Genomic DNA, 171,829 nt, shown 5'->3' with positions numbered 1-171,829 from the left:
GTTCTGCGCGAGTGTCCCATTCTGCCTGTTTTAAGACACTAGCGCAGATTGCGTTCTGCGCGAGTGTCCCATTCTGCCTGTTTTAAGACACTAGCGCAGATTGCGTTCTGCGCGAGTGTCCCATTCTGCTTGTTTTAAGACACTAGCGCAGATTGCGTTCTGCGCGAGTGTCCCTTGATTTGTGCTTAGCAAATCAAAATCAGCTAAGTCGCAGATTGTAAAGTGGCAAAATCTCCTGATTCATGTCAAACGGCATTCCCTCAAGATTCTTCACCTTCGCAGTCACAACGCGGTAGTTAAACAGCCAATCAGCCGGAGCATCTTCACTTACGATTTTCGCAGCTTTTGCAAGAAGTTTCTCGGACTCATCCTTATTGGCACTAAGCATAGCCTTCGCATACAAATCCTGAACCTGCTTATTGTCGTAACCGTAGTAATATGTAGGATCCGCCCACTGCCCAAAATCGTGGCTTTCATTGTGATCAACCATCGACAAATCATACTGCTTATTCTTATAAACATCCTGCAGCCATGTAGTAAACTCAACAACATTAACTTTCAAGTCGATTCCCACAGGCTTAAGTTGTGAGCGCAACTGATCACCAATCTGCGTACCGTAAATATTCGGGTAAGTAAGCGAAAGCTGTAACGGATGAGACTCGTCAAAACCAGCCTTCTTCATAAGTTCTTTAGCTCGATCAACATTGTGCGGATACAGATTAGTCAAATCCTCATAACCAGGGTCTAGAGAAGGAATAGGACCGCCCAACGGAACGTCAGTACCACCACGGGACGCAATTATTTGCTTATGATCAATAGCGTAACGAATCGCCTCACGCACGCGCTTATCCTTAGTGCGCTCGCCCTTCATATTCATAGCTAAAACAAACTTGTCAGTACCATTTCCAGCATGAACATCGTAGTGAGCAGCATCATCTTTAAACGGTTTAGCTAGTTGACCAGAAATAGGAGCTAAAGCTTGCACAGAGCCGGAAGAAAGCGCGTCTATTGCAGCGTTATCATCTACAAAATAGCGAACTACAATCTTTGCTGTTTTCGCAGGATGAATACCTTTATAACGAGGATTTGCTTTTAAAACTACACGATCGTTAGGCACGAACTTGTCGACTAAGTATGGGCCTGAACCAACAGCCTGAGTTTTAGCATCATACTTAGCGTTTCTGTCAAACACTAAACCGGATCGGCTGCATAAAGCCCACAGGAGTTTAGCATTTGGCTCCTTAAGAGTGATCTCAAACGTGTAATCATCTTTTGCCTTAGCTGACTCAACTTTGCCAACCATATTCGATCCGCGATACTTTTTTGAAACAAGCTCGTTAAATGACCATTCTGCGTCTTTTGCAGTTAGCTTATGTCCGTTAGAAAATAGTGAGTCTTTGCGAAGATGGAATGTGTAGCGTAAGCCGTCTTTACTTATTTCCCAGCTTTTTGCCAAGGAAGGTGAGACTTGGTTTTTAGCATCTCGCGCAACCAAACCCTCGTACACGTTGCCGATAAGCAACTGATCGAGCGAAGATCCAGATTGGTTGCGAATATCTAAGTTCGTAGGAGCTAACTTTAAGCCGATTGAAACGGTTTTATAAGACATTGCCGATGATGAATTTGATTTATTCGATTTTGGAGTAAGAGTTGCAAATATTGCACTAAATACTGCTATTACAACAATTACTAAGCTGAGCATCCACATTTTGCCGATCTTATGTTTAGAACGAGCAGAAGATGATTTTTCAGCGGAATTTAACGAAGAATCGGTACTAGAGTCAAAAGAAGCTACTCTACTAGCTTCGTTTTTATTTTTACCAGAGACTATTTTGGTCGCGTCGTTTTCTTCGTACGCGCCTTTCTCGGGTTTTGTGTTACCCATACCATAAACCTTTCTTAATGGTATTAATATTAAATTGTTATGTGCTTTTTTAATTTTTAGTAGCTCAACGCTTGATTACGCACTTAACGCAAGTCGCCGGCTGTACTAATCGTAACGTATACGCAAGCCAGGCTCACCGTATTTTTGTATAAAGAATTAAGTAAAAATTTGTATACTTTTGATTAATTGGTTTCATAGCGGTTCCGCAGTAGTTTTCGCAATAGATTCAGCAGCAGTTTCGCAATAGATTCACAAAATTGTCCAAAATTGTAATGTTTATAAAGTATATATCCTACGAATGTGGTTAAATTCCAACAGAACATAAACCTGAAAACGTCTTGCATTGACTTAGCACAATTCTTGCAATTAATGCGCAAAATAAGTGCGTTTATCAGATTTTAATATACAAACAGGTTAAAGCGAGGAATGATGTCTGAAAACTTGAATACTGCAGCAACCGTGAACGAATCTTCGGATCCGCAGAACAAAAGCGGCGAAGATCGCACGGCTTTGAACCGTCAGCTTGCTCAAATGCTTAAAGGCGGCGTGATTATGGACGTCACCACACCTGAGCAGGCGCGAATTGCTGAAGATTCTGGAGCTTGCGCAGTTATGGCTTTGGAACGTATTCCTGCTGATATTCGCGCAGCCGGCGGCGTTTCTCGTATGAGCGATCCAGCAATGATTCACGGAATTCAAGAGGCTGTGTCTATTCCTGTTATGGCAAAATGCCGTATTGGCCACTTTGTTGAAGCTCAGGTGCTTGAGGCTATTGAGATCGACTACATTGACGAAAGCGAAGTACTTTCCCCAGCAGACGATGTATACCATATTAATAAGCGCGATTTTGCTGTGCCTTTCGTTTGCGGTGCTAAGGATTTGGGCGAGGCTTTGCGCAGAATTAACGAAGGCGCTTCAATGATTCGCACTAAGGGCGAGCCTGGAACTGGCGACGTGATTCAGGCTGTGCGCCACATGCGCATGATGAATTCCGCAATTCGTAAGCTTACAAGCATGCGCGAGGATGAGCTTTTTGAGGAAGCTAAGAATTTGCGCGTTCCTTTTGAACTCGTAAAGTACGTTGCACAAAACGGCAAGCTTCCTGTTGTTAACTTCGCTGCTGGCGGTGTTGCTACCCCAGCTGACGCTGCTTTGATGATGCAGCTTGGTGCTGAAGGCGTGTTCGTTGGCTCCGGCATCTTTAAGTCTGGAGACCCAGCAAAGCGCGCCGCTGCAATCGTTAAGGCCGTGACCAACTACAAGGACGCTAAGATGATTGCTAAGCTTTCCGAGAATTTGGGCGAAGCAATGGTTGGCATTAACGAGCAGGAAATCAAGCTTTTGATGGCTGAGCGCGGCGAGTGATTAAGGCAAGTGATTGAGGCGAATGATTTTGACAGACTCACCTATCAATACTGGTAACTCCACTGCTGGTAACTCCGCTCACACTGTAGCAGTTTTAGCTGTTCAGGGTGCTTTTCTTGAGCATCGCTTAATGCTTGAGAAACTTGGCGCGAGGGTCATAGAGCTTAGGCAGGCGCGCGATTTAGAGCAGTCTTTTGACCGTTTAGTGTTGCCGGGAGGCGAAAGCACCGTGCAAGCTAAGCTTCTTCGCGAGCAGAATATGCTCGAGCCTTTGCGCGAGAGAATTGCAGGCGGAATGCCTGTTCTTGGCACTTGCGCAGGCTTGATTTTGCTTGCAAAGAACGTGAAAGGTAACGAAGTTAACGGCTTCGGTACTTTAGACGTAACAGTTAAGCGCAATGCTTATGGCCGCCAGCTTGGAAGCTTCCACTGCGAAGCTGAGTTTGGCGAGCTTGGCAAGGTGCCGATGACATTTATTCGCGCGCCTTACATTGCAGAGGTCGGCTCTAATGCTGAGGTTCTCGCAACTGTTAACGGTCACGTTGTTGCAGCGCGCCAAGGTAACCAAATCGGCACGTCCTTCCACCCAGAGCTTGACGACGATACGCGAATCCACCAGCTTTTCCTGAATCTGTAATCTGATTCGTAAGCGCACCGATACAAAAAGCCTTCGCAGTAACAATATCTGCGGAGGCTTTTTGATTACAGACCCTAACGCAGCGCGACGACTGCGCGAAGGTCTGATAATCTCCAACCAGAGACCCTAACGCAGAGCGCCATCTGCACCAGTGTCTCAAAACAAGCAAAATGAGACACTAACGCAGAACGCAATCTGCACGAAGAACGAAAAAACGCTGTTACGCGTTCCTCGCGCAGAACGCAATCTGCAATAACAACACACTTTTTAACGCAGACGTCAAAAAGTCATCAAAATACAAAAGTTTTTAACGCAGACGTCAAAAACTTTGAATTTTATGTAATTTGCACAGTAAACGTATACATGCACGACAAACGTAATGCAATCGTAATACATTGTAAAACGTTTATAGCATATTGTATAACAGTGCAACACATTGTAGAATGTAATAAAAGTTGATATATGAATATAAAAAAGCTAAAAAACAAATCAAAATTAAACAAAATTAACGAGTCAAGAAAACTAACGCGCTTATAGAAGCAAAAATTATAAGTATAAAATCAAGGAGCATATTATGGCAATCAGCGCAACCGCAACCCCAGCAGCAGCGAAAACCGCAGCGAAAACCGCAAACATCAACGTGCGCGTCACCAAAGATGTTAAAGCACAGGCAGAAGAATTATTCGCCAGCTTCGGCATAACTCTTAGCGAAGCAATCAACATGTTCTTACACAAATCACTTATGGTAGAAGGACTCCCCTTCGACTTAAAACAGCCAAAATACAATAAAGAAACAATCGCCGCGTTTAAGGAAGCAAATGATATTCTATCCGGAAAAGTTCCAGCAAAACGCTATAACTCAGTATCCGAGATGATGGATGACGTTTTTAAGGAAGATTAATTATGCTTACTTTAACATACACTTCACAGTTTAAAAAAGACATGAAGCGAATCAGAAAGCGCGGATACGATACACATCTTGTTAATATACTACTTGAGAAGTTGCGCAACGAAGAGATTCTTGACGAAACGTACCAAGATCATCCTCTTAAAGGAAAATATTTAGGCTTCCGTGAATGCCATGTAAAATCAGACTGGCTATTGATTTACATAATTAAGGAAAACGAACTTGTTCTAACAGCATCTCGCACGGGAACGCACTCCGATGTATTCAATGAGTAGCGCTCCGACCTGCTTGAGCGCTGCGATTTAGCGCGCGAAGGCAGGGCAGGGTTATGTGGCTGTGAGAGATAGGAATTACTTGTCTCGCAGCGCTACGCTCTTATACCTCATTTGGTCTAGTGGCTAGGTAGTTAAGTTTAGTTTTTTGCTTACTTTTTCTGCATAAACAGTTATTCATCAAAAAGATTATTACTATCGCTCCGCTTTTATATTGCTCGACCAAGCAATTCCTATCTCTCACTACTAATAAAACCGCTAGTGTTTTGCGTGCTTTCCGAAGGTGGAATTGTCGCTTCGGAATCGAGCAAAGAAGCCGGTTGCTGCGCTTACAGCGGTTTTAAGCATCGAGCCACTTACAACAGAATGCGCGAAGCAGTGCTTAGCACCAGAGGCAACATCGAGCGCGCCGCCGCCAAAAGCCTTCGCGAACCCAGTCAAAGCAGTGCCAGAGAGCACAGACGCAACCCATCCATGACGACCAAACGCCCCAGCAACAGCGAACATTGAGAACAGTCCAATCGACAAGAACGTGAACATAACAGCCGACTGGCCACCAGTATGCGGCAAAGGCACTGGCTTAACAAAAGTCTCCAAATAGTACATTGTGTTGAAGAACGCTAAAGGAGACTTTGGGTCACTAACAGGCACATCACCATTTTCACCTTCTCCAAGTTCCGTCCACGTGCAGCTATCTCCACTGCCAGTTGGACTCTTAAACATGATTTTATAAGTATTGCCCTGTCCGCCTTCAGATTTTTCTTTAGCGTTGTCTTCATTCTCGCTATCTCTTACAGATCTCGATTCTCTTGCGGATCGCAATTCCTTTACACGCGATTTCAACTTCTTTACACGCGATTTCAACTTTGCACTACGCGAGTCACCATTATCGTCGCCACCTTCATCTCCACCTGGTTCATCACCACCTGGTTCATCACCACCTGGTTCATCACCACCTGGTTCATCACCACCTGGTTCCTCAGTACTAGGTTCCTTGCCAGATTGAGAATCTATAGCACTTCTAAACTTTGAAGCGAAACTATTTTTTACCACTCTGTACGCATAATCCTGCGATTTTTCGTTCTTTTGCCTCTTTAAAGTACCCGAATTATACAGCGCAGGAACATAGTACTTATAAGTAGTGCCACCAGTAGTTCCACCCGAAGCACTGCTATCATCACACTTACATGAATCCATATCGCCAGGCTCCATCAGCTTGGCTTTAACAGGAATGTAGTATTCAATCGTTTTAAGTTTATCATTTTTTGAAATTGTATCTAAAATCGTAACATTATTAGTTACGACTATATTATTGCTTTTAGTTTCATCTTCATCATTTTTGGAGAATATTTCACCCTTAGCAAAATGACCTCCGATAGGATCATCCTTAGAATTATTCTCAAAACCATTAGACTGCAAGTTATTCGCAATCAACGTGCCTTTAAAACCATCAAACATACCATCAACAGAAAAATGAGAATTAGGATCACTAGGTTTTTTAAAGGTCTTATTGCTGAAATCTAATACAAATCCATCTGCTCCAGCACGAGCAAACATGCTATCAAGTTTCGTAACTTTTGAAATAGTCCAATTACTTAAATCAGCATCGCCGGTAAGTTTTTTGCAATCAGAAAACATGCTAGACATGTCCGTAACATTGCCAACATCCCAGCCACTCAATGCACTTATATCAGCCAACTTATCAGTACCTAGAACATTACTGTGGCTGAACATGCTAGACATGTCCGTAACATTGCCAACATTCCAATCTTTTAGGCCTGAAAGACTACTTAAAAGCCCACAGTCACTAAACATGTTACTCATGTTCTCAACACTGCTAACATTCCATTCTTTTAGATTTGAAAGACTCTTTAATACCCCACAACCAGTAAACATGCCAGACATGTCCGTAACATTGCCAACATCCCAGCCACTCAATGCACTTATATCAGCCAACCCTGTTTCGTTTGTAACATGACCACTTTCTTCATCTACATCATAATCGTAGCAATTTCCGAACATGCTGCTCATGTTCGTAACACTGCCAACATTCCAGTTTCCTAAACCGTCAAGTTTATTTAAGTGCTTACAACTGTTGAACATGCTAGACATGTCCTTAACATTACTAACATTCCAGCTACTCAAAGGCTCAAGACTAGTTAAGCCAGTACAACTGCTGAACATGTTACTCATTTTCTTAACACTGCTAACATTCCAACCTTTCAAAGGATCAAGACTAGTAACGCTGCCGCAATTGTAAAACATATAATGCATATCCGTGACCTTGCTCACATCCCAATCTTTCAAAGGCGCAAGATCACTAAAACCGCTGCATTCATAGAACATTCTAAACGTGCTAGTTAATTTGCTTGTACTGCTATTAGTCTTATTCCAATTAGCTAATCCTTTAATACTTTTAAGATGAGTGCACATTGCAAACATGCCATCCATTTTTTCAACGTTACTAACATTCCAATTTTCTAAGCCAACAGTATTTTTGATTTTTTCGCATACTGCGAACATTGCTCTCATGTCTGTAACTTTGCTAACTTTCCAGTTTTTCAAAGGTTCAAGCGAACTAACACTCTTGCAGTATTCGAACATACCGATCATCGATAAGACATTTTTAGTATCCCACTTTTCTAAACCGGTAAAATCATTTAAGCTCGTGCACCCCTCGAACATGCTGTTCATGTTTATAACATTGCTAACATTCCAGTTTTTCAAAGGTCCAAGCGAAGCAATCGCCATCTCACTTGCATATCCGTCTGGATCAAAACTGTCACGTTTATCTTTGTCCTTAATAACAGACGCGAACATGCCAGACATGTTCGTAACATTGCTCACATCCCAGCCACTCAACGCACTTATATAAGTCAATCCTGTTACACCAGTGAACTTACCTTCATCATCGTAGTTACGTTTAGCACAACCGCTGAACATGTTGCTCATGTTCGTAACCTTGCTAACATTCCAGTTTGTCAAACCGCTAATATCACTTAAGCCCGTGCACCCCTCAAACATGCTTTGCATATTTGTAACATTGCTCACATCCCAACCACGCAAACTGTTAAGATCAGTTAACGAGGAATTCTTAAACAGATAGGACATGTCTGTAACATTACTTGTATCAAACCTGTCGGCGCCATCAATAAAACTAATATTTTTCCCCGAAAAAAGACCCACATCATTCTTTGATAAACTACCGTACGCATACACATATGCATTCGAAAAATTAACTGAGCCACTATCACCGAGATTTGAAATTTCTTGTCGAATACTATCAAAATTACTAATTGGTGCATCAGCACTAATAGCACACTTGCTTCCACTACCAGAGCTAGGGCGGAATCGAATTGAAGCATTAGCGAACACGTCAGTAAATAAATAAGCCTCGCAAGCAGGAAGTTTTTTAACTTTATCTAGGCTTAATTTCTCCATACCACCAGTGCTGCGATCTTTGCCCTTAGCTTTGTTAGCGTCTTTGCTATCTTTTTTAGAATCTTTGTCAGCATTTTTGTCAGATTTGTCAGATTTACCAGATTTTACAGCATCTTTACTAGCATCTTTGCCAGATTTCGAACTCTTTCCAGCAGTATCAGCATCTTTGCCATCATTACCAGCATCTTTGCCAGCATTGCTGTTATCTACAGACCCCTCCCCATTAGATTCATTACCAACTTCCCCATTAGCTGCACTGTTACCTTCTTTTTTATCTACCTCTCTAGCCTTCTTATCTCCTTTATCCCCTTTAACAGTCTCCCCTTTAACTTCTTTACCAGCTCCCCCTTCACCAGCTCCCCCTTCACCCGACTTACTTTGACCCCTATTATTCTCGGCAGCAGCAGCCAAAGCAGCAGCAAACAATGGATTCTTAGTCACTTTGGTATAAACCAACCCAGGCAGTACTGTTACGCTTAAAATCATAGAGACTAAACATAAAACGGCGCCAATTGCCGAAAGAATACGATGTTTCCTACTCTCCTTCATCAATCTTCCTCTCGAATGCGAATAAATCCGCTACAAGCGCATAAACAGGACGCAAAAACAAATGCGCACCCATGAAGGTTCACCGGCGAACGCAACCTTTACACACAACAGTTCATTATTATACTCCTAAATGCGAAAAATCGATATAAAAAATTATGTATAACGAATCCACATAACGAATCCACACAACAGATCTACACAACGAAAATCCACATCAACGCATATTGCGCTTATAAATTTCAGCCATACCTTTGAAAATCAAGTCAGGATCGTAAAAGTCAATCGTTTTCACGTCTTTTTCAAACAATCTACCCAAACCGCCAGTAGCAATTACCTTAAACGGCTCATCAATCTCAATCTTGAACTGCTCTATTGTGCGCTCAATTCCGCCCAAAAAACTGTAGTATAAGCCAGCTTGCATAGCAGGTCTAGTTGATTTTGCAAGAACAGACTTCGGTCGCGCAATTTCAACTTCCGGAAGCTGAGCAGTGTTATCCCACAATGCTGCAGCAGCAGTGCGAATACCGGTGCAAATCAAACCGCATGTAATAGCTCCACTTTTATCAACATAGTTGTATGTAGTAGCAGTGCCAAAATCAATTACGAGCACAGACCCACCGTACTCATTAAACGCACCAACGCAATCAGCCAAACAATCAGCTCCAAGAGAACGCGGCTCGTCAATACGAATATTCATGCCTGTTTTAACACCAGGGCCAACAATCATAGGATCAACATGCAAAAACTTTATAATACTCGCGCGGAATGAGTGCATAACTTTTGGCACTACGGAAGCAACAATAACATCCTCAACATCGCTCACCTTAAATCCGCTTAAATTAAGGAATTGCGTAATCATAATTCCGTACTCGTCGGAAGTGCGATTTGATTTAGTTGTCATGCGGTAGGTTCCAACAATGCGATTGTTTTCCAAAAAACCAAGCACAATATTCGTGTTGCCAATATCGACTGCTAATAACATTTCGCTCTCTTTCCTTAAGTTTTTATAAGCTTACGTAGTTACCTCGATAAATTACCTCGATAAATTAAATTAAATTAACCTACCTCACTACCTACCTACCTCATTACCTCACAATAAATCCCTGATTATACCCGTATTCTCGCAAATCCTTACACCACAAATCTAAACCATCTTTTAGCGTTATCCGTTGCCCCGGACTATCAGGAAGCTTCAACTTACTGCCATCATCTTGCGTAATTCCAGCATCAATCATATCTTGCGTATTCAAACGATCGCGAGACTTACGACTCCAATCGTAAGCTTTGCCAACAGTAGCTCTAAAATCGCTTCTAGCATAAACTTCAAAAGGCAAATATCTGTAGCCCGTATCAACATTACTAGCAACTGAAGCAAAAACTTTATTAAACTCTTGACCCCCAAAATAAGGTATATCAATACCTCTCAAGTCGCGAATTGTAGTTCTTTTCAAGAATGCAGTATTTTTCAATGTCGATACGTCTGCTGGAAAAGCACCACCTTCAACCCTTGTACTAATACCGTCCGCATCGTGACATACGAAATTAACAAATCTCATTGCAGCTTCAGGTTTTCTACTAGACTGCAATATCGATAAAGCAGATCCGCCCATTTCAGCATTTCGCTTTTCGCCATTCATAGTAGGAACAGGCGCAACTCTCCATAAACCGGCCGTTCCCGGTACGTTTTCTAGTAAAAGTGACGGCATCCACGCTCCTGCAAAAACTGAAGCAATTTTACCTGACCCAAGTCCGTCTTTCCATCCTTGAGTCCAAGTGGTAGAACTTGTGTCAATAAGATCTTCATCGATCATTGACTGCCAAAACTCGGTAAATTCTTTAGTTCCTTTATCGTTACTTAAACGGAGAGTAACTGTTTTTCCATCGTGAGATGTTATAAATGGCCTACCGCCTGCAAGCCAAATCATCGCATTGTAAAAACTTGAATCTCCAGAATCGGCCGCAATATACACGCCTATATCTTTAAGCTTACGAGCTGCAGATTTGTAATCTTCCCAAGTGTGTATTTTCGAAACGTCAACACCTGCCTGATTAAATACGTCATCATTGTAAAACCAGGCCATAGGTCCAGAATCCATCGGCAATCCGTATGTGCGTCCACTTAATTGTACAGAAGACCACGTTCCAGGAGTGTAAAAAGTCTGTTCGCTTTGCACACGATCTGTAATATCTAGCAGCTGGCCACTCACAGCGTACTGTGGTAGCGCATAATACTCAAGTTGCACTACGTCTGGCATACCGTAACCATCTTGTATAGCTGTATTTAAATTATTGTAACCACTAGTATCTTTTATAGTTACGCGCACATCTGGGTTGAGTTTTTCAAACTTTTTAGCAAGCAGTTTCATACTTGGTTCCCACGACCACACTGTAATATGAGTACGAGAATCTTGAGAGTCACATGCTGAAGAAGAAAATACTATAGCTAAAACGCAAAGTATTGATAGTACCGTGCGCTTTAGCGAATAGTAGTTTTGCCAAACTCTTTCAGACATTAGATTTTCCGTATACTACTTAGTTACATATTTCTTGCGTTATAAAGTTTTTCACTAATAAATTACTTATATAAATTGCTCAAGTAAATTACTTACACAAATTACTTTGCAATTTACTCTAGTTACTCTAGTTACTCAACTGTTACTGACTTTGCTAGATTACGCGGCTTGTCTACATCGTAACCTTTAAGACCAGCCATATCCATAGCAAAAAGCTGCAACGCAACTACATCAACCAACGGGCTTAGCAAAGTCGGACATTGAGGACGCCAGAATACTATATCTGCATATCTAGCAACATCAGGGTCACCAATTTCCGCAACAGCTATTGTAAAAGCTCCACGCGCTTTAACTTCCTCTATTCCAGAAATTACTTTCGAATGAAGCACGTCTCTTCCACGCGACGACGGAACTATTACCACTACCGGCTCACCCTCGTCAACCAACGCAATAGGACCATGCTTTAACTCACCTGCAGCAAAACCTTCTGTGAAAGTATATGCTATTTCCTTAAGCTTAAGAGCACCTTCCATTGCCACAGGGTATCCTACATGACGTCCTAAGAATAAGAACGATTTTGCGTCTAAAGTATGTTGTGCGGCTTTCATGATTGAGTCGCTTTGAGTATCAAGAACATGCTGAATTTTATCAGGCATTTCTTTAAGCTGTTCAACAATTTGCTGAATTTCGTCGCGATACATTGTGCCTTTAACTTGCGCTAAATAAAGACCGAGCATGTACGCTGCCACGATTTGCGCAACAAAAGCTTTTGTTGAAGCTACAGCAATTTCAGGACCTGCATGAGTGTAAAGCACAGCATCTGATTCTCTAGGAATACTTGAACCTTGCGTATTGCAAATCGCAAGCACACGACTACCCTGCTCGCGCGCGTGACGCAACGCCATAAGAGTATCCATTGTCTCGCCAGACTGCGAAATTGCTACGACTAAAGTTCTATGCGTTAAAATTGGGTCTCTGTATCTAAATTCGTGAGCTAACTCAACTTCAACCGGCACACGCACCCAATGTTCAATAGCATATTTCGCAACTAAACCTGCATAACTTGCAGTTCCGCAAGCAACTACAATAATTTTGTCAACTGATCGAAGAACATCTTGTTTAATATGAACTTCGTCGAGAACAATATTACCTTTTGCATCGAAACGTCCACGTAAAGTATCTGCTACAGCATGCGGATCTTCATGAATTTCCTTGTCCATGAATGAATCCCAGCCGCCTTTTTCAACAGCAGATGCATCCCAGTCAACTGTAAAACAAGTAGGGTTTTTAATTATATTTCCGTCAAAATCAGTTAGCAGAAGACTTGCTTTACCGCTATTTTCCACGTCTCCTATGCATACTGCCTGATCTTGACCGACTTCTAGAACTTTATCAGTGTATGCAACGAAAGCTGCAACATCAGAGCCTAGGAAATATTCTCCTTCTCCAAGACCAACTACTAGAGGAGAATCGTGACGTACTGCAGCAACAATATTCGGCTGACGAACATCTACAGCTAGCAGCGTAAAAGCTCCTTTAAGCATTTTTGCTGTACGACGAAGAGCTGTAAATAAGTCTGGTTTTCCTGTTTCGTCTATTATTTCGTTCGCAATTTTGCCAAGTAATTTAGCAGCAACTTCCGTATCTGTTTGCGATAAAAACTCGTAGCCTTCCTCATGCAATTGTTCTTTTAACATAACGGCATTTTCGATAATACCGTTGTGTATAAGAGCAATTTTTCCGTCTTCGCTTGTATGAGGATGTGCGTTTTCGTCGCACGGAGCACCATTAGTAGCCCAACGAGTATGACCGATTGCAGCGCTAGATTCTGGCATTGGATTAGCTTTAATATCTTCTCTTAAAACAGCTAATCTTCCTGCCTTTTTGCGCACGGCTGTAATATCCATTCCGGGAGCAACCAATGCTACGCCTGAAGAATCATAACCGCGATACTCTAAACGTTCTAATCCGCCTAAACAAACTTCTAAAGGCTTTGAGCAAACTTTCCCAAAACCTGCGTATCCTACAATGCCACACATAATCTTCTATTGTACGTTATATGAGCGAGCGCACGCCAGAGAAGCGAATAAAAACTGTACAAAGCTACAAATAAGTACAATAAGTACGTAAAAAACGTATGAAAAATACGCTTTTTACGAGAATAATTACAATACGTGATGCAGAAAATCTTTAAAACGTTCTGTTTGAGGATACTCAATAATATCAGCAGTTCCGCACTCAACAACCATTCCATCATCCATAAACACTACTTGATCCGCAACTTCTCTAGCAAAACCGATTTCGTGAGTTACTACAATCATTGTCATGCCATCTTTAGCAAGATTTCGCATAACATTTAAAACTTCGCCAACAAGCTCAGGATCTAACGCGGAAGTTGGCTCATCAAACAGCATAATTTCCGGTTTCATTGCGAGCGCTCTAGCAATAGCTACACGCTGCTGCTGTCCGCCTGAAAGTTCTGCAGGATAATGATTCATGCGCTCAGACATGCCAACACGTTTTAATTCTTCTATAGCTAAATCACGCGCTTCATTCTTATTGACGTGTCCAACGTGAACAGGTGCTTCCATAACGTTTTCTAGTGCTGTCATATGAGGGAATAGGTTGAAGCGTTGGAATACCATACCAAGTTTTGAGCGTTGTTGAGCAATTTCTTTATCAGTTAAAGCTTGCAAACATTCTTTGCCTTTGTGCATTACTTGTTTAACACCGATTCGCTCGCCGTAAATGTTTATACTTCCTCCGCTAAGAGTCTCAAGTTGGTTTATTAAACGCAATAATGTTGATTTTCCAGATCCTGAAGGTCCTAGAATAACAGTTACTGTACCGGGTTGGATTGTAATATTAACGTTTTTTAAGACTTGCAGTTTTCCAAAGTTTTTCTTCACATTTGTTACAGTTACTGCGGGAAGATTTTCTTTAGTAAATTCGCTACTTTCCTGCTTGCTGCTTTCCTGCTTGCTAACTGCGGATTCGTTATTTTTAATAGTCATATTCTTGCCCTCACTTTAAGTATTTACTCTATCTAAAAGCTCTAAATTACGCATTAAAACCTAGCATAGTTGCCTCGTTACGCTCTTTTATATTTTCTTTTTGAGCTTTTAAGGCTTCATCACCACGATTAGCTTTGTTATAATCCATTTTTCCTTGCTTGTGCATGTTTCTAGCTTCGAAACCTTTAGCAAAATGCTTTTCTAACATGTACTGCAAAACCATAAGAATTGATGTTATGACCAAATACCAAATGCTAGCCACAATAAGAAGTGGAATAGGCTTATAAATACGATTAGCAATTGCGTTTGTTGCAAACTGAAGTTCCAGCGTGAACGGCACTGCTAAAACTAAGGACGTAGTTTTTAGCATACCGATAGTTTCGTTTCCTAATGGTGGAACGATAATTCTCATTGCTTGAGGAAGAATCACACGACGCATTGTCAAAGCTCTACCCATGCCGAGTGCTTTTGCAGCTTCCACTTGCCCTGAATCAACTGCTTCTAATCCTGCTCGAACAATCTCAGATAGGTAAGCAGCCTCGTTTAATGACAAACCGATTAGCGCAGCATTTAGCGCAGTCATAATGAGATTAGAATCAACTGAGAAAAATTCTATAGATGTAAATGGTATTCCTAAGCTAATCTTTGGAACTAAAACAGAGAACATACCCCAGAATACTAGCTGCGTATAAACAGGAGTACCTCTGAAGAACCAAATAAAGAACCAGCTAACTGCACGTAGTACTGGATTAATTGATTTTCGCATCATCGCTAAAATCACGGCGAGAATAATAGCCACAACCATTGATATAACTGTAATACACAATGTCCAACATATTCCGGAAAGAACATTGTCGCTAATTAAATATATTCCAACTACATCCCACTCAAATCGAGGATTTGTAACTATTCCATACAAAAGAGAGCAGGCGATTATAGCAACAATAATTCCAGCAATAATCGGCCCGGGTTTTCTAACTGGCAAAATCTGCTCTTCACTACTTGAGAATTGTTTAATTGCATGTTTTGACATAGTTACTCCATATCATGCTGGTTTTAGAAATCTAATTGTTAAATCTTTTACTTAAAATAAACCATTTGATTGAATACGCATAATGCGACGCATACCCTGCAGTTTATAAAACTACAAGATATGCGTCGCTTTAAAAAAATCAGACTTCAGGATTTACAACAGGTTCTTTAATAGCAACTCCCTCAACACCCCACTTTTTCAGAATGTCTTTATAGACACCAGACTTCATGAGTTTTTCAATGCCAGCTTTAACAGCTTTAAGCATTTTGGAGTCACCCTTTTTAACAGCAGCACCCATTGGCTCTGAATCTTCACTATTTCCAATGATTTCAAGCTTTCCAGGATTCTTAATTGAAGCATATCCTGCTACTGGAGTGTCAGCATACATAAAATCAACTCTGCCTGAGATTAAAGCTGTAGTAGCATCTGTCTGCTCTTTGAAGCTCATAATTTCAAGCGGCTTGTCTTTCTTAGCTTCGCACTGTTTCTTAGCATCTTCCATTGCCGTCTCGCTTACAGTACCTGTTTGAAGCGAAACCTTTTTACCGCACAAATTCTTTGTATCTACGTGATTAGGATTACCTTTTTGCACTTCGAGAGAAAGACCAGCGTTAGCGTACGTGACAAAATCAACTGTTTTCATTCGTTCAGCATTTACTGTAAACCCAGAAATACCAACATTATATTTGCTTCCAATTGCTGGAATAATAGAATCAAATGTCGCATGCATAATATTTGCTTTTAGACCCATTACTTTTGCTAAAGCTTTAGAGAAATCTACTTCGTAGCCAACTGGAGTTTTGCCATCGGATGCAAAGAACTCTGCAGGAGCATAGCTTACGTTTACGCCCACTTTTAGCTCTCCTGTTTTTGCTACATCTTCCGGAACCATTGCAGCAATTTTGTCATCTTTTTGTACGTGACTTACATCGTAGCTGCGCGCAACATCTGGATCGTTTTTACCTTTATGCTCGTCGGCAGGACCGCAAGCAGCAATTCCGAGTAAAGATACAGATACAGCAGAGGCAGCTACAATCTTCCATAACTTTTTCATTTTCTTCTCCTATAAGATTCAATAATTTTCAGTGATGCGTATAACTATACACTAGAACGTTGCTATTTTGCGGTACTTTTTTACAGAAAACTGTATATTATAGATTTTCTATGCGCTATTTTCGCTAGAAAACTTAACTTAACAAGAATAAAACCGTATATTATTCATAAAAATGAATAATATACGGCGTGTCGTATTTTATACTAAATTCGCTCTAAAAATAACGCAATTACGCTTCTCGCGCTTTCAAATTACGATATCTCATCTCACGTAACGCTTCACGCTTATCCTGCTCCTCACGCAAAGCTTGACGCTTATCAAACTCTTTTTTACCTCTAGCTAAAGCAATCTCAACCTTCACATAGCTGCCGCGAAAATAGAGTCTCAAAGGAACAACAGTATAACCCTTAGCTTCAGTCTGTCTAGAAAGCTTAGCAATTTCAGCAGAATGAAGTAACAATTTACGCTTACGTTTAGGAGCATGATTATTCCAAGTACCGTTTAAATATTCAGGAATATTTGCCCCTTCTAACCACATTTCGCCACGACGATCAATACTAACAAAAGATTCAGCAAGCGATGCCCTACCTTCTCGAAGCGACTTAACTTCAGTACCAGTAAGAGCAAGCCCAGCTTCATAGCAATCTTCTATAGCGTAATCGTGATGAGCTTTACGATTATTCGCAACCGTTACAGTACCGTCACTATCCGCTTTCTTTACCAAAACTTTTCCCTTCTTACAAATGCTTTAAATATGCTCTCCATAAAAAACGAAAGCACGCTACATTAAAATTTAGTAATGAATGTACTCAAAGTCTCCAGAGTTCTGAATAGTCTCATAGGCAGGAAAAGTTGGGAAACCAGTTCCACCTTCAGAAACAAGAACTGAACCATCCGAGTTCACTCTTTCAACAACAGCAACATGACCATACTGAGAACTTGCATTCCAACCATTCGCACGCTGGCCTCTAGCAAATACCATAACTGCACCTACGTGAGGAGTTCTATTAACTAAATATCCCAAACCTCTTGCAGTAACAGCCCAATCGCCACCATTGCCCATAAACGATCCAACTGGCAGTCCAAGCTGAGAACGTCTCAAATATGCCCACAAAGTGCATTGGCGAGGAGGATAAGAAGACCCTCCAGCAGTATTACCAGTATTGTGACCATAGCAACTACGCGAACCCTCTGCACAGTTTCCAGGAACCTCATAATTCATTCCGCTAGCTGAACCACTAGATAACCTCATTGGAGGAAGTTCAATCCTAGCGTAAGACATTTTTCCACTCACCTGCTGACGGTTTCCAGCCCTAGGATCAGCTTTCGCAACAGCCTTATTAGCAAGAGCTCTAGCCTGAGCATCAATAGCAGATTTCATAGCAACAATTTCCGCAGCTTCACGCGCAGAGCGAGAAGTCAAATCGTTTTTTTGACTTTCAAGTTGCTTACGAATATTCTCACCTTGATCTCGAAGATTCTGCAAAGCTTGACGCTTATCGTTAGCAGCTTTAGCAGCAATCTGAGCACTTTGAGATTGCGCATCCGCTTGCTGCTTAAGTTTTGAAATTTCAACTTCTATAGCAGACAAACGCTGACGGCGATTCATAGAAGTATTAAGTTTTACAGCAGCATCATTTGCAGCATTTGACTCGCTACGAGCTATAGCAGCCTCAGACTGAAGTTTACCCACAAACTGCTCTGTTGTAGTGGAATTAGTCACCATGCCCATAACATCTGAAGCGTAAGAACCGTGGAAACTTTTGCGAGCAACCTGTGCTACAGCAGCCCTAGCATCATCAAAATCAATGCCTGTTTGTTTAATTTTTTCTTCTAACGCTTGCTTATCTTTTCTAGCTGATTCCAAACGTTGATTTGTTGATTCAACTAAGCTTCTTGCCTGATCAGCCTGAGCATCAGCCTGATTTGCAGCAGCAATCTGACTAGGAATTTTATGCTCATTCAAATCATTAAGCTCAATGATCTTATCCGCAAGTTTTTTATTTACTCCAGCAAGCTGACTCTTAAGCTTTTCGTTATCTCGTACTTTGCGCTGATACTCTTTCATACTGACAGCATTTGCAGAAGAAGCAGTAGCTAGCGTGCCAAATGTACCAGCCGAAAGCATCATAGCAGCTGAAACAACAAAACTCACAACCACGTGAGATTTAAAACACGCACACATGTTACTAACTGCTCTATGCGATTCTTTGCTACTCATATCGCTTCCCCTTTTCGACATAACTATTTCCGAATTATACAGCGGATACTCGAATCGCAGCAAAATAACAAACACTGCGAAAAATACTACTGAAAATATTGCTGAACATACTGCGGAAAAAGCAAAAATTTAAGCGCGCAAATATCTTCTTAATGCTACCGCTGAAGCAACAATCGATAAGAACACTGCTCCAACAACAAGCACTGGAACAGTCATCCACACGTTAGCTTGCGTAATAAACGGCATCCAACGCACGTTCTGCGCCATCCAATCTGTTACAAGCAGTTTTACCATAAGACTTAATGCTCCACCTGCAAGAAGCGAACCTATAAGCGAGGCGAACGCTCCTTCCAAAATAAACGGCATTCGAATAGTCGAATTTGAAGCACCAACCAATCGCATTATTTCAGTTTCTTGTCTTCTAGAAGCCGCAGACATTCGTATAGTGGTACTTGTAAGCATAATTGCCACAATAATCATCACTGCAGCAAGCACAACTGTAACGGCCGTTGCACGATTTAGAACACTAAATACCGGATCAAAAATCTGCCTTTGATCAACAACTTCTTCAACGCCATCTCGTCCAGAAAGCACTTCTGAAACTACTTGATATTTCATAGGATTCGTGAGTTTTAGTCTTAAAGAATCTTGCATATCTGCAGCAGTTAAAGTTCGCCCCTGAAATACTCCGTTAGGATACTGTTTTAAGAAAGTATTCTTATAGAACTCTTCGCGACTCACGTACGTAATATCCGAAACGTCATCACCTAATTCTTGATTTATGACATTTTCTAGTTTAACTATTTCATCTTTCGTAGGTGCTTTTCCGGAAGCGCATGAAGGTGATTGACTTGTACCGTCAGGGCAAAGCCAAGCAACTACCTCAACCTTATCGTACCAATCGCCTTTTGCTTTCGTAATTTGCACCTGCATAAGCACAGAAGTACCTACAAACAAGAAAGAAATGAAGGTCACAAGCATAACTGAAAGAATCATAGAAACATTGCGGCGTAAGCTAATGCAAGTTTCAGAGAAGATGAATCTTAAACGCATTACTTCACTCCTTCATTGCTTGAACTGCTATCAGAATTTTGCGATTCTTTATTATTTTCATTATTTGCAGAATCGCGTGAATCAGATGAAGATGATTTTTTAGTTGGCGGAGCAGGAGGCATAGGTATAGGAGCACCAGAATCTTGTATATTACCAGAATTATTTAAATCATCAACGTTATTTTTGCTATCTTCTGCGCTATCACTATCAGTTTCGGCTTTAAGAGTTGATTCTGCCGATTTTGTAGAGTTTTCTGTAGCATTTTCTGTAACATTTTCTGTAACATTTTCTGCGGAAGTACTATCCTCAGAAATATTTTCTGCAGGAACTTCTGAAGAACTTAAAGAAGATTCATTATTTTCATTACTATCGGAAGATTTTTCTGCAGTATCTTTTTCTACAGTATCTTTTTCTACAGTATCTTTTTCTGTAGCAGGCTTTTCTGCTGTAATATTTTCTGCAATATCTTTAGAATCTGCCGAAATTTCAGCATTTTCCACATCTGAAGAGACTTCACTACTTTCTTTTTCTTCTAAATTAGCAGATTTCGCTAAATCTGCAGAAGAAGAAATATCAGTAGCAACTAATCCGCGACCCCAAGTCATAGTAGTTTCCAAAGATTGGAAAACTTCACCATAACGACCAGTTCTTCCAGAATGAACTGACTGAGCGAGTCTAGCTATTCCTTCATTCCCAGAGCCATTTTGCAAAGATTGAGCAACTAAATCAACAGTTTTCTTAGCTTGTGCTGCACGCTGAGCTTTTTTAGAAAGACGCCTGTGACGTTCTGTATGATTGTCAAAAGCAAAATTAGTATTCATAGCGTTCTGAGAAGAACTATCGGCGTCATTCTCAATAGACTGCTGAGCTTTAGCTTTTTGCTCAACATCACTATCTGGGAAGTAAAGCGCAGAATCGTACGAACCCTCACGCTCATCGCGCACAATTTTTCCAGCATGAAGTTCCACAACACGCTTACGCATAGAGTTAACTATTTCCTCATTATGCGTAGCCATCACAATCGTTGTACCAGTTCTGTTAATAGCATCCAAAACTTCCATAATTCCAAGAGAAGTAGTTGGATCCAAATTACCAGTAGGCTCATCTGCAAGAATAATTTGCGGATGATTCACATAAGCGCGAGCAATCGCAACTCTCTGAGCTTCACCACCTGAAAGTTCGTGAGGATAGTTATCTTCCTTACCCGTAAGACCTACTGTTTCAAGAACTCTAGGCACAAGTGAACGAATAGTAGAACGACTCGTACCAATCACTTCAAGAGCAAAAGCAACATTCTGCCAAACAGTTTTATTATTAAGAAGCTTATAATCCTGAAAAATGAATCCAAGAGAACGACGATACTGCGGAACCTGCCTATTAGATAACCTACGTAAATCGTTCCCAGCTACGTGAATTTCACCACCATTAGCTTCTTCTTCTCGCAAAAGAAGACTTAAAAGCGTAGTTTTTCCAGAACCGGAAGCTCCAACTAAGAATACAAAATCACCACGGTCAACGTTCAAAGAAATGCTATCAAGAGCAGGTCTTGTACCTCGAGGATAAATTTTCGACACATGCTCCAACGAAATCAGTGACATAACTAACTTTCCTTCCGAACGACGCAACCGATATATGATTTACTTTTAAGACTCTTGCGATTCTTTTTCTGCCTCACGTTGCGCTTCAACTCGCTGCTCGTGACGCCAACGGATACCAGCTTCAATAAAACCGTCAATATCGCCGTCAAAAACAGCTTGAGTTTGTGAAGTTTCGTAGCCAGTACGCAAATCCTTTACCATCTGATAAGGGTGAAGCACGTAGGAGCGCATCTGATCTCCCCAACTTGCCTTAATATCTCCAGCAAGCTCCTTCTTTTTTGCGGCTTCCTCTTGATGCTTAAGAACAAGCAAACGTGACTGCAAAACTGCCATTGCAGCAGCACGGTTTTGAATCTGGCTTCGCTCATCTTGCATAGAAACAACCAAGCCGGTTGGCAAATGCGTAATGCGCACAGCAGAATATGTAGTATTAACGCCCTGGCCTCCTGGTCCTGAAGCCTGGAAAGTATCTACGCGAATATCTGAATCTGGAATATCAATATGATCCGTAGCTTCAACAAGAGGAATTACTTCAACAGCACTAAAACCAGTTTGGCGACGGCCTTGATTGTCGAACGGCGAAATACGAACCATTCTGTGAGTTCCGCCTTCTACAGAAAGACGACCATACGCGTAAGGAGCATCCACTTGGAAAGTAGCGGATTTAATACCAGCTTCTTCTGCATAAGATGTGTCCATCATCTTAGTTTTGTAGCCATTTCGCTCAGCCCAACGCAAGTACATACGAAGCAACATTTGAGCAAAATCAGCAGCATCCACGCCACCCGCACCAGAGCGAATCGTAACAACTGCAGAACGAGCGTCATACTCGCCGTCAAGAAGAGTCTGAACTTCCATATCATCCAACTCGTGAGCAATACTTCCAAGCTCTTCTTGAGCCTCACTCATTGAATCAGCATCGCCTTCTTCTTCACCAAGTTCAATTAAAGTCTTAGTGTCTTCAATGCGCTGCTCAACAGCTTGTAAACGCTTCAATTGAGACTGAGCTGCCGAAAGCTTACTCGTAACCTGCTGAGCATGCTCAGAATCATCCCAAAGCCCAGGCTCTGCAGCCTGCTTTTCTAAATCAGCAATAGTGGACTTCAACGAATCAACGTCTAAAGCTTTAGCAATCGAAGAATACTTTGCTTCAACATCATTTAACGCTTGGGCAAAATCAAATTCCGCCATTTACTTAAAGTTCCTCTTTATATACTTGTCTTACGCAATCACTATTCGCAAAACTATTACCAAATAAACTTTTTACTATATAAGTTTAGCGTACAGTCAAAATTTCCGGACCATTCTCAGTGATTGCAATCGTATGCTCAGTGTGTGCACCGCGAGAACCATCAGCAGAACGAAGAGTCCAACCGTCCTTAGGATCCTGGTAAATCTCGTCAGTAGTCTTTAAGAACCACGGCTCAATAGCAATAACCAAACCTGGGCGAAGCTTGTAGCCGTGATGAGCAGTGCCATCGTTAGGAACGTGCGGATCGCCATGCATAATATGACCGACTCCGTGGCCACCAAACTCAAGGTTTACGCTATAACCATACTCGTGAGCAACGCAACCAACAGCAGCAGAAATATCCCCAAGACGGTTTCCAGGCTGAGCCATATTTATACCAGCCTCCAAAGCTTCCTCAGTGCACTTAATCAAGCGCAAATCCTCAGGATCCGCATTCTTTCCAACCACGAAACTAATAGCAGAATCTCCAACCCAGCCATCGACGTTAATTGCCAAATCAAGAGTTAACAAATCACCGTCTTTAAGATTGTAATCAAAAGGAACTCCGTGAAGAACAGCATCGTTTACAGAAGTGCAAATATAGTGCGCAAAAGGACCAGTACCAAAATCAGGAGCGTAATCAACATAGCAAGAAGACGCACCTTTACGGCTCATAATGCGCTGGCGAACGAAGTCATCAATTTCGAGGAGATTCGTTCCAACTTTTGTCATTGCTTTCAAATCTTTAAGAATACTACCTACGAAGCGACCTGCAGGCTTCATCGCTTCAATTTCAGCTGGAGTTTTAAGTTCAATCATGCTTTAAGACTAACGCGCAGGCACGAAAATATCGCAAAATATAGCGAAAATATGGCAAAAATACTAACTAATAGTGTCGCTTAATACTTGTAAGCTAATCTCATGTCTAACAACAATGAAATTAATAAAGATAATAAGGAATCGCAGAACGAAATTTCTCCTGTAAATTTTGATCCTGCCTCCTTCTCGTCGGTTACTCGACCACAAGATGATTTATTCCGTTACGTGAACGGCCCTTGGATTGACACTTACACTCTTCCAGAAGACAAACCAATGTTTGGTGCGTTCCACAAGCTTGCAGAAGATGCAGAGACGCAAATTCGAGATATTTTAGAAAGCGAAGATTGCCCAGCTAAAAAGTCGCGAATCTTATATCGCAACTATTTGGATACTGCAGCTATTGAAAAAGCTGGAATCACGCCAATTAAAAGCGATTTAGACGCTGTTGACGAGGCTAGTAGCAAGGAAGATTTAGTTCGTACTCTCGGCACGCTTAATCCATACGGCGGTCCGGATGCAATGTTTTATTTTGGTGTTTATGGAGATCCTAAGGATCCTAAAACGAATATTATGCATATTGAGCAGTCTGGATTGGGTTTGCCTGACGAAGCATACTATCGCGAAGATAATTACGCTCCAATTCGCGCTGAATATGTAAAAATGGTAGCCTCATTGCTGCGCTTAGCTGGTTACGGAGATGCCGCTACTACACAAGCGCAAGCCGAGCGTTTCTTGAATGTTGAAACACAAATCGCAAGCAAGCACTGGGATAATGTTGCAACTCGCGATTCTCAAAAAACTTATAATCCTTACAATTATGCAGATTTGGCAAAAACACTTGAAGCGCTGAATCTTGACGCTTTCTTAGATTCTGCTCAAAAAGCTTACGATAATTGCGAAGAAGCAAAGCTTCAGCCAATCAATCTTCGTGAAGCTTTTATCAAAGTAGTAGTTCACGAGCCAAGCTTTATAGAAGGATTGAATAAGATTTGGCAGGAAGCCGACTTAGAAGATCTAAAGCTTTGGGCACGCGTGCACGTGATTTTGTCTTGGGCAAGCATGTTAAGTGAAGATTTTGCACAAGCGCGATTCGACTTCTACGGCAAAGTGCTTTCTGGAGCCACCAAGCCACGCGACCGTTGGAAGCGAGCAGTAGGAGTAGTTGACGATGCTTGTGGAGAAGAAGTTGGCCGCGAATATGTTCGCTTGCATTTCCCTGAATCTTCTAAAAAGTATATGCAAGGCTTAGTTGACAATCTTATTAACGCTTACCGCGAGTCTATTTCACACAGCAGCTGGCTTGGCGAAGAAACTAAAGCGAAGGCTTTGGAAAAGCTTAGCAAGTTTGAGCCAAATATTGGTTACACAAACCATTGGGTTGACTACTCTGCTCTAAATATTAAGGAAGATGCTGGTTTAGTTGAGAATATGCGCGAAGTTTCTCGATTTGGCTTTGGTAGGAATACTGCAAAAGCTGGAAATCCTGTGGATCGCGAAGAATGGCAGATGACTCCGCAAACTGTTAACGCTTACTACGATCCGCTGCTGAACGTAATTGTGTTCCCAGCTGCGATTTTGCAACCACCATTCTTTAATCCGAGCGCTCCAGATGCGGCAAATTATGGCGCTATTGGCGCAGTAATCGGACACGAAATCGGCCACGGTTTTGACGATCAAGGTTGCGAATACGACGGCGACGGCGTTCTTAACAATTGGTGGACTGAGGAAGACAAAACCAACTTTGCTGAGCGCACTAAAAAGCTTATTGAACAATACAATGCTTTTACACCAACGCAGCTGATTGTTAAATACTCTCACTTAAAGAGCAAAGAAGAGCGCAATGCAATGCCTCACGTAAACGGCGCTTTAACAATCGGCGAAAATATTGGCGATTTAAGCGGCGTAACTATTGCGCTTAAAGCCTATGCTTTCGCATTACAAAAGAACAATGGACTAGAAGTCGACGGAAGTGACGCTGCTATTCGCGAAACTTTGCTGAACGCTCCTAAAGTAGATGGCTTCACTGCTTTGCAGCGATTCTTCTTAAGCTACTCTCTCGTATGGCGTTCTAAAGCTCGTAACGAGATTGCGGAGCAGCTACTTCAAATCGACCCGCACTCCCCTGCAGAATGCCGCACTAACGGCATTGCTCGAAATGTAGACTTGTTCTACGATGCGTTCGATGTTAAAGAAGGCGACGAAATGTGGCTCGACCCTGCTGAGCGCGTACACATTTGGTAAAGCAATAGTGCGTTTGCTTGTCTTGCGCATATAACACATAAGTAAACAAACAAGTAAACAAAAAGCCTGCAAACGTTTAATAACGCAAGCAGGCTTTTTAAATAATCTTATTAATTAGATTATCAGATTTCACACTCCGAAAGCGTAGGTCTTCGTATCAGTCAAGTTGTTATTCTGATCGTAAGCTTCAAAATGCGTCCAGTAAATTCCTGGGTGTGGATACCAAGATGCCCACGGTCCATCAAAACTTGCAACCCACTGCTTAGCGTTGTAATCGTAGATCTTAATCTTAGTATAACCTTTAGGATTATTAGTCACAGCACCAAGAAGAACATGATTACCCTGCCATGCAGCATAAGTTCCAGAAACAACAGTGCTATTATTAACCATGTAATGGAAAGCAATTGTCTTTTCTAAGATAACCTGACCGGTTGAAGGATCACGAACTTCGCAATGAAGCCAATAATCACCAGGATTGGTTACCCAAGAAGACCAGTTTCCTGTGCTCCAATCAGAAATAGTAGCCCACTCGTTAGTTTTCAAATTATATGAAAGCCAGCGATACTCAAGCTGCTTGTCGGTGTAAGCATTTGCACCAACGGCAATATCGTTATCGCGAACAATCCAAGCAAAATCAAGACGTTTTGGTGTAGATCCACTCTGTGGATAATCTGTATCGCCAACCTGGGTTGACAAAGTTAAAGCGCACACACTTCCGTAAGAAGTACCTGCTCCTTCACCATATCCGAAGGAAATATTCTCTGGATTCAAAATCTGATAAAGATGAGCGTTGTCAATATTTGCAACACCATTGGCGTCATGTAATGCTTTTTCCTCATTGGCGCTCCAATCGTTCATTGCTTCTTCAGCAGATTGGCCCCAAGCAAGGTTTTCACCCCAAGCCTTACGGCCTTCATAATTTGGATCACTTACACCATCTGCAGCAAAATGTCCAACTTTGCCATGCGCAATAGTCTCTGCTACACGACGATAAGCATCCTCTTCATTAGCACGATCATAACGAATACCGTTTATGTACTGTTCCTTATTAAGACCCTTAGAATAGACATAATCAGCAAGAGGCATACCATTCATAAGAGTGGTACCATCTTCATAATACTTTGAACGCAAATTACGAATTTCATTTAAAATATAGCTTGCAAGCTGCGGATTTTTAATTTGCCAATTAGTGTTTACATTTGCAACACTATTATTTTCTACAGTAAACGAAGCGTTAGCAGAACCTGCAGTAGGTATAATCATTGCTACACATGCGATAGCGGATGCTGCAACTGTTAGGCACTTCTTTGCAGAAAACTTATGCATCTTATGCCACATAAACGTAGTCCTCTCCATAAGCGATTTACAACTACTTTCTAGTAATTTTTGATTCATAAAAGATCAACAATAAGTGAACTTAAGTTTTACTTACGTATGTCTGTAAAAACAAAAACTACCTTCGCTAAGTATATCAATCTACGCATATTTTCAAATAACAAAATTTGCGATTAAATATCCTTTTTTATTAATTTTGTCAATAGTTTATAAGCATTGTGAATAAAACCTAGGCTGTATCCACAATGAAAGATTTTTATAGCATAATCATTGCGAAAAGTTCATAGTTGTTATCACTGCGGTATTTCCTAGTAGCTGCGATGCTCAGGGACTACGATGGCTCTGTATTTCGGGGCTGAAATAACCGCAGTCCAAACGTGAAAGGACATATTATGGTACAACAACAGTCCACTGTGACTATAAGCGGATATGTAGGAGCTGAACCAATTAGTTTTGGACACAGCAATAATCCGCCAGCCTGCTCACTTAGAATTGCATGCACACCATCGTACTACTTAGCAAGCGAACAACAGTGGCGTAATAAACCTACTACATGGATGACCGTTAAAGCCTATCGTGGGCTTGCTAACAACGTATTACGTAGCGTACATAAAGGTGACGCAATAGTAGTATGCGGAAATCTAAATACTGAAACGTGGAGCAAGGACGGAAACGACCACAATAGAGTAATTTTAGAAGCTTCCGTAATTGGACATGATTTGAATCGCGGCACTACTAAATTTGTGAAACACTCAACAAACAACACAAGTAACTCGAGTGACACAAGTAGCGCAAGCAGCGATAACTCACAAGCTAAACATGAGAATTATGAAGATGACGAAAATTATGAAGATTTTGGAGGTGATGTGGATATGTAATTTTGTAAAATAAAATATAAAATTTATAATTTTATATTTTATTATTTTATTATTTTATTATTTTGTTATTTTGTTATTTCCACTTATTTTTTTAATTTGCCGCCAAGAACAATGCTATTAGTAGTATCAATACGCGTTACGATACGAAAATAGCAAAATTCCTGGCGGCAAGTTTTAATTTATAAGCACTTACGCAAGCAGAACGTTACGCAAGCAAAACATTACGCAAGCAAAGCGTTTACGCGCTCAGCAATGCGGCTAGCAGCAGCATCAACTGGAACTGCTTCAACGTTTGAACCGTTGCGATCGCGGATTTCAATCGTTCCATTGTTCACAGTATCGCGACCGGCAACTGCAATCAGAGGCACGCCAATAAGCTCAGCATCCTTGAACTTTACGCCTGGAGAAACCTTTGGACGATCGTCGAAGATTACTTCGATTCCCTGCTTACTAAGCTCTTCAACAACCTTTTCAGCAGCATCGAAAGCAACCTGATCCTTGCCAGTAGCAACAACGTGAACTTGAGCTGGAGCAATTGCCATTGGCCATGCAAGACCAGCGTCGTCGTGATGCGTTTCTGCCAAGCATGCAATCACACGGCTAACGCCAATACCGTAGCAGCCCATCCAAACTGGTACAGCTTTACCGTTTTCATTAAGAACGCTTAAGCCCAAAGCCTTAGAATACTTTAAGCCAAGCTGGAACACCTGGCCGATTTCCACACCGCGCTCGAAACTCAATGGACCGGAACCATCTGGGCTCATATCGCCGTCGCGAACCTGAGCTGCTTCAACAACACCATCAGCCTCAAAATCGCGTCCATAAACAGCGTTATAAACATGCTTTCCGTCTTCGTCAGCTCCTGTAATCCAGGCGCTACCCTTTGCAACGTGAGCATCCATCAAGTAGCGGACAGGATTTTCAATTCCACTACCATCTTTGCGAGCTTGAGGACCTAATACGCTAAAGCCAATGTAGCCCTTAACAAACTCAGGATGAGCCTTCAAATCATCCTCAGTTGCCTCCTCAATTTCTGCAGGAGCAAACTGAGCTTCAAGACGCTTCATATCTACTTGGCGATCACCTGGAATACCAATAGCAACGATTTCGCGCCATGGCTCCTCATGCTCTCCGCCCTCAGCGTCAGCTGGATGCTTAACAGCAATAATCAAGTTCTTCAAAGTATCGGACGCTTGCCATTCGCTGCCATCTTTACGCGGATGCAAATCGTTGGAAACCTTGACCAAAGCCTCAATTGTCTTAGCATCTGGAGTTTCGAGAGCTTCTGCAGCAGGAGTTGCTGAGTAGTCAACATCCGCAATTTCTGGAGTGGTAAGAGCCTCAACATTCCAAGCTTTTCCAGAAGGAGCGAGCGCAAAAGTATCTTCACCAATTGGCATTGGAGCCAAGAATTCCTCAGAATCGGAGCCACCCATAGGGCCGGAAACAGCGTGAACAATCACGTATTTAATGCCTAAACGGTCGAAAATTCGAGCGTAAGCAGCACGCTCTTCAACATAAGCAGACTTCAAACCATCTTCGTCAATCGAGAACGAATAAGCATCCTGCATAATAAACTCGCGGCCGCGGATAAGACCTGCGCGAGGACGGAATTCGTCGCGATACTTCGTTTGAATCTGATACAAAGTAACCGGCAAATCCTTGTAAGAAGAATACATATCCTTAACAAGCAATGTAAAAACTTCTTCGTGCGTTGGAGCAAGAAGATAGTCAGCCTCATGACGATCCTTAAGGCGGAAAATGTTATCGCCATATTCTTCCCAACGGTTTGTAGCCTCATAAGGCTCGCGCGGAAGAAGCGCTGGGAAGTGGACCTCCTGCGCACCGATACCGTTGATCTCTTCGCGAATAATCGCCTGAACCTTGTTTAAAACCTTGAGTCCAAGCGGCAACCAAGTCCACACACCTGGGGCAGATTTACGAATATAGCCTGCGCGCTGCATAAGTTTTGCGGAAGTCACGTCCGCGTCTGCTGGATCCTCGCGCAGCGTACGAAGGAATAACTGAGACATACGAAGTACATTGGAATTCATGCGTTCCAATCTATTTGCGCATGAGGACATAAACACTTGTTTACGTTACTAAACAAACTCACAATACGTAATTTTCAGCTACTCAATTTTCAGCTAAAATTCGTTATCGAAGGAAAACTCTTCATTATCTGCGTAATTGACAGCACCAAAAATGTCAAACTCTTGCTGATTTGCAGAATCACCGTCTGTGTTTTTAGCAACAAACGCAGAAGCACCGTCGCTAGCAAGCAACTCACTCGCACGCTTTGAAGCCTCACGCAAAGATCCATCTAACAGTACAGCATCCGCCGAAACACTAAACGCGCGATCGTTAATACCTTCCAAATAAAGCCCACCCAGATTTTCCACGCGAGAAAGCGCCACATATCCCATTCCTGGAGCGAAAGTTCTACGCAAATCCATTACCGCAGCATCGAGCGTCATGCCTTGCGACTTATGAATCGTAATTCCCCACGCGCACCGAAGCGGCACTTGATTCACACTAGCAAGCACAGTCTCACCGTCAGTCATTTCCCAAGCAGCCGGCTTAAGAGTTACAATATTTCCATTTTCAAACTCAACAATCGGCCATCCACCTTTAGATTCAGGCGCAAAACGCAAAATTCGACCAACAGAGCCGTTCACATACTGCTTTTCCTGGTCGTTTCGCAACGCCATCACAGCAGCTCCGGCCTTCAAAACTAAACGCTCCGGAGCGAGCATATTCTTCTTTAAACGCTCAACAAGATTTTTAGGCCCGGCTTCCGTTGCCACAAATTCGTGAGGCTCAGCATCAATTGCCGCAAGCTGCATATTATTTAATCCGTCCGCCTGCGCGTTAGTAGGGAAAAGATGCACTGCAACTTCATCGTCTTGCGGATACTCACCAAGCCGGCTGGCCAACACTTGCTTATCTTCGTCACTTACGCATCCGCTGCGAATATTCGTCAAAACTTCAAGCAACTTTCCGTCATCTTGACGATGCTGCTCAGTTAAGTAGCACACAGTCGGCTTTAAAGCATCCCAGGCAAAAGATTCCGTAATATAGCCTTCTGGATTTTTGCCGGCAGCAGCATACTTTTCGCGCGACGCAATAAACTCCTGACTCGGCTCGAACACATCGCGATTTCGCATAGAAGTGCTTACAGGCGGCAGCTGGAAGAAGTCGCCTGAAATAACTACTTGAAGCCCGCCGAAGGGAGCAGAGTTTTTGCGCACCTTCCGGCACACTTCATCAACCATGTCAAAAAGCCAAGCGTGAATCATTGAAACTTCGTCCAGAACGAGCACGTCCGTGGCTTTTATGCGCTTCCCTCGCCTAGATCGAATAGTTTTAAGAAGCGTATCCGTAAGCGCGTTTGAAACTCCAACTCCGCTCCACGAGTGAATGGTTTGACCGTTCAAATGCGTTGCAGCAATACCAGTAGAAGCAGTTACAGCCACACTTAAACCGTTTTTTCGCATTTCGCGAATAGCAGCGTTTAATACGTAGGTTTTACCTGCACCCGGAGCGCCAGTAATGAACGCGCTAGCGCCAGCGTCGATTATGGTTAAGGCTTCGGATTGCTTCATTGGCAGTACCCTTTATTTGCGCTATTGCGTTTAGTAAGTTTAGTAGTCGCGCTTTTCTGCGGAATTTACGTCTTCTAGCGCTTCTCCGCGACGCTCGTAGTCGCGAAGCAAGCTCGTGCTCTCAATATGCTGCGCACCAGCTTTTGCTTGAGCCTCGCTTGGGCCTGGCGCTGGAACGAACATCATATCACGATAGTAACGAAGCTCGTCAATCGACTCAATAATATCCGCGAGCGCACGGTGGCCGCCGTGTTTTGCCGGCTTATTGCGGTAAACGTCCGGGTAAAGTCTGCGCGAAATTTCCTTCAACGTACTTACGTCGATTACACGATAGTGCAGATTTGCCATTAAATCTGGCATGTAACGGTCGAGGAACTTTTTGTCGGAACCGACGGAGTTCCCAGCAAGATGAGCTTTTCCGCGAGCCGGCAGGAAGCGCTTTACGTACTCAACTACCTGCTTTTGCGCTTCTTCCAAAGTCAAACCGTTCTTATTCCACTCATCAACGAGTCCGGAAGAAGTGTGCATATTGCGTACAAAATCGTTCATATGAGCCACAGCAGCTTCGCTCGGCTTAATCACTAAATCAATTCCGTCGTCTAAAACTTTCAGATTAAAGTCGGTTGGAACTACAGATACTTCGCATAATTCGTCGTGGAAAATATCAAGACCCGTCATCTCGCAATCAATCCAAATTAAGCGCGATTCCTCAGGCGTAAACGTAAGATCTTCCTTAGCTTCAGCCATTTTCGTTCCTTTCCTAATATTTTTTCGAACCAATCAGCCTACATCTTCGTAGAGACGACTTTGAATCGAGTTGTACGAAATACTGATTTAAGCATCTAATAAATCCTGCATAAGGTCATCTGTGTTATTAAATGATTTTCCATCATGAGCTTCAGCTTGACGACGAGCTTCAACACTTTCACGGCTTTCACGAGTAATCAAAAAAGGCATAGCCTGATCAACAATTGACTGTCTTAAAAAGACATTAATCGCAGTCGACAAATCCATTCCCATTGAAGAAAATAATTTTTTTGCTTCCTCTTTAACTCTAGAATCTGTGCGAAAACTCACAGTTGCTTGATGCGTATTTTCAGCATATTTACTTTTGACGCTATCGCTAACCAATATTGCAGACAATTTTATACACACTTTCTAATGATTTTTATTTTTATTAAATTGCTATTGTAATACAATATACATACAACAGCAATCATAATGTTTAAACAAACAAAAACGACGAAAAGCATGCAAGCTGTAGATAACTTGCGTAACTTTTCGCCGTTTAATGCAAAATTAGTTGCGACTTATACGCGACTTATACGCGCAATTTACGTAACTCTCAACTTATACGCGACTTAGTTGTGGAAACCGCTGTAGTTTGGCGCTTCTGCAGTCATCACAATATCGTGAGGATGAGATTCGCGAAGACCTGCATCCGTAATGCGAATAAAGCGGCCACGCTCCTGCATTTCCTTAATATTGTGCGCACCAACGTAGAACATGGACTGGTGCAAACCGCCGAGCAACTGGTAAAGCACGGCGTTAAGTGGACCGCGATATGGCACTTCACCTTCAACGCCTTCTGGAACCACCTTATCGGAGCTGGTAACGTCAGCCTGGAAGTAACGATCCTTCGAATAAGACTTCTTACCTCGAGGAGCCATTGCGCCAAGCGAGCCCATGCCACGATAAAGCTTATACTGCTTGCCGTGAAGCAAAACCTTCTCACCAGGAGCTTCCTCGCAGCCAGCCAAAGTGCCGCCGAGCATAACTGTGTCCGCGCCTGCAACTAAAGCCTTAGCAATATCGCCAGAATAGTGAATACCACCATCTGCGATGCATGGAATACCGGCAGCCTTGCAAGCCTGAGCCGCGTCATAAACTGCAGTAAGCTGAGGCACACCAACGCCAGCAACCACGCGCGTAGTGCAAATAGAGCCTGGACCAACGCCAACCTTTACAGCGTCAACGCCAGCGTCAATCATAGCTTGAGCGCCTTGGCGAGTTGCAATATTTCCGCCAATAATTTGCACGCCGTCGAAAGCCTTATCTGCCTTAATGCGACGAATCATGTCGAGAGCCAAACGAGCCTCGCCGTTTGCGGTATCAACCACAAGCACGTCAACTCCAGCTTCCATAAGAGCGCACGCACGCTGCCAAGCATCACCAAGGAAACCAATGCCAGCAGCCACACGCAAACGACCCTGATCATCCTTAGTAGCATCCGGATACTGCTCGGTCTTAACAAAGTCCTTAACAGTAATCAAACCCGTAAGCTTACCTTCAGCGTCAACCAGAGGCAACTTTTCAATCTTGTTATCCGCAAGCAAGCGGTGAGCATCATCCTTAGAAATATCAGAAGGACCGGTGACGAGATTTTCACGCGTCATTACATCCTTAACCTTCAAACGGTCGTAATCTTCGGAAGCGATGAAACGCATGTCGCGGTTGGTAATAATACCAACTAAACGATTTTCGCTATCTACTACCGGCAAGCCAGAAATATGGAAACGCCCGCACAATTTATCTAAATCGGCGAGCGTAGCATCTGGGTGAACAGTAAGCGGGTCGGTAATCATACCGGATTCACTGCGCTTAACAATATCAACTTGCGCAGCTTGATCATCAATAGAAAGATTGCGGTGAAGTACGCCAATACCACCGTTACGCGCCATAGCAATTGCCATATCGGACTCGGTAACAGTATCCATAGCTGCCGAAATAGTCGGCACTTTCATGGTAATTTCGCGAGTCAGACGAGTGGAAGTATCCACTTCGGACGGAATAACATCAGTTTCATTTGGAAGCAACAGAACGTCGTCATAAGCGAGACCTAGCTTCGCAAAAACTGGAGGAACAGGGGCATACACGGATTCCGTGTTAATATCAGTTGTAGCCATAGGGTTACTATACGTTTTTGCTATGACGTTTGCCAAAACGCACGGTAAAAAATACGCAGCGCAGCAAATCTACGAATTGCGAAGCTCAGGCAGACGACGACGCAAATACGGCATCATAGTGAGAATAGTTAATAGTGCAGTGGCAATAATCATGCCAATTAAAACGTACATTGCTTTGAAGAACAGTATCATAATCGAGCCGAATGATATAAGCGCAGCCCAACCCCATAAAATCAGAACAGCTCCCTGCACAGAGTGACCAATGCGCAGCATGCGATGATGCAAGTGCATACGATCCGGGTGCATTGGCGACTGCCCTTTAGCAACTCGCCTGCAAATAGCCAAACACATGTCAAGTACAGGCAGGAATAGAACTAAAATCGGCAACAAAATCGGCATAAATACAGGCAAATAAATACTCGTGTGTACTGCGGAAGGGTCCAAATGACCGGTCATAATGATTGACGCGCAAGTAATTAAGTAGCCTATAAGCATAGAACCAGAATCGCCCATAAAAAGTTTCGCAGGATGCCAATTGTGCAAAATAAAACCTACACACATTCCTACCATTGCAACGTCAATAAGGGTTGCCATTGAAGCGTAAGTTGGAGAAGTTCTTGCAAGCATGTACGAATATGTTGCGAAGGCGATTCCACCGATTGCAACTATTCCGGCAGCAAGTCCGTCTAAACCGTCCACAAAATTTACTGCATTAATCGAAGCAACAATAAGTATGGCGGTTATTGCGATTGATACGCTTGGCGATGCTGTTACAAGCGAGCCTAGCGGCAAAGTTACGATTTGCAATCCTCCCCAAGCAACAAACACAGATATAAGCAGCTGACCCGAAAGTTTTAGCATCCAGTCTAAATCCCAAATGTCGTCGCATATGCCTAAAAGACATATAAGTACTGCTCCAGCTAATACCACCCACGGCTGATGCGTACCAGCAAAAAGCCCGGAAATAAACGGCATAGAGCTTGCGAATGCCATAGCAACTGCAAAGCCAAAAAGCATACCCACTCCGCCCATACGTGGCGTTGGTATTGTGTGAACGTCGCGTGCGCGAACTTTGCCAACAGCTCCCATTCGTATAGCAAGATGACGCACAAGCGGCATAATCAGCCATGTAGCTCCGCCTGCAATTGCTGCAATAAACAGGTATACCCTCATCTCTTGCGACTTTCTGCTCTTATCTGTTCTTCGCTTATCACGCCTTCGCGCAAAATCACAATTCCGTCTTTATCGTTTGGATCTGCTCCAACTACCGTGCTTGCCACGTGCGAGCGAGTCGGACCTGCGTTCAAATACAGCGGAATTTCGTCTCCAAAAGCAGCCACGGCCTCTTCTACACTATCTGCACTTTCGTGACCACTGCGATTTGCACTAGAGGCTGCCAAAGGACCTGTAACGCGTAAAATTTGCATCAATTCTGGGCAATCTGGCACGCGCACGCCTTGAGTTGCTTCAGCTTGTATTTTGTTTTGCTCACTGCTCTCATTTGCTTTACAAAGCGTAGCAAGCCTTGAAGCAATCGATCCTTTTTTAGCACGCGCAATCGGAGAATATCCTCCCGGAAGGAACTTTTTGCCTAAAATATCTAGCGGAGATGGCAAGTAAAGCCCAAGTTTTTCTAAGTCATATACACTGCTCATTAAAATTTGCAACGCTTTCGTGCGAGGTCTGCGTTTAAGCTCGTAAATTTTTGCAACTGCTTTCTCATTAAACGGATCGCAAGCAACTCCATACACTGTGTCCGTCGGCACTACGATTACTCCCCCAGCATTAATAATTTGTGCTGCAAGCTGCAAGGATTCTTCATTAATTGTGCAAATTTTTCTCATTTTTTGCCTCTTTTTTGCATACTACAAATCTTGCTCTGTTTGTTAAGTCGTTTTTGACTTTTGCGCTACCAAATCCTATGTTTTGTGCATAATCCGAAAGGGCTTTTCCTTGCGTAATATCGTGCTCCATAATCATTATTCCACCTGGACGCAAATACTCAAAACTTGCTTCCATAATTTTTTGCGGTATTAGTAGACCATCTTGAGATCCACCATATAACGCCATTTCAGGGTCATAATCTCTTGCTTCTATTTGCTCTACAGGTTGATTTTCTGGCACGTATGGAGGATTCGTAATTACTAAGTCTACTAGTCCTTTAATCGCACTTATTTCAGGCAGATTAACATTTGTAGCATCGCCTAATATTGCATGATATCTGTTTGAAATATCATATTCTTCCGCAATTTTGCGATAGTTTTTTTGTAAATATTGGAAAGCTTCAGGCGACTTTTCTACAGCCCATACTTGCGCGTCTGCAACTTCAGCTACAACAGACAATCCGATTGCTCCAGAACCTGCGCATAAGTCTAAAACAATAGGATTTTTTAGATTATTTGCACGAATCCAATCTATTCCTTCTTGAACTACAACTTCTGTTTCTGGGCGCGGCACAAAAACGCCTTTGCCTACTATTAGGTCTATGTAGCGAAAAGTTGCGCATCCAATAATGTGTTGCAACGGCTCGCGCGAAGCACGTCTAGATATAAAATCGCTATATTTACTATCGTAACCGGGTGAAAAATCCTTAAAATCGCCAAGTATTAGCGCTTTATTTAAATCCGACAAACTTACGCCGCAAGCGTGTGCCAAAAGTACACGCGCGTCGTATTCCGCAGATTCCACGCCTGCTTTATGAAGACGCGCAGTAGCATTTTGCAAGAGTTCGCGCATTTTAAGAACCGTTTAGAAATTTTACTTAGCTTACTTAAGTTACTTACTTAACTTACTTAGCTTACTTACTTAACTTACTTACTTAACTTACTCTGCTACTTACTTGGCTTGTGCTAAGCGGTCAGCTTCATCTGCCTGAATATCACTGTCGATAACAGGCTGCAAGTCGCCGTTAAGCACTTGGTCAAGATTGTAAGCCTTGTAGTTCGTGCGATGATCCACAATACGATTTTCTGGGAAGTTGTACGTGCGGATTCGCTCAGAGCGATCCAACGAGCGCACCTGAGAGTGACGCATATCCGCCGCTTCTGCCGCCTCCTGCTCGTGCTTCATGGCGAGCAAACGAGACTTTAACACGCGCAAAGCTGCCGCACGGTTTTGAATCTGCGACTTTTCATCCTGCATGCTAACAACAATTCCGGTTGGAATATGCGTCATGCGAACAGCTGAATACGTGGTGTTCACGGACTGTCCGCCAGGGCCGGAGCTCATGAAAATGTCGATTTTTAAGTCTTTTGGATCGATTTCGATTTCGTCGTCATCTTCGTCTGCTTCTGGGAACACGATTACGCCGGCTGCGGAAGTCTGTATGCGCCCCTGCGATTCCGTAACTGGGATTCGCTGCACGCGGTGAACGCCACCCTCGTACTTCATGCTGGCCCACACGCCGTCTTCTGGAGCAGGCGTACCTTTTGCGCGAATCGCAAGCTGCACGTCTTTTACGCCGCCAAGTTCCGTTGAATTTTCGCTTTGGATTACGGTAGTCCAGCCGCGCTTTTCTGCGTAACGCATGTACATACGCAATAAATCGCCAGCAAACAGAGCCGCTTCTTCGCCGCCCGTGCCAGCTTTAATTTCCATAATCATATCGCGCGCATCATCCGGATCCCTAGGGATTAGTGCCGTGCGAAGCTTTTCTTTTGCTGCTGGAAGTTGCGCCTCTAAACGCTTAGCTTCTTCAGCGAAATCTGGATCGTCGCTTGCCATTTCGTTTGCGGCTTCAAAGTCGTCGCAAAGCTGCTTGTAGTTGAGGTAAGCGTTTACGATTGAGCCGAGTTCTGCGTGCCTACGGCCGAGTTTGCGAATGGCGTCCGGATTTGACGCAACTTCCGGGCTTCCCATACGACTTTCAATATCGCGGTACTCTTCTAACGCGGTAACTGCTGCCGGGAACTGTTCCTCTACTGACTCAGCCATCATATTCCTTAAGTTAAAAATATTTGATTTAGCACACAAAACGCCAGCCCCGATTCCGCGAGTTACACGAAAGCAGGGCTGGCGTCACAAAAGCTACTTAGTCTTCTTACCGTAGCGCTTCTCGAAGCGAGCCACGCGGCCGCCGGTATCGAGAATCTTCTGCTTGCCGGTATAGAATGGGTGGCACTTTGAGCACACGTCAACCGTCATGTGATCGCCATTAGCGGTAGAACGAGTTACGAAAGTGTTGCCGCAAGAGCAGGTAACCTGCACTGCGTGATAATCGGGATGAATACCCTGCTTCATAATGTCTCCTATGGAATTCGGGCGACCCGGGTCGCAAAGCCCCAATAGCTAAGCGTGAACCGGAACCTTAGCGATTCTAGTCACCACCCTCGACGCATTTAGTTATTCTTTATCTTCGCGCTTTCTCCTATGCTTTGCAGCGAACCCAGCAAAACCAACAGACGCTAACAAGCCGGCAAGTATTGCAGATTGCTCAACGTTACTACCAGTCTTGGCGAGCACAGGCTTTGACTCTGTCTCTGGTTGTGCAGTCTCTGGCTCAGTCTGCTCAGGCTGCTCAGCTTGCTCAACCTCAGGCTCTATAACTTGAGCTTCAGGAATCACAGAAGGCGCAAAATCTGGCACAAACGGAATCTCAGGCGTTGGCACAGGTGCTGGAGCTTGCTGCTCCGGCTGTGGCTCCGGAGTTGGCGGCAACGGAACCGGCGTGTACTCAGGAATCACATCAATTTCCATAGTAAATTCTGCTTCGCGACCGTACTTGTCGGTAGTGGTAAACGTTAGCTTAACTTTTGGCTTGCCGTTCACAATCTTCGGAGTTCCGGAAATCGTGCAAGCAGTGTCAGCGCATTTTGCGCTAATACCGTTTACAGAATTCTTAACCTGGGAAACTAAATCGTTAATAGTTACTTCCTTGCCGTCTACCGTAATCTTTGTATTCTTAGTATCCGGCGTTCCGTCAGCATTAAGATTGCCTTCAGTCATGTTTTGCAATCTGAAGTTCGTGAAAATACCCTCGCGAGCAGAACCACTAAACTTGAACTTCATTTTCTTCATAAGCTCGAAGTTTGCAGTAACAGTGATTTCTTTCTTTGGTTTAGCGTCAGGAATAGCATACAAATCCACACCAGCATCGTCAAAGAGCTTCTTCAAATCTTGCAAAGTCGAGCTATGCAAAAGCCTAATTTTAGCTGCAATATCAGGCCTTTCCTTTTCTTCTGCGATTTGTATAAGAAGCTCGCGCTGTTCTTCCGAAGCGTAATCTTCTTCGTTGACCGTAAAGTCTGGAATCTCAACATCTGGATTAACAGATCTTATAAGACTCTTGAAAGATTCCAAAGAAGATTCGTGGCTAGCGCGAATAATACTAGCTACGTAATGTAAGCCGTTAATATCCGCAAACTGAGCTAACGCTTCTTTCTTCTTATCAAAAGTAATCTTGTTATATTCAGCTATGTCTATTCCAGCTTCTTGCATCAAATTCTTCAAAGCTTCTATTGAAGAACGCTTGGACTTGGAAATTTGCTTAGCGAGCCATTCATTTCCAGCTTCTTTAGCAATTTTTGCAAGCAAAGCTTTTTCATGAAGTTGCTCAATGACTTTGTCAACATCAATGCCACTCTGGGCAAGCTCATCCTTAATCTTTTGCAAGGAATCGTTAGACTGACGAATTCTAGAAGCTAGATTAGTGTTACCCTTTCTTTCAGCAACCTGAGCTAATTCTTCGCGCTTAGCATTGTAGACATTGTAAGCTTTTTGCTCCGCACGACTCTTTCGCGCTTCGTTCAGCAGATTTTGCAAAACAGCAAGCGTAGAGTTACGCGAATCACTGATCAGCTTTGCAACATAGTGCATTCCGTCAATCTTAGCCAAACGAGCCAAAGCTTCGCGTTCTTCTTCTGTAGCCTTGCGCTTATCTGCTGGAGTCTCAGTCGTAATAGAAGTCCAATTCTTGAACACGTAGCCCTTATTTGCAAGCACATCTGGAACCTGCATAAGGAAATCTCCAGCGTCGTTTCGCACCCAATATACTGAAACTGGCTCGCTACCAGCATTTTCAAGAGGCGATTTTTGCAAACTTCCGCCATCTCCAGCTACATACGTCACCTTCGTATAGTTCTTTTCTATGAACTTAGCTGCAGCAGTGCCTTCAGCTGGCAAATCGTTATTTGCAATAACTTTTGGCAAAACGTACACGCGCACAGGCAACTTAGTTGTAACAGTTTTTTGTTTACCGCCAGAATCAGTTTCATCAATAGGCTTAGTGACATTCACCATAATTGTTGAAATTCCAGGCTTTGAAACATCAACCGTAGAGCTATCATCTATAGATACACTCACTTTAGGGTCAGTGTTATGTACGAGCTTATTAACGTTTGTAATACTCTCACCCACGCCAATAACTGTTTCTGGAATCTTCACATCGTCAACGCCATTTTGCTCAGCAACGAAGATGCGCGGCTTGCTAATATCCCAATTGTCATGTAATAATATATTCGACTTATCGCCGCTTGCATTATACATTTGCCACTTTGTAAAACCAGAAAGCGTTGCAGCAGTGTCGCTTGCAACCTTCTTAGCAAACTTAATGTTATCTTCTTTATCTTTTCCGTGACGAATATACAGCAGTTTTGGCTTATACGAACCGTCAGCCCACGTTCTACCAAATCCTGGAAGGAATATGGTTGCAACATAGCCGTCTGGAATCTCGTCTTGCTGGGAAGCGTCGATAACGTTTTCTACGCGCTTATAAACCGCTTGATACGTAGTGTTAGCTTCATATTTATTTGTCGATATGCTTGAGCTTTGCAAAATTTCGCCTGTCTTAACTTCATCTATAGTAAGAGGCTTAGCATTATTACTATTTTCTGTAAAGCTATCAAGCTTCTTCCAACCAACGAACTCGTAATGGTAGCCATCAGCATCATAATCCTTGCCAATAGCCTGCGGAGCTTTTACGCCAGAAGTTTTGTTCGTATGTGCGTAGAACAAGGTTCGAGAACCACTAGCCATAGTTCCATAACTATTATTCGTAATGAAGTTAACCTTCTTATACTTATCAGTTATTTCCTTATGCTCATTTTTCTCATCGTCAGTTGGATTAGCGCCAAGATCCTTTACATTTTCACCGTAAATCAAGTCGTACATTACTTTAAGCTTGCCAACAGTCTTATAAGGAACAGGCTTTTCCACGTCTTTATACTTAACACTAACTATTAACGGAACAGTGTAAACGCCAGCTTTATCAACAGTTGGAGCAGTAGATGCATACTTAACTGTTACACTCTCTACATTTGGATTCTTTTCTGCATCAGTCAAAGAATCATAATTAGCAATGTACTTTTCTGGACTTGGAAGAGTCTCTTTATCTCCGCGAATTGCAAGCAAAGTATTACTCTTAACTTCTGGAGTAGCTAAAGCTGTTTGATCTGCCACGAACTCTTGGAAGGATTCATTAACAGTCCAATTTGTAACTGGTTCAATAGCTTTAACGTCAGATCCATCATTACGCATACTGCTTCGAGACCACTTACCAGTAGCACCAGTTAACTTCTTATTAAGCCAGTCTAATGCTTTAATTCCGTCTTTTTTAATCTTCTCAAGATCAGTGCCCTTCTTTACGTAGAACACCTTAGGGCCACTTGTGCCGTCATTCCACAATCTACCTGGAGCAGGCTTGAAGATTGCAACTACAGCATCCTTAGGAACTTCACCACCGTCAGACGAATTGGAGAAGTAGTCAATCTTCTTGTAAACAGCGTGGTAAGTTACACCGTTTTGCAAATTCGCATCCGTGTAGCGGTCGCTTGAATTTATGTCAAACTTCTGCTCTGGATTCGGATTCTCAGTAGTCGGCTCTACAACCTTAGTCGTCCAGCCCTTAAACACAAAGTGGTAATTATTTTCACTGTGATCCTTACCGAATGCTTGCGGCACGCGGATTCTAACCTGCTTACCTTTATAAACGTACGCAGTAAGCGTAGTTGTTACGTCAGTAGAAGGAGTAGTGCCAGTCGTATCGTGACCAATAATAGTGCCTTCATCATTCTTGCCGGTAAAGGTAATCGGTGCGTACTCTTGTTCATGCTTACTGCCGTAGTCGCTAGTCTTAAACTTATCCCAATCGCTTGCGTACACCAAATCTGGAAGCACTCGGTACAGCACTTCAGCTTCAGCTGGCTTTTCGCCGCCAAGCTTCACTTGCACTTTAATCTTGTGCAAGCCCGGAGTGCTGTCAAACTTTTCGCCAGGCGCAAAGCTGAACGTAGCACCCTCTGGATACTCATTAGCATTGGTTATGAGCTTCTTAGCAGACTCGCCACTTGTAGTACTAATCTGTTCAGTTGGCGTAAGCACTTGCGGAGCTGCGGCAACAGGAGCTTTTAGCTTGAAGTTAGCGGTGTAAATTACTTCAGGGCCGTTCTGCTCTTCGGAGCGAATCGGCAAGCGCTCTAAGCCGGTAGCATACTTAATCTCCGTAGAGCCAGGGGCATACGAACCGATTTGCGAAGTCCATTTTACAAACTCAAATCCAGGCTTCGCTTCTACTGTTGGAAGCGGCATCTGGTATGCCTTCGTGCCCTTAATCGCATCGTACACAAGAGCAGAGCCGTCAGCTACCTTACTTCCTTGCCAGTCAACAACGCTACCCATAGAGCTTTGGTCTTTGGCCACTTTAAACACGTAGCGCGTATAGTGATCCGGGCGATACGGAGGCTTCTCAGCATTAGGCTTCTCAGCATTAGGCTTCTCAGCAATATACTTGCGCTTAAGCACGCGAACGTCGTCATATACAAATTTGAATGTATCTTCGCCAATCTGCTTGCCATCTTTGCCAATTCTATATAAAACTTTCTGCTGCGTAGTTCTAGGCATAAAGCCTTCAATCGGCTTGTAGAATGCTACGTCGTACTTTCGATTTACAGAGCTGACTTCACTTTCTGGAAGAAGATCCTTTTCTTCGCCGTCCTTACCGATAGTTACATAGCGAACCTTATACTTGCGCGTATTGTAAGTTTGGTACACAAACTCGCCAGTATTATCAGTTTCATCACTCGATGCTTCAAAGCTCGTGAAATGCTTATCCGGGAAGTGCGTTTCATCGCTGTAGACTGCTTCCGCATTGTAGCGCAAATGCTCGCGCAAGCCGGAAACCGTTTGAGTAGAAATGTGGTCTACAAGCGCTGCTTTGGCTTCTTTCGTAGCAGCATTTTTATAGTCATCAAACGTTACGCCTGGCTTTAAGAATACGTGCTTAAAAGTGCCGTTGTAGCGAGTATCCTGAACCCACACTGCTCTAAGCGTTATATCTTCTACTACTTTGTTACCAAAAGCGTAAGGAGTATTAGCTTCTACTACCTCATTGCCCTTTTTAACAAGCTCCCAGCCGTAGAAGTCGAAGCCTTTGCGCACTGGAATTTTAATATCATTTTCGTGAATAGGATCGTTGTGGTTACACATAAACGTTTTAATTACGTTTGGTCCCTCTTTTCCGTCTTCGCCAATCTCATGCATCTGGTAGTCAAGAGTTACAGTGTGCTGAATATTTGTTGGAAGACCCCACGCAGCGTAAAGCTTAATGCCGTTGACTGGCACTGTAATATCTTTGTCTTCGCCATTTATAAACCGAGTGCCGGCCTGGTCAACAGCCCAGCCTTTAAACACGTAGTCTTTTGGCAAGTAATCAGGGCGAATGATGGAGTAAGTTTTGCCGTTAAGCGTGAAAGTGTACTTGCCATCTAACTGCTTAGACGTATCGTTAGCATCGTCTTTAGTTACAGAAGCATCGTAAGACTTAACGTTGCCATTGTCGTAGTACAAGTCTGCGTCTTTGCCCGTCAATTTAGCATTGCCGCGCTTAGACAAGCTATACTCAAACGGCAGGTTATCTGTAGCAGCGCCATTGTCGTCCTTTATAGCATTGCCGTCCGCATTATAAAACTGCACATCGTACGACTGGCGCTTGTATTTAAATACAAGGTAGCCGTTTTCAGTATATTCTGTTGAGTCTTCGTCTCCACCAGCTAAGTGATTACGGAAGCCTACATGGTACTCTTCCTTAAAAGCTTCTTTTACATCATCATCTAGATCATCCCAGTCTTTTTCACCATTTTTTTTATATTCAATAGAATGTGAATATAAATCTGATAATAGCGTATTATCAAAATCATCACTATCATATTTATCTATATGAAGCTCTTTGTCAACAGAGTTAAAACCAGCTATGAATGAAGACTTATGAGGGTATTCCTTGTTACTAGTATCATCTTTGCTATACGAATCCGTTGAAAGCACATAATCGTCATCGCTTATCGTATCACCCTTTTTATGTTTTTTAGCAGAGGCAATACTTTGCTTTTCAATGATTACCTGAATAGGCATAACCTGAGTATTACTGGTATCAGCTGTAATCAGACGCTGATTATCTTTTAACTCGTATGTATTATTTGGATCACTATCAGGATTATCACTAATTTTAAGCTTGTGATTATTACCCACTACACGGAATTTAGGGTCAGCAAATTCTTTTTTAGTAAAACGAAATGGAGGAGTATCACGAAACTCTATTCCCCCTGCATATCCAATACGCCACCCAAGAGAGCCTGTATCATCATTAAAATCTAATTCATTTACATTAGGCCAAATATCAGTAAGACTTTGACCATAACGAACATTTACACGGTAACCTTTGTGGTTAATTGTATTGTTATCCTCATCTTCGTTTACTTCATCATACTTCTCTGAGCAATTGCCGCCGCTAGCATAGCAATAAATAGTTGTTTTGCCGTCTTTGTCTTTTCTTTTTATAGCAGCATTGTTTAAACGCTCAGCATCTTCTGAAGATTTAAGTACAGCAGGCTTAGCAAAAATAAGCTCGTACTCTTTGCGGTCGTAAACTAAATCAAAAGTATTATCTAAGTCGTTAGCAGAAAGCTTATTGCTTGTATTATTAGTATCTTTTGTGAATCTTTTAGTAAGCTTCTTATTCACATGGAAGTAGCGCGTGAATAAATCCTTACCATTGTTTTTAGAATCACCAGGATGCTCAGTATCATACCCTTCTAAGCTTGTTACAGGCGTTTCGTTCATCCAGTTGAACTTTGCAATTAAGCCATCCTTATGGTCAGCATTTTTGCCTTGCAGCTCTTCTCTAGTTAAACCGAGTTCCGGGTCCTCTACATAATCATCTACGCTTGCGCCATTAAGCTTACTAGTATCCTTAGCAACGCCAGCATCATCCATATTATTAAGCGCAACTTCACTGTCTGTCTTAACATTCTTGCGCTCAACAAGACCAACAAAGTCGTAATTTGCAAGCGAATTAGGATTCTCTTTGTCAACCAAATCCGCTTTTTGCACCCACACGTTCACGCGGTAGCTGGTAGTATTGTTCGCTTCCCAATTAGCGCGAAATTGCACATTGTGATCCGGCATCTTGTAGTCACCAAGAGAAACAATAGTATTATCAGCATAAAGCGGATCACTCTTTTTGCTAGGATCGACTACAGACCAACCCTTAAACGTGTATCCGCGCTTAGTTGGATCTTTAACTGGTGGTACAAGTTGCTGGTAATACACTTTTTGAGCAGTAACATCCGTGCCACCATCAGTGTCGTAAGTAACATCGTAAGCCTTACGGTAGTAGCGAAGGTTCAAAATCAGCTTGTCGCTTTCACTATCCGAATCCGAAAGCGGTGAGCTAATAAGATTGTGCTCTGGTTCGTAGCCTGGAATATACAAAGCTATAGCGCTCACATCTGAGCCAACAGTGCCAGTAACTTCAGTGACGTGAATAGGATCCCCGTCCTTATATTCGTACTTTTTTGTTACAGGATCCTTCACTCTGTGCTTTGGTATAATAACCTTACCAATACCAAGATTTGCAGCTTCCTTAAACTCGTTCTTATTGTCAATTTGCTGCAACAAGTGACGCACATAGTACTTAGCTGTTTTAGGAGCGTAGTTGATGTTCAACTCGCCGTAGTACTGAATGCCATCTTCTGCTTTTGGCTCTGTAGAGGACGAAGATTGCGGATTTGTAGTTGCTTGAGATGATGAGGTTTGCGGAGCTTGAGCGCCGTTATTACCTCCAACAGCCGGCCTTTCTTTTACAGCGTAATCAGTAATCAGCTTTTTGTCTATACGCAAGTAGCGAACAGCATCCGCATCCGTACCGTCGTCAATAACAAACTTGCTGTTATCTCCCTCACCTTTTTTAACGTAGTACTGGTAATCACCGGAGTGATATACGGATGGGCGGTATCCAGCAGACTTTGGAAGCTCAATGTATTCGTACTTACCATCCTTGCCAAGATTATCGAAGCCGTCTTTGTCAATCGTAAGCTCATACGGCTGCACAAGCTGCTTATTCGCAGCGCCACCAATCGTGTAGCGAACTTTCAAATTGTACGTAGCTTTTGGCTTTTTGTCGGTTTGTACCTGTGCGTTGGCTTGCTCTTGGGTTTTCGCCTCTGGATTATCTGTATTCGGCTTAATTACCTGGCTATTTGGATCAGTTGCTGTGTTTGTTGCGCCAGCGTTTGGAGTGCCAGTGGTCGGTGTGCCAGCGTTCTGTGTGCCAGCGTTTGGTGTGCCAGAGGTCGGTGCAGGAGAAGGTGAAGACGTTGGATTATTGCTCGAAGCAGACCCAGGCTCTGAAGCAGTGTTTTGTGCAGTAGCTGAATGCGTAGCGCTTTTATCTTCGCTTGTAGCACCTGTAGTTGCACCTTCTGCACTGCTTTGCGAACCTTGAGCATTGGTTTGCGCACTTGGTTTTTCTGAACTTGGGTTCGCTGTAGTTCCAGCACCAGCATTAGCTTCTGTACCTGTTGAAGTTACAGGAGTAGACGGTGCAGTTGTATTGCTTGCAGGAGCCGCATTCGGAGTTGCAGTTGTATTATCTGCAGGAGTTACACTACTCCCGTCGGAAGCACCATCGCCACCCACAACAGACCTACGAGTACGCCCCTTTGGTGTATTTGCATCGTTTACTGTATTCGTATTTTCTGCGTGAGTGCTTGCAGGTTGTGCATTTGTATTCTGCTCTGTCGCAGTCTTCGCGCTTTCAGCATTTCCAGACTGCGCATTTGCAGGCTGCTTATTTTCAGCTGGATTAACCTCTGCAGGCTTAGTACCCTCAGAATCAGCATTCGAAGCAGCTGGCTTTGCGTTTGAAAGCTGCTTATTTTCAGCTGTATTAACGCCACCAGCATTTGCATCCGGTTGCTTTTCTTCCGGTTGCTTTTCTTCTACTGGCTTCGTTGCATCTGGCTTCGCAGTCTTTTGATTAGCTTGATCATCAGCAGTCGCGTTTTTTACAACAGAATCAGACGCTGGCGCACTCACAGTAGTAAATCCAGCAGTAGATCCAGCAGCACTTACTGTATTTTCTATAGAAGAAGCACTTGCTTTGGATCCTGAAGCTGCATTCTTAATCTCAGAAGTCTTCTCAGAAATCTTTGTAGGCGTAGCAGACTGGACGCTATGAATAGTATCAGAAGAATGTCCAAAATTAACCTGTTCCGAAGATCTATATAACTGCGAGTCAATTCCTCGCTGTTGCGCTGCGCGTAACTGTTGTTCTGCGCGTGGTTGTGATTCGCCCTGCTCTGCTTCACTATTATTTACTTCACGCTGCTCAATCTCACGCTGTTGCGCTGCGCGTAACTGTTGTTCTGCGCGTAACTGTTGTGCTTCACGTAGCTGTTGTGCTTCGCGCAACTTTTTTGCTTCAATATCGCGACGAGCAAGCTCCACAAACTTCTGAGTTTGCGCGCTTTTATTGAGCACGCTAGCGCCCCAACGCTGCATGTTCAATTCGTCTACATCAGGCTTACCTTTGCCCATTTTTTGCGTAGTACTAGACGCATCAATAATATCTTTTTGCGTAGGTTGCAATGCGGCAGCAGCTACCGACGGTAGCATCATAGCCAAAGTAGAAGCGACAGCAACACCGGCGACACCACGATGCAAACGAGCGTTCTTCACAGTCTCAGCCTTATTAGACTTTCTAGTCTGCACAGACTTCTTTACCTGCACATTCTTTTCAGCCTTATTAGACTTTTCTGCCTGCTTAGACTTTTCAGTCTTGCGTATCGCTTTCATGTTCTCCGCATCACGTAAAGCTTTACGATTCGCCATCACGTCTCCTCGCTTCAATCAATTCAAATACCAGATCGTCACACAAAAAACCAAACCCAAAAAACAACCTACATATATACTATATGACTATGCAGTATATATGCATAAAATAAACATTTGTTTATGCTATATTTACGCACAATAAAATAAATACAGACGCATAATCACTCATACCCCTAAATGTCATATTGCCAATAGCACAACTAAATATTGTACCACCCCCCCCCATTCTATTTTTATGAATATATTCAAAATTATTACAACATGCGTAACATCTACACAAAACGTGTTATATACTTGAAAGATGTGCCTTCGCACATGAATGCGTATTTTGCGCATTTTCATTTGAAAAATTAAAAGGGGTCGATCGGTTTCGACGGCGATCTGTTCGCCGCGGGGAAGCGTGCCGAGAATGCGAAAGTCCACTCGTAAACGTCCTTTCGCAAAAGAATAAGTGCTAAATCTAATCGCACTGAGTTCGCTCTCGCTGCCTGAGCTTCGCGCCAGGATTAACCAGTGAGCAGCTGCTCCGTTCACCCACTCACGTCTTCGGAGTGGTGCTGAACGTCATTAGAAGACTTGCTTGAATTGCCGAGCTGCAGGGCAATTCAGGGACTTTTACTGTAGATATGCTCGCCATGAATTGTCTGCGATAACATGGGGGCAGAAAAACTGCCGCACGGCCAGCAGACTACGCACGTAGAAGACCGAGGGTACGGTCACCGGACCGGGGTTCAATTCCCCGCGACTCCACAAACACAAAAACGCCACTACTCAAACAGTGGCGTTTTTTGTAGTAAATCCCAGTGTTTCCAACGCCTTTAGCGTAGATAAAACACTAGAACAATGGCGGCTGACTTGATGCAGTCCTATGCTCTAAAACTCGCTTAATAGAAACATATTGAGTCGTCAACATGCCATTATTGTCAATACTTTTACGAATCAGCATAGCAACTTTATAAATATCGTTCTTTCTAAAAGACTCTTTACCATCATTCAAACGTTTAATGAAATCCCTATCTTCAACCTGAACAAACTGAGTTTTTACACCATCAGTAATACGCCATTTACCACCATCGCGGAACGAAATATCTAATGCTTGTACCACTGTTTCAACGATACTCTCCTCAGTTTTGGCGCTTACAGAAGAATACTGTGATATTCCATACGCGTCTTCAGAATCTACAGTTTCTGCGCAATAATCGTCGCTAAACGTTACAGAATCAACACCATCAGACATAGCAGGATCAACAGTTGTCTTCAATGTCTTCAAATATTCTTCATTTGTTAAAAGCTCAACAGAAGCCTTATACGTAGTGAGTTTAGTACCATCTGGAAATTCTAATTTTACGCACTCCAACCCAGTACGCTCATCTGTTTTATCAGGAGCTTGCTTTACTGGATCACCCTTATACAAAACATGCTTAACAGCTTTAACTGTTCCCAGAAACACACCAACAATAGCAGACGCATTAACTACAGCATTTACTGGATTGCTAGAAAACAAATCAACAATGCTATTAGCAACACTCGCAATAAGGTCAATATTAAAAGACCCCTCACGAGTAGCCTTTGCCTTCAAAGATATAACGCAATTAGGAGCAGTATGAGCTTGAATCTTTTCAAACGCTTGAGATAATGCCAAAAGTGCAGGAGCAAGCTGCTTAACATCCATTTCATGAGACTGTAGCGCAATACCATCATACTTAACAGTAAAATTCGCACTATTCTCAGAATTAAGAACTGTTACATTACTATCCATTACTCACTCCTTTCATTAAAAACTTATTTTACTATTAGCAAAGCGAATATTTGCAATTTGGCTTATTAAACGCGCGCCTTACCAATATATGATTCACACAGGAACGGGAGTGGAAAGGAAAGAGCGATAGTCCTGGATAACATCACAAGTAACGCCAAGAGCTTCAGAAAGAGGCCAAATGTGAGTAAAGAAAAACTACGCCTCGCAGCGGTATCATCATAAATCCAGTAGTTCTGCAATATTCTAAAAAATTATGAAATCACAAATTTGGCAAAGCAGACATAAAATCATTCACAGCTTTAAAAGCTCCAAAAAAGAACTTAGGATTATTTATTATAACCGAGAACACAATTGTTCCACCATTTTTACGCGTAACATTACCAGTCATAGAAGTTACATCAGACAAAGATCCTGTTTTTACACGAAGGAAACCGGCAGAATTCTCATCAGATAAACGCTTCCTTGCGGTTCCAATAAGCCCAGGAATAGAAAGACCCTGAGCTGCAGCAGCACCAGAACCCTGTCTAATATTCAATAACTGAACCTGAGCTAAAGTAATAGCTCGAACTGTAGAATCTGGAGAAAGACCAGAACAATCTGACATATGAAGACCACGAGTATCAACTTTAAGTTTCTTCAAACCAGCACTAATAGCAGCAGTAGCACCTTCCGGACTATTCTTCTCCCCTACAGCCAACGCTGTTAATCGACCAAACTCTTCTGCGAGAGTGTTGTCAGAATGACGAAGCATATACGACATAACTTCATTCAATGGCGCTGAAGAAACTTTAGTTAAAAGATTAGCGTTACGCGCAATAAGTGATTTTTTGTAGCTTACAAATATAGGTTCCGGCGTAGGATTCTCAGCTGCAGAATTATTACTATCATCACTGCTGTTTTCGCTACTTCCGCTATTTTCACTATTCTCTTTATTTTCGTTATTTTTTGATTCATCACTCTTGCTATTAGATTTTTCACTGCTAGTCCACGAAAGTACAGAAATACCTTCACGAGTAAGCAAATCAGCAAAAGTCCTACCAGCACTTTCAGCAGGATGCGGATCAGAAAGAGGAAAATCAGTAGGATCATCAGCATCAACACCCTGCAAAGCAAGATTTCGCTGCCGCGCACAATCTACTGCCATAGAAGAAGTATCAGCATAAAAGCGATGCTCAGAGTCATTCTTGTCGATTAACGCAGGCCTACGATTAGCACCAAAAAGTGAGTCATCTACAGCAAACTTTACAGAAGTAATGTGTTTTGCTTTCAAAGCTTCAGCAGTATTATGAGCAAGAGTTTCAAGACCAGCTCTACCATTTACATGATTTTTATCGCTTTTTCCTACGCCTAAAAGCATATCTCCACTTCCGCGCAAAACTAAACGATACGAACCGTGTTTTGATATTTTAGAAGAATTACCAGCGTTTTTGGTATCAGCAGTAGCTTCTGGCAAAAGATAAACTTTTGTGTCTAAAGTAGATCCCATATCTAAAGTACGAGAAGCTACAGCAGCAGTTAATGTTTTTAATGTAGAAGCAGGAGCCCTAGGAACATCCTCGTTTTTAGCTGCAATGATTTTGCCTTTAGAATCAAGAATTACTATAGAAATGTCACTTCCTACCGAAGGATTAGAAGTTAAATTATCTACGATCCCTGAAACAGAATCCTTATTTACTGGGCCGCCTTCAGAAACATTTTTTGCAAGAGTTGGGAAAGTTTTAAAAAGTTTCGGAAGATGAGTTGCCTCATAAGTTTGATTCTGCTTATGCATAGTAAGCGGACCAGGCGCAATATCATATATGTCAAGAAAAATATACGAAATCATAAGAGCGCAAGTAACAATAGCAGATGCGGACACTACAAGAATACGTAAATTCGAAGCAAAGCGTTTACGCATAAGCGTACAAGAAGTTTTTGTAGAAGGAACACTAGAAGAAGAAACAGTCTGTTTTAACGATTTTTTACGCGCTTCTTTAGACGTGAATACATCTTCAGGTAGATCTACGATATCCTCAAGCTGACTAGCCTTTTTTTCATTATCAATATCAGCCTGCTCAATATCGTGCATTAGTGCACCCTCATCTCATCTAACTTAACAATACTATGAAAGTATACATTGCTCTTGTCACAAAACTCATGCATAAACGCTACGCAATACGCAATTAATACGCAATTAATACGCAAATTAATACGCAATTAATACCGCAATTAATACGCGAATTAATACGTCACTAAAAGCTGAAATTAATGTAACTAAAAGCTTATTTAACAGGTAACAAACTATCTATTAATAAACTTTTCGTAAGCAACTTCATCCGCAACAACGTCTAGCTCACCAATCCACATAAACGGATCATTAGCCTTGCAGAACCCGTATTTGAAGAAATAAAGACCGTCACTAACGTCTAGCGAGAAAACGCCGCCCATGTTGAAGTATTTAACTCCAATCTCATGTGCCCACTGAATTAAATCCCATATAGAAAGATAACCTGGGCTTACTTTTCCTTGCATAGTTGCTGTTGCGCCATACATGTACCAAAGTTGGCCGTTATAAGGCAATCCCAACATGCACGCAATAGTTTCGCCCTCATACTCAGTGCTATAAATCCTCATATCCGGATATGCGGCTATAAGTCTTTCAAAATATTCTTTAGGCCTGTAAGTAATACCATGCCTTTTTGCCATTATTTCTGTAAGATTGTAGAAAGTATCAATATCTTCCTGAGACCTACCCCAGCGAGACGTAACGCCAGCTTTTATAGAAGACCTTATATGCCTTCTAGTCATAGAGCTAAACCCAGCCATTAATTCTTCAGTTGACTTGCCCTCAATGTTAAGAATCATTTCACAGCGCGGATTTGAGAAAGTATGTATTTTTTCTCCATCGCTTCTAAAAGTAAATCCTAAATCTCTATACTTTTTAACAAGATTCTGATCGTTTTGAACACAAGGATCCATTCTCAGCAAAAACGCATTATACTTTTCAAACAACGGTTTTGCTTCTTCAATCAGTTTTTTAGTAGTTTCTGTATCGTAAAAGTCTGATACTGGACCGCGAGGAGCGTACAGGAACATTTTATCATCCACTGCTTTAATACCAAGAACTGACATAGCCGCAGTAATTTTCCCATTTTCTTCAAGATAAACATACTCGCTAATCCAATTATTTTTAACTTTTGCCCATTGCATATCTTGAGTAGCATATCCGTACGGTGAATTTTTTACGAAATTCTCATATTCTTGAACCTTGGCAGAATCATTCTTATCAAGTATCGGCATCTATTCTCCTTTTAGCTAATACGTGATTTTAATACTTGCATCGTATGATTGCTGTTCAATACGATTTTTATGTAATCAACGCAAAAACTATATTCTTAACTATATTCTTAATTTAGTAGGGTAAAAATTTTTTAGTTAGTATGATTTAAATACTTAAGTTACGCTGTAATCGACGCGAATCTGCGCAAGTTTTCTACAATGCGAATCATGCGCTTATCCATTACTTTGCCGCCAAGAATTACGCCAACAACCAGCACAATTGCGCCGTTTATTACAAACAAAATGCTTGCAATCCACAAAAGATTCGTGTTAAGGATCATAAACGCAATAGCTGCAGCAATAGACGGAATCATGCATACTGCAGAAAGAAGCATAAAACCTATTGGCGCAAAGGATCTAGCTCCTGCAGAACCTTGCGGCCTAGAAAATGGCTTTTCGATTGATGCCACAGGGTACATTGCAATGCACGAAGAAATTAAACCAATGCCTATAGTCGCAAAAGCTACGCCAATTGGCGAAAGAATCTGGAACATAACCGCACATACACTTTGCTGAACATGTGCTACGAAGAAAAGGAAAACGTAAACTCCTACTCCAAGAATCGCAAAATAAACAGCGCAAATCACAGACCAAACTATTGCGTTAGCTAGGCGATCGTGCGAACCTTTTACGCCAATAATCGCGTGCATAGTAAAAGCTGTGCCATCGTATGCAATATTGTTTCCAACAACCATGCCCATAAGCAACGCAGCATACATCATCCAGGCAGAAACACCTAAGCTATCTGTTAGAGAATCAAATCCTTTAGCTTTAAAACTACCTCCTCCCGCAATTACCAGCATAAAAAGCGGCGCAATAAGCAAAAACAGTTGACGCATATCTCTTCTCATAACGCTAATAATTCGCGCAATAATCGCACCGACTGTGTTGTCTGGAACTGCAGCAAACAATCCGATTCCCTTAGTTTTAACAACTGTTTTTTGCTCACCACGAATAAGCTTCGGCTCTAATTTTGCACAGAACACAGAGATTGCAAAGCAAACAGCAATCGTTACAACGCAAATAAAGAAGCGAATAGCAAGAGCAAGCCAATTGCCATTAATAGCATCGAGCGGCAAAGCAATAGCTGCACTTAATGGCGTAAAAGCGGACGCAGCGCAGAAACTTGAGCTGATCACAATTCCATTTGATGAACTACCATGCGTGTTCATTGACGTAATAAAAAGCATATACGCTACGAAAATAGCAAAGTAAAAAATGTTTCTTGAACGCTTGTTTATTAAAATAGTATCCAAAAGTTCAATAAGCATTTTGCTTAAAGACACTATTGTCGCAACATAAAGAGGAGCCGCGATTACGCTTGCTAATACTGGCACGATTCCAAAGCTTCTATACGCTAAAGACCACAAAACAAGCGCGATTGTGCAGCTTATAGAAAGCGCTCCAAAAAGAGAGCCAAGAAGCATGCCAGCTTGCTGCTTTACGCAAGGAATGCCGTAAAGCGCAAAACTACGAGACTTTAGAGTTGTGTCGCTGCCTAACATAAACAGGTTTATAAACAGCGTAAAAATAGACACAGTAGATGCAATTATTATTGGAACAACTTGGAATTCCTGCCAATCTTTAGTATCTTCAATCATTCCTGGATCAAGGTACTTTCCTGTTTGCCAGCCGGCAAAACCAAGAGCGCATATAATCGCAAGTCCAAAAACAATGACTATACCAAAGCCAATTTTTTGCCAAATTGACTTTCGCATAACAGAAAAAGTAAGCGCCCAGCGAAGGCGAACCATTGTAAAAATCATAGACATGATTACTTACCGCCTTTCGCTCACGCGTTGTGATTACTTGCGATTGGTGTTGCGCTATTGCCGCCGTTAAGCCAGTCGATTCGCGCAGCCGCGTGACGTCCGCCAACAAGCTCCATAAAGCGATCTTCAAGTTCCTTACCTTGAGCCACCTCTGCAAGAGTGCCAGCAGCCGCAACATGACCTTCGTTAATAATCGCAACGTGCGAGCACATTTTTTCAACTAATTCCATAACGTGCGAAGAAATAATCACCGTTCCGCCAGTAGAAACATACTCGGCGAGAATATCCTTCAAATTTGCGCTAGAAACAGGATCCACTGCCTCAAAAGGCTCGTCCAACACAAGCACGCGCGGGCTGTGAATCATAGCTGTTGCAAGGCAAATCTTCTTCGTCATACCAGTTGAATAGTCCGAAACCATAGTGTTTGCAGCTTCTGTTAAGTCGAAAGCTGAAAGCAAATCGTTCGCTCGCTTTACGGATTCCGCGCGGCTCATATCGCGAAGCATGCCAGCATAAGTTAAAAGCTGAAGGCCGGTAATAGTCCTAAAGATCTCATCCGCTTGAGGCATTAAACCGATTGCGCGCTTAGCACTATTTACATCGCTCCAAACGTCGTTGCCAAAAATTGAAGCCGAGCCAGAATCTGGCATAAGCAAGCCCGTAAGCATTTTAATCGTAGTAGTTTTACCAGCACCGTTAGGGCCGACTAATCCATAGAAAGAGCCTGCTGGAATGTCTAACGAAAGATTATCTACAGCAACTTTTTTTCCAAAAGTCTTAACAAATCCGCGGATAGAAACCGCTGGAACATCTTCGCTGTCAGCGGCGTAAGTGTTTGCGCCAAAAACTGGAACAGAATCTACCATAGAAACCTCGCAACATACAGATAAACGCACGTATTGCGCCACATTATGCGCAATCGCACGCTTACATCAAGAGCTCTATTATCTCATATCTTGCGTATAAACACACTACAGATTCGTTATATTTGTCTCATGTTTGAGACATTTGTAACGTTTTTTGGCTGATTTTCGTTAGATTTGTATCACTCATGAGACATTTGTAACGTTTTTTAGCCTAAATTCGTTATATTTGCATCATTTATGAGACAAATCTAACGAATCTGAGACAAAGCGCGAAGGTAGGTCATCGCTCGCGTACTCCAATCTACCGCCCCGTGTGCTGAATAGGCTTCCACTCGCTCTTAGAGAACACAGCCTGGAACGCAATCGGCACGTACGAAAGCATGAAAATCGGGAAACTAAGCGCATACGCAAAAAGCTCCTTATTCGTAGCTCCAAGCTTATTATGCTCAACAAGAATCGTAAGAGATACGAAAACCATCATTCCCATAACGCTATTAACAGTTGTAATAACTAAATTAAGCACAGAAGATATCTGACTTGTCCAAGTCACGAAACCACAAGCTGCAAAAATAAAACCAAGTATAAGTCTTACTATTGCAAGAACCATGAACGGACATAGCATTAAAGTAAAGTCCACAGAAGAAAAATCGCGCTCGCGAATACCATGCTTTATTAAAGCAGCACCATAATATCGGAAAACTTGCAGGAATCCTTTACTCCAACGCAAACGCTGTCTCCAACTTTGACGGAACGATACAGGCTGCTCGTCGTAAAGCATTGCTGCACCACAATACCCGACTTTATCACCGTGAAGAATTGAGTCCATAGTAAACTCGAGATCTTCAGTAAGAAGATGGAACTTCCATCCACGGTTTCTGTGCATTATCTCACTTGAGAACATGAATCCCGTTCCGCCTGCGTGACAGCTAGAGCCAAATAGCATTCTGGAATTATTTGTAAAACGAGACTCGCGAATAAACCATAATGCGGATCCGGAAGAAACCCAATTATCTGAAAGATTCACAGAATTACGGTAACTCGTTAGAATTTGATATCCAGCATGGAAGCCTTTATTCATTTCTTCAATATAACGGCTGTCTAGTTTGTTATCTGCATCGAAAACAAAATACGCATCGTATTTCTTATCGTCACCGACTTCCATAATATGGTCAAGCAGGTAGCTTAAAGCGTATCCTTTGCCAATATGTTCTTTATCGAAGCGTTCTATAACATTGCAACCAGCATCTCTACCTAATTGCGCAGTATTATCAGTGCAATTATCTGCGACCAACCAAATATCGATTAAATCTCCAGGATATGTTTGCGAACGAATACAACTAATAAGGTTACCTATAACAGCTTCCTCATTTCGTGCAGAAATTAGAGCAGCATAATGTTTATCCATCGGAGCGTCCGGAAAAACAACAGGTTTTGCAACAAGAGATACTATTGCGCAAACACCTTGATACACAACGCTACCTATGCCGATAATAATTACGAGTATGTCGAATACTGATAGGAGAATCATTTATTCCATCCGCTTCGTGGGTTACTTATATTGCTTTTTGGCTGCTTCTTTGACTTATTAGCTAGTGCAATTTTATCAGCCTGATTTTTCGATGCAATATCGTGATTTACAGCATCTAATACTTTTCTAGATATAGCGATTGTTGTTAAATCATCTCTGCTTGCGTCTTCTTCACTACTATTTTGTTTACCGCTAAGCATTGATGCTTTAGAACTTCCTTTAGTTTTTCCGCTATTAGAATGAGCATTATTTTCTGGATCAATATACGCTTGCTTATACCAGTACAAAATATCATCGTTCATCGTTACTCGAGAACTACTCCCCTTCATAACACGACGAACACCATCTCGCATAGGCTTTACAAGATTATTACTAATGGTTTCAATGCCGCTGACCATTATAGACTTGTGAACCGGCTTAGGATCGCTCATCAGTGGAGAAGATACTAGATCATACTGTTTTGTGCAAACTCTTAAGATAGCTTGCAAACTAGCAGTAACAGGTAACGCTAAGAATGCACCTAAAGCTCCAAACACTGCACCCATAACTAACACGGATAAGAATGCTACTGCAGGATTAAGATCCATAGTTTTTTGCGAAATTTTCGGCGAAATTACCATATTTTCTATCTGCTGATAGATAGTAATAAATATGAGAACTGCTACTGCAGATCCTATTCCTTGCGAACCCCATGCGAATAATATTGGCAAAGCTCCGCCCAAATAACCACCGATTGTAGGAACAAACTGTGACACTATTCCGCAGAATAACGAAAGCGGCAACCAATACGGTATTTGCATAAATATTAGGAATATTGCAGTACCTGCTGCGTTAATAACAGCCAAAATAATACGCGAGAAAAGGAAGCTGGAAATCTGCTCCTGCACAACAGACCATATGAATAGGAATCTGCGCTGAGACTGAGGGTTCATCCAACGGCACATGCTGCGTCTCATTGCTGGACCAGCTGCCGAAATGTAGTACGTCACCATAAGTATTGTGAGCAAATCAAGCATTGCAGCAAACAATCCCCATGTTGTGTTCAAAGCTTGGCCTGCAAAATCAATAACCCATGAAGTTTGCACATTTTTCATTATTTCTACAAACAATTGCTCAATATTTGGCATTCTAAAGCCAGTTGAGTGAAGCACCATATGAGCAATCTGGTTATACAATTCTGGCAATCCCATAGCCATAGAAACCACTTGCTGCACAAACATGTTACCAAAAAGCACAAGTAGCATGCCCACAATAACCATAAGACCGGTTAAGCAAACTCCGGAAGCAACTCCTCTTCTCCAACCATGTTTTACGAGTCGAACTACTAAAGGTTCTAAAGCTAAAGCTATAAAAATAGAAACTATTACATCGAAAACAATAAATGAAATACTATTCCACGCAAACCACAAAAATACTGATATAAACGTAACTATAGCAACATATATGAGTGCGCGTCCAAGCCAATCAGGAGGCCTACGCTCATCTCCTTTTGCTGGGAACAACGACGCTAAATCTAGTTTATTACTATCCGCAGCGCCAAACTCGTTCAGTTCATGTTCTTGATCGTTCATAAATAACTATTGTACTGTTGCGAACTGATGTATGAATCGCGCGTTAATTAAACTTCGTGAATTATACGTAACAAAATCTTAACGAGATAGTCGAGTCGCTGAAATCCAAAAACCTTTCACTTCTTCTAGACTTTTTAATTGAGTTTTTCAGAAAGGAATGTGTCTCCATGACCACTTTGCAAACGAAAGAAGATGCCGCAGCCCTTATTGAAAAGGAAGGCATTGAATACGTATCCGTACGATTTACTGATTTGATTGGTGTTCAGCAGCACTTTACTGTTCCAGCTGACGAGTTCTTGCACAGCGCATTTACTGATGGTATGGCTTTCGACGGCTCCTCAATGCAGGGCTTCCAGGCTATTAACGAATCCGATATGAAGCTTATTCCGGATGTTGATACCGCCTACATTGACCCATTCCGTAAGCATAAGACTTTAAACGTTGCGTTCTCTATTGTTGACCCTGTAACAGATGAGCCATATTCTAGGGATCCACGTCAGGTTGCTATTAAAGCTGAAGCTTATTTGAAGTCCACCGGCATTGCTGATACTGCAAGTTTTGCTCCAGAAGCTGAGTTCTTCATTTTCGATAAGGTGCGTTTTGCTAATGACATGCAGCGCTCATTCTATGAGGTTGATTCTAACGAAGCTCCTTGGAATTCTGGAATCGACACTGAAGATGACGGCAGCAACAATATTGGTTTTAAGAATCGCGTAAAGCACGGCTACTTCCCTGTGCCACCTGTAGATCACAATCAGGATTTGCGCGATGACATGGTTTACAATTTGCAAAAGGTTGGCTTGATTCTTGAGCGTTCTCACCACGAAGTTGGCGGCGCAGGTCAGCAGGAAATCAACTACCGTTACAACACACTTGTTCACGCTGGCGACGATTTGATGAAGTACAAGTATGTGGTTCATGAAACTGCTGCTTTAGCTGGTAAAGCTGCAACCTTTATGCCAAAGCCAATTGCTGGAGATAACGGCACTGGCATGCACTGCCATCAGTCGCTTTGGAAGGATGGCAAGCCATTGTTCTATGCGGAAACTGGCTACGCTCAGCTTTCTGATATCGCACGTTGGTACATTGGCGGCTTGATTAAGCACGCTTCTTCTGTGCTTGCATTTACGAATCCTTCGCTTAACTCTTATCACCGCTTGGTTCCAGGCTACGAAGCTCCAGTCAACTTGGTTTACTCTGCTCGTAACCGTTCTGCAGCTATTCGTATTCCTCTTGCTGGTACGGAACCTGCTGCTAAGCGTATTGAGTTCCGCGCTCCAGATCCTTCTTGCAACCCATTCTTAGCGTTCTCCGCTCAGCTTATGGCAGGTTTGGATGGTGTTATTAACCATATCGAGCCTCCTGCACCTGTTGATAAGGATCTGTACGAGCTTCCTCCTGAGGAGCACGAGGGTATTAAGCAGGTTCCTTCTTCGCTTGGTGAGGCTTTGCAGGCTTTGGAAGAGGATCACGACTTCCTTATGCAGGGTGACGTGTTTACTAGCGATTTGATTGAAACTTGGCTGAATTTGAAGCATGAGGAAATGGATATGGCTCGTTTGGCTCCAACTCCACTCGAGTATGAGCTTTACTTCCACATCTGATTCTGTAGTTAGGTCATTCTAAATTAAAAAGCCGGCTCTACGATTTCGCAGAGTCGGCTTTTTGTTACTAGCGCAGTAAGCGTTCTGCACCAGTGTCCCATAACACCGGCTTTGGCATCAAGCAGATTTTTGCGTTAGCTGCTTATTTTTTAGCACGTACTTTACGTCAGCTTGAGACGCAACTTTCGAATCATGAGTAACAACGATCACACATTTTCCGTGCTTGCGAGCAAGATTCTTTAATATTGCAATAACTTCCTTAGTCGTTTTCGGGTCCAGGCTGCCTGTAGGCTCATCCGCTAAAATTACCGGCGCAGAAGATACTAAAGCTCGCCCAATTGCAACACGCTGCTGCTGCCCGCCGGAAAGTTGCGTAATATTGCGATTTATTTCTTCCTCCGTCAACCCAAGATCTACTAGAACTTGAGCATCCGCGCGCGAATTTACTAATCGCAAATTTTCTAACGGCGTCAAATAGTCAATAAGATTAAAATTTTGGAAAACAAGCGAGATATGCTTTTTGCGATGCTCACAATATCCTGTTTTTGCAATATTTTCACCATTAAAAAGCACTTCTCCACTATACGGAGTATCTAATCCAGCTAAAAGCGAAAGCATAGTGGACTTTCCAGCTCCAGAAGCTCCCATAATACTGTACATTTTGCCAGTTTCGAAATCTGCATTCACGTCATTTAGTACCGCAATATTTGCAGGTCCGTAAGTGTACTTCACATTTTTTAATTGCAATAAAGCCGACATAATAAGCTCCTTATTTTTACATAATTTAAATACGTTTTATACGATTTGATTCATTTATACGATTGCGTTTTTAGTAGAAAATGCGCATACGCAACTACATTTCTGCTAACTCATAGCGCTTAGTATTTGCCGAGGCTTTTTTATTAAGATTGGCAGCACTGCAACAATCAACGCAACTATTGAAATAAGCAAACCCATAACAAAAGCAGTAAGCGTTTGCACCAATGGCAATACCGGAACACCGTCCGCAATAAATGAAGAATCTGCACCATGCAAAATCGCAGAACCAATAACGCCAGAAAAAGCAGCACCCAATCCCAGCGAAATAACGAATGACACAATGTTAAGTATCACGATTTCAACAAGTAATTGGCTAACTATTACTGCTTTCGACAATCCAATAGACATAAGTACGCCAATCTCGTGCATACGCGCTCTAACCCAGAACACTAGTACAAGTCCAAGCACTAAAACGCCAACAAAACTTAGCGCAACAAAAATCATTCGCACAAGTTGTTGCACAGAGTTAACTGATCTTATTACACCAGACAATTGCGAAGCATTCTGCTCTACATCCGCCCACTTGCCGGCAATACTTTTAGCATCACGTATTGCATTAGCTAATAAATCAGAACGCTCAACAACACAGCGCAGAACACTTCGCTTAGCAGAGCCAGCCAAAGACAACGCCGAACTTAAGTCAGTAAATATGCGATTTTCTGAAGTATCCGAAGGAAGAGCTCCCTTAGTTTGCAATTTGCCGGCAAAAATGCCAACAACGCGAACTTTTACATTAAACCCCTGCTTAAGAGTTATAGTAGAGCCAATCTTAAGATTATTCTTCTTAGCAAAATCGCGATGCACTATTGCGCTACCAGCAGAACGATTAGTAATATGCTCACCCTGCACTAAACGGTACAATCCTTCTTGAAAACCTTGAGATAATCGAGAATCTGTTGTGCCAGTAATTCCGGCAGCATGAGCCAAAACATCATCGTCTAGTCTTGGACCTTGCAATGGAAGCACAATTTGCTTCCCAACAGGCGTAGCTAAAACATCGCGCTCTTCCACTACAGTTTTTACTCCCGGAATCGCAGCAAATTTACGAATTTGACTAGAGTCAATTCCTTCATTCGCGGCTAAATCTTGCGGAATTGGAGAATTAGACGTAGCAGCAGAATTAGAATTTGTATTACTTTGCTCTGGAAGAGTTTCACCTCGAGTTTTTGCTCGTACAGTAAAGCCTAAAGCAATACTGGATTGAAGACGATTTCTAGCATCATCAACAGAAGCACTAATACCAGCTTGCGAAACTAGAGCGCTTAAAACAAGAGTCATGATCAGCACAATTATTGCGTTGCGTCGAGGCTTGCGAAATATTGCAAGCCATGCTCTAGAGCATAAAGAAATTACACCAACACTCATAATCACTCCAAATAAACTTTGCTAAAACTTTCTAAAACTTGCTAAAAAATACGCAATTTTTTATTTTTGCAATCCAAGCAGTTCTCGAGGAGATTTGCACATCATTGGCAAATAGGACAGCACTACCGAAACAACAACTACAGCGCATACTATTGCCGAAACTCCAACAAAGCACTGCAAGTCTACTTGCACAACAAGTTTTTCCAAAGTTCTAGTTGCCAAAGTTGATTCGAGATTTCCACCAGCTTGACCCATAGTGCTCAAATCAGCAGAAGCAGAAGATTTTACGGATCCGAGTGCAGCGGCACCCATCCACGGAGCTATGATTTTTGCAAAAAAGTATCCAACAACTAGCGAAGGTATTGCAATAAGTAGAACCTCGCTAATGTACTGACAAACTATAGACAGCTTGCTTTTGCCAATCGCAGTAAATACACCAATCTCATGTCGCCGCTCATTCATCCACAACAAAAGCACCAATCCAAGCGCAATAATAGCGAAAGATATTACTGCAATAGTCGTAATAGTCATCATTGAATGAACGCCTTTAGCGACTCTCAATAAGCCAGCAACGAACTGATCGTCACGAGTTAGCTGATAATTTTGCAAATCAATAGGCAATTTAGCGGCTTGCGCCATAATATTATCCGCATCCTCACCGCGCTTTACTTTAAAACTTGCGTCCTGATATATTTCTTTTCCTGGCTTATATTTATACAATTCGCGCGTAGTTTGCAAATCTGTATACACAGTATTGGCAGTAAGTTCCGCCCTAGTTGAAACTTGTCGCTTATTTGCTCCAGCATAAATTCCAACAATACGAGTTTTTACAGTTGCGGTTGATTGTTTAATATTGTCGGCATCGTAAGGGTTAGCGCGAAGTGTAAGAGTATCTCCTACATGTAATCCATTGGCTTTAGCGAGATCTTCATGAATAAGAGATGCATGAACATTGCTAGCAAACAAATGCTTACCTTTAGATACGTTTATTGCTTTTGTTTTAAACGCATTAAGCGCAGTAGAATTATTGGTTCCCTCAATGTTAACTGCATTTCCAAACTGCTGCTCGCGCTTTTGATCATAATCCTGAACGCCTGGAATTCTCGCAGCTTTGGCATTAACCAAATCAGCTGTTACATTTTGGCGAACTACGTACGAAGCAATTCCATTCAACTTTGCGATTGCTTGTACATCTTTAGGTTTTACAGTTCCAGCTCCTCTAGGAGTTCCAGGATTTACTTGCGGATTATTTGCAAGTACGAAACTAGATTCAGCTTGCGATTCAACTTTTTGCACCTCTTTATTAGCGGCGCTCGAAACTGCAGAAATTGCAAATAATAATGTTGAAATAAGAAATAGAACAATGAAAACTATTAATGTTTTTATTCGTTTCCTCAGAATGTAGCGTATTGCACGAGAGATAAACGTCATCGACTACCTTTCCTCATTGAAAAATGACTGTATATAGTATGTAAATATACGGTATGCCAGTATAACATATGAGCACTTATAACCACAATATAAAAAAGCCGGCCCTACGATTTCGCGGGGTCAGCTTTTTGTTTGCGCGACGACCTGCTTGAGCGCAGCACAGCGCGCGCGAAAGCAACTCGGAGCGGAAACTCGCTTAAGTTGGAAGTCCAGTGGACTTCCAACGCGAGTTTCGTAAGCGAGCGCTTATAGCGTGAGCGCCATCTGCACCAGTGTCCCAAAACAAGCAAAATCGGACACGCGTGCAGTCGTCGTGCTGCGCGCGTGTCCGAAGAACAGGATTAAGAGACCATAACGCAGCGCACCATCTGCACCAATAACGAACAGCAATGTCGAAATAAGAAATACAATAATGAAAACTATTGCTGTTCTATTCGTTTTCTTAGAGTGTGATATAACATATCCTTACTAAAAATGCGTTTAGTATCATAGTTTAAAGCGAGTAGATCTACTATATAATAAATTTCCCTCCACAAAATAAATTGCGGAGGGAAACTTTTTATGTGTAAATATAGCAGGATCTAGCAGAATCTCACAGTATTCACAGGATCTACAATATTTACAGGATTAATCATCAGTGAAATCTATTGTCAGTTTTTTACCGTCAATACTGAACTTTCCGTAAACATAGCCACTGTTTTGAGTACTGTCACTCTCCCAGTCACTGTCATCAAAATAGTTGCTCTTGTAGCGATAACTTATGTCGACATTAATTTCATTACTTCTAAAAGTACCTGAATCCATGTCGACTTCGTCTAGATCTGGTACACCGCTAGTTGAGCGTTGAATACCATCGTATTGATAGTCATAGTACGTATATAATCTTGCAAAAGAGCAATTTTCTGGTACATCCGTATCAGTGGAAGCTACGCATTTATCAATATGCTTTTTAATAGCTTTAGTAAGCTCTTCTTTTAAAGCATCCGTAGCTTCCAATTTCAGTGATGCAGGTGTTGAAACGCCAATTTCGTTAACCAATACATTAGAAGTACCAGTAGTCCACAATTGTGAATCCTTTACAGATTCAATATGATAACTTCCTGGATACGCTGGCATAAGATAGCTTGTAGTAACACCATCATCAGAGTAAGTGTAGTCTGAAGAATATCTGTCTTTTGCACCGTCTGGAGTTTTCTTGAAATCATCCAAGTTTATTTCGGAATTATTGACTTTAATTTTCTTAACCTGGTTTGGTATTGACAAGCTAATTTTTCCAACTGATGGATATTGAACCTTGTAAGAGTCGAAGAACAGCCACTGTTTTCCTCCTGGCACAAGTACAAGATTCATTGAATCTCGTTGACCAGCAATTTTGTAACTAACCTTGAAAGAATTGTATGGACCACTAACAACATTTACGTCTGTTATACGGCTTGTTGCAGATTTTCCAATTGCGTTTGTTAGAAGTACTTTACGATTTGCAGGAATCTTTGATGTAGACCAGTCCGTCATATTGTTAGCTTCATCAAAATTTCCTTCTTGCAAATACTTTACGTAACGCTGGATAGTTGCCTGCGGCGAATAAATATTTTGCTGGATAACAACATATCCTATTCCGAGAACTACTATCGCAATAGCAATTATTATGAGGCTAATTTTTGTGCCTCGGCTCATCGGCTTACCTTTAACAACGTAGTCTGTTACAAAGCCGGAACTAGGTGATTCAGGAGTAAAGTATTCTTGCTGTTGCGGATACTCCTGTTGGATTGTATAAGGCTGATTAGCATAAGGTTGATTAGTGTAATCTTGCTGAGCATAATACTGCTGGTTTGCGTAATTTTGCTGCCCATAACCAGTCTGCTGCTCATAGCCACCCTGTCCATAACCAGTCTGCTGCTCATAGCCACCCTGTCCATAACCAGTCTGCTGCTCATAGCCACCCTGTCCATAACCAGGCTGCTCATAAACTTGTGTATTTTGTTGAATTAATTGAGTCGGCTGAGTCTCATTAAACTGATTTTGAGGATACTGCGCAGACTGTGCTTCTTGATAATTTTGTGCTTCTTGCATCGGCTGATTAAGAGGCGCTCCGCAAGATGAGCATATCGCTACTCCATCGGGATTCTGGTTATTGCAATATGGACAATTCATATATTTCTCTCCGTATATTTTTACAAAATAAGCCTAGCAGACAACACTGCTAGGCTTATGGCTTATTAAATATATTTACTTAAGGTAATTACCTAAATTATTTAAACTATTAGTTATCTCTTGTGTTTTATTCATAAGGTTATTCGAAGGAATCAAAGAATTAACCATAGCAGTATTGATTGCAGCAACGATAAATATTGCAACAACTCCAATCAAGATAAAGATAACCCACATCCACTCGCGATCGAGCTTACCCTTATATCGAGCAGTTGCCATAAACGACACAGGAATAAGCATTAATAGCACCAAGTAAAGTGTGTTCAAAGCCATAGATGGAACTTGCAAAACAGCACCAGGATTATTCATCAACAATGAGATGTCTGAATTGCTGTAGATTATAGACGCAGCTACAGAACCACCGCTTTCTATTCTTCCTCTAAAGTAAGCCATAACAGCCATATTTGGAGCAATGAAAGTCAATAGCACTGAAACAATTTGCAAACCTAAAAGCGGTACGAGCTTTTGTGCAAAAAGAACATGAAGCTGAGCTGGCGAAATCTCATCACCAAACATCTTCATACCCAACAAAGCAACACCGTATACAGCATATACGGTAATCATTCCGATAATAAACTTATATAAGAATAGTGTAAAAGGCACACCAGGAGCTGCCTGTCCACCTAACTTGGACATGAGACTCATCAAACCGCTATTAGAAGCATTGTAGAAAGAAAGCGAAGAGAAATATGCCTGGAAACCAAATAGTAAGCCAGAAATAACAGAAATCAAAACTGCATACAGGTTAGATACGCGATATCTCTTGGAAGGATTCTTAAAAGCTGTTCCCAACCAACGGAAGAAGTTCATCATTTGCTCAGAATTAATCTGGCTAGCAAGCTGCTGAGCATAACGAGCTGCACCCTGCTGTACTGGCTGGCCAGGACGAGCAGCATACTGCTGCTGTTGAGCAGGCGCTGGCTGTCCATATGGAGCTTGCATTGGCTGCTGCATTGGGCGAGGCTGCTGAGCAGGCTGAGCATACATAGGCTGCGCTGGGCGCTGCATAGGAGGCTGCTGAGCAGGAGCAACAGGCTGAGCAGGAGCCTTAGCTACTGCCATATTATTTCCACAACTTTTGCAGAATTTTGCGGCATCATTATTTTCAGAACCGCACTGAGCGCAAACTTTCATTTGTCTCTCCTTGTAACTATTGGAATCAACCCAAACTAGAATCAATCCACTTTATCCGTGCATATTACGTACACACGAACGCTATCATTTAATTGTATTACTTCGATAGAGACAACCTATATCTTATTAATTGTAATTTTTCTGAAAAATATACTATAAATGCAGAAAAAATACGAAAAGTCGCCTGATAATAAAAAATTATCAAGCGACCAACAATAATTAAAAAATTAAATAGCAAACCCTAAAATGCGCGCGGCGGAAACTGGAACAGCTTCATCAGCCCAATAATCTTCAAGATTCTCATCAGTAGAAATAGAACGCATTTCAGCACGATCAATATATAATTCACCGCGCAAATGATCAGTCTCATGCTGGAATATACGAGCCGGCCAACCGTGCAATTTCATAGAATGCTGCTTACCATCCTCGTCCTGCCAAGTAGCCTGAATATCAAGCCAACGCTGACGAACAGCTTGATATCCTGCAACGCTTAAGCAACCTTCATAAAAACTTCTAGTCTGAGTGCCGATCGGCTCATAATGAGGATTAATAATCGCGCGGAATGGAAGCTCAGCTATATCACGAGGATCATCCTCATCATCACGAACGTGATCTTCAATAACTGCAATAGCAAGACCTAAACCAATCTGCGGGGCAGCTAAACCTACTCCAGGAGCAGCAAGCATGGTGCTATGCATAAGAGAAATCAACTTATCAAGAGTAGCACGAGTAAGTTGACCATCGTATTCAACAGTACGCTGTCGCAGCACAGGCTCACCTGCTTGAACAACAGGAAGTATGCCATCCTCGGTAGCAGAATCCAAAAGATGCTCTACCGCACGGCTAAGTTTAGTATCGACACTGGCATGATGCGTAAACATAGGACTCCTTACACTAAAAGACGTTTCAATACACACGTACAGTCAACTTAAGATTCACGTTTAAAAAGTGAAAATCAGAGATACAGCACAACACTAAGGTGATAATTGTAACAAAATTCTACTAATTTTGCTAGCTTTACAGCTTAAGATTATCAACCACTACTTGAGCAAGGCGAGCGCAAACTTCATCAGCTTGATCTTGAGTAGCAGCTTCGCACATAACGCGCACAAGCGGCTCAGTACCACTAGGACGTAGAAGCACGCGACCTGTATCTCCCAAAAGCTTAGATTCCTTTTCTACTGCAGCAAGAACAGCAGCGTTAGTTTTTGACGCCATTTTATCTACATTTGGAACATTTACAAGAGCCTGCGGAAGCTGTGGAAAATCTGCAGCCATTTGCGAAAGCTTCTTTCCGGAACGAACAACTTCGCGGCATAATGTCAAAGCAGTAAGCGTACCGTCACCAGTGGTGGCAAATTCGCGATTAATCACATGACCAGACTGTTCTCCACCAAGCGAATAATCATGCTTAAGCATTTCTTCAAGAACGTAACGGTCACCAACATTTGTTTGCACGGTTGCAATGCCCATATCTTTAAGAGCAAGTTTTAAGCCAAGATTGCTCATCACTGTAACTACAAGCGTATCGTGATTAAGTTTTCCTTCACGCTTTTTAGCTCTTGCTAGAATGCCCATAATCTGATCGCCATTAACCATATGGCCATTCTCGTCAACAGCCAAGCAACGATCGGCGTCACCGTCAAAAGCAACACCCAGATCAGCTTTCGAAGCTTTAACCATGGCTTGCAACTGTTCAGGATGCGTGGAACCAGCGTGATCGTTAATATTGTAGCCGTCAGGAGATGCGTTAATTACGATTACTTCAGCTCCAGCTCTGCGAAGTGCTTCAGGTGCTACAACAGAAGTAGCACCATTTGCGCAATCTGCTACAACACGCAACCCAGATAATGGCTTTGGTCGAGTTGAAGAATCACTATTTAGTGGAGCTACTGCAGAAACCAAATGATCAATATAAAGATTCGTTGCAGTATTAGTGTCATGACTAATACGACCAACGCCAGCGCCAGTCGGACGCTCCCAATCTTGGCCAAGCACAGCCTCAATCTCATCTTCCTTACTATCTGGAAGCTTAAAACCACCGCGAGCAAAGAATTTAATGCCGTTATCTGGCATAGGATTATGAGATGCGGAAATCACGGCACCCATCTCAACATTTAGAACAGAAGTTAAGAACGCAACGCCAGGAGTTGGAATAATTCCAGCATCAATAACGTCAAAACCGCCAGCGCTCATACCTGCAGACAAAGCTGCGGCGAGAAAATCACCCGATACGCGCGTATCTCTGCCAACAAGCGCACGACGGCGAGCATGTGCAGAATTATTAGCATCACCAGCCGACTCTACTTTTTCCGCAGAAGACGCATCTCCTAAAACGCGTACAGCAGCGTCGCCTAAATCAAGAGCAAGCTGAGCAGTTAAAGCACGATTTGCCAACCCACGCACACCATCAGTACCAAACATCCTTGGCATAATAAAGCCTCTTTCGCAAAATCACTTCAATCTGTGAGCGCACAAACAACATTGCATACTAGCACGTCACACTATTCGCAATTCTACTCACTGCTTTACATAACGCGCTAGCGCTTTGACAGAGCTAACTGGCGATAGTTAAATCACCAAACAAAGACACTCGCGCAGAAATAAAACTGCACGAGTGTCCCAAAACAAGCAAAATCAGACCCTAACGCAGAACGCAATCTGCACTAGTGTCTGAAGATAGTCAAAATCAGGCTCTAATGCAGAATGCGTACTGCAGGAGTGTCCGAATTTAGCGCAAGGAAGCGTTGTAATGCTGCACCTTAAGCGTGCGGCGCGAAGAATCAAGGCTGCCAAGCACCATGCGACGCAAAGCCTGATCCGCATCCTTATGCTCATCAAGCCAGAGCTGTCCGCGCTCAACTAACTCGTCTACATCCGCATAATTTGGATACAAGCCTTCAATCAAAGCCTCAGCCATGTGGAAAGTGCGATTCTTCCAAATCCACTCAACTTCAGCAAAGTAGCGCTCAACATAAGGCTTAACCAAATCGCCTTTAGCTGTGCTTGCAAAGCCAGCAACCACAGCACCCATTTGCATATTAGTCAAATCGAGATTACGCAAAGCCTGTTCAAAAGCCCAATCCTTAGCTTCTGCAGTTGAGCGAGCCGCACGAGCTTGGTAAGCGTATTCGCGATTCTCGGTAGTATCGCGCTTAGCTAGCTCAGCGTCAATTCCAGCTTCATCCAAAGCGTTCACGCCTGCGAGCGCAATAAGAATGCTCCAGCGCAAGTCATTGTCGATTTCCAAGCCTTCTAAGCTCACGGAACCGTCGAGTAATCCGTTAGCTACGCGCAAGAACTCAGCATCTCCAACTTCGCCGTATCCAAGATAAGCCTTAACGAGCTGGAACTGCTCGTCGGAACCTGCAGAAGCTGCCAAAGCCAACTGCCAGAGTTCGTGAGCTACATGCTTTGCGACTTCTGCTTGACGCTCAGGCACCACGTAGTGGCTTGCAGTCACCTTTACTTGACCAAGAGCATAGCGGAAAGTAGTTGATTCACGCTCAGTTGCCAAAGCTTTAAGGCTGAGTTCCACAAAACGTTCTGCTGGGAATTCTGCGTCGCGAGTCATATCCCACAATGCGAGCCAAATAAGCGAGCGAGTCAAAGAATCCTTGAAGCGATACAAGTTTTCTGCAGCAAATTCAAGCGACTTTTCGTCGAAACGTAACTTTGTATAAGTCAAATCGTCGTCGTTTACGAGAATAAGCGCAGGCATTTTTTCGCCGCTAGCTTCCGCAACTTCCGTCACTTCGCCGTCAACGTCAAGTTCGATTCGCTTCGTGCGCTTAATTTCGCCAGTTGCTTCATCTACATTGTAGAATCCAACAGCCAAACGGTGTGCGCGAAGAACAGGATGCTCAGCCGGCGCGCTCTGACGCAAACGCAAGGAAGCAATAGTACCGTCAGCTGCTTCTTCTACTTCGGTAGAAATCGTGTTAATTCCAGCCTTTTCAAGCCATTGAGCACTCCAAGACTTAAGATCGCGTCCGCTTGTAAGTTCTAACTCATGCAACAAATCAGCCAAAGTTGCGTTGCTGTATGCGTGCTTGCTCAAATAGTTGTGAATTCCTTCAAAGAACTTTTCGCGACCAACGTACGCTACGAGTTGCTTTAATACGGAAGCGCCCTTTGCGTAGGTGATGCCGTCGAAGTTAACGGAAGTGTCGTTCAAATCGTTGATTGGAGCCACGATTGGGTGCGTTGTTGGAAGCTGATCTTGATTAAGCGCCCAGCTTTTTTCGCCAGAATTGAAAGTGCTCCAAGCGTCATGCCACTCGGTTGCTTCAGCAGTTGCAAGAGTAGAAGTGAATTCTGCGAAGGATTCGTTAAGCCACAAATCATTCCACCACTTCATGGTCACGTAGTCGCCGAACCACATGTGTGCAAGCTCGTGCAAAACGGTTACAACGCGGCGCTCAGCATAAGCGTCTGTAACTTTGGATTCAAACACGTACTGATCGCGAATTGTAACCATACCAATGTTTTCCATAGCTCCAGCGTTGTATTCTGGCACGTAAATCTGATCGTACTTTGCGTACGGATATGGCACTCCCCAAGTCTTAGCGTAGAAAGCAAAACCTTTCTTCGTAATATCGAACAAGTAGTCAACGTCTTTTGCAAAAGCGTCTTTAAGAGCCTGACGGCAATACATTGCCATTGGCACTACGCGACCGTCTTCGTTGTTGTAAGTTGTGTGCCACTGCGCGTAAGGACCTGCGCAAATCGCAGTTAAGTAGGAGCTCATTTTTGGAGTTGACTCGAATACACAGCGCTTCATGCCTTCTACAGCGCCGTTTTCCAAAGTGCCTGCTTCAGTTTCGCGGCCTTCCAGCGCTGTTTCGCTTTTAACTGGCATGTTGGAAGTTACGATCCAGCTTTCTGGAGCGTCTACGCTAAAGTCAAAAACAGCTTTCAAATCTGGCTGATCAAACACAGCATAAACGCGGCGAGCATCCGGCACTTCGAACTGAGTATACAAGTAAACGTTTCCGTCAGAAGGATCTACGCTTCTGTGCAAGCCCTCACCCGTGTTTGAATACTGGCAGTTTGCTACAACTTCTACGGTATTATGCTCAAGAAGATTTTCTAGCTCAATTCGGCTGTCTGCAAAAACCTTAGAAACGTCAAGAGAAGTACCGTTTAACACCACCGACTCTACGCTGTTTGCAATCAAATCAAGGAAGCTTGTTTGCCCAGCTTTTGCACCAAACTCAATCTTCGTGCGCGAAGTAAAATCGCGTCCGCCTTTTCCTAAATCAAGCGCAACATCGTAGTGAATTGGCATTTGGATAGCGTCGAAACGCTCTTGAGCTTCTACGCGAGTCAGATTTGCTCCTGGCATATCTACCTTCCTTATATTTTTCTTATATATTTTTATATATTTTTATATATTTTTATATATTTTTATTCTTGATTATTTTCTGAAATATCTGCTACTACTGGCACTATCATTGGCTTCCTGCGCAAAGTTCTAGCAATCCAACTGCCCAAAGTACGTCTCATAACCTGCTGCAGCTTATAAGTATCACGCTCACCGTGCATCATAGCATCGCGCAACTGCTCTACTATTTGGTAGCGAACTTTTTCGAAATCACTTTCGTCTTCTGCAACTGCATTAAGATAAATCTTCGGACCAGAAACAACATCAGCTGTTTTAGTATTTACAACCACAAAGCTGGAAACGAAACCTTCCGTACCCAAAATGCGTCGCTTTTCAAGTTCCTCGTCTGTAAGCTCACCAACGGAATCGCCATCAACATAAACGTATCCGCAAGGCACAGAGCCTACCACTGCAGCGTTACCGTGATACAAATCCACCACATCGCCATCTTCAGCAAGCACAACGTTATTTGGATCAACACCAGTTTTTACTGCAATCAAGCCGTTTGCAACTAAGTGACGATGCTCGCCATGAATTGGCATAGCACATTTTGGTTTCACAATGTTATACAAGTAAAGAAGTTCACCCTCATTGCAGTGACCAGACACGTGAATAGCAGCATTATCCTTATTTATTACACGCGCGCCAAGCTGCACGAGTTTATTAATAACCTTATAAACTTCATGCTCATTTCCTGGTATAAGCGAGCTAGCTAAAATCACAGTATCAAACTCATTAACTGTAATATCTCTGTGATTTCCGTCAGCAATACGCCCAAGAGCTGCCATCGGCTCGCCTTGTGAACCGGTGCACATGTACACAAGTTTGTCGTCTTGAATATCCTTAGCTTGCTTTAAGTCCACAACTGTATTTTCAGGAATATGCAAGTAACCTAAATCTGCCGCAATCGACATGTTACGAACCATCGAGCGACCAACAAAAACGACTTTTCTTCCAAACTTGTGCGCTGCATCAACCACTTGTTGCACACGATGTACGTGACTTGAGAAGCTAGCAACAATAATTTTACGAGCAGCTTCAGCAAATGCGCGATCCAAAGCAGGACCAATAGAAGTTTCAGGTTTTACAAATCCTGGAACTTCAGCGTTTGTAGAATCAGCCATAAGCAAATCAATACCTTGCTCTCCCAACCGGCCAAATTCTACCAAATCCGTAATTCTATGATCTAGCGGCAGCTGATCGAGTTTAATATCTCCAGTATCGATAAGAGTTCCAGCAGCTGTTTTTACGCAAACTGCGAGCGCGTCTGGAATTGAGTGCGTAACTGTAATAAATTCAAGGTTGAATGGGCCAACTTTGAGCTTATCTCTACCTTCTACGCGAATCATTTTTGGTTCTATATAGTGTTCTTTACACTTTGCTTCTACGAAAGCAAGAGTAAGTTTAGAACCAATCAGAGGAATATCCGGGCGCATTTTAAGAAGATAAGGAACGCCTCCAATATGATCTTCATGACCGTGCGTCAAAACTAAAGCTTCTACTTTGTCAAGACGATTTTGAATATAGTGAAAATCTGGAAGAATCAGGTCTACGCCTGGCTGTTCTTCTTCTGGGAATAGTACACCGCAATCAATAAGCAGAATATGACCGTTATACTCGATTACGTTCATATTACGGCCAATTTCGCCAAGTCCACCAAGCGGCACAATTCGCATGGAGCCTTTACGATATTTTGGCGGCGTAATAAGTGCGCCTTCGCGCTGATCGTTTACTACTGGCGGCAGCGCGTTAGCAGATTTTGTATCAGTTTTTACAGCAGATTTTTTAGTTTTTGCAGACTGAGAAGACTGTTGCGATGTTGTCGATTTCACAGATTCTGTAGATTCTTTCTTCATAGTTTTTTTAACAAATTTACCGGTGGATTTGGCCGCAACAGAGCTGCCGGCGACATCATCTAATCCTGCTTCACGCAGCGCAGCATCCAACACAGCTGCAATCATGTCGTCTGTTAAATCAGCACGTTGCGAATTTCCATCGTGACGAGCATCACCAGCATCGTCAGACTTACTCAACGCTGTTATGCTCATAATTTAGTGCTTACGGAAATGATCCCAAACTTTAATGCCAATACCAATAACTACTACGACAATTGCAAAAATTAAAAATGCTTTAACAGCAGCACCAGTTTCTGGTAACTCAAAGCTTAATGCAGCAGCATTATTCACAAACATTCCACACATATTCACCTCTGTTCTACACAAAATCGCACCAACGTACTATTTTGCAGCACTCACCGCAAAACTTACGATTTTTGCGAACACTTATTTTCTATTATACGCGACTTGGCTTACTGACAAAAACCATTACAATAAGCCACCCTAATATTGCTATAGGAATTGCAGCCAACGTTGAAATCCACGGCACCATAATGCCAGCGTGCACATTCCACGCGTCTATTGCAGAGCCTGCAGCTAGTGATCCTAAAGATGCTCCAACAGCAGAAGCCGTAGGAAGCCAAGATAAGCCTTCTGTAAGCGACTGTTCTGGCACTGTTGCTTTTACAATAAGATTTCCTGTTGCAAAAATTGGTGAAACGCATAGGCCGGATAAAGTTTCAAATACGCTTAGGAACAATAGGTGATCAATACTAAGGCTCATAAGTATGTAGCCTAAAGTGAGCAAACTTAAGAAAATTATAAGATGCGACCAGTTAGATCCAGGGAACTTATGCGAACCAAAAATTATTGCTCCTATAAGAGATCCAAAAGCAAATAAAGCCAGCTGCAAACCTATGAGATTTTCCAAATTTTGAGATTTCATAGTAGCAGTAATAGAAACGTCGAATGCACTAAAGCTCATATTAAACACTACGAACATAATAACAAGCGGCAAAATGCCTCTGTATAAAAGCACGTTTTTAGTTTTTTTATTATTATGGTTACGCAGACGTTTTAGAGTAAATTTGTCAATAAACGACGCATCTTTTTTAGAATCTACTTCTACTGACTTATCTTTTTGTACTGCTATAAGCACGTCAACATCGTTAGAGGAAGCAGAATCTACTTGCAAAACTGTTAGCACTGCCGGCTGCGTATTTCTCAGTGAGAAGAACCACGCTCCGCCTAAACCGCTTGCTAAAATCGGCACAAAAAGCTGCGAAACTGGATGTACTGAAGTAGCTAACCAAGCTGCAAGAATAGGGCCGAAAATAAACACAAGTTCGTCAATTCCAGACTCTAAAGCGTACGCCACGTTTAGCAAAGTGTCGTCATTTTCAGATTTTAACGTGTACGCCCATCGAGTTCGCACTAAAGCTCCGAAAGCAAACTGCGTAATTCCCATGATTATTGCAAGCACAAACAAAACAGGAAGTGACACGTGAGCAAGTACCGCAAAAGCAAAAGCTAACATTGCTACAACCTGTGAGCTTAAAGCTATGCCACCAATTTTCCGCTGTCCAAAACGATCGAATAATTTTGCGTACAATGGTGTAACTGCAGCCTGTGCTAGCACGTACGCTGCAGCCATCGCTCCTGCAACAGTCCAATTGTTATATAAGCTGTTTAAAGCAAGCACAATACCTAAACCCATCATAGACATAGGAAGACGTGCTATTGCAGCAGAAATACAGAATGCTTTTGCTCCGCGAAATGCGAATAATCTTTTATAATTGTTGGCTGCAGTATGTTCAGAAGCTGCAGTTTTTTCTGATTCTGCTGACTTCTTATTCGCTTCTGGCGACAACATACTACTCACTTTCCTTACAAAGAATCTTATAAAACTATTTTCACATTCAATTTCGGCATCTTACCGATTTAGAGCATCTTCTTATTTTAACCAGAACCTGTATATTTTATAAATAGTTATTACGATTTCTAATAAATAACTATCGTTTTTGTATATACTATATCCAGCAAAATTAAGCGTATACGTTTGTTACTTGTTCTGCTCATGTCTCTTAGTACGTGAACAGAAAGGCTCACCAGAGTATATGAACAAATCGTCTACTAAATATTTTGAGTCACTATAGTTTGAGTAAATAGCTTTATTTGCATTGTCTTTTCTGCACCATACGGCATCTTTACGCAATCCGTGATAATCATAGAAACTAACATCACAAGCAGTATCCGTATGCAAGTAATACCTGTTAACTCCTTTACTGCGAAGCATTTGCATAGTTTGTTTCCATAATCTTCCACCAACACCGTGTCCTCGAGACTCTGGAGAAACTATAAATAGTTCTAACTCTGCTTGAGTTAAGTCGTTAATATGCGATTTAGCTTCTAGTTTTGTTTCTATAGCACGCATGGATTTTGCAGCGTGTAAAGCTTTTGAAAAATTAGGATCTGGATTTTCCAACATCATTTCATCTTGCTTTTTGATCATATCGCGCAATTGTGGAAAAAGTACTTTGTCTTCAAATACTCGAGAAAAAAGTAGTCCCATAAATTTTCCGTTAGACTGTGCGATAATTCCATGCGTAGATGGTTCCATATAGTGCATTACGAAACGTTTAGAAAGCTCTTTTGACGCTTCTTTTCCAACTATATCCGGTATACCCCAGGTACGTTCATACTCTTCAGATATTGAATCAATATCTTCTATAGTTACAGGCCTAAATGTTACTTCCAAGATATTCCTCCTTCGATTTTTCTCTATATATACAATTATTACGTAATTTTTCCGTCAAATGCAATCATTTATAGTATAAAATTAGCCAAATAGCAGCACTTTCGTTTTAATTTACTTCATCATCTTCACTATCTTCACTATCTTCATCATCTTTAAGTGCAAATTCAGGAGTATTGCGAAGCTGCGAAAGAATTTCTTCCCTACTTTTTGCTTCAGCATGTATTTCTCGCCCAGATTCATCCTCTACGTCCACATAGTAAAGCGTAGCGTCGATAGCTTCTAAAGGTGCATTTGTTATTAAAGAAAGCAACAGTCTATACCAATCGAGTTGCGCAAGTTTACGCTCTATATCATCTGCTTTAGTAGGCTTATGTCCAGTTTTCCAATCAACTACTGTATAGAGTTTGCTTTTGTCTTTGGTATCTAGACCTCCTGCAAATACAGCGTCTATTTTGCCGTTAATAATGCGATTACCTAATTCGTTTACATGAGCGACAATTGGTTGTTCTGCAGAAAGCGGACGTCGAAAAGCCCAGCGCGATTTTACCAGTCTTGACTCCCATAGAAGAAGTTTTTTCTGGGCTGAAATCTCAGCTCTTGACAAAGATTCATCGTTTTCAAAAGCAAAATCATCATTTAAATGACTTTCATATAACGATTTTTCAACATCAAGATCATTAATCATATTTTTTTGTAAATCTGTATGATCTTTTAGCTCTACCCCACTTTGCACAATATTTTTCCAAGTAGAACCCAAAGAATAAGTTTCTTCACTGTTTGTTTCAAAATTTTCAGCAAATACACAACCTGCTTTAACAAATTGTTCCGCCCAAGCGTGGAAACGAGTACCCAAATCTGCCTCCGGCGACACAATTCTTGGAATTGGACGTATAAGAGCCATCCACTCGTTGCGCAATCTAATATTTTGGTTATTTTGAAGCTGATTTTTAGGCAAAGATTTGTTATTATCAGCATGCAAATCAACTCTTCTTTGCAATGCAGTAACAGGCAATCTTCCAGAATCGTTAAGTTTTTCTACTTTAGACTGCAACCAGTCGTTATTATTCCAATTTTTAGGCATTATATCGTTATCTTCTGCAAGTTCTTTTGCTCTAATAAGTAGAGAGTTATTTAACTCAGATTCGCCTAAAAGCGGATTATTATAAGAAGATTTATCATTTAATACATTCTGCTCGTTAAGATTGCCTTCTAAAACATTGCCTTCTAAAACGCACTTTGCGGAACTTTTTAACGCTTCTCTTATGCCGTCACTTATACTACTAGGCCAAGAGAGAGAAGTTGTTTCAAGTTTTTCAGGAATACTACTAGGCTGAGATAAAATTTTAACTAAATCATCACAATAGTCGCCAAGTATATAGCCTCCATCATCACCTATCGTAATTTTTGCACAAGAATCTTTTTTATTTTGCGAAAAAAGTTCCTGCTTAACGTCGCCATTATCAGCAGAATCGTAAACTTCATCCCAAAAAACTGAAGATTTTTTTGTAGAACCTTTATCATTTAAAGCCATCGAAGTATTCGCACTGCAAGTAAGAAGAGCAGCAAATTTTGCGCGCGTCAAAGCCACATACATAAGATGACGCTCATCCGCATGCAGCGCACGACCTCTTTCTTGCGATTGAGAAAGAGGAAGAGAACCGTTTCTTTTACTTTCACAAACTTCTTTTATTTCATCCGGAAGATCTGACTCATCAATACCAGCTTTATCGCATATAGTTTTTGCAATATCAACTAAATATGATGCTCTAGAGCCGTACACTTCTTCATCAAATTGCTCAGCACTCTTAAAATCCGCTAAAGAAATTTCCGGATTCATACTTGTTTCAAGATCTGCATTATGCGGAAATCTTGGAAGTATATCTGCGTCAACTCTAAGCGGTACAGGAACTTTAGAAGCTATAGAAATAGCAGCATACGCGGTTTCATTATAAGAGCATTTACCTTCAGACTCGTTTCTACTCACCTTTAGTTCATCTCCTTGAGAGCTTGGAAACGCGCCGTCATTAAGACCAACTAATGCCACAGCCGGCCATTCCAAACCCTTAGACTGATGAACTGTCATAAGAACTACATCAGCTGGATCATCTAAAGAAACTGGGGAATCTTTAACAGAACCTAAACTGTTTAGCCATTGTATGAAACCGTGCAAAGTTGGAGCAGTAAAATCACCCATTTCTTGCACATACGAGTCAGATAAAGCAAGTAAAGCGTCAAAAGAAGAACGCATATCTGCTAGCAGACTATCGCTTGTCGACTCAGAATTACTAAGTGCTTTAGCTACAGCAACATCAATATCTATTTGCAAAGTTTCAACAGCGGCACGTATTATTTCGTGCAAACTGTCGTGACGAGCACAGTCTACAGCATTAATCATTCCACCTAATCTCAATGCTGAAGCAAAACCATGCTCACTCATGCAATTACGCAAAGAATCTAAACAAGAGTCTACAGAACCTGCAGACCCTACCGAGTCTACTGCATTAATTCCAGATTCTCTTTCCTCATTCTCCTCATAAGCTTTTATAAATACGTCAGCTAAGAACACTCCTCCGCGAATATTTGCTGCCTGAGGATCTTGCTGAGATTTTTCACGAACTACTTTAGCGAACTGTGATTTAGGAATATTAGCGTCTACTAAACCAGCCTGAACTAAAGCGCGAAAAATATACTCTGTATTTGCCGAGGTTGCAATATTAGCAGCCGCTTCTAAATCACTTGTGTTAAGAGAAAAACGCGCAGTAGCGCATAAACGCATTAATTCTGAAGTTTTACTATGATCATCTACGACTTTTAGCAAAGCAAGAACGTCTTTAATTTCCGGCTTTTCTAGCATTGCAGAATATCCTACTGTAATTGTGCGCAAACCAGCTTTTTGTAAAGCCTGCTCGTACAAAGAAATATTTGTTTTGCTGCGTAAAAGCACTGCAAGGCGAGGACTTTTTGTATCAGTACGATCATTATCTGCCAGTTTTGTATTCTTAACATACTTTGCAAATCGCACAACAGATTCAATTTCTTGATATTGAGTAGGCAGTTTCAAAACTCCCAAAGTTCCTAACGAGGAAGATTCTGCTGAATTAAGACGAGTGACTGCAACTTCACTTGCAAGAGAACTGCTATGCTGTACAGGCGGAATTCTAAGAGGGTGAGTAATAGAATTAGCTGCAGCTAAAATCAGCTTTGCATTACGTCTTGTAACAGTAAGCGAATACTTACAGTCTTCATTAAGATTCAAAGTATCATAAAACTTTCGAAAAGCTCCAGAACTAGCTCCTCTAAACGAATAAATTGCTTGGAACGGATCTCCTACTGCAGCTATGCGAGTATCAGATTCCACAGTATTTTCAGTATTTAGTTTATGGAACAAAGCAGTTATAAGCATTGCTTGTGTTGTTGAAGTATCCTGATACTCGTCAAGAAGAACATATTTATATTGACGACGATAATTCGCAGCAATTGACGGAAAATGAGTAACTAAACGGTATGCAGCTATAGTAAAATCGCTAAATTGTGCCATATTTGCGCGTTGTTTTGCGGCATCAAATTCAAGCACTAGATTTAAAAGAATATCTCTTTTTACAGCAGAATCGTATAAGCTTTTGCAAGATTCGTTATACGTGTTAGGAAGAGTACTATTTAAATAATCTACATACTTTTTCGCATATTCTGAGCATTTATTTTTATAAGTTTCGTCAGTATCTTTTTTTGTGCGGCTAAGTCTGCAGATTGGTTTTTTAGCAAATTCTGCAATATTTTTAGCTTTCTCAATATCGTTATTTTCTCGAGTAGCATCACTAAAACTTTGGTATGATGAATTATTTTCATGCTTTATTTTTAAGACTTTGCATAAGCAATTTATAAACGCAGTATTCCACTTTTTTGCCTCATCAACAGCGCTAGCAATACTGTCTAAAGATTCACCTTTGCTATTTACGCCAATCATTGAGCAAGCTATATCTGAAGATAATGCCAACACGTCGTTAATAAGAGCATCCCAGTTATACCAGCGAATATCTTCAGGATGCTTTTGGAAGTAATCTCCAATCAGTGGTTTTATAAGCTCGCGAGCGCCAGCTTCACTTAATGGTTGAGTATTGTGGTCAAATCCTACAAGTAGTCCGTATTGGCGTACGATAGATTGGAAGAACGCATCGTATGTCATAACTTCAGGTTTCATAAATAAGTTACTTATAGAATTATTATTTGAAGAATTATTTCTGTGCTGGTTTACGGCATTTGAAACTCTAGAAAGTAGTTCGGATGCTGCTTTGTTAGTAAATGTTAATCCTAGAATACTTTCTGGAGCTACACCCATTTCTATAAGATTTATAACTCTGCGGGTCATTGTGTAAGTTTTTCCAGATCCAGCACCTGCTACGATTAGCATGTTTTGTTTAAGAGATGCTTGTATGGCTGCAGACTGTTCAGGACTATCTGTGATTTTGTTTTTTGTAATTCCTGTTATTTTTGCAGTTTCTTTCATTTTCGCACCTCGTATACTGTATCTACTTGTCCTGCGCATGCTGGGCATACGTTACGATTTCTGCAGTAGCGCATGTGTTGCGGAGTTGGTTTAGCTGTGATTTTGTGAGATTTAATAATTGCAGCAGCGTAGAATACTCTCGAAATCATAGCAAGTGACCATTTTGCGCAAGTTGGTAGCGATAAGAAATCTTTCCAAACTTTTTCGCTAATATTGCCAGGATTTTCTCGAATAGCATCCCAATCTATATCACTTAATTTGTTTATATCTTTTATATTTGTTCGCGGTTCGAAAGGATCTGTATTTAGCATGTTATTTTTAAAAATAGGTTGCTGATATATGTTTTCTGCTACATTCCGATCCTGTGCTGGATAGTCTTTTTCTACTACGTGGAAAAGTACGCTTCTAGCGATTCTAGGAGGATTTGGCATATTTATAAGCGGATTTTCATCAGCAAAAGCTAAAGCAAGCTGGTAGCATACAAGTTGTAAATCATTAAAAACAGCCGACGCACTTATTGGTTTTCCTGTTTTATAGTCTATAAGACGTAAAATTTTCGTTCCATCGTCTAATTTTCTTAATTCTTCACGATCTATGCGTCCATGAATATGTATGTTGAGATTTTCTTTAGCACCGTCAGGCCAGCCGCCGACTAGTGCGCCCATTATAGAGAAAACTTCACTTTTGCTGAGTTTTTCAGTATTCTCAGCACTATTTGAGTTACTTAAAGTTTCATTAACAACTTTAGTTATGTCATCTAAACTTATGTGAGCACTTATAGGTAATTCCACATACGCTTCTACTAAGTCTCCTATGCTGCTTTCTAAATTCTTACTTGATTTGCTAAGAGACTCCACTACACCAGTTTCTGACTTTTTTGCTACTAAATTATAGTTGCAAGCGTTTTTAGAAGTCACGAAATACTGCGCTATAGCGTATATTGCACGATCAATATTATGTTCTCTTTCAATTGCTTTATAACGTTCTTCAAGATTATGAACTTCACTAAAATCTGGTGCAATACTGTGATAATACTCAATCATTTGTTTTGCAACATACGAAATGAGTTTTACTTGACTAGAGTAAACAGATTGCTCAGATGATTCATTTTTATCATTCGTAAATTCTTCAATTTTAACTTCCTCAATATCGAAGTGTTTTTCTTCACTTGCCCAACGAGCGGTTTCGTGAATTAAAGTACCGAAAGATGCAGCTACGCTACTTGATTGCGGCCCTGAAAACTTTCTATCTAATAAACCACACACAGGGCAAGCCCATAAACTATCTACCATAGAAGGAGACAAACTAACTTCTGTAGAATTATTATCTTCAGCAGTTGAGTCTACATTAATATTTTCTGTAGATTCACCATCTGCATGCATGAAATCCCATTGTTCTGGGTTTGCGCAAGAAACTCCATGGTTTCGCAATAATTTTAGAGCCTGGCAAGCATCATTTACATAATTTTTATTAGTTTGAGAATCTGCTGTAGCGTTGGAAACATCACTAATATTACTTGCGCTACTTGCGCGAACAAGTCGAGCTCGAGCTGCAGCAACAAGTCCACGAACATCCATATCTATACCAGCAAAAGGCTCTACTCTTTGAGTAAATTCAGTACCTTCCCCGTCCTCGAAGTACCATTCCGGTAGATAAGAATAAAGAAAATCACTAGGAGTGCATTCGTCACTTTTAACAGCACTTATATTAAGAGTTTCAGTTGCGCGAGTAACTGCTGTTAAGAAGCTACGCTGTTCAGCTGCAAAAATAGTGGCTTTATCGTTATAAGAAAGATTTTTTATATTTAATGAAATTTTGTTATTTTTAGAGCTGTTTATTGAAGAATTACGAGATTCCAGCACAATTTGCGTTAATATTTCTACACCAAACATTGTGCTGCGCGAAGCTAAATTAGGCCAAACTTTTTGTTCTACGCTAGGCATCCACACTAATGGCCAATGATTTCCAGCAGCTCCTGCAGGAGTTGTAAGAGTGACTGCATCTGTAACAGGTGCTACTGAAGCTAAAGAGTCTGCCTCAATTTCCATACCACGCACTTGAGCTATAAAATCAATAATATCTACACTATTTTTGCCGGAATTACTTAAATTTTCTTCCTTAAAGTCTTCTATATTGGAATTACTAAAAGATTGCACATAATCAAATAATCGCATTGCGGCATCAAGTCTATCGTTTGCTAATCTTCCTTCGCGATTGTTAATCAACGCAAGCTTTTGCCATAAAGAAGCAACATCGCTCATCTGCCAAGCTTGAGAAAGAGCATATTTTGCAGTCCGCAAATATGAGTGAGAATTAAGTTTTATAGCAAATTTACAAATATTCTGCCAAACTTTAGAAAATGCAAGCACATGAGGATCGTGAGGTGCCATAGACTCGAGAATAGAAATTATTGTATTATCATCATCTTTCTCGGCAAAAGAATTATTAGAAGTTTCTAAACTGTTTGAAAAAATATTTTTGCAAGCAGAAAGTAGCAGCAGTAAATAGCATGAATTGAGACTAAATTTTTTACTATCTTCATTTGGATTTGAGTCAAAAAGTCGATTATCAATACTAATTTGCTGAGCTTTTTGCGAATTTATATTAGATTCATGCAAAACTTTATCAACAAACAAATTCCATTCTTTGATAGCACTTTTTAATGGAGCAACTTCCCCACTAACACTGCTATCTACAACATCAGCATCAACCATTGAAGCCAGAGAAACTAAAGAACGCAAACAAGACTCAACGCTACTCATGCGAGTAGGGCGCAAAAACTCTACTGTTTCTCCGCTATAACGATATAAGCTCACAAGAGGACTATCTACAATTGCAGTAAGTCTTTCTCTAACAAATAAAGCTATGCTTTGCAAAGTTTTACCATTTTCAATCTGTTTGAAAATATAAGAACTTCCACGACTTACAAAAATCGCAAGCTCTATAAACGCAAAAAGACCTTGCACAAAAGGTTCTTCACTCAAAGGTTTTGTTACAAGAGAATATCGTACAGGTACACCGTCTTGTTTTAGCCTCTCGCCAAACGCACGAACTATAGAATTATCGTGCGCTATAAGAGCCATATCAGACCACGCTCTGCGTTTAGATACATGATTTTGCTTAATATCCCACACAATGGCATCTAATTCTTGGCTTGTAGAACGATATAAAGATGCAGTCAAACTATTATCTTTAGACAAATATGGAGTTTTAGGATTAGAACTAACCATATTCGTAACAGCTTCTATAGGATATGCTCCCTCAAAAAGCTTTAGTTTCCACGGGCGCTTAGGAAGCGCAATAGAGGAATCAAGTTGCGAAGAAATAGAAAACGATACGCGAGAAGAAAGTAAATTAAGAGCTGAAATCTTAGAATAAGAGCTAACAGCATTATCAGCGTTATTATCAGTCAGTTTTATTTCAGCAGCGCAAAGAGGTTCTAAACGCGCAGCAGAAATAACATAATCAGGATAAGATCCGCGGAAAGATTGCACTGACTCATCCGGATTAGCAAGAAGCACAATTTTAGTACCAGCCTTACTAAGTGCTTCAATAAACGACAAGCCAGCCAAAGTTACATCATGAAAATCGTCAACAATAAGAACTTCTGGTATAGGGCAATCATAATTATCAAGAGATATGCTACTTTTTAGTTCTTCTACCACATTCGCTCCCTCAACAAGCAAACTAGAAGAATCCAAACGAAAATCATGCGGATACTCAACAGAAACAAGATTCCTATATTCTTTTCGCAAAGCAAAAGCTAAATTCCATTGAACTTTGCATCTAGATACAATCTCACTACTTTGAGAATCATTTGTACCAATATTTGTATCAATATTCGTACCACTGTTGCCAGCATTAGAAACATTATCTAAGTATGAAAAAACTTTCGACTCGTCAGAATCGCTTACACCAAGTTCATCTAATCTAGCAAGCATATCGCGAAGTTGATGTATAAAAGCGGAACTTATGCTACTTAAACTATCCTCCTCAGCGCTTTTAACACTATTCGATTTGTCAGTTAAACCAGTTAAATCATTTAAATCAGTTAATACACCAACCCACGATTTAGTAGAAAAATAGTTCTGTAACAGATCGCATACAGAACAATCACCATTTTCACCACGTAAAACATGATCAATATGAGATTTCACAACTTGGCGAAGAATAGCATCCTGCTCAGCACCATTAAGTAATTTAGGCAAATACGAGCCATTCATACGACTTCTAGCACTAATAAGCGAAAACGCTAAAGCAGAAAGCGTACCAACAGGCCTAGCTTTATCGGTGACACCAAGCTCACGAATAATATCGTCAGAAAGACGATCTGCAATAACCCTATTCTGCACACTCAACGCATTAACTCGACGAGGCCAACGCTTGCAAGCGCACAACATCGCCTTGAAAGCAAAACGAGTTTTACCGTAATTCGGAGCGCCGAACACAAGCAAAGTATTCGTCGCTTCACCATTAGGTAGTTTAAGAACCCCATCAAAAAGCGCCTGCAATTGAGCATCTTCGTCACACATACTCATCATTCTAGCAACAAAGCATTAGCAGAACATCTACGGAAAACGTACTGAATCATACGGAACCATACGAAACCATACGAAACCATAATATAAAGCCCCGCGCAAGTAGAATAATTTTACTTTTACGCAGGGCAAATCAAATATTACAATTCAGCAACCACACTTTTTGGCGCGAGAATCTTTAAGAGCAAGAAATACTCTACCTAAAACAACAAAAATCAAAGTTAAAATCACCAACAAGTAAGCTACTCCGACGCCTACAGTTGTTGAATTTACAGTGCTCGGAGCAAAACCAAACCATCCAGCTGGAGAACCGTAATTTAAGAAATTATACGGAGCTTGCATAGCATGCTCCCCCCAACGAACCCCGGATATTTGAGCTAAAGCAACCACATACGCAACGTAAGAAAGAGGAGGAATTACAGAATAGTAAACATGAGTTTTACTAGAGCGGAAACGATAATCAAAAAGTAAGAAATCTGCTATAGCAAGAAGAGGAGCTATAAAATGAACGCATAAACTATGAGCACCAGATTGCATATACGCTTGAACGAAACCTGCTTTATCTGTAGGCGCAAGGAAGCACAAATATAAGGAGAAGGTTACAGTAATCGAAATAGTCATCATGAACTTAAAAACATACCAGGCGTTAGATTTATTATCCTTCCAACCTAGCTTCTCGTTCAATGCGCGACTTTTAAGAACACTACGAGTATCAAAAAATTGTGATCCAGCAAGCGCAACACAAATCATTACATTGGAAAGCTTCGTAAAATAGGTAAGACCCATCCAGCCATCCCAAGAAATAACCATTCCGTAAACGCTCGCAAGAATCGCAAAAATACGCACAAAACTACGAATATAATATTCTTTATAAGTTACTAGCTGCGAATTACTATCCTCATTAACTATTTCAGCAACAACATTATTATCATTAGAAAAACCTTGACTAGAATCTTCAGATAAGTAGGTTTCCGCGCTCATATAATCTCACTTTCAAACGTCACGCACTGTAATGTAGCAAACCGCAAACAGTAAAGCATGCAACTTTAAAAAGCTGACAAAACAATTAGCGGATGCAATAATTCAATATTTATAGCATAACTAACAGCAACGCAGTGGATAAAAGTGCAAAAACAAAGCAAAAATTTTGTACAGAAAAGCAAATAATAAAAAAAAAATAATAAAAAGCTAGTCGCTTTATGCTGCTTTTAAATATTATCAAATATTAATAGTGAATAAACTGTAATGAAGCAGCCTGGCTTGCTGAGAAAGTACGTGAGAATGGTTTTCCAGCAAAAATAGCACCACATTCTGAAGTCTCAATAGAGCCATCAGGATTAATCTTTTCAACAACAGCAACATGTCCACAAGTACGATCAGAACCAAACTGACCTGGAGCAAACACCATAATATCGCCAACGTGACGCGGAGTACGATCAACCCAATAACCAAGCTGACGTGCGCTGTTAGCCCAGGAACCACCATTACCAAAATGAGATCCAACTGGCAAACCAAGCTGATGACGACGGATATAAACCCACCAGGTGCACTGGCTGAAGGAATAAGCATTGCCTATATCGCCCGTACCATGATTCGGGTTAAATCCTTTAGGAAGAATATTAGCATCCAAATCCATTAAATCAGCTACAAGAGGATTATTCGCATTAGAACGAGAAAGCTGAGCTAAATCAAAACCTGAATTTGAACCAAAATCCCATTTAGTACTAACTGGCGAAACAGTAGAAACCGTATTAGAAGAATTCGGATCCATTGCCGAAACAGCATTATCAATATCTCGCAAAGACTCTTCAATGCTCTCGCGCTGAGTAGAACGCGAAGCAGGAGCAGCATTAACATCGTAAGAAAGCGTAGATAAAGTCGAATGTGCTCCATCAACACGCAAATCAGAACTATTTGTCTTAGCTAAAGACATTGACGCAGCAACAGCACCAAAAGCAGCAATCAGAGAAGTAGAAACAATTAAACGATTTCGACGCTCTGCAGCAAGACGCTCAAGACGAATCTCACGACGAGTACGAGGAATAACCTCATCTATACGACGAGCAACATCTTCACTTAACTCAACTACAGCACCATTGCTAGTAGCAAGCCCAAGCAGATGCTGCTTAGAGCGCAAACCATGAGCAGCACCATGAGTTCCGCGCGCAGCAGAAAAAAGCGACAAAGGCGAATCAACGCGCCCTGCTGCTTTCTTTGCACCATGTGCGGCATGTCTCATATAAGAACTACTCCTACAGTATGTTTCAGCTATAATCTCGTATTTGCATTACTGCGCTACGAAAATTAACACACAAGTAAATGAATAAATCAGCATACTTGCTGTCAACAATTCGAAAGTTTACAACGTGGCGCGGATAGAAACGACACGCTAACTTACTTAAGTATTAAAGAATTAATCAATATGAATTACTAAAACTCGACACTAAGTCACTGCACGTTGTATGGTTAGTTGTATGAAGTTTGCACCCATAATTAATCCAGATGCGCGTAAAGAAGCACCTAAACCGCTCCGCGTAGACTTGTTTAAAGCATTTTTTATGGGTACTTTTGTATGGTTAATAGCAACTGTTGTTGTATTCATTTTAAAGCTGCTAAATCTTGTACCATGGATGGCTGTTATAGTTTGCGTTTTTGGATTTATTATTGGCTTGCTAATGCTTATTTGGGAACACTTCGATCGCTGGGACTACCGTCGCCTCGGAAAGTAATTATTTAGACGTAATTATCAAATACTTAATTCAAATACTTAATCTTTACACAACGGTATTGCAAAACTTACTGTAGTTCCATTACCAGGTCTACTCCACAATGTAATGCTTCCATGATGAGCTAACGCAACATGCTTAGCAATTGCCAAACCCAATCCCACGCCATTGTCGCTACGATTATTTTGATTATCAGAACGATAGAATCTTTCAAAAACTCGAGGCTGATCTTCTATAGCAATACCAACACCTCTATCTACTACTCTTATAACTGCATACAAGCAATCGGCTGATTCCGAAGCAGAAATCGAAACAACACTATCGGGACGTGAATAAACTAAAGCATTTTCAACAAGTTTTCTCACAGCTGCGCATATCTGTTCTGCAGAGCCACGTACTCGCAAAGAAGAATCAACTTTCATATTTATTCTCACAGAGCAGGAAACAGCCAAGTCAGCAACTTGTTCCTTTACTTTAAGCAACTCATCGGAAACACAAACTACGTCAGCACGATCCTCATCTATAGGATCTTGTGCACGCATCAAAAGCAGTAGATCTTCCAGCATATGCTCGAGACGCTCGGAAGATTTACCAGTAACTTTAGCAACTTCCTTAACTTTTTCTTCTGTAACGTGTTCGTTCTGCAAAACTTTCGTAAGATTGCAAATAGTGCGTGTGGAACTCATAAGCTGCTCAGAAACGTTAGTAATAAAATCATCGCGCGTTTGCGCAAAACGTTGTGCTGCACTTGTATCTTCAAGAATCACAACAACTATTCCACTGCCAACACAACCAACAGTAACAGTAAGCCAATTCGGTCTAGTAACCGTAGAAGTTTTCGAATCATCTAAAACGTACGAAGAGCTTTTTAAATCTTCTGAAGAAACAGGAAAATCTTCTTTAACCGTAATATATCTCGTTGGAGTAGAAGTAATAAGCGAAAAACGTTCACTTCCACCTTTTTCACGCACGAAACGTATAGCTTCAAGAACACGAGGCTGCACAATAGCATCATCAAGTACAACACCAAAAGTATAAGCTTCGGAACTTGCACGAATAACCTCGTCATCAGAATCAACAACAATCGTTGCAGAACGTAACATAGCAAGAACAGATTGAGCATCAGAACTCAAGTCTTCTGCAACACTGTCATCATCCAACAATTTATTTCGCTTAGTAAACGAAAAACCTAGTAAATTACTAAACTTTGCGAGATTTTCAGCGAACTTAGAAAATTTGCGAAAAATCCAGCGAAAAATACAAGCAATATAATCAGACATCAAAACAAAAAGCCCAATAAGCACACACAAAGCCAGAGCAGCAAACGCTACAAAAACTAATGCGGAAGAATCAATAGGCATAATATAATATTCTCATATTTCTGTTCATATTGCTATTCTTGCCATCGCTTAAATAAACGCGCAAAAAATAAGTAAGCAGATAGATAATAACTCATCTAATAACTCATCTAACAGCACGGCATAGTTTATAATATATGTGGGTATTTAACGATATCCGCAAAATTTCGCCGAACATTTGCCAAAGTAGCGCAAATCGAAGAAAGGACTAACCATGCGAGTGATTTTCAACGAAGAAATGAAGGCCGTAGCTACAAACCTCGAACGCATGGCACAACTTGTAGCAAAATCTATGAACGATGCCGGCGACGCGTTAGTAAACGCCGATTTGGACGCTGCTCAAACTGTTATAGACGGTGATGCGAATTTAGACGCTTTAGAAGCAAGCACTATCGATCAATGCTTGACGCTACTCGCTCGTCAAAATCCTGTAGCAACGGATTTGAGAGAAGTCGTAGCCACTATGCGCTTAGCCGCAACTTTCGAACGTATGGGAGACTTAACAAGTCACGTAGCACAAATTGCAAGACGTACGTGGCCAGATTCTGCAATACCGCAAGAAGCACGTGAAACTATTGTGGAAATGATCAACTTCTTACACGTACTTTCAGAGCGACTAACCAGCATGGTTGTGAATCGCGACGTGCAAATGGCGGAAACTATTATTGCTGGAGATGACGCGCTTGATAAACTGCACGAAAAAATTTTTGAACTAGTAGAAGGCGAAAATTGGGAAGGTACGCGCAGGCAGCTAATCGACGTGATTCTGCTTAGTCGTTTTATTGAGCGAATTGGAGACCATTGCGTTGCCGTTTCAAGACAAATTGTGTTTATAGTTTCGGGATTCGATCCATCAAAGAAGCCAGAACCAGATAAAGATACGGTTGTGGCTTAATGCACTTAATACGACAGTGCCGGTAGCGCGCTGTGCAGTTTTAAGCTCAGTTAAAGCGCGCATGAAGATAAAAAAGTAGGCCTGCAAATCAATTGCAGACCTACTTTTATTTTTAAAACCAAATTAAGCTAACCAAAGCCAGCTAATCAGTCTCACTTCTGACCCTGAGCAGCAACAGCGGCAGCGCCGGCAGCAGCAGCTTCTGGATCCAAATACTCACCGCGAGGCTTGATTGGCTTGAAGTTCTCATCCAACTCGTAAAGCAGAGGAATAGCAGTTGGAATATTCACCTTGGAAATCTCTTCCTCGCTCAAGTTGTCAAGCATCTTAACGATTGCGCGCAAGCTGTTGCCGTGAGCCGCAATCATCACAGTCTTGCCGGACTTAAGCTCTGGAATAATATCCGATTCCCAGTAAGGAGTTACACGAGTCACAACGTTTGCCAAAGCCTCAGTTTCTGGAACTGGATCGCCTGCGTAACGAGGATCATTCGTCTGAGAATACTCATCGTTTGGATCAATCTCAGGAGGTGGAGTTGCGTAAGAACGACGCCAAATCATGAACTTCTCATCGCCATATTCCTGACGAATCTCAGACTTGTTCTTGCCTTGCAAAGCACCATAATGACGCTCGTTCAAACGCCAGCTACGACGAACTGGAATCCAAAGGCGATCGGCGGCATCAAGCGCGTAATTCGCGGTGTTGATAGCGCGACGAAGCAAAGAAGTGAACACGATGTCTGGAAGAACGTTCTTCTCTTTAAGAAGCTCGCCACCATGCTTAGCTTCCTCGACACCCTGCTCAGTCAGCGGTACATCAACCCAACCAGTGAACTGATTGGTCTTATTCCATGCGCTCTGACCATGTCGGAGCAATACTAATTTGTATGTCATAATTACCCAGTCTATTAACGCCTTACGACGACAGGCTCAAACCCTCCAAACACGAGACAATACTCTCGCAAATGGAGCGTATTACGGAAACAAACCCTCCAAACACGAGACAACTCTCTCACGTTTGGAGCAAAACACAGACAATAACCCTCCAAACACGAGACAACTCTCTCACGTTTGGAGCAAAACACAGACAATAACCCTCCAAACACGAGACAGTTCTCTCACAAATGGAGCGTATTACGGAAACAAACCCTCCAAACACGAGACAACTCTCTCACGTTTGGAGCAGTAAACAACCGAATCAGCTCCAAAAGCGAGATGATGCTCTCACGTTTGGAGTGCTGCGCAACAAACTCATCACATACAAAAAGCCGCTGAATGTTTAAATAACATCCAACGGCTTTATCTACTAAAAATTATCAACTAGCGAAGAGGCTTCACGAGTGGGAAGGTAATCGTCTCGCGAATGGTTGCGCCCGTAAGAGCGATCAGCAAGCGATCAATACCCATTCCCATGCCGCCAGCAGGAGGCATACCGACGCCGAGAGCCTCAATGAAGTCCTCGTCAATATCCATTGCCTCAACGTCTCCAGCCAAAGCATCCTTAGCCTGAGCCACAAAGCGCTCGCGCTGCACAACAGGATCGTTAAGCTCAGAGTAGCCGGTTGCAAGCTCAAAGCCGCGCACGTACAAATCCCACTTCTCAACCATTCCAGGCTTAGTGCGGTGACCCTTAACAAGCGGACTAGTCTCCACTGGGAAGTCGCGCACAAACGTTGGCTCGTAAAGCTTATCCTCGTAGAAGTGCTCCCACAAGTGCTCAACCAACTTGCCGTGATTCTCCACGTCGTCGCGCTCAACGCCAAGCTTGTCTGCAATCGCGCCCAAATGCTCAACGGAAGTTTCTGGAGTAATCTCCTCACCCAAAGCCTCAGAAAGCGAGCCGTACATGGTAATCTGCTTCCATTCGCCGCCAAAATCGTACTCTTCGCCGTTGAGCAAAGTCACCTTGGTAGAGCCGAAAGCGTCGATAGCAGCCTTCTGAATCAGCTCCTTAGTAAGAGCGCCAATCGTATCGTAAGTGCCGTAAGCCTGGTAAGCTTCGAGCATTGTAAACTCTGGAGCGTGAGTTGCGTCCACGCCTTCGTTTCTAAAATCGCGGTTGATTTCAAATACGCGATCGATGCCACCAACCAAGCAACGCTTCAAGAAAAGCTCCGGAGCGATGCGCAAATAAAGATCAATGTCAAAAGCGTTCATGTGAGTTGTGAACGGACGAGCTGCAGCACCGCCGTGAACCGTTTGCAACATTGGGGTTTCAACTTCCAAGAAGTCGTGGCTGCCAAATGTGCGACGAAGAGAAGCCACTGCGTGAGAACGCCTGCGAACCATATCGCGAATCTTCTCGTCCGCAATCATGCCAATATAAGGTTTGCGCGTACGAGTATCGTCGCTTAATTCCTTGTGCAAAGCTGGAAGCGGCTGCAATGCTTTAGCTGCAATCGCCCACTCGGTTGCAAATACGGAAAGCTCGCCGGTCTTGGAAGAAATCACACGACCACGAACATACAAATGGTCGCCCAAATCAACCATCTGCTTGAAATTTTTAATGGATTCTTCGCCAATTTCCTTCTTGGAAACCATCGCCTGAATCGTAGTGCCGTCACCGGCAGAAAGCTTAACGAAGCACAAGCCGCCAGCGTTACGCAAGAAAAGCACGCGACCTGCAATACCAACTTCAGTATCGGTTTCTTCGCCTGCTTCAAGTTTGCCGTCGAAATCAGCACGCACCTTCTCAATAGTATCAGTAACGTTAAGATGCACAGGGTAAGGCTGCACGCCTTCCTTAAGCATCATCGCGCGCTTAGCAACGCGCATCTGTACCTGCTCCGGATGAGCCTGCGGACCAAACTCTTTATTACTTGGGTCGATTGCCTCGTCAAGAGTTGCACCTTCGTTTACACGTTTGGCGATTGCCTCGTCTTGAGCGAGTAGCATTTCGGCATGCTCAACAGTGTCAATTTCATTGACGGTATCTGTTGCTTCGTTTTCTGCGGCATTTTGCGCGGCAGACATTGCAGTATTGGTGTCAGTCATAAACGCTAATTGTAGCCAGTAGGTAATACAGATGTAAGCGTTTTGAACACGTGTCATCGCGTTATTAGCTTGATTCGGACGACCATTTTTGCAACAAACGCGCGTTTTTCTTGAAATATTTATATTTTTCTGTTTTCGGAAGAAAAATGCATTTTTAGTAAAAATTTTTATTATTTTATTAAGATATACAAAATTATTTACGAAAAGTTATATCATTTTGCAAATATTGCGGAGTGGACACAGTCACAAAATACTACAAATAAATTTTCTATAAAATTTTTAAAAAGTTTGAGAGATTTTTAAAAAGTTTGGAGATTCGGGAGATTCGTACGATTCGGGAGATTAGTACGACTCGGAAAAATTGATTAGAGGATCTACATATAAGACCCGTTTAGAAGCGACACACATTGCTAATTTGTAGAAAGTTTACGCTAATATAACCAAGTTGTCTAAGTGTTGCGAAACGTGCGCTAAGTGCGCTTCGCGAGAAACGTGCGAAGTGCGAAACATAAATAATCGCAAGCACTGGTTCTTTATTAGCACAATCGACATCGGGCTGTAGCGCAGTTTGGTAGCGCGCTTCGTTCGGGACGAAGAGGCCGCGGGTTCAAATCCCGCCAGCCCGACTTTTGATTTTTGGCGCAATTACGCCGATTATTTCACTTATGCTACTTCTGCAAAATTTTTCGTTATAAGACTGTAAAGTTGAAGTCGATTGATTGAACGAGCGCAATAGCAAGGGGGCTTTGATGCAGAACGCGACGCAATTTTATAGCGAGCTTGACGAAATGTTTGCGAGCCACGCGAGCGCGCAAGAAATCGAAAAATACCTGCTAAATGCGCTAAACCAATCGCAAGAAGAAACACTTAAAGCATTGCAACTATCTGTTTTAAACGAGTTGATGGGATTTTATAGATCTCGAGGAGAATACGCAAAAAACAAACCAACTATCAATCACGCTCTAAATCTTGCAAACGAAATGCAACTAGCTGGCACTGAAGCCGGCACAACCACACTTATAAACGCTGCTACTAGCCTTCGCGCGGCCGGCAGCTACGATCGCGCCGAAAAAATTTACACTCAGGCTCTTAATGAATCCGCCGAAACTCTCGGCGCAAAAAATCGCAAGCTCGCCGCACTGCACAACAATCTTTCGATGCTTTACAGCGAAACCGGTCGCACGCATGATGCAATTGAGGAGCTTAACCAGGCGCTTGAGATTTTGCAGAATACAAGCACGGATCCTGAGCGCGATATTGATATTGCCGCTACGCACACAAATCTTGCGCTTGCGATGCTGCAGGAGTACCAACAAAAGTGCTCGCAGCCTAGCGAAAGCACGAACAGCAAATCTGCAACTCTTAACTCCGCTTTTAAGCACGCTTCGACCAGCGTTCGCATGTACGTCGCTGGAAATAACGAAAATCAGCCGCACTACGCTTCTGCTTTGGCAGGTTTTGCGCAGGTTCAGTGCGCACGCGGCGAGTACGCTCAGGCGGCGGAAAGTTATAGTAAGGCGCTTGATTTGATTGCAGAATGCTACGGAAAAGATAGCGAATCTTACGCGATTACGGAGGAAAATTTGCGGCAGACGCGTAAGTTAGCAGAAAAAGTTACGAAAATATCCGAAAAAGTGCCTTCAGTAAAAAATACAGAAGAAAATAGAGAACTATCTACAAAAATATCTACAAAAATTCAAGAATCAGAAAGCCAACAAACAGCAAGCCAACAAACAGAAAACCAGCACATAACAACACAAAACATAGCAAGCCAACATATAAAAAACGGCATGCAATTATCGCAATCATATTGGCAAACTTATGGAAAGCCATTACTTGATCAGCCAAAATTCGCGAAATATAAAAATCGCATTGCAGCAGGATTAGTTGGCCACGGATCGGAATGTTACGGTTTTGACGACGAGATTTCGCGCGACCACGATTTTGGACCAGGCTTCTGCTTGTGGCTCACCGACGAAGATTACGCGGAAATTGGTGCGGATTTGCAAGACGCTTACGACGCACTTCCGCGAAAATACGCCGGTTTTGAATCTCGCAACGAAACGCCGCGCGCCAAATCATGCGAAAGCAGCAAGCGAGTCGGAGTATTTCGCATAAGCGAATTTTTCGAAAATCTAACCGGCTTCCCTACTGCCCCAGGCCAAAACGAGCCGCACTTATGGCTATCACTAAGCGAGTCAACGCTTGCAGCAGCGACGAACGGCAAAATTTTCGCGGATCCTCTTGGAGAGTTCTCAAAAACGCGCCAAAGTTTCAAACTCATGCCAGACGACGTGCGAATCTCACTAATCTCCAGAAGACTCGGCATGATTTCGCAAGCAGGCCAATACAATTTCCCACGCATGATTGCGCGCAAAGACGCATCCGCAGCGTGGCTTTCTATAAACGAATTCGTGCGCGCAACCGCTTCAATCGTGTTTCTGCTCAATAACCCAATAAGTGCAGGATATTTGCCTTACTACAAGTGGCAGTTTGCTGCGCTGCGCAAGCTAAGCAATCGCATGGCATCTAGGCTTCCGAAAGTATGCGGCAAACTTGAGTCGTTAATGCGACTTTCTTCCGCTGCATGCTTTGGCGGCGACGGTTCCGGTGGAGACGGATTTGGCGAAGGCGGAAAAGGAGCTGGACTTGCACAAAAGCAAGTTACGCAAATAATTGACAGTATTTGCGAAGATATTGTGCGAGAGTTGCAATATCAAGGTTTAAGCGATTGTGGAGAAACCTTTTTGGAATGGCAGAGGCCGTACGTTGAAGCACATATTCACTCGCACGCAGCATGTTTGAGGAGCTTATGATGTGCGATTCATCAACAAATCTGGAAGCGCAAAATCCAAAAGCGCAAAATCTTGCGGAAGAAATCACTAAACTCGAATGGGATCAGTTCCAGCTTACGCAAAACGAAGGCGGACGCGCGAATTGCCAAGGAAACTGGCCAACTTTCCGCATTATGCGCATGAGTCAGTTTTTGGCTTGGCCGCTCGATTTGCAGAAGTCTTATAAACAGGATCTTGAGCGCGCGAATAGCGATGGCGGCAATTTGATTACGGAAAAGTATGCGCGAATGATGGAGTCGACTGTGCCGGAAATTTTTGAGCGCACGATTAAGCCTTATATTAAGCCGATTTTGGAGCCTAGAAAAAGCGCGCAGGAGCAGATTATTTTAACACAAGTTAAGTGGGCTTCAGATTTTCGCAATCGATACCCTAGCTTAGGTCTTGCGATGCGCGTGCTTAAAACTAGCGAAGATACAGCAGAAAATACGTCTTTTGAAACGTATTTGCGAGGCGAATTAAGCACGTATTCTGACGCAACTTTCGCTAAATACCAGCGTTTTGTAGATAACTTGCGCGCGGAAAATCTAAATCTTACTCATATGATTATTGCGAATACTGTGCGCATGTATGGCTACGATTCACTCGGAGCGGCCGAGCGCGCGCAACAAAGTGCTTGAGCGCTGCACGAGTGTCTCATTACGCTGATTTTCAGACACGCACGCAGAGCGCAATCTGCGCCAGTGTCCCAAAACAAGCAGAATGAGACACTCACGCAGATTAAGAATGCAGCTTAAGAATAGAGCAGCGACGCTGCAGATGCGAAGCGAGGGTCATTTTCGAGAAAAAGCGTGGAGGTATCCGAAAGACCAGCTTGTTGCAAAAACGTGCGATAAAGCATTACGTCGGGTTTGCGCAAATGCGATTCGTAAGATGCACAAACGCCGTTAAGCTCGCCGAGTATTGGGCAAGTTTTGCGAGCGCAGCAAAGCCAATCGCTAGAAGCATTACCCAACGCCCACACGCGCACGCCGCTCGCAATCAACTCGTGCGCAACAGCCGAAGTATCCGCGCGCTCGCCTGCAAAACCGCGCTCGAAACGTTCAAAATACAAGCGATACAGCCACGTAACTGCAGGCCCGTGATGCTCATCGAACGAATCTAAAACCTGACCGCAACTCCACCCAGCCTCACGCAAAGACTCGTGAAACTCAAATCCCCATTCCGGCTCGAAACTAAACAGCACTTCCCCAATAAAATCCGGGTAATCCTCAGCCAATGTGCGTCGCGCATCCCAATCAACAAGCAGATGAAGATCGAAAACAACGTCAGTGATCCCGTGCAAAACTTCTCCAGAAATACTGCAGATATTATTTATATCGTAAATACCACGTGCAGTAACTGCTTTTATTTCAGCGCTCATATCGCCCACTTGTGCATCATATTGCTCTCAAAACAACCAACCACAACACAACTCACGCAGTTGGCGGAATACCAGCGCTAATCAAATCTTCCTCAGATACACCAGAACCATACATTCCCGTTGCAAAACTCGCTTGCAAACTGTTGAGATTGTAGCCAAGCGCCTCAAGTTGGGCGCGACCGTCTTCATTAATATTTTCAACGCTCCAGCGCGGCTTCCACGTCCAGTCAATACGAAACTCTTCCACCAAGCCGGCGAGCGCATTCGCACACTCATCCTCAATCAATTCAGTTAACGGACATGCAGGCGTGGTAAGCGTCATTGTAATTATCGCGCGGCCAAGCTCATCAATTTCAATACCGTAAACTAGCCCTAAATCAACCACGTCAATACCTAATTCCGGATCCACTACGTCGTGGAGTGCGTCCTTAATATCCTCTTCGGTAACTCTACCAATGTCGTTCGCACTTAAAAGTGCAGACTGCGTCACCTCAGATGCCGATTGATTTTCTGCCATAATATTCCTTGCTTTTACGTTATATAAAGATTTTATAGTTCTTGCATAGCCTTTGCAATGCTGTCTTTTAATCCTTCCCACGCCAAAAGCGCGCACTTAATTCGCATTGGGTAACGCGATACGCCTTGCAAAACCATTGCATCTTCAAGCGCATCTTCGTCTTCTTCGTTTTCAAAACCTGCGCCGCGAGATTCCATAAGTTTGTGGAAAAGCGCGTCTAATCGCAAGGCTTCGTCAACCGACTTTCCTTCAACTAAATCAACCATCATTGAAAGGCTTGCTTGCGAAATAGAGCAGCCGTGACCATCCCACTTAATACTTGATACTATTGGGGTTTCGTCATTATTTTCGCCACGTGAAAGCTCCACGCGCATTGTAACTTCGTCGCCGCAAGTTGGATTGAATTGGTGAGATTGACCTAAAGCAGAGTTTTCGTTAGACGCAACAGCGCAACTTTCGTGAGCATTATTTAAGGTGATTTCTGCAGATTCTGTATTTTTTGCAGATTTTGTATTTTCGGAAGATTCTTGAGATTCTGCAGATTCTTGAGTTTCTTCCTGCAGTTCCGCTTGTGCGAGCGCGTCCGTACTTTCGAAATGAGTTTTGCCATGCGGATTTCGTGCAGCATCCAAAATCACTTCTTGATACATGCTTTCTAATCCGTCGCCTGCATCTGCACCAAAACCTGCACTTGCACCTGCGCCAAAACTCATATCAAACATACGCTCTCCTTACCTACTCGCTAACTATCCAACTCGCTTAGTTAACTCTCCAACTCGCTCGCTAACAATATTATGCGCCAAAGTAGTCGCGAACGTGTGAGACTGCTTCAACAAGTGCGCGAGCCTCGTCAACTGTATTGTAAACTCCAACAGAAGCGCGGTTCGAAGCGTACACGCCAAAATGACGGTGAATCGGCTGAGCACAATGGTGCCCGACTCGAATCGCAATGCCCTGCGCGTCCAAAAACTGTCCAACGTCGTGCGGATGCACGCCCTCAACTTCAAAAGCAACTGTGCCAATTCGCTGGCTCAAATCAGTCGGCCCCAAAATGCGCACGCCTGGAACATCCTGTAATTTTAGCAATTCTGCAGCAATTTCCTGCTCATGCTCTGCAACTCGGTTCATACCCACCGCGCGCAACCAATCAGCTGCAACTCCAGCCGCAACCATTTGCGCAACCGGTTGAGTTCCAGCTTCAAAACGATAAGGCGCATCCATGTATTGCGCCGGCTTGTTAAGCCATGCAAGCTCTACCATTGAACCGCCAAAATTAGCCGGCGGAAGCGCGTTCAAAAGCTCGCGGCGACCATACAAGAATCCAACTCCTGTAGGCCCATACATTTTATGCGCACTAAATGCTGCAAAATCAACGTTTAACGCGTGGAAATCAACCGGAATATGCGGAACTGACTGGCATGCGTCAAGCACAAAAATCGCCCCGACTTCATGAGCGCGCTTGCAAATCGACGAAACATCGGTAATAGCGCCAGTAACGTTACTAATATGCGTAACTGCAACGATTTTCGTGCGCTCGTCAATAATCGTTCGTAAATATTCTGCATCCGTGCGCACGCGTCCGTCTTCTGTTACATCAATCCAACGAAGCTCAGCCCCCGTGCGAAGAGCCAGCTCTTGGAATGGAAGCAAAACAGAATGGTGATCCGCGCGAGATACGACTATTACGTCGCCTTCTCGAAGAGCGAAATTTTTGCGGAAATCGGCAGAATCACTACTGTCTTTTTTGCAGATTCTTGCCTTAGAACTAGCGTTACCAATAGCAGTTGCGAGAAGATTAAGCGCGCCTGTAGCTCCCGGAGTAACAACAATTTCCTCGCTGCCAGCATCTGCACACGCTCCAACAAGACGCGCAACTTTCGCACGCGCTTGTTCAAACGCAACCGTCGAAAGTGCAGCCAACTCGTGCGCTCCCCTATGCACACCAGCGTTAATTGTTTCGTAAAACTCTTTTTCGGCATCGATTACAACCTGCGGCTTTTGTGAAGTTGCTGCAGAATCCAAGTAAATCAAGGGTTTTCCGTGCACAGTATCGTGAAGCGAAGTGCCGTGAACCGTTCGACTTAAAATCGGAAACTGCGAGCGCAAATCGCTAAATTCTCGCATAATATTTTCTGTAGTCGCTGTAGTCACTGTAGTCATATTAAACCGCTATTTTTACGCTATTCTTACAAATATACAGATAGATTAAACTGTACTTGAACCGCGCTTAAGCCAGTGCCGACTCGGTTGCGCCTTCCGGCAAATACTTGTCGTAGCCTTCTTCTTCCAGCTCATCCGCAAGCTCCGGTCCTGCAGTCTTTACAAAGTGACCTTGCGCAAAGACGTGCACGATATCCGGCTTAATATACTTTAGGATTCGCGTGTAATGCGTGACCATCATAATGCCCAAACCGGTGTTTTCTTTGGCGCGATTCACACCTTCCGACACGATTCGAAGAGCGTCAACGTCGAGTCCGGAATCAGTTTCGTCCAAAATTGCAAACTTCGGCTTCAAAAGCTCTAATTGCAAAACTTCCGCGCGCTTCTTTTCGCCGCCAGAGAATCCTTCGTTTACAGAACGCGACGCAAATTTCGGATCCATTCGAAGCTTTTTCATAGCCTCGCTAAGTTCTTTCACCCAGCTTCTTAAAGATGGAGCTTTGCCTTCGACTTCAGTTTTTGCAGTGCGAAGGAAGTTCGTCATAGATACGCCTGGTACCTCTACCGGGTACTGCATTGCGAGGAATAATCCCGCTTTTGCGCGCTCGTCAGGAGTCATTTTCAAAATATCTTCGCCGTCGAGAAGAACTTGACCGGAATCAACTTCATACTTTGGGTGTCCTGCCAAAGTGTAGGCAAGAGTTGACTTTCCAGATCCGTTAGGACCCATGATTGCGTGAGTTTCGCCAGAATTAACTGTAAGATTTACGCCTTTTAAGATTTGCTTGCGACCTTCTTTTGTTTCTACAGAAGCGTACAAATCTTTAATTTCCAAAGTTGACATGTTTTTCTCCTATTCTTCTGTTCTTGCAAGACGGCGCTCAATAGCCTTCATTAAGTGATCAACAATTTCCGGAACGCCAATTTCTTCAATAAGCTCGTTAAAGAATCCGCGCACAACAAGCTTTCTGGCCTCAATCTCACTAATTCCGCGCGATTGCAAGTAGAAAAGCTCTTCGTCGTCAAATCTACCGACTGAACTTGCGTGACCGGCACCAATAATATTGCCGTTTTCAATTTCCAAATTCGGCTCAGAATCAGCGATTGCTCCAGGAGTGAGCACTAAATTACGATTCAACTCGTACGAATCTGTGCCAGGAGCTTCCGGCTTAATAAGCGCGTTTCCTACCCAAGTTGAATGCGCGCCCTTACCTTCCAAAGCGCCCTTGTACACTACTCTGGACTTGCATTCCGGATAATTATGCACAACCATCGTGCGATGCTCAACATGCTCGCCCGGATCCACAAAATACATGCCGAGCATGTTCAAATCACCCTGTTCGCCGCCAAAATCTTGATCCATGCGAATGCGCACAACATCTCCGCCAAGAGTGACCATTGTGTGACGAAGTGAAGCTCCCTCGCCCACGTGAATACGCTGATTTCCAACGTGTTTGCTGCCTGAATCCCACTCTTGAATAAAGGTAGTAGAAACGTGCGCATGCTTTCCGAGGATTATTTCCACACCTTCAGCAAGTTTTGCGCAACCAGTATGTTCGATAATAATATCCGCGTTCGAGCGAGAGTCTGCTTCAATTACTAAGTGCAGTGCGTCAAGCATATGCACATTATTACCTTGAATTTTCAGCACGATTGGTCTTTTGATTTCGCCAGATACGTGAAGCACGTATGCGGATTTTGCTACATTCCACGCCACTGCAGCCACGCGATCAGACGGCTTCATATCTGTATGAGGAGACTCATTTTGCGGCTTTACCTGCAAACTTACAGAACCGTCGCTTCCAACGTAAGAATCATCCAACGCAGCTCCACCAACGCCTTCAAGCGTTACTTGAATACTATTAGACGGTTCAAAACACTCGAAAAACTCGGAAATTCGCTCAACTGGAGTGTATCGCCAATCTTCCTGCTTACGCGTAGGAATCGCAAAATCTTCCACGTTGAACGAGCGCACGGATTTATCGGCGCTAGAAGGCATTGCGGCAGGAACCGCGTAAGGATCATTAGGGTCAGCTACAGGAATAGTAATTTCTTTTTCCGTCATTTTATTGCCTAAATTCTCTTTTAAATCTTCGCTCATCAGCCCACGGATCCTTCCATTTGCAACTCAACTAAGCGATTAAGCTCAAGCGCGTACTCCATTGGCAACTCACGACTAATCGGCTCTACGAAGCCGCGAACAATCATGCCCATAGCCTCTTTTTCTTCAAGCCCACGGCTCATCAAATAGAAAAGCTGATCTTCGGAAACCTTGGAAACAGTGGCCTCGTGAGCCATCGAAACGTCGTCTTCACGCACATCAACATGCGGATAAGTATCAGACCTGGAAAAATCGTCAACAAGCAAAGCATCGCACACAACAGACGAACTCGAGCCTTTAGCACCTTTAATAATCTTCACAAGACCACGGTAAGCAGAACGCCCACCGCCGCGCGAAATTGACTTAGCAACAATCGTGGAACTCGTATGCGGAGCCAAATGAATCATCTTCGCACCCGTATCTTGATACTGACCGCGGCCAGCAAAGCTCAAAGACATAGTCTCCGCTTTTGCGTACGGCTCGGCAAGAATACAAGCAGGATACTTCATAGTAGCTTTGGAGCCAATATTGCCGTCAACCCACTCCATTGTGCCACCTTCGCGCACGTAAGCTCGCTGAGTTACCAAGTTATACACGTTATTTGACCAGTTTTGAACGGTTGTGTATCGCACGCGCGCATGTTTTTCCACAACAATTTCAACGTTTGCAGCGTGAAGTGAATCCGTGGAATAAATAGGAGCAGTGCAACCTTCAACATAATGCACGTAAGAGCCTTCATCTGCAATAATCAACGTGCGCTCAAACTGACCCATGTTCGGCGTATTAATTCTAAAGTAAGCCTGAAGCGGAATATCCACATGCACGCCTTTTGGAACGTAAACGAACGAACCGCCACTCCAAGCTGCTGTGTTAAGAGCCGCAAACTTGTTGTCGTCAACTGGAATAACAGTTGCAAAATACTTTTTTACAAGCTCCGGATACTTTTGCACTGCTGTATCCGTATCAACAAAAATCACGCCTTGAGCCGCTAAATCTTCACGAATCGAATTGTAGATAACTTCCGACTCGTACTGTGCTGCAACGCCTGAAACTAAGCGCTTTTTCTCAGCTTCCGGAATGCCTAAGCGATCGTAAGTTTTGCGAATATCTTCTGGCAGATCATCCCAAGTTTTCGCTTGATCGTGAACCGGACGCACATAGTATTTAAAATCGTCTGCGTCAAAACCGCTTAAATCCACACCCCAATCAGGCATTGGCTTTTGCAAAAACGCGCTATAGCCTTGCAAGCGAAGATTTAACATCCATTCCGGCTCGTGCTTGTCAGCGGAAATTGCGCGAACAACCGACTCGTCAATACCTTTTTTTGCAGCCTCGCCTGCAGCATCCGAATCGTGCCAGCCGTAATTGTAATCGCCGAATTCAGCAACAATCTGCTCGTCTTGACGTATTTTCTCTTCGTTTACTCGAGCGCGATCTGCCACATACTGGCTCATTTCAACGTCTGCAGCTTTATTTTTTGCTGAATTATTAGTATCACTTGCTGTAACGCTTGTATCGCCAGTAACACCAGCATTACTAATATTGCTAGTATCGCTCATAACGCCTCTGACACCTCCATGTATAACGAATCGTACGGCATCGTTATACGAATCAATCCGTAAAAGCTGCTCCCCCAAGCGTTACTTTCGCGTTCTATGTACTCAAATTATTTACCTATTCAAGGGTACCGCGTAATGCGATTTCTTGGTATAGCTGTGTTACGCGCAAAACGTAATATTACTCACAATCTAATAAAACAAAAAGCGGTAAAACTTAAGGATCCTAAGTTTTACCGCCTGTTTTTACATGCTTAAGACTTACTTATCTGCCTTGCTGTTTTGAGCAGCTTCTTGATGTTCCAAAGCTGCCGCAACTAATCCAGCAAATAGTGGATGAGGCTTAGTTGGACGAGACTTAAACTCTGGATGAGCTTGAGTTGCCACGTAGAATGGGTGAACGCTCTTTGGAAGCTCCACAAACTCAGTCAAATTACCATCTGGGCTTTGGCCGCTAATACGCAAGCCGGCTTCACGCAAACGATCCTTATACGCCACGTTCACTTCGTAACGATGACGGTGACGCTCGGTAACGTGCGTAGTGCCGTAAAGCTCAGCAACAATTGAGCCTTCTTCAAGAGTTGCAGGATAAGAGCCGAGTCGCATTGTGTGACCCATATCTCCCTTACCGGCCACAATATCCTTCTGCTCTTCCATAGTCGCGATTACTGGATCGCCACAATCCTTTTCAAACTCTGTGGAATTTGCATCTTCAAGTCCAAGTACGTGACGAGCGTATTCAATAACCACGGACTGCAAACCAAGGCACAAGCCCAAAGTTGGCAAACCGTGCTCGCGAGCGTAACGCAAAGCGCCGATCTTACCTTCAATACCGCGAATGCCGAAGCCGCCTGGAATAACCATTCCGTCCATTTGATCAAGAGCCGCGGCCGCACCTTCTTGAGTTTCGCACTTGTCAGCAGCAACCCAGCGCACGTTCACCTTAGCCCAGTTTGCAAAACCGCCAGCCTTAATAGCCTCGGTAACGGAAAGGTACGCATCAGGCAAATCAATATACTTTCCAACGATTGCAATGTTTAGCTCATGCTTTGGATGATGCACGCGCTCAAGCAAATCTTCCCACTCGTTCCAATCAACATCGTGGAATGGAAGCTCAAGCTCACGCACAACGTAAGCATCCAAGCCCTCGTTGAACAAAATCTTCGGCACATCGTAAATGCTTGGAGCGTCAACGCAATTCACAACGCCTTCAGCATCAACATCGCACATAAGCGAAATCTTATCTTTAATTCCTTGATTAAGCGGACGATCCGAACGCAAAACAAGCGCGTCTGGAGAAATGCCAAGCTGACGAAGCATCATCACAGAATGTTGAGTTGGCTTAGTTTTCAATTCGTGAGCTGCAGCAATATAAGGTACCAAAGAAACGTGCACAAACATGCAGTTTTCAGGACCTAAATCGCGACGAACTTCGCGAGCAGCCTCCAAAAATGGCTGGGATTCAATATCGCCAACAGTTCCGCCGATTTCCGTAATAATCACGTCAACATCGTCGGAAGCTTGTGCGCGCATACGCGACTTAATTTCGCCAGTAATATGCGGAATAACCTGCACGCACTGACCCAAATATTCGCCAGCACGCTCCTTACGAAGCACAGACTGATAAATCTGACCTGTAGTTACATTCGCTTTCTGGCTTAAGAAAACATCTAGGAATCGCTCGTAATGACCAATATCGAGATCTGTTTCTGCTCCATCTTCCGTAACATAGACCTCACCATGCTGGAATGGGTTCATTGTACCCGGGTCAACGTTGATATAAGGATCGAGTTTTTGTTGTAATACATGCAATCCGCGACTGCGTAAAAGTCGGCCTAAAGATGATGCTGTAAGGCCTTTTCCGAGGGACGAAACTACGCCACCAGTGACAAAAATATGCTTTGTAATATGCTCCTGAGAGTTACCATGTTGTCTTCTAACCATGGAACTCCATAGTATCTTCGAGCCTCGACGCTGGGTGTTGATTCGCAAAAAATCGAACAAAATCAAACAAGATGCGAAACGGCTTCCAAAGCAAGCTTGTAACCGTACAATCCCATGCCTGTAATAGTGCCGGTTGCAACAGGACTAATCACGCTTATTCGACGAAAAGAGTCACGCGCAGCAGGATTAGAAATATGCACTTCCATTAACGGCACTCCAGCGTCCAAAACCATATGAGCCGCATCCGCAAGCGCATAACTGTAGTGTGTGAAAGCAGCAGGATTCATAACAACAGGCGTACATGTATCAGCTGCTTCGTGCATCCAGTGAACCATTTGTGCTTCGTCGTCGCTTTGCCGCACTTCTACTTTAAGCCCAAGTTCCGCACCCCATTTTTCGCAATACTCGCGCAAAGTTTCAAAATTTTCGCTACCGTATACGTCTGGTTGACGCACGCCTAAACGACCTAAATTCGGCCCGTTTACTACAAGCACTGTTTTTGTTTGCTGATTTTCCATTATTGCCTCTAAATATTGATTAATTTTGCTTATAAACTCGTCTAAAAGCTTCCTGGACTGCTTCAATAGGCGGATTATCGAGATGAATAGGATTTGAAATACCATTCAAAATTACAAAACGTAACATATTTCCGCGCGCTTTTTTGTCTCGATGCATGAGATTAAGAACACGCTCAAACGCACTTTCACAATCCCCACCGCCGTTCCAAGATATTGGCAATCCAAGAGATTTCAAAAGCGAACGATGGTACGTAACATCTTCAGCATCCAAATATCCCAAAATTTGCGCAAGTTCAGCCGCAAAAACCATTCCAACAGCAACCGCGTTTCCATGACGCCAACGGAAATGTTCAATCTGCTCAATCGCGTGCCCTAAAGTATGCCCGTAATTCAAAAACTCGCGCAAACCCTGCTCTTTTAAGTCATTCGAAACGTGATACGCTTTTACTCTAACTGTGCGCTCAATAAGTTCTACTAACAGATTGTGAAGCTCTTCACAATTTTCTAACAGATCTCCATTAAATTTACGCAATAATTCAGCATTATGAGCGTCACTAAGTAGTTTTAATATTTCGCAATCGCGTATAAACCCAGATTTTGCAACCTCTCCCAAGCCTTCAATCAAAATATCATTAGGAAGAGTTGCAAGCGTAGAAGTGTCAGCTAAGACTCCCGCTGGAGTGTAAAAACTACCAACCAGATTCTTGCCAGCATCAGTATTAATACCAGTTTTTCCGCCTGTAGAAGCATCAACCATAGCTAAAAGTGAAGTAGGACAATTCACATATCGAATACCGCGCATCCAAGTTGCGGCAACAAAACCAGCCGAATCTGTTGCAGCGCCGCCACCTAATCCAACAATCGCGTCGGAACGAGTAAAACCAGCTTCTGCCAAATTTGCCCATAATCCGCTTGCAACTTTAATAGTTTTTCCAGCTTCCGCGTCTGGAATTATCATGTCGAAAACTTCGTATCCAGATTGACGCAGAATAGTTCTAGCTTTATCACTGTGTCTCTGCACTGGTTGAGTATGAACTAACGCCACTCTAACAGGCTTTTCACCCAGAATTTGCGGCAAAAGCTGCATAACTCCGTCGCCAATTCGCACATCATACGGCTCTATACCTTCTCCTGTAACATGCACAATATGTTGCATAATCATGCTCCTAACTTTTTCAGCAGCCATATGCGGAGTTGCACCATGAACTCGAACGTAACTATTGGCTAATAATCTAAATATTGGATCTCTTTGCTCATACAATTTATTCCAACATTCGGCACCATTTTTGCCCTGTAACATTGGTCTATTATTGTTCCAAGATATACGTTCTATTGCTTCTGCTTCAGAAACTTGCAGGTAAATTATGCAGCCGCCACGCTTAGCGTAATTTTGTAAAACTTTCTTTGTGATTTCGTTTATTGGAGCACCGCCTCCCAAAGAAAGTATTCCACCTTTTACATCAAAATTTTGAATATTTTCGTCACTTTTCTCAAAACTAAATTCCGTTCCACGCAACGCGTCAACAAAACTCTCGCCTTCTACAAGCGCGCGCACAATTCTAGCTTCAATATCTCTAAATGCTTTTTGGCCTCGATTATTGAAATAGTTTGAAATAGACGTACCAATAGTCTGTTCAATAATTTCGTCACTATCAGCGAAAGGAACTTGCATAATTTTTGCAGTTTCACTACCTACGCGAGTTTTACCAGCAGCAGGCATGCCAATAATTACAGCTATAGGACCAGATTTAGCGATACTACATTCCGAAATATCACATTCCGAAATACTATCTTCTTCACCGCTATCGTCAGAGAATTTTGTGAAATTATCGCCGAACGGACGATTTTCTTCCATCACAACTCACATCCTTAACGCATATGTTCCGGCCATGAATCTACATAGCTGCGAGCGTTACGTCTAATTTCTTCCACGGAATCTCCGCCGAATTTCTCTAACGAATATTGGGCTAAAGTAAGTCTAAGCATTGCTTCAACAACAATAGATGCGGCTGGAACTGCATTAGAATCTGAACGCTGGTTGATTGCTTGCGCCTCTAATCCCGATGAAATATCTACTGTTCTTAAAGCGCGAGGAATCGATGGTATTGGCTTCATTGCTGCGCGCACGCGAATAATTTCGCCATTCGACATTCCGCCTTCGATTCCGCCTGCTCTGTTAGTAGCTCTAACAATATGCCCAAACTCGTTCATAATAATTTCATCATGAGCTTGAGAACCTAAACGATCAGCTTCAGCAAAACCATCACCAATTTCTACACCTTTAATTGCCTGAATGCTCATAACATTCCCTGCAATTGCTGCATCTAATCGCCTATCCGCTTCCACATATGTGCCGACTCCTGCAGGCATTCCGTAAGCTAACGCTTCAACTACTCCACCCAAAGTGTCTGTAACATCTTTAGCTTCGTTAATTTTTGATACCATTCGCAACTCAGCTCTTTTATCAAGCGTTCTTACTGGCGAATTATCTAAAGCAAATACATCATCCGGAGTTGGTAGCGGAACTTCACCACTTACGTACTCTCCGCCAATTCCAATTACATGAGCCACAGTTCTAACGTTCAATGCTTGTTCCAAAAACTGTGCTGCTACAGCCCCTAAAGCTACTCTCGCAGCAGTTTCTCTAGCACTAGAGCGCTCAAGTACTTCGCGAATATCATCAAAAGCATATTTTCTCATTCCTGTTAAGTCTGCATGACCAGGACGAGGTCTAGAAAGCGGAGCATTTCTTCCTTCTGCTTCAATTTCTTTCTGCACAGGTTCTGTGCTCATAACTTCTTTCCATTTTGGCCATTCTGAATTTGCTATTTCTATAGCAATAGGCGACCCAAGTGTTATACCGTGTCTTATTCCAGTAAGCACACGCACTTTATCTTCTTCGAACTTCATGCGCATTCCACGCCCGTAACCTAGACGACGACGAGCAAGCGCATCACTAATATCTTTGCTAGTTAAATGAATACCGGAAGGAATGCCTTCAATCATCGCTATTAATGATTCCCCGTGCGATTCACCCGCAGTCTGCCACCTAAGCATGCCTCACTCCATTCACTCGTTAAAAACTTACAATTAAACTATTCTTTCTTACACTTATTTTTAGCTTATAGTTTTAACATTTTACAGTTGTGCCAGTATTGCGCCAATATTGTGACAGTATTTTGGAAAGTTATTCTATTTTTTACTAGATTTCATTTACAAAATAGCCTGTATCCACAATGCTTAATAAATATTGATTAACTCAAAAAGCTAATTACGATACTTAGCATGATAAATTCTTTACTTATTCCTAATCGGCTTTACGAGGCAATTGTTTTTGCTGCAACGCTTAGTCCGACGCTTGTTGGCTCAATATTTTTATGCGCAAGTGATTTCAAAAGTCGCATGATACCACGCATGTGGGTACTCGCTACCTTATTTACACAATCGTTGTCAACTGCTCTGTACGTATCTGTTACGTATTTTATAAAACAAAATTTCTCAATACACTCTTGTTTTAACCCACTGCTTATGGGTTGGTTTTGCTGCTTTTTGACAGCATTATTGTACGAAATTTTGAGATTATGTGCTGGGAAAAATGCTTTAGGATTTGGCGACATAACTTGCGCTATTATGCTTTCTCAAGCAGTAGGATTTTTTGGATTATATGCTTATGCACTTTGGTTTGCTTTAACAGGATTAGTTGGATTAGTGTGTGTAGTTTTGTGGCAACTAATTTATGTTCGTATACTTAAGAAAAATAGCGCACGAAATCATAAACTGTACGATACTCGCATGCCATTTGTTCCAGTATTAACGATATCGGCAATATTAGCTACGCTGTTTTGCTGGTACTAGAGATTAAATATCAGATATTAAAATCTAACAGAAAATCTAACAGAATGAAAGAGTTTAATTAGCGTTCGCGTTTGAACGCTTATACTCGTCACGGAATTTCAAAAACTCTTGCATATCTGCAGTAAACTTTGTTTCTCCAGTTTTCAAGTTCGTAGTAACGAAATAAATCCACGGCCCATCTTGAGGTTTAAGCGTTGCCATAAGAGCATTATCACCTGGGGTGTTAATAGGAGTAGGAGGCAAGCCCTTGTGAATACGCGTGTTGTAAATATTATTAGGATCGTCAAGCATTGCCTGCGTAAGTTTAATCGGCTCTACTCCAGCGCCGTAACCAATTGTTGAATCCATTCCTAGTGGCATATCTTGAGATAAGCGGTTTAATATTACTCGCACAACTTTCCCGTAATACTCACTACTATTTACTTCTGCTTCCGCAATAGAGGCAATTATCAACGATTTCTCACGATTCTCGCCTTTTGGAATACCAAGAGAGTCAAGCTTAGCTATTCGCTTTTTCACCATGGTTGATAGAATTTCTTCCGCACTTTTCATGGATTTTACATTGTAAACTCCTGGCTCAAACCACGCTTCGAAACTTCCGTTAGCTTCAGGAGGAAGAATTCCAGCTCCCTTATTGTCTATAATTGCTTTGAATTTATCGAAACTAATATTTGATAATGCGGATGCTCTATGAATAATATCAGCCGCCTTTTCTCCTGCTTTAACTTCTAAGAATCCCTGAGCTTTAGTGCGGTCTGAAAGAATATCAACAACGTCCATAGACGACATGTGTTTTTTAAGCTTGTAAATTCCAGGATAAAGAATCTTATTGTTTGAAGAAACTGTTGTAGCAAAATTGGATTGTGATTTAACTACTTGCGCTTTTACAAGATTTGCACCAACCTTCATAGCGCCTTCGCCTGGGTTTACAACAAATTCTACAGAACCAAATCCTGGCCCCGGCCAATCTTCCGAAATAGAAGAGTCTTGAGCAGAACGAAAGTAACGTACGACACTATACCCTGCGTAGGTAAAAAGCGTTAATAATATAACAATAACAACAGTTAAAGTTATAAGTATAGAACGCTTTCTGCTTTTTGCAACGCGCTGTTTATGTAATTCACGACGAGATTTAGGAGGTTTTGGCGGAACATCTTCATGCGAAGAATCTTTTTCATGCTCACTCCAGTGAGTATGGCGCTCAAAAAATTCGTCAAAATCTTCAGACACTCAAAACTCCCTTTTATTACGCTCTCTCAACAACTATTAATATTCAAACTAGACTATGATTGCAGCAACATTTTGCAGTTAAACTAAACTAGTCAACCTCACTGTTACTACTATCAACTGCGCCATATTTTGCAGCACGAGAATCAATTGTATGCGCATCTAGCGCAGACTGCAAAATAAGAACCGCCGACTGCTGATCTATCATAGGACGATGTTGACGAGTAGAAAAATCAGCTTGTAGCAACTGCCGATGAGCACTAACTGTTGTTAAACGCTCATCCTTCCAAACAATATCAGGCACATAAGAAAGCGCCCAATCACCATCATTTTGTGCTATTTGAATACGTTTAGCTAAATTTTTCCCCCAACGTTGCGCTTTTTTCGCAGATTTTCCTTCAGAACCGTTAAGTTGCAAAGGAAGTCCAATAATAACGCGACGAACATGATGTTCTTCAATAAGACTCATAATTTCGTCAATAGCTCTAAAAGAATCTCCGAAAACTTGCACATTGCCAATCGGGTGCGCAAAAGTGAGCTCAGGGTCGGAAAGAGCAAGTCCGACCCTAGCATCACCCAAATCAATACCTAACCACACCATGAATTTTGTGCTGCTTTTGGTAAAGATTATATCGTTCTGTTTTAAGCGGATAGCTACGCATTATGCGAGCTTAGACACTGGCGCTTCACAGCTTCCAACGCTTCATCAATCTTAGAAGCATCAACGCCGCCGCCCTGAGCAAAGTCTGGCTTACCGCCGCCACCGCCACCAAGAACCTTGGAAGCTACGCGAACAATGTCACCAGCTTTAGCTCCAAGACCGCGAGCAGCTTCGTTTGTTGCAACTGCAACCATTGGCTTATCATCTTCATTTACGCCAATTAACGCAACTACTGCAGGTGCTTCCTCACCTAGGCGAGAACGTACGTCAAGTACAGTCTTACGAAGCGTTTCGAAAGATCCGAAGTTACCAACATTCTTTGCAGCCAACTTTACGCTGCCGGAAGTTGCTTTTGCAGCCTCAATTAGCTCTGGCACAGAATTAGCGAGTTGAGACTCGTAAACTGCTGCAAGCTTACGATCAGAATCCTTCATCTTATTAAGCAAAGATTCCAAGCGTTCAGCTAACTCGTCTGGACGAGCGTTAACCATATCCGCTAATTGCGCAACCAAAGTGTGCTCGCGAGCGCCATACTCGTATGCAGCCTCGCCGCAAAGAGCATCGATTCTGCGCACTCCAGAGCCGATAGAAGACTCGGAAAGAATTGTTACCATGCCAATCTTTCCAGTGCTCTTAGCGTGAGTACCGCCACAAAGCTCGCGGCTCCAACCGTCTCCGATTTCAACCACGCGCACAACGTCGCCGTACTTTTCACCGAACAAGTGCATTGCTCCAAGCTTGAAAGCGTCGTCGATTGGCATTTCTTTTGGAACAACCTGCAAATCGTCACGAATACGCTCATTTACGCGAGCTTCCACACGTGAAAGCGCATCTTTATCAACAGCCTTTGGCCACTGGAAGTCGAAGCGCAAACGATCTGGATCAACCACGGAACCGCGCTGAGTTGCCTGTGGGCCAAGCTCTTCGCGCAAAGCCTTGTGAAGAGTGTGTGTGGCAGTGTGAGAACGTGCAAGAGCAGCTCTGCGAACCTGATCAATATTCGTGTTCACTGGAGCACCAACACTCAAAGTGCCTTCAGTAAGTCGGCAGCTGTGAACAATCAAATCCTTGATTGGACGCTGAACGTCGTCAACTTCCAAAATTGCGCCGTCGTCGGAAATAATCTCGCCCTGATCTGCAATCTGGCCGCCGCGCTCAGCATAGAATGGCGTGCGGTCGAGAATAATCTCAACGTTTGCAGGAGCGGTAACGCTTTTAACAGATCCCTTGCCTGCTTCAACAATCGCCAAAACGTTGGAACGGCTTGAGAAGTCAGTGTAGCCGAGGAAGTCTATTGGCTTTTCTAGTGCCTTCTTAATATCGTCATAAACGCTAACATCAACGTTGTGACGCTTCTTCAGAGCATCGGCGCGAGCGCGACCTTTCTGTTCGCTCATAAGCTCACGGAACTTAGCTTCATCAACCTTAACACCCTGCTCAGCGGCCATCTCAAGAGTAAGCTCAATTGGGAATCCGTAAGTATCGTGCAAAGTAAAGGCATCTGAGCCGCCAACCATAGGGTCATCCTTGTGCTCTTTCTTAGCTTTTTCAACAGCCAAGTCAAGAATAGTCGTGCCCTTTTCAAGAGTACGACGGAAGGCATCTTCCTCACCGTAAGCAGCTTCACTAACCTCGTGGAAAGTATTGTTAAGCTCTGGGTAGCTTGGTTCCATTGCAGCCTTAGAAACTGGGAAAAGCGTTGGCAAAACTGGGTCTTGAACACCGAGCATACGCATTGCGCGAACAGTTCTGCGAAGAAGACGACGAAGCACGTATCCGCGGCCAACGTTACTTGGGCGCACACCGTCGCTCATAATCATCAAAGCGGAACGTACATGATCAGCTACAACGCGGAAACGCACGTCAGCATCGTTATTATCGCCGTACTTTACACCGCTTAGCTTTTCTGCAGCTTCAATAACTGGGTAAACTTCGTCAGTTTCGTAAATATTTTCTTTACCTTGCATAAGGTAAGCTAAACGTTCCAAACCAGCGCCAGTATCAATATTCTTTTGATCCAATTCGCCGGCAATATGCAAATCTGTTTTAGACTTAACGTTATCTACCTGGTAGTTTTCGAAAACCAAATCCCAAATCTCAATAAAACGAGATTCGTCAGCAGCAGGACCGCCATCCTTACCATACTTAGGACCGCGATCTACGTAAATTTCAGAGCATGGGCCGCCAGGACCAGGACCACCGGTAGTCCAGAAGTTATCTTCCATGCCGAAAACTTGCATGTGCTCTGGGTCGAAGCCTTCGTTCTTCCAAATTGCGCGGGCTTCGTCGTCGTCAGTGTAAGTAGTTACCCAAAGCTTTTCTGGGTCAAAACCGTAACCGCCTTTATCTTGCGGAGTGGTTAAAAGCTCCCAAGCGTAGTGAATTGCTTCTTCTTTGAAATAATCACCGAAGGAGAAGTTACCTACCATTTGGAAGAATGTTCCGTGACGAGTGGTTTTACCAACTTCGTCAATATCAAGAGTACGAACACACTTTTGGTTTGACGCCATCCTGCGTGAAGGTGGAGTTTGCTCACCTAACAAGTACGGAATAAAAGGCACCATGCCTGCGATAGTGAATAAAGTCGTCGGGTTCGGTGAGATAAGCGACGCCGAAGGAACGACCATATGACCATTCTTAGCAAAATAGTCAAGATAACGTTTTGCAATTTCTGCTGTACGCATACGTACAAACTCCTTATTTTTTAGAAAATATCGCCACGAGCACTGTGAGAACGGCGTGCATATTTATTGTTTAACTCAGTTTCGTGCGCTTTACGACTCGTATTGAAATCCTTGCACAAACCGAGAATAGTACTTAATGTTAAATTCTCAGGCTCTTTATCAAAAAAGAAATTGCGCGCAGATTCAGGAAGTTTCCCTTTAACATAAGCACGAGCCTTAGTAACTACAAGAACGCCAATTATCATACCTACAAAAAGCCAAAACAAGCGCTTAAGCATCACGCCTCCTTATGCTTTGTAGATTTAACATCTGTTGGAACTGATGGCTTATTAAAGAAAGAGGCAACAGTATCTTTAAGAGCATAACCTGCGGCAGCAATTTTAATAATTGGTTTACCAAGGAACGCTCCGTACAAATCAGTAAGAGAGCCGATATTTGTAGCAGTAGTGCGAGCAGCACTAGAAACAGCATTTACATCTTCTAGCGTTTTATTTACTTGCTTTACCGTCGTTACAGACTCATCGATTGCAGGCAAAGCATGCTCACCAGACTCTTTGATAGTATTCGCAATCTGATCGAACAACTTGCCCAATCTAATTAACGGATAAATCAAGAAGCCCGAAAGCACTGCGAATGAAACAGCGGCAATAAGCCCAGCGATGTCTCCAACGCTCATCGTAACCTCTTTCCACACAATAATGCACGCTCGTGGTTCATCCACTCATACACATACATGCGTGGCTGATACCCTATGCAATGACTCAAGACTAACGAACGGCCACGACGCAAAGTGTGCAAAACCCTACTATTCTCCCGAAAAACCAACACAACACAGCTAATAGTTGATTACAAGCTTTTCTAATTTCTCTAGTTTTTTCTCACACTACAGATATCCGTTGCAATAAAAATATCTACTCGTTGTAACCAACTACTTTTACAGCACTATCTAAAGGAAGAGAAGTATCAAAATCGAGTCTTGTAACACTACCGTTTTGCGGACGCTCACTTAAATCGTAATCTCCAGAAGCAAAACGATGCATAAGACTAAGCAGAGTATTCCCGTGAGAAATCTGTAATACGTTATCGCCATCGTGAAGCGAACTATTGGAAGCTATGATAGCAAATCCGCCTTCTACTCTATTCCAATATTCAATATCTGACTCAGCATCATGGAATGGATCTGCTTCTTTCAACATGTCTCTAGTTGCTGAAAGACCAAACTTTTCAACTATTTCGTTATAAGTGTGAGCTCCTTTTGCAGCACCTGCAGCCCACCATGACATGTTCATATCTTGACCTTCAAAATATCCATAGCATTGCTCGCGAAAATGCATGTCACTTATAAGATTAGGGCGCTTTTGACCGTTCTTTTCGTTTAAATCTAAAATCCTTTGAGCTGTGACTTGTGCGCGAGTAGTGTCAGAGCAGTAAGCTGCAGCAAAAGTTATGTTAGCTAATTTTTCTGCAGCACGATCAGCGTCAGCAAGTCCTTTTTCTGTAAGAGGAGAATTTGACCAGCCTTGCAAGCGATTATAACGATTAAACATGGTTTGTCCATGACGAACCAAATAAAGATGCAGCAACATAGCTCCATTATGTCACTAAAACTTAGAGAATACTACGATACGCAAATACTTACGCAACTTCTTACGTAGGTATTTGCGAGGCTAATCGACGAAACTGTCGAAAACACCAAATCAGCCGATGAAATAAACAAAACGCAAGCCAAAACTGTCGAAAACACAAAATCATTTGGTGAAATAGACAAAATATAGGACAAATTTGTCGAAAACACCAAATCGTCCGATGTTTTCGACAATATGTGTGTACGTCGCTATATAACGCGCGAATAAATTAAATAAAATAAAAGGCGCGGAGCTCCAAAAGAAACACCGCGCCTTAAAAGCTTAATCAGCCTAGTCCAAACCTAACCTCAAATTACCGCCAGGAATTGCATCAAGCAAATCGCGCGTATAATCCATCTGAGGATGATCGAACACCTCGTCGGTAGTTGCGTGTTCTACCAACTTTCCGTGCTGCATAACAACAACTTCATCCGCAATCTGACGAACCACAGCCAAATCGTGAGTAATGAACAAATAGCTCAAACCACGCTCGGCTTGCAAGTCGTTAAGCAAACGAAGAACCTGATCCTGCACAAGAACATCCAAAGCAGAAACAGCTTCATCGCAAACGATTACGTCAGGGTTCAAAGCCATAGCTCGAGCAATTGCAATACGCTGACGTTGACCACCTGAAAGCTCATTCGGGAAGCGAGTCATAACAGATGTAGGCATTTGAACCATATCTAAAAGCTCGCGAACTCGATTCTGTCTGCTCTTCTTATCACCAATCTTATGAATGCGCAACGGCTCCTCAATAGAACGGTAGATAGAATACATAGGATCAAGAGAGCCATATGGATTCTGGAACACCGGCTGAACATGACGGCGGAAATCAAGCAAATCCGCGCCCTTCAAATCAGCAATATTCTTACCTTCGTAAGTAACTGTTCCACTCGTTGGCTTAAGCAAACGCAAAACCATATTTGCAACAGTAGATTTACCAGAACCAGATTCACCCACGATTGCCAAAGTAGTTCCGCGCTTAATTGAGAACGAAACGTCGTCAACGGCTTTAAATAGTTCCTTCTTGCGAGGAAGTTTAAACTCACGAGTTAAGTGATCCACAGTAATAATATGCTCACTCTTTTCAAGAGCTTGCTCACCCACTACATGATGCTCAAGAAGGCTATCGGCATTACCACCATGCTCTTTTACTGAGATGATTCGCTGAGATGCCAAAGATGGAGCTGCGGCAACAAGTCGCTTTGTATACGGATGCTGAGGATGCTGCAAAACTTCCAAAGATGGACCAGATTCAACAACACGACCCTTATACATAACCACAACATGCTGTGCGCGAGCAGCAGCCAAACCTAAATCGTGAGTAATAAACAACACAGACGTGCCAAGCGAATCTGTGAGCGTGTGCAAGTGGTCAAGAATACGCTTTTGCACTGTAACATCCAAAGCGGAAGTCGGCTCATCTGCAATAAGCAGATCTGGACGGCAAGCCAAACCAATAGCAATCAAAGCGCGCTGGCGCATACCGCCAGAAAACTCGTGCGGGAACTGACGCGCACGCGTTGCAGCATCTGGCAAACCAGCCTCGTCAAGTAATCCGGCGATACGATCTTCCATAGAAGATCCAATAACGTACTTTTTTGCTATCTCCCAAGCAATAACGTCGCTTACTCCGCCCTTAATTAAATCGTCTGCAACACGCCAGCGAGTTTCAGATCCTGGAACCCACTCTTTTTTGTAGTATTCAAACAGATCGTGGAACTTATCGCTATCTTCATCAACTCCTGCAGAAATTAACGCTTCTCTAGCAGCTTTCATAAGTTCAGGAAGCTCTTTTGAACCAAGGAATGTTTCGTCTTCGCTTCCCTTAACTTTGACTGCATCTCCAGCTAAAGCTTCTGCTAATGCGGAACGTTTTTCGTGACTTAAATCAACATTATTTGCTACAAGCGCTTCTTTTACCTGCGTACCAATGCGCCACACAGGATTTAAATTACTCATAGGATCTTGCGGAACTAAGCCCATAGCACTACCGCGCAACGCAGCATACTCTTTTGGCTTTAATTTGCTGATTTCTTTGCCTTTTAGCTTAATAGATCCGCCAGTAACGTGACCGGTTCCAGGAAGTAAACCAAGAACTGCCATTGCCGAAGTTGATTTTCCAGAACCAGATTCACCAACTATTGCAACCCACTGACCTGGGTATACGCTGAAACTAACGTCGCGTACAGCGTGCACAGCCGTTTTAGAGTCTGTAGTGAAATCAACCTGAAGATCCTTAACTTCAAGTAAAGGACCTTGAGCTAATTGCATGGCACGAATATTTACGTCTTTACCTGTTGCATTCATTTGTATTATTCCTCCACGCTAATTTCACGCCTTACGGCTCTTTGGATCCAACGCATCCTTAACAGCGTCACCCATCATAATGAATGAGAGAACAGTAATGGCGAGCGCAATAGACGGACATAACAAAACTTCAGGATTATTATTGAAATATCTACTGTAAGTAAATATATCTCCACCCCAGCTGACTGTTGTGGTTGGCAAACCAATTCCTAAGAAGCTTAGGGTTGCTTCCAACACAATGTAAGAGCCGAGCGAGGTTGTACCAACAACAATGATTGGAGCTAACGAGTTTGGAATAATATGGCGGAAAAGATTACGCGCAGGTCTTGAACCTAAAGCTGTAGAAGCTATATTAAACTCAAGATTTTTTGATTCCATAACGGCACTTCTAGCAATTCTAGCTACGCTCACCCATCCGAACAGAACCATAACCATAATTATTTTCCACATCGATTTTGTGGATTTAAACATCTGCAACACAACTATAGCGCCGAGCAGCATAGGAAGAGCCAAGAAGATATCTGTGATACGGCTCAGTACTGCGTCAACCCAGCCACCAAAGAATCCTGCCAAAGCTCCAATCATAGAACCTACAAGCACTGCTAATATCGTTGCTATTAAACCAATAGTAACTGAGGTACGCGTGCCGTATATTACTCGCGCATAAACATCACAACCCTGCTTATCAAAGCCAAATGGATGCCCAGCAGAACCGTGTGCGAGCGAATAATCAAGTGAGCAGTAAGTAGGATTACCATTAAAAGGAGCACCACTCTTAACTAATACTCCCGGGAAGAGAGCAATAAAGAATATTGCGAGAATTAATATCGCAGAAATAATAAACAGTGGGTTGCGCCTGAGAGTACGCCAAGCGTCAGACCACATTCCACTTACTGGAACAGATTCATCAACAGAATCAACTTCTTGAAGAGGAGTATCTTCAAGAGGAGCAACATAACGCTCTTGTCCTGGAAGCTCAATATCAGCAGCAGTCAAATTTTCCTCAACTTTTTCTTGCATAATCATGCTTCTCCTTACGCGTAACGAATTCGCGGATCGAGAGCCGCGTACAAGATATCAACAAGCAAATTGCTAATTACGAAAATCAGCATAAGTAATGTAACTACAGAAACAACTAGATTACTTTCGCCCTTCAAAATACCTTGATATGTGGCGTATCCAATGCCGTGAATATTAAAAATAGTTTCTGTAATCATTGCGCCACCCATAAGAGCACCTAAGTCTTGACCTAGGAATGTCACTACTGGGATTAAAGAGTTTCTAAGAATGTGTCGAACCGTTACCGCACTTTCACTTAATCCCTTAGCGCGAGCGGTTCGCACATAATCAAGAGCTATATTTGATGAAACTTCGGACCTTGTAAGACGTATCACGTATGCCATAGAAACTGATCCAAGCACTATTGCAGGAGTGAGCATATCGAAGAATCCTGGATCATTACTCACATTAGGCGGAAGAATATGCCACTTTATAGCGAATACGTACTGCATAATATAGCCTGTAACAAATGTTGGTACAGAAATAAGAAGAAGCGAGACAATAAGAATTACGCTATCGTACCATTTGCCTTTTTTAAGTCCAGAAATGATACCAAAGGCAACACCGAACAAAGCTTCAAATGCAAATGCCATAATTGCAAGCTGCACTGTCACAGGGAACGCATCAGAAATTTCGTCAATAACAGGCCGACCTGCAAATGTTTGCCCGAAATCAAGAGTAAGTGCATTCTTTAAGAATAGTAAATATTGAACAATAAATGGTTTATCGAGATTGTAATCAGCCCTTATTTGTGCTGCTACTGCAGGATTAACTGGTTTGTCTCCGAACATTGCTTTTACAGGATCGCCTGGCAAAGCAAATACTAAAGCATAAACCAATAAAGTTGTGCCGAGAACAACAGGAATCATCTGCAAAATTCTACGCAGAATGTACTTACCCATCTGTTTCTCCTTGATTATTAATGATTAGTCATAAAAACAACAAAGTGCCACTTCGGTCGAAAGATATTTTTAGTTAAATCCTTTCAACCGAAGTAGCAATACTCGCTAATTGCGATATTTAATTATTGAGAGGTGAATTTAGTAATTTCAATTACTAAATATCATGAAACTTACTTACATAGTTTCGCTTAAAGTTATTACATCTTACTTGTGAAGCTGGTAGTAGAGTGGCATATTCTGCCAATCCATTACGAAGCCCTTCAAGTCGTGACTCATAACAGCCTTGGAATTCATGTAAAGCAGTGGTACAGATGGGAGATCTTCGAGAAGGGTTTCGTTAGCCTCGTGGTAAAGCTTAGTAGCTTCATCAGCATCAGCAGACGAAGTTGCCTTATTCAACAGCTCGTCGAACTTTGGATTCTTGTAATCACCATCATTAGAACCATTACCGTCAGCTGCAACAGAAGCGAACTGCTGAGTTAAGTAATTTTCTGGGCTTGGGTAATCTGGCATCCAGCCTGCACGCCATGCGCCCTTGATCTCACGCTTGGTGCATGCGTCACGGAATTCCTGGAAGGTTGGAATTGGTGTGGTTTCAGCCTTAACACCCAAATTGTTCTTTACGTAGTTAACAACAGCTTCAAACACGGACTTTGCGACTGCATTATCAGCATTGTAAGTGAAGGTGAGGTTGCCGTCATACTTGGACATAGCGTCAGCCTTCTTCCACAATTCCTTAGCCTTGTCAACGTCATACTTCAGATGTTCGCTACCCTTCAAGTTGGCATCGTAACCTGGAGTCTTTGGAGAAGTGAAATCGTTTGCTGGAGCAGCAGTCTTGTTCAACACCTTTTCAGCAATTGCCTTACGGTCGATGGACATAGAAATTGCTTGACGACGCAAGCGGCCTTCTTCAGTCTTAACGTCGAAGTGTGGGAGATTAGAAGGAATGGTGAACTGAAGGATTACAGAACCAGGCTTGTTGTAAGCGGTGATAGTGCTATCAGACTGGAAGTTGCTGGTTTCTGTATCTGGGATGTTATCAGTCATATCGAGATTGCCGGACTGCACGTCACGGTAGGCTGCATTACCATCGGTGTAAATCTTGAAGGTAACTCCATCATTCTGAGCCTTGCGTGGGCCGTCGTAATCAGGATTCTTTACAACCTCAATCTGCTTATTGTGATCCCAGGACTTGAACAAGTATGGACCAGAGGATACTGGCTTTTCACCATAAGCCTTTGGATTCTTGTAGAAGGATTCTGGAAGTGGAGCAAATGCCAAGTATCCTACCTTAATTGGGAATACGGAATCTGGCTGCTTCAAATCAACGGTGAAGGTATTCTTATCAACAACCTTCAAACCGGAAAGCTGCTCGTCGCCCTTGTTGTCGGCCTTCTGCAACTCGTCATAACCCTTAATGGTCTGGAAGAAGGAAGCGCACTTCTGAGCGTTCTTAGCATTTGCAACGAAGCTCCATGCTTTGGTGAAGCTTTCAGCGGTAATAGGGGTACCATCGCTGAACTTCTTGCCTTCCTTCAACTTCACAGTGTACTGGGTGGAATCTGCGTTTGGCGTTAAGCTTTCAGCATCTTCGTTTACTGCGTTGCCCTTTTCATCAAAAGTGACCAACGTGGAGTTGACCAACATGGCAGGACGTGCGCCAGCATTTTCGTTAATGTTGCCAGGAATTAATTCGTTCTGTGGTTCAGAGTTATTTACTGTAATAATAACCTTGCCACCATTTGATTTCGCATTTTTAGCTGAAGAGCCGCAGCCTCCAAATAACATGGCCAGCGAGCAGGCAGCAGCAGCAAAAACTAAAGCCTTATTTTTCATGGATATCTCCTAACGTTGGTCTGGCAGGATCTATTTTCAACGCGAAAGTCTCGCCCTGAATTGTGAGATAACACATCCAAGACGAGACTCTCCATTGATTAAAATTCAATAATACGTAATTTATAAAACAAAGCAAGCATATGCATAAAAAACAAATTTACGGTTTTATGTAGAAAAATCATAAAATATAAAGTTATTTATAAATAAATTAACCCTAAATCGCTATATTTGATGTATTTTTTCTACTTTTTACAGTTTTATAAAATATTACGCAGATGTAAATTTATGTATACGATTCAATAACGGATTACAGTTAGAAAATATCATACTAATAAACGCGACAGTAAATATAAGCGCACAAATTTGTACTCTGCTTAAAAATTTTTCCAAAAAACAAAATCAAATAACAAAATTTTATCAAAATTACAAACTTTTTATGTTACAAACTAATTGTTAACAAAAGCAACGTTACTGCATAAAGCACCAAAGCACTATTCTGCTCTAGGAAAAGCTCTAGCATACGAATTTTTCAAAGTCTCAATAGAAACATGCGTATATCTTTGCGTAGTATTTAGCGACGAATGCCCAAGCATTTCTTGGACTTCTCTTAAATCAGCACCGCCGTTAAGCATATGCGTAGCAGCACTGTGACGCAAAGCGTGAGGAGCAATATCAGGCACATTCGCGCTATATGCAGCACAATGAACAATCTCTCTAACTATTCGCTGATCAATACGCTTACCCCTAGCGCCCACAAATAAAGCAGTTTCTTCATCACTTTTTACAAGCACTTTTCTACCATGCTTTAGCCATTTTTCTACAGCCCGAAAAGCAGGAAGACCAAATGGCACAACGCGTTGCTTATTACCTTTACCAGTAACTTTTATCATTCGTTCAGAAAAATTAATATCGCAAGTATTCAAACCAGTAAGTTCACCAACTCGAATACCGGTAGCGTATAAAAGCTCAAGAATCGCAGCGTTACGCGAAAAAATAGCAGACTTAACAGAATTATCTACAGAAGAACTATCTACAGAAGAATCTGAAGAATTGGAACAAGTGCAACTATCAGCATAATCAAGTAATTTAGCTGCCTGAGACTCATCTAAAACAGTAGGAAGCTTATTTGAAATTTTTGGAGTCATCAATATTTCCGCAGGATTTGAAGAAATCCTACCAACATGCTCAGCCCAAGCAAAAAATCCTCGTACAGAAACCACTTCACGAACTAAGCTAGAACGCGCGCGCCCGCGAGAAGAATCTGCCATCCAAAGACGCAAATCGTCAACAGTTATATCAGAAATATCCCCAAAACCCTTCTGCTCACACCAAAGCATAAATAAGGTTATATCAGTTCTATAAGCGCGCTGAGTGCGCTCCCCCAAGCCCTTGTTTGCACGCACATACTCAATATAATCATCCACTAAACGCGCATATTTAGAAGGACAAACTAAGCCTCTAGCAGCAGATTCACTACTAGATCCACTAGCACTATCGTCACTATTACTCATAGACTTCCCATCCAATAAACGCTTTAAAACAAAACGTTTGCCATACTCGTCAGTCACATGCATAATACAACAAGGAGCATGTTATGAACACAAGTACACCAAATTCACTTACATTACCGCAGCAAATTCCAGCAGGCGCGCGCATTGTGGTAAGAACGTATAAAATTATAGAAGATACTCACACGCATGCGCAAAAAATCGAATATCATGACGCTATTGGGCACGTACTCGAGTGGGATGGAATAACTCTTCATTTACTGCGAGACCCAGCAGCAAACGGAACTAGAGCAGCTCAGGAAATGTTCATAGATGCAAAAACTATTGCACGATTAAAACCAATTCCAGAGCGCAAATTCCAAAAGCCACTTCGAGTGTAGATTACACGTTACTAAGCAGATTATTTGAAGTTAATACAAGCTGCAGATTTCGTAACGACTTATCAGATTTGCAATTATCAAATCCTGAGATTTCAACAATAGATTCTCCTAAGCGCGCTGAATCCAGCAAATCTTCCTGCCAATTACTTCTGGAATCATACTTCCACAATCTGCTATTAGCAGCATCGTTTTTATTTGCAGCATCACTTTGTTGCATATTCGTTTTACACGAGTTGCGCTGCTGGTATTTATACTCTCTCCAAGAATTAGCTTTAGCAAAAAACTCCTGCTCGCAAGGCTTAGCAGACTCAGAATCTTTATCTAACATATCCGCAGCAAAAGTTAGCTCAGAAATTACGGAACGCAATAATTTCGCAGTATTATGCCGATTTTCGCTTACCATTGCACGCGTGCGTTGAGGATCTGTAAGAGCAACGCGCGTCATATCTCGCCAAGAGCCTGCAGATAATTGCAAAGCAATAGCGCGATTAGACTGATCGCATAATACATTTGCAAGAGAAGTCGCAACAACGTGAGGCATGTGAGAAATAAGTGCCGCAGAATTATCGTGCGTTTCGTCGTCTAAAACTATTGCGCGATTCTTGCATAGCGAAACAATCATTCGTAAAACATTGCTAACTCGCCAAAATTCCGTGCTGCTATCAACGGTTAATGCCCACAAAGCACCATTTAGAAGCTCAGCACTAGAAGCTTTCCAACCAGTAAATTCGCTACCAGCCATCGGATGCGCACCAACGTAACAATCTTGCAAACCTGCTGCAGCAACCTGCTTGCGAACTAAAGTTTTTACACTACCAACATCGCTAATAGTTGTGCAAGATTTGTCAACATAAGGTGCGATTTCCTGCAAAATACTTGGCATAGAAGCTAGAGAATTGCACAAAATCAGAACGTTCGGGCGAAGCTTAGCTAAATCTTGCACATTGTCTACGCAAGTAATTCCTAAATTTTCAGCTTCTTCGTATGGATTATGATGACGATTCCACGCATAAACGCTACATTCAGGCAATTTTGCAAGTCTTTTTGCAAGAGATCCTCCAATAAGACCAAGACCTACAATACCAACAGAAAATTTTTGCGAAAACTCAGAATCTTCTACCATAATAATTCTCTTTCTGCCTGCATTACGTTCAAATTATGCAAAGCATCAACCGAAGGCTCAACACACACTCCACCATGAGGCAGCATCCAATCATTCATAACTGGATTATTGCGCTTATCGGAAGGATACACTGCTAAAGCTCGAACCCAATCGCCATGTTCAACAACCTCTTGAATCATAGCTTTACACATAAAATCCCAAGGAGCAGCATCAACAGTTGCAATAAAACTGTATAAACCGCCTTGCCCTTTAATCGGTCTAGACATAAAAGAAGTCATGTTAAGACCGTGATCACGCACAACATCAAGCAAATTTGCTAACACTCCAGCACCTGTGCAACGCGGAATAAACGCAATAATTGAGGAAAATGATGAAAAGTTTTCTCGCTGCACATTAACAAAATCTAAAGCCTGATCTCGAGGAGCTAGCACTAAAAACTCAGTTCGCGCGCCAGAAAAATCTTCAACTGCTTCACTCACAATCTGCCTATTGTATAAATCAGCACAAATTCTAGGGCATAAAGCAACTTCGCCAGGAACTAAATCCCTACAAGCAGCAGCATTTGAAGACGCAGTTTTTTCTTTCAATCCACGCTCTTGAGCAAACTTACGACATTGCGCCAACGCGTGAGGGTGAGCAACAATAGTAGAACAGTTATCGATTGAATCTGATTTGCAAATAACAGCATCAAAACTAATATCGACGCCTATTCGAGCAATACCAACCATATTTTTTGCATCAATTAGTAAATCTAAATTAGGTATTACAACGCCTTCAATATTGTTTTCCCACGCAATAACACCCCAATTGTGATTCTCTTCAATTTCACTAGCAATACTAAGAACATTCTCGCAAGCAGTTGGAATAAGTTGCAAATTATCAAATGATTGTAACTGCTGCTGAACTTTTAAAGCTGCTTGATGCGTAAAAGAACCTTCCGGCCCTAAATAGCATAATTTACGCGAGCACTTACTGTTACTACTATTCATAAGTATTCCTTAAAAACTGTTGCAGTTAAGAATATTGTAATCAAGAATACTGTAAAAAATACTGCTTAATACTGATTCTTATGCAAAATTCACAGCGAAGTCACGCTTAAATTATTGCAAATTCTTTACTTATTTTACTATTCAATAACAAACCAACGCTGCGGCATACAAAGCAAAACTAAGTGAACAACAAGAATACCGAAAAGCCAAATGTAGCCAGCATACTGCGAAAACCACGGAACAAAACCGCCAAAGCCAACAGGAATAACAATAGCATTACCGAAAAATCCTAAAGCTATAAGCCAAACTACAACAGTAGAAACTATCATATGCGCTACAAGACCATGTCGGCCACTACGAGACCTAGCACACCATGCTGAAAGTGCTATAAGCATAAATGCCATAAACAAACCGTACGGCATATTGTTAATCGCACCAGCGCGGTGAGCAAAAGTACCTATAAGAGCGTAAACGCCTGCACTTACGCAAGTAACTACGTATTGCAACCATACTGGCAAGCGATGAGATAAAGGCTTATAAGACATAAAAACTATTGTACATATCGACTTAACGATAAAACGCTACGAAAGAATGCGCAAAAATGTAACTCTTCAAATACATGCGTTACAAACTGTCTAAGCACAATATAAACGCAATAAATTACTTATAAAAAACGGCAGTGATTTTGAAAAACCACTGCCGCAATTCATTAAAGACTCACGCGTTATTATTTTGACGACGCTGCTTAGCACGCCACTTATACCATTCGTCGCGGCTCAGAATAATCTTGCGCACGCGAATAGACTCAGGCGTAACTTCCACGCACTCGTCTTCGTTAGCAAAGTCAAGAGACTCTTCCAAGCTCATCTTGATTGGTGGAGTCAAAGTTTCAAGCACGTCAGCGGTTGAAGAACGCATGTTAGTCATATGCTTAGCAAGCGTAATGTTCACATCCAACTCGTCTGGCTTGTTGTTAATACCAACGATTTGGCCTTCGTAAACTGGGCTTTGCGGATCCACGAAGAAGATACCGCGAGCTTGTAAACGCTGCATAGCGTAAGGAGTTGCAACACCCTTACGATCGCAAACCATAGAACCGTTCTGACGAGTAACAATTTGACCAGCCCATGGAGCATAACCGGCAGAAATAGAGCTTGCAATACCAGTTCCGCGAGTAGCAGAAAGCAAAGCCGTACGGAAACCAATAAGACCGCGAGAAGGAACAGTAAATTGCAAACGAACCCAACCGGAACCATGGTTGCTCATAGAATCCATGCGACCTTTACGATCAGCCATAAGCTGAGTTACGGTACCCATGTACTCTTCTGGAACGTCAATTGTGGTGCTTTCCATAGGCTCGTTAATCTGACCGTCAATAGTCTTAGTAACAACCTGAGGACGACCAACTGTAAGCTCGTATCCCTCGCGACGCATCTGCTCAGCCAACACAGCCAACGCAAGCTCGCCACGACCCTGAACTTCCCAAGCATCTGGACGCTCAGTTTGAAGAACTTTAATAGAAACGTTACCAATAAGCTCGCGATCCAAACGATCCTTAATCATACGAGCAGTAAGCTTATGATCTTTGCCTTCAGTTCCAGCAAGAGGAGAATCGTTTACGCCGAAAGTCATAGAAATTGCAGGATCATCGACGTGAATTAACGGAAGTGGCTTTGGATCGTTCTGATCAACAATCGTTTCGCCAATCATAATGTCGTTCACGCCTGCAACAGCAACAATATCGCCAGGACCTGCAGAAGCTACAGGAGTACGCTCCAAACCTTGAGTGCGAAGAAGCTCGGAAACACGGAAGTTTTCAATAGATCCGTCAACGCGGGAAAGACCGTAAGTCTTACCCTTTTCCAAAGTTCCGTTGTAAATACGCACTAAACCAAGACGACCCAAGAAGTCAGAGGAATCAATGTTTGCAACATGAGCTTGAAGAGGAGCGCCTTCTTCGTATTCAGGAGCTGGAATGTTGGAAATAATAGAGTCAAACAAAGGCTCCAAATTATCGTTATCTGGAAGAGCACCATTCGCAGGCTGATTAACAGAAGCGTAACCGGCTTTAGCAGCGCAGTAAATCACTGGCAAATCAAGCAAAGCGTCGAGATCGAGGTCAATACCTTCCTCAACAACGTCCTGAGCCAAGCCAAGAAGCAAATCTGTTGACTCACCAACAACTTCTTCAATACGAGCGTCTGGACGATCAACTTTGTTCACGCACAAAATTACAGGAAGTTTAGCTTCCAAAGCTTTACGAAGCACAAAGCGAGTCTGTGGAAGCGGGCCTTCAGAAGCATCAACCAACAAAACAACGCCGTCAACCATAGAAATACCGCGCTCAACCTCGCCGCCAAAGTCAGCGTGGCCTGGGGTATCAATCACGTTAATAGTAATGCCTTCTGGGTGGCCATATTTTTCAGCCAACGGACCGGTGTACTGCACAGCAGTGTTCTTAGCAAGAATAGTAATGCCCTTTTCGCGTTCCAAATCATTGGAATCCATAACGCGATCTGGGACTTCTTCACGCTCAGAAAATACGTGCGACTGCTGAAGCATGGCGTTTACCAGAGTGGTCTTACCGTGGTCGACGTGCGCCACAATTGCCACATTTCGAATATCACCGCGAACAGTCATCACAAACCTCTTCCATTCTTCGCGTTTTAAGTATTAAAACTATTGATTACACACTCACTCAGACGCACAAAACGTCCAAGAAGCGAAACTCTCATTGGCAAACACTAAATTATTGACATAAAGTCAAAAATCAGCCAGCTGCCAAACCTCGCTGATTTTACTCGCTGTTGCAGACAGTTCAAAATATAAAAGTATTAAACTGCACAAAATCTTAGATTAACTAAAATGTCATAAAAGTCAACTTACGCAACTACGCCCTTAGCAATTAATTCGCGCGCAACCTCACGATACTCTTTTGCTGTCTTGTGTTCAGGAGCAAAAATCGTGATCGGTACAGCTGCAACAGTTGAATCAGGAAGCTTAATTGATCGAGAAATAACAGAGTGAAGAACGCGACCTTGGAAAGCTTCGTAAATACGCTGCAAAACTTCCTCACTATGAAGCGTACGCGTATACATTGTTACGAGCACGCCAAAAACTTCCAGATTCGGGTTAATACGAGACTGAACTTTTTCAATCGACTGCATTAGCAAAGCCACACCGCGAAGTGCGAAGAATTCTGCAGCAACAGGAATAATTACGCCGTCAGCAGCAGTAAGTGCGTTAACAGTAAGTAAACCTAAGGAAGGCTGGCAGTCAATAATAATAACGTCGTATTCGTTACGAACTTTGCGCAATACTCCTGCAAGAATCTGCTCACGACCAACTTCCGTAACAAGCTGAACTTCTGCGGCAGAAAGATCAATATTTGCAGGCATAATATCAATATTCTCAGTGTCCGTATGACGAATCACATCGTGAACATCGACAGATGAGTCAAAAAGCGCAGTGTAAACAGTATTATCAAGCGCATTCGCGTTAATACCAAGACCTACAGTAGCGGCACCCTGCGGATCAAAATCTACTATAAGAACTCGCCTACCGTACTGGCTTAACGCACCGGCAATGTTAATAGAACTCGTAGTTTTACCAACACCGCCCTTTTGATTACACATAGCAATAACTCGCGCAGGACCGTGAGAAGTTAGCGGTTCCGGCGCGTGAAAAGTATCATATTCGCGTCCAAGTAAATCAGTAGGCATGCTTCCCACTCTATCAACAGGTATACTCACGAAACCCGCCGGTAAAGCAAAAACAAATCTTATCTAGCTCGAGGATGGCTTAATATGTAGGCTTCTACCAACTCATCTGGGCTAATATGCGTATAAATTTGTGTAGTAGTTACGGAAGCATGGCCAAGTAATTCCTGCACTGTTCTAACATCAGCTCCGCCAGCAATAAGATGCGTAGCAAGCGAATGACGTAAAGTATGAGGATGAAGAGGCCTGCCTAGTTTCGCACGCTCGGCAGCTTCAGCAACTACTGCCCAAGCAGACTGGCGAGAAAGTGCGTTACCTCGCTTATTTAAGAAGATAGTGTGAAGTTCTCGTTTAGATTTAGCAGCCAGCAGCGGACGTGAGATTTTAATATACTCTTTAAGCGCACGAACAGCGCAACCGCCAATTGGAACTATACGTTGCTTAGATCCTTTACCAGTAAGTTTTACTACAGACTCGTCCAAATCGATATCTTCAAATTTTACGTTAACAGCTTCAGAAATACGCGCTCCAGTAGCGTATAAAAACTCGAGTAGCGCACTATCTCTAAGCGAAATAGCATCTTTACTTCCGAAATTTCCTGCCGCTTCTATAACTTTGCTAACCTCATCTATACTAAGCACATCAGGCAGATGCTCTTCCTGTTTTGGTGCTTTTACTGATGCTGAAACATCTGCTGGAACGTCTGAATGAGCGAGCATAAACCTATGCCATTCGTGAATACTTGCGAGTCTGCGCGCAACTGTTCTCGCACCTAAGCCTGATTCACGCAAGTATCGCACATACGATTCGATATCTAATTCACTAATTTCTTTAATACTTCCTACATTTCGTGCTGATTCTAGCCAGGATGTGTAATCTTTTAAATCAGATTCGTAGGCTGATACTGTTTTCTTAGAAAGACCTCGCTCAATGTCTATATGCGCAATAAATTTCTGCACGTATTGTGCGAAAATTTTAGGAATATCGGTAGAAATATTTTCTGAAATATCGGTAAAATCAAGTTTCGAGCGCATAAAAATGATTATATCTAATAAATAAATTTATTGCTCACACGGCTCTAATACAAAAATACAAAAATACAAAATATAAAAATATAAAAAAGCCCGCCAAGATTGACGGGCTTAAAATCAAACTCAGTTGAAACGAAATCAGGCTTCAACTGGAGCGTTTACGTCGGCTGGCAATGCAGCCTTAGCAGCTTCTACAACAGCCTTGAAAGCCTCAATGTCGGAGACTGCAAGCTCAGCGAGAGCGCGGCGATCCAATTCGATGCCAGCCAAGTGCAAGCCCTGAATGAAGCGGTTGTAAGTGATGCCTTCAGCGCGAACTGCTGCGTTAATACGCTGAATCCACAACTTGCGGAAATCACCCTTGCGAGCCTTGCGGTCGCGGAAGTTGTAAGTAAATGAGTGGAGCAGCTGTTCCTTCGCCTTGCGGTAAAGACGGGAGCGCTGACCGCGGTAGCCAGAAGCCCTCTCAAGAACAACGCGACGCTTCTTATGAGCGTTAACTGCGCGCTTTACTCGTGCCATAAGTATTCCTCAGCTTTCTTAAAATTTTCGATTGCGTCTCTGTTTACAAGCAATTTTTACTTGTTTACTTGCTTTTACTTACTTAACGAGCAAGCCCTTAAGCTTCTTGCTCTGCGCAGTAGCTAATACCTTATCCTCGGAAAGAGCACGACGCTTACGAGCCGACTTGTGCTCCAAGTTGTGGCGCATAGCGCTACCATCGTGCATCACCTTACCGGTACCGGTAAGACGAACGCGCTTGGACGCTGCGGAATTAGTTTTCATCTTCGGCATTGCTGCCCTCCTTGTGATGTTGATCGGATTGTACAGCATTTGCTGCAGCTGCAGCCTGTGCTTGCACTTCCTGCTTTGCTGCAAGTCGTGCAGCTTGGCGAGCTTGACGCTCAGCACGCGATTCAGCGCCTCTACGACGCTGCTCAGACTGTGTATGAATCTTCTTGCCCTTTGGAGCGAGAGTCATAATAATATTGCGACCCTCTTGCTTCGGCGCAAACTCAACGGTGCCACTGTCAGAGACCTCATCTGCAAGCCTACGCAACAGTTCAACGCCACCAATAGGGCGAGACTGTTCGCGGCCACGCAACATAATAGTGACCTTTACCTTATCGCCGCCGTTCAAGAAACGAAGAACATGACCCTTCTTCACGTCGAAATCATGATCATCAATCTTGAGACGGAAACGAATTTCCTTAATCTCAGCTGTGGTTTGATTACGGCGTGCTTCACGAGCCTTCATCTTTTCGTTGTACTTGTACTTTCCGTAGTCAATAAGCTTGGCTACCGGAGGCTTAGCAGTAGGCGCTACCTCAACAAGATCGAGGTTCGCTTCCCTCGCAAGGTTTAACGCGACCGAGGTTGCAATAACTCCCACCTGCTCGCCTTTTGGACCAATAAGGCGCACCTGGGAGACGCGAATCTCCTCGTTAATGCGTGGTTCGTCGCTAATGATGACTCCAATCCTTCTAAATACTGGTAAGATGCAATACACCGAGAAGTCCAAGAGCTTAGGCATTCACCACTTCATATCAAAAAACGCTCCCAAACAAGCGTAACAAGTAGCGCAAAAATCTACTTGTGTGACCGAAGTCATGAACCCGAAACCGCAGCAGGCTTCCAGGTGGGGACATCCCACTTTCTTGATTACTCAAGCCGAATATCTATTATAGCTACGGCTTTGACAAAACTATCAGCCGTTTTATTTTGCTAGATAATAATACTAACGTTTGTTGAATAGTAACGTTTACTATTTCGAAAAATTAAAAAGTAGTTAAAAAGTAGTTAAAAAATTATAAAAAATTATTTCTAACCTTTGAGGCTCGCACTAAACGCGGTACCATAAAGCCATGGAACCTTTGCATCGCTGCGTTATTTTAGCAGCTGGAGACTATTACGATCATACTAGAGAGCAAGTGCCGAATCGCGCTTTAACTATTGCTGCTGACGGAGGCTGGGATTACGCTTGCAAGCTCGGTTTACACGTTGACGCTCTTATAGGCGATTTTGATTCTGTAAGATTGAAACTACCTACAGACGCTGTAATTACGCGACTTCCTGAAGAAAAAGATGATCCGGATTTGCTTTCCGCTTTAAAGTACGGCTGGTCTAAAGGAATGCGCGAATTCCATATATTTGGCGGACTTGGCGGTCGTGTTGATCATACGATTTCTAATATACAGCTGATGGTTCGATTGGCATTGCGTGGAGGGATTGGCTTCCTTTACGGAAACGGCCAGATCGTTACTGCAATACACAACGCGGCTCTTGATTTTCCTGCTTCTTCAGTTAAAGAACCTAAGTTACTTAGCGTATTTTCGCACGCTCCTGTATCTAAAGATGTGAACGAGTCAGGATTAAAGTATCAGCTTCAGCATGCGCAAATGCATGGAGATGCAGTTCAAGGGTTAAGCAATGAACTTTTGGATAATACTCCTGCGCATATTGATGTTCAGGAAGGAACTCTTGTAATTACTTTCCCTACTGACGTGCCACTTCCACAAGTAAGTTGGCCTAAGCAGCGTCCATCAGGAGATTTGGGTGCTATTAACACGTCTATTTCTGAGGCTTTGGCAGTTCCGCTGGAAAGTGAGGATAATCCTAACGATTCCACTACTGCTGCAGCAGAGTCTATGACTAATAAATAGCGATTTATTTCTCATACGTAACTATATTGACGCTTATTGCTCTAGTTATCCCTTATTATCGATTTTCGCGCTCTCATTGAAAGCGCAGTCGTTCTGCATTAATGTCTCATTCTGCCTGTTTTGAGGCTCTTGCGCAGTTGGCGCGCTGCGATAGTGTCTCATAACCGTTATTTTCTCAGTCAACCATCTGAATTAATAACAGTATTTGGATGATTACCGTTATTTTCTCAGTCAACCATCTGAATTAATAACGGTATTTGGATGATTACCGTTATTTTCTCAGTCAACCATCTGAATTAATAACGGTATTTGGTATGCGTCTTATACCACAAGATATTCATCAGCTTAGCTTTTGACACTTTTGGCTTATAGAACAAGTACACCGTGCTTCCAACCCACTGATAAGCTCGGAAAAATAAATAAGCCTAAAGCAATTTTACATGCTTTAGGCTTGATTATTCGCGGATGATATAGATTCTAACGTGACACCCTATTAGCATTACTTAACTAACAAATTGCATACATAGTTTCAAATTTGTACATGTAACAACATGCTTAGTCTTATGAAGCTTCATTTCACAAATCTAATCCAGGAATCATATCTGCATTTTCACGAATACTTTTCGCAAGCTTAACGATAGTCTTATCAAGAACACCATATATTTTTTCACTTTTAACTTTTGTAATAGTATTTACTAAATCTTGATAAAACTGCTTATCGCCTGTGAAAGATTCCCAAAATTCTTCACCAATTTTTACTGTATATCCTTCATTTTCTATTCGCTTATAGTTTGCAGATAAATCTTCACGAGAACCATATAAAACACCAACAATACAATCAGTTAATGGATTTACTTGTGTAGATCCATTTGTTTTCGCTAATCTTCCCAAATCTTTAAAATGGTCACAAATTGTTTTTACATCATCTTTGTTAATAGTTTCAGGCCCCGATTTTAATTGACAATAAATATGACGGCCAGTTTCGTAATCCTCATATTCGATATCAATTCCAGATGTTGTGGAAGCAAATCCTGACAGTATTTCAGAACTCAATTTTTGTATAGAAGTTCCAAAAGAAGTAGTAATAGAAGTTCCAAGTACGCGAGGATAAAGAATAACTTTTGCTACAGATTCAGGCTGTGCATTCCCAAAAGCAAACCGAGCAAGATAAGATACAAGAAATGGATTAAATTTCAGTGCACGAATATTAACAAGTTTTTCAGTATTTTTAACATGATTTTCAATAATTTGTTTTTCAAAAAATTGAGAAATCTGCATCAAAATACACGCCTTCTCAGCTTCCGATACCATAATAAATCCTCCCCCAATTTTGTATATAAAATTATCTATACACTTTGCAAAAGCTACAAAATTCACATAAAAACGAAACCTTTAATAAAAGAGATTATAGCATAGAAAGAGCCTCAGATTTCACCTCTCCAACTGTAATATTTGTCATGTCAAAAGGCTGAATCTCACGGAACGACTCACGATTTTCACCGCTTAGCATAGCAATAATTCCTCGTCCAACATGATAAGCAAGATTACAAGGAACAGCATTACCAATTTGCTTATATTTGCTAGCTAAACTTCCCTCAAATTGCCAATCATCAGGAAATGACTGTATTCGCGCATACTCTCGTACAGTAAGTGGGCGCGTTTCTTGAGGATGACACCTTTCGGTTTGCTTTTGAGCAGGAGCACACGTAAGAGTCAAAGATGGTTCTGACCAAGAAAGTCTCCTAGCCATACCAGTTTTACCTCCAGGAAGATTAAAAGACCCCTTCATATAATCCTTTTGCACAGATAAAGGCAGATCCTTCCAATATCCACCAGCAGGAACTAAATCGAGAACTTTTTTCTTACTTTCTGGATATTTGGCTCCTTCAGATTTCGGACACTTCCCAATAGCATCCCACAGTGTAAGCACATCACTATCTTCTTTGGGGTACAAAATAGGCATATCTAAATCCTTACGAACGCCAATCAACACTAAACGTTCTCGTTTTTGTGCCACATCAAGAAACTGTGCACGCAAAATTTTTGCAGCAACTTTGTAACCAATATCATCCAAAATGTGAAGCATAGTCATAATAGTCTTACCAGAATCATGAGTAAGAAGACCACGCACATTCTCCATCATAAGAATTTTTGGTTTAATTTGCTGAACTGCTCGCGCAAATTCAAAAAACAAAGTTCCACGAGCATCTTCAAAGCCTTTGGACAATCCAGCATACGAAAACGCTTGACAAGGAACTCCACCTTGCAGCAAATCAACCTTTCCACAATATTTTGAAAAATCAACTTCATGAACATCTTTTTGAATAATATTCCATTCTGGCTGATTTTTTCGCAAAGTTGCGCATGCTGATTTATCCACTTCGTTTAACATTAAATGTTTAAATCCAGCGTTATGCATACCAAGCGCAGTACCACCAGCACCGGCAAAAAGCTCTACTGAAGTAAAAGATGTTTGTTTACTTTTTAACACAACAAAACGCGGCTGACCGCTATTAGAATGATTTTCACGTCGCTTCTGGAGAGACTGAAGTTCATGCAGTTCAAAAACTCTATTATTGTGAGAATCGCGCTTGCATCGAAGCAATCCCAATTTTGCCCAACGACGTATTGTATCTACAGAAACATGCAGTATGTGTGATGCTTCCGTGACAGTAACTTCTTTACTTGCATGACTATTTTCACTCAATAAATTGAAACTTACACATTGTAAATTATTTTTCATACCCAACTGTTTGAGTGAATGTTTATTTGATTGTTTAAGTTGATTAATATTATCTACTTGCGTTGATAATTGCGTCGATTCGTAAGTGTCAGTAACTAATTTACCCCTATATTTCATAAAGAAAGTCTATCATATATTGATAACCTTTGCATAGGTAAGGGTTACTGGTAAGCAGCAAAATACAGACACACTACTTTGCTCTGTTTACATCAATCAATACGCAGTCCGACATCGCTCTCGTTGAAATCGCAGTGTGATTTCAGTTATATAAGCTCAGAAAAATAAATAAGCCTAAAGCAATTTTACATGCTTTAGGCTTGATTATTCGCGGATGAGGCGAGATTCGAACTCGCGGTAGGTTTCCCTACAACGGTTTTCAAGACCGTCTCCTTAGACCGCTCGGACACCCATCCATTTTGCGCATGAAAGCAATCAAATAGCCGCCTTCAATGCACAAGTGGTAAGCATATCATCACGTATAGAACGCAACACTCACGCTTCCCACTTAGTAGGCTCAATGACTTCCTTGCCACCCATATAAGCCTGCATAGCCTTTGGAATATCAATCGAACCATCTTCATGCTGATGATTTTCCAAAATAGCCACAAGCCAGCGAGTAGTAGCCAAAGTGCCGTTAAGCGTACTAACTGGACGAGTTCCACCGTCTTCCATGCGTTCGCGCACATTCAAGCGGCGAGCCTGATACTCAGTGCAGTTAGAAGTAGAAGTAAGCTCACGGTAACGACCCTGCGTTGGAACCCAAGCTTCGCAATCAAACTTACGGGCAGCAGAAGAACCAAGGTCACCTGCAGCAGTATCAATAATACGGTAAGGCACTTCTACCTTAGCAAGCATTTCCTGCTCCATACCGAGCAACTTCTGATGCTCAGCGTGAGAATCTTCCTGCTTGCAATATACGAACATCTCAACCTTATCGAACTGATGCACGCGAATAATACCAGAAGTATCCTTTCCAGCAGCACCAGCTTCACGACGGTAGCAGCTAGACCAACCGCAATAGCGCAAAGCACCATTGCTTAAGTCAAGAATCTCATCCTCGTGCATGCCAGCCAAAGCAACCTCGGAAGTACCAACCAAATACTGATCATCTGGCTCGCGCAAACGGTAAATCTCGTCCGCGTGAGAATTCAAGAAGCCAGTTCCGCGCATAACTTCTGGGCGCACAAGCGTTGGCGTAATCGCAAGCGTAAAACCGTGCTCTTCGGCTTGATCAACAGCCATAGTAAGCATTGCGATTTGCAAGCGAGCCACAGCACCGCGCAAGAAGTAGAAGCGAGAACCTGCAACCTTCACGCCGCGACGCATATCAATTCCAGCAACGCCAGTTCCAAGTGTCAAATGATCCTTTGGCTCGAAACCTTCAGCTGCAAAATCGCGAGGAGTGCCAACCTTCTTAACTACAACGTAATCATCTTCTCCGCCTTCTGGAGCTTCATCTTCAACGATGTTAGAAAGCTTCCACATTGCTGTAGTGTAGTCGGCAGTAGCTTTTTCGGATTCAGCCTTGTATTCTGCAACTTTAGATGCTAATTCTTTAGTTTCAGCAATAAGCGTAGCCTTTTCTTCCGCGCTAGCTGTTGCAACCTTCTTACCGATAGCTTTTTGCTCAGCACGAGCATCTTCAAAAGCTTTAAGAGCAGTACGGCGCAAATCATCGTTGCGCAAAACTTCATCGACGAGTTCAACAGATTCGCCACGCTTACGCTGCGACTCCTTTACCACGTCGGCATGTTCACGAATAAATTGAATATCAAGCATGACCCCTAGCCTAGTGCCGCAAGGCGACAGATAATTTATAAGCTCATATAGTGCCAATTTGTAAAGCCCATATAAATATCCGCATATAAACAGCTGCATATATAATTGCGTTAATTACATCAATTACATTAATTAATTGTGTTTAATATTTGAATTGTTATTGAACAAATTGAACAATTTGAACAATTAGATTGTTTAGATAGTATTTACTTACGAAAATTGGTAAATACGTGCGAAAAGGGGTAAAAATGGCAGTAATTCACGCTACTCAAAACGATTTTGAAAAAATTGCTACTACTAACGAAATTATTGTTGTTGATTTTTGGGCTACTTGGTGCGGACCTTGCCGCGCTTTTGGCCCAATTTTTGAGAGCGTAAGCAATAAGTTTTCTGATATTCCTTTCGTTAAGGTAGATATTGATCAAAGCCCTGATTTAGCAGAAACTGCCGCAATTAAAGCTGTTCCGACCATTATGATCATTAAGCGCGGAGAGGTACTTTACAGGCAGGCAGGCGCTTTGCGTCCGGATGATTTGGAAGATTTAGTAAACCAAGCTAAAGCTTACGAGCCAAAAGACGACGAAAATTCTAACGACGAAAATTCTGATAAAACTTTATAATCTTCTGAATCTTAGAAATAAAAAAACATTACGAGAATGCACAAAACCTTGATTTTAAGCCTTTCTCGTAGGTGGAGACTATACTTATAAGAACTTTAGAAACGAGAAAGATGACGTACTTACAAATGCAGTTTCTTACAGTTTGTTGCGAGACTGCGTAAGTTTTTAGCGTTTTAACAGCAGGGAGGGATATGACCAGTCACCGTAAGCCTACAGTCACACTTAGTTCTTTAAGCATGCGTCAATGGGCAAGAGTTGGCGTGATTGTTATTGGCTTTGTGGTTTTGGTTGCACTTGGCTGCCTTTCTCGTAATTTCTATTCTTCAAATCAAACTCACGTTTCTTCAGCAACGTCGTATTCTGCTACTGATAACTTTCCTGAAGTTTCTCGTGGCGCTACTCGTGACATATTAGGCAAAAATAACACTTCTTACATAAACGTTGTTATTAATGGTCACCGTAGAACTATTCTCGGCACTAACTTTACAGATGTTAAGTCAGTTCTTGATGCTGGTGACGTAACTTTGGAATCTAATGATGTTGTTAATCCTTCATTAAACACTAAAGTTACTGAGTCTACTGTTATTACGATTCAAAGAGCCGGCGCAGATCTTGAAACTTCCGACGAGCCTATATCTTTTAATACTGTTAAAAAAGAAACATCATCGCTTCCTAAAGGAACTGAAAAAGTAGAAAGCGAAGGTGCTCCAGGTGTTATGGAGACGGCAAAGATTGTTACGCGCGCCGGAAATAAAATAGTTTCTTCTAATATTTTCACTTCTTTTGTAAAGCAAGCTCCACAAGATAGAGTTATTCTCGTTGGTACAGGCGGCACACATATTAGCGCTCAAGAGTCCATTGGTACTACAGTTCCTGCTGGCGAAATGCAGCAGTGGGCTCATGATTGGCTTCTTTCTAATGGTTATTCTGAAGCTGATTTTACTGCAACAGTTTTCATTATTTCGCGCGAATCTGGTTGGCGTGTGAATGCTATGAACCCTTCTGGCGCTTATGGTTTACCTCAGGCTCTGCCTGGCCGTAAGATGTCTTCTGCTGGAGCTGATTGGGCTACAAATTATCAGACACAGTTACGTTGGTTCTGGAATTACTGCAATGGTAGGTACGGTTCTATTCAGGGTGCTTATAACTACTGGAGAAGCCATCACTGCTACTAAAAACAGCAGTTTGGCTATACTTTAGCTATAATTTATCCGTAAATATTAGCCGTGAGCATTATCAGTAAATATTGGCTTATTGGTTAAATTTCATTGACTGATTAAATTTTGTAGATAAAACATGCGCTAAATTCGCGTAGAATTAGTATGCTCTTTTAGAGCTAAACATTGACTGATAAAGGAAACTGCACTGTGACAATTTCGCAGTGGCATAAACTAAGCCACTTAAATCACGCTCTTACGGGCGAAGAAGCGTATCATAATAATCGTCTTACTCGTCCTGCACTAATTTCACTTGCGATACTTACTTTTATAACTTTTATCGGTAATTTTGCTCAACTTCAGCTTACTGCAGCTCTTCCTACTATCGTAAAAGAGTTTGATATTAGCGTAACTACAGGCCAGTGGCTTACGTCAATATTTCAGCTGATTATGGCAGTTATGGTTCCACTTACAGCTTTTCTTACTAGGCGTTTTTCTACTCGTCAAATTGTTATTACTTCCATGTCGCTTTTTACTTTAGGATCAGTATTAGCGTGGCTTAGTAACGATTTTATGATGGCTCTTTTTGGCAGAACCTTGGAAGCAATTGGCACTGGTGTTATGTGGCCAGTGTTGCAGATTACTGTATTTTCTGTTTACCCTGTTACTCGCCGCGGTATGGCAATGGGTAGCGTCGGCATGGCTATGAGTATTGCTCCTGCAATCGGCCCTACTATTGGCGGTTTGCAAACTGATATTAACGGCTGGCGTTCTATATTCTTGTCTCTTACGATTATTGGCGTTATATCAATCGTACTTTCTATATTTTTCCTTCACAATTTTGGTGAGCATGATCCTAATGCTCATGCTGATTTCTTCTCTGTAGGCTTGTCCGTTATTGGTTTTGGCGGATTAATGTTTGGTTTTACAAATATAGAAGCTTATGGTTTTGAAAGCTTGTTCTCCTGGCTTCCTATGCTTATTGGCGCTTTAGGAATAGCTTGGTTCGTCACCCGTCAGCTTCGTGCCGCTTTTCATGGAAAAATTCCACTTCTTGGTCTTGGAGTATTAAAAAATCGCTACTTTTTAACTGGCACTGTTTGCGCTTGCCTTACTTTTTTTGCGTTTAGCTCGATTATGGTTTTGATTCCGCTTTACATTCAGTCTGATCGTGGTTTTTCGGCTACTATGAGCGGTCTGATTTTGCTTCCTGGAGCTTTCGGAATGGCGATTTCTCAGTATTTCGGCGGCAGAATGCTTGATCGTTTTGGCGTGCGTCCTGTAGCCATGGCAGGCTCTTTAATACTTTTATTTGGCACTATAATGATGAGCCTTATAGATATGTATACCTGGATTTGGTGGATTTCTATATGGCAATTTACTCGCCAAATTGGTATGGGTTTCCTTCTTATGCCTGTTACTACATGGTCTCTTAATTGTCTTAGTCACGAAGAGCTTGGTGACGGTTCTGCTGTTACTAACACTATGCGTCAATTATGGGGTGCTATTGGAGCTCCTGTTCTTGTGGTTACTATGACTGCTTTTACACAATGGCATTACGCTATTTCAGGCGGTCATGGTCATTCTGAGGATGTTGCGGCTAGCATTTTCGGCGTTCAGTGGACTCTTCGTATTAGCGCTTTAATTACAGCAATTATGGCTGTTATTGTTATTTTTGGCGTTAAAGGTGAGGGCGCAGGCTCGGCTCATCAGCTTGCAAGAAAAGCAATTAACCGTATGAAAGTTCTTCATATTCCTCACTCTAACGAGCATTGTGATGTTATGAATGATCACACTCATCAACAATACTAATTTTTTATTTGTAAAAATCGTAAATCATGTAGAATTAAATACATCAGCAGCATACTGTTTAGCATGATTCTGCTATATGTGCTGTAGTACGGTAAAGGACGATACTCATGAACGATGACACACTTCGCCAGTGGCTTATTGAATGCTTCGGGCCAGTTCAGGGAGAAGAAGCATGGAGGCAGTTCGAACAGCTTCCTTTTGAGTTGCGCGAGCATATTATGAGTCAAGACCCTGCTAGACTTCCTAAACCTGGGGATGTTCATGCTATGATGAGAGCTTTTACAGCAGGAGGCTTGAACAATCCTTACGAAATGAAGGAAACTCTCGAAGAGGGTCCTATTAACAGTAAACTTGCTAAATCTATAGCTCTTCAGAAAGCTAATGGAGATAATGGGAACGTAAACGCTGAGGTTGCCGATGCAGCAAGACGTTCGCTTAGTAAAGCTAATTTGTGGCTTGATATAACTTGCAATATTAATCCTGCTCCCGGTACCCCGGAAGTTCTTTCACGCTCTGCTTGGGTTGAAGGAACTCTTGACTCGTGGATTAAGTTTGCAAATCCTGTTGCTCGAGCCATTAATGACGCTTTAAGTGAGGTTATTGCTGAACGTTTCGGTGACATTGATAACGCTGAAGTTACTGGACTTTTTGCCGGCGCTGTGCCTATTCCTCTTCCATCAGATATGAATAATCCTGTGCAGCTTATGAAACTGCTTGCGAACACTTCTTTCGCTATGCAACTCGGTGAAGCTGCTGGCGCTCTTTCGCATGAGGTTCATGGAAGTTTTGATCAGGGTATTTCTTTGTTGAAGAATCCTGCAGGTGGTTTAATTCCTTACAATTGCATTGCTTACGCCAAATCTTGGGGATTAGATAATGGCGAAGTTATGGATTATCTTGCTTTGAGAGAAGTGGCTCACGCTCGACTCTTTGCATCTGTACCGTGGCTTATGACCCGCTTTGAGTCTTTGATTATTAAATATGCGAATGCAACTAGCATTGATTTGAACGCTGTAGAAGATCAGTTAAGGGATGCTCAGAGCATGGATCCTTCGTCTTTCTCTGGCGCTGTGAATTTGTCGAAAGTTGCTAAAGGCGAGGATTCTGAAATACAGCAGCAGGCTTTGCATAGTTTGGAAACTCTGCTTGCTCTTACGGAAGGCTGGGTCGATTGCGTAACTTGGAGAGCTGGAGTTGCACACATACCTCATATTGAACAGTTGCGTGAAATGATGCGTAGAGAGCGTGCTGCAGGCGGCCCTTCAGAAGTTACTTTTGAGTCACTTTTAGGTCTTCACTTGCGTCCTCGTCGTATGCGTGAAGCTACTAAAATTTGGGAAGATATTACGAATAAAGATGGGATCGAGTCTAGAGATGCGATGTGGGGTCATCCTGATCTGCTTCCTGCTCTTCCTGAAAATTCTGTTTCTGCTCAGCTTTCAAATAATAATTCCAGCAGCAAAACTCTCAGTACTGAAGATTTCAGCACTGAAGCTTTCGACAGCGGAATTCTAGACAGTAAAATTCTAGACAGCGAAACTACCGACAGCGAAACTTCTACAAATTCTGATGAAGTAGCAGAATCTTCTGAAAATAAATCTCAGAAAAATGAAAAAACTGAAAAAACTGAAGAAAGTAATTCTGCACAAAAAATCAGTAAAACTGACGATGTAAAAGGCAGTGAAACCGGTAAAGAAGCAAAAAGCGAAACCGACAAATCTCAAGAGAAAATAAATATTGAAGATATCGATATGTCTACTATCAATTGGGATGATGAATTAAGTAAGCTTCTCGAAGATGACGCTGCTCAAAAACAAAACGATACCGAAAACGATACCGAACCCGACAATAAGTCAGACAATAAGCCAGATGACTCTTCGGATAGTGACGATAAAACTGACGGCACTAAAGAAAACGACTAGGAGCTCGAGAAATACCAATCCCTGCATCTTTTCGCACAGCGTACGAAAGATGCAGGGTTTTTTCTGCACGAGTTACAGCAACATACATAAGTCTTCGTTCTTCTTCTATCTGATCCTCGTCAGTAGGCGAACCAAATGGTATAAGTCCCTCAGAGCAACCAAGCACGTAAACGTGATCAAATTCCAAACCTTTTGACGCATGAATAGTAGAAACTGTTACAGAAGAAGCAGCCTTAAGAATAGATGAAATACTCGTGAAATCTTCACGCTCAGTCTTACCGAAATCGCATACAACATTACGCAAGCCTGTATCTCTTCTCACATTATAAGAAAGATTGGCTGCAGCTAAAGATTTACAAATAATCTGCTGCTGAGCGTTAGTGCGTGTCAAAATAGCGTATTGCGAAGCTATTGCTTTACCTGATTTAATTTCTTTCACAATATTCTCAACGCAGCCTAAAGCTTCGAGTTTATCGCTTTCATAAACTTGTTTAGAAACTCTAACTCCACCTTTAGCTACTGAATGCAAAGTCAAATAGTCTTTTTTACATCCAGATTTTGCCAAAACTTTATTTGCCATTCCAACTATTCGCTCTGTTGAACGATAATCTGTGCACAAACTAATATCTGCAGAAATAGGCGAAAATTCTTTATTAAAATCTAACAAATAGTATCCAGTAGCGCCTGCGAAAGAATAAATTGTTTGTGCAGGATCACCTACTACGCAAATATCGCGATTTATTCCCATCCAAAGTCGCAATAATTCGTGTTGTAGTGGAGAAACATCCTGATACTCATCTACCGTAATCCAACCAATTCTACTGCGAATAGAACTAGCAGCTTCAGGAAAATTTCGCATAACATGGCAAGTAAGCAGAAGAATATCATTAAAATCAATAAGATTACGCGCATTTTTTTCGATTTCGTACGCTTCGTACAGATCAACGAATTGGCTTACTTCCAAACCAGCCGGCGCTTTCCTATGTATAGCAGCGCATACTCTCGCATAATCTTCCGGAGCTATAAGCGAAACTTTAGACCAATTAATTTCCGCAAGAACGTCACGAATCTGAATCGGTGTCATGTCAAAAAGTTCAGGATATCTGGATACTGCAGAAGACATAACAGTACGAGAATCATCAATAATATTAGGAAAATCAGCAGAACAAACCTTCCCCCACACTTTACGCAACTGTTGTAAAGCAGCAGAATGAAAAGTCGTTGCAAGAGCATCACTTGAAACACCAAGAGAATCAAGCCTAGAGCGCATTTCTCGAGCAGCTTTTACAGAAAACGTAACAGAAAGAACTCTGCTAGGATCCCAATCACCCTTAGCGCACGCATAAGCAATACGTCTCGTAATAGTACGAGTTTTACCGGCACCTGCGCACGCAACAATACGCACAGGACCTTCTAATGCAGTGGCTGCAGAACGTTGTGCTTCGTCTAAACCATCAAGCAACGCTTCGGGTGAATTATTCATAACTACTATTCTTGCAGGATACTACTATTTCAACAAATAATTTCACATATTGTGGATATAAGTTTGCGCATAATATTGTCCGTTTCGGTGCCTTGTATTACTGTGGGAGTGTGACACAACTCAGCAGATTCAAGTTAGCAGCATTGGCTTCGTCAGCAATGCCTGAAATACAGCTCGCGGGAACCCGCCAGAGTGAGCAAATAAACGCAACTGACAGAGCTGCGGGAATTTCTCATGCCGTGGTACAAGACGTATCTGGCCGACTTTACGACGTATTCATAAGCTATGAAGATAATGGTCGAAAACGCTTACATGATCGAGCGCGAGCAGCATGGACGCTGCAGCAGACTAAAGATCTTGCGGCATTAGGTTTCGAATATGACACTTTGGTCACATTTAGACCTGGCACACAGTCGAATAGCACTGGTAAATCCGCTCAAACAGATCCTGCAGTGCTTGTTTGTGATCACCGTGAGGGCACTTCTCGCGACTTAAATTTGTTAACAACTAACGATTGCATGAATTTAGGAACAGCAATCGGATCGATCCACCGTCTTCGTCCTACTTTCTTGACTCGCGCAAACTACCCAAGTTTTACAACTGGTCAAATTCGAGCACAACTTACTGGATGGATTAAAGTTTTACGAAAAGCTGGTCATATTCCTACTGAAATTACTGACAGTTGGTCTAGAGTGCTTGAGACTGAAGGATTATGGTCATTTAATACTTTCCCTGTACACGGAGGATTCCAAGACGGAGACGTTCTATTTAACGGCTCTACAGTTAGCGCTATAACAAACTGGCAGGGTATGCAAATAAATGATCCTGCACGCGACTTGGCTTGGATTTTTGCAAAGTTGAACGAGCAGCGCAGAAATGCTGTTCTTGATTCTTACGGTCGCATGATGGGCTCTCGATTAGACAGCATGATTATGCTTAGAGCTAATTTGTGGCTGCAAATGGAACAGGTCGGAGACTTTGTTAAAGCTTTGCAGCATGGTGATAACGTTGGAATTATGCGCTTTAAAGCTCAGGTTGAGCGTTTGGCTCACGAGTTGACGCGAATCCACGGATCGCGCGCACAGAAAGCTGCAGAGCAGGCTAATCCTAATATGAAACCGTCTTCCACAATTACTGTTGGAACGCTTTTGCAAAACGATGAGCGAAACGCAGCAAACGCAGCTAAAAAGGCAAACGCAACACAAGCTGACGATACTACTTCTTCACACGCTGCAGCTGACTCTACTAACGAAAACGCAATACCTAATAACGCAAATCAGGAATATCACGAAAACTTTGATAATACTGAAGAGCGAACTGTTACTTTGAACGACGATACTCATGAGCGTCCAAGTACAGAAAATACTAGTGCAGAAAATACTTCCGATAGAAGCGAAGCAGATGATACTGCTACACAAGTAATTACAAGCCTTGAAAATGCTGATTCGAAAGATTTAGGATCTGCTAAATCTGCTGAAAACACTGAAAGTAATGTAAATGCTGCAGAAAGTACTGTAGATGCTGCTAAAAGCTCTGTTAATAATGCAGAGGATAATGAAGATGACGAATACGTCTATAACGATCAAGACGATGCTGCAACTGAAGTTTATGTGCAAGTCGAAATAAAAAATGACGCTAAAGTAATCGACAATACTGCTAAAAATACTGCTACAGAGCCTGCAAACACTACAGAGCCTTCATTGTCTACAGATTCCGAGAAATCTACAGACAATGAAGATTCTAAACAAGAAAGTTCTGAACAGGAAGATTCTAAATCTGATAACGCAAATGACAGTCTCGAAACCGTACTAATTCCTGAGTACGAGGCTAACACTAAAAATAAAGAAACTGCCTCTTCTGAAGAAACTACAGAAAAATCAGAAACTACAGAAAAATCAGAAAAATCAGAAAAATAGTCAGTAAATTGGTAAATTAGTAGAAATATTTCAAAAAACTTCACTAGGAAGGAAAGAAAATGAACGTTACGCTAGGTATAAACCACAGTCCTGAACCACTTCATTTCGAAACAGAAAGCAGTGCGGAAGAAGTACAAAAAGCAATTAATGAAGCAATAGAGAATAATAACGTTCTAACTCTAAACGACGTTCACAAGCGTAAAATAGTAGTTCCTGCAGCTTCATTAGCATACGCAATTGTAGGAGATAAACCAACACTTACAGTTGGATTTGGAGTGTGAACAAATACATAATTATTAAAAATAATAAATTGTGTATTTAGATACTTGCGCATCTTATAATCAGCTGCTATATTATCTAATTAGACGTTAGAGTTTCATATCTCTCTTCTCCTATACTCTATTCGACCGCGGCGTTGGATTTCTTTCACAACACCGCGGTCGGTTCTTTTTTCACCTAAAATATTTGGTTTTCCGGCTCCATGCCAATCAGATCCTCCTGTAACAAGAAGATCACAATCTTTAGCAATAGCAAGAAGCCTACTTCTTTGACTTAGCGTATTTCCGCGATGATACACTTCTAAACCATCAAGACCAGCCTCAGCAAACTCAATAATCTGCTCATCGCAAAGCAACACACGATTACGACTAGTATCAGCAGGATGAGCAATAAAACTCACTCCCCCAGCATGCTTAACAGCTTTTATAACCTCAATAACTCTAGGCGACTGAGTTGGAATATAATACTTGCTTTGCGGAGAAACAGCGTCAGCAAAAGCCTCAGAACGCGTTTCATAAACACCAGCCTTCACCAAAGCGTCTGCTATATGAGGACGGCCAATAGTAGTTAACTCTCCCTCACCAGCTTGAGATATAACATCATCCCAAGTAATAGGAAAATCGTGAGCCATTCTCTCAACCATCAACTTCGTGCGTTCAATTCTTCTAGATCGAGTCGCCGCAAACATGGCAACAATCTCAGAATCATTCGGATTGTACTGATAAGCAAGCATATGCACAGAAATGTTTATTCCACGCATAACTTCACCATCAAAACAGCAAGGTTCTTGAGCAGTAATTTCTGAACCGTATAAAACTGGAAAATCTAAAGCAGAAGCAGCCAAACGAAAATCTTCCCAACCAGCTGTAGTATCATGATCACTAATCGCAACACCCTCTAAACCAAGCCGCTTAGCCTCAGAAACAAGCGTAGCAGGGGTTTCAGTACCATCAGAATACGATGTGTGACAGTGCAAATCCCAGCTTAAAGAAGTTTGCGTATTAATCACAGTCATATAACTATCGTAAACTGTAGTATGTAAAGCTTGAATTTAGGAGTATCAATGCAGCAAACTGGCAAAATACAAGAAAACTGCAATAACAAACTTACCGGTTGGAGACATTCAGCATTATGGACTTACGGTATTATGCTAATAGTTTCCATAAGCGCACTTGTTACATCCCTTATTCTTTCCGCTGAAACACTCAAACTGGCACGAGCGCCACACAGATCACTCGGATGCGATATTAGTGCGATAGTTTCGTGCTCAAAAGTTGCTAAAACTTGGCAAGCAGAATTTATAAAATTTGGCGATTTAAGTTTCCCTAACGCATTTTTTGGAATTGCCGCTGAAAGCGTGTTCGTAACTTTAGCAATTATTGGTTTAATTCGCGTACGTTTACCACGCTGGTTTGCTGCGTGCACTTGGCTTGGAGGTTTGTGCGCTCTAATATACGCATATTGGCTGTTCTCGCAATCAATGTTTGTGATTAACGTGCTGTGCCCGTGGTGCCTTGTGCTAATGTTCTCAACAACTTTGCAATTTATGTCGCTTTCACACGCAACTGTAAGCGTACAAGGACTTGCGTTATCGAAGAAATTTGTGCACAAATATTATTACATGCGTTACGATTTGCTGGTTGACGTAGTGTGGATTGCGGCTCTTGTGCTGCTTATCTTATCTAAATACGGAAATATTTAGATTACTTACACAAGCTTTCCGCAAGTTTTCGCATACGCTCACTCGTATCGGAATTAGTAAGGGTAATACTTCCCTGCTCCAACACATCCGCAAGCTCGTTACGCTCATCTAAAATCTTACGAAGATGATTAATCGTGCCCTCATTGCCGTCAACTATTTTCGTACTTTCCGGCAAAAACTCGCGGAAATAATCACGGTAGAATACAAAATGAGTGCAGCCAAGCACAACAGAATCAATAGATTCTAAATCGTAAGTGTCGAAATATTTGTGAAGAGCTTCGAAAACTATATCGCGATTACAAAGCTCTCCACGCTCAACAATGCGCACTAAATCAGGACAAGGCTGCGAAAAAATCGTGTTATTTTGCGAAAAACGTTGCAGTAAATCTGCAAACTTACGCTCGCGAAGAGTAAGAGGAGTTGCTGCTACGATAACGCGCTGAGGCTCGCCTTTGCCCAAATCACAAGCCAATTTAAGTGCCGGTTCCATACCAACAATCGGAATGTCATAATGCGCTCGCAAATCGTTAACAGCTGCAGAAGTGGCGGTATTGCAAGCAATTACGACGGCCTTTACATTTAGCTGCATAAAATGCTCAACAATTGCAAAACTGAGCTTTTTAACTTCTTCAGGAGTTTTAATACCGTACGGAGCATTGGCAGAGTCACCAAAATATATGATTTTCTCGTGCGAAAGAGCCTCACGCATCTGACGTGCAACAGAAATTCCCCCAAGACCTGAGTCAAAAACTCCAATCGGTGCCGACGAAGACATGTTCTACCTCCTAAAACAATTCTCCATCGTAATTGCGAGTCTCAACATATATATGCAGTTGATTAAACATGAAATCAATTCTGAATCTTTATAAATAGCCTATATCCACAATACATAAAAAATCTAGGAAAACTAATTTAAAGAATTTACTATAAACATCACCAATCAAAGATAGCTTCAAGTTGATTCTATCTTACGTTAAAATAGATGATAGAAGGTGATGATGTATTTTGAATACGATCCTGCAAAGAGCTTAAAAAATTTAGCTAAACATGGTATCAGTTTCAAAAGAGCTCAAGTACTTTGGAATAATGAAATAACTGAAATCGAATCCAAAAATTCAGGAAATGACGACGCTCGCTACTTAGTTTTTGGAAAGATAGACAGCAAACATTGGACTGCAGTAATAACAAAAAGAAATAATCGAATTCGTATTATTTCTGTAAGAAGATCGCGTAAAAAGGAGGAACAATATTATGAAAAAAACCACAAGAAGTAAAGAAATAAGTGGCAAAGAAATTGATAAAAAATTCGATAATGGAGAAGACGTACTTGAGTACTTTGATTTGGAACATCCAACTATACAAAACCACTCCAATGAACAAAAGCACGTCACTTTTATCATGCCTGAATGGATATTGAGAATAATGAAATTCTTTAGAATAGCTACAACGCGGTAGTCAAAAAGAAACAAAACTAGAAATAAGAACAAAAACGTGCCGACGCATTGAATTGTGCGCCGGCACGTTTTATTTAGTTAATTAGCTGTTAGTTGTGTTTTACGCACGCTTAAGACTTACGCTAAGCTCAGTTGCGCTAGAATCAGCCTCAACAACCTCGAAGCTCGTAGCCAAAGTCTCCTCCGCAATCAAATCACGGAACTGCTCAACTTTAGCAACGTCCGCGCTAGGTACGCTCAAAGTCAAAGCGATTCGGTCGGTAACGTCCAAACCGTTCCCCTTACGCGCATCCTGAACAGCGCGAATAGCGTCACGAGCGTAACCTTCAGCAAGCAAATCGCTAGTCAAAGCAGTGTCAAGCATAACGAAACCGCCAGTTGGCATAGCTGCAGAAGCCGTATTTTGAGCAGATTTAGCATCCGAAGACTCAACGCGATTCACAAGCTCATATTCGCCTTCAACAAGCGCAACTTCGCCGTTTGGAGTCTGAACAACAGGAGCGCCAGACTCGTCAACATGCCAATCGCCACTCTTAGAAGACTTAATAGCAAACTGCACTTGCTTACCCAAACGAGGACCAGCCGCGCGCGCGTTCACCTTAAGCTCGTGAACAATCTTCAAACCATGGTTGCTGGCGTCCTGCAAAGTGCAGAATGTAACATTCTTCACGTTAAGCTCGCGCTCAAGTACCTGCTCGTAAGGCTCTACAGCAGCAGTATTTTCTGCAACAACCGTCAAGTTTGCTAACGGCTGGCGCACACGCAACTGTTCCGCCTTACGCAACGAAAGCGTAGAAGAGACAACCTCGCGAACCTTATCCATAGCAGCAACCAAAGCATCGTCGTGAGCAAGAACCGCACCAAGTTCAGTTACTTCGCCAGCCTTAGGGTTCTTCTCGCCATCCGAAAGAGTCTCAGGCTCAACCAAATAAGGCCAATCAGCTAAATGCACGGATTCGCCGCCGGTAAGACCGCGCCACACAGCCTCAGCTTCCATAGGAGCAAGAGGAGCAATCGTGCGCATGAACACTTCCAGAACAGTGTAAAGCGTGTTAAAAGCAGTCTCGTCTTCATTCCAGAAGCGGTCACGACTTCCGCGAATATACCAATTCGTAAGTACGTCAATAAAATCGCTTACTGCCGCGCAAGCATCGCTAATCGCAAACTCGTTCAAGCACTTTTCTACGCGCTCAACAAGCAAACGCGTGCGAGCAAGCAAATAACGATCCATATTACAAAGTCCTGCAACCTCATCCGCACGAAGACGACGAGCATCGTAACCCTTACCACCGTTTGCAGCATTCGCATACAAAGTGAAGAAGTAATACGAGCTCCAAACTGGAAGCATAACCTGACGAACCGTATCCCTAATGCCGTCTGCAGTAACAATCAAATTGCCACCGCGCAAAATTGGCGAAGACATAAGGAACCAGCGCATAGCATCCGAACCGTACTCGTTGAAAACGCCGTTCACATCCGGATAATTGCGCAAATGCTTACTCATCTTCTGACCGTCTGAACCAAGCACAATGCCGTGGCAAATCACGTTCTTATAAGCTGGGCGGTCGAATAGAGCCGTAGCCATAATGTGAAGCGTGTAGAACCAGCCACGAGTCTGACCAATGTATTCAACGATGTAATCGCATGGGAAGTGCTCTTCGAAGAATTCCTTATTTTCAAATGGATAGTGGAACTGTGCGAAAGGCATAGAACCGGACTCAAACCAGCAGTCGAGAACATCCGTAATACGGTGCATTTGCGACTTTCCGGTAGGATCATCCGGATTTGGTCGAGTAAGGCGATCGATATACGGGCGGTGCATATTCACATTGCCGTCGTCGTCGCGCGGATAATCGCCAAAATCAGCCTTAAGCTCTTCCAACGAACCGTAAACATCTACGCGAGGATACTTTGGATCGTCACTCACCCACACTGGGATTGGCGAACCCCAGAAGCGATTACGGCTAATCGACCAATCGCGAGCGTTAGAAAGCCACTTACCAAACTGGCCATCCTTAACGTTTCCAGGAATCCAATTAATCTCCTGATTAAGCTCAAGCAAGCGCTTCTTAATCTTCGTAACAGACACAAACCAGCTAGAAACAGGCTTGTAAATAAGCGGAGTTGCGCAACGCCAGCAATGAGGATAGCTGTGCACGTAGCTTTTTTCTTGGAATAGCAACGCGCGCTGATCTTCCGGCATTTGAGCGAGCGGGCCGTCTCCTGCACGCAAGTTACGCAAAATTGGCAAGTTCGCATCGAAAACGTACAAGCCTTCGTAATCTGGGCAGTCGCTTGTAAACTTGCAGCCTGCGTCGAGCACGTCAACGCTGCGAATTTCGTGCGCGTTAAGCGTGTTCATATCGTCCTCGCCGTAAGGAGCCTGGTGAACAAGGCCAGTACCTTCGGCGGTATCAACATAATCTGCAGTGAAAATCGTAAAAGCGTTAGGACCAGGAGTGCCACCCTCTGCGAGCGCAGAATCGCTTGCAAAGTATGGGAATACTGGGTAGTAGCGCCAGCCAGCCATCTGCGCACCCTTAAGTTCGCGCACAACTTCGTAGTTTTCGCCAAGTTCCTTAGTGTAGGAGCCGAGCAAAGGCTTACCGATGTAGAACTTTTTGCCAGCAAACTTGCCTTCAGTTGGACGAACTTCCACGTAGTCGATGTCTGCGCCAACTACGATTGCGAAGTTGGTTGGCACAGTCCAAGGAGTAGTGGTCCAGAATACTGCGTAAGCATCGTCTTCGTCGCGAAGCTTGACTGCTACGGAAACAGTTGTGTCTTGACGATTCTGGTAAACGTCCGCATCCATGCGAAGCTCGTGGGCGCTAAGTGGAGTCTGATCCTTAGGGCAGTACGGAAGCACGCGGTAACCCTTGTAAGCCAAGCCCTTATCGTAAAGCTGCTTAAATGCCCACATTACGGATTCCATGTATGGAATGTTCAGAGTTTTGTAGCCGCGCTCGAAATCAACCCAGCGAGCCTGACGATGTACGTAGTTTTGCCACTCGTTCGTGTACTTCAAAACGCTGGCACGGCAAGCATCGTTGAACTTTGCGATGCCCATTTTTTCGATTTGCTCAACCGACTCGATGCCGAGCTCTTTCTGCGCTTCCAACTCTGCAGGAAGACCGTGAGTATCCCAACCAAAAACGCGGTTTACTTTGCGGCCGCGCATAGTCTGATAGCGCGGAACGACGTCTTTTGCGTAGCCTGTGAGCAGGTGGCCGTAGTGAGGAAGACCGTTTGCGAATGGAGGGCCGTCGAAGAACACGAACTCGTTTTGGCTTCCCTTGCCGGACGGACGATATTCGATTGACTTGCGGAAAGTGTTGTTTGCATCCCAGTATTGCAGAACGGACTCTTCAAGCTTTGGGAAGGAAGGATTTGGGGCAACTTGCGCGCCGGCGTTTTCTTGCGTTGATGCAGAATTTTCGGTTGCGTTCACTTTTGGATATACGTGATTTACAGACGCGTTTGCTGCTGGATTAGTGGATTCGCTCACTGTGCTCTCCTCGCTCAACAGGGTGAATATTTCCCTGCGAGGACGACAGTTTCTGCCGCGGTACCACCTCGCTTGCTATAAGACGATTACGTAACGCAATCGAACTATTCTTATAGCCTCTCGTGTTTGGCTGTGCGGGCCAACCCCGTCGGTTCTAATAAGCGAGAACCTTACGAATCCTCGCCGTTCTTCCGAAAACTCCCCGCCGATAACGGATCATCGCTTAAGTTAGAAACAATCTAACACTATCCCCTAACATTGGGAAGGATTTCGCAACTCGCGAATAATTTTCATGACATATTATCCAAAAATGCTTTAGCTTCCTTAGCATTGCTAAAAACAATACCGTCTTCAGAAATTTTGCCATTCATAATTTGATTAGCGTGATTCATAGCATTAAGTGTTGCTTCATTGGGAGCAGGCAAGTTACTATTCAAGATAATATTTTCTTCAATTTTATTTTTCCAATCATAAAATTCGTAAATACTCGACATTCCAATACATTCAATAACATTTTTAGAACAATTTGGCACTTCATTGCGAAGAGAACTAAGTAATTTTTCAATCTTCTCTAAAAACTCTAGGTAATAGTTAGTCTCTAAAAATAAGTCGAAATCTTTAATAAGCTGAAAGACTGTTGCATTGAAACTATGTGGTCTAGCACAATACAAACGTTCATCATGCGCACAAATATTTCTGAACTCTTTAATTCTTCTATAAGTAGAATCAATTTTTATTGATGTAATATCTTTTTGAGACCTGTGAGAAGAATTATAAAGTTCAGTATATTCCTTAGCAACCAAACCTCTCACGAGATCAGTTTGCTTTTGATAAAACCAGAATATCTGTCCTAAAGTCAAATCATTAGACAAAACCCATAATGGAACTTGACCATCATGAATATCAACACAATGGCGTATATATTCTTTCCCTGGATTTAATTTTTGATTATTTGATGTATTATTTTCGATGATTCGAGCAAATGTATTAATTAAAGTAAGTGATCCCTCTGGATCTTCATAATTAGTTTCATTAAGATAAGCATTAACTTCATTATTGTGTATCTGACTAAAACAATACGAACATGATGATTTTAATAATGCTTCTGCTCTAGTTGTAGCCGCAAAGATAATACTGCGAAGTTCGCGATCAAATTTAAAAAGATAATAAATGTGCTCAAACTTTGTTCCTTGAACATATTCATTCGAATTGTTTGACTCAAGAAATGGATTTTTATACCCATTTATAACGCTATAGTAACTTTCTCTTTCAAGTATTTCCATAGCTTTAAACTCATCATCAAACACTACTCTTCTAGACTTAAGCAATTCTATTTGTTGCTTGATAGTAGTAAAAGGCTTATAAATCACCATAATCCCCACCAATTTCCCCCGCTATTAGATGCACAAAGAGCCAATCAATTACTTGATTGGCTCTTTGCGAACCAGACACTGCCTGGCTTCATCACATTTTGATTGTACAAAAGAAACTAATGATTGTCAATAAAAAATAGGCAAACTATACACAGTACACAACACCATTGCACAAATATAAACTGCACAACGTCCACACACAAAAAGTGCCCCGGATCAGAATCGAACTGACGACACCCACTTTAGGAGAGTGGTGCTCTATCCACTGAGCTACCGAGGCAACAAACGGCAATTATACACTAAGGCGTGTCACTGCGGCGCGCGCTTAATCCTCAAGATTCGATTGCGTACCAGCTGTAGCCGCAGTTGCCGACTGCTCCGCCTGTGCCGCATCCAATTTGGCACGAACAGTGGCAAGCAGACCCTGCGCGCGCTTTGCCAACGCCTCGCCAATCTCCCACTGACGCATGGACTGATCCAGCGTCAAACCGCCAGCTTCCAACGCCTGAACCGCCTGAACCAGCTTTTCGCGAGCCTCTTCGTACGGCATCGCCTCAATCGCAGCGCGCTCTTCTTTCGTAAGAGTGCTTGCAAAATCCGCAGTTTCTGCAGTTTCTGTACTTTCTGCGTTCTTAGTTTCTTTCTCGCTCATATCTAACCTTTCGTTGTATCTGAAATATCTGAAATATCTAAAATATCTAAAAATTACTTACTTGACTTCACTGCAGCTACTTTTGTTCCAGTCGACTTTGTTCCAGTCACCTTGCCAAGTACCACACCGCTTTTAAGCGTAACCGTCATATCGTCGCCAACTTTCGCTAAAGCTGCATCGTCAAGCACTCGCCCACCGCTGAGCTGCACAACAGCGTACCCGCGATTCAAAGTCGATTGCGGACTTAGCGCAGTCAAGCTTGCGTGCGCCTTCTCAACAGTCAAACTCGCGTCGTCAAGAAGTCGCACCAAACCGTGACGCATTCGCTCAACAGCCTGCTCAACCAAGCGCTCGTGCGGCTCAAGCATAGTGCTCGGGCGCGTAAGGCTCGGGCGATTCGCATAACCCTCAACGAGCCGAATCTCATTGTCAACGCGCGCAGAAATTCGCATGCGCATAGTTTGCAGCGCATTATCAATAAGCTGCCACTGTTCGCGAACGTCCGGAACCACGCGCTTTGCGGCATCCGTAGGAGTCGAAGCGCGCATGTCTGCAGCCAAATCAATCAGCGTCCAATCGTCTTCGTGACCTATTGCAGACACAATCGGCGTCACGCATGCAGCCGTAGCGCGAACCACGCCCTCGTCCGAAAAACCAATCAAATCCTCAAAGCTGCCGCCGCCGCGAGCAACAATAATAACGTCAACTTCTGGATCGGCATCGAGCTGCTTAATTGCGGCAATAATATCCGCCGGGCATTGAACGCCCTGCACATGCGCATGAACAACTTTGAAGCGCGTAACAGGCCAGCGCAAATTCACGTTCGTAATAACATCGCCCTCCGCGCGCGCTTGAGGAGCACATACGAGACCAATGCACTTAGGAAATTCCGGCAGCGGAACCTTATTTTCAGCGTCGAATAAGCCCTCGCCTTTAAGCTTTTTACGCAACTCGTCAATTTGCGCTTTTAAGTCGCCAGCACCAACGCGCCTGATTTCGTCTGCAACGAAACTTAAACGCGTGGCTTTCACCCAAATATCCGCCTTGCCGTGAACTACAACGCGATCACCCTGGCGAAGTTCGCGCGCCTGCTGCACGAAATTGCTGAAGCCCATTACGGAAATCGACACTTCTTCGTTACTGTCGCGAAGAGTGATGTAGCCGGAAGACGCTCGACGCATGTTAATTTCGACGATTTGACCCTCAATCCACGCTGCTGGCCAACGTTCTACGGCACTGTGGAACTTTTGACTTAAAACGGCAACAGGCCATGGATTTTCGGCAGTTGTGTCGGCGGCTTTTAGAGGGAGCTGGCGCGGCTGCGGCTGCGGCGTAAATGGCGGCTGCTGTGGCTGCTGCTGAGACTGCTGCTGTTCAAGCTGCGAATAATCCTGGAATAATTGCGGCATCATATTTGACGAGGTCATGTTTCCAGCTTGACTGCAAAGAGGGACAAACACACTGTTGAATTCGAGTGGCGGAAGGATTAGATATGAAAAAACCCAAGCCGTAAAGCTTGGGTTTTGTTTGTGCCCCCTCAGGGATTCGAACCCTGGACACGCTGATTAAGAGTCAGCTGCTCTAACCAACTGAGCTAAAGGGGCGTTGGTTATCTCGGCTCGTTTTGCGAACCGAGAGATAACTATACTCAGAATACGCGCGCACGCAAGTTGGGCGTGTCGCATTGACGTTTATTCGTTAGTGACGTAGCTGCGCAAGGCGAAATTGTCGAAAACACAAAATCAACCGATGTTTTCGACAAAATACGAGGCGAAACTGTCGAAAACACAAAATCATTTGGTGAAATCGACAAAACACAAGCCAAAACCGTCGAAAACACAAAATCATTTGGTGAAATCAACAAAACACAAGCCAAAACCGTCGAAAACACAAAATCACTTGGTGAAATCAACAAAATGTGAGCTGGAATTGTCGAAAACACAAAATCGCTTGGTGAAATCGACAAAATGTGAGCTGGAATTGTCGAAAACACATAATCAACCGATGTTTTCGACATTTTCTATTGACTGCAAACGCGCGACTATTTGCAAGATTAATATCTCGCGTTTGGAGGATTATCTGTTGTAAATCACTCCATTCACGAGAAGCCTATCTCGCGTTTGGAGGATTATCCGTTATAAATCACTCCATTCACGAGAAACCTATCTCACGTTTGGAGGATTATCCGTTATAAATCACTCCAATTACGAGAAACCTATCTCACGTTTGGAGGATTTGAGGCTGTGTAGTGCTCCAAACGCGCGCAACCACATCGCTCACCGCGCGCAATCGTCACGCTACCCGCGCCGCAACTTACGCAACATTTCGCGCGAAATAAACAGCAGATGCTTGCCGCGAATATCAAAATCGCGCCGCTTCTTACCAACTGCAGCCAAAATCATCGTCGTCAGAACGGCGACTGTCAAAATCATCGCAAGCAGGAACAGCGTCATCCACAGCGGCCACTGTATGCGATCCTCCGGCGGCGCAACCGGATCCGGCAGCACACGGTAGCCCGTCACAAGCAGTCTGTGCGAATTCACGCCGTACGGAGTACACGTGAGCAGCGTCGCCAAATCGCGCCCCTTCTCGCGTTGCAGCAGACTAATATCGTGCGGATCGACCACGCTGATACGAAACACCCTATACCGCAGCGTCTCGCCTTGTACATCAAGGTAGAAGTAGTCGCCCTTCTTCAAGTTCACCAAATCGTCGAACATGGTGGCATCCGCAAGACCGGTATGCGCGGTAATAACCGTGTGTCGATTCTTACCACCCACAGGCAAATCCGTGCCATACAAGTGACCAGCACCACGCGCCAAAACTTCCTGCGAACTGCCGTGATAAATAGGAAGTTTTACACCAATCTTAGGAATTTTTACGATGCCCATAATGCCCATAGGCTCGTCCAACTGCTTCGCATATTCCTTATATTCCGGCGTGTTCATGTAATCAGAACTGCCGTTATACGGGTCTGCAGTAATAATCGCCTTATGACGCGCGTTATAGAGGCGCGCAGCACGCAAATGAGCGCGACGCACGTCACCAGCCTGATCGTGATTATACTTGTCGTAAGCTTCGGAAATTTCCTTAGAAACATGATTATTCCAAAGCGTTGAACACAGCGGATACGCGAAGCACAACAGGCCAGCAATCACGAATGCAATCGGCTCAATGACTTTACGAAGTTTAGATTTTTTAGAAGGATTTTTAGTTGTGTGCGAATTTGTAGATTGAGGTTGATCAGTTTTCGCAGCACTAACTTTAGCAGCGCTATTTTTATCAGTTTTATTCTGGAAAAGCTTGTTTTTAGAAATTTTGTTGAAGAAAGCATATACTTTCGTAACAACGCTGTTCAATTTCATGCTTCCTCCGTTCGTGGGTTTATATAACTAATTTCATTCTATGTGGCGCGAGTTTGGTGGGATTTCTCTCCTCGCACCTCCCGGCCTTCGCTACATATTCATGTGGAACATTATTAACGTAAAAGAACTTTGCTTATGTTGTACTTACGTTCGCTCAGTCCTCTTTTAGTGCTCGTAGAGAAATCCCCCCAAACTCTGCGTGCCAATTCGTTAACAACCGGGTTCATCACAAAGATTTAAGATTTTTCTTCTTCATTCGATGAATCACCACTTCGTGCTGCGAATCGACTTGCATGAGCGCTTAAAGCGTAGCGCGCGAATGCACTTCGATTCGCTGAGCTTGCTCAAAGTTGAAAGCACAGTGTGCTTTCAACGCAAGCGAAGGCGTGAGCGCGCTGTAACGCGCGAGCGATACATTTCGCTCTGTGCGAAAAATCTCAAATCTTTACCACACTAATAGCAAAGCATCTTCGACCAAGCAACACCCACCCCTCACGCGCTAATTCACCCACCGTTGTTATTTGCGTGGTAGGAGTGCATTTCGCGGTAGTGTTACTAGCACGGATGTTAGTGTTATTGGAACTGTCCGTATAGCAATAAAGCAAAGTTTCGAAAGACTTCCCCACTTTCTATCGCCACAGTACGTTTCGACAAAAAGCAGGGAAGTATCACAGCTAATCTACGTTAACTATTACGTTAACTATTTTTTATTTCCTCAAGTTCTTCTTCAACAACCTTCATTTTTTCGTAATAAGTATTTGCTAAATACAAGAAAAGCAATTGACAAAGTATAATAGCTATGAAAAACCAAAAGATAAATTCTTTGATTTCAACAAGAAGACCAAAATTACCTTGGGATACTACAACGTTCGCACAGCCAACTAACAATCCAGCAAGTCCTGAAAGGAATGCAACCACAAATCCTGAAGCGAAACCATGTAACACGTTGTAGATGTACCTTACTCTGTGCAGTTCCATCTCCAACGCATCCTTGTCGCCTTCAATGCCACCAATTGTGTCAATATAGTAATTCCCAATTCTTTTCTTTATTGAAAATATTCGTTTGATGATGCATTCTCTATCTGCATAAATATTCTTCATTTCAGCTTCTTTTATAAAAGATGATGAATTGTTATTGATTAAGGTTCTTTCCGAATGGAAAGAAGAGGAGACAGCAGACTGTGCTGCGCGAAGAAGAGGAATACTCGCACACACTAACGCGTGCGACGTTCGTTTCAAGCTTTCAACGCATATGCAAATCAAGCCATCGGTGTGCGCGAACACAGCGCAGCCTGCTGAGTTTTTAATTATAGCCAGGCGATTAAAGTTTTGCACGCAGCGCGTCTACAGTAACTTTAAATCGCCTAGCGCCTTGTAAATTTTGACAGAATTGTGCGGAATCAGGCTTCCTGCTGTTCCTCATCCTTCTTGCGGTTGCGCATGAAGACGAAGATGCCGAAGCACACCAAGCACACGCCAGCAAGAGCGAAGATGATTATGCCGTAAGAACCAGTCTTTGGAAGATTGAACCAGTTCTTACCTCCATCAGGACCACCATTTGGAAGATCCTTGAAGTTGTGAACATAAGCAGTAGCGGTTGATTCACCAGTTGGGATGGTTACCTTGTCAACAGCTGGAGACAAAACAAATCCATCAGGAGCCACAGTCTCTACAACGTAGAATTCTTGACCAACCTTTGCTTTGAAAGCCTTAGTCAAACCAGTATTAGCAGTTCCTGTTGCTTCGTTTGCAAAACCATCAGCATAGGATGCCTTCTTAGAGCAGCTATCATCTTTACGATCCTTATCCGCTGCGCAAGCATCAGCATCAGCCTTCTTAGCAAAGACAGCAAACTTAGCACCAGCAAGAGGAGATGTACCGTCGGTTCCGTTAACCTTCTTAATCTGGAAATCGCGAAGAGTTACCTTAGATTCGTTGCCTGGATTTGGATTAACAGGCTTTGGCTGTTCGTTTTCAGGAGTACCCTTCTTATATCCTGGCTGATAACCATACTTGTTAACGAGATCGCCAGCATCAACTGTTTCTTTAAGAGTGAATTTAAGATCAACAGTTAACTTTGCATTTGGCGTTGTTTTAAGCGCAGTAGCAATATCGCCAAGACCTAAATCTGTAAACGATACGGTAATACGCTTACGAGTGTCATCATTAGGCGTATCCTTAACTTCTACTTTATACTTATCTTCTTTGCCTTCAGAATTCTCAATCGGCGTATCACCAATTTTAACTTTCTGCACAACTTTCGCATTAGCATCATACGCTTTGATCAACGCATCATCCCACACAGCAAAGCCCTGATAATCATCAGCCGTACGATCCTTAACAGGCGTACCACTATTTGTGACTACAGAAGTTGAAATTGTATATGGCAAATCATCCTTTGCACCAACCATTCCCGTAGTATCAACAGTCTTACTAATTGCATCCTTAGTGTAAGCATTCTTAGGATCAACTGTTACATCATACTTGTAGGAATTATTACCGTCCTTGCGAGTGACTTCTGGGATGGTCATAAAGAATGGATTAGCAAGCTTTTCGTATCCATCTGGAACACTTGTTTCTTCAACTTTGTACAAGCCGATACCAAGATCACCGAAATCAGCAACACCATCACTATTAGTTGACTTCTCTGTACCATTATCGAAGGTTAAACCATCAGTGCTATTTGGTGTAGAGTTAAGAGTTTGCACCTTAGCTGCAACATTAAGCCACTGATCGTATTGTGTTAAATCAAAGTTGGTTACTTTATAAACCTTAAACTTTGCATTTTCTACCTTGGTGGATTTCTTTTGGTTACCACTATCATCGGTTTCATCCTTGTACTTGGTGATCTTGATGGAACCTTTTTTACCCTTATTGGCAGGATTCCAAGGTGCATCAGTATCAGCAGCTGCTGTAGAATCCGTAGCAAATGCTACGTTGTTTGCCACCACGGCGCCGGCGACGCACAGCGTGCCAGCCATTGCGAGCGAGGCGAATGCCGCCACGCATTGTTTAGTGAATTTATTCACTTTCTTCTCCTTTATATCAGTGCCCAATCGGGCAGGTTTTAGGAAAATACGTTTTGTTTGTTGTTGTGTTGCGACCGGCCGCGAGTTCTTGGTTTCCGTAGAATCCGCGTTTCCTTGGCAACAAGTTTTATGCCGCTTACCCGCTTCAACTCTGCGCACTGCGTTACTGCGTTTCCGCACGTTGCTGCACGTTTCCGCGTTTTAGCACATTACTGCGCTACTGCGTTGCTTGTGCTTTTAGTAGCGCACGAGCCGACTTGCGATGCGGCGAAACTACTGCAGTTTTTAAGCTGCAGAAAATTTTTCATCAGCATCGCCACCTTTCGGTAGCCCACCTTCTGACGCGCCTGAATGCGGCGCGCAACCATCCGGTGACTTTGCGGACAAAATCTTTTACAGGCGAACAATATTCATCAAATCGCCTAAACTTTACTTTTTTGACTAAACCGCGCCAAATTTTGGAAATTTTACTGTTTTGCGTAGTGGAGATACTCGCGTCTGAGCAAGTAACGCTGTCTTGCTGAGTGCAAGCTTGCATGATGCTGGCGGTCAATCTGCTAGCGATTCCGCGCAAACCGACCATCATGCCAGCAGCCGCGCCGACGAGCATCGCGTGACCCCACTTCGTCTGATCAACGAAGAACGCGCCGCACATAACGCACATGCCGATCATCGCCAGCACAAGCCACGCCATACTAAGCCCGTCCCCGCCGGTCTTTGGCAGCTTAAACGGCTCCACCACGTTGACTGGGAAGAACTTTGCAACGTAGTCAATGCCCTCAGTATCGGTAAAGCCCATAGCCTTAGCAAAGTTATTATCAGTAACGCTAATCTTGCTGTTCTTAATAGCTTTCTTATACTTACCCAAATCCGTAAGCTTCATCGCAAGCACAACGCAATAGTATTTGCCAGACTTCGTAGGAGCTTTGTCGCTGGTGATAGTTCCGCGCGCACGCTCCATCGTTCCGCCAGTGCTATCGAACAGGAAATGCTCATCGCCAGTATTGCAGTGATCACCATTATTGCTACCCTTACGGCAAGCTTCCTGACGAGCAAAGGTTGGATATTTCCACGCCTGCTGCCAATTAAGCTTGAAGAACAGATTATCAAGATTCTCACTCCAAACCTGAGGCTGCTTCTTTTTAGCTTCATCACTGTCGTCTCTACACAAAGCTCTAAGCGTAATGCCTTCAGGCTTGGCTGTGGACCACGAGTCAATGCCCATATCCTTCAGCAAGCCAACGCCTTTCATAACAACAATTCCGTTCGTACTGTCTACATCCCCAGTAAACTTGCCATTTTCATACTGCTTGTAAACGTTAAGATGCAAATCACCTTTGTTAACAGGCAATCTAGTAACCTTCACCTTTGCGTAGATAGGGTGATCCTTGTTAATAGAGCCTTCGCCGTCTGATACAGAGCCGTCCGGGTAGTGAACCCTAATCTCAGCCCAGTACTCGTCAGCATTCTGCCACTTATCTGGGCGGAATGTAACGGAGCCTTTGCCAGTAGCGTCCTTACTGGCTGCTTCTGCCTTACCGTCAGCTTTGTTATCTTCGCCGTCTTCAAAATTAGCCCAAGGCAAACTGCTTGCTTTCGAGTTTGTAATATCTCCAGCCTTAACAAAGCGCTTAATCTCGTACCAAGTGCCAGCAGGAAGAGCACCTTCCTTAACGTTCACCAAATCCTCTTTCGGAACGCCGTTAGCGCCAACTTCTTTACCTTCACTGTTCTTAGACGCCTTGTTGTTGCTTTGCGGTGCGTCCGAGCTTATAGCTGATTTTTGTGCATTAAAAGTACTACCAGCCTGAATTTCTGGAATATTCGCGTAAGTCGGGTTATACAGCTGATTGTCTTTATGAATATGCACAGAGAATGCGCCAGTTTTGTAGTCTTCGCCTTCTGTTCCGTAAGGATTATTATTAGCTTTCAGAACGCTTGGAACTGGGTCTTCGTTCTTATTAGAGTTGAGTTTAGCCTCAACAGCCTTCTTAAACTCATCAGACTTCTTATCGCCCTTTATAACGTAGACTTTGCACACATAGTCGCCAGTCTTCTGTGCCTTGCCGACGAAGAAAGCGTGCGTGCGTTCAAAAGTATCACGGCTTTTATCTCCATCAACCCAGTCGTCATATAAGTAAGTATCAGACTTGCACTTTTTGCTATTTGCATTGCAGTCAAGCTGATCCTTAAGCGATGAATGCTTCCAAATCGTCTGCGGCTCTAAAAGACGCAAACCGTCTTTTTCGTTATCATTCTTTGACTTCTCATTATTAACATGACCAGGAAGAATGCCATACGTGTAATCGGTTTGCTTCTTACCATCCTTGCTTTGCTTTGAGCAAATCATATGCTCGTGAAGATTGCCAACATCATTCGTTAAGTAAGCGTCAAACTTAGGGCGATCGTTGCCAGAAAGTAAATCTCCTGGATGAAGGTTTATGCCATTTTCAACGCTGATAGTTCTGTATTGAGAATCCTTTGTATACCTGAACAAGTTAAGACCAAATGTATTATTGCCAGGCTTAGCAGTAACATTCACCTTCGCATACACAGGATGCTTCTCGTTCACAGAGCCTTCGCCGTCAGAAACCGAGCCGTCTGGGTAATGAACTCTAACTTCCGCCCAATACTCGCCAGCAGACTGCCACTTATCTGGGTGGAATGTTACAGAACCGTAATCGCGATTAGGCTGATCTAAAGTAACTACCTTGCCGCTCTTCTTATCTATAACAGGCTTGCCTTTTTCATCGCGCATAACGTTATCTTCGCCGTCTTCAAAGTTAGCCCAAGGCAAACTGTTTGCTTTCGAGTTTTTAATATCGCCAGCCTTAACAAAGCGCTTAATCTCAAACCACGTTCCATCAGGAAGGTAATCATCAAGAATGCTAGCTTGCTCAGCTGGCAGAACACCATTTCCACCTTTAGTACTCTTTGGCTGATCAGTGCTGATATTGTCTTTTGTTGGACTGCTATACCTACCATCCTTAATTGACTTACCAGCCTGAATCGTTGGCATCTTTACATAAGTCGGGTTGTACTTTTGGTTGTCTTTAAGCTTGATTTTAAAGTAGAAATTGCCAGCAACCCACTCTGAGCCTTTTGTGTCTTTTTTAGCAGTCTCATAGTTAGTAAAAAGTGATTGAAGCGCAATAGAACCACCTGATGACGCATTTTCAAATGCTGTAAGCGATGCACTATAATCTTTACTGTCTTTATCACCAGGCTTTTGGTGGAAAGCGAACACTTTACACTCATACGAGCCGCCTTCCTTAGGCGTACCACCAATCAGCGCGCGCGAACGCTCCATAGTGTCTCTGTTGTATTCGCTAGAGTGAAGGTATTTGTTAGAGTTACTGCAATCCGTACCTTTGCAACTCTTGTCGTTATCTCGAATCCACTGGCGGAAATCCTCAAAATGCAAGCCGTTAATCTCGCCGCTAGCTTTTTTCTCCTTGCCTTCTGCAGGCTTAAGTAACGCGAACGGAGCTTTAGAATCATCCGTCCTATGGCATATCACGCGGAAAGTAATAGGACCTTTACCATGGTTCGCCCAAGAATCGAATACAATACCATTATTAGGGTTAGGGTTATCTTTATCTTTCGCACCTATTTTCTTGCCCTTATCAATCTCGTGCGGATTACTTTTATTCCCAAAGGAAAAACCGCCAAACGCGTTATTATCTATTTTCTTGCCGTTGTACAATCCAAGATTCAAGTCACTACCTGAAATTGGCAAATCACCCACTGTAACAGGAGCGTACACAGGATTACCACTATTACCAGAGTCATTATCTTTAGACGTAGAACCATCCGGGTACGTTACAACAACAGGAGTCTTAGTGTTTGCACCAGCTTCAGCATTAGACGGAGTAAACGTCACCTTGCCGTTTCCTGCATTTTGTGCATCAATCTTAGACCAGTTAAGCACGTCAGAACCGTAGTCACCATACTTCTCTAGCTTAAAAGTAGAACCTTTAGGAAGACTACCTACCCTAACCCACGGCTTTTTGTTAGCTCGTACGCTCTTAGGCTCTTCGCTGGTAGCAGAATTAAACTTATTCGTAGATTTATTGTAGTCAACAGTAGTTTCCTTGTACTGCGGTTTGTACAACATTGCGTTAGAAACAACCTTGATTTTTATAGGCACATCATTCTGAACCATCGGTGTCTTATACTTACAGTTGTATTTGTAATCACTAGGAGTTGGGTGCGTAATCTTTATCTTAAAATCAATCGTTGTTTGCTTACGATCCAACTTTCCTGGATTATAAGTAATATAACCAGTTTTACTATCTATGCTCACGCAACCTTTGTCAGAATTATTCTTACCAGTACTACAACTACTAGATTGCGTAACACCTTGTGGAATAGAAGTAAGCTCATACTTCATGCTAGAGCCGTTAGGAAAATCCGTTGGAATATTAGTAGTAGTATCAGTATCTTTTCCTGCAACATAGTGACCGCCATAATGGTTTTGTAGAGAATATTGACCGTCCCAGTCTCCTAAATCCCATCCCTGCCAAGAACCAGTATTAACGTACGGCTTAATTGTTACAGGCGTACCATACGTAGTAACAGGCACATTCTCTACGCCACCATAAGTAGTGTCCGAGCTTAAATTCTGATTATTTAACTTCTTTACATAATCATTCATCATGCTAGACGAATATTGAGGATATTTTATTTCAGTCTTACCATTTGGATCAGTAATATTATTCAAAACAGTATGCGGCTGATCACTATTACTAAAATCAGGCAAAGCGTCAGGATTCTTATGGTCATAGCCTTCCATAGAATCTGGAATACCATCGCCATCACTATCGAAAGGTCCAATAAAAGTCCACTTACTTCTAACTTCTACTGTACCATCTTTCTTCGTTTCTAAATCTCCGAAATCACTTTCAGAATATTTACCTTTGCCAGAGTTCCATCCAGCTGAGAACGGAAGATTCTTCAATACTAAATCTGAGCGATTTTCCATACTTTCATCAACAAACGCAGTGATATTCCACTGAAAAGCCGTATTACCTGAAACTTCAAAGTCAGCAAGAACCGTAGAGAAATCATTCTTCCAGTTTCTAATTTCGCACATGTCGTGCTTATCTTTCGGATCGCAATACGATGTAAGTCTGGAAGTACCTAAAGCATTGTCCCAATAAGAGTTAAATAGCTGTTGATCTTTACCAACGCCCTCTTTACCAGCTTTACCTTCATATAAATTACCGTCGAATGAATGCGCCCATCTAGAATCAGTGTTAACAAACTCATCTAATGTTTTATTAATTGTAACAACTTCCTCTTTAAATTTTAATGCACGACACCCCTTACCATTATCAGTTTTATCAAACTGTTTATCTTTTGGAAACGCGCTATACCACTTGTCTGTTTCAGGCCAGCAGCCATAGTTACGGTAACCAGCTCTATTACCAGACTTCCTTCTACTAATTCTTATACTCTTTCTATCAATACCTTTTGGAAGCCAAGCCATAAGAAGAGGTCTTTTACCACCAAACGCTTTATCTTCTTGCTTACCGCTATAAGGTTCACCTGTTACAATACTCTCGTACATTTGAGAATAAGTATTGAAGAACACTTCCCATTTAATCTGAGTTCTATTTCTACCAGTAGAAGAGTCATAAACATTGCGCACAACTTCAACGTTAGAAGCAATCTGACTAGGAGCATCCCCCATTCCAAAGCCAGAACCAGACACAAAGCCTGTACCAAAACTATTCCACCAAGCATGAATAGGTGCTTTACCATCTGCCCAACCCATCGCTTGTTTTTCTGGCGGCACGATGAGCATGGTTAGGAGCGTGGCGACTGCTACGAGCATTGCGAAGAGCGCGCGGCGAAGAGTGTGAGATGGGCGTGCTGCGCGAGTGGTGGTGCTTTCGGCTACGTTGCCGGAAGTTACTGCGGTACTGGAGGTACTAGCAGTGCTGGAAGTAAGAACGGCTACATCACGCTCGCTGGTCTTATGCCAAGCCAAAGCGCGCGACGCAAGACGACCCACGCGTGATGCGAATCCACGGAACTTTGCTGGTAGCATTTTCTTCGCCTTCCTAATCCTTCACTGCCGCAAAAAGCCAATCTTTTGCGCAACTAACCATCTTAATAGTTCGTCATTGCACAAAAACTGAGCCACTTACAGCACACACCTGCAGCCAATTGCAAAACAACCGCAGATAGCGAGTATCCCATACCCCTACAGCCTATAGGCAATGCGATCACAAGAGCCTCTAGTATTTATACCCCCCCCCCCGCGGTGTATTTCAAGTAATTCTCACAGCTTTTTATAGCATAGCGTAAAACTTTTTTTATATTGCAAATATAGTTAAAAATCTATAGTGAAATGCATAACTTACGTATATTTTTCAAATATTCCCCAAAAATAAAATTTGCAAAAATCAGCACACAACGCGTTCGGCGTGTCTTAAAACCACTATATATTGTTATAACCTATATGCCACTTCGCTAAATATGCCACAACTTGCTCGCGCGCGAAACTAAGTGGCCGCAGTGCGCAAACATGTACAGTTTACACCGTCTATATGCGGAAATAATCAACAATTACTTGCATAATTAATGACATTTACGTTACACTGTATATAATTATTGTGTATATTTATATGAGAGAAAAGTACAAACCAACCACAGGAATCAAAATGACTACAGCAACAACAGATATAGTAAACGTAAACTTTCGAGCAAAGAAAGAAGACAAACTCAACGCGGAACGAGTTTGCAAAGAACTCGGAATCTCTATGAGCACCGCGCTGAACGTGTTTATTAAAACTATTGGTCGCGAAAAAAGAATACCACTAGATTTTTCGCTAGACCCATTTTACTCACCATCAAATCAAGCATATTTGAAATCGCAGATTGAAGGCGTTAAAAATGGCACAATCAAACTCGAAGAGCACGATTTAATCATGGATTAGAATTTAGGATTCAAACAATGAGAAAAATCGCTTGGACTCCAGACGCTTGGAATGACTATCTCTATTGGGAAAGCGACAATAAAACTCGTAAGAAGCTGAACAATATTATTAAAGAGATTATGCGTAATCCAATCGACGGAAAAGGTAAGCCTGAACCACTCAAAGGAAACTATTCTGGTTGTTGGAGTAGACGAGTAAACGATAAAGATAGAATAGTTTACTCATTTACAGATGACACGATCATAATCTACGCCTGCAGAGGACACTACGACGACAAGTAGTAAAACATAAGCACGTTAAATATTTTTGCAGTCAATAGAAAATGTCGAAAACATCGGGCGATTTGGTATTTTAGACAATTCCAACTCGCTTTTTGTCGATTTCACCAAACGATTTTGTATTTTCGACAGTTTTGACTTGCGTTTTGTCGATTTCATCGGGCAATTATGTGTTTTAAACAGTTTCATCTCGAAT

Annotated in this window: 123 protein-coding genes, 4 tRNA genes and 1 other RNA gene; 27 read left to right on the top strand and 101 right to left on the bottom strand. The window is 42.5% G+C overall.

What is annotated here, in order from left to right; genetic code table 11:
• Window positions 1–199: 199 nt before the first annotated feature.
• Window positions 200–1,885, bottom strand: a complete 1,686-nt coding sequence (locus ACNEUN_RS05820; protein WP_427877273.1) for an ABC transporter substrate-binding protein — start codon at window positions 1,883–1,885, stop codon at window positions 200–202.
• Between the two features lie 429 nt (window positions 1,886–2,314).
• Here ACNEUN_RS05820 and pdxS point away from each other — a divergent pair, with 429 nt between their 5' ends.
• From pdxS to ACNEUN_RS05800, 4 genes are all read left to right on the top strand, one after another.
• Window positions 2,315–3,250: a pyridoxal 5'-phosphate synthase lyase subunit PdxS gene (gene pdxS, locus ACNEUN_RS05815; RefSeq protein ID WP_427877582.1), complete on the top strand. Its 936-nt coding sequence runs from the start codon at window positions 2,315–2,317 to the stop codon at window positions 3,248–3,250.
• Between the two features lie 22 nt (window positions 3,251–3,272).
• Window positions 3,273–3,887: a pyridoxal 5'-phosphate synthase glutaminase subunit PdxT gene (gene pdxT / locus ACNEUN_RS05810; protein WP_463631448.1), complete on the top strand. Its 615-nt coding sequence runs from the start codon at window positions 3,273–3,275 to the stop codon at window positions 3,885–3,887.
• Window positions 3,888–4,461: 574 nt separating this feature from the next.
• The gene (locus ACNEUN_RS05805; protein WP_463631446.1) at window positions 4,462–4,788 is read left to right on the top strand and encodes a type II toxin-antitoxin system RelB/DinJ family antitoxin; all 327 of its coding nucleotides are present in this window, start codon (window positions 4,462–4,464) and stop codon (window positions 4,786–4,788) included.
• Window positions 4,789–4,790: 2 nt separating this feature from the next.
• Complete coding sequence (locus tag ACNEUN_RS05800; RefSeq protein ID WP_004108415.1) at window positions 4,791–5,069, top strand: type II toxin-antitoxin system YafQ family toxin; 279 nt, start codon at window positions 4,791–4,793, stop codon at window positions 5,067–5,069.
• Between the two features lie 255 nt (window positions 5,070–5,324).
• Here the strand turns inward: ACNEUN_RS05800 and ACNEUN_RS05795 are convergent, their stop codons facing one another.
• The 13 genes from ACNEUN_RS05795 to map all read right to left on the bottom strand — a co-directional run bounded on the left by ACNEUN_RS05795 (window position 5,325) and on the right by map (window position 23,592).
• Entirely contained in the window at window positions 5,325–9,056 is a 3,732-nt protein-coding gene (locus tag ACNEUN_RS05795) for a BspA family leucine-rich repeat surface protein (protein ID WP_463631444.1), read from the bottom strand.
• Between the two features lie 214 nt (window positions 9,057–9,270).
• Window positions 9,271–10,038 (bottom strand): type III pantothenate kinase, encoded by a 768-nt coding sequence (locus tag ACNEUN_RS05790; protein ID WP_463631442.1) that lies wholly within the window; start codon window positions 10,036–10,038, stop codon window positions 9,271–9,273.
• A 103-nt stretch (window positions 10,039–10,141) separates the two neighbouring features.
• Window positions 10,142–11,569: an ABC transporter substrate-binding protein gene (locus tag ACNEUN_RS05785; protein ID WP_463631440.1), complete on the bottom strand. Its 1,428-nt coding sequence runs from the start codon at window positions 11,567–11,569 to the stop codon at window positions 10,142–10,144.
• 131 nt (window positions 11,570–11,700) lie between these two features.
• Window positions 11,701–13,608, bottom strand: coding sequence for a glutamine--fructose-6-phosphate transaminase (isomerizing) (gene glmS / locus ACNEUN_RS05780; RefSeq protein WP_427877284.1), 1,908 nt, complete (start codon window positions 13,606–13,608; stop codon window positions 11,701–11,703).
• A 126-nt stretch (window positions 13,609–13,734) separates the two neighbouring features.
• Complete coding sequence (locus tag ACNEUN_RS05775; protein WP_463631438.1) at window positions 13,735–14,583, bottom strand: amino acid ABC transporter ATP-binding protein; 849 nt, start codon at window positions 14,581–14,583, stop codon at window positions 13,735–13,737.
• Window positions 14,584–14,629: 46 nt separating this feature from the next.
• On the bottom strand, window positions 14,630–15,616 hold the full coding sequence (locus tag ACNEUN_RS05770; protein WP_427877288.1) for an amino acid ABC transporter permease: 987 nt from the start codon (window positions 15,614–15,616) through the stop codon (window positions 14,630–14,632).
• A 139-nt stretch (window positions 15,617–15,755) separates the two neighbouring features.
• Complete coding sequence (locus tag ACNEUN_RS05765) at window positions 15,756–16,670, bottom strand: ABC transporter substrate-binding protein (RefSeq protein ID WP_463631436.1); 915 nt, start codon at window positions 16,668–16,670, stop codon at window positions 15,756–15,758.
• Window positions 16,671–16,899: 229 nt separating this feature from the next.
• Window positions 16,900–17,394: an SsrA-binding protein SmpB gene (gene smpB, locus ACNEUN_RS05760; protein ID WP_427877291.1), complete on the bottom strand. Its 495-nt coding sequence runs from the start codon at window positions 17,392–17,394 to the stop codon at window positions 16,900–16,902.
• Window positions 17,395–17,463: 69 nt separating this feature from the next.
• Window positions 17,464–18,891: a CHAP domain-containing protein gene (locus ACNEUN_RS05755; protein WP_463631435.1), complete on the bottom strand. Its 1,428-nt coding sequence runs from the start codon at window positions 18,889–18,891 to the stop codon at window positions 17,464–17,466.
• A gap of 129 nt (window positions 18,892–19,020) precedes the next feature.
• Window positions 19,021–19,944, bottom strand: a complete 924-nt coding sequence (gene ftsX / locus ACNEUN_RS05750; RefSeq protein WP_463631433.1) for a permease-like cell division protein FtsX — start codon at window positions 19,942–19,944, stop codon at window positions 19,021–19,023.
• Window positions 19,944–21,542, bottom strand: a complete 1,599-nt coding sequence (gene ftsE, locus ACNEUN_RS05745) for a cell division ATP-binding protein FtsE (protein ID WP_463631431.1) — start codon at window positions 21,540–21,542, stop codon at window positions 19,944–19,946. Before ftsE ends, ftsX begins: the two co-directional genes overlap by 1 nt.
• Before the next feature lie 45 nt (window positions 21,543–21,587).
• Window positions 21,588–22,733, bottom strand: coding sequence for a peptide chain release factor 2 (gene prfB / locus ACNEUN_RS05740; protein ID WP_427877298.1), 1,146 nt, complete (start codon window positions 22,731–22,733; stop codon window positions 21,588–21,590).
• Between the two features lie 85 nt (window positions 22,734–22,818).
• Entirely contained in the window at window positions 22,819–23,592 is a 774-nt protein-coding gene (gene map, locus ACNEUN_RS05735; RefSeq protein ID WP_427877300.1) for a type I methionyl aminopeptidase, read from the bottom strand.
• Window positions 23,593–23,694: 102 nt separating this feature from the next.
• Here map and ACNEUN_RS05730 point away from each other — a divergent pair, with 102 nt between their 5' ends.
• The gene (locus ACNEUN_RS05730; protein ID WP_427877302.1) at window positions 23,695–25,833 is read left to right on the top strand and encodes a M13 family metallopeptidase; all 2,139 of its coding nucleotides are present in this window, start codon (window positions 23,695–23,697) and stop codon (window positions 25,831–25,833) included.
• 129 nt (window positions 25,834–25,962) lie between these two features.
• Here the strand turns inward: ACNEUN_RS05730 and ACNEUN_RS05725 are convergent, their stop codons facing one another.
• Window positions 25,963–27,171 carry a spore germination YkwD domain-containing protein gene (locus tag ACNEUN_RS05725; RefSeq protein ID WP_463631428.1) on the bottom strand — a complete coding sequence of 403 codons (1,209 nt, stop codon included), beginning with the start codon at window positions 27,169–27,171 and terminating at the stop codon, window positions 25,963–25,965.
• Window positions 27,172–27,560: 389 nt separating this feature from the next.
• Between ACNEUN_RS05725 and ACNEUN_RS05720 the strand changes: the two genes are divergently transcribed.
• Complete coding sequence (locus tag ACNEUN_RS05720) at window positions 27,561–28,046, top strand: single-stranded DNA-binding protein (protein WP_463631426.1); 486 nt, start codon at window positions 27,561–27,563, stop codon at window positions 28,044–28,046.
• Window positions 28,047–28,267: 221 nt separating this feature from the next.
• Here ACNEUN_RS05720 and ACNEUN_RS05715 read toward each other — a convergent pair whose 3' ends face one another.
• The 11 genes from ACNEUN_RS05715 to ACNEUN_RS05665 form a co-directional block, all read right to left on the bottom strand.
• Window positions 28,268–30,100: a proline--tRNA ligase gene (locus ACNEUN_RS05715; RefSeq protein WP_463631425.1), complete on the bottom strand. Its 1,833-nt coding sequence runs from the start codon at window positions 30,098–30,100 to the stop codon at window positions 28,268–28,270.
• 93 nt (window positions 30,101–30,193) lie between these two features.
• Complete coding sequence (locus tag ACNEUN_RS05710) at window positions 30,194–31,651, bottom strand: PIF1 family DEAD/DEAH box helicase (RefSeq protein ID WP_463631424.1); 1,458 nt, start codon at window positions 31,649–31,651, stop codon at window positions 30,194–30,196.
• A gap of 39 nt (window positions 31,652–31,690) precedes the next feature.
• The gene (gene orn, locus ACNEUN_RS05705; RefSeq protein ID WP_463631423.1) at window positions 31,691–32,398 is read right to left on the bottom strand and encodes an oligoribonuclease; all 708 of its coding nucleotides are present in this window, start codon (window positions 32,396–32,398) and stop codon (window positions 31,691–31,693) included.
• An 87-nt stretch (window positions 32,399–32,485) separates the two neighbouring features.
• Entirely contained in the window at window positions 32,486–32,794 is a 309-nt protein-coding gene (locus ACNEUN_RS05700; RefSeq protein ID WP_116438502.1) for a type II toxin-antitoxin system RelB/DinJ family antitoxin, read from the bottom strand.
• A 218-nt stretch (window positions 32,795–33,012) separates the two neighbouring features.
• Entirely contained in the window at window positions 33,013–34,557 is a 1,545-nt protein-coding gene (gene guaB, locus ACNEUN_RS05695) for an IMP dehydrogenase (protein WP_463631421.1), read from the bottom strand.
• Between the two features lie 69 nt (window positions 34,558–34,626).
• Window positions 34,627–35,730: an MraY family glycosyltransferase gene (locus ACNEUN_RS05690; RefSeq protein WP_427877314.1), complete on the bottom strand. Its 1,104-nt coding sequence runs from the start codon at window positions 35,728–35,730 to the stop codon at window positions 34,627–34,629.
• Entirely contained in the window at window positions 35,727–36,401 is a 675-nt protein-coding gene (locus ACNEUN_RS05685) for an L-threonylcarbamoyladenylate synthase (protein ID WP_463631419.1), read from the bottom strand. The genes ACNEUN_RS05690 and ACNEUN_RS05685 overlap by 4 nt, the downstream gene beginning before the upstream one ends.
• The gene (prmC, locus tag ACNEUN_RS05680; protein WP_463631417.1) at window positions 36,379–37,293 is read right to left on the bottom strand and encodes a peptide chain release factor N(5)-glutamine methyltransferase; all 915 of its coding nucleotides are present in this window, start codon (window positions 37,291–37,293) and stop codon (window positions 36,379–36,381) included. Before prmC ends, ACNEUN_RS05685 begins: the two co-directional genes overlap by 23 nt.
• A gap of 99 nt (window positions 37,294–37,392) precedes the next feature.
• The gene (prfA, locus tag ACNEUN_RS05675; protein ID WP_427877320.1) at window positions 37,393–38,490 is read right to left on the bottom strand and encodes a peptide chain release factor 1; all 1,098 of its coding nucleotides are present in this window, start codon (window positions 38,488–38,490) and stop codon (window positions 37,393–37,395) included.
• Between the two features lie 93 nt (window positions 38,491–38,583).
• Window positions 38,584–38,796 carry a 50S ribosomal protein L31 gene (gene rpmE / locus ACNEUN_RS05670; RefSeq protein ID WP_075523086.1) on the bottom strand — a complete coding sequence of 71 codons (213 nt, stop codon included), beginning with the start codon at window positions 38,794–38,796 and terminating at the stop codon, window positions 38,584–38,586.
• 102 nt (window positions 38,797–38,898) lie between these two features.
• Window positions 38,899–48,657, bottom strand: a complete 9,759-nt coding sequence (locus ACNEUN_RS05665) for an InlB B-repeat-containing protein (RefSeq protein WP_463631415.1) — start codon at window positions 48,655–48,657, stop codon at window positions 38,899–38,901.
• Between the two features lie 359 nt (window positions 48,658–49,016).
• Between ACNEUN_RS05665 and ssrA the strand changes: the two genes are divergently transcribed.
• Window positions 49,017–49,413: a transfer-messenger RNA gene (ssrA, locus tag ACNEUN_RS05660) on the top strand.
• A gap of 82 nt (window positions 49,414–49,495) precedes the next feature.
• On the opposite strand, the gene ACNEUN_RS05655 is transcribed toward ssrA, so the two are convergent.
• From ACNEUN_RS05655 to ACNEUN_RS05625, 7 genes are all read right to left on the bottom strand, one after another.
• Entirely contained in the window at window positions 49,496–50,419 is a 924-nt protein-coding gene (locus ACNEUN_RS05655; protein WP_463631414.1) for an LAPAL motif-containing putative phage structural protein, read from the bottom strand.
• 259 nt (window positions 50,420–50,678) lie between these two features.
• Complete coding sequence (locus tag ACNEUN_RS05650) at window positions 50,679–52,487, bottom strand: D-alanyl-D-alanine carboxypeptidase/D-alanyl-D-alanine-endopeptidase (RefSeq protein WP_463631412.1); 1,809 nt, start codon at window positions 52,485–52,487, stop codon at window positions 50,679–50,681.
• Between the two features lie 212 nt (window positions 52,488–52,699).
• The gene (locus tag ACNEUN_RS05645) at window positions 52,700–53,698 is read right to left on the bottom strand and encodes a lipid II:glycine glycyltransferase FemX (protein ID WP_427877328.1); all 999 of its coding nucleotides are present in this window, start codon (window positions 53,696–53,698) and stop codon (window positions 52,700–52,702) included.
• Window positions 53,699–53,856: 158 nt separating this feature from the next.
• Window positions 53,857–55,509: a hypothetical protein gene (locus ACNEUN_RS05640; protein ID WP_463631410.1), complete on the bottom strand. Its 1,653-nt coding sequence runs from the start codon at window positions 55,507–55,509 to the stop codon at window positions 53,857–53,859.
• 20 nt (window positions 55,510–55,529) lie between these two features.
• A complete protein-coding gene (locus tag ACNEUN_RS05635) occupies window positions 55,530–56,375 on the bottom strand; it encodes an ABC transporter ATP-binding protein (RefSeq protein ID WP_463631408.1) in 846 nt (281 codons plus the stop codon).
• 301 nt (window positions 56,376–56,676) lie between these two features.
• Window positions 56,677–57,903, bottom strand: coding sequence for a glycosyltransferase family 2 protein (locus ACNEUN_RS05630; RefSeq protein WP_463631407.1), 1,227 nt, complete (start codon window positions 57,901–57,903; stop codon window positions 56,677–56,679).
• Window positions 57,900–59,474: an AI-2E family transporter gene (locus tag ACNEUN_RS05625; RefSeq protein WP_463631406.1), complete on the bottom strand. Its 1,575-nt coding sequence runs from the start codon at window positions 59,472–59,474 to the stop codon at window positions 57,900–57,902. The genes ACNEUN_RS05630 and ACNEUN_RS05625 overlap by 4 nt, the downstream gene beginning before the upstream one ends.
• A 167-nt stretch (window positions 59,475–59,641) precedes the next feature.
• Between ACNEUN_RS05625 and glnA the strand changes: the two genes are divergently transcribed.
• Window positions 59,642–61,078: a type I glutamate--ammonia ligase gene (gene glnA / locus ACNEUN_RS05620; RefSeq protein WP_427877337.1), complete on the top strand. Its 1,437-nt coding sequence runs from the start codon at window positions 59,642–59,644 to the stop codon at window positions 61,076–61,078.
• 117 nt (window positions 61,079–61,195) lie between these two features.
• Here the strand turns inward: glnA and ACNEUN_RS05615 are convergent, their stop codons facing one another.
• The 16 genes from ACNEUN_RS05615 to ACNEUN_RS05540 all read right to left on the bottom strand — a co-directional run bounded on the left by ACNEUN_RS05615 (window position 61,196) and on the right by ACNEUN_RS05540 (window position 89,295).
• The gene (locus tag ACNEUN_RS05615; RefSeq protein ID WP_427877339.1) at window positions 61,196–61,837 is read right to left on the bottom strand and encodes an ABC transporter ATP-binding protein; all 642 of its coding nucleotides are present in this window, start codon (window positions 61,835–61,837) and stop codon (window positions 61,196–61,198) included.
• A gap of 105 nt (window positions 61,838–61,942) precedes the next feature.
• Complete coding sequence (locus ACNEUN_RS05610; RefSeq protein ID WP_463631404.1) at window positions 61,943–63,262, bottom strand: ABC transporter permease; 1,320 nt, start codon at window positions 63,260–63,262, stop codon at window positions 61,943–61,945.
• Between the two features lie 60 nt (window positions 63,263–63,322).
• Entirely contained in the window at window positions 63,323–64,693 is a 1,371-nt protein-coding gene (locus tag ACNEUN_RS05605; protein WP_463631403.1) for an ABC transporter permease, read from the bottom strand.
• Between the two features lie 627 nt (window positions 64,694–65,320).
• Window positions 65,321–66,844, bottom strand: a complete 1,524-nt coding sequence (locus tag ACNEUN_RS05600; protein WP_463631401.1) for a zinc-ribbon domain-containing protein — start codon at window positions 66,842–66,844, stop codon at window positions 65,321–65,323.
• Between the two features lie 75 nt (window positions 66,845–66,919).
• A complete protein-coding gene (locus tag ACNEUN_RS05595) occupies window positions 66,920–68,035 on the bottom strand; it encodes a zinc ribbon domain-containing protein (protein WP_463631399.1) in 1,116 nt (371 codons plus the stop codon).
• Between the two features lie 227 nt (window positions 68,036–68,262).
• Window positions 68,263–68,916 (bottom strand): peptide deformylase, encoded by a 654-nt coding sequence (locus tag ACNEUN_RS05590; protein WP_463631397.1) that lies wholly within the window; start codon window positions 68,914–68,916, stop codon window positions 68,263–68,265.
• A 136-nt stretch (window positions 68,917–69,052) separates the two neighbouring features.
• Window positions 69,053–70,468: a phosphoglucosamine mutase gene (glmM, locus tag ACNEUN_RS05585; RefSeq protein WP_427877351.1), complete on the bottom strand. Its 1,416-nt coding sequence runs from the start codon at window positions 70,466–70,468 to the stop codon at window positions 69,053–69,055.
• 298 nt (window positions 70,469–70,766) lie between these two features.
• Window positions 70,767–73,382, bottom strand: a complete 2,616-nt coding sequence (pepN, locus tag ACNEUN_RS05580; RefSeq protein WP_463631395.1) for an aminopeptidase N — start codon at window positions 73,380–73,382, stop codon at window positions 70,767–70,769.
• 62 nt (window positions 73,383–73,444) lie between these two features.
• Window positions 73,445–75,277, bottom strand: a complete 1,833-nt coding sequence (locus tag ACNEUN_RS05575) for a ribonuclease J (protein WP_463631461.1) — start codon at window positions 75,275–75,277, stop codon at window positions 73,445–73,447.
• Window positions 75,278–75,472: 195 nt separating this feature from the next.
• Window positions 75,473–75,622, bottom strand: a complete 150-nt coding sequence (locus tag ACNEUN_RS05570; protein WP_463631393.1) for a hypothetical protein — start codon at window positions 75,620–75,622, stop codon at window positions 75,473–75,475.
• A 91-nt stretch (window positions 75,623–75,713) separates the two neighbouring features.
• Entirely contained in the window at window positions 75,714–77,129 is a 1,416-nt protein-coding gene (locus tag ACNEUN_RS05565) for an MFS transporter (RefSeq protein ID WP_463631392.1), read from the bottom strand.
• A gap of 189 nt (window positions 77,130–77,318) precedes the next feature.
• On the bottom strand, window positions 77,319–78,014 hold the full coding sequence (locus ACNEUN_RS05560; RefSeq protein ID WP_427877357.1) for a GNAT family N-acetyltransferase: 696 nt from the start codon (window positions 78,012–78,014) through the stop codon (window positions 77,319–77,321).
• A gap of 106 nt (window positions 78,015–78,120) precedes the next feature.
• Entirely contained in the window at window positions 78,121–82,518 is a 4,398-nt protein-coding gene (locus ACNEUN_RS05555) for an ATP-dependent DNA helicase (protein ID WP_463631390.1), read from the bottom strand.
• Window positions 82,515–87,050, bottom strand: a complete 4,536-nt coding sequence (locus ACNEUN_RS05550) for a PD-(D/E)XK nuclease family protein (protein WP_463631388.1) — start codon at window positions 87,048–87,050, stop codon at window positions 82,515–82,517. Before ACNEUN_RS05550 ends, ACNEUN_RS05555 begins: the two co-directional genes overlap by 4 nt.
• Window positions 87,051–87,203: 153 nt before the next feature.
• Window positions 87,204–88,037, bottom strand: coding sequence for a Pr6Pr family membrane protein (locus tag ACNEUN_RS05545; RefSeq protein ID WP_427877363.1), 834 nt, complete (start codon window positions 88,035–88,037; stop codon window positions 87,204–87,206).
• Between the two features lie 244 nt (window positions 88,038–88,281).
• A complete protein-coding gene (locus tag ACNEUN_RS05540; RefSeq protein ID WP_463631386.1) occupies window positions 88,282–89,295 on the bottom strand; it encodes a CHAP domain-containing protein in 1,014 nt (337 codons plus the stop codon).
• A 235-nt stretch (window positions 89,296–89,530) separates the two neighbouring features.
• Here ACNEUN_RS05540 and ACNEUN_RS05535 point away from each other — a divergent pair, with 235 nt between their 5' ends.
• Window positions 89,531–89,785, top strand: a complete 255-nt coding sequence (locus ACNEUN_RS05535; protein ID WP_427877367.1) for a DUF2530 domain-containing protein — start codon at window positions 89,531–89,533, stop codon at window positions 89,783–89,785.
• Between the two features lie 38 nt (window positions 89,786–89,823).
• Here ACNEUN_RS05535 and ACNEUN_RS05530 read toward each other — a convergent pair whose 3' ends face one another.
• A complete protein-coding gene (locus ACNEUN_RS05530) occupies window positions 89,824–91,143 on the bottom strand; it encodes a sensor histidine kinase (protein WP_463631384.1) in 1,320 nt (439 codons plus the stop codon).
• Between the two features lie 211 nt (window positions 91,144–91,354).
• Here ACNEUN_RS05530 and phoU point away from each other — a divergent pair, with 211 nt between their 5' ends.
• On the top strand, window positions 91,355–92,035 hold the full coding sequence (phoU, locus tag ACNEUN_RS05525; protein ID WP_427877371.1) for a phosphate signaling complex protein PhoU: 681 nt from the start codon (window positions 91,355–91,357) through the stop codon (window positions 92,033–92,035).
• Between the two features lie 152 nt (window positions 92,036–92,187).
• Here the strand turns inward: phoU and ACNEUN_RS05520 are convergent, their stop codons facing one another.
• Both ACNEUN_RS05520 and lysS read right to left on the bottom strand, forming a co-directional pair.
• Entirely contained in the window at window positions 92,188–92,928 is a 741-nt protein-coding gene (locus tag ACNEUN_RS05520) for a phosphoglyceromutase (protein ID WP_004112459.1), read from the bottom strand.
• A 426-nt stretch (window positions 92,929–93,354) separates the two neighbouring features.
• A complete protein-coding gene (gene lysS / locus ACNEUN_RS05515) occupies window positions 93,355–95,028 on the bottom strand; it encodes a lysine--tRNA ligase (protein WP_463631382.1) in 1,674 nt (557 codons plus the stop codon).
• A 552-nt stretch (window positions 95,029–95,580) separates the two neighbouring features.
• Here lysS and ACNEUN_RS05510 point away from each other — a divergent pair.
• From ACNEUN_RS05510 to ACNEUN_RS05500, 3 genes are all read left to right on the top strand, one after another.
• Window positions 95,581–95,654 (top strand) — tRNA-Pro (locus ACNEUN_RS05510).
• Window positions 95,655–95,777: 123 nt separating this feature from the next.
• Window positions 95,778–97,844 (top strand): DUF4037 domain-containing protein, encoded by a 2,067-nt coding sequence (locus tag ACNEUN_RS05505; protein WP_463631380.1) that lies wholly within the window; start codon window positions 95,778–95,780, stop codon window positions 97,842–97,844.
• A complete protein-coding gene (locus ACNEUN_RS05500; RefSeq protein ID WP_463631378.1) occupies window positions 97,841–98,500 on the top strand; it encodes a DUF4125 family protein in 660 nt (219 codons plus the stop codon). Before ACNEUN_RS05505 ends, ACNEUN_RS05500 begins: the two co-directional genes overlap by 4 nt.
• 113 nt (window positions 98,501–98,613) lie before the next feature.
• Here the strand turns inward: ACNEUN_RS05500 and ACNEUN_RS05495 are convergent, their stop codons facing one another.
• The 11 genes from ACNEUN_RS05495 to aroC form a co-directional block, all read right to left on the bottom strand.
• Window positions 98,614–99,243, bottom strand: a complete 630-nt coding sequence (locus tag ACNEUN_RS05495; protein ID WP_463631377.1) for an HAD family hydrolase — start codon at window positions 99,241–99,243, stop codon at window positions 98,614–98,616.
• Between the two features lie 52 nt (window positions 99,244–99,295).
• Window positions 99,296–99,760 carry a metal-sulfur cluster assembly factor gene (locus ACNEUN_RS05490; protein WP_463631375.1) on the bottom strand — a complete coding sequence of 155 codons (465 nt, stop codon included), beginning with the start codon at window positions 99,758–99,760 and terminating at the stop codon, window positions 99,296–99,298.
• Between the two features lie 32 nt (window positions 99,761–99,792).
• Window positions 99,793–100,482 carry a Fe-S cluster assembly sulfur transfer protein SufU gene (sufU, locus tag ACNEUN_RS05485; protein ID WP_463631374.1) on the bottom strand — a complete coding sequence of 230 codons (690 nt, stop codon included), beginning with the start codon at window positions 100,480–100,482 and terminating at the stop codon, window positions 99,793–99,795.
• Between the two features lie 70 nt (window positions 100,483–100,552).
• Window positions 100,553–101,884 (bottom strand): SufS family cysteine desulfurase, encoded by a 1,332-nt coding sequence (locus ACNEUN_RS05480; RefSeq protein WP_463631459.1) that lies wholly within the window; start codon window positions 101,882–101,884, stop codon window positions 100,553–100,555.
• Window positions 101,885–101,987: 103 nt separating this feature from the next.
• A complete protein-coding gene (gene sufC / locus ACNEUN_RS05475) occupies window positions 101,988–102,764 on the bottom strand; it encodes a Fe-S cluster assembly ATPase SufC (protein ID WP_004110671.1) in 777 nt (258 codons plus the stop codon).
• Window positions 102,765–102,773: 9 nt separating this feature from the next.
• Complete coding sequence (gene sufD, locus ACNEUN_RS05470; RefSeq protein ID WP_463631371.1) at window positions 102,774–104,021, bottom strand: Fe-S cluster assembly protein SufD; 1,248 nt, start codon at window positions 104,019–104,021, stop codon at window positions 102,774–102,776.
• Window positions 104,021–105,475, bottom strand: coding sequence for a Fe-S cluster assembly protein SufB (gene sufB, locus ACNEUN_RS05465; RefSeq protein ID WP_463631457.1), 1,455 nt, complete (start codon window positions 105,473–105,475; stop codon window positions 104,021–104,023). Before sufB ends, sufD begins: the two co-directional genes overlap by 1 nt.
• 363 nt (window positions 105,476–105,838) lie before the next feature.
• Window positions 105,839–107,521, bottom strand: a complete 1,683-nt coding sequence (locus tag ACNEUN_RS05460) for a CTP synthase (RefSeq protein ID WP_427877389.1) — start codon at window positions 107,519–107,521, stop codon at window positions 105,839–105,841.
• Window positions 107,522–107,583: 62 nt separating this feature from the next.
• Window positions 107,584–108,039, bottom strand: a complete 456-nt coding sequence (gene aroQ / locus ACNEUN_RS05455; protein WP_463631455.1) for a type II 3-dehydroquinate dehydratase — start codon at window positions 108,037–108,039, stop codon at window positions 107,584–107,586.
• A 19-nt stretch (window positions 108,040–108,058) separates the two neighbouring features.
• On the bottom strand, window positions 108,059–109,759 hold the full coding sequence (locus tag ACNEUN_RS05450) for a bifunctional shikimate kinase/3-dehydroquinate synthase (protein WP_463631454.1): 1,701 nt from the start codon (window positions 109,757–109,759) through the stop codon (window positions 108,059–108,061).
• Window positions 109,760–109,908: 149 nt separating this feature from the next.
• On the bottom strand, window positions 109,909–111,096 hold the full coding sequence (gene aroC / locus ACNEUN_RS05445; protein ID WP_427877391.1) for a chorismate synthase: 1,188 nt from the start codon (window positions 111,094–111,096) through the stop codon (window positions 109,909–109,911).
• 471 nt (window positions 111,097–111,567) lie between these two features.
• On the opposite strand from aroC, the gene ACNEUN_RS05440 reads away from it, so the two are divergent.
• Complete coding sequence (locus ACNEUN_RS05440) at window positions 111,568–111,894, top strand: hypothetical protein (protein WP_463631369.1); 327 nt, start codon at window positions 111,568–111,570, stop codon at window positions 111,892–111,894.
• A gap of 54 nt (window positions 111,895–111,948) precedes the next feature.
• Here the strand turns inward: ACNEUN_RS05440 and mltG are convergent, their stop codons facing one another.
• The 11 genes from mltG to ACNEUN_RS05385 all read right to left on the bottom strand — a co-directional run bounded on the left by mltG (window position 111,949) and on the right by ACNEUN_RS05385 (window position 125,712).
• Entirely contained in the window at window positions 111,949–113,124 is a 1,176-nt protein-coding gene (gene mltG / locus ACNEUN_RS05435) for an endolytic transglycosylase MltG (protein WP_463631367.1), read from the bottom strand.
• Between the two features lie 88 nt (window positions 113,125–113,212).
• Window positions 113,213–113,722, bottom strand: coding sequence for a Holliday junction resolvase RuvX (gene ruvX / locus ACNEUN_RS05430; protein ID WP_463631365.1), 510 nt, complete (start codon window positions 113,720–113,722; stop codon window positions 113,213–113,215).
• 53 nt (window positions 113,723–113,775) lie between these two features.
• Window positions 113,776–116,466 carry an alanine--tRNA ligase gene (gene alaS, locus ACNEUN_RS05425; protein WP_463631363.1) on the bottom strand — a complete coding sequence of 897 codons (2,691 nt, stop codon included), beginning with the start codon at window positions 116,464–116,466 and terminating at the stop codon, window positions 113,776–113,778.
• A 20-nt stretch (window positions 116,467–116,486) separates the two neighbouring features.
• Window positions 116,487–116,744 (bottom strand): hypothetical protein, encoded by a 258-nt coding sequence (locus ACNEUN_RS05420; protein ID WP_427877399.1) that lies wholly within the window; start codon window positions 116,742–116,744, stop codon window positions 116,487–116,489.
• Window positions 116,744–117,142: a DUF948 domain-containing protein gene (locus tag ACNEUN_RS05415; RefSeq protein WP_427877594.1), complete on the bottom strand. Its 399-nt coding sequence runs from the start codon at window positions 117,140–117,142 to the stop codon at window positions 116,744–116,746. The genes ACNEUN_RS05420 and ACNEUN_RS05415 overlap by 1 nt, the downstream gene beginning before the upstream one ends.
• A gap of 235 nt (window positions 117,143–117,377) precedes the next feature.
• Complete coding sequence (locus ACNEUN_RS05410; protein WP_427877401.1) at window positions 117,378–118,052, bottom strand: histidine phosphatase family protein; 675 nt, start codon at window positions 118,050–118,052, stop codon at window positions 117,378–117,380.
• Between the two features lie 330 nt (window positions 118,053–118,382).
• Window positions 118,383–120,401 carry a dipeptide ABC transporter ATP-binding protein gene (locus ACNEUN_RS05405; RefSeq protein ID WP_463631360.1) on the bottom strand — a complete coding sequence of 673 codons (2,019 nt, stop codon included), beginning with the start codon at window positions 120,399–120,401 and terminating at the stop codon, window positions 118,383–118,385.
• 24 nt (window positions 120,402–120,425) lie between these two features.
• A complete protein-coding gene (locus tag ACNEUN_RS05400) occupies window positions 120,426–121,421 on the bottom strand; it encodes an ABC transporter permease (RefSeq protein WP_427877596.1) in 996 nt (331 codons plus the stop codon).
• Between the two features lie 14 nt (window positions 121,422–121,435).
• Window positions 121,436–122,362, bottom strand: a complete 927-nt coding sequence (locus ACNEUN_RS05395; protein WP_463631358.1) for an ABC transporter permease — start codon at window positions 122,360–122,362, stop codon at window positions 121,436–121,438.
• A gap of 204 nt (window positions 122,363–122,566) precedes the next feature.
• Window positions 122,567–124,201, bottom strand: a complete 1,635-nt coding sequence (locus ACNEUN_RS05390; RefSeq protein WP_463631356.1) for a peptide ABC transporter substrate-binding protein — start codon at window positions 124,199–124,201, stop codon at window positions 122,567–122,569.
• Window positions 124,202–124,692: 491 nt separating this feature from the next.
• Window positions 124,693–125,712, bottom strand: a complete 1,020-nt coding sequence (locus ACNEUN_RS05385; protein WP_463631354.1) for a tyrosine recombinase XerC — start codon at window positions 125,710–125,712, stop codon at window positions 124,693–124,695.
• 83 nt (window positions 125,713–125,795) lie between these two features.
• Between ACNEUN_RS05385 and ACNEUN_RS05380 the strand changes: the two genes are divergently transcribed.
• On the top strand, window positions 125,796–126,089 hold the full coding sequence (locus ACNEUN_RS05380) for a DUF6725 family protein (protein WP_463631352.1): 294 nt from the start codon (window positions 125,796–125,798) through the stop codon (window positions 126,087–126,089).
• 1 nt (window position 126,090) lies between these two features.
• Here the strand turns inward: ACNEUN_RS05380 and ACNEUN_RS05375 are convergent, their stop codons facing one another.
• The 9 genes from ACNEUN_RS05375 to infC form a co-directional block, all read right to left on the bottom strand.
• Window positions 126,091–127,212 carry a prephenate dehydrogenase gene (locus ACNEUN_RS05375; protein ID WP_463631350.1) on the bottom strand — a complete coding sequence of 374 codons (1,122 nt, stop codon included), beginning with the start codon at window positions 127,210–127,212 and terminating at the stop codon, window positions 126,091–126,093.
• Window positions 127,206–128,201: a prephenate dehydratase domain-containing protein gene (locus ACNEUN_RS05370; protein WP_463631348.1), complete on the bottom strand. Its 996-nt coding sequence runs from the start codon at window positions 128,199–128,201 to the stop codon at window positions 127,206–127,208. The genes ACNEUN_RS05375 and ACNEUN_RS05370 overlap by 7 nt, the downstream gene beginning before the upstream one ends.
• A gap of 137 nt (window positions 128,202–128,338) precedes the next feature.
• A complete protein-coding gene (locus ACNEUN_RS05365) occupies window positions 128,339–128,746 on the bottom strand; it encodes an alcohol dehydrogenase (RefSeq protein ID WP_463631346.1) in 408 nt (135 codons plus the stop codon).
• Between the two features lie 172 nt (window positions 128,747–128,918).
• Window positions 128,919–130,841 (bottom strand): translational GTPase TypA, encoded by a 1,923-nt coding sequence (gene typA, locus ACNEUN_RS05360; protein WP_463631344.1) that lies wholly within the window; start codon window positions 130,839–130,841, stop codon window positions 128,919–128,921.
• 242 nt (window positions 130,842–131,083) lie between these two features.
• A complete protein-coding gene (locus ACNEUN_RS05355; protein ID WP_463631342.1) occupies window positions 131,084–131,923 on the bottom strand; it encodes a ParA family protein in 840 nt (279 codons plus the stop codon).
• Between the two features lie 59 nt (window positions 131,924–131,982).
• Entirely contained in the window at window positions 131,983–132,954 is a 972-nt protein-coding gene (gene xerD, locus ACNEUN_RS05350) for a site-specific tyrosine recombinase XerD (protein ID WP_463631340.1), read from the bottom strand.
• A gap of 135 nt (window positions 132,955–133,089) precedes the next feature.
• Window positions 133,090–133,473: a 50S ribosomal protein L20 gene (gene rplT, locus ACNEUN_RS05345; protein WP_004105106.1), complete on the bottom strand. Its 384-nt coding sequence runs from the start codon at window positions 133,471–133,473 to the stop codon at window positions 133,090–133,092.
• 78 nt (window positions 133,474–133,551) lie between these two features.
• Entirely contained in the window at window positions 133,552–133,746 is a 195-nt protein-coding gene (rpmI, locus tag ACNEUN_RS05340; protein WP_004128670.1) for a 50S ribosomal protein L35, read from the bottom strand.
• A complete protein-coding gene (gene infC, locus ACNEUN_RS05335; RefSeq protein WP_427877425.1) occupies window positions 133,727–134,485 on the bottom strand; it encodes a translation initiation factor IF-3 in 759 nt (252 codons plus the stop codon). The genes rpmI and infC overlap by 20 nt, the downstream gene beginning before the upstream one ends.
• A 331-nt stretch (window positions 134,486–134,816) precedes the next feature.
• On the opposite strand from infC, the gene ACNEUN_RS05330 reads away from it, so the two are divergent.
• The gene (locus tag ACNEUN_RS05330) at window positions 134,817–135,614 is read left to right on the top strand and encodes a thiamine diphosphokinase (RefSeq protein WP_427877426.1); all 798 of its coding nucleotides are present in this window, start codon (window positions 134,817–134,819) and stop codon (window positions 135,612–135,614) included.
• 576 nt (window positions 135,615–136,190) lie between these two features.
• Here ACNEUN_RS05330 and ACNEUN_RS05325 read toward each other — a convergent pair.
• From ACNEUN_RS05325 to serS, 4 genes are all read right to left on the bottom strand, one after another.
• Window positions 136,191–136,925 (bottom strand): PmeII family type II restriction endonuclease, encoded by a 735-nt coding sequence (locus tag ACNEUN_RS05325; protein WP_463631336.1) that lies wholly within the window; start codon window positions 136,923–136,925, stop codon window positions 136,191–136,193.
• 94 nt (window positions 136,926–137,019) lie between these two features.
• A complete protein-coding gene (dcm, locus tag ACNEUN_RS05320) occupies window positions 137,020–138,474 on the bottom strand; it encodes a DNA (cytosine-5-)-methyltransferase (RefSeq protein ID WP_463631334.1) in 1,455 nt (484 codons plus the stop codon).
• A 211-nt stretch (window positions 138,475–138,685) separates the two neighbouring features.
• Window positions 138,686–138,770, bottom strand: a tRNA-Ser gene (locus ACNEUN_RS05315).
• Window positions 138,771–138,849: 79 nt separating this feature from the next.
• Window positions 138,850–140,136, bottom strand: a complete 1,287-nt coding sequence (serS, locus tag ACNEUN_RS05310) for a serine--tRNA ligase (protein ID WP_463631332.1) — start codon at window positions 140,134–140,136, stop codon at window positions 138,850–138,852.
• Between the two features lie 248 nt (window positions 140,137–140,384).
• On the opposite strand from serS, the gene trxA reads away from it, so the two are divergent.
• The 4 genes from trxA to ACNEUN_RS05290 all read left to right on the top strand — a co-directional run bounded on the left by trxA (window position 140,385) and on the right by ACNEUN_RS05290 (window position 145,647).
• Complete coding sequence (gene trxA / locus ACNEUN_RS05305; RefSeq protein ID WP_463631330.1) at window positions 140,385–140,756, top strand: thioredoxin; 372 nt, start codon at window positions 140,385–140,387, stop codon at window positions 140,754–140,756.
• Window positions 140,757–140,947: 191 nt separating this feature from the next.
• Window positions 140,948–141,931, top strand: coding sequence for an aggregation-promoting factor C-terminal-like domain-containing protein (locus ACNEUN_RS05300; RefSeq protein ID WP_463631328.1), 984 nt, complete (start codon window positions 140,948–140,950; stop codon window positions 141,929–141,931).
• A gap of 192 nt (window positions 141,932–142,123) precedes the next feature.
• On the top strand, window positions 142,124–143,725 hold the full coding sequence (locus tag ACNEUN_RS05295; protein WP_463631326.1) for an MDR family MFS transporter: 1,602 nt from the start codon (window positions 142,124–142,126) through the stop codon (window positions 143,723–143,725).
• 107 nt (window positions 143,726–143,832) lie between these two features.
• Window positions 143,833–145,647: a zinc-dependent metalloprotease gene (locus tag ACNEUN_RS05290; protein ID WP_463631324.1), complete on the top strand. Its 1,815-nt coding sequence runs from the start codon at window positions 143,833–143,835 to the stop codon at window positions 145,645–145,647.
• Here the strand turns inward: ACNEUN_RS05290 and ACNEUN_RS05285 are convergent.
• Window positions 145,631–147,130 (bottom strand): ATP-dependent helicase, encoded by a 1,500-nt coding sequence (locus ACNEUN_RS05285; RefSeq protein WP_463631322.1) that lies wholly within the window; start codon window positions 147,128–147,130, stop codon window positions 145,631–145,633. The two genes, ACNEUN_RS05290 and ACNEUN_RS05285, sit on opposite strands and share 17 nt — an antisense overlap.
• Window positions 147,131–147,288: 158 nt before the next feature.
• Here ACNEUN_RS05285 and ACNEUN_RS05280 point away from each other — a divergent pair, with 158 nt between their 5' ends.
• Together ACNEUN_RS05280 and ACNEUN_RS05275 are read left to right on the top strand one after the other, a co-directional pair.
• Complete coding sequence (locus ACNEUN_RS05280; RefSeq protein WP_463631452.1) at window positions 147,289–149,046, top strand: phosphotransferase; 1,758 nt, start codon at window positions 147,289–147,291, stop codon at window positions 149,044–149,046.
• 59 nt (window positions 149,047–149,105) lie between these two features.
• The gene (locus tag ACNEUN_RS05275) at window positions 149,106–149,327 is read left to right on the top strand and encodes a DUF3107 domain-containing protein (RefSeq protein WP_427877442.1); all 222 of its coding nucleotides are present in this window, start codon (window positions 149,106–149,108) and stop codon (window positions 149,325–149,327) included.
• A gap of 95 nt (window positions 149,328–149,422) precedes the next feature.
• Here ACNEUN_RS05275 and ACNEUN_RS05270 read toward each other — a convergent pair whose 3' ends face one another.
• Complete coding sequence (locus ACNEUN_RS05270; RefSeq protein WP_463631320.1) at window positions 149,423–150,340, bottom strand: PHP domain-containing protein; 918 nt, start codon at window positions 150,338–150,340, stop codon at window positions 149,423–149,425.
• 48 nt (window positions 150,341–150,388) lie between these two features.
• On the opposite strand from ACNEUN_RS05270, the gene ACNEUN_RS05265 reads away from it, so the two are divergent.
• Window positions 150,389–151,027 carry a vitamin K epoxide reductase family protein gene (locus tag ACNEUN_RS05265; RefSeq protein ID WP_427877445.1) on the top strand — a complete coding sequence of 213 codons (639 nt, stop codon included), beginning with the start codon at window positions 150,389–150,391 and terminating at the stop codon, window positions 151,025–151,027.
• Window position 151,028: 1 nt separating this feature from the next.
• On the opposite strand, the gene murI is transcribed toward ACNEUN_RS05265, so the two are convergent.
• Window positions 151,029–151,802: a glutamate racemase gene (gene murI / locus ACNEUN_RS05260; RefSeq protein WP_463631318.1), complete on the bottom strand. Its 774-nt coding sequence runs from the start codon at window positions 151,800–151,802 to the stop codon at window positions 151,029–151,031.
• Window positions 151,803–152,025: 223 nt separating this feature from the next.
• Here murI and ACNEUN_RS05255 point away from each other — a divergent pair, with 223 nt between their 5' ends.
• Window positions 152,026–152,301, top strand: coding sequence for a BrnT family toxin (locus ACNEUN_RS05255; protein WP_463631450.1), 276 nt, complete (start codon window positions 152,026–152,028; stop codon window positions 152,299–152,301).
• Window positions 152,279–152,482, top strand: coding sequence for a hypothetical protein (locus tag ACNEUN_RS05250; RefSeq protein WP_463631317.1), 204 nt, complete (start codon window positions 152,279–152,281; stop codon window positions 152,480–152,482). The genes ACNEUN_RS05255 and ACNEUN_RS05250 overlap by 23 nt, the downstream gene beginning before the upstream one ends.
• A 99-nt stretch (window positions 152,483–152,581) precedes the next feature.
• Here the strand turns inward: ACNEUN_RS05250 and ileS are convergent, their stop codons facing one another.
• The 11 genes from ileS to ACNEUN_RS05195 all read right to left on the bottom strand — a co-directional run bounded on the left by ileS (window position 152,582) and on the right by ACNEUN_RS05195 (window position 170,463).
• A complete protein-coding gene (ileS, locus tag ACNEUN_RS05245; protein ID WP_463631316.1) occupies window positions 152,582–155,989 on the bottom strand; it encodes a mupirocin-resistant isoleucine--tRNA ligase in 3,408 nt (1,135 codons plus the stop codon).
• A gap of 290 nt (window positions 155,990–156,279) precedes the next feature.
• Window positions 156,280–157,362 carry an Abi family protein gene (locus ACNEUN_RS05240; protein ID WP_463631314.1) on the bottom strand — a complete coding sequence of 361 codons (1,083 nt, stop codon included), beginning with the start codon at window positions 157,360–157,362 and terminating at the stop codon, window positions 156,280–156,282.
• Window positions 157,363–157,569: 207 nt separating this feature from the next.
• Window positions 157,570–157,642: transfer RNA gene (locus ACNEUN_RS05235), tRNA-Arg, on the bottom strand.
• A gap of 45 nt (window positions 157,643–157,687) precedes the next feature.
• Window positions 157,688–158,014, bottom strand: a complete 327-nt coding sequence (locus ACNEUN_RS05230; protein WP_463631313.1) for an exodeoxyribonuclease VII small subunit — start codon at window positions 158,012–158,014, stop codon at window positions 157,688–157,690.
• Between the two features lie 53 nt (window positions 158,015–158,067).
• Complete coding sequence (gene xseA / locus ACNEUN_RS05225) at window positions 158,068–159,441, bottom strand: exodeoxyribonuclease VII large subunit (protein WP_463631311.1); 1,374 nt, start codon at window positions 159,439–159,441, stop codon at window positions 158,068–158,070.
• A 103-nt stretch (window positions 159,442–159,544) separates the two neighbouring features.
• Window positions 159,545–159,618, bottom strand: a tRNA-Lys gene (locus ACNEUN_RS05220).
• 44 nt (window positions 159,619–159,662) lie between these two features.
• The gene (locus ACNEUN_RS05215; protein WP_463631309.1) at window positions 159,663–160,031 is read right to left on the bottom strand and encodes a hypothetical protein; all 369 of its coding nucleotides are present in this window, start codon (window positions 160,029–160,031) and stop codon (window positions 159,663–159,665) included.
• Between the two features lie 280 nt (window positions 160,032–160,311).
• Entirely contained in the window at window positions 160,312–161,379 is a 1,068-nt protein-coding gene (locus ACNEUN_RS05210; RefSeq protein WP_463631307.1) for a class C sortase, read from the bottom strand.
• Window positions 161,380–162,075: 696 nt separating this feature from the next.
• The gene (locus ACNEUN_RS05205) at window positions 162,076–162,480 is read right to left on the bottom strand and encodes a hypothetical protein (RefSeq protein WP_463631305.1); all 405 of its coding nucleotides are present in this window, start codon (window positions 162,478–162,480) and stop codon (window positions 162,076–162,078) included.
• Between the two features lie 299 nt (window positions 162,481–162,779).
• Window positions 162,780–164,408, bottom strand: a complete 1,629-nt coding sequence (locus tag ACNEUN_RS05200) for a SpaH/EbpB family LPXTG-anchored major pilin (RefSeq protein ID WP_463631304.1) — start codon at window positions 164,406–164,408, stop codon at window positions 162,780–162,782.
• A gap of 307 nt (window positions 164,409–164,715) precedes the next feature.
• A complete protein-coding gene (locus ACNEUN_RS05195) occupies window positions 164,716–170,463 on the bottom strand; it encodes a Rib/alpha-like domain-containing protein (RefSeq protein WP_463631302.1) in 5,748 nt (1,915 codons plus the stop codon).
• Between the two features lie 616 nt (window positions 170,464–171,079).
• On the opposite strand from ACNEUN_RS05195, the gene ACNEUN_RS05190 reads away from it, so the two are divergent.
• Both ACNEUN_RS05190 and ACNEUN_RS05185 read left to right on the top strand, forming a co-directional pair.
• A complete protein-coding gene (locus ACNEUN_RS05190; protein ID WP_463631300.1) occupies window positions 171,080–171,355 on the top strand; it encodes a type II toxin-antitoxin system RelB/DinJ family antitoxin in 276 nt (91 codons plus the stop codon).
• Between the two features lie 17 nt (window positions 171,356–171,372).
• The gene (locus ACNEUN_RS05185) at window positions 171,373–171,636 is read left to right on the top strand and encodes a Txe/YoeB family addiction module toxin (RefSeq protein ID WP_463631298.1); all 264 of its coding nucleotides are present in this window, start codon (window positions 171,373–171,375) and stop codon (window positions 171,634–171,636) included.
• The last annotated feature ends 193 nt before the right edge of the window (window positions 171,637–171,829 follow it).

This window comes from Gardnerella sp. C0684A1 (assembly GCF_055326835.1).
Note: the sequence above shows the minus strand (reverse complement) of the source record. Positions and strands in the feature narration are given on the sequence as shown.

Excerpts from the sequence above, each read along its gene's own strand:
- ACNEUN_RS05820 (WP_427877273.1), bottom strand. The coding sequence starts at position 1,885 with ATGGGTAACACAAAACCCGAGAAAGGCGCGTACGAAGAAAACGACGCG.
- pdxS (WP_427877582.1), top strand. The coding sequence starts at position 2,315 with ATGTCTGAAAACTTGAATACTGCAGCAACCGTGAACGAATCTTCGGAT.
- pdxT (WP_463631448.1), top strand. The coding sequence starts at position 3,273 with ATGATTTTGACAGACTCACCTATCAATACTGGTAACTCCACTGCTGGT.
- ACNEUN_RS05805 (WP_463631446.1), top strand. The coding sequence starts at position 4,462 with ATGGCAATCAGCGCAACCGCAACCCCAGCAGCAGCGAAAACCGCAGCG.
- ACNEUN_RS05800 (WP_004108415.1), top strand. The coding sequence starts at position 4,791 with ATGCTTACTTTAACATACACTTCACAGTTTAAAAAAGACATGAAGCGA.
- ACNEUN_RS05795 (WP_463631444.1), bottom strand. The coding sequence starts at position 9,056 with ATGAAGGAGAGTAGGAAACATCGTATTCTTTCGGCAATTGGCGCCGTT.
- ACNEUN_RS05790 (WP_463631442.1), bottom strand. The coding sequence starts at position 10,038 with ATGTTATTAGCAGTCGATATTGGCAACACGAATATTGTGCTTGGTTTT.
- ACNEUN_RS05785 (WP_463631440.1), bottom strand. The coding sequence starts at position 11,569 with ATGTCTGAAAGAGTTTGGCAAAACTACTATTCGCTAAAGCGCACGGTA.
- glmS (WP_427877284.1), bottom strand. The coding sequence starts at position 13,608 with ATGTGTGGCATTGTAGGATACGCAGGTTTTGGGAAAGTTTGCTCAAAG.
- ACNEUN_RS05775 (WP_463631438.1), bottom strand. The coding sequence starts at position 14,583 with ATGACTATTAAAAATAACGAATCCGCAGTTAGCAAGCAGGAAAGCAGC.
- ACNEUN_RS05770 (WP_427877288.1), bottom strand. The coding sequence starts at position 15,616 with ATGTCAAAACATGCAATTAAACAATTCTCAAGTAGTGAAGAGCAGATT.
- ACNEUN_RS05765 (WP_463631436.1), bottom strand. The coding sequence starts at position 16,670 with ATGAAAAAGTTATGGAAGATTGTAGCTGCCTCTGCTGTATCTGTATCT.
- ACNEUN_RS05755 (WP_463631435.1), bottom strand. The coding sequence starts at position 18,891 with ATGAGTAGCAAAGAATCGCATAGAGCAGTTAGTAACATGTGTGCGTGT.
- ftsX (WP_463631433.1), bottom strand. The coding sequence starts at position 19,944 with ATGCGTTTAAGATTCATCTTCTCTGAAACTTGCATTAGCTTACGCCGC.
- ftsE (WP_463631431.1), bottom strand. The coding sequence starts at position 21,542 with ATGTCACTGATTTCGTTGGAGCATGTGTCGAAAATTTATCCTCGAGGT.
- prfB (WP_427877298.1), bottom strand. The coding sequence starts at position 22,733 with ATGGCGGAATTTGATTTTGCCCAAGCGTTAAATGATGTTGAAGCAAAG.
- map (WP_427877300.1), bottom strand. The coding sequence starts at position 23,592 with ATGATTGAACTTAAAACTCCAGCTGAAATTGAAGCGATGAAGCCTGCA.
- ACNEUN_RS05730 (WP_427877302.1), top strand. The coding sequence starts at position 23,695 with ATGTCTAACAACAATGAAATTAATAAAGATAATAAGGAATCGCAGAAC.
- ACNEUN_RS05725 (WP_463631428.1), bottom strand. The coding sequence starts at position 27,171 with ATGTGGCATAAGATGCATAAGTTTTCTGCAAAGAAGTGCCTAACAGTT.
- ACNEUN_RS05720 (WP_463631426.1), top strand. The coding sequence starts at position 27,561 with ATGGTACAACAACAGTCCACTGTGACTATAAGCGGATATGTAGGAGCT.
- ACNEUN_RS05715 (WP_463631425.1), bottom strand. The coding sequence starts at position 30,100 with ATGAATTCCAATGTACTTCGTATGTCTCAGTTATTCCTTCGTACGCTG.
- ACNEUN_RS05710 (WP_463631424.1), bottom strand. The coding sequence starts at position 31,651 with ATGAAGCAATCCGAAGCCTTAACCATAATCGACGCTGGCGCTAGCGCG.
- orn (WP_463631423.1), bottom strand. The coding sequence starts at position 32,398 with ATGGCTGAAGCTAAGGAAGATCTTACGTTTACGCCTGAGGAATCGCGC.
- guaB (WP_463631421.1), bottom strand. The coding sequence starts at position 34,557 with ATGGCTACAACTGATATTAACACGGAATCCGTGTATGCCCCTGTTCCT.
- ACNEUN_RS05690 (WP_427877314.1), bottom strand. The coding sequence starts at position 35,730 with ATGAGGGTATACCTGTTTATTGCAGCAATTGCAGGCGGAGCTACATGG.
- ACNEUN_RS05685 (WP_463631419.1), bottom strand. The coding sequence starts at position 36,401 with ATGAGAAAAATTTGCACAATTAATGAAGAATCCTTGCAGCTTGCAGCA.
- prmC (WP_463631417.1), bottom strand. The coding sequence starts at position 37,293 with ATGCGCGAACTCTTGCAAAATGCTACTGCGCGTCTTCATAAAGCAGGC.
- prfA (WP_427877320.1), bottom strand. The coding sequence starts at position 38,490 with ATGGCTGAGTCAGTAGAGGAACAGTTCCCGGCAGCAGTTACCGCGTTA.
- rpmE (WP_075523086.1), bottom strand. The coding sequence starts at position 38,796 with ATGAAGCAGGGTATTCATCCCGATTATCACGCAGTGCAGGTTACCTGC.
- ACNEUN_RS05665 (WP_463631415.1), bottom strand. The coding sequence starts at position 48,657 with ATGGCGAATCGTAAAGCTTTACGTGATGCGGAGAACATGAAAGCGATA.
- ACNEUN_RS05655 (WP_463631414.1), bottom strand. The coding sequence starts at position 50,419 with ATGGATAGTAATGTAACAGTTCTTAATTCTGAGAATAGTGCGAATTTT.
- ACNEUN_RS05650 (WP_463631412.1), bottom strand. The coding sequence starts at position 52,487 with ATGCACGATATTGAGCAGGCTGATATTGATAATGAAAAAAAGGCTAGT.
- ACNEUN_RS05645 (WP_427877328.1), bottom strand. The coding sequence starts at position 53,698 with ATGCCGATACTTGATAAGAATGATTCTGCCAAGGTTCAAGAATATGAG.
- ACNEUN_RS05640 (WP_463631410.1), bottom strand. The coding sequence starts at position 55,509 with ATGTCTATGATTTTTACAATGGTTCGCCTTCGCTGGGCGCTTACTTTT.
- ACNEUN_RS05635 (WP_463631408.1), bottom strand. The coding sequence starts at position 56,375 with ATGGTAGATTCTGTTCCAGTTTTTGGCGCAAACACTTACGCCGCTGAC.
- ACNEUN_RS05630 (WP_463631407.1), bottom strand. The coding sequence starts at position 57,903 with ATGATTCTCCTATCAGTATTCGACATACTCGTAATTATTATCGGCATA.
- ACNEUN_RS05625 (WP_463631406.1), bottom strand. The coding sequence starts at position 59,474 with ATGAACGATCAAGAACATGAACTGAACGAGTTTGGCGCTGCGGATAGT.
- glnA (WP_427877337.1), top strand. The coding sequence starts at position 59,642 with ATGACCACTTTGCAAACGAAAGAAGATGCCGCAGCCCTTATTGAAAAG.
- ACNEUN_RS05615 (WP_427877339.1), bottom strand. The coding sequence starts at position 61,837 with ATGTCGGCTTTATTGCAATTAAAAAATGTGAAGTACACTTACGGACCT.
- ACNEUN_RS05610 (WP_463631404.1), bottom strand. The coding sequence starts at position 63,262 with ATGAGTGTTGGTGTAATTTCTTTATGCTCTAGAGCATGGCTTGCAATA.
- ACNEUN_RS05605 (WP_463631403.1), bottom strand. The coding sequence starts at position 64,693 with ATGACGTTTATCTCTCGTGCAATACGCTACATTCTGAGGAAACGAATA.
- ACNEUN_RS05600 (WP_463631401.1), bottom strand. The coding sequence starts at position 66,844 with ATGAATTGTCCATATTGCAATAACCAGAATCCCGATGGAGTAGCGATA.
- ACNEUN_RS05595 (WP_463631399.1), bottom strand. The coding sequence starts at position 68,035 with ATGAAAGTTTGCGCTCAGTGCGGTTCTGAAAATAATGATGCCGCAAAA.
- ACNEUN_RS05590 (WP_463631397.1), bottom strand. The coding sequence starts at position 68,916 with ATGTTTACGCATCATGCCAGTGTCGATACTAAACTTAGCCGTGCGGTA.
- glmM (WP_427877351.1), bottom strand. The coding sequence starts at position 70,468 with ATGCCAAGGATGTTTGGTACTGATGGTGTGCGTGGGTTGGCAAATCGT.
- pepN (WP_463631395.1), bottom strand. The coding sequence starts at position 73,382 with ATGCCAGGAGCAAATCTGACTCGCGTAGAAGCTCAAGAGCGTTTCGAC.
- ACNEUN_RS05575 (WP_463631461.1), bottom strand. The coding sequence starts at position 75,277 with ATGAAGAAAGAATCTACAGAATCTGTGAAATCGACAACATCGCAACAG.
- ACNEUN_RS05570 (WP_463631393.1), bottom strand. The coding sequence starts at position 75,622 with ATGTGTGGAATGTTTGTGAATAATGCTGCTGCATTAAGCTTTGAGTTA.
- ACNEUN_RS05565 (WP_463631392.1), bottom strand. The coding sequence starts at position 77,129 with ATGTTGTCGCCAGAAGCGAATAAGAAGTCAGCAGAATCAGAAAAAACT.
- ACNEUN_RS05555 (WP_463631390.1), bottom strand. The coding sequence starts at position 82,518 with ATGAAAGAAACTGCAAAAATAACAGGAATTACAAAAAACAAAATCACA.
- ACNEUN_RS05550 (WP_463631388.1), bottom strand. The coding sequence starts at position 87,050 with ATGTGTGACGAAGATGCTCAATTGCAGGCGCTTTTTGATGGGGTTCTT.
- ACNEUN_RS05545 (WP_427877363.1), bottom strand. The coding sequence starts at position 88,037 with ATGAGCGCGGAAACCTACTTATCTGAAGATTCTAGTCAAGGTTTTTCT.
- ACNEUN_RS05540 (WP_463631386.1), bottom strand. The coding sequence starts at position 89,295 with ATGAGACATGCCGCACATGGTGCAAAGAAAGCAGCAGGGCGCGTTGAT.
- ACNEUN_RS05535 (WP_427877367.1), top strand. The coding sequence starts at position 89,531 with ATGAAGTTTGCACCCATAATTAATCCAGATGCGCGTAAAGAAGCACCT.
- ACNEUN_RS05530 (WP_463631384.1), bottom strand. The coding sequence starts at position 91,143 with ATGCCTATTGATTCTTCCGCATTAGTTTTTGTAGCGTTTGCTGCTCTG.
- phoU (WP_427877371.1), top strand. The coding sequence starts at position 91,355 with ATGCGAGTGATTTTCAACGAAGAAATGAAGGCCGTAGCTACAAACCTC.
- ACNEUN_RS05520 (WP_004112459.1), bottom strand. The coding sequence starts at position 92,928 with ATGACATACAAATTAGTATTGCTCCGACATGGTCAGAGCGCATGGAAT.
- lysS (WP_463631382.1), bottom strand. The coding sequence starts at position 95,028 with ATGACTGACACCAATACTGCAATGTCTGCCGCGCAAAATGCCGCAGAA.
- ACNEUN_RS05505 (WP_463631380.1), top strand. The coding sequence starts at position 95,778 with ATGCAGAACGCGACGCAATTTTATAGCGAGCTTGACGAAATGTTTGCG.
- ACNEUN_RS05500 (WP_463631378.1), top strand. The coding sequence starts at position 97,841 with ATGATGTGCGATTCATCAACAAATCTGGAAGCGCAAAATCCAAAAGCG.
- ACNEUN_RS05495 (WP_463631377.1), bottom strand. The coding sequence starts at position 99,243 with ATGAGCGCTGAAATAAAAGCAGTTACTGCACGTGGTATTTACGATATA.
- ACNEUN_RS05490 (WP_463631375.1), bottom strand. The coding sequence starts at position 99,760 with ATGGCAGAAAATCAATCGGCATCTGAGGTGACGCAGTCTGCACTTTTA.
- sufU (WP_463631374.1), bottom strand. The coding sequence starts at position 100,482 with ATGTTTGATATGAGTTTTGGCGCAGGTGCAAGTGCAGGTTTTGGTGCA.
- ACNEUN_RS05480 (WP_463631459.1), bottom strand. The coding sequence starts at position 101,884 with ATGCGAGAATTTAGCGATTTGCGCTCGCAGTTTCCGATTTTAAGTCGA.
- sufC (WP_004110671.1), bottom strand. The coding sequence starts at position 102,764 with ATGTCAACTTTGGAAATTAAAGATTTGTACGCTTCTGTAGAAACAAAA.
- sufD (WP_463631371.1), bottom strand. The coding sequence starts at position 104,021 with ATGAGCGAAGATTTAAAAGAGAATTTAGGCAATAAAATGACGGAAAAA.
- sufB (WP_463631457.1), bottom strand. The coding sequence starts at position 105,475 with ATGAGCCAGTATGTGGCAGATCGCGCTCGAGTAAACGAAGAGAAAATA.
- ACNEUN_RS05460 (WP_427877389.1), bottom strand. The coding sequence starts at position 107,521 with ATGGTTAGAAGACAACATGGTAACTCTCAGGAGCATATTACAAAGCAT.
- aroQ (WP_463631455.1), bottom strand. The coding sequence starts at position 108,039 with ATGGAAAATCAGCAAACAAAAACAGTGCTTGTAGTAAACGGGCCGAAT.
- ACNEUN_RS05450 (WP_463631454.1), bottom strand. The coding sequence starts at position 109,759 with ATGCCTGCTGCTGGTAAAACTCGCGTAGGTAGTGAAACTGCAAAAATT.
- aroC (WP_427877391.1), bottom strand. The coding sequence starts at position 111,096 with ATGCTTAGGTGGCAGACTGCGGGTGAATCGCACGGGGAATCATTAATA.
- ACNEUN_RS05440 (WP_463631369.1), top strand. The coding sequence starts at position 111,568 with ATGGGTTGGTTTTGCTGCTTTTTGACAGCATTATTGTACGAAATTTTG.
- ruvX (WP_463631365.1), bottom strand. The coding sequence starts at position 113,722 with ATGGTGTGGTTAGGTATTGATTTGGGTGATGCTAGGGTCGGACTTGCT.
- alaS (WP_463631363.1), bottom strand. The coding sequence starts at position 116,466 with ATGCGTACAGCAGAAATTGCAAAACGTTATCTTGACTATTTTGCTAAG.
- ACNEUN_RS05420 (WP_427877399.1), bottom strand. The coding sequence starts at position 116,744 with ATGCTTAAGCGCTTGTTTTGGCTTTTTGTAGGTATGATAATTGGCGTT.
- ACNEUN_RS05415 (WP_427877594.1), bottom strand. The coding sequence starts at position 117,142 with ATGAGCGTTGGAGACATCGCTGGGCTTATTGCCGCTGTTTCATTCGCA.
- ACNEUN_RS05410 (WP_427877401.1), bottom strand. The coding sequence starts at position 118,052 with ATGTTGCTGCATCTTTATTTGGTTCGTCATGGACAAACCATGTTTAAT.
- ACNEUN_RS05405 (WP_463631360.1), bottom strand. The coding sequence starts at position 120,401 with ATGAATGCAACAGGTAAAGACGTAAATATTCGTGCCATGCAATTAGCT.
- ACNEUN_RS05400 (WP_427877596.1), bottom strand. The coding sequence starts at position 121,421 with ATGCAAGAAAAAGTTGAGGAAAATTTGACTGCTGCTGATATTGAGCTT.
- ACNEUN_RS05395 (WP_463631358.1), bottom strand. The coding sequence starts at position 122,362 with ATGGGTAAGTACATTCTGCGTAGAATTTTGCAGATGATTCCTGTTGTT.
- ACNEUN_RS05390 (WP_463631356.1), bottom strand. The coding sequence starts at position 124,201 with ATGAAAAATAAGGCTTTAGTTTTTGCTGCTGCTGCCTGCTCGCTGGCC.
- ACNEUN_RS05385 (WP_463631354.1), bottom strand. The coding sequence starts at position 125,712 with ATGAGTAATAGTGACGATAGTGCTAGTGGATCTAGTAGTGAATCTGCT.
- ACNEUN_RS05380 (WP_463631352.1), top strand. The coding sequence starts at position 125,796 with ATGAACACAAGTACACCAAATTCACTTACATTACCGCAGCAAATTCCA.
- ACNEUN_RS05375 (WP_463631350.1), bottom strand. The coding sequence starts at position 127,212 with ATGGTAGAAGATTCTGAGTTTTCGCAAAAATTTTCTGTTGGTATTGTA.
- ACNEUN_RS05370 (WP_463631348.1), bottom strand. The coding sequence starts at position 128,201 with ATGAATAGTAGTAACAGTAAGTGCTCGCGTAAATTATGCTATTTAGGG.
- ACNEUN_RS05365 (WP_463631346.1), bottom strand. The coding sequence starts at position 128,746 with ATGTCTTATAAGCCTTTATCTCATCGCTTGCCAGTATGGTTGCAATAC.
- typA (WP_463631344.1), bottom strand. The coding sequence starts at position 130,841 with ATGACTGTTCGCGGTGATATTCGAAATGTGGCAATTGTGGCGCACGTC.
- ACNEUN_RS05355 (WP_463631342.1), bottom strand. The coding sequence starts at position 131,923 with ATGCCTACTGATTTACTTGGACGCGAATATGATACTTTTCACGCGCCG.
- xerD (WP_463631340.1), bottom strand. The coding sequence starts at position 132,954 with ATGCGCTCGAAACTTGATTTTACCGATATTTCAGAAAATATTTCTACC.
- rplT (WP_004105106.1), bottom strand. The coding sequence starts at position 133,473 with ATGGCACGAGTAAAGCGCGCAGTTAACGCTCATAAGAAGCGTCGCGTT.
- rpmI (WP_004128670.1), bottom strand. The coding sequence starts at position 133,746 with ATGCCGAAGATGAAAACTAATTCCGCAGCGTCCAAGCGCGTTCGTCTT.
- infC (WP_427877425.1), bottom strand. The coding sequence starts at position 134,485 with ATGCCTAAGCTCTTGGACTTCTCGGTGTATTGCATCTTACCAGTATTT.
- ACNEUN_RS05330 (WP_427877426.1), top strand. The coding sequence starts at position 134,817 with ATGGAACCTTTGCATCGCTGCGTTATTTTAGCAGCTGGAGACTATTAC.
- ACNEUN_RS05325 (WP_463631336.1), bottom strand. The coding sequence starts at position 136,925 with ATGGTATCGGAAGCTGAGAAGGCGTGTATTTTGATGCAGATTTCTCAA.
- dcm (WP_463631334.1), bottom strand. The coding sequence starts at position 138,474 with ATGAAATATAGGGGTAAATTAGTTACTGACACTTACGAATCGACGCAA.
- serS (WP_463631332.1), bottom strand. The coding sequence starts at position 140,136 with ATGCTTGATATTCAATTTATTCGTGAACATGCCGACGTGGTAAAGGAG.
- trxA (WP_463631330.1), top strand. The coding sequence starts at position 140,385 with ATGGCAGTAATTCACGCTACTCAAAACGATTTTGAAAAAATTGCTACT.
- ACNEUN_RS05300 (WP_463631328.1), top strand. The coding sequence starts at position 140,948 with ATGACCAGTCACCGTAAGCCTACAGTCACACTTAGTTCTTTAAGCATG.
- ACNEUN_RS05290 (WP_463631324.1), top strand. The coding sequence starts at position 143,833 with ATGAACGATGACACACTTCGCCAGTGGCTTATTGAATGCTTCGGGCCA.
- ACNEUN_RS05285 (WP_463631322.1), bottom strand. The coding sequence starts at position 147,130 with ATGAATAATTCACCCGAAGCGTTGCTTGATGGTTTAGACGAAGCACAA.
- ACNEUN_RS05280 (WP_463631452.1), top strand. The coding sequence starts at position 147,289 with ATGCCTGAAATACAGCTCGCGGGAACCCGCCAGAGTGAGCAAATAAAC.
- ACNEUN_RS05275 (WP_427877442.1), top strand. The coding sequence starts at position 149,106 with ATGAACGTTACGCTAGGTATAAACCACAGTCCTGAACCACTTCATTTC.
- ACNEUN_RS05270 (WP_463631320.1), bottom strand. The coding sequence starts at position 150,340 with ATGACTGTGATTAATACGCAAACTTCTTTAAGCTGGGATTTGCACTGT.
- ACNEUN_RS05265 (WP_427877445.1), top strand. The coding sequence starts at position 150,389 with ATGCAGCAAACTGGCAAAATACAAGAAAACTGCAATAACAAACTTACC.
- murI (WP_463631318.1), bottom strand. The coding sequence starts at position 151,802 with ATGTCTTCGTCGGCACCGATTGGAGTTTTTGACTCAGGTCTTGGGGGA.
- ACNEUN_RS05255 (WP_463631450.1), top strand. The coding sequence starts at position 152,026 with ATGTATTTTGAATACGATCCTGCAAAGAGCTTAAAAAATTTAGCTAAA.
- ACNEUN_RS05250 (WP_463631317.1), top strand. The coding sequence starts at position 152,279 with ATGAAAAAAACCACAAGAAGTAAAGAAATAAGTGGCAAAGAAATTGAT.
- ACNEUN_RS05240 (WP_463631314.1), bottom strand. The coding sequence starts at position 157,362 with ATGGTGATTTATAAGCCTTTTACTACTATCAAGCAACAAATAGAATTG.
- ACNEUN_RS05230 (WP_463631313.1), bottom strand. The coding sequence starts at position 158,014 with ATGAGCGAGAAAGAAACTAAGAACGCAGAAAGTACAGAAACTGCAGAA.
- xseA (WP_463631311.1), bottom strand. The coding sequence starts at position 159,441 with ATGACCTCGTCAAATATGATGCCGCAATTATTCCAGGATTATTCGCAG.
- ACNEUN_RS05215 (WP_463631309.1), bottom strand. The coding sequence starts at position 160,031 with ATGTCGAAAACATCGGTTGATTATGTGTTTTCGACAATTCCAGCTCAC.
- ACNEUN_RS05210 (WP_463631307.1), bottom strand. The coding sequence starts at position 161,379 with ATGAAATTGAACAGCGTTGTTACGAAAGTATATGCTTTCTTCAACAAA.
- ACNEUN_RS05205 (WP_463631305.1), bottom strand. The coding sequence starts at position 162,480 with ATGAAGAATATTTATGCAGATAGAGAATGCATCATCAAACGAATATTT.
- ACNEUN_RS05195 (WP_463631302.1), bottom strand. The coding sequence starts at position 170,463 with ATGCTACCAGCAAAGTTCCGTGGATTCGCATCACGCGTGGGTCGTCTT.
- ACNEUN_RS05190 (WP_463631300.1), top strand. The coding sequence starts at position 171,080 with ATGACTACAGCAACAACAGATATAGTAAACGTAAACTTTCGAGCAAAG.
- ACNEUN_RS05185 (WP_463631298.1), top strand. The coding sequence starts at position 171,373 with ATGAGAAAAATCGCTTGGACTCCAGACGCTTGGAATGACTATCTCTAT.